Source organism: Paenibacillus stellifer (assembly GCF_000758685.1).
GTDB lineage: Bacteria > Bacillota > Bacilli > Paenibacillales > Paenibacillaceae > Paenibacillus_AQ > Paenibacillus_AQ stellifer.
Genome location: NZ_CP009286.1, coordinates 434,749 through 664,940, shown reverse-complemented (window position 1 = coordinate 664,940; position 230,192 = coordinate 434,749). Strand labels below are relative to the sequence as shown.

217 protein-coding genes, 1 tRNA gene, 4 pseudogenes and 6 riboswitches (2 of these 228 only partly in view) are annotated in these 230,192 nt (G+C 55.7%); of the genes and pseudogenes, 80 read left to right on the top strand and 142 right to left on the bottom strand.

What is annotated here, in order from left to right:
- Window positions 1-814 carry the 3' portion of an alpha/beta hydrolase family protein gene (locus PSTEL_RS03205; protein ID WP_038693451.1) on the top strand. 11 nt of this gene lie to the left of the window's left edge, so 814 of the gene's 825 nt are visible here — the last part of the coding sequence; its start codon lies beyond the left edge, outside the window; the stop codon is at window positions 812-814.
- Between the two features lie 212 nt (window positions 815-1,026).
- Here PSTEL_RS03205 and nadE read toward each other — a convergent pair whose 3' ends face one another.
- From nadE to PSTEL_RS03190, 3 genes are all read right to left on the bottom strand, one after another.
- Window positions 1,027-1,836 (bottom strand): NAD(+) synthase, encoded by an 810-nt coding sequence (gene nadE, locus PSTEL_RS03200; RefSeq protein WP_038693449.1) that lies wholly within the window; start codon window positions 1,834-1,836, stop codon window positions 1,027-1,029.
- 104 nt (window positions 1,837-1,940) lie between these two features.
- Window positions 1,941-2,375, bottom strand: coding sequence for a BrxA/BrxB family bacilliredoxin (locus PSTEL_RS03195; protein ID WP_038693448.1), 435 nt, complete (start codon window positions 2,373-2,375; stop codon window positions 1,941-1,943).
- Between the two features lie 131 nt (window positions 2,376-2,506).
- A complete protein-coding gene (locus PSTEL_RS03190) occupies window positions 2,507-4,042 on the bottom strand; it encodes a two-component system sensor histidine kinase NtrB (RefSeq protein WP_169744527.1) in 1,536 nt (511 codons plus the stop codon).
- Between the two features lie 353 nt (window positions 4,043-4,395).
- Here PSTEL_RS03190 and PSTEL_RS03185 point away from each other — a divergent pair, with 353 nt between their 5' ends.
- On the top strand, window positions 4,396-5,655 hold the full coding sequence (locus PSTEL_RS03185) for a BaiN/RdsA family NAD(P)/FAD-dependent oxidoreductase (RefSeq protein ID WP_038693446.1): 1,260 nt from the start codon (window positions 4,396-4,398) through the stop codon (window positions 5,653-5,655).
- Window positions 5,656-5,978: 323 nt separating this feature from the next.
- Here the strand turns inward: PSTEL_RS03185 and PSTEL_RS03180 are convergent, their stop codons facing one another.
- The 3 genes from PSTEL_RS03180 to PSTEL_RS03170 all read right to left on the bottom strand — a co-directional run bounded on the left by PSTEL_RS03180 (window position 5,979) and on the right by PSTEL_RS03170 (window position 9,408).
- A complete protein-coding gene (locus tag PSTEL_RS03180; protein WP_038693444.1) occupies window positions 5,979-7,235 on the bottom strand; it encodes an ABC transporter permease in 1,257 nt (418 codons plus the stop codon).
- A 17-nt stretch (window positions 7,236-7,252) separates the two neighbouring features.
- Window positions 7,253-7,966 carry an ABC transporter ATP-binding protein gene (locus PSTEL_RS03175; protein ID WP_038693442.1) on the bottom strand — a complete coding sequence of 238 codons (714 nt, stop codon included), beginning with the start codon at window positions 7,964-7,966 and terminating at the stop codon, window positions 7,253-7,255.
- Window positions 7,967-8,088: 122 nt separating this feature from the next.
- Complete coding sequence (locus PSTEL_RS03170; protein WP_052098162.1) at window positions 8,089-9,408, bottom strand: MFS transporter; 1,320 nt, start codon at window positions 9,406-9,408, stop codon at window positions 8,089-8,091.
- Window positions 9,409-9,722: 314 nt separating this feature from the next.
- On the opposite strand from PSTEL_RS03170, the gene PSTEL_RS03165 reads away from it, so the two are divergent.
- A complete protein-coding gene (locus PSTEL_RS03165) occupies window positions 9,723-10,190 on the top strand; it encodes a MarR family winged helix-turn-helix transcriptional regulator (protein WP_038693441.1) in 468 nt (155 codons plus the stop codon).
- Between the two features lie 349 nt (window positions 10,191-10,539).
- Here PSTEL_RS03165 and PSTEL_RS03160 read toward each other — a convergent pair whose 3' ends face one another.
- A complete protein-coding gene (locus PSTEL_RS03160) occupies window positions 10,540-11,784 on the bottom strand; it encodes an IS110 family RNA-guided transposase (RefSeq protein WP_038693440.1) in 1,245 nt (414 codons plus the stop codon).
- Window positions 11,785-12,193: 409 nt separating this feature from the next.
- Here PSTEL_RS03160 and PSTEL_RS03155 point away from each other — a divergent pair, with 409 nt between their 5' ends.
- A complete protein-coding gene (locus PSTEL_RS03155) occupies window positions 12,194-12,496 on the top strand; it encodes a putative quinol monooxygenase (protein ID WP_038693438.1) in 303 nt (100 codons plus the stop codon).
- A gap of 311 nt (window positions 12,497-12,807) precedes the next feature.
- Here PSTEL_RS03155 and PSTEL_RS03150 read toward each other — a convergent pair whose 3' ends face one another.
- From PSTEL_RS03150 to PSTEL_RS03140, 3 genes are all read right to left on the bottom strand, one after another.
- Window positions 12,808-14,334, bottom strand: a complete 1,527-nt coding sequence (locus tag PSTEL_RS03150) for an MDR family MFS transporter (protein WP_038693437.1) — start codon at window positions 14,332-14,334, stop codon at window positions 12,808-12,810.
- Between the two features lie 69 nt (window positions 14,335-14,403).
- The gene (locus tag PSTEL_RS03145) at window positions 14,404-14,970 is read right to left on the bottom strand and encodes a GNAT family N-acetyltransferase (RefSeq protein WP_038693436.1); all 567 of its coding nucleotides are present in this window, start codon (window positions 14,968-14,970) and stop codon (window positions 14,404-14,406) included.
- 154 nt (window positions 14,971-15,124) lie between these two features.
- The gene (locus PSTEL_RS03140) at window positions 15,125-15,424 is read right to left on the bottom strand and encodes a hypothetical protein (protein WP_038693435.1); all 300 of its coding nucleotides are present in this window, start codon (window positions 15,422-15,424) and stop codon (window positions 15,125-15,127) included.
- A gap of 233 nt (window positions 15,425-15,657) precedes the next feature.
- Here PSTEL_RS03140 and PSTEL_RS03135 point away from each other — a divergent pair, with 233 nt between their 5' ends.
- Window positions 15,658-16,137: a GAF domain-containing protein gene (locus tag PSTEL_RS03135; RefSeq protein ID WP_038693433.1), complete on the top strand. Its 480-nt coding sequence runs from the start codon at window positions 15,658-15,660 to the stop codon at window positions 16,135-16,137.
- A 109-nt stretch (window positions 16,138-16,246) separates the two neighbouring features.
- On the opposite strand, the gene PSTEL_RS03130 is transcribed toward PSTEL_RS03135, so the two are convergent.
- From PSTEL_RS03130 to PSTEL_RS27350, 4 genes are all read right to left on the bottom strand, one after another.
- Window positions 16,247-18,682, bottom strand: coding sequence for a glycogen/starch/alpha-glucan phosphorylase (locus tag PSTEL_RS03130; protein ID WP_038693431.1), 2,436 nt, complete (start codon window positions 18,680-18,682; stop codon window positions 16,247-16,249).
- A 69-nt stretch (window positions 18,683-18,751) separates the two neighbouring features.
- Window positions 18,752-19,855 (bottom strand): glucose-1-phosphate adenylyltransferase subunit GlgD, encoded by a 1,104-nt coding sequence (gene glgD, locus PSTEL_RS03125; RefSeq protein ID WP_038693429.1) that lies wholly within the window; start codon window positions 19,853-19,855, stop codon window positions 18,752-18,754.
- 26 nt (window positions 19,856-19,881) lie between these two features.
- The gene (locus tag PSTEL_RS03120; protein WP_038693427.1) at window positions 19,882-21,045 is read right to left on the bottom strand and encodes a glucose-1-phosphate adenylyltransferase; all 1,164 of its coding nucleotides are present in this window, start codon (window positions 21,043-21,045) and stop codon (window positions 19,882-19,884) included.
- A gap of 245 nt (window positions 21,046-21,290) precedes the next feature.
- On the bottom strand, window positions 21,291-21,443 hold the full coding sequence (locus PSTEL_RS27350) for a hypothetical protein (RefSeq protein WP_156995758.1): 153 nt from the start codon (window positions 21,441-21,443) through the stop codon (window positions 21,291-21,293).
- Window positions 21,444-21,611: 168 nt separating this feature from the next.
- Here PSTEL_RS27350 and PSTEL_RS03115 point away from each other — a divergent pair, with 168 nt between their 5' ends.
- From PSTEL_RS03115 to PSTEL_RS03105, 3 genes are read left to right on the top strand one after another with little or no spacing between them, the layout of a single operon-like run.
- The gene (locus PSTEL_RS03115; RefSeq protein ID WP_038700046.1) at window positions 21,612-22,298 is read left to right on the top strand and encodes a response regulator transcription factor; all 687 of its coding nucleotides are present in this window, start codon (window positions 21,612-21,614) and stop codon (window positions 22,296-22,298) included.
- Window positions 22,295-23,974 (top strand): sensor histidine kinase, encoded by a 1,680-nt coding sequence (locus PSTEL_RS03110; RefSeq protein ID WP_038693425.1) that lies wholly within the window; start codon window positions 22,295-22,297, stop codon window positions 23,972-23,974. The genes PSTEL_RS03115 and PSTEL_RS03110 overlap by 4 nt, the downstream gene beginning before the upstream one ends.
- 49 nt (window positions 23,975-24,023) lie before the next feature.
- The gene (locus tag PSTEL_RS03105; RefSeq protein ID WP_038693423.1) at window positions 24,024-24,590 is read left to right on the top strand and encodes an FAD-dependent oxidoreductase; all 567 of its coding nucleotides are present in this window, start codon (window positions 24,024-24,026) and stop codon (window positions 24,588-24,590) included.
- Window positions 24,591-24,824: 234 nt separating this feature from the next.
- Here PSTEL_RS03105 and PSTEL_RS03100 read toward each other — a convergent pair whose 3' ends face one another.
- The 16 genes from PSTEL_RS03100 to PSTEL_RS03020 form a co-directional block, all read right to left on the bottom strand.
- Window positions 24,825-26,888 (bottom strand): beta-galactosidase, encoded by a 2,064-nt coding sequence (locus PSTEL_RS03100; protein ID WP_038693421.1) that lies wholly within the window; start codon window positions 26,886-26,888, stop codon window positions 24,825-24,827.
- Window positions 26,889-27,088: 200 nt separating this feature from the next.
- Entirely contained in the window at window positions 27,089-28,666 is a 1,578-nt protein-coding gene (locus PSTEL_RS03095) for a DUF3502 domain-containing protein (RefSeq protein WP_038693419.1), read from the bottom strand.
- A 75-nt stretch (window positions 28,667-28,741) separates the two neighbouring features.
- Window positions 28,742-29,677, bottom strand: coding sequence for a carbohydrate ABC transporter permease (locus PSTEL_RS03090; RefSeq protein WP_084064637.1), 936 nt, complete (start codon window positions 29,675-29,677; stop codon window positions 28,742-28,744).
- 17 nt (window positions 29,678-29,694) lie between these two features.
- Entirely contained in the window at window positions 29,695-30,612 is a 918-nt protein-coding gene (locus PSTEL_RS03085; RefSeq protein ID WP_038693417.1) for an ABC transporter permease, read from the bottom strand.
- 218 nt (window positions 30,613-30,830) lie between these two features.
- Window positions 30,831-32,402, bottom strand: a complete 1,572-nt coding sequence (locus PSTEL_RS03080; protein ID WP_038693415.1) for a response regulator — start codon at window positions 32,400-32,402, stop codon at window positions 30,831-30,833.
- A 128-nt stretch (window positions 32,403-32,530) separates the two neighbouring features.
- A complete protein-coding gene (locus PSTEL_RS03075; RefSeq protein WP_038693414.1) occupies window positions 32,531-34,264 on the bottom strand; it encodes a sensor histidine kinase in 1,734 nt (577 codons plus the stop codon).
- 344 nt (window positions 34,265-34,608) lie between these two features.
- Entirely contained in the window at window positions 34,609-35,520 is a 912-nt protein-coding gene (gene galU / locus PSTEL_RS03070; protein ID WP_038693413.1) for a UTP--glucose-1-phosphate uridylyltransferase GalU, read from the bottom strand.
- Between the two features lie 21 nt (window positions 35,521-35,541).
- Window positions 35,542-36,567 (bottom strand): glycosyltransferase family 2 protein, encoded by a 1,026-nt coding sequence (locus tag PSTEL_RS03065; RefSeq protein WP_084064634.1) that lies wholly within the window; start codon window positions 36,565-36,567, stop codon window positions 35,542-35,544.
- 88 nt (window positions 36,568-36,655) lie between these two features.
- A complete protein-coding gene (locus PSTEL_RS03060; RefSeq protein ID WP_052098161.1) occupies window positions 36,656-38,998 on the bottom strand; it encodes an ArnT family glycosyltransferase in 2,343 nt (780 codons plus the stop codon).
- Window positions 38,999-39,238: 240 nt separating this feature from the next.
- Window positions 39,239-39,505 (bottom strand): SunI/YnzG family protein, encoded by a 267-nt coding sequence (locus tag PSTEL_RS03055; protein WP_038693412.1) that lies wholly within the window; start codon window positions 39,503-39,505, stop codon window positions 39,239-39,241.
- An 18-nt stretch (window positions 39,506-39,523) separates the two neighbouring features.
- Window positions 39,524-39,727, bottom strand: coding sequence for a DUF1697 domain-containing protein (locus PSTEL_RS03050; protein WP_038693410.1), 204 nt, complete (start codon window positions 39,725-39,727; stop codon window positions 39,524-39,526).
- A gap of 2 nt (window positions 39,728-39,729) precedes the next feature.
- Complete coding sequence (locus PSTEL_RS03045) at window positions 39,730-40,041, bottom strand: antibiotic biosynthesis monooxygenase family protein (RefSeq protein WP_038693408.1); 312 nt, start codon at window positions 40,039-40,041, stop codon at window positions 39,730-39,732.
- A 28-nt stretch (window positions 40,042-40,069) separates the two neighbouring features.
- A complete protein-coding gene (locus PSTEL_RS03040) occupies window positions 40,070-40,714 on the bottom strand; it encodes an alpha/beta hydrolase (RefSeq protein ID WP_038693406.1) in 645 nt (214 codons plus the stop codon).
- A 104-nt stretch (window positions 40,715-40,818) separates the two neighbouring features.
- Window positions 40,819-41,850 carry a GerAB/ArcD/ProY family transporter gene (locus tag PSTEL_RS03035; protein WP_281176777.1) on the bottom strand — a complete coding sequence of 344 codons (1,032 nt, stop codon included), beginning with the start codon at window positions 41,848-41,850 and terminating at the stop codon, window positions 40,819-40,821.
- A gap of 304 nt (window positions 41,851-42,154) precedes the next feature.
- Window positions 42,155-43,312 carry a Ger(x)C family spore germination protein gene (locus PSTEL_RS03025; protein ID WP_038693404.1) on the bottom strand — a complete coding sequence of 386 codons (1,158 nt, stop codon included), beginning with the start codon at window positions 43,310-43,312 and terminating at the stop codon, window positions 42,155-42,157.
- Window positions 43,309-44,994 (bottom strand): spore germination protein, encoded by a 1,686-nt coding sequence (locus PSTEL_RS03020; protein ID WP_084064628.1) that lies wholly within the window; start codon window positions 44,992-44,994, stop codon window positions 43,309-43,311. The genes PSTEL_RS03025 and PSTEL_RS03020 overlap by 4 nt, the downstream gene beginning before the upstream one ends.
- A 205-nt stretch (window positions 44,995-45,199) precedes the next feature.
- Here PSTEL_RS03020 and PSTEL_RS03015 point away from each other — a divergent pair, with 205 nt between their 5' ends.
- On the top strand, window positions 45,200-45,517 hold the full coding sequence (locus PSTEL_RS03015; RefSeq protein ID WP_038693402.1) for an MGMT family protein: 318 nt from the start codon (window positions 45,200-45,202) through the stop codon (window positions 45,515-45,517).
- On the opposite strand, the gene PSTEL_RS03010 is transcribed toward PSTEL_RS03015, so the two are convergent.
- The 8 genes from PSTEL_RS03010 to PSTEL_RS02975 form a co-directional block, all read right to left on the bottom strand.
- Window positions 45,514-46,200, bottom strand: coding sequence for a DUF1361 domain-containing protein (locus tag PSTEL_RS03010; RefSeq protein ID WP_052098158.1), 687 nt, complete (start codon window positions 46,198-46,200; stop codon window positions 45,514-45,516). The genes PSTEL_RS03015 and PSTEL_RS03010 overlap by 4 nt on opposite strands.
- A gap of 493 nt (window positions 46,201-46,693) precedes the next feature.
- Complete coding sequence (locus tag PSTEL_RS03005) at window positions 46,694-48,460, bottom strand: SulP family inorganic anion transporter (RefSeq protein WP_038693400.1); 1,767 nt, start codon at window positions 48,458-48,460, stop codon at window positions 46,694-46,696.
- Between the two features lie 117 nt (window positions 48,461-48,577).
- Complete coding sequence (locus PSTEL_RS03000) at window positions 48,578-48,904, bottom strand: ArsR/SmtB family transcription factor (RefSeq protein ID WP_038693399.1); 327 nt, start codon at window positions 48,902-48,904, stop codon at window positions 48,578-48,580.
- Window positions 48,905-49,151: 247 nt separating this feature from the next.
- On the bottom strand, window positions 49,152-49,568 hold the full coding sequence (locus tag PSTEL_RS02995) for a hypothetical protein (RefSeq protein ID WP_038693397.1): 417 nt from the start codon (window positions 49,566-49,568) through the stop codon (window positions 49,152-49,154).
- A gap of 152 nt (window positions 49,569-49,720) precedes the next feature.
- The gene (locus PSTEL_RS02990) at window positions 49,721-50,017 is read right to left on the bottom strand and encodes a putative quinol monooxygenase (RefSeq protein ID WP_038693395.1); all 297 of its coding nucleotides are present in this window, start codon (window positions 50,015-50,017) and stop codon (window positions 49,721-49,723) included.
- A 54-nt stretch (window positions 50,018-50,071) separates the two neighbouring features.
- The gene (locus tag PSTEL_RS02985) at window positions 50,072-50,707 is read right to left on the bottom strand and encodes a nitroreductase family protein (RefSeq protein WP_038693393.1); all 636 of its coding nucleotides are present in this window, start codon (window positions 50,705-50,707) and stop codon (window positions 50,072-50,074) included.
- A 31-nt stretch (window positions 50,708-50,738) separates the two neighbouring features.
- A complete protein-coding gene (locus PSTEL_RS02980; RefSeq protein ID WP_052098156.1) occupies window positions 50,739-51,167 on the bottom strand; it encodes a MarR family winged helix-turn-helix transcriptional regulator in 429 nt (142 codons plus the stop codon).
- A 370-nt stretch (window positions 51,168-51,537) separates the two neighbouring features.
- Window positions 51,538-52,431: a lipoate--protein ligase family protein gene (locus tag PSTEL_RS02975; protein ID WP_052098155.1), complete on the bottom strand. Its 894-nt coding sequence runs from the start codon at window positions 52,429-52,431 to the stop codon at window positions 51,538-51,540.
- Between the two features lie 322 nt (window positions 52,432-52,753).
- On the opposite strand from PSTEL_RS02975, the gene PSTEL_RS02970 reads away from it, so the two are divergent.
- Entirely contained in the window at window positions 52,754-53,677 is a 924-nt protein-coding gene (locus PSTEL_RS02970) for a CHAD domain-containing protein (protein ID WP_052098154.1), read from the top strand.
- A gap of 282 nt (window positions 53,678-53,959) precedes the next feature.
- On the opposite strand, the gene PSTEL_RS02965 is transcribed toward PSTEL_RS02970, so the two are convergent.
- From PSTEL_RS02965 to PSTEL_RS02955, 3 genes are all read right to left on the bottom strand, one after another.
- Window positions 53,960-54,283, bottom strand: coding sequence for a thioredoxin family protein (locus PSTEL_RS02965; protein WP_038693391.1), 324 nt, complete (start codon window positions 54,281-54,283; stop codon window positions 53,960-53,962).
- 7 nt (window positions 54,284-54,290) lie between these two features.
- Window positions 54,291-54,659, bottom strand: coding sequence for a MerR family transcriptional regulator (locus PSTEL_RS02960; protein WP_038693389.1), 369 nt, complete (start codon window positions 54,657-54,659; stop codon window positions 54,291-54,293).
- A 193-nt stretch (window positions 54,660-54,852) separates the two neighbouring features.
- The gene (locus PSTEL_RS02955; RefSeq protein WP_052098152.1) at window positions 54,853-55,905 is read right to left on the bottom strand and encodes an LCP family protein; all 1,053 of its coding nucleotides are present in this window, start codon (window positions 55,903-55,905) and stop codon (window positions 54,853-54,855) included.
- 294 nt (window positions 55,906-56,199) lie between these two features.
- Between PSTEL_RS02955 and PSTEL_RS02950 the strand changes: the two genes are divergently transcribed.
- Window positions 56,200-57,393 (top strand): MFS transporter, encoded by a 1,194-nt coding sequence (locus tag PSTEL_RS02950; protein WP_038693387.1) that lies wholly within the window; start codon window positions 56,200-56,202, stop codon window positions 57,391-57,393.
- A gap of 240 nt (window positions 57,394-57,633) precedes the next feature.
- Here the strand turns inward: PSTEL_RS02950 and PSTEL_RS02945 are convergent, their stop codons facing one another.
- On the bottom strand, window positions 57,634-57,813 hold the full coding sequence (locus PSTEL_RS02945; protein WP_038693385.1) for a hypothetical protein: 180 nt from the start codon (window positions 57,811-57,813) through the stop codon (window positions 57,634-57,636).
- 122 nt (window positions 57,814-57,935) lie between these two features.
- On the opposite strand from PSTEL_RS02945, the gene PSTEL_RS27845 reads away from it, so the two are divergent.
- Window positions 57,936-58,142, top strand: a complete 207-nt coding sequence (locus tag PSTEL_RS27845) for a hypothetical protein (RefSeq protein WP_169744526.1) — start codon at window positions 57,936-57,938, stop codon at window positions 58,140-58,142.
- Between the two features lie 98 nt (window positions 58,143-58,240).
- Here the strand turns inward: PSTEL_RS27845 and PSTEL_RS02940 are convergent, their stop codons facing one another.
- The 9 genes from PSTEL_RS02940 to PSTEL_RS02900 all read right to left on the bottom strand — a co-directional run bounded on the left by PSTEL_RS02940 (window position 58,241) and on the right by PSTEL_RS02900 (window position 69,048).
- Entirely contained in the window at window positions 58,241-58,606 is a 366-nt protein-coding gene (locus tag PSTEL_RS02940; RefSeq protein ID WP_038693383.1) for a YidH family protein, read from the bottom strand.
- Between the two features lie 96 nt (window positions 58,607-58,702).
- A complete protein-coding gene (locus tag PSTEL_RS02935; protein ID WP_052098151.1) occupies window positions 58,703-59,149 on the bottom strand; it encodes a MarR family winged helix-turn-helix transcriptional regulator in 447 nt (148 codons plus the stop codon).
- 336 nt (window positions 59,150-59,485) lie between these two features.
- Window positions 59,486-60,808 (bottom strand): voltage-gated chloride channel family protein, encoded by a 1,323-nt coding sequence (locus PSTEL_RS02930; protein WP_038700026.1) that lies wholly within the window; start codon window positions 60,806-60,808, stop codon window positions 59,486-59,488.
- Window positions 60,809-60,875: 67 nt separating this feature from the next.
- A riboswitch (Fluoride riboswitch) is annotated at window positions 60,876-60,935 on the bottom strand.
- Between the two features lie 170 nt (window positions 60,936-61,105).
- Window positions 61,106-61,789 carry a hypothetical protein gene (locus PSTEL_RS02925; RefSeq protein ID WP_038693381.1) on the bottom strand — a complete coding sequence of 228 codons (684 nt, stop codon included), beginning with the start codon at window positions 61,787-61,789 and terminating at the stop codon, window positions 61,106-61,108.
- On the bottom strand, window positions 61,786-63,222 hold the full coding sequence (locus tag PSTEL_RS02920; RefSeq protein ID WP_038693379.1) for an ABC transporter permease: 1,437 nt from the start codon (window positions 63,220-63,222) through the stop codon (window positions 61,786-61,788). Before PSTEL_RS02920 ends, PSTEL_RS02925 begins: the two co-directional genes overlap by 4 nt.
- Window positions 63,219-64,097, bottom strand: a complete 879-nt coding sequence (locus tag PSTEL_RS02915; RefSeq protein ID WP_038693378.1) for an ABC transporter ATP-binding protein — start codon at window positions 64,095-64,097, stop codon at window positions 63,219-63,221. Before PSTEL_RS02915 ends, PSTEL_RS02920 begins: the two co-directional genes overlap by 4 nt.
- A 37-nt stretch (window positions 64,098-64,134) precedes the next feature.
- Window positions 64,135-64,485: a hypothetical protein gene (locus PSTEL_RS02910; RefSeq protein WP_038693376.1), complete on the bottom strand. Its 351-nt coding sequence runs from the start codon at window positions 64,483-64,485 to the stop codon at window positions 64,135-64,137.
- On the bottom strand, window positions 64,427-65,044 hold the full coding sequence (locus PSTEL_RS02905; RefSeq protein WP_038693374.1) for an RNA polymerase sigma factor: 618 nt from the start codon (window positions 65,042-65,044) through the stop codon (window positions 64,427-64,429). Before PSTEL_RS02905 ends, PSTEL_RS02910 begins: the two co-directional genes overlap by 59 nt.
- Window positions 65,045-65,463: 419 nt before the next feature.
- A complete protein-coding gene (locus PSTEL_RS02900; protein ID WP_038693372.1) occupies window positions 65,464-69,048 on the bottom strand; it encodes an alpha-amylase family glycosyl hydrolase in 3,585 nt (1,194 codons plus the stop codon).
- A 367-nt stretch (window positions 69,049-69,415) separates the two neighbouring features.
- Here PSTEL_RS02900 and PSTEL_RS02895 point away from each other — a divergent pair, with 367 nt between their 5' ends.
- The 12 genes and pseudogenes from PSTEL_RS02895 to PSTEL_RS26665 all read left to right on the top strand — a co-directional run.
- Window positions 69,416-70,453, top strand: a complete 1,038-nt coding sequence (locus PSTEL_RS02895; protein WP_038693371.1) for a phosphodiester glycosidase family protein — start codon at window positions 69,416-69,418, stop codon at window positions 70,451-70,453.
- A 32-nt stretch (window positions 70,454-70,485) separates the two neighbouring features.
- The gene (locus PSTEL_RS02890; protein WP_038693369.1) at window positions 70,486-71,499 is read left to right on the top strand and encodes a bifunctional glycosyltransferase family 2/GtrA family protein; all 1,014 of its coding nucleotides are present in this window, start codon (window positions 70,486-70,488) and stop codon (window positions 71,497-71,499) included.
- Window positions 71,500-71,683: 184 nt separating this feature from the next.
- Window positions 71,684-72,031, top strand: coding sequence for a hypothetical protein (locus PSTEL_RS02885; protein ID WP_038693368.1), 348 nt, complete (start codon window positions 71,684-71,686; stop codon window positions 72,029-72,031).
- Entirely contained in the window at window positions 72,018-72,503 is a 486-nt protein-coding gene (locus tag PSTEL_RS02880; RefSeq protein ID WP_038693366.1) for a nitroreductase family protein, read from the top strand. Before PSTEL_RS02885 ends, PSTEL_RS02880 begins: the two co-directional genes overlap by 14 nt.
- A 260-nt stretch (window positions 72,504-72,763) precedes the next feature.
- Window positions 72,764-73,501, top strand: a complete 738-nt coding sequence (locus tag PSTEL_RS02875; RefSeq protein WP_038693364.1) for a glycosyltransferase family 2 protein — start codon at window positions 72,764-72,766, stop codon at window positions 73,499-73,501.
- Window positions 73,501-74,220, top strand: coding sequence for a glycosyltransferase family 2 protein (locus PSTEL_RS02870; RefSeq protein WP_038693362.1), 720 nt, complete (start codon window positions 73,501-73,503; stop codon window positions 74,218-74,220). The genes PSTEL_RS02875 and PSTEL_RS02870 overlap by 1 nt, the downstream gene beginning before the upstream one ends.
- Window positions 74,221-74,384: 164 nt before the next feature.
- On the top strand, window positions 74,385-76,043 hold the full coding sequence (locus PSTEL_RS02865; protein WP_038693360.1) for a histidine kinase N-terminal 7TM domain-containing diguanylate cyclase: 1,659 nt from the start codon (window positions 74,385-74,387) through the stop codon (window positions 76,041-76,043).
- Window positions 76,044-76,107: 64 nt separating this feature from the next.
- On the top strand, window positions 76,108-76,377 hold the full coding sequence (locus tag PSTEL_RS28820) for a hypothetical protein (RefSeq protein WP_342666553.1): 270 nt from the start codon (window positions 76,108-76,110) through the stop codon (window positions 76,375-76,377).
- Between the two features lie 116 nt (window positions 76,378-76,493).
- Complete coding sequence (locus PSTEL_RS28815) at window positions 76,494-76,877, top strand: hypothetical protein (RefSeq protein WP_342666552.1); 384 nt, start codon at window positions 76,494-76,496, stop codon at window positions 76,875-76,877.
- A complete protein-coding gene (locus tag PSTEL_RS28810; protein ID WP_342666551.1) occupies window positions 76,867-77,823 on the top strand; it encodes a sensor histidine kinase in 957 nt (318 codons plus the stop codon). The genes PSTEL_RS28815 and PSTEL_RS28810 overlap by 11 nt, the downstream gene beginning before the upstream one ends.
- Entirely contained in the window at window positions 77,789-79,075 is a 1,287-nt protein-coding gene (locus PSTEL_RS28805) for a response regulator (RefSeq protein WP_342666550.1), read from the top strand. Before PSTEL_RS28810 ends, PSTEL_RS28805 begins: the two co-directional genes overlap by 35 nt.
- A 164-nt stretch (window positions 79,076-79,239) precedes the next feature.
- Window positions 79,240-79,419, top strand: a pseudogene (locus PSTEL_RS26665) (glycine--tRNA ligase); the annotation flags it as partial.
- A gap of 186 nt (window positions 79,420-79,605) precedes the next feature.
- Here the strand turns inward: PSTEL_RS26665 and PSTEL_RS02850 are convergent.
- From PSTEL_RS02850 to PSTEL_RS28800, 4 genes are all read right to left on the bottom strand, one after another.
- A complete protein-coding gene (locus tag PSTEL_RS02850; RefSeq protein WP_038693356.1) occupies window positions 79,606-80,064 on the bottom strand; it encodes a nuclear transport factor 2 family protein in 459 nt (152 codons plus the stop codon).
- Between the two features lie 78 nt (window positions 80,065-80,142).
- The gene (locus PSTEL_RS02845; RefSeq protein WP_038693355.1) at window positions 80,143-81,570 is read right to left on the bottom strand and encodes an MFS transporter; all 1,428 of its coding nucleotides are present in this window, start codon (window positions 81,568-81,570) and stop codon (window positions 80,143-80,145) included.
- 174 nt (window positions 81,571-81,744) lie between these two features.
- A complete protein-coding gene (locus tag PSTEL_RS02840; protein ID WP_038693353.1) occupies window positions 81,745-82,332 on the bottom strand; it encodes a TetR/AcrR family transcriptional regulator in 588 nt (195 codons plus the stop codon).
- Window positions 82,333-82,427: 95 nt separating this feature from the next.
- The gene (locus PSTEL_RS28800; protein ID WP_342666575.1) at window positions 82,428-83,318 is read right to left on the bottom strand and encodes a metal-dependent hydrolase; all 891 of its coding nucleotides are present in this window, start codon (window positions 83,316-83,318) and stop codon (window positions 82,428-82,430) included.
- 521 nt (window positions 83,319-83,839) lie between these two features.
- Here PSTEL_RS28800 and PSTEL_RS02830 point away from each other — a divergent pair.
- Window positions 83,840-85,021, top strand: coding sequence for an MFS transporter (locus PSTEL_RS02830; RefSeq protein ID WP_425415272.1), 1,182 nt, complete (start codon window positions 83,840-83,842; stop codon window positions 85,019-85,021).
- Between the two features lie 91 nt (window positions 85,022-85,112).
- Here the strand turns inward: PSTEL_RS02830 and PSTEL_RS02825 are convergent, their stop codons facing one another.
- From PSTEL_RS02825 to PSTEL_RS02800, 6 genes are read right to left on the bottom strand one after another with little or no spacing between them, the layout of a single operon-like run.
- Window positions 85,113-85,307, bottom strand: a complete 195-nt coding sequence (locus PSTEL_RS02825) for a hypothetical protein (RefSeq protein ID WP_038693348.1) — start codon at window positions 85,305-85,307, stop codon at window positions 85,113-85,115.
- Window positions 85,308-85,319: 12 nt separating this feature from the next.
- Complete coding sequence (locus PSTEL_RS02820) at window positions 85,320-86,588, bottom strand: ABC transporter permease (RefSeq protein WP_038693346.1); 1,269 nt, start codon at window positions 86,586-86,588, stop codon at window positions 85,320-85,322.
- A complete protein-coding gene (locus tag PSTEL_RS02815) occupies window positions 86,581-87,483 on the bottom strand; it encodes an ABC transporter ATP-binding protein (protein ID WP_038693344.1) in 903 nt (300 codons plus the stop codon). The genes PSTEL_RS02820 and PSTEL_RS02815 overlap by 8 nt, the downstream gene beginning before the upstream one ends.
- Window positions 87,484-87,501: 18 nt before the next feature.
- Window positions 87,502-88,419, bottom strand: a complete 918-nt coding sequence (locus PSTEL_RS02810) for an ABC transporter ATP-binding protein (RefSeq protein ID WP_038693342.1) — start codon at window positions 88,417-88,419, stop codon at window positions 87,502-87,504.
- Window positions 88,419-88,829, bottom strand: coding sequence for a GntR family transcriptional regulator (locus PSTEL_RS02805; RefSeq protein ID WP_038700024.1), 411 nt, complete (start codon window positions 88,827-88,829; stop codon window positions 88,419-88,421). Before PSTEL_RS02805 ends, PSTEL_RS02810 begins: the two co-directional genes overlap by 1 nt.
- 35 nt (window positions 88,830-88,864) lie before the next feature.
- Window positions 88,865-89,593 carry a hypothetical protein gene (locus PSTEL_RS02800; RefSeq protein WP_038693340.1) on the bottom strand — a complete coding sequence of 243 codons (729 nt, stop codon included), beginning with the start codon at window positions 89,591-89,593 and terminating at the stop codon, window positions 88,865-88,867.
- Window positions 89,594-89,797: 204 nt separating this feature from the next.
- On the opposite strand from PSTEL_RS02800, the gene PSTEL_RS02795 reads away from it, so the two are divergent.
- Window positions 89,798-91,054, top strand: coding sequence for a S41 family peptidase (locus tag PSTEL_RS02795; RefSeq protein ID WP_038693338.1), 1,257 nt, complete (start codon window positions 89,798-89,800; stop codon window positions 91,052-91,054).
- Between the two features lie 35 nt (window positions 91,055-91,089).
- Here the strand turns inward: PSTEL_RS02795 and PSTEL_RS02790 are convergent, their stop codons facing one another.
- Window positions 91,090-91,554: a DUF420 domain-containing protein gene (locus tag PSTEL_RS02790; RefSeq protein WP_038693336.1), complete on the bottom strand. Its 465-nt coding sequence runs from the start codon at window positions 91,552-91,554 to the stop codon at window positions 91,090-91,092.
- Between the two features lie 612 nt (window positions 91,555-92,166).
- Complete coding sequence (locus PSTEL_RS02785; RefSeq protein ID WP_038693335.1) at window positions 92,167-92,355, bottom strand: hypothetical protein; 189 nt, start codon at window positions 92,353-92,355, stop codon at window positions 92,167-92,169.
- An 852-nt stretch (window positions 92,356-93,207) separates the two neighbouring features.
- Between PSTEL_RS02785 and PSTEL_RS02780 the strand changes: the two genes are divergently transcribed.
- Together PSTEL_RS02780 and PSTEL_RS02775 are read left to right on the top strand one after the other, a co-directional pair.
- On the top strand, window positions 93,208-93,546 hold the full coding sequence (locus PSTEL_RS02780; RefSeq protein WP_038693332.1) for a DUF4870 domain-containing protein: 339 nt from the start codon (window positions 93,208-93,210) through the stop codon (window positions 93,544-93,546).
- A gap of 134 nt (window positions 93,547-93,680) precedes the next feature.
- Window positions 93,681-94,607, top strand: coding sequence for a diacylglycerol/lipid kinase family protein (locus PSTEL_RS02775; RefSeq protein WP_038693331.1), 927 nt, complete (start codon window positions 93,681-93,683; stop codon window positions 94,605-94,607).
- 144 nt (window positions 94,608-94,751) lie between these two features.
- Here the strand turns inward: PSTEL_RS02775 and PSTEL_RS02770 are convergent, their stop codons facing one another.
- The 5 genes from PSTEL_RS02770 to PSTEL_RS02750 form a co-directional block, all read right to left on the bottom strand.
- A complete protein-coding gene (locus tag PSTEL_RS02770; RefSeq protein ID WP_038693329.1) occupies window positions 94,752-95,210 on the bottom strand; it encodes a GNAT family N-acetyltransferase in 459 nt (152 codons plus the stop codon).
- On the bottom strand, window positions 95,207-95,788 hold the full coding sequence (locus tag PSTEL_RS02765; RefSeq protein WP_038693328.1) for a xanthine phosphoribosyltransferase: 582 nt from the start codon (window positions 95,786-95,788) through the stop codon (window positions 95,207-95,209). Before PSTEL_RS02765 ends, PSTEL_RS02770 begins: the two co-directional genes overlap by 4 nt.
- A gap of 101 nt (window positions 95,789-95,889) precedes the next feature.
- Entirely contained in the window at window positions 95,890-96,195 is a 306-nt protein-coding gene (locus tag PSTEL_RS02760; RefSeq protein ID WP_038693326.1) for a hypothetical protein, read from the bottom strand.
- Window positions 96,196-96,237: 42 nt separating this feature from the next.
- Window positions 96,238-97,080 carry a TrmB family transcriptional regulator gene (locus PSTEL_RS02755; RefSeq protein WP_052098150.1) on the bottom strand — a complete coding sequence of 281 codons (843 nt, stop codon included), beginning with the start codon at window positions 97,078-97,080 and terminating at the stop codon, window positions 96,238-96,240.
- 39 nt (window positions 97,081-97,119) lie between these two features.
- Entirely contained in the window at window positions 97,120-97,887 is a 768-nt protein-coding gene (locus PSTEL_RS02750) for a zinc ribbon domain-containing protein (RefSeq protein WP_038693324.1), read from the bottom strand.
- Between the two features lie 127 nt (window positions 97,888-98,014).
- Between PSTEL_RS02750 and PSTEL_RS02745 the strand changes: the two genes are divergently transcribed.
- On the top strand, window positions 98,015-98,308 hold the full coding sequence (locus PSTEL_RS02745) for a hypothetical protein (protein ID WP_038693322.1): 294 nt from the start codon (window positions 98,015-98,017) through the stop codon (window positions 98,306-98,308).
- A 259-nt stretch (window positions 98,309-98,567) separates the two neighbouring features.
- A complete protein-coding gene (locus tag PSTEL_RS02740; RefSeq protein ID WP_084065360.1) occupies window positions 98,568-99,179 on the top strand; it encodes a GTP pyrophosphokinase in 612 nt (203 codons plus the stop codon).
- Between the two features lie 205 nt (window positions 99,180-99,384).
- Here the strand turns inward: PSTEL_RS02740 and PSTEL_RS02735 are convergent, their stop codons facing one another.
- From PSTEL_RS02735 to PSTEL_RS02705, 7 genes are all read right to left on the bottom strand, one after another.
- Entirely contained in the window at window positions 99,385-100,140 is a 756-nt protein-coding gene (locus PSTEL_RS02735) for a hypothetical protein (protein WP_052098148.1), read from the bottom strand.
- Window positions 100,141-100,190: 50 nt separating this feature from the next.
- On the bottom strand, window positions 100,191-103,280 hold the full coding sequence (locus PSTEL_RS02730; RefSeq protein WP_038693320.1) for a DEAD/DEAH box helicase: 3,090 nt from the start codon (window positions 103,278-103,280) through the stop codon (window positions 100,191-100,193).
- Window positions 103,281-103,730: 450 nt separating this feature from the next.
- Window positions 103,731-104,111: a RidA family protein gene (locus PSTEL_RS02725; protein ID WP_038693318.1), complete on the bottom strand. Its 381-nt coding sequence runs from the start codon at window positions 104,109-104,111 to the stop codon at window positions 103,731-103,733.
- 60 nt (window positions 104,112-104,171) lie between these two features.
- Entirely contained in the window at window positions 104,172-104,834 is a 663-nt protein-coding gene (locus PSTEL_RS02720; RefSeq protein WP_038693317.1) for an oxidoreductase, read from the bottom strand.
- A 44-nt stretch (window positions 104,835-104,878) separates the two neighbouring features.
- On the bottom strand, window positions 104,879-106,144 hold the full coding sequence (locus PSTEL_RS02715) for an MFS transporter (protein WP_038700016.1): 1,266 nt from the start codon (window positions 106,142-106,144) through the stop codon (window positions 104,879-104,881).
- Window positions 106,145-106,265: 121 nt separating this feature from the next.
- Window positions 106,266-107,672, bottom strand: a complete 1,407-nt coding sequence (locus PSTEL_RS02710; protein ID WP_038693316.1) for a sensor histidine kinase — start codon at window positions 107,670-107,672, stop codon at window positions 106,266-106,268.
- Between the two features lie 132 nt (window positions 107,673-107,804).
- Window positions 107,805-108,083 (bottom strand): hypothetical protein, encoded by a 279-nt coding sequence (locus PSTEL_RS02705; RefSeq protein ID WP_038693314.1) that lies wholly within the window; start codon window positions 108,081-108,083, stop codon window positions 107,805-107,807.
- Window positions 108,084-108,766: 683 nt separating this feature from the next.
- On the opposite strand from PSTEL_RS02705, the gene PSTEL_RS02700 reads away from it, so the two are divergent.
- The 4 genes and pseudogenes from PSTEL_RS02700 to PSTEL_RS02685 all read left to right on the top strand — a co-directional run bounded on the left by PSTEL_RS02700 (window position 108,767) and on the right by PSTEL_RS02685 (window position 112,877).
- Window positions 108,767-109,303 (top strand): hypothetical protein, encoded by a 537-nt coding sequence (locus PSTEL_RS02700; RefSeq protein ID WP_038693313.1) that lies wholly within the window; start codon window positions 108,767-108,769, stop codon window positions 109,301-109,303.
- Window positions 109,304-109,351: 48 nt separating this feature from the next.
- Window positions 109,352-111,234 (top strand): annotated as a pseudogene (locus PSTEL_RS02695) (FAD-dependent oxidoreductase).
- A gap of 190 nt (window positions 111,235-111,424) precedes the next feature.
- Entirely contained in the window at window positions 111,425-111,886 is a 462-nt protein-coding gene (locus tag PSTEL_RS02690) for a hypothetical protein (protein ID WP_052098147.1), read from the top strand.
- A 7-nt stretch (window positions 111,887-111,893) separates the two neighbouring features.
- Window positions 111,894-112,877 (top strand): polyprenyl synthetase family protein, encoded by a 984-nt coding sequence (locus PSTEL_RS02685; protein WP_038693312.1) that lies wholly within the window; start codon window positions 111,894-111,896, stop codon window positions 112,875-112,877.
- Window positions 112,878-113,429: 552 nt separating this feature from the next.
- Here PSTEL_RS02685 and PSTEL_RS02680 read toward each other — a convergent pair.
- From PSTEL_RS02680 to PSTEL_RS28280, 10 genes are all read right to left on the bottom strand, one after another.
- On the bottom strand, window positions 113,430-114,317 hold the full coding sequence (locus PSTEL_RS02680) for a UbiA-like polyprenyltransferase (RefSeq protein WP_038693310.1): 888 nt from the start codon (window positions 114,315-114,317) through the stop codon (window positions 113,430-113,432).
- Between the two features lie 163 nt (window positions 114,318-114,480).
- A complete protein-coding gene (locus tag PSTEL_RS02675; protein ID WP_038693309.1) occupies window positions 114,481-115,770 on the bottom strand; it encodes an aspartate aminotransferase family protein in 1,290 nt (429 codons plus the stop codon).
- A 179-nt stretch (window positions 115,771-115,949) separates the two neighbouring features.
- A complete protein-coding gene (locus PSTEL_RS02670; protein WP_038693308.1) occupies window positions 115,950-117,899 on the bottom strand; it encodes a peptidase U32 family protein in 1,950 nt (649 codons plus the stop codon).
- 45 nt (window positions 117,900-117,944) lie between these two features.
- Window positions 117,945-118,736 carry an energy-coupling factor transporter transmembrane component T family protein gene (locus tag PSTEL_RS02665; protein WP_038693307.1) on the bottom strand — a complete coding sequence of 264 codons (792 nt, stop codon included), beginning with the start codon at window positions 118,734-118,736 and terminating at the stop codon, window positions 117,945-117,947.
- Window positions 118,733-119,620, bottom strand: a complete 888-nt coding sequence (locus tag PSTEL_RS02660) for an ATP-binding cassette domain-containing protein (protein WP_038693305.1) — start codon at window positions 119,618-119,620, stop codon at window positions 118,733-118,735. The genes PSTEL_RS02665 and PSTEL_RS02660 overlap by 4 nt, the downstream gene beginning before the upstream one ends.
- The gene (locus PSTEL_RS02655) at window positions 119,596-120,465 is read right to left on the bottom strand and encodes an ATP-binding cassette domain-containing protein (RefSeq protein WP_038693304.1); all 870 of its coding nucleotides are present in this window, start codon (window positions 120,463-120,465) and stop codon (window positions 119,596-119,598) included. Before PSTEL_RS02655 ends, PSTEL_RS02660 begins: the two co-directional genes overlap by 25 nt.
- A gap of 34 nt (window positions 120,466-120,499) precedes the next feature.
- Window positions 120,500-121,051 (bottom strand): Gx transporter family protein, encoded by a 552-nt coding sequence (locus PSTEL_RS02650; protein ID WP_038693302.1) that lies wholly within the window; start codon window positions 121,049-121,051, stop codon window positions 120,500-120,502.
- Window positions 121,035-121,421, bottom strand: a complete 387-nt coding sequence (locus tag PSTEL_RS02645) for a NusG domain II-containing protein (protein WP_038693300.1) — start codon at window positions 121,419-121,421, stop codon at window positions 121,035-121,037. Before PSTEL_RS02645 ends, PSTEL_RS02650 begins: the two co-directional genes overlap by 17 nt.
- A gap of 768 nt (window positions 121,422-122,189) precedes the next feature.
- Window positions 122,190-123,146, bottom strand: a complete 957-nt coding sequence (locus PSTEL_RS02640; protein WP_038700013.1) for an alpha/beta hydrolase — start codon at window positions 123,144-123,146, stop codon at window positions 122,190-122,192.
- A gap of 185 nt (window positions 123,147-123,331) precedes the next feature.
- Window positions 123,332-123,589, bottom strand: coding sequence for an LPXTG cell wall anchor domain-containing protein (locus PSTEL_RS28280; RefSeq protein WP_245625059.1), 258 nt, complete (start codon window positions 123,587-123,589; stop codon window positions 123,332-123,334).
- Window positions 123,590-123,614: 25 nt separating this feature from the next.
- On the opposite strand from PSTEL_RS28280, the gene PSTEL_RS28275 reads away from it, so the two are divergent.
- A complete protein-coding gene (locus PSTEL_RS28275) occupies window positions 123,615-124,427 on the top strand; it encodes a hypothetical protein (protein WP_052098146.1) in 813 nt (270 codons plus the stop codon).
- A gap of 44 nt (window positions 124,428-124,471) precedes the next feature.
- Here the strand turns inward: PSTEL_RS28275 and PSTEL_RS28880 are convergent.
- Window positions 124,472-125,209 (bottom strand): annotated as a pseudogene (locus tag PSTEL_RS28880) (choice-of-anchor A family protein); the annotation flags it as partial.
- A 139-nt stretch (window positions 125,210-125,348) separates the two neighbouring features.
- Window positions 125,349-125,439: riboswitch (cyclic di-GMP riboswitch) on the bottom strand.
- Between the two features lie 505 nt (window positions 125,440-125,944).
- Between PSTEL_RS28880 and PSTEL_RS02625 the strand changes: the two are divergent.
- Both PSTEL_RS02625 and PSTEL_RS25965 read left to right on the top strand, forming a co-directional pair.
- Window positions 125,945-126,352: a YhjD family protein gene (locus PSTEL_RS02625; protein ID WP_052098145.1), complete on the top strand. Its 408-nt coding sequence runs from the start codon at window positions 125,945-125,947 to the stop codon at window positions 126,350-126,352.
- Between the two features lie 666 nt (window positions 126,353-127,018).
- Window positions 127,019-128,251 carry an alpha/beta hydrolase gene (locus tag PSTEL_RS25965; protein ID WP_052098144.1) on the top strand — a complete coding sequence of 411 codons (1,233 nt, stop codon included), beginning with the start codon at window positions 127,019-127,021 and terminating at the stop codon, window positions 128,249-128,251.
- Between the two features lie 11 nt (window positions 128,252-128,262).
- On the opposite strand, the gene PSTEL_RS02615 is transcribed toward PSTEL_RS25965, so the two are convergent.
- The 4 genes from PSTEL_RS02615 to PSTEL_RS02605 form a co-directional block, all read right to left on the bottom strand.
- Window positions 128,263-129,888, bottom strand: a complete 1,626-nt coding sequence (locus PSTEL_RS02615) for an alkaline phosphatase family protein (protein ID WP_245625057.1) — start codon at window positions 129,886-129,888, stop codon at window positions 128,263-128,265.
- Between the two features lie 48 nt (window positions 129,889-129,936).
- On the bottom strand, window positions 129,937-130,077 hold the full coding sequence (locus PSTEL_RS27345; RefSeq protein WP_156995756.1) for a hypothetical protein: 141 nt from the start codon (window positions 130,075-130,077) through the stop codon (window positions 129,937-129,939).
- A gap of 31 nt (window positions 130,078-130,108) precedes the next feature.
- Window positions 130,109-130,378 carry a nucleotidyl cyclase domain-containing protein gene (locus tag PSTEL_RS02610; protein WP_038693295.1) on the bottom strand — a complete coding sequence of 90 codons (270 nt, stop codon included), beginning with the start codon at window positions 130,376-130,378 and terminating at the stop codon, window positions 130,109-130,111.
- A 137-nt stretch (window positions 130,379-130,515) separates the two neighbouring features.
- Entirely contained in the window at window positions 130,516-130,878 is a 363-nt protein-coding gene (locus PSTEL_RS02605; protein WP_038693293.1) for a winged helix-turn-helix transcriptional regulator, read from the bottom strand.
- 127 nt (window positions 130,879-131,005) lie between these two features.
- Here PSTEL_RS02605 and PSTEL_RS02600 point away from each other — a divergent pair, with 127 nt between their 5' ends.
- The gene (locus tag PSTEL_RS02600) at window positions 131,006-131,896 is read left to right on the top strand and encodes an alpha/beta fold hydrolase (protein ID WP_038693291.1); all 891 of its coding nucleotides are present in this window, start codon (window positions 131,006-131,008) and stop codon (window positions 131,894-131,896) included.
- Window positions 131,893-132,411: a dihydrofolate reductase family protein gene (locus PSTEL_RS02595; RefSeq protein ID WP_038693289.1), complete on the top strand. Its 519-nt coding sequence runs from the start codon at window positions 131,893-131,895 to the stop codon at window positions 132,409-132,411. The genes PSTEL_RS02600 and PSTEL_RS02595 overlap by 4 nt, the downstream gene beginning before the upstream one ends.
- A 477-nt stretch (window positions 132,412-132,888) precedes the next feature.
- Here PSTEL_RS02595 and PSTEL_RS02590 read toward each other — a convergent pair whose 3' ends face one another.
- From PSTEL_RS02590 to PSTEL_RS02585, 3 genes and pseudogenes are all read right to left on the bottom strand, one after another.
- Window positions 132,889-133,107 carry a YolD-like family protein gene (locus tag PSTEL_RS02590; protein WP_052098143.1) on the bottom strand — a complete coding sequence of 73 codons (219 nt, stop codon included), beginning with the start codon at window positions 133,105-133,107 and terminating at the stop codon, window positions 132,889-132,891.
- A gap of 31 nt (window positions 133,108-133,138) precedes the next feature.
- Window positions 133,139-133,446: pseudogene (locus tag PSTEL_RS28875) on the bottom strand (DDE-type integrase/transposase/recombinase); the annotation flags it as partial.
- 21 nt (window positions 133,447-133,467) lie between these two features.
- Window positions 133,468-134,352 (bottom strand): TetR/AcrR family transcriptional regulator, encoded by an 885-nt coding sequence (locus PSTEL_RS02585; protein WP_038693288.1) that lies wholly within the window; start codon window positions 134,350-134,352, stop codon window positions 133,468-133,470.
- Window positions 134,353-134,491: 139 nt separating this feature from the next.
- Between PSTEL_RS02585 and PSTEL_RS02580 the strand changes: the two genes are divergently transcribed.
- Together PSTEL_RS02580 and PSTEL_RS02575 are read left to right on the top strand one after the other, a co-directional pair.
- Window positions 134,492-135,085 (top strand): hydrolase, encoded by a 594-nt coding sequence (locus PSTEL_RS02580; RefSeq protein WP_038693286.1) that lies wholly within the window; start codon window positions 134,492-134,494, stop codon window positions 135,083-135,085.
- 937 nt (window positions 135,086-136,022) lie between these two features.
- Window positions 136,023-136,400, top strand: a complete 378-nt coding sequence (locus PSTEL_RS02575; protein WP_084064613.1) for an integrase core domain-containing protein — start codon at window positions 136,023-136,025, stop codon at window positions 136,398-136,400.
- Window positions 136,401-136,602: 202 nt separating this feature from the next.
- Here the strand turns inward: PSTEL_RS02575 and bcbE are convergent, their stop codons facing one another.
- Window positions 136,603-137,829, bottom strand: coding sequence for a bacillibactin exporter BcbE (gene bcbE, locus PSTEL_RS02570; protein WP_084064610.1), 1,227 nt, complete (start codon window positions 137,827-137,829; stop codon window positions 136,603-136,605).
- 497 nt (window positions 137,830-138,326) lie between these two features.
- Here bcbE and PSTEL_RS02560 point away from each other — a divergent pair, with 497 nt between their 5' ends.
- Complete coding sequence (locus PSTEL_RS02560; RefSeq protein ID WP_038693284.1) at window positions 138,327-138,848, top strand: DUF3231 family protein; 522 nt, start codon at window positions 138,327-138,329, stop codon at window positions 138,846-138,848.
- A 121-nt stretch (window positions 138,849-138,969) separates the two neighbouring features.
- Entirely contained in the window at window positions 138,970-139,602 is a 633-nt protein-coding gene (locus PSTEL_RS02555; protein ID WP_038693283.1) for a LysE family transporter, read from the top strand.
- Here the strand turns inward: PSTEL_RS02555 and PSTEL_RS02550 are convergent.
- Window positions 139,599-140,405 (bottom strand): hypothetical protein, encoded by an 807-nt coding sequence (locus PSTEL_RS02550; protein WP_425415252.1) that lies wholly within the window; start codon window positions 140,403-140,405, stop codon window positions 139,599-139,601. The genes PSTEL_RS02555 and PSTEL_RS02550 overlap by 4 nt on opposite strands.
- 315 nt (window positions 140,406-140,720) lie before the next feature.
- On the opposite strand from PSTEL_RS02550, the gene PSTEL_RS02545 reads away from it, so the two are divergent.
- The 8 genes from PSTEL_RS02545 (at window position 140,721) to PSTEL_RS02510 (ending at window position 147,219) form a co-directional block, all read left to right on the top strand.
- Window positions 140,721-142,361, top strand: coding sequence for a spore germination protein (locus PSTEL_RS02545; protein ID WP_052098141.1), 1,641 nt, complete (start codon window positions 140,721-140,723; stop codon window positions 142,359-142,361).
- A 3-nt stretch (window positions 142,362-142,364) separates the two neighbouring features.
- Window positions 142,365-143,597 (top strand): Ger(x)C family spore germination protein, encoded by a 1,233-nt coding sequence (locus tag PSTEL_RS02540; protein WP_038693282.1) that lies wholly within the window; start codon window positions 142,365-142,367, stop codon window positions 143,595-143,597.
- Between the two features lie 32 nt (window positions 143,598-143,629).
- Window positions 143,630-144,724 carry a GerAB/ArcD/ProY family transporter gene (locus PSTEL_RS02535; RefSeq protein ID WP_038693280.1) on the top strand — a complete coding sequence of 365 codons (1,095 nt, stop codon included), beginning with the start codon at window positions 143,630-143,632 and terminating at the stop codon, window positions 144,722-144,724.
- Window positions 144,725-144,918: 194 nt separating this feature from the next.
- Window positions 144,919-145,164 carry a hypothetical protein gene (locus PSTEL_RS02530; RefSeq protein WP_038693278.1) on the top strand — a complete coding sequence of 82 codons (246 nt, stop codon included), beginning with the start codon at window positions 144,919-144,921 and terminating at the stop codon, window positions 145,162-145,164.
- A 10-nt stretch (window positions 145,165-145,174) separates the two neighbouring features.
- A complete protein-coding gene (locus tag PSTEL_RS02525; RefSeq protein ID WP_052098139.1) occupies window positions 145,175-145,591 on the top strand; it encodes a spore coat protein in 417 nt (138 codons plus the stop codon).
- Window positions 145,563-146,699, top strand: coding sequence for a zinc-dependent alcohol dehydrogenase (locus PSTEL_RS02520; protein WP_038693276.1), 1,137 nt, complete (start codon window positions 145,563-145,565; stop codon window positions 146,697-146,699). The genes PSTEL_RS02525 and PSTEL_RS02520 overlap by 29 nt, the downstream gene beginning before the upstream one ends.
- Window positions 146,700-146,720: 21 nt before the next feature.
- Window positions 146,721-146,942 (top strand): hypothetical protein, encoded by a 222-nt coding sequence (locus tag PSTEL_RS02515; RefSeq protein WP_038693274.1) that lies wholly within the window; start codon window positions 146,721-146,723, stop codon window positions 146,940-146,942.
- Window positions 146,926-147,219: a spore coat protein gene (locus PSTEL_RS02510; RefSeq protein ID WP_038693272.1), complete on the top strand. Its 294-nt coding sequence runs from the start codon at window positions 146,926-146,928 to the stop codon at window positions 147,217-147,219. The genes PSTEL_RS02515 and PSTEL_RS02510 overlap by 17 nt, the downstream gene beginning before the upstream one ends.
- A 99-nt stretch (window positions 147,220-147,318) precedes the next feature.
- Here the strand turns inward: PSTEL_RS02510 and PSTEL_RS02505 are convergent, their stop codons facing one another.
- The 3 genes from PSTEL_RS02505 to PSTEL_RS02495 all read right to left on the bottom strand — a co-directional run bounded on the left by PSTEL_RS02505 (window position 147,319) and on the right by PSTEL_RS02495 (window position 148,775).
- On the bottom strand, window positions 147,319-147,771 hold the full coding sequence (locus PSTEL_RS02505; protein ID WP_038693270.1) for a DUF262 domain-containing protein: 453 nt from the start codon (window positions 147,769-147,771) through the stop codon (window positions 147,319-147,321).
- A 447-nt stretch (window positions 147,772-148,218) separates the two neighbouring features.
- Window positions 148,219-148,290: transfer RNA gene (locus PSTEL_RS02500), tRNA-Thr, on the bottom strand.
- A gap of 176 nt (window positions 148,291-148,466) precedes the next feature.
- A complete protein-coding gene (locus PSTEL_RS02495; RefSeq protein WP_038693268.1) occupies window positions 148,467-148,775 on the bottom strand; it encodes an MTH1187 family thiamine-binding protein in 309 nt (102 codons plus the stop codon).
- A gap of 369 nt (window positions 148,776-149,144) precedes the next feature.
- Window positions 149,145-149,384, top strand: a riboswitch (cobalamin riboswitch).
- A 183-nt stretch (window positions 149,385-149,567) separates the two neighbouring features.
- Here PSTEL_RS02495 and PSTEL_RS02485 point away from each other — a divergent pair.
- The 4 genes from PSTEL_RS02485 to PSTEL_RS02470 all read left to right on the top strand — a co-directional run bounded on the left by PSTEL_RS02485 (window position 149,568) and on the right by PSTEL_RS02470 (window position 155,821).
- Entirely contained in the window at window positions 149,568-151,553 is a 1,986-nt protein-coding gene (locus PSTEL_RS02485; RefSeq protein ID WP_038693264.1) for an anaerobic ribonucleoside triphosphate reductase, read from the top strand.
- Window positions 151,550-152,068, top strand: a complete 519-nt coding sequence (nrdG, locus tag PSTEL_RS02480; RefSeq protein ID WP_038693263.1) for an anaerobic ribonucleoside-triphosphate reductase activating protein — start codon at window positions 151,550-151,552, stop codon at window positions 152,066-152,068. Before PSTEL_RS02485 ends, nrdG begins: the two co-directional genes overlap by 4 nt.
- 230 nt (window positions 152,069-152,298) lie before the next feature.
- Complete coding sequence (locus PSTEL_RS02475) at window positions 152,299-154,632, top strand: ribonucleoside-diphosphate reductase subunit alpha (protein WP_038693261.1); 2,334 nt, start codon at window positions 152,299-152,301, stop codon at window positions 154,630-154,632.
- Between the two features lie 157 nt (window positions 154,633-154,789).
- On the top strand, window positions 154,790-155,821 hold the full coding sequence (locus PSTEL_RS02470; RefSeq protein ID WP_038693260.1) for a ribonucleotide-diphosphate reductase subunit beta: 1,032 nt from the start codon (window positions 154,790-154,792) through the stop codon (window positions 155,819-155,821).
- Between the two features lie 150 nt (window positions 155,822-155,971).
- Here PSTEL_RS02470 and ssuE read toward each other — a convergent pair whose 3' ends face one another.
- A complete protein-coding gene (gene ssuE / locus PSTEL_RS02465) occupies window positions 155,972-156,520 on the bottom strand; it encodes an NADPH-dependent FMN reductase (RefSeq protein ID WP_038693258.1) in 549 nt (182 codons plus the stop codon).
- A gap of 381 nt (window positions 156,521-156,901) precedes the next feature.
- Here ssuE and serS point away from each other — a divergent pair, with 381 nt between their 5' ends.
- Window positions 156,902-158,200 carry a serine--tRNA ligase gene (gene serS / locus PSTEL_RS02460; protein WP_038693256.1) on the top strand — a complete coding sequence of 433 codons (1,299 nt, stop codon included), beginning with the start codon at window positions 156,902-156,904 and terminating at the stop codon, window positions 158,198-158,200.
- A gap of 224 nt (window positions 158,201-158,424) precedes the next feature.
- Here the strand turns inward: serS and PSTEL_RS02455 are convergent, their stop codons facing one another.
- Both PSTEL_RS02455 and PSTEL_RS02450 read right to left on the bottom strand, forming a co-directional pair.
- The gene (locus PSTEL_RS02455; RefSeq protein WP_038693254.1) at window positions 158,425-159,228 is read right to left on the bottom strand and encodes an AAC(3) family N-acetyltransferase; all 804 of its coding nucleotides are present in this window, start codon (window positions 159,226-159,228) and stop codon (window positions 158,425-158,427) included.
- A 159-nt stretch (window positions 159,229-159,387) separates the two neighbouring features.
- Window positions 159,388-159,957, bottom strand: coding sequence for a hypothetical protein (locus tag PSTEL_RS02450; RefSeq protein ID WP_218917571.1), 570 nt, complete (start codon window positions 159,955-159,957; stop codon window positions 159,388-159,390).
- A gap of 242 nt (window positions 159,958-160,199) precedes the next feature.
- On the opposite strand from PSTEL_RS02450, the gene PSTEL_RS28265 reads away from it, so the two are divergent.
- The gene (locus PSTEL_RS28265; protein WP_245625056.1) at window positions 160,200-161,243 is read left to right on the top strand and encodes an HNH endonuclease signature motif containing protein; all 1,044 of its coding nucleotides are present in this window, start codon (window positions 160,200-160,202) and stop codon (window positions 161,241-161,243) included.
- Between the two features lie 98 nt (window positions 161,244-161,341).
- Here PSTEL_RS28265 and PSTEL_RS02440 read toward each other — a convergent pair whose 3' ends face one another.
- A complete protein-coding gene (locus tag PSTEL_RS02440) occupies window positions 161,342-161,542 on the bottom strand; it encodes a YwbE family protein (protein WP_038693253.1) in 201 nt (66 codons plus the stop codon).
- 53 nt (window positions 161,543-161,595) lie between these two features.
- Between PSTEL_RS02440 and PSTEL_RS02435 the strand changes: the two genes are divergently transcribed.
- Window positions 161,596-161,898 (top strand): hypothetical protein, encoded by a 303-nt coding sequence (locus tag PSTEL_RS02435; RefSeq protein WP_038693252.1) that lies wholly within the window; start codon window positions 161,596-161,598, stop codon window positions 161,896-161,898.
- A gap of 223 nt (window positions 161,899-162,121) precedes the next feature.
- On the opposite strand, the gene sdaAA is transcribed toward PSTEL_RS02435, so the two are convergent.
- The 5 genes from sdaAA to PSTEL_RS02415 all read right to left on the bottom strand — a co-directional run bounded on the left by sdaAA (window position 162,122) and on the right by PSTEL_RS02415 (window position 165,328).
- On the bottom strand, window positions 162,122-163,021 hold the full coding sequence (sdaAA, locus tag PSTEL_RS02430) for an L-serine ammonia-lyase, iron-sulfur-dependent, subunit alpha (protein WP_038693251.1): 900 nt from the start codon (window positions 163,019-163,021) through the stop codon (window positions 162,122-162,124).
- A gap of 5 nt (window positions 163,022-163,026) precedes the next feature.
- On the bottom strand, window positions 163,027-163,758 hold the full coding sequence (sdaAB, locus tag PSTEL_RS02425; protein ID WP_052098138.1) for an L-serine ammonia-lyase, iron-sulfur-dependent subunit beta: 732 nt from the start codon (window positions 163,756-163,758) through the stop codon (window positions 163,027-163,029).
- A 313-nt stretch (window positions 163,759-164,071) separates the two neighbouring features.
- Window positions 164,072-164,242, bottom strand: a complete 171-nt coding sequence (locus PSTEL_RS27330) for a hypothetical protein (protein ID WP_156995754.1) — start codon at window positions 164,240-164,242, stop codon at window positions 164,072-164,074.
- 59 nt (window positions 164,243-164,301) lie between these two features.
- On the bottom strand, window positions 164,302-164,724 hold the full coding sequence (locus tag PSTEL_RS02420) for a GNAT family N-acetyltransferase (RefSeq protein WP_038693250.1): 423 nt from the start codon (window positions 164,722-164,724) through the stop codon (window positions 164,302-164,304).
- An 88-nt stretch (window positions 164,725-164,812) separates the two neighbouring features.
- A complete protein-coding gene (locus PSTEL_RS02415; protein WP_038699987.1) occupies window positions 164,813-165,328 on the bottom strand; it encodes a GNAT family N-acetyltransferase in 516 nt (171 codons plus the stop codon).
- Window positions 165,329-165,857: 529 nt separating this feature from the next.
- Between PSTEL_RS02415 and PSTEL_RS02410 the strand changes: the two genes are divergently transcribed.
- Window positions 165,858-166,322 (top strand): hypothetical protein, encoded by a 465-nt coding sequence (locus tag PSTEL_RS02410; protein WP_038693248.1) that lies wholly within the window; start codon window positions 165,858-165,860, stop codon window positions 166,320-166,322.
- A 31-nt stretch (window positions 166,323-166,353) separates the two neighbouring features.
- Here the strand turns inward: PSTEL_RS02410 and PSTEL_RS02405 are convergent, their stop codons facing one another.
- From PSTEL_RS02405 to PSTEL_RS02395, 3 genes are all read right to left on the bottom strand, one after another.
- Window positions 166,354-168,162: a bifunctional ADP-dependent NAD(P)H-hydrate dehydratase/NAD(P)H-hydrate epimerase gene (locus tag PSTEL_RS02405; RefSeq protein ID WP_038693247.1), complete on the bottom strand. Its 1,809-nt coding sequence runs from the start codon at window positions 168,160-168,162 to the stop codon at window positions 166,354-166,356.
- Window positions 168,163-168,292: 130 nt separating this feature from the next.
- Complete coding sequence (locus PSTEL_RS02400; RefSeq protein WP_038693245.1) at window positions 168,293-168,925, bottom strand: NAD(P)-dependent oxidoreductase; 633 nt, start codon at window positions 168,923-168,925, stop codon at window positions 168,293-168,295.
- A 179-nt stretch (window positions 168,926-169,104) separates the two neighbouring features.
- Window positions 169,105-169,827, bottom strand: coding sequence for a DUF421 domain-containing protein (locus PSTEL_RS02395; RefSeq protein WP_038693244.1), 723 nt, complete (start codon window positions 169,825-169,827; stop codon window positions 169,105-169,107).
- Between the two features lie 178 nt (window positions 169,828-170,005).
- Between PSTEL_RS02395 and PSTEL_RS02390 the strand changes: the two genes are divergently transcribed.
- Window positions 170,006-170,314 (top strand): hypothetical protein, encoded by a 309-nt coding sequence (locus PSTEL_RS02390; RefSeq protein ID WP_038693242.1) that lies wholly within the window; start codon window positions 170,006-170,008, stop codon window positions 170,312-170,314.
- Between the two features lie 178 nt (window positions 170,315-170,492).
- Here PSTEL_RS02390 and PSTEL_RS02385 read toward each other — a convergent pair whose 3' ends face one another.
- The 5 genes from PSTEL_RS02385 to PSTEL_RS02365 all read right to left on the bottom strand — a co-directional run bounded on the left by PSTEL_RS02385 (window position 170,493) and on the right by PSTEL_RS02365 (window position 175,032).
- Entirely contained in the window at window positions 170,493-170,708 is a 216-nt protein-coding gene (locus PSTEL_RS02385) for a YezD family protein (RefSeq protein ID WP_038693240.1), read from the bottom strand.
- Window positions 170,709-170,968: 260 nt separating this feature from the next.
- Complete coding sequence (gene cysW, locus PSTEL_RS02380; RefSeq protein ID WP_038693238.1) at window positions 170,969-171,829, bottom strand: sulfate ABC transporter permease subunit CysW; 861 nt, start codon at window positions 171,827-171,829, stop codon at window positions 170,969-170,971.
- 19 nt (window positions 171,830-171,848) lie between these two features.
- Window positions 171,849-172,685, bottom strand: coding sequence for a sulfate ABC transporter permease subunit CysT (cysT, locus tag PSTEL_RS02375; RefSeq protein WP_038693236.1), 837 nt, complete (start codon window positions 172,683-172,685; stop codon window positions 171,849-171,851).
- 98 nt (window positions 172,686-172,783) lie between these two features.
- Window positions 172,784-173,905 carry a sulfate ABC transporter substrate-binding protein gene (locus PSTEL_RS02370; protein WP_038693235.1) on the bottom strand — a complete coding sequence of 374 codons (1,122 nt, stop codon included), beginning with the start codon at window positions 173,903-173,905 and terminating at the stop codon, window positions 172,784-172,786.
- 269 nt (window positions 173,906-174,174) lie between these two features.
- Complete coding sequence (locus PSTEL_RS02365) at window positions 174,175-175,032, bottom strand: patatin-like phospholipase family protein (protein ID WP_038693233.1); 858 nt, start codon at window positions 175,030-175,032, stop codon at window positions 174,175-174,177.
- Between the two features lie 428 nt (window positions 175,033-175,460).
- Between PSTEL_RS02365 and PSTEL_RS02360 the strand changes: the two genes are divergently transcribed.
- Both PSTEL_RS02360 and PSTEL_RS02355 read left to right on the top strand, forming a co-directional pair.
- Window positions 175,461-175,862, top strand: coding sequence for a MerR family transcriptional regulator (locus tag PSTEL_RS02360; protein ID WP_052098136.1), 402 nt, complete (start codon window positions 175,461-175,463; stop codon window positions 175,860-175,862).
- 131 nt (window positions 175,863-175,993) lie between these two features.
- Window positions 175,994-178,297: an alpha/beta hydrolase gene (locus PSTEL_RS02355; protein ID WP_052098135.1), complete on the top strand. Its 2,304-nt coding sequence runs from the start codon at window positions 175,994-175,996 to the stop codon at window positions 178,295-178,297.
- A gap of 70 nt (window positions 178,298-178,367) precedes the next feature.
- Here PSTEL_RS02355 and comX read toward each other — a convergent pair whose 3' ends face one another.
- The 3 genes from comX to PSTEL_RS02340 all read right to left on the bottom strand — a co-directional run bounded on the left by comX (window position 178,368) and on the right by PSTEL_RS02340 (window position 180,712).
- Window positions 178,368-178,574, bottom strand: a complete 207-nt coding sequence (comX, locus tag PSTEL_RS02350) for a competence pheromone ComX (protein ID WP_038693232.1) — start codon at window positions 178,572-178,574, stop codon at window positions 178,368-178,370.
- Between the two features lie 34 nt (window positions 178,575-178,608).
- On the bottom strand, window positions 178,609-179,568 hold the full coding sequence (locus PSTEL_RS02345; RefSeq protein WP_038693230.1) for a polyprenyl synthetase family protein: 960 nt from the start codon (window positions 179,566-179,568) through the stop codon (window positions 178,609-178,611).
- 91 nt (window positions 179,569-179,659) lie between these two features.
- Entirely contained in the window at window positions 179,660-180,712 is a 1,053-nt protein-coding gene (locus PSTEL_RS02340) for a lactonase family protein (protein ID WP_038693229.1), read from the bottom strand.
- Window positions 180,713-180,972: 260 nt separating this feature from the next.
- Here PSTEL_RS02340 and PSTEL_RS02335 point away from each other — a divergent pair, with 260 nt between their 5' ends.
- The 3 genes from PSTEL_RS02335 (at window position 180,973) to PSTEL_RS02325 (ending at window position 183,614) form a co-directional block, all read left to right on the top strand.
- The gene (locus tag PSTEL_RS02335) at window positions 180,973-181,230 is read left to right on the top strand and encodes a GlsB/YeaQ/YmgE family stress response membrane protein (RefSeq protein WP_038693228.1); all 258 of its coding nucleotides are present in this window, start codon (window positions 180,973-180,975) and stop codon (window positions 181,228-181,230) included.
- 198 nt (window positions 181,231-181,428) lie between these two features.
- Window positions 181,429-181,935 carry a CcdC family protein gene (locus tag PSTEL_RS02330; protein ID WP_038693225.1) on the top strand — a complete coding sequence of 169 codons (507 nt, stop codon included), beginning with the start codon at window positions 181,429-181,431 and terminating at the stop codon, window positions 181,933-181,935.
- A gap of 719 nt (window positions 181,936-182,654) precedes the next feature.
- On the top strand, window positions 182,655-183,614 hold the full coding sequence (locus tag PSTEL_RS02325) for an L-lactate dehydrogenase (protein ID WP_038693223.1): 960 nt from the start codon (window positions 182,655-182,657) through the stop codon (window positions 183,612-183,614).
- Between the two features lie 272 nt (window positions 183,615-183,886).
- On the opposite strand, the gene PSTEL_RS02320 is transcribed toward PSTEL_RS02325, so the two are convergent.
- Window positions 183,887-185,884 (bottom strand): methyl-accepting chemotaxis protein, encoded by a 1,998-nt coding sequence (locus PSTEL_RS02320; RefSeq protein ID WP_038693221.1) that lies wholly within the window; start codon window positions 185,882-185,884, stop codon window positions 183,887-183,889.
- A 95-nt stretch (window positions 185,885-185,979) separates the two neighbouring features.
- Entirely contained in the window at window positions 185,980-188,334 is a 2,355-nt protein-coding gene (locus tag PSTEL_RS02315) for a heavy metal translocating P-type ATPase (RefSeq protein ID WP_038693219.1), read from the bottom strand.
- A 185-nt stretch (window positions 188,335-188,519) separates the two neighbouring features.
- On the opposite strand from PSTEL_RS02315, the gene PSTEL_RS02310 reads away from it, so the two are divergent.
- Both PSTEL_RS02310 and PSTEL_RS02305 read left to right on the top strand, forming a co-directional pair.
- Window positions 188,520-189,068: a PadR family transcriptional regulator gene (locus PSTEL_RS02310; protein WP_084065357.1), complete on the top strand. Its 549-nt coding sequence runs from the start codon at window positions 188,520-188,522 to the stop codon at window positions 189,066-189,068.
- A complete protein-coding gene (locus PSTEL_RS02305; RefSeq protein ID WP_038693215.1) occupies window positions 189,049-189,834 on the top strand; it encodes a CPBP family intramembrane glutamic endopeptidase in 786 nt (261 codons plus the stop codon). The genes PSTEL_RS02310 and PSTEL_RS02305 overlap by 20 nt, the downstream gene beginning before the upstream one ends.
- 120 nt (window positions 189,835-189,954) lie before the next feature.
- On the opposite strand, the gene PSTEL_RS02300 is transcribed toward PSTEL_RS02305, so the two are convergent.
- From PSTEL_RS02300 to PSTEL_RS02260, 8 genes are all read right to left on the bottom strand, one after another.
- Window positions 189,955-190,320, bottom strand: a complete 366-nt coding sequence (locus tag PSTEL_RS02300) for an ArsR/SmtB family transcription factor (RefSeq protein ID WP_038693213.1) — start codon at window positions 190,318-190,320, stop codon at window positions 189,955-189,957.
- 97 nt (window positions 190,321-190,417) lie between these two features.
- The gene (locus PSTEL_RS02295) at window positions 190,418-191,158 is read right to left on the bottom strand and encodes an ABC transporter permease (RefSeq protein ID WP_038693211.1); all 741 of its coding nucleotides are present in this window, start codon (window positions 191,156-191,158) and stop codon (window positions 190,418-190,420) included.
- A 1-nt stretch (window position 191,159) separates the two neighbouring features.
- The gene (locus tag PSTEL_RS02290) at window positions 191,160-191,873 is read right to left on the bottom strand and encodes an ABC transporter permease (RefSeq protein WP_038693209.1); all 714 of its coding nucleotides are present in this window, start codon (window positions 191,871-191,873) and stop codon (window positions 191,160-191,162) included.
- The gene (locus PSTEL_RS02285; protein WP_038693207.1) at window positions 191,870-192,781 is read right to left on the bottom strand and encodes an ABC transporter ATP-binding protein; all 912 of its coding nucleotides are present in this window, start codon (window positions 192,779-192,781) and stop codon (window positions 191,870-191,872) included. Before PSTEL_RS02285 ends, PSTEL_RS02290 begins: the two co-directional genes overlap by 4 nt.
- 60 nt (window positions 192,782-192,841) lie before the next feature.
- Window positions 192,842-194,308 carry a HAMP domain-containing sensor histidine kinase gene (locus PSTEL_RS02280; protein WP_156995753.1) on the bottom strand — a complete coding sequence of 489 codons (1,467 nt, stop codon included), beginning with the start codon at window positions 194,306-194,308 and terminating at the stop codon, window positions 192,842-192,844.
- Complete coding sequence (locus PSTEL_RS02275; protein WP_038693206.1) at window positions 194,305-194,976, bottom strand: response regulator transcription factor; 672 nt, start codon at window positions 194,974-194,976, stop codon at window positions 194,305-194,307. The genes PSTEL_RS02280 and PSTEL_RS02275 overlap by 4 nt, the downstream gene beginning before the upstream one ends.
- Before the next feature lie 24 nt (window positions 194,977-195,000).
- A complete protein-coding gene (locus PSTEL_RS02270) occupies window positions 195,001-195,981 on the bottom strand; it encodes an EAL domain-containing protein (RefSeq protein WP_245625055.1) in 981 nt (326 codons plus the stop codon).
- 311 nt (window positions 195,982-196,292) lie between these two features.
- On the bottom strand, window positions 196,293-196,733 hold the full coding sequence (locus PSTEL_RS02260; RefSeq protein ID WP_038693200.1) for a pyridoxamine 5'-phosphate oxidase family protein: 441 nt from the start codon (window positions 196,731-196,733) through the stop codon (window positions 196,293-196,295).
- Window positions 196,734-196,923: 190 nt separating this feature from the next.
- Between PSTEL_RS02260 and PSTEL_RS02255 the strand changes: the two genes are divergently transcribed.
- Complete coding sequence (locus tag PSTEL_RS02255) at window positions 196,924-198,363, top strand: hypothetical protein (RefSeq protein WP_156995752.1); 1,440 nt, start codon at window positions 196,924-196,926, stop codon at window positions 198,361-198,363.
- 4 nt (window positions 198,364-198,367) lie between these two features.
- On the opposite strand, the gene PSTEL_RS02250 is transcribed toward PSTEL_RS02255, so the two are convergent.
- On the bottom strand, window positions 198,368-198,562 hold the full coding sequence (locus tag PSTEL_RS02250) for a hypothetical protein (RefSeq protein WP_038693198.1): 195 nt from the start codon (window positions 198,560-198,562) through the stop codon (window positions 198,368-198,370).
- Window positions 198,563-198,691: 129 nt separating this feature from the next.
- Window positions 198,692-198,805: riboswitch (TPP riboswitch) on the top strand.
- A gap of 158 nt (window positions 198,806-198,963) precedes the next feature.
- Here PSTEL_RS02250 and PSTEL_RS02245 point away from each other — a divergent pair.
- The 4 genes from PSTEL_RS02245 to PSTEL_RS02230 are packed head-to-tail and all read left to right on the top strand — an operon-like array spanning window position 198,964 to window position 202,003.
- Complete coding sequence (locus tag PSTEL_RS02245) at window positions 198,964-200,031, top strand: ABC transporter substrate-binding protein (RefSeq protein WP_038699978.1); 1,068 nt, start codon at window positions 198,964-198,966, stop codon at window positions 200,029-200,031.
- A 47-nt stretch (window positions 200,032-200,078) separates the two neighbouring features.
- Window positions 200,079-200,372 (top strand): thiamine-binding protein, encoded by a 294-nt coding sequence (locus tag PSTEL_RS02240; protein WP_038693196.1) that lies wholly within the window; start codon window positions 200,079-200,081, stop codon window positions 200,370-200,372.
- Window positions 200,369-201,130, top strand: a complete 762-nt coding sequence (locus tag PSTEL_RS02235; protein WP_038693194.1) for an ABC transporter permease — start codon at window positions 200,369-200,371, stop codon at window positions 201,128-201,130. Before PSTEL_RS02240 ends, PSTEL_RS02235 begins: the two co-directional genes overlap by 4 nt.
- A gap of 36 nt (window positions 201,131-201,166) precedes the next feature.
- On the top strand, window positions 201,167-202,003 hold the full coding sequence (locus tag PSTEL_RS02230; protein WP_052098133.1) for an ABC transporter ATP-binding protein: 837 nt from the start codon (window positions 201,167-201,169) through the stop codon (window positions 202,001-202,003).
- A gap of 237 nt (window positions 202,004-202,240) precedes the next feature.
- On the opposite strand, the gene nfsA is transcribed toward PSTEL_RS02230, so the two are convergent.
- The 4 genes from nfsA to PSTEL_RS02210 form a co-directional block, all read right to left on the bottom strand.
- Window positions 202,241-202,993, bottom strand: coding sequence for an oxygen-insensitive NADPH nitroreductase (nfsA, locus tag PSTEL_RS02225; RefSeq protein WP_038693192.1), 753 nt, complete (start codon window positions 202,991-202,993; stop codon window positions 202,241-202,243).
- Between the two features lie 276 nt (window positions 202,994-203,269).
- Window positions 203,270-205,723: a heavy metal translocating P-type ATPase gene (locus tag PSTEL_RS02220; RefSeq protein WP_038693190.1), complete on the bottom strand. Its 2,454-nt coding sequence runs from the start codon at window positions 205,721-205,723 to the stop codon at window positions 203,270-203,272.
- A 112-nt stretch (window positions 205,724-205,835) separates the two neighbouring features.
- Complete coding sequence (locus PSTEL_RS02215; protein WP_038693188.1) at window positions 205,836-206,039, bottom strand: copper ion binding protein; 204 nt, start codon at window positions 206,037-206,039, stop codon at window positions 205,836-205,838.
- 14 nt (window positions 206,040-206,053) lie between these two features.
- Entirely contained in the window at window positions 206,054-206,407 is a 354-nt protein-coding gene (locus tag PSTEL_RS02210; RefSeq protein ID WP_038693187.1) for a metal-sensitive transcriptional regulator, read from the bottom strand.
- A gap of 191 nt (window positions 206,408-206,598) precedes the next feature.
- On the opposite strand from PSTEL_RS02210, the gene PSTEL_RS02205 reads away from it, so the two are divergent.
- The 5 genes from PSTEL_RS02205 (at window position 206,599) to PSTEL_RS02185 (ending at window position 212,557) form a co-directional block, all read left to right on the top strand.
- A complete protein-coding gene (locus PSTEL_RS02205; protein WP_038693185.1) occupies window positions 206,599-208,437 on the top strand; it encodes an HD-GYP domain-containing protein in 1,839 nt (612 codons plus the stop codon).
- A gap of 217 nt (window positions 208,438-208,654) precedes the next feature.
- On the top strand, window positions 208,655-210,190 hold the full coding sequence (locus tag PSTEL_RS02200; RefSeq protein WP_038693182.1) for an MDR family MFS transporter: 1,536 nt from the start codon (window positions 208,655-208,657) through the stop codon (window positions 210,188-210,190).
- A gap of 5 nt (window positions 210,191-210,195) precedes the next feature.
- Entirely contained in the window at window positions 210,196-210,765 is a 570-nt protein-coding gene (locus PSTEL_RS02195; RefSeq protein ID WP_038693180.1) for a PadR family transcriptional regulator, read from the top strand.
- 263 nt (window positions 210,766-211,028) lie between these two features.
- On the top strand, window positions 211,029-212,003 hold the full coding sequence (locus PSTEL_RS02190; RefSeq protein ID WP_038693178.1) for an aldo/keto reductase: 975 nt from the start codon (window positions 211,029-211,031) through the stop codon (window positions 212,001-212,003).
- Between the two features lie 215 nt (window positions 212,004-212,218).
- Entirely contained in the window at window positions 212,219-212,557 is a 339-nt protein-coding gene (locus PSTEL_RS02185; RefSeq protein ID WP_038693177.1) for a helix-turn-helix domain-containing protein, read from the top strand.
- Between the two features lie 99 nt (window positions 212,558-212,656).
- Here PSTEL_RS02185 and PSTEL_RS26645 read toward each other — a convergent pair whose 3' ends face one another.
- Window positions 212,657-212,809, bottom strand: a complete 153-nt coding sequence (locus tag PSTEL_RS26645; protein ID WP_084064597.1) for an anti-repressor SinI family protein — start codon at window positions 212,807-212,809, stop codon at window positions 212,657-212,659.
- Between the two features lie 25 nt (window positions 212,810-212,834).
- A riboswitch (cyclic di-GMP riboswitch) is annotated at window positions 212,835-212,965 on the bottom strand.
- Window positions 212,966-213,495: 530 nt separating this feature from the next.
- Between PSTEL_RS26645 and PSTEL_RS02180 the strand changes: the two genes are divergently transcribed.
- Together PSTEL_RS02180 and odhB are read left to right on the top strand one after the other, a co-directional pair.
- A complete protein-coding gene (locus PSTEL_RS02180; protein WP_038693175.1) occupies window positions 213,496-216,384 on the top strand; it encodes a 2-oxoglutarate dehydrogenase E1 component in 2,889 nt (962 codons plus the stop codon).
- Between the two features lie 186 nt (window positions 216,385-216,570).
- Window positions 216,571-217,884, top strand: coding sequence for a 2-oxoglutarate dehydrogenase complex dihydrolipoyllysine-residue succinyltransferase (gene odhB / locus PSTEL_RS02175; RefSeq protein ID WP_038693174.1), 1,314 nt, complete (start codon window positions 216,571-216,573; stop codon window positions 217,882-217,884).
- A 138-nt stretch (window positions 217,885-218,022) separates the two neighbouring features.
- On the opposite strand, the gene PSTEL_RS02170 is transcribed toward odhB, so the two are convergent.
- From PSTEL_RS02170 to PSTEL_RS02140, 7 genes are all read right to left on the bottom strand, one after another.
- Window positions 218,023-218,832, bottom strand: coding sequence for an alpha/beta fold hydrolase (locus PSTEL_RS02170; RefSeq protein WP_038693171.1), 810 nt, complete (start codon window positions 218,830-218,832; stop codon window positions 218,023-218,025).
- Window positions 218,833-219,233: 401 nt separating this feature from the next.
- A complete protein-coding gene (locus tag PSTEL_RS02165) occupies window positions 219,234-220,472 on the bottom strand; it encodes an L-lactate MFS transporter (RefSeq protein ID WP_038693170.1) in 1,239 nt (412 codons plus the stop codon).
- Window positions 220,473-220,598: 126 nt separating this feature from the next.
- Window positions 220,599-221,327 carry a LytR/AlgR family response regulator transcription factor gene (locus tag PSTEL_RS02160; RefSeq protein ID WP_038693168.1) on the bottom strand — a complete coding sequence of 243 codons (729 nt, stop codon included), beginning with the start codon at window positions 221,325-221,327 and terminating at the stop codon, window positions 220,599-220,601.
- 1 nt (window position 221,328) lies between these two features.
- Complete coding sequence (locus tag PSTEL_RS02155; RefSeq protein ID WP_038699974.1) at window positions 221,329-222,993, bottom strand: sensor histidine kinase; 1,665 nt, start codon at window positions 222,991-222,993, stop codon at window positions 221,329-221,331.
- Window positions 222,994-223,195: 202 nt separating this feature from the next.
- Window positions 223,196-224,722, bottom strand: a complete 1,527-nt coding sequence (locus PSTEL_RS02150; RefSeq protein ID WP_038693167.1) for a methyl-accepting chemotaxis protein — start codon at window positions 224,720-224,722, stop codon at window positions 223,196-223,198.
- A 158-nt stretch (window positions 224,723-224,880) separates the two neighbouring features.
- Window positions 224,881-226,362, bottom strand: coding sequence for a M14 family metallopeptidase (locus PSTEL_RS02145; RefSeq protein ID WP_245625054.1), 1,482 nt, complete (start codon window positions 226,360-226,362; stop codon window positions 224,881-224,883).
- A 482-nt stretch (window positions 226,363-226,844) separates the two neighbouring features.
- Window positions 226,845-228,275 (bottom strand): NAD(P)/FAD-dependent oxidoreductase, encoded by a 1,431-nt coding sequence (locus PSTEL_RS02140; RefSeq protein WP_038693165.1) that lies wholly within the window; start codon window positions 228,273-228,275, stop codon window positions 226,845-226,847.
- Window positions 228,276-228,345: 70 nt separating this feature from the next.
- A riboswitch (purine riboswitch) is annotated at window positions 228,346-228,445 on the bottom strand.
- Window positions 228,446-228,654: 209 nt separating this feature from the next.
- Between PSTEL_RS02140 and PSTEL_RS02135 the strand changes: the two genes are divergently transcribed.
- Window positions 228,655-229,692: a GGDEF domain-containing protein gene (locus PSTEL_RS02135; RefSeq protein WP_038693164.1), complete on the top strand. Its 1,038-nt coding sequence runs from the start codon at window positions 228,655-228,657 to the stop codon at window positions 229,690-229,692.
- Window positions 229,693-229,772: 80 nt separating this feature from the next.
- On the opposite strand, the gene PSTEL_RS25960 is transcribed toward PSTEL_RS02135, so the two are convergent.
- Window positions 229,773-230,192, bottom strand: the end of a protein-coding gene (locus PSTEL_RS25960; RefSeq protein WP_052098131.1) for an EAL domain-containing protein. It continues 2,706 nt past the right edge of the window; the window shows 420 of its 3,126 coding nt (coding positions 2,707-3,126); its start codon lies off the right edge, out of view — the gene reads right to left on this strand; its stop codon occupies window positions 229,773-229,775.

The window sequence follows — 230,192 nt, the reverse complement described above, 5'->3', positions numbered from 1 at the left end:
CATTCAATTTGAACTGCCGGCAGGGGATGACGCCGTACTGAGATGTACCCGCTTTCCTTCACAGGGTGAAGCGAAGGCGCTGATCGTCATTGCCCACGGCTACAAAGGCTTCAAGGATTGGGGAATGTTCCCCTATGCCGCCGAACGCCTGAGTCTGAATCATGAAGTCGTAACCTTCAATTTCTCCCATGGAGGAATTGGGGACGATCTCCAAACCTTCACCGAGCTCGAGAAGTTCGCCCGCAATACATATGACCGCGAGCTTCAGGATTTGGACGTTCTGCTCTCCTATTTAAGCCAGCATCCCAAGCTGGGCGCTCTTCCGCTCTTTCTCCTCGGCCACAGCCGCGGCGCCGGAGACTGCCTCGTCTATGCGCTGGACCACCCCGGAGAAATTGCGGGCGTCATTTCCTGGAACGGCGTAACCGACCTTGATCTGTTCACGGATCAGCAGAAACAGGATATGCGCGAGAAAGGAAGGGCCTTTGTCCTGAACGGCCGGACCGGCCAGCAAATGCCACTGGATGCCGTGATCCTGGAGGACCTGGAGCTGCAGAAGGAGCGTTACCGGATTGTAGAGCGCATGCAGCAGGCCGGCTTCCCGGTCATCCTGATTCAGGGAAGCGAGGACGGCGCCCGGCTGCGCCTGGGCTCGGAGCAGCTGACAGCTGTCCGCCCGGACATCGAATGGGTTCAGATTCCGGGAGGCGATCATACCTTCAGAACGGTTCACCCTTTCGCAGGCGCCACCCCACAGCTGGAACAGGCTATCGAAGCCACCCGGGCTTTTATCGGCCGCGTGCTGAAGGCGTGACCTTCACCGGAAATAACGCTTGTCAGCTTCCTTATGGCCCCGCGCCATTGCAGGGAAATCGCATGACATGAATGCGCAGGCGTATTTCTACGGTGATCCTGATTGGTCCGCCCCCGCAGCATTTGGTCCTTCTTCCTGCTCTCATCCCCGGTAAGTCATGATCCTGCGCCGCCGCAGATCGCTGCGGCGGCGCAGGAGACGGCCTCTCAGGCTCATATCCCGGGGATGGCGCTGCGCTTGTGGACCGTTCTCCGGTAGTGATTCTCAAGCCGCTGACTGATCTCGGGCTTCACAGCCCGCCCCTCCAGATAATCGCTGTTATCCTCATAGCTTACGCCCAGCTCCATTTCGTCCTCCTGTCCCGGCCACAGCCCGGCGGTTGGCACCTTGCCGATAATACTAGCCGGAACGCCCAGATAATCGGCCAGCTGCCGTACCTGGCGCTTGGTCAAGGTGCGCAGCGGCGCGATATCCACAGCTCCGTCTCCCCATTTGGTATAGAAGCCCGCAATTGCCTCGGAAGCATGATCCGTGCCCACGACAAGCAGATGGTTCTCAAAGGCGAGCGCATACTGAACCGTCATTCGCATTCTGGCCTTGACGTTTCCCTTGCCCTGATGGCTCAAATGGCGGTGCTGCCCCAGCGCCTTCAACGCGTATTCCGTCTCCAGGGCAATCTCGTCGACCGCATCCCCGATATTCGTCTCCACGGTATGCTCCAGGCCAAGCGCCTTCGCCACAGTGTAGCTGTCCTCAATATCCTCCTGCTCCGCATAGGGCTGAAATACGCCGAGCGTCATATAGCCCCGTCCTTCCTGTACAGCCAGCTCATCCGTCGCCTTCTTGCACAGGGCTGCCGCCACGGCGCTGTCCACACCGCCGCTGATGCCGATGAGCAGCCCCCGGGCGTTCGATTCCAGCAGATAGGCTTTCAGGAAATCCACCCGTTTCCGAACCTCACTCGCGGCGTCGATCTCCGGCCTTACTCCAAGGACTTCGATAATCTCGCGCTGCATGCTCAAGGACATTCACTTCCTCTCATCTTAAGTTCAAATCCGGAAATAAAGAATCCCGCGGCACCGAACTGACGGTGCCGCGGGAGCTTGAGAATCTATAGCTTCGCTGTTTATTGGCAATATTGCTCAAAAATATCCTTCAGCTCAGCGGCGATTTCAACGGCCGAACGATTCTCGACTCCGTGGCGCTCGATGAAGTGCACGAGTTCTCCGTCCTTCATCAAAGCGATCGAAGGAGAGGACGGCGGATATGGAGCGAAATATTCGCGGGCTTTGGCCGTTGCTTCCTTATCCTGTCCGGCAAACACCGTGAACAGGTGGTCAGGGAGAACGTCGTTCTGCAGTGCCTGGGCCACGCCAGGACGGCATTGACCGGCTGCACAGCCGCACACGGAGTTGACGACGACAAGCGCCGTACCCTTGGCTCCCGGGAGCGCAGCTTCCACTTCTTCCGGCGTTGTAAGCTCGGTGAACCCGATGTTGGTCAGATCGTCTCGCATCGGCTGAATGGTATCTCTCATATATTGGTCAAAAGACATGGACATGGTTGGCACTCTCCTTTGCTATATTACTAACTTTATTATACAGTCCTACCCTCTGAAAGCAAGCTGCCTGTACAAAGTCAAGCGAATACGTCACAGCCCAAACAGCTCTTTACCGATCTAGAATGTTCCTTTCACTCGCTCTCACATGGCAGGGAGACCGTGAACACAGTGCCCGCTCCGTGAATGGAATTCACGGTAATCGTTCCGCCATGACGTTCAATAATGCTGAGGCATAGCGGAAGTCCGAGTCCCGTCCCTTGTTCCTTGGTTGTAAAAAAGGGCGTGAACAGCTTGGCAAGCTCTGTCTCCGTCATCCCGCTGCCCGTATCCTTGACCAGAAGCTCCGCTCTGCCAAGGACTTGCCGGGTCTCCAGTGTCAGAACGCCCTTGGGCTGCATCGCTTCCATCGCATTGCGTCCCAGATTCAGGATGACCTGCTTGATTTCCTTGCTGTTCACTCGTAAAGCCGGCAGCGATTCACACAGATTCAGCTCTACGCTCTGGCCGCGCAGGTTGGCGTCCGCCCAGAGCAGCGGAGCTAGCTCTTCAAGCAGCACATGCAGATTGACATCCTCTTTGGTCGACATTCCGCTGCGCGCAAGCGACAGAAAATCATTAATAATGCCGTTCGCCCTGTCCAGCTCCTCCATTACAATCTGAAAATAAGATTCCAAGCCGGGCGGACACTTCTCATTCATGAGCTGCAGAAAGCCCCGCACTACAGCCATCGGATTCCGGATTTCATGGGTAATTCCGGCCGCCATTTGTCCGACGAGCGAAAGACGCTCAACATGGCTCAGTTCGCTGCGGATTTTCTCCTCCTCCGTCATATCCTGCATGACGATCACCATGACGCCGGGCTTATTCTTATCTTTGGATGCAAGCGGAGTGGCCATGAAATGAATCACGCGCCCGTAGCAGAGGATCGTTTCGGCGGCTCTTTGTTTGCGTTGTATGATACTCAGCATCTGATCGATTTCCGGCGTCATCGTGAGTTTTAGCATATGTATGAGATCAAAGGCCGTCCGGTTGACAATATCCCCTTTGGATACTCCGGGAGAGCGGGTCAGTATTTTATCCATCAGCGTCTCGTTCAGGCGTATGATTCTAAGGTTATCATCGAGGGCGATGATGCTCAGCGGTACCATGTCGGTGATCTGCCGGAGATTATCGGTCTCCTGCCTGAATTTCTCGGACAGGCTCGCAATCCGCCCATCTACCTCAAGCTTGTCCCAAGCCGTCTCAAGCAAATAAATATAGAGCGCGCCGACGGTCAAATACACAACCATAGTTATGCTGATCAGCAGCATGTGCCGCATATCGGTGTCACGGTAATTCCAGCCTGATTCCGCCGAGGTGTACGCCATCAGAACAAGACTTGGCACCAGAGCCGCCCATAGAACCAAAATTTTCTCCGTTATCGTACCCAGCCGGAATTTGCCCGACATCCCGAACAGCAGCGGGCATAGCAGCAGACCGGAGTTGAGCAGAATATGGCCGGGAACATCCCTCAGGGACGAGAGGTACATACTGCCCAGCATCAGTGCGGCCAGTCCCGTCCGGGTGCGGGAGCTGCCGTACAGAATACCGATATAAGCGGGCAAAAGTCCCCAATTGATATAGAGCACGCCGAACATCTTGCCCGACAGCAGTGTGCACAGCAGCAAACTGAAGCCGCAGGAGATCAGGAGAAGGACGGGTTGGTTCGGAAAGTTCGGATTTCTGGGCTTGATGGGGCCGCGGATCATTTTCCACTGGACGAGGAGCACAAAAGAGGCAGAAGCGGAAAGTTGCAGGAGGATATTTTTGATCTCGCTTATAAGAATGAGGATCACCGCCCGGACTGCATATTTAGAGAATGCTAGTCTAGATTAAGCCATAATGGGGCTTTTTGACAATTACACAATCCGACATTGCCGACGTTTTATGAATAGAGCGGTCTTGACTGGCTCCCTGCGGGGCAATAATGGTATGATGGCCGTGATCAAAATTCAAGCTTTATTTGCAAAAGGAGTCTTTCATGAGTGCTTATGATGTCATCGTCATTGGCGGCGGTCCTTCCGGCCTGATGGCCAGCGTGGCAGCGGCGGAGCGCGGTGCGTCCGTCCTGCTGATCGACAAGGGTGCGAAGCTCGGCCGGAAGCTCGGCATCTCCGGAGGAGGCCGCTGCAATGTTACCAATATGAAGGAAAGAGACGAGCTGATCGCCCATATTCCGGGCAACGGCCGGTTCCTGTACAGCGCGCTGGATCATTTTGATAACCGTTCGATCGCAGCTTTCTTCGAGGAACTGGGAATCCGTCTCAAGGAAGAAGATAACGGCAGGATGTTCCCCGTCTCAGACAAGGCATCGAGCGTCGTCTCCGCCCTGATCGGCAAAATCAAGGCGCTCGGCGTCTCCATACTGAAGGACAGTCCAGTCACCGAAGTTCTGTATGGCGAAGACCGCGTTCAGGGCGTCCGGCTGGCCTCCGGCAAGGATTTGAGGGCAAGGTCGGTCATAATTGCAACGGGCGGCAAATCTGTCCCGCAGACAGGAAGCACAGGCGATGGATACCGCTGGGCGGAGGCTGCCGGCCACACCATTACGGAGCTCTACCCGACGGAAGTGCCGATCGTCTCGCGGGAGGACTGGATCAAGTCCGGCGAGCTTCAGGGCTTATCGCTGCGCGATGTCATACTTACGGTCTGGAACGAAAAAGGCAAGAAGCTCATTGCCCACCGGGGCGATATGATCTTCACCCATTTCGGTCTCTCGGGACCGATCGCCCTGCGCTGCAGCCAGTTTTTGCGGCAGGTGCAGCGCAAGGCCGGCAGACCCGAGGTGGACATGTCCATCGACCTGTTCCCCGATCTGCGGCCGGATGAAGCTGAGCGCCTTATTCGGGAGAAGCTCGAAGCCGATCCGAAGAAGACCGTACGCAACATTCTCAAGGGAATGCTGCCGGACCGGCTCGTTCCGCTGGCTTTGGCCAAGTCCGGCATCGACGGCGATGTGATGGGCAGTCAGTTCTCCAAGACCGGCCAGTCCGCCCTTGCAGGCTTCCTGAAGCGCATGCCGGTAACCGTCCACGGAACCCGCTCTCTGGAAGAAGCGTTCGTGACCGGCGGCGGCGTTCATCTGAAGGAAATCCAGCCCGGCACGATGGAATCGAAGCTGATGCCCGGCCTGTATTTTTGCGGTGAAATTCTCGATATCCACGGGTATACGGGGGGCTATAACATCACCGCAGCGTTCTCCACGGGATACACGGCGGGCATGCACGCGGCTGAATCGTAGAACGGAATGGAGACGGGTCTCCCGCTTGTGGCGGAAGATAGGCCGGGAACCGAACGGCAACCGGGGGCGCAATCCGGGACACGGTCCGGAATACCATTAGGTAGCGACATCCGGGTTACAGTCCGGGACTCAGTCCGGAATAACATTAGGGAGCACCTTCCAGTTACAGTCCGGGACTCAGTCCGGAATAACATTAGGGAGCACCATCCGGTTACATCCGGGCAACATCAAAAGCGCGGCCAGAGAACTCCCTCGGCCGCGCTTTTCGTCTAGTATCCGATTGTGTCTCTTGCAGCGGCGACTGTCCTTCCGCCTCTGCCGCCTTACCGGGGCAGGCGGATCGCCGCGAACATCCGGGAAGCGATGAGGCCGAGCACGATGCCTGCCGGAATGAAGCTGATTAGCCCCCACCAGCCGTAGAGCGGTAAGCAGACGCACGCCGCCGACAGGATAGAGAAAGGTGAAATCAGTAAGGGCACCGCCAAAGTTCCCGCGTCTGCCTTCTGCTCTTTATCGAGCGGCAGCATGGCGATAAAATCATCCGCAGCGAACAGCTTCCAGAAAGACAGCAGCCAATACGCCATCAGAACGGTCAGCACAATGCAGATGATCCATTTCAGGAAGCTGGGCACCATCAGAATCGCGATAATGCTGACCCCGGTGAACTGCAAATACAGCTTGAGGTGCCCGGGATTGCGGACAAAAGCCTTGATGGACGCATCCGCCAGCCGGCTTTCTGGCGAATAGGTGCGCAGCAGCGGGCGCGACCGCCGGAATATCCATGGCTTGTGGCGGGTTGGCCTTGGCTTGTCGATAACGCCCCGCAGTAGAAGCCCCGCAATCTTCATCCGCTGCTTGAAATCCTCCCGCACATCCCCGAGGAAGGTCCCGGATAGCGACATCCGCGAACGGTAAGCCAACACGGCACCGGCGGCATAGACGGCAGCGGCGAGCAGCAGCAGTCCGGTCGACGCGCTGAAAAGCCAGGCGAGGCGAATAAACAGGACGCTTGGCAGAGCGGCAGCCGTCAGCCACAGCCATCTGCGCCAGCCCGTCTTCCGCACCCGCGCATGATGCCTGAGCAGCTTGACGCAGGCGCCGCAGCACAAACTGAGCACGAGCAGAGCTAATGCCTGCGGGCCGCTGATGCCGTACCCGCGAACCATAAAGGGCAGCAGCACGAGAAAGCCCGCCGCAAGCATCAGACTTGTCACCGTCAGGCTGTACAGGATGCCTCCCCGCATGACCGTACGCAGCCATTTCGGATGCTGGCGCAGGAACAGCAGATCCCCCTCATGAAGCAGCAGCACGATGCCGCCCTGCATCAGCAGGGCGAGGATGGCCGGGAACATAGCGTAGGGCATGACCCCCACCCAAGCCGGCAGCGGATCATGCCAGAAGCCGTAGTAATAGCGGCCGCCGAGCAGCGCTCCAGGAATCAGGATATAGAGCAGCACCGTCCAGTCCGCAGCCGTGCGGATGATGGCCAGCTGCTCCTTCCAGTGATGGGTCAGCCGCAGCCGGAGCAGGCTTGCCGGTGACGGCATGCGGTAGCCATCCGATTTGTATTGTTGATTCATCTTCGCGCTCCTCCCGTCTAGGCCAGCGCGTCGAAGCAGTCGAACAGCGACGCCGCGGGCATCCCGGATGCGGCGCGGATATCGCCGAGCGTGCCGGAGGCGGCGACCCGGCCCGCCGATACCAGCACGAACGAGTCGCAGATCTTCTCGGCCGTATCCAGCACATGCGTCGACATCAGAACGCCTGCACCCCGGCGGCGCTCCGCATCCAGGAGACGCAGGAAGTCCTTTGTCGCCCGGGGATCGAGGCCGATGAACGGCTCGTCCACGATGTAGACGTCGGGCTTCGCCAGGAAGCCGAGCAGCAGCATCATTTTCTGCTTCATGCCTTTGGAGAAGCCAGCCGGCAGATCGTCGCGCACATGCTCCATGCCGAAGAGATGCAGCAGCCGCTCTGCTTGCTCTTTAAAAGCTCCGTATTCCAGCCCGTGGGCAGCGGCGGACAGATCCAGATGCTCCCACAGCGTCAGATCCTCATAGAAAATCGGCTGCTCGGGCACATAGGCATAGGTTCCGCCCTCTCCCCCGATGGACACCGATGCCTTGGCGTATTTCAGCAGACCGAGCAGCGTCTTGATCGTTGTGCTCTTGCCCGCTCCGTTCGGGCCGATCAGGCCCAGCAGCTGGCCGCGCCGTACGGTGAACGAGATACCCGAGATCCGCACGTCGCCCTCTTCATACCCGGCTTCCTGAATGGCTACGTCCAGCACGATATCTTCCATATCTCTCATCCTGTCTCCATCTCCCGAAATCGCACAGAAGCGGGGTCCCTCGTACAGGCTCCCCGCTGCTTCGCGCGATTCATGCTTTTTCTTGCATTTTCCACCCTATCTTATCATGCGCCCGGAAGTTTTTACAGCAGGGAATGAGCGGCGGAAGAGCTATCCTGTGCTGCTGCCGCTACGGCGCTGTCACGGCGCTCGATATACCCGCGCAGCCCTAGAACGAGCAGCCCGAGCAGTATCGCGGACAGGCCGGATACGATGAACGCAACCACTGGACCGGATGCCGTAACCAGCGCGCCGCCGGCGACCGGCCCCAGAATGACCGCCGCGCTGGTCAGGCTGTTCGCGGTGCCGAAGACGCGGCCGGTATACGCCTCGGGCGTCCGTTTTTGCAGCATCGCTGAGAAAGGAACGAAGACGAAGCCAGCTCCGGCGCCGGCCAGGAGAAAGGCCGAGAACAGGGTGATATAGATCAGCGTGCCGGGCGTGCCGTAAGCCGTGGCAACCGCTGCGACAGCAAATACGAGGCCCATCAGCGCAGCACCGCCGCCCATAAACACCAGCGGACGGCGCGAGGCGCCAAGTTTGCCCGCTGCAAGCGCCGCGATCAGTGTGCCAAGACCGCTCGCTCCCACGCACCAGCCGAGCAGATCTCCGCTGATACCGGGGATAATTCTGAACAGCGTCACAACCTGGGAGTCGGCGATGTTGAGAACGAACAGAGCACTGACAAGCATGATCACGCCGCTCAGTACAATGGGCATGCTGGCGATCAGGCGGAGGCCCGCGGACAGCTCGCTGCGGAAGGAGGCGGCACTCTTACGATCTGCGTGCTCTCCGGCAGCAGCCCGCTCTCTCTGCTCACGCGGCAGAAAAGCCAGTATCGCGGCCGAGACGAGGAATGTTCCGGCATCGATCAGATAGCAGGCGGATACACCAAATGCCGCCACCAGGAGTCCGCCAGCTGCCGGACCGATAATCTTGGTGATCTGTTCGATCGCAGAGCTGATGCTAACCGCACTGTCCATCTGCGAGGACGAGACGAGCTCCTTCAGCTTGCCGCTTTTGGCCGGAGAGAAGACGACATCCATAGCTCCCTTCATCAGCAGAAGCAGATAGACCTGAAACAGTGAATTCGCAAAAATCAGTGCACCCACAATGACCACACGGATGAGGTCGGAGCCGATCATCAGCGCCTTGCGGTTCATCCGGTCGGCAGCCAGCCCGGCAAGCGGGCCGCCGAGCAGCATGGGAATAGCCATGCAGAGGGAGACGGCGGCGATTTCCCAAGGGGTAGCATTCCATTTCAGTCCCACCATAGTCAGCAGGGCCAGCACATACAGCCAATCTCCGATGTTGGATACAAGCTGCGCGGCCAGAAGCCGCATCAGAGGCCCGTTAGCCGTCAGCTTGGGATCAGCGCTCTTCATTGTGTTTACAGTAAACATTCACGTTCACTCCATTCTTCCGTTTGGTTTTCGTATCTTTATCTTAAGACGGAAGAGTGAATGAACCATCGGCCCCCGGAATGGAAGCTCGCGTTCCCCGGGTCTGATTTCCGCCTCGGTCCGGGGACGTAAAGCATTTTGATTTTTAATAATTAAAAGTTGCTCATTGTGACAAATCACATGTTTTTCGGAAGTTTTTTAACGTATTGTATAAATACATACAGGTACTGTAAAGGTGACCGTGCTCTCAGGTTGAAGTGTTGTTAACCCTGCGGGCGGCCCGCGTTAGAATAAATTAAAAGGGTGAGAGATGCATGATACAATCCTATGAACGCGATACTCAGCTGACGCTGCATTTGTATCGGGTGTTCGCCAAATCTTTCAAGAGCATCAATGAACATGCCGTCATTGGAAGCAAGATTGAGGGGTTCAATCCTACGGCCTTTGCTGTAATGGAAGTGCTCTATTATAAAGGGCCGCAGCCGATTCAGCAGATCGGCGCCAAGCTGCTGCTCCAGAGCGGCAACGTGACGTACGTGATCGACAAGCTGGAGGAGCGCGGCTACCTGCAGCGCAAGCCCTGCGCCAGCGACCGCCGCGTGATCTTTGCGGAGCTTACGGCGGAAGGCGAACAGCTGATGAACGATATGTATCCGAAGTATTCGGAGCGCATTCATCTTGCTTTCAGCGGCTTGAATGACGAGGAGAAGGAGCAGATGATCACGCTGCTGAAGAAGATGGGCCTTCAGGCCGAGAAGCTGTCCCCGCTTCCCCGGAAATAAGCTTATGCTTGGCGAACGTCTTCTCGCCCTTCTTTGCCCATACAACCACAAACGCACGGTTATCCCTCCAAGGATCGCCGTGCGTTTCTTTTTGCTATCCAGCCATTCGTTGAATCTGAGCTTTCGTTCTATAATGGTCATCAAGATCAAGTTCCCGATCAGAGATCGTCGAATGTGGGTAAGTCCAGCGGTATGATGTCAAGTCCCTGAGTTGTGCGAATTGGAAATTTCCCAGGCTCATCAAGGAAGAAGTCACGAAAAAAGGCGCATCGAAACAAACCCAGCCGAAAATTCAATCATATACCAGAATTTTACTGGGAATTTGGTGAAGGACTTGGCAAAGAAGGCGTTAATTCTTCGCGCTATTCACCTTCCTTCGAGGCGTATAGAGTTGGCCGTTGCGTAGCAGCACATCGACCAGACGCACGAGTTTTCTTGCCGTTAAGACGAGGGCGCGTTTGTGTTGATTTCTGGGCACTTCGTTATATTTCTTCCGGTAGTACTCACCGAATTCCTCATCGCGCAATCGAACGGAGTTGGCAGCTTCAACCAGGTAGTAGCGCAGGAATCGATTGCCGGATTTGATGCGCGCGGTGTGTTCGGCTTCGAAGGCGCCGGACTGATGCTTTCGCCATGTAAGGCCGGCATACTTGGCCACGGCGGCCTGATCCTTGAACCGTTCGATGTCGCCGAGTTCACCGAGCAGGCCGGCGGCGTAGACCTTGCCGATGCCGGGCACCGACAGGAGGCACTGCGCGCCCGGGATGCCGTCCAGAATGCGTTCAATGGCCTTGTCCAGATCCTTGAGTTGCTTCTGGATGCTGCGGATGGACTCGATGGACGTGCCGAGCACAAGGTCAATGGAATCTTCCACGACCTTCGACAACCGGTAGGAGGCGCGGGCGGCTTGCTGGATGCAGCGAGCCACACGTTCAGGGTCGGGGAAGCGATTCCGCCCCTTGTCCCGCAGATAGTCAGCCAGGTCGGTAACATTCATCTCGGCAATGTCATCGAGGCTGAACTTCTCCGAGAGCATTTCCATGAGGGCGTGGCCGAATACTGAACTGTCCACTTCGGTGGTGAAGGCATTGCACTTGTAGAACAGGTTCTGCAAGAAGTATTGCTTCTCCCGGGCGAGGTTGTGCACCAAGTGGAAACGCATGCGCGTAAGGCGCTGGAGCGCGATATACTGCTCCTGCATGACGAGGGTGGTCGTCAGGCGGCCGAAGCGAAGGCGATCCGCAATGACCCAGGCATCCAGACGGTCGGTCTTGTCCATGTCGGCGTAAGCTTCGCGGAACTTGCAGATGAGCTTGGGGTTCAGCGTAAACACCTTGGTCTTGCGCTCACGAAGTGCCGGGTCCTGGTGGAAATACATGGCCGGGTGCCAGCTGTAGACGGAAGTGGCCTCAAGGCCGATGTGAATCTCAGATACGGCAAGCTTGTCCGCTGCGACCACGATACGATCGCGAAGGTGAGAAGCGCCGTGAAGGTTATTCGGGACGGTGAACGATTCGAAGTTGTCGCCGTCCGCGTTCATGAAACACGCTTCGAGCTCTTGGGAGCTCACGTCAATTCCGACAAAAAGCTTCAAGGGGAATTCCTCCTTTCATTTAGGGATTCAGGGAATGGACGCTCCGGGATGCCTCCGGCGCACGCGCCCAACCTCACCCTCGCGTATGAGAACACGCTTCGGTCCATGAGCTGCCCTGGGTCTGCTAAAGCCAGGCATGGGCTGCCGAAGGGAACAGCCAGCGGGTAAGAAGTTCGGACGCGTACCGGAGAAACAGACTTAGGGAGTAGATGAGACTACGGGAGGCGTAAGAATATCCCCGAATGAACCCTAAGATTCATTGTCCAGAAGCACGCCGGAAAGTCCAGTCCCTGTTCGATGTTCAAGGAGCAAGTGACTGGTAAATCTTCGAGTGGCCGCTAGTCCCCTCTGGGACTGGAAACTAGCTTATATAAGGCTTTTGAAAATACTATACGAGGAGGTATTAGATATGGACAAATTAGGCTTGTATACTAAATTCACCGCATATGAGGGGAGCCGCGACAGGCTGGCTGAGCTGCTGCTGGAAGCCGCAGGCGGCATGGAGGCAGTTCAAGGCTGTGATTTGTATGTGGTGAACCTTCAAGACAACGACGCGAGCAGCGTGTGGGTGACCGAAATATGGAGTGACCCTTCGGCTCATCAAGCCTCATTGTCACTGGAAGAGTCGAAGAGACTCATCCAGGAGGCAAGGCCCCTCATTGCAGGCATCGAACAAATCAAACTCCTTCCGCTGGGCGGAAAAGGCATGTAACTCTATTAACAGTAAATGAGCTTGATATTCAACAAAGAGTTTGCCCCATAGCAGACTTTTCCTCGAAGTGTGACAGCCCGCTCAAATAAGATTGCATAAAAAAACCAGAGCAGCGAATCTCCGATTATTGGAGGATCGCTGCTCTGCGTTTTGTGTCTACATGATTGAACAACGGTCCCGTCCGTGGAGTGCCCATCTATGCGACTACGTTACATTGTTCTAGTATAAGAACGAAGCTGTCCCACGCAGCCTTGTACTACTCAGCTTGACCATGACCGGGAGGTGAACTTGGCGTGTCAGTCACTCCAGCCCTAGGCTTCATGTACAGACAGCTTGTCTCCCTCCTGGCCTTGCTCCAGCTCCTGCGACGGGATGCCGGTGTGCAGCCCCCAGGCAATGAGCAGCGACAGCGCGGCGATCACCGCCATCATCAGGAACAGCGAATGCAGGCCGCCCTCGAGCGCCGTCCGCAGAATGCCGTTCGTGCTGCCCGCAGGAGAAGCTCCCTCTCCGCCGTTCAGCAGCCTGTTGACGTCCTCGGCGCTCACGCCCGCCGAGGCGGAATTCTCCAGCAGAGTGGCGATCCGCAGGTTCAGCCATGAGCCGAATACGGCGACGCCGACCGTCTGACCGAGCGACCGGGTGAAGGTGTTCAGCGCCGTGGACGCCCCTCTCATCTCGCGGCCAACCGAGGATTGGGCGATGATGGTGAAGACCGTCGAGCAGTAGCCAAAGCCGACACCGCACAGCAGCGTCAGCAGGAGCAGCCAGAACTCCGGCGTTCCCTGACTCAGCAGGGCCAGTCCGGCGGCGCCTGCCACAATCAGCGCAAGCCCCAGCATCGCCGTCCGGCGTGAGCCCGCTCGCAGAATCATGCGTCCGCCCGCCACGGAGCCGAACATCCAGCCGACCGACATCGGCGCCAGCAGCAGACCGGACATCGCTGCGCTTCCCCCATCAACGCCCTGCACCCACAGCGGCACGTAGGTGGACAACCCGATAATCAGCGTGCTGACGAGCAGATTAGCTCCTGTCGAGTACGCGATATTGCGCACCCGGAACAGGTTCAGGGGCAGCATCGGCTCCGGAACGCGCCGTTCCACCGCCAGGAACAAGGCGAGCAGCACCACGGCTCCTGCAAGCGCTGTGATGATGAGCGGCGAACTCCAGGGATAGGTCTGGCCTCCCGTGGAGAGAGCGAACAGCAGTGCGCTCATGCCTACCGCGAACAGCAGAACGCCCCAGCCGTCGATCTGCGTCTTGCGGCGTACATTCTTCTCCTTCAGGAAGCGGGCGATGAAGAGCATCGCCAGCAGGCCGAACGGCAGATTGAAGACGAATACCCATCGCCAGCTCAAGTATTCGACCACATAGCCGCCGAGCAGCGGCCCGACCAGCGAGGAGATGCCCCAGACGGAGCTCAGCAGGCCCTGCGTCTTGGCCCGCTCTTCAATACTGTATGTATCGCCGATGATGGTGAACGTCATGGGAATGAGTGCGCCCGCCCCGATTCCCTGGAGTGCGCGGAACGCAACCAGCTGCTCCATGCTGCCGGACATGCCGCACAGCAGCGATCCCGCCAGGAAGACGGCCGTCCCTCCGAGAAATACGGGCTTACGGCCGAACAGATCGCTAACCTTGCCGAAGATCGGCGTCGTTACCGCCATGGCAAGCAGATAGGCCGTAAAAATCCAGCTAAGCCACTGCATGCCTTCGAAGTCTCCGACGATCGCGGGTCCCGCCGGACCCGTAACCGTTCCTTCAATCGCGGCCAGAAAGGTAGCGAGCAGCACACCGGTCAAGATGAGGCCGCGTTCCGTTATTCTAGGTAATTTCATGAAATCGTAATCCTTCTCTCTCTATCAGTATCATAAGTGCATGTATGCCTTCAGAAGCGGTCTCTCCGTTCAGGCCATCGTCCCCCGCCATTCCCGCTGCAGAAGCGCATACATATCCACGTCGGCATATCCTTTGGCGGTATGCCGGTATTCGCGCAGCGTGCCCTCGCGCCGGAAACCGAGCGACGACATCAGCCGGCCGGCCCGGACATTGCCCGGCTGACACAGCGCCTCGATCCGGTTCAGTCCCATCTCGCGGAAGCCGTATGGCACAATCAGCGCGAGGGCCTCGCGCATATAGCCCATGCCCTGGTACGAGGAAGCAAGCTCGCAGCCGATCTCGCCGCGGTAGGCTCCCGCCAGCTGCCACTGATTATAGCCGCAGCTGCCGATGACCTCCCCTTCGTGCAGCGTAATGCTCCACCGCAGACTCTCCTGCACGGCCTCCATCTCCAGAAGGACGCTGATCAGCGCTTCCGCCTCCCGCACCGACCCGGGAGGTACAATTCCGAGCCAACGCGCGGTTTCCGGATCACTCCAGCAGCGGAGAAGCGAACCGGCGTCCTCGCGCCGCAGAGCGCGCAGCACAACCCGGCGTCCCGTCAGTATCGGCGCCATCCCGCCGGTCATCTCCATGAGCTGCCCCTCCTTTTTTCCAACTTATCCATTATACTGCACCTTGGCTGACAAAAATAGCGTCCGAAAAGGCCGGCAGCCGCCGGGTCCCTTCAGACGCCATCGTTATCCTTCGTATGCATACGTACCGTAATCAGGCAATCCTCGCCCCGTGTTACTCCGCCTTGACCGCAGCTTTGGCCGGTTTAAGAACCTCGCTGCACAGCAGCTCAAGCTTGGCCCGAATCTCCTTGAACTCCTCGATTCCCGTACCCGTAATGCTGTACTCCTCGCCATGGGCGGTCAGAAAGTTGTCCTGCGTCAGCCGTTCCAGTTCCTGTTTGACTTCCCGCTCGCCAATACGATACCCGAAATTCTCAAGCTCATTCTGCATATCCGTCACCGTCAGGTTCCGTGCGCGGGCGTTATAGAGCATGTGAATTCCAATAAACATGTTCTGAACATCAGCTCGCATATAATAACTCCTTCCGGCCATTTAAGCCTCTCATTCGTAAGGGATATTCATGAAGTAATTACCCTTTGACCGGGCTAGGGAAACACAAGGCCCACACCGAAACAGAACACATTAAAGCTATTATTTGACAAAACAATCCGGGGGCTTGACGGCTGCTCAAAAGCTGTACTATGTTGATTATTACAACCACTTTACGAAAGAGACAGACTTTCCCCACAGAAAGGTGATGCTCCATGTTTCAGGCCATGCCCTATGACGGAACGCGCAGCGAACGGTTCGCCTCCGTTCTCTCCCAGCTGGAAGCGTTAATCAAAGATGAACCGAACTCAATCGCTAACCTGGCGAATGCTTCGGCGCTGCTTAAATTCTCTATGGCAGATACGAATTGGGCGGGCTTCTACCTCTTCGACGGCACCGAGCTTGTCCTGGGTCCGTTTCAAGGTCTGCCTGCGTGTATCCGCATCCCGCTCGGGCGCGGCGTCTGCGGCACAGCCGCGCAGGAACGCCGGACGCTTGTCGTGGATGATGTGCATGCCTTCCCGGGACATATCGCCTGCGACGCCGCATCCAACAGTGAAATCGTCGTGCCTCTGATCAAAGAAGGACGGCTGATTGGCGTCATGGACATCGACAGTCCGCTGAAGCACCGCTTTGACGACGAAGAACGGCGTTTCCTGGAACGCTTCGCTTCCATAGTGGTCGACGTGCTGTAGTCCGTCCTTTATCCCTTATATTCATATTTCCCAAGCAAACGCCAAACGGCTGTGCTCCATTCGGAGTACAGCCGTTTGATGTGTAACGGGCTTATGAAAGCTGCCCAGATTAAACCAGCGGAATCGGCCGAATGTTCCAGATTTCGGACGCATAGCGGCTGATCGTGTTGTCGCTGGAGAACTTGCCGGAATGGGCGATGTTGATAATCGACTTCTTCAGCCATTCGCTGCGGTTGCGGTAGGCCCGGTCAATCTCGACATGCGTCTCGACATAGCCCGGGAAGTCCTTCAGCACGAAGAACTCGTCGTTGTTGTCGAGCAGCGAGCGGTAAATATTCTCGAAATCCTGATGATAGCAGCAGATCGGCCCCGGTGTAATCAATTGCTCCAATACCTCTTTGATCCGGCTGTCACTATTGTACATGTCGCGGGCGTAATAGCCGCCGTACTGGTAGTAATCCATAACCTGCTGGGCGCTCAGCCCGAACAGGAACATGTTGCCGTCTCCGACCATTTCATGCATTTCGACATTCGCTCCATCGAGCGTACCGACCGTCAGCGCTCCATTCATCATGAATTTCATGTTTCCGGTTCCGGAGGCTTCCTTACTCGCGGTCGAGATCTGTTCGCTAATATCCGCCGCCGGGATAATCTTCTCGGCCAGCGAGACGGAGTAGTTCTCCAGGAAGAATATCCGGATCTTGCCGTTCACGTCCTTGTCCTTCTGCACGATGTCGGCCACGGTGTTGATCAGCTTGATGATCCGCTTCGCCAGATGGTAGCTCGGGGCAGCCTTGGCCCCAAAGATAAAGGTACGCGGCACCATGTCGAGCCCCGGGCTGGCCTTGATCTGGTTGTAGAGATGGATGATATGCAGGATATTGAGCAGCTGACGCTTGTAGGCGTGCAGGCGCTTGACCTGAACATCGAAGATGGAGTCCGGATCGACGTCGGTATGATGCTTGTTCTTGATGTACTCCGCCAGCCGCAGCTTGTTGCTCCGCTTGATCTCCCCGATCTTCTGCTGGAAGGAAGCATCCTCGCAGAGCTTGATCAGGCCGATCATTTCCTGCGGATGACGGATCCAGCGCGGCCCGATCGCTTCGGTGATGAGCGATGCCAGCTCGGGATTGGCGTGCATCAGCCACCTCCGGTGGGTAATGCCGTTGGTCTTGTTGTTGAAGCGGTGCGGATAAAATTCATCGAACAGCTTCATTTCCCGTTTCCGTAAAATATCGGTGTGAAGCGCCGCCACACCATTGACGCTATGGCTCGCCACAATGGCCAGATGCGCCATCCGGACCTGGTCGCCGTAAATAATCGCCATCTGTGAAATCCGGTTCTGATCCCCCGGATACCGGTCCAGAAGCTGGGCGCAGAATCTTGCGTTAATCTCTTCAATGATCATATGAACACGAGGCAGAAGCTCCCGTACCATATTCACCGGCCATTTCTCCAGCGCCTCGCTGAGAATGGTATGGTTCGTATAGGAGACCATGCGCGTTGTCATGCTCCAGGCTTCATCCCATTCCAGGCCTTTATCGTCCATCAGAATCCGCATCAGCTCCGGAATGACCAGGGTCGGATGCGTATCGTTGATATGCAGAGCCACCTTGTCCGGCAGCGCGGACAGAGGGAGGTTCAGCTTCGAGAAGGTACGCAGTATGCTCTGCAGACCCGCGCTGCAGAGGAAATACTGCTGCTTCAGGCGAAGCAGCTTGCCTTCGTACTGGGAGTCGTCCGGATAGAGGAATTCCGAAATGGATTCCACGGAGCGCTTGTATTCCAGGAATTTATGATAATCAGTCCCTGCTTCAAGCCCTCTCGTCCGATCCGGCTGAAGGATGGATTCCGCGCTCCAGTTGCGGAGAGTGTTCACATGCCGCCGGTCCGCGCCGATAATCGGAATGTCATAAGCCACGGCGCGGACAGTCTCGTAGTCCTTGTGTTCAAAGGTAAGGCGGTCTCCGGTTTTACCGGTTTCGATCCGTCCCCAGAACCGGACATCGACGCTCTTGTCTTCCCGGCGAACCTCCCACACATTATCCTTCTGGAGCCATGTATCAGGAAGCTCGACCTGATACCCGTCCACAATTTTCTGCTCGAACAAGCCGTATTTGTACCGGATGCCGCAGCCATGTCCCGCATACTGCAGCGAAGCAAGTGAATCCAGGAAGCAGGCCGCCAGCCGGCCGAGCCCGCCGTTGCCGAGACCCGCATCCGCCTCCTGCTCCTCGATATCCTGAAGACGGAAGCCGAGATCGGCGAGTCCGTCCCGAACCATCTCCAGCACGCCCATGTTCAGCAGATTGTTGCCGAGCAGGCGGCCAATCAGGAACTCCATCGAGAAGTAATAGACCTGCTTCTCCTGGCCGTTCTTGTATTTCTGGTTCGTATCGGCCCAGTTCCGCCCGATCTGGGCGCGGACCAGACTGCCAAGCACCTGATAAACGTCGGCATCCGAGGCTTCTTCCAGCGGCTTGCCCAAGCTTGAGACCAAACGATCGACAAACGCTTCTTTGAATGCTTCTTTATTGGTAAACAACTGGCAGTTTCCTCCTGATCTCCATATTCGGGATAACGGCTGCGCCGGAATTCCTTGCACTATTGTTCCTTACATCTTGCTGCTCTTGGCAATGACGAACGGGCGCTTGCTGTCGCCGACCAGAATCCGGTCCCGGCTCAACTGGACATCCTTGTCGAGAATCACATTCTCGATCACAGCATCCTCCTCGATCACGCACTTCTGCATGACGACGGAGTTGACGACCCTCGCTCCCTTATGAATCTGAACGCCGCGGAAGATGACGCTGTTCTCCACGGTTCCGGCAATCACGCAGCCATTCGCCACAAGCGAGTTGCTGACGTTCGCGCTCTCCAGATAACGGGTCGGCGCCTCGTACTTGATTTTGGTCTGGATCGGATTGTCCCGGAACAGGCTCAGGTACTCCTCACGCTTCAGCAGCTCCAGACTGTTCTTGTAATAGCTGGCCACCGAATTGATGACGGCGTGATAGCCGGTATACTCATAAGCCGCGATCTTGAAATTGCCGCGTCTCTTCTGGATGGCATCCCGGAAGAAGTAGCTTTCACCGTGGGCGATGCAGTATTCCACCTGCTGCAGAAAGAGCTCCTTCTCCATAATGAACAAATCCAGATAGACATTGGGATGGGTCTTCTCCTGGTGGATGTTCGTCACGAAGCCGTCTTCACCGACCTCAAGCCGCAGGCAGGGATCATGCTCGGGCTGAAGCTGGTCGATCTTCTTGTAGACGAGCGTGACGTCAGCGCCTTTTTGAATATGATAATCAAACACTTTCTGGAAGTCGGCCGTATTGATATGCTGGCTTCCGGAATGCACGATATATTTGGCGGATGCCCGTTTGAAGAAGTCCAGGTTGTTATGATAATGCTGAAGATCCCCAAGCGACGTATCGGTCGGATCGTTCCAGTCCGGAGGCAGAATGAACAGCCCGCCATGCTTGCGGTTCATATCCCAGGACTTCCCGTCTCCCAGATGGTCCATCAGCGAGCGGTATTTGCGGCGAACGAATACGCCAACGCTTTCAAGCTCGGCGTGCATCATATTGGACAGAACGAAATCGATCAGACGGTAACGGCTTGCAAAAGGCACAGCCGCCCCGCACCGGAAATAGGTCAATTCGTTCAAATGGTCCAATTCATGATCCAGATTGATTACTCCCATGAGCTGTTTCATAGAAATCCGTCCCCTTCTACTATGATTTATACGGTCTTGACCGGGATGGAGCGGCGTTTCTTGTTCCGGTTGTCGATCAGCAGAATTTCGTCCTCGTTCTCCCGCTCGGTTCCGATCTCCATGCCGTCCTCGATTACCGTGTTCTCGCTGATAATGGCTTTATGGATGCGGACATTCTGGCCGATCTTGACCTTCGGCATGATCACGGAATCCGTAATAACGCTGCCTTCTCCTACCTCAACGCCATAGAAGAGAACGGAATGCCGCACATGTCCGCAGACGATGCAGCCCTCGTTGATGATGGAGCCGGAGACGGATGCGCCCGGTGCGACATACTGGGCCGGCTGGTTCGGATTGCGTGTATAAATTCTCCAGGCAGGATCGTTCAGATTAAGAGGCGGATTGTCGCTCAAGAGGTCCATATTGGCTTCCCACAGGCTGTTGACCGTGCCGACGTCTCTCCAGTATCCCTTGAACGGATAGGCGTACATGGATCTGCCCTTGGAGAGCAGCGAAGGCAGAATATCCTTGCCGAAATCGTGGGAGGACGCCGGATTCTCGCCATCCTCCAGCAGGGCGCGGCGCAGAACATCCCATTTGAAAATGTAGACGCCCATGGAAGCCAGCGTGCTCTTCGGCTGGGCAGGCTTCTCTTCGAATTCGTAAATCTTCAGATCTTCTTCCGTATTCAAAATGCCGAACCGGCTCGCCTCCTCCATGGGGACGTCGATGACGGAGATTGTGCAGTCGGCGTTTCTTTCCTTATGGTATTCCAGCATGGCGTTGTAATTCATCTTGTATATATGATCGCCTGAAAGGATGAGTACATGCTCGGGATCGAACTGGTCGACGAATTTCAGATTGCGGTAAATGGCATCAGCGGTTCCCCGGTACCAGCTGCTGCCGTCTTCCTTCTCATGAGGAGGCAGGACGTAAACGCCCCCGTTCTTGCGGTTCAAATCCCAATCGCTGCCGATGCCGATATAGGAACTCAGTACGAGAGGTTCATATTGAGTCAAAACACCTACAGTGTCGATTCCCGAATTGGTGCAGTTGCTTAGCGGGAAATCGATAATGCGGTAGGTGCCTCCAAAATAAACAGCCGGTTTTGCAATCGATTTGGTCAAGCTCTTCAGTCTTTTCCCTTGACCTCCAGCCAAAAGCATGGCCACCATTTCCTTTTTCTTCATTAGGAAGAGCCTCCTTAACGTGGGGTAGTAAAGCTTCTTCAATGGATGAGATAAAATGAGTGGTTCGATGAACGGCAGATAAAGAGTTCACAATGCATGATATGGCGTGACAAAATGGAATAAACCGGTTGTTTCGAAATCGTACAGAATTGATTGGAAGTGCTGGAAAAATATTGATAACGGGGAATGATTTGAAAGGAACGAAAGCTGTTCCGGACCTACTTTAGGGGAGATTGGTCCGAAGGTTATATCCTTATTGTAAAGTGTTCGATATCCGCCGTCAAAACCCTTTCCCGCTTTTTTTGTTCGTTCAACCGCCGATCCATCATGCCAATTTTTGCAACCTGCTGCCCTATGTTATAATCGCTTCCAAAACCTCCGTGATGTGTGTTGTCCATCAAGAATTCGGAAGATCGCCATTTTCTCCATATATTTAGGATTAACCATTTTGTTAGCGTATGATTGAACCAAGTTCTTCATGATACAGGTATTTTTCAGCAAACATTTATGTTGTTATGCCATAATGGAGAAGCAATCGTTTGAACTTTCAGCATGGAGGAATCGACATGAAAGCTCACCAAGGCATCCGTCTTCTACTGGTGGACGATGAGCCTCATATTCTCCAGTTCCTGGAACTGGGGCTGATAAATGAAGGATTTGATGTAAGGACGGCGCAGGACGGCCTTTCCGCACTCTCGATCGCCGCCGATTTCAAGCCGCATGTGGCGATATTGGACATCATGATGCCCGGAATGGACGGCTTCGAGGTGTGCCGGTATCTTCGGAACGAGGAGGCCGAGCTCGCCGTCATCATGCTGACGGCCAAGGACGAGGTCGATGACCGCGTCAAGGGGCTGTCCATCGGCGCCGACGATTATATGGTCAAGCCGTTCAGCTTCGAGGAGCTGCTGGCCCGCATTCAGGCGCGGCTGCGCAACCAGTTCCCCGGCCTGCTCGGCGAGGTGCGCTGCGGTCCCTTCCGGATTGACAGCCGGCGCAAGGAGATCCGCTTCAAGGACGAAGTGCTGGAGCTATCGCCGACGGAGTACGAGCTGCTGCAGTATATGGTCATCAATCACGGACTTGTACTGAGCAAGCCGATGATTCTAGACAAGGTGTGGGGCTATGACTTTGGAGGAGAGGAGAATATCGTGGAGGTGTATATCCGCTCCCTTCGCGAGAAGCTCGGAGACAAGGAGCACCGGATTATCCGCACGCTGCGCGGCGCGGGCTACCGGGTGGACCTTGTATGAAGAACCTGTTCTCGGCTGTCCGCAGCCGGATTCATCCTCCCCGCTCCCTCAGCAAGCAGCTGCTCGCCATCTCCCTGCTGATCCTGTCTGCTCTGCTGTTGCTGATCGGCATTTTCCAGTACGCCATTATGCGGAACTTCCTGTATTCAAACCGGGCGGAAGCCATGCAGTCCCAAATCCGCTCCGTTCCCCGATTCTTTGAATCGCCATTCTTCTTTCAGGAGAACGGTGCTCTGTCTTCTCCGGAATCGGAGAGCGGCCCGGCAGGCGGCGGTGAAGGCGGCGGCGGAGCCCCGGAAGACGGCGCAGCCTCGGACGGGACGGCTGCCTCGGCATCTCCCGCTCCCGACGCCATAGCGGGGCAGAGCCCGGATTCGGGCCAGGAAGGCGGATTCCCCGGAGGGTCATCAGGCCGCCGTCCCATTCTGCTCGACGCCGACATGACGATCGCCATATACACGGCGGACGGCACCTTCACCGATCTGCAGCCGGAGTCGCTGGCGGCCTATCCAGCTCCACGGATGAGCGACGCGGAATATGAGCAGCTGCTGAATAAGCACAAGCCCAGCAACCGCATGTCCGACGACTACAAGCTGCTGAAGGCGAGCGACGGCAGCGAGCAGCTCGCCGTGTTCATGACCTTCGGGCGCCCGGAGAATCCCACGGGCATCCTGCAGATGACCACGGCAACGGCTTCGCTGCGCAGCGTCATCATGCGTCAGCTGCTGACGTTCGTCGGCTTGTCCGCGGCCGCACTGGCTGGCGGGCTGCTGATCTACCTGCCCTCCATCAGGCGGGCGCTCTCCCCCTTGTCCAACATGGGCAGAACCGCCCAGGTCATCGACGCGGGCAATCTGGATGTCCGGTTCCCTGTCTCCCAAGGACAGACCGAGATCGACCAGCTGTCCCATTCGTTTAACGCGATGCTGGAGCGGCTGGAGTCCTCCTTCCGGAACGAGCGGGAAGCCAAGGAACAGATGCGCCGCTTCGCTGCCGACGCCTCGCATGAACTGCGGACTCCGCTGACCTCGATCCACGGGTTTCTGGAGGTGCTGCTCCGGGGAGCGGCCGAGAACAAGGATCAGCTATACAATGCGCTGAACAGCATGCACGGCGAATCGAGGCGCATCAACAAGCTGGTGGAGGATCTCCTCCTCCTCGCCCGGATGGACGGCGCCCCCCAGCTTCACGCCCGGGAGCTGGAGCTCGACCAGGTCATCGAGCAGATGCGCCCCCAACTGGAGATGCTGGCCGGAGAGCGCACTGTCGAATTCGACCTCTCCATCGGCATCAGAGGCGTCTATGACCCGGACAAAATCAAGCAGGTCGTGCTCAATCTGTTCCAGAACGCGGTTCAGCATACCGATCCGCAGAGCGGCAGGATCACCCTCTCTATGCACGGGGTAGGCGCAAAGGCCGAACTGACCGTGAAGGACAACGGGAACGGCATCCCCGCCGAGCATCTTCCGCATGTCTTCGACCGGTTCTACCGCAGCGATCCTTCCCGGGCCCGCCGGTACGGCGGCTCCGGACTGGGCCTGTCGATCTCGAAGTCGATCGTCGAAGCGCATGGCGGCGAGATTTCCGTTACAAGCACACCGGGGCGGGGCTCGGCATTCAGCATCACGCTGCCCTGCCTCCAGGCATTGGCAATGAAGTCCCGGAACGAGCTATAATTAAATATTGAAGCAGGGTTTCATACCTAAACGTTCAGGAGGGATTCACATGTACGAAATCGCTGTAATCGGAGCCGGTCCGGCCGGCGCAAGCGCCGCTCTCTTCGCCGCCAAGGCGGGCAAGGCGACGCTGCTGATCGACAATGACAAGGGAATGACCCGCAGAGGCTGGTACGAGAACTATTACGGGATTTCCGAAATCGGCGGACCTGAGCTTGTAGAGACCGGCCATAAGCAGGCGGTCAAATTCGGAGCGAAGCTGGTAGCAGACCAGGCGACTTCCATCTCGAAGAACGGCGAGGGCTTCACGATCCAGACGGAAAGCGGCGGAACCTATGAAGCCAAGCATGTGATTCTGGCAACCGGTGCGCTTACCGATCTGGCGGCTCAGTCGGGTGTTACGACCAAGGACGGCACGGAACCGAGAATCAAGACGGTCGTCGCGGTGGACGCTGCCGGGAAGACGAATATCGAGGGCATTTGGGCAGCGGGAACGGTTGCCGGCGTAAGCGTCCATGCGATCATTACAGCGGGCGACGGCGCCAAGGTCGCGGTTAACGTCATCAGCGAGCTGAACGGTGCCCGCTATGTCGATCACGATGTGCTGAAGGCATAGTCAGCAAGCGGACTGGCCCTTAGTCTCCGAAGGGACAGGCACCCACAGTTCCACAATCGCACAATTGAAAGCAGGCCCCTTCCGGTTCGGGAAGGGGCCTGCTTGTGTAGTTGGCCGACAACCGGGCTGCGCCTTGGGCGCAAAACCCGGTTGTACGTATGATTCGATTATGCGTATGATTCGATTATGCGTGCGATGCGGTAACGTCCTGCGCCCTCTACTTGCGGGCCGGGCCTACTTGCGCGCCGGACGCTTCAGGATGCGCACGCCGTACAGCGGCAGTTCCAGGCTGCCGGATACGGCCTCGCCGCTCTCGGCATCGGTGAAGGCTCCGCCGTCCAGCTCCACCTTCCCTGTGCGGCCCGAGAAATTGAGCAGGAACACGTATTCATGCTCCCCGTCAGTCCGAAGCTGGGCCGTTACTCCCTTCGGCAGCTCCGCATCCAGCGAGCGGAGGACGCCGGCTTCCTTCACGAGTCCGCCGTAGAAGGAATCATAGAAGGCCGGATCGCTGACCCGGGCAGCGAGGTAGTACGCCTTGCCGTCTCCTCTATGATTCACGGTAAGCGCCGGACGTCCGGCGTAGAAGTCGTCGCCGTATACCGCAAGCGTCTCCGCGCCTTCGGTGTGAATCAGCTCGCACAGCTCGCGGATTTCGAATTCGCCGCGAATAGCTGCGCCTTCGCCCATAACGAGCCGGTTGGACTGTTCATCATGCAGCCCGTCGATCTCTTCGGCCCAGATGCCAACCGTCTGCCGGAGCGGTCCCGGGAAGCCGCCGAGGTTCGTCAGATCGTTCTCGTCCACGATGCCGGACCAGTACGTCACAACAAGCGTTCCGCCATTCTGCACGAACTTGTCGATCGCTTCGCCCGTGCTCTCCCGCAGCAGATAAGCCATCGGCAGAATGAGCAGCTTGTAAGCCGAGAAATCGTCGTTCGAGCCGACGATGTCGGTTGGCACGCCCATTTCCCACAGTGCGCGGTAATGCTGCAGGACGGTCTGCTCATAGTGCAGTCCGCCGTTGCGCGGTCCCTGGGCATCGTTCACGGCCCAGCGGTTGTCCCAGTCGGCCAGAATGGCGGCCTCGGCCGGAACGGTTGTGCCGACAACCTCAGTCAGCCCGGCCAGTGTCTGCCCCAGCTCCGCAACGTCCCGGAAGACGCGCGTATGCTCATGCCCGGCGTGGTCGATTACCGCGCCGTGGAACTTCTCGCTCGCGCCCCGGCTCTTGCGCCATTGGAAATACTGGACCGTATCCGAGCCGTGAGCGACTGCCTGCAGCGAAGACAGCTTGTGCATCCCCGGCTTCTTCAGCTTGCTGACCGGTTGCCAGTTCGTGAGGCTCGGCGTGCTCTCCATCAGCATGAACGGCTTATGTTTCAGCGTCCGGAACATGTCATGGTTAAAGGCGAACCAGGAGGCGATATTGCCTTCCGAATCCGCTTCATGCCAGGTCGGATAAGCGTCCCAGGAGATGACGTCCACTTCCTTCGCGAACTCGCGGTAGTCCAATCCGTAGAACCAGTCCATAAAATTGGTCGTGCAGGGCAGGTCCGCATTCGCGGCCTTAAGCGGTACGATCTCATGCTTATAGAAATCAATGGTCTGGTCGGACACGAAGCGCCGCCAGTCCAGGTTTTGTCCGTGCACCATGCTCTCGCCGTGCGGAGACGGAGACTCGACCTGGGACCATGAGGTGTACGTATGGCTCCAGAACTTCGTCCACCAGGCCATGTTCAGGGCATCCAGGTTGCCGTATTTCTTCTTCAACCAGCCACGGAACGCCTCCTGGCAGTAATCGCAGTGGCATTCTCCGCCGTATTCGTTGGAGATATGCCAGCCGATGACAGCCGGATGATCCGAATATCGCTCGGCCAGTCTGCTGTTGATGATCGTCGTCTTCTCGCGGTAGACCGGGGAGGTCATGCAGTGGTTATGGCGCATGCCGTGCAGGTTGCGGACACGGTTCTTCTCCACGCGCAGCACTTCCGGGTACTTCTCCGACATCCAGGCCGGACGGGCACCTGTCGGAGTGGCCAGCCAGGCATAAATTCCATTAGCGGCGAACCGGTCCAGCACCTGATCCAGCCAGCCGAATTCGAATACGCCTTCCTCCGGCTCAAGCATTGACCAGGAGAAAATGCCGACAGCCATCACATTGCAGCCGGCCAGCTTCATCATCCGGATATCTTCCTCCAGCACCTGCGGATCATGCAGCCACTGGTCGGGATTATAATCGGCTCCATGCATCAAGACGGGCAGCTTCGGGCTGATGGGCGGGAATTTAACAGTCATGGGTTTCTCTCCTTTGTGTGGGTTGTTAAAATTCAAGAACGGCCGAAGCCCATAAAGGCAAAGGGGAGACCATGGTCTCCCCCGTTTCCTAAGGCTTCCTTGTTCCGCTTCGCCTTGCGGCTTGCCGGACGGCCTTGTCTAATGAATACCTTACGGGCCTTGCCTGCCTGTATTCTCTTGGGTCTGCCTTCGCTTACTTCTTACTTGGACTGGTTAGCCAGGAAAGTGTCGATTTGCTTCTGCAGCTCGATCTGGATCTTGTCGATGCCGGCCGATTTCAACTGGCTGACCAGATCCTTCTGGCCTTTATCCAGATCGTCGATCAGACCGTATTCCAGCGGAATCGCATATCGGAGCATGACGTTGCCTACATTGGCGACTTCGGTCTTCACGTTGGCATCGTCAAAGACGAATGTTTCCAGCGGGAAGTGGTACACGCTCTTCATCCAGGTATCCAGCATATCGTTGGCTTCCTGCGGGTAAGTCGAGCTCTGGCGGTTCAGCGGCGAGTTCCAGCCCCAGTTCGAGAAGCCTGTGTAGTTGGCGGCACTCGGACCCGGGTTGTACTTGTCATCGCCTACCGCTTCATAGTGCTTGCCAGAGATGCCGTACATCGTCAAGTCGTGGATCTCCTTGTCGTTCTGCAGCAGGTCGATCAGCATCAGCGCGCGCTCCGGATTCTTGGAGGTTGCATGGATGGCCATACCGTTCTGTGTGGAGATGGCGGCAAGCTTCTTCTTGGCCGGCGTCAGATCGGCAATCGCATATTGAACATCCGGCGTGTCGCGCTTCGCTTCTTCAATGTTCGCGGCAAGCGTACCGAGGTTCTGCGCATAGGAGGCAATCTTGCCTGCTTTCATATCCTGCCATACATCATTCTTGTTGCTGACAATGTTCTTCGACCATGCCTTGCTGTCGGCGAGGTCTTTGTAGTATTTCAGCAGCTGCGTAAACTCGGGAGTATCGTATACATTGAATACTTTGCCTGTCGCATCGTCCAGCTTGTAAGCCAACGGAGTGTTGTAGTCAACCAGATTCCATTCGTTATTCTGTTCAAGCATGATCTGATCCAGCTCATGCCACTTCCAGCCGTCAGCCGGCTTGGCGCCAAAAGCGTTGATGCCTTTTTCACTAGCTGCAATCGCTTTCAGGTAAGCAGCATACGTTTCCGGACTGTTAACCGGCTGCAAATTGTACTTCTTGACGAGGTCTTCACGGATCAGCACCGCTTTGTCCGTTACTTCCGCATTATTGTTAGGAACCATGAACAGCTTGCCGTTCACCTTGGCCTGATCCCAAGCGACTTTATCCAGGGCGGCATACGTTTGCGGCGCGTATTTCTGCAGCATGTCGTCGGTCAGCTCCAGGAAGCCTCCTTTCAGCGCCTGGTCGTTATAGTAAGCCCAGTTCGCCGTATATACCAGATCGAAATCTTCATTGGCCGCGAATTTCAGCGGGTATTTCTGGTTCCAGTCCGCCCAGTCCAGGAACTCGACGTCCACGGTAGCGTTGATTTTCTGCTTCAGCAGCGTATTCAATTTATCGAATACTTCGTTGTAATCCGCCGGCTGGCCGCCGACCAGAATCATTTTCAGCTTAACCTCTTTGGATGTATCCGCAGCCCCGTTGCTTGCCGACGCAGAAGCAGCCGGTGCGGTTCCCGCCGCGTCTGTAGCAGCCGCGCCACTGTTCGAATTTCCTCCGCCGCAGGCGGAGAGGGCCGCTGCCATCGCCATGGTCATGGACAACAGCAGCAAGGATGTCTTCTTTTTACGCATCGCTAAAATCCCCCTTAAAGATTTCATTCGTATAAATCAGGACTACTCTATATTGATAACCAGGTTGCCCTGTGGTCATCCTTTGACTGCGCCGATGGTGAGACCTTGTACGAAGAAGCGCTGGATGAATGGATACGCCAGAAGGATCGGGCCTGTCGCCACAACGGTCATCGCCATCTTGAGGCTCTCCGTAGGCAGGCTGCCGGTAACTACCGCCCCGGACTGCATCATCGCTTTCCGCATGCCGTCCATATTGCCAAGCATCTTGTACAGGTAGTACTGCAGCGGCATCAATTCCGATTTGGAGACGAACAGCAGCGCGTTGTACCAGTCATTCCAGTAAGCAAGAGCGATGAACAATCCAATTGTAGCCAGAGCAGGCTTGGACAGCGGCAGGATCAGCGAGTAGTAGATCCGGAAATCGCCGGCGCCGTCGATTTTGGCCGATTCGGTAATGGCATCCGGTATGCTGCCCATGAACGATTTCATGACGATGATGTAGAAGACGTTCAGCAGCATCGGCAGGATCAGCACAACCAGCGTATCTTTCAGATGCAGATAGTTGACGATCATCAGATACCAGGGGACAAGTCCCCCGTTGAACAGCGTCGTGAAGAAGAAGAAGAACGAGAATTTGTTCCGCCATCTGAAATCGCGCCGGGTCAGCACATAAGCCGTCATGGACGTCAGGAACAGTCCTATCAGCGTACCGATCGCCGTTACCGCAATGGTCACTCCATACGCTTTCAGCATATCCTTCGGGAATTCGAAGAGAATGCGGTAAGCTTCAAGCGAGAAAGTGGACGGAATCAGCGAATAGCCGTTCAATGTGATGGCGGTCTCTTCTGTCAGCGAAGACGAAACGACCAGCCAGAATGGAAGCAGACAGAGCAGCGCAAGCAGCGTCAGCGAGACATAACCGATTACGGACAACAGGATTCGGTCGTTGTGGCGGATCTTTTTGCCCGCAGGCTGCGATCCGGCTCTGCTATCTGAGACAACAGTACTCATCTTAAGTTCCCCCCTTATTAGAACAGTGCGCGATCTTTATCGTATTTGCGTACCGCGAAGTTGGCCAGCATGATCGTGACGAAGCCGAGAACCGACTGGAAGAAACCGGCGGCTGCCGACATCCCGATATCATTGGACGTGATCAGTGAGCGGAATACATAAGTGTCGATAACGTCGGTAGAGGAGAACAGCAGACCGTTGTTGCCCACCATGTTGTAGAACATCCCGAAGTCGCCTCTGAAAATATTGCCGATCGCCAGCAGCACCAGGATGATGACCGTAGGCATCAGATTCGGGATCGTAATGCGGAAGATACGCTGGAAGATGTTCGCGCCGTCGATCTGGGCGGCCTCGTACATTTCCGTATCAATGCTCGTAATGGCGGCCAGGTACATGACCGAACCGTAGCCAAGCGTCTTCCAGGCGGTGACAATAACCAGGATGAACGGCCAATAGGACGGCGTGTTGTAAATGTCGATCTTGTCAAAGCCCAATGCAGTGAGCAGCGTATTCACAGTGCCTACGTCAAAGTTGAACAGGTTGTATGCGATAGCGCCAACCACAACCCAGGAGATGAAGTACGGCAGGAACATCAGCGTCTGGGTGATTTTGCGGAACCATTTGCCCGCCACTTCGAACAACAGAATGCCGGCGAAGATCTGCAGCAGGTTGTTCACAATGATGAATGCAATATTATAAAGAGCTGTATTGCGCGTCACCCTCCAGGCGTCCCCCGATTCAAAGAAGAACCGGAAGTTGTCCAGCCCGTTCCAGGGGCTTCCAAAGACTCCCCCGCTGTAGTCGTATTTCTTGAAGGCCAACACAATCCCCGCCATGGGGATGTATGCCAACAGGATGAAGAACAGAACGGCCGGAGTCAGCATCAGGAGCAGCGTCCGGTATTTTTTCAATTCGCCCCAAAAGCCTTGTCTCATCTTTTTCACTCCTCTTTCCCTTTCCTCGGTAACAACTCAAGTATACCCGGGCTAACCCTCGGGACGGGATTCAGCGGAGCAACTAAAAGTAATACTTTTTCCACGATCGGGATAACGCTTTCTTTATGGCCGGGTTCTGGAAAAAAGAAGAAAGGACGGGCTGTCGCCCGTCCCTTGCGATTACCTCCGCGTCTTTCCAAGACTTTGCGCAGCGGGTGCTAGATTTTATGCTTCTTGCGGTATTCGCCGGGTGTCATATTCATCGCCTGCTTGAACTGCCGGTTGAAATAGATGATATTCTTGTAGCCCATCCGTTCCGCGACTTCATAAATTTTGAGCCCGGGATCGGCCAGCAGCTGGCATACCCGCGCCAGCCGACGCTCGTTCAGGAAATCGCTGAAATGCGTCCCCGTCTCTTCCTTGAAGAGATAGCCCAGATAATTCGGTGTAAAATCAAAATGCGCCGCCACTTCCTTCAGCGTCAGCTTCTGCTCCAGGTTCTCTTCCACGTAGGAAATGATGCTGTCGATCAGCTTCCGCTTCTGCCGCTGGCGTTTGACGTAGAGCAGCTCGGACAGCTCGAAGAAGCGCCGGCGCAGCCAGGACAGAATGTCATGGACGGTCTCGAACTGGAACAGGAGATCCGGCTGGTGGGTATCCCATTTCAGCAGCTCGTACAGATTCTCGTTCATCGTCAGAAGCTCGGCATGGAGCCTCGACGTAATGCGTATGATCAGCTCGTACGCCTCATTGCGGCTGGACAGCGGCGCGTCGCCGCCGAAGAGCCGGAGCAGGCAGTCATCGATGGCGACCAGATCGTATTCCTTGATCGCGACGATCATCTCATCCAGCCGCTCGTCGAAGCGGTCGCTCGTCTCCCCGGCCGGCGCTGCCGGTGCAGCCTCCCGGAGAAGGCGGTTCTTGCCAAGCAGCCATTTGGCGCTGAGCGCGGCCTGCGCTTTCTGGTAAGAGTCCCAGAGCCCCGCTTCGTCATCCGCAAAAGGGCCAACGGAAGCGGTCACGGTGAAGGATGTCTTCCGCTGAACATGGACGACCAGCTCCTGCAGTCCGGCAAGAAAATCATCCTCTTGCACCGAAGCCAGCAGCAGACAGCGCTCATGCGGAATGGCAATGCAGGTTCCAAGCTGATGCTCGGCGGCGAAAGACCGGATACAGGAAATGACCTCGCCCGTCTGGGCTCTCCTTGCCCGCTCGGAGCTGTCTCTCGTCTTCCATTCCACATCGTCAATCTCGATCAGCGCAGCGGCCGTTCCGCCTTCCAGAATCGGGGTCAGAAGACGCCGGACCCGCTCCACTTCCCTGTGCGCGGAATCGCCGTTCAGCCAGCGGAGAAGCAGCTCCTCGTTCACGAGCGACAAGGCTTCGGAGAACGTCCGGTCCTCTTCCCGTTCCTTCTCCACCTTCTTGCAGAGATCCGCCAGCGTCTCGTACAGCTCCGCGTCTTCTACGGGCTTAAGCAGATAGGCGGAGGCATTAAGCTCAATCGCCTGCTTGGCGTAATGGAAATCCTCATGCCCGCTAATAAATACGATTTTCACTTCGGGGTTGATTGCTTTCGCCTTGCGCGCAAAATCGGTGCCCGACATGATCGGCATGCGGATGTCCGAGAGAATCAGATCGATCCGCTCGCTCTCCATCACTTTGAGCGCATTGAAGCCATTGTTGGCCGCTCCGGCCACTTCGATATCAAGACCACTGTTCAGCACGCGGCGGCGCATCCATTCCAGATCAACCGCCTCGTCGTCCACAAGCAGCAAACTGACGCTCATCGTTATTCCCTCCTTGCCTGCCATCCGCGCAGAGCGGGTCCGGGCAGGGCAGAATATCCCCTTTCCCCCATCTTAGACCCGGTTCATCACTTGCGGTATTGGGGGATTCAATTAAAACCAATACTTTCTCAAAGATATGCAGTCTCGTCATCACGCCGGGCCGCATCCTCCGCGCTTTCATAGGGAAGCCGGATGCGGACGGTGGTCCCGGCTCCATAAATACTGGCGATGGTCACGCCATAGCCTTGTCCGTATTTCAATTTGATGCGTTCATCCACGTTCTTCACTCCGTAGCCGCCGGTCTCGCTCTTGCCCGCAAGAATCCGTTCGACCGTATCCTCCCGCATGCCGATTCCGTTGTCGATCACCTTCAGCTCGATTTCGTCGCCGACTCGTCTTCCGGATATCCGGATCGCGATGGATTCGTCAAACCAGGCGTGCTTGAACACATTTTCCACGAACGGCTGCAAAATAACCTTGATGACGACAGCCTTCATAATCTCCGGCTCGACATCGACGTAGACCGCAAAGGCATCGGCGTACTTCACCTTCTGGATCTCCAGATAAGTCTCCACCTGCAGAAGCTCCTGCTCCATCTCGATCTCGACATGCCCCTGATTCAGAGTCAGGCGATAGAAGCGGGACAGTCCCTGCACCATCTCCGTTACCTTCCGCGTCTCCCCCAAATTGGCCAGGCTGCTGATCGTGGACAGCGTATTATACAGAAAATGCGGGTTGATCTGCGACTGGAGCGCCTCCAGCTCCGCCTGCTTGCGTTTGATGTCCTGGACATACACACTGCTGATCAAATCCTGAATGTTCTTCGCCATGATATTAAAAGCGTCGGCAATCTGCCGAAATTCGTCATTCCCCGAGAAGCGGATGCGCTTCTGGAAGTTGCCTTCCTGGAAGGAGCGGACCAGCGTAACGATTCGCGACATTTTGCGTCCGGACAGGCGGGCGACCAGCAGGCCGATGCAGGCCATGACAAGAAAGCTGATAGCGCACACGGCGAAGATGATCCGCTGCATTGTGCCCGCGTCCTTGTGCAGGTAGGAAGGCGGAACGACGGCCTCGATGTAGAAGCCGCTGTCTTGAATCGTCTCCTGCAGGGTCAGAAACCGGTCGTTCACCTGTTTGTCGTCGCCATCCCCTCTCTGAAAAATAATCTCGTTCGTATCCGACTTCCGCAGCCGCACCGTAACGCCCTGATCGACCGGGAATGTAGCGAAGTTGCCGAACAGATCGCTCAGAGATGCCGTAATCCGCACATAGCCAATGACCGTCTTGTAATCGCTGTACGAGACGAGCCTGCGGATATGCGAAATATTTCCAAGCTTGCGGTCCGTGTCAATCTGCATCCAGATGTTGTCAAGCTCCGAATCCTTGTTATTCTTGTACCAGGTGGTGTTCTCGATATCGTGATAAGACAGAATATAATAATCGCTTCGCTTGATCTGCTCATCCAGATTGTCGCCGGACACGATGTTAAGATCCTCGTTGAAGGTGTACAGCATGAGCCGGATGTGGTTGCCGAACAGCTTCAGCGGCGAGGTGATCTGCGGCACGATTTCGTCAAGCATGACGAGATAAATATCGTAAGGCGTCCCCTTCTTCTGCAGCGCCCGTTGAAAGGACAGGCTGCCGAACAGCGTATCCGACATCCGCTGGATTTCATCCATCTGGTAGCGGATATTGCTGCTGGCCTGCTTCATTCCTGTCCGGATATTCGTCTCGGCCATATCGGTCCGCGTTCCGACCAGCATGGCATAGGAAATATAGCCGATTACGGCGTCGGTGAACAGCACCAGCAGCAGATATGGAATCATCATCTTGTAGGTAAAAGGCATGTATCTCTTCATGGCAATAGCATCCCCCCGGGGACAGAGTCGTATGTCCTATAATAACGCTATCACATGTAGAGAAGGAAGAGAAAAATTCAGCAGCCGGAACACGGTATCAGACAAGGAATGGCAAGGAACGGCAAGAATAAACACCTGACGGCGTCCTTTAGCCGCTGAGCGTTTATCGGGGAATGGAAGACTAATGATCAATGAGCAGCATATAAACTCTAATATTTCAAAATAACCCCATAAAATGAGGCCTCGAAAATTTAAAGATTCTATACATGCAAAAAAAGCACCGGATCAAGGTCTATGCCCTGTTCCGGCGCCTTTAATGGAACTTCCGTTCCGGCGTCCTGTTGTTATCCATACAGCTTCCTTCCCGCAAGCTCTTCCCGGCCCCCGTCGATCTGCTCCATGAGTCCCCGCAGATAAGGCAGCAGCTGCGGACGCAGCTCCTCGCGCTGAAGTCCGATCTCCAGAGTAGCCTGAATATAGCCGAATTTATCGCCGATATCGTACCGTCTGCCCTGAAGATCAAGCGCCAGCAGCCCTTCCTTGCGGCAAATCTCATGCAGCGCGTCGGTCAGCTGATACTCGCCGCCCGCCCCCCGCGTCAATCCCGCCAGCACGGAGAAGATGGAAGGCTCCAGAATATAGCGGCCCATAACCGCGTAAGACGATGGAGCCAGAGACGGGTCCGGCTTCTCGACAAGCCCCTTGACCTGGTGCACACCGGCGCGTCCGCCATCCGAGTCGATAATGCCGTATTTGCCCGTCTCCTGCTTCGGCACCTGCTGCACACCGACGATCGTCATAGGCCGCCGTTCGTAGAGCTGCATCATCTGCTGCAGGGCCGGCGTCTCCGATACCATAATGTCATCGCCCAGCAGCACGGCGAACGGTTCGTCGCCAATGAACTGCTCGGCGCACAGAATGGCATGGCCCAGTCCCAGCGGTTCCTTTTGCCGGATATAATGAATGCTCGCCAACTCGCTGATCGCCCGGACTTCGCGCAGCAGATCCTCCTTGCCCTTCTCCTCAAGCGTCTGCTCCAGCTCTACTGACTTATCGAAATGATCCTCAATCGACTTCTTGTTGCGCCCCGTCACGATAATAATGCTCTCGATGCCCGACCGGACGGCTTCCTCTACGATATACTGGATCGCCGGCTTGTCAACGATCGGCAGCATCTCCTTCGGCTGGGCCTTCGTCGCCGGCAGAAACCGGGTGCCGAGCCCCGCTGCGGGGATAACGGCTTTCTTGATTTTCATATTCGCTCGCTCCTTCCCGGATCACGATGGTTGCTTGGACTCGTAGCTCTGGGGCTCGTAGTTCTTGGACTCGTAGCTCTGGGGCTGCACGCGGACGGGCTGCTGCTGCTTTCTCCCTTGGCACACCTCATTGACGATATAGAGCGGACGGCCCTTCGATTCGTCATAGATGCGGCCGACATATTCGCCGAGAATGCCCAGCATCAGCAGAACGAAGCCATTGAAGGTCAGCGTAATGCCGATCATCGACGCCCAGCCCTTGACTGCCGAATCGGTGAAAATGGCCAGATACAGCACGTAGAGCAAATAGATGAACCCTGCCGCCGACAGCAGTGCGCCGATATAACCCGCCAGCTTCAGCGGTTTGTACGAGAATGAAGTGATGCCGTCCAGCGAGAGCTTGATCATCCGCTTCAGCGGATACTTCGTCTCCCCTGCCAGGCGTTCGTCCCGCTCGTATTCGATAGCCTTCTGGCGGAAGCCCACCCAGCTGACAAGTCCGCGGACGAACCGGTTCTTCTCCGGCAGACGCTTGAGCTGGTCGCATACCTTCCGGTCAATCAGGCGGAAGTCTCCGGTATCTACCGGAATGTTAATATCGGTGGAATAAGCGAGCACGCGGTAGAACATGCTTGCCGTCCATTTTTTGAAGAAGGTCTCGCCCTTGCGCTTGACGCGTTTCGCATAGACGACCTCATATCCGTTCTTCCATTCGTCGATCATCTGCAGAATCAGCTCCGGCGGGTCCTGCAGGTCGGCGTCGATAATGATCACCGCATCGCCCTGGGCATAATCCATGCCCGCCGTAATCGCAACCTGGTGGCCGAAGTTCCGGGAGAAATCGATGAGCTTCACGCTCTCGTCCCAGTAGCTGTACTCCTCGATCATCTGCGCGCAGCTGTCCACGCTGCCGTCGTTGACGAAGATCAGCTCATACGGCTCGCCCGCTGTGCCCATGACCTTCTTGATCCGGCGATAGGTCTCCTGAATGACCGCTTCCTCATTGTACATCGGGATAATGACGGAATAGCGCACACTTGAACCCATGTTAGCTCCTCCTTTATTAATGGGATGGCAGGCGCGGGATATGGAGTCCCGCGCCGCCGTCAATGCTTTGTGACATGAATGCCTTCGCCTAGTCCAGCGTTACTTCATAGAGCGTACCGCTTGCGGTTCCGCTGGTTCCCTGCCATTCCGAGGACGGAATTTCCTTGCCGTGCTCGGTGATCCAGGTCGTCAGCTCTGAATTGCCGCCCATACCGCCGCCCATGCCGCCGCTTGTGATGTAGAAGTACTTGACCTTGCCGCTCTTAACGAACGCCTGCAGTGTATCCGTCGTGTAGACGACGTCGGAACCGGAGAAGCCGTTAAGAATGACAACCTTGTTGCCCTCGACAATGTACGGGCCGCCTGTACTGTAGTTGGTGGTGGCGAACAGATATTCCTCGCCGGTGTTATGCTCTTTCAGATAAGCAACCAGCGATTCGTTGACGTTCTCGCCGCCGTTCATACCGCCGCCGAAGTTTCTGGAGCGGCTGTCGTCGCGGCTGCTTGTTCCGTTCTGCGCCTCTGTGTTATTCTGTCCGGCATTTCCGGTGCCGTTCTGACTGTTCTGACTATTCTGGCCGTTATCACCGGCCGAGCCGGCTCCGTTCTGTCCGTCATCGCCCGGCTGTCCGGCTTGGGCGCCGTTCTGCGCACCGCCTGGATTGAAGCCGCCCGGAATCTCCATACCGGCAGGAGGCGTCATTCCGCCGCCGCCAAAGCCGCTGCTGTCCGGACCGGCCGCAGGCGTCATGCTGTTCGAGCCGTAGACGATCGGAGTCAGCGACCAGTAGAACGGGCCGACCAGCAGAACGAACAGCCCTGCGATGGAGACGAACCGGATGAAAGGCTTCCCGCTTCCCTTCAGCATGATCAGAATCGCTGCGACTACAATGCCTGCGATCAGGATGCCGTAGGACCAGCCGGCGCCGATCGTCGCTTTATACGGATGCAGAATGTACCACTGGAAGCCCGCTGTTGCGAGAACGGCTGCCGGCAGCAGCCAGGACAGCCAGTTCGTGCCCTCCCGGTACAGATTCCACAGCTTGATGAAGCTGGCGCCAGCCAGCGCCGCGATCGGAGGCGCCATCATGATGAGATAATACTGATGGAAGAAGCCCGCGATGCTGAAGAACCCTGCAACCGGAACAAGCCAGGCCAGCCAGAAGAGCGCCTCTTTATGCTTCTGGGTAAAATGGGTTCTGCGCACACTGGAGAACAAGCCGACGCAGCCCAGGATAATGAATGGAAGCAGCCAGCTGGCCTGGCCGGACAGCTCCTGCTGGAACAGCCGCAGCGGACCGGCCGTTCCGGTGTTGAACATGCCGCCACCGCCCATTCCGCCCTGGCCGCGGCTTCCTCCCATCCGTCCGCCGTCATCCCCGCCGCCGGGGAATTGCCCAGTGCCGCCGCCGTTCTGCCAATTGCCGTTCGCGCCGCCCTCTGCGGATGCAGCGCTCACCGCATCTGCGGAGCCAGAGTTGCCTCCGGGTTGCGTTTGTCCGCCTGCTCCATTCTGCATACCCGGCGCTCCACCGCCTTGACCATTCATACCCGGCATCTCGCCCATCATGCCCTGCGCGAAGCCTGCCGGCATTTCACCGCCCTGCATCCGCTGGAAGTTGCCTCCTCCCCCGGTATTGCGATCCCCCGTCAGACGGGACACGCCGTTATAGCCGAAGGCCAGGTTCATAACCGAGTTGTTGCCGCTGCTTCCAATATAAGGGCGTTTGCTGGCCGGGATCGAATCCACAATCATCGCCCACGATACGGAGATAACCAGCATAACGGCTGTACATGCCGCCAGGATACCGGTCTTCTTCTTCCAGTTCATCTTCACGGCCAGCCAATAAAAGAGCATGAAGGCGGGAACCACCATATAGGCCTGAAGCATCTTCTCGTTGAACGCTACGCCGATCAGCGCGAACGCGGCGATCAGGCTGCCGATCCTGGTATATCTCGCTCCCCGGAATAGGAACCATGTCGCCAGCAGCAGGGTGAACACCAGCATGGAGTCGATATTGTTCGTCCGGCTGACGGCCGCCGCTACCGGCGTAAGAGCCATTGCCAACGCTCCGATGCGGGCTGCTCCCTTGCCGAAGGACGGCTTCACGAGCAAGTAGACCAGCAGAACCGATCCTACCCCTGCCAGCGCCTGCGGCAGAATAACAACCCAGCCTTTCAGGCCGAATACCCACGCGAACAGCGTCTGTATCCAGAACACCACCGGCGGCTTATCCACCGTTACCGACCCCGCCGAATCCAGCGAAGCATAGAAGAAGTTATGCCAGCTCTGCAGCATGCTGCCTACCGCGCTGGTGTAGAATAAATTCGCATACTTGTCGTTCCAGATCCCGTACCCGTACAGAAATGCCGCCAGCAGCATAATGGCGATCAGAATCGGGTCCGAAGCAAGCTTACGGATCGATTTCATTGACATCACTCTCCATCCACACAATGTTTCTTCGGGGGCTCGCGCCTTGAAGACCGTGCCGCCCGTCCTCTTCTGTTTTGTATTATCACACCCCTACCTTAACTCCCCCTGAAACCAAGCTGAATGTTTACTGAACGCTCATATTCCAATTAACCCTGATTTTGTAAAACAAAGGTCCGGGCACAACAAAAACGGCCCCGGACCGATCGGGTCCGAAGCCGTCTTGCTATGTCTGATGCTCTAAGCTCGCTGAAGGTACGATTGAATGCGTTCCAGCAGGGAATCTCCGCTGGAAGTGAAGAGCAGATAGGTTTTGGACGCCGTCTTCAGCACCACCCGGTCCGCTGTCCCGTAAGGAGTGCCAATCCTTACCGCATCGGCAGGCTCTCCGCCGTAAGTATCGTCCTCATAGACCTCTGTGATATCCTTTAGCGGAATCTCCACCTTGGCCAGCTTCCATTTGACAATAAGGGAACTCTCCGTCCTGCTCACCTGTATACCAAGCATGCCGATCTCACCTTTCCCTCAATCTCCTCCGTCCTCGATCGTTTGGCGGATCGATTCTCCGCTGCCTTCCTCCCCGGCTTCAAATACGACATTGCCGCTCTGAATATAGGTTCTCGCGTTCCGGAACCCCAAGTCCTCAAACAGCGCCTTCAGTTCCTGCATCTTGACGATGTTGTTCCCGCCGACATTGATTCCCCGGATCAGACTGATGTACACAGCCATCGCTATGCCCCGCCTCCTTCGTTCCGGAAGACAGAATCGAAATGCTCCACAACCGGGAACGGGTTATAATAATGATGAAGCAGCGCCTTCCAGCGTTCATACTGCGGCGAACCCCGAAAGCCCTCCTTATGATCCTCCAGGCTCCGCCATCTGACGAGCAGAAGATACTTATGATCATCCTCCAGGCATTTTTGCAGCTCATGGCCCAAATAGCCGTCAATGGAAGCGATGAGAGGCGACGCCTCCCTGAAGCTCTCCTCGAAATCCGCCGTCATCCCCGTCTTGATATGCAGCATCGCCGCTTCAAGAATCATGCATCTCTCCGCCCTTCCGGTATCATCACTATTCCGGAATTCTCGCTTTCCGGATGAATTCATGAACTAAATTATTCACAACAATAAGTACCGCCAGCGACTCGTTGACCGTCCCGACCTCCAGGGAATGGTTCGCCTCGTCGATCTTGCAGACCGACACACCGCGAACCCCGTTCAATTCTTCCGCATTCTGGCTGCCGAACAGCGGGTCCGCCCCGCCGTAAATAACCGACCCTCCGGTCTTCAGAATATGCGGAATCGTCTGCGGCAGCGGCGTCAGGTACAGACACTTCACCCTGCCTGAGAATTCCGGGCTTGAGGCAATTGCGCCCGCGATGACCGTGCCGATGCTTTTGCCGATGAACAGCAGCCGCTCGTACGCCGGAAGCGACGCCAGCGCCTGCCGGCATTCTTCCTCCAGAATGCCCATCTCCTCGCGCTTCAGCTCGGTCCTGGCGCTCTGATAGCCGTATTCCAGCAGCAGCAGGTCGCAGCCGTATTCAAGGGCCACCTTGCCCGAATAATGAAGCAGCGGCAGTTCGGCCGGATAGTTTTTGCCCGGGAACACGATGGCGAGCGTCTTGGAACCCTGGCAGTAGTATTTGTGACGGGTCTCCCGTCCCCAATGCGAGGGGATCGATAGATATGTAATGACTTTCTCCTTGTCCGCCATGCTTCTTGCGCCTCCCGACAATGCTCTCGCCGCGGCTCGCCGCCTGCGGCTGTCCTCCCATTATACCCGGATACGGAAGCGATGGAAATCCGGAAGGCTGACCGCTATTTCTCTGCCGTCTCCTTCTCCAGCCTGCCTCTCCGTGAGGCAATTTCCGCTCCCGCCAGCAGCGCAACCGGCAAAATAACCTGGAACGGGAGGGCATATACTTTATAGATGTGAAAGGAAAAATACACCATCTCCATGATGTTCTTATAGACGAAGTCCGCAAAATAAATCATAATCAGACCGACCTGCAGCACAATGGCGCGGTAGCTCTTCAGATTGAGGAGATGTGCAATGCCCCGGGAGGCCACGTAGATGCATACACTGACCTTGACTAACAAGGCCGTCACAAAAATAAAGGCCGATGAGCCCTCAATCCGCTCCAGGAAATCTCCGATATCAATCCGGCTTACCGCCACATAGGAAGGAAAATACAGGCTTGAAATGACGTCCGGCCCGAGAACAAGCAGATTGCGGAGAGAGACGGCCAGCACCAGCAAGCCAGCAATCGCGAAGCCGCCCAGCAGCACCTTGTAAGCCGGTGTTTTGGCGGGGAGACAGTCGAAAATTCCAAGGAACAGTACGATTTCTCCGAAAGGGAAAGCGAAGGTCGTGCCCGCATCTATAAACACGCCTCTCCATCCCTTGTCCAGCAGCGGCTTGAGATAATGGGGATTGATATTGGGAATGGACAGCAGCATTACGATCACAAGGCTCGTGACCCCGACGATAAACAGAAACTTGGAGCTTCTCCCCATCACCTCGATGCCCGAGCGCACCGCCCAAACGCCCAGCAGCCCGACTCCCATCATCGGAACGAGCATCGGGGTTGCGGTAAGGGCAATCGTCTTGCTAAATTCTCCGAAGTCGCGCAGCGCTATAGCACCCAAGTACAGGGCGTATCCAATATACAGGCAGGACAAGACCCCGCCAATGAATCTGCCGAACACCGACTCAAGCATCCCATACAAATTTTTTCCGGGGAGAAGAGTCTGCAGCCGGGCATAGAGCAGCATTAGCGGACAAGCCAGAGCAATGGCGATGAGAACTGCGATCCAGGAGGCATTTCCCGAAGCTCCGGAGTTGCCGATGAACAGGGACCCCCCCCATTAAAAAAAGCACAATGATCGCGATCGATTGTCCGCTAGGTATAATCTCTTTATTCATGCTGTTGCCTCCCGCATCACCGATTAGTATAGCCGCTTGACTAGATTTATGATCAAAGGAGACGGGCTCGGAAGGTCCCATCCCATCGCCAGCGCGAAAGCGATCAGAAAGGATATTCCCCAGAGGACCGAGCAGACATAGCCCTCCCGCTTCAATCCCTGTGTAAAGAGCCCGTATGGATCAATGAAGAATAAAGCGGCATACGCCATAACGACAAGTATCCACATCTCAGTGCCTAATCCGGATCGTACGGCTTGTCTTCGCGCTGCTGTCAATGATGATTTTGCTCTGAACCGCCACTTCCAAATTCGTGAATTCTTCCCCCCAGGAATCCTGGATCCTGCTCCAGGTGTTCTTCATGTTCTCATGCACGACCTCGCCGTATCCGAAAAAATCCGCATGAAAGGTATGCTGGGCTTTATGAATGACCTGCTCAATGCCCGTTTTTAGCTGCTCTTCGGCCAGATTTTCGATTTCCTTGATATTCCTCACATTCTGCAGGTCCTCATTTAACATCACTTCGCCAAGACTCACGTGGGTCACCGTGGACACCTCCATCCGCAGCCTTCCGTTTCGGAGAACAGGATGCATCTTGGTCCGGTTCGACAGGATCTCGAGCGAAAATTCCGGCTTGCCTGCTTTTCCCTTGACCGGAAGAATTCCGCCTTTCACGTTATTGCTCGCGAACATCATATACCTGCTCTCCTCCCCGTTCAGCTTGCCGATCATGCGGTCTCTCGCAAAAACAGCTGTTCCGTCTACGCGCTCAGTCTTCCTTCCTCCCGGCGGCGTCTCGATCCTGATAAGCGGGGCAATGGCATATTTCCCCTTGGACTCAATTCTGCCTATAAAATCCCAAATCTCAACGACCGGGGCTGTGCCTGCATTATGCTCATCCCTCATCAACTGCTCCAGATTGAACGACACGATTGCCTGCATCGGACTGTTCAGCTCCAGAATTTCGCGGGCGGTCTTCTCCGCAGAGACAAAAATATAGATATCCGACCTTGTCTCGTTGTCGCGGTTGTACCAGTCCATTACCTTGAGCAGTCCCTCTCTGGCAATGTCCTCACTGAAAATGATCGCTTTGGAGTGGGACCAGAACAACCTTTTTCCGGTAACCGAGATCATATTCCTGACAACTTCAAACATCGTATCCCCCGTCAGCGAGGCGATCTTAAAGCCGAAATTGGTGCTCTTGGGCTCGCCGGACGTATCAACCAGCTCTGCGGACAGCCTCAGATCTCCCGCTTGTTCCCCCTTGTCCACGGCGACTCCGGCGACGATGGACATATCCTCCACCTCCTTGTAGTTCCAGCAGCCGGCGGTCAGCGCCATCGTCAGGATCAAAAGCATTTTCACCCCCAGCTTCACTCCGTGCTTCATGACTTCGGCCTCCCCGCCCGCTTTCTCCGCATATTCCGAAGTCCTGTCATGGCAGGGCGGACCCGCATATCCCACCAGGGCGCCCGGACCGCCGTATCCTTGATATCTTCGGGGGTAATCGAGCTCGTGCCTAGCATATAAGGGGTGCCGAAAGAGCGAAGGCTCATCAAATGAATGAGCAGACCGAGCATGCCAAGAAAGAAGCCGTATAATCCGAGAAAAAAGGTACAAAAGAGCAGCAGGAACCTGACGACGAGCAGCGGTCCGGTCAGCCTGGGATTAAGCAGAGTAGTGATGCCCGTTACTCCGACGACGATCACCATCGGGGCGCTGACGATCCGGGCATCGACGGCGGCCTGACCCAGCACGAGCGCGCCCACGATGCTGACGGCCTGACCGATGGAGGTTGGAATGCGAGCGCCTGCCTCCCGCAAAATCTCAAATGTGAGAATCATCAGCACCGCCTCCACGATCGTGGGGAAGGGGACGGCCATCCTTGAGGCGGCGATGCTGAGCAGCAGCTTCGTGGGCACCATTTCCTGCGCATAGGTCACCCATGCCAAATATATGGCCGGGATGCTGATGGACAAAAGACCGCCGCCCAGCCTCAGCAGCCGGTTAAAGGAAGCAAAATAATAGTTGATGTAATAGTCTTCGCTGGCCTGGAAATTCTCGATGAACAGAAAAGGCAGAGTCAGCGCGAATGGGGTTCCCTCGATCAGCACGCCGACCCTTCCCTCCATCAGCTTGCCTACCAGTGTATCCGGCCGCTCCGTGCTGCCGATGGTATCAAAGGGAGAATACGGCTCATCCCGAATTAGTTCCGCGAGATAGCCGGTGTCAAGAATATGGTCGATATCGAGCTCGTTCAGCCGTTGTTGCAGCTCTTTCAGGATGGCTGGAGGAGCAAGACTCTCCAGGTAGCAGATGCAGAGCGGCGTGCGGCTCCGCCGTCCGACCTCCATAAATAGAAATTTCAAGTCCGGCTCCTGCACCCGCCGGCGGATCATCGACAGATTCACGGACAAGGTCTCGGTGAACCCCTCGCGAGAACCGCGAATCGTCTTCTCCGTCATCGAATCCGAGATTGCACGCGATTCCCATCCTTGCGTTCCGATGATCAGCGCTCCTGCATGACCGTCGATGAACAGAAGCGAATGCCCGCTCACTGCGGCAGAGATCGCCTCGCTCATATCCGCAGTTGCCCTGACTTCGGCCGCGCTGATGATCCGGCTTCTGACTTCTTCAAGCAACACAGACGGCGCCATCTCTCGTCCCTCCGGAAGCGAATAATTGATAATCGGCTTAATGACGCCCTCCTGCAGGATCAGGCGGTCAATCATTCCGTCGATATAGAGGAGACCGCACCGAAACCCGCCGCCGGGGTTCTCGATAACCCGGATGCGAATCGTCCCGTCATTTCCGAAGACCTTGCGGAACCGGGCAAGTGTCTCGTCCAAAGAGTCGCTGAGGGCAAGTGCAGGGTTCTCCCCGGCGGCCTGCGAGGTCTCGCTATGTCCGTATGGAACGAACTGTCCGTCCTGCCGACTCTGCCCATTCCGGCTATCCAGTCCGGCTTGTCCGCTTTCCTTCGTCTGTCCGTTCGTCCCCGCTGGCCCTTCCGTTCCGTTATATCCGCCAGACCCGTTCAGTCCACCTTGTCCGTTCCCGCTCTCCGGCATGGCAGTCACCTCCTTTTTTGCTTAATTATCCCCCGTTATCCGGCTTGTATGCGCGCCCTGTCCTATGCCCCAGCCTGCCGCAACAAGAAACGGCATCCGCAAACATGCGGATGCCGTGAGCCGCTGCGCGCCCGTTTAAGAGCTGCGCAGCTTCATATAATGCTATAATGTCGGAAGAGAATTGACGAAAGGGGCTGGATCAATCATGCAGCCGTTCACAGAGAAGGCGATCTCCGTTATACAGTCCATTCCCGAAGGAAAGGTAATGACATACGGAGGCGTGGCCGCAGCTGCGGGCAGCCCGCGCGGGGCAAGGCAGATCGTACGGATTCTGCACAGCATGAGCCGCAGCCACGGTCTGCCCTGGCACCGGGTTGTTAATGCGCAGGGCCGAATCTCGCTTGTGGAAGGCGAAGGAGGCGAGATTCAGCGCCTGTATCTTCTGGGCGAGGGCGTCCGGTTCGACGGAAACGGCGCGATCGACCTGAAGACCTTCGGCTATGAGCCGGAGCATTCCGCTTAGAGCCGAAGGGACTTCTCCCTGCTGTCCCGTGTGTTCAGCAGCGTGTACAGCGTTGCGTAGATGACAAGCAGCACAATGGCGATAAAGAAGCTGAAGAAGACAGACTGGCGGTTGATGCTGTCGAGCATCAGCTCATATAGCCGGTGCCTGTCGGTCAGCACCTCCCAGCTGTTGAGCCGGTATACCCTGCCGAGCAGCACACCATAGCCGCCGAGAGCGCAGGCAACCAGTACGAATACCCAGGACAGCGCCATGCCGCTTTTGCGCCAGATGACGGTCTGGAATTGATAGAGCGAGAAGAATCCGGTCAGCCAGGCGCTCCAGGTGAACAGCAGCAGCATGGTCAGGTCGTACCAGAACCGGCTTTGGACGGCGCCGTCCACGATATATAGGGCGCTGCGATTGGTCAGATGCAGCAGGTCGGTCATGATGTAGGGTGCATTGGGGAAGAACACCAACCAGGCTGCGCCCAGCGGAAGCAGAAGCAGGCTGCGCGGATGGTGCTTGTAGAGGACATGGGCGGCCAGTGAGAACAGAAATGGCACCCAGGCCAGAAACAGATTCCAGATCAGAAATTTGTAAAAATTGTCGGTCCGCTCGGAGACGACTCCGTACACGGCCAGCGTAGCCGCCGTCAGACCGGCCAGCAGCAGAAATACCTTGCGATAATTAAGCTCCTTCACCTCTGTGATCTACTCCTTTATACGCGGGTGATTTTCGGATATAGAACCTATTGTAGCGAGAAGCGGCATCGAAAGTCCAGTTTGGAACCAGCCTGCCGGGGACGGATGGCGGATCAATGCTGAGAAATGGCGGCGTGAGACCCGCCGCCGCTTAGCCGCAGTCCTGCCCTCCGGGCTCCGTGCGGCACGGCGCCCGTTCCAGGCTGGACATGCCGGCATGCCTGGCGCAGAAAGCCTGTTCCGGATCATCGGAACAGGCTTTCTGCGGCTTCGCGCCCGGATATGATGGCGGCGCGAACAATATGGCGCGCCGGGTGCGGCGCGCTGGTTGCGATGCGCTGGCTGCGATGCGCTGATTACGATGCGGCGCATTGGCTGCAATGCGGGAGCGTCACTGGCTGCAATGCGGAGGCGTCACTGGATGCAATGCGGGGGCGTCACTGGCTGCGACACGGTGCAGGCTCGGCCGGGCAACGGCGAACGCACCGCAGGATTAGCGGACGGCGCCCGCTCCGGCCCGGGCCTTGAAGACCGCCGCCGCAGGCTGCGGAATCGCCTTCCCTGCCGACAGGGCGGTGCATTCCCGGAAGGCGGCATGGCGGCAGCCGGCGCAGCGTTCCTTCGGAATGGCGCGAAGCGCCTCGTCGATCGCGTCGCCGGTATGCTCATAGAAGCGGGACGAGCCGATCGCATCGTACAGCCCCGTTCTGCGAAGCAGCTCCAGCGGCTGCTGCTGAATGCCGGAGACCAGCAGCCGGCCTCCCGATGCTTCCAAATCCGCGACCAGCTTCGCCAGGTTCCCCTCGCCCGTCGTATCCAGGAAGGGCACCCGGCTCATCCGCAGCACGACAACGCCCGGCGGCTCCGGCCCAAGCCCGGGCATCGTCCGCTCGAACCGGTAGGCCGCACCGAAGAACAGCGGTCCTTCCACCGTGTAAATGCCGATCTGCGGGCAGTCATGGTCCTCGGAGACCATATGCGGCCCGACCTTCACCGATTCCGGATCGGGCAGCACCTTGGAGACCAGATGAGCCTCGCCCATCCGCTTCACGAACAGCACGACGGCCAGCCCGAGGCCGACCTCTACCGCAGTCGTCAGATCGGCGAACACCGTGAGCAGAAAGGTGACGGCCAGAATCAGCGAGTCGCCCGTTCTCAGCTTGAGAAGCCGCAGGAAAGAGCGGCGCTCGCTCATGTTCCAGGCGACGACCATCAGAATCGGCGCCATGGCCGATAGCGGAATGTTCGATGCCCAGGGCGCGAACAGCAGCAGAATCAGGAGGACGGCGGCGCCGTGAATGACGCCCGACAGCGGGGAGACCGCTCCGCTGCGGATGTTCGTGGCCGTCCGGGCGATGGCGCCCGTCGCCGGTATGCCGCCGAACAGCGGGGCGGCGACATTCGCGATGCCCTGGCCGATCAGCTCGCGGTTGCTGTCATGCCGGCTGCCGGTCATGCCGTCGGCCACAACGGCCGACAGCAGGGATTCGATCGCCCCCAGCATGGCGATGAGAAGCGCTGGCCGCAGCAGCAAGTGAATCCGGTCCCAGCTCAGGACCGGAACATGAAAGCTCGGCAGCGTGTTCGGGATTGCGCCATAGGTCGAGCCGATGGTCGCCAGCTTGCCGCTGAAGAACAGCGCGGCGACGATGCTCGCCGCGATCAGGCCGATCAGCGAGGCCGGGACCTTGGGGGCGTAGCGCGCCCCCAGCAGCACGACGGCGAGGCATATTGCCGCCGTGGCGATGCTGTACGGATTCGCCGTATGAAGATGAACGCCGATCTCGCGCATATTCGCCACGAAGCTCTCATGCCGGACGATTCCCTTCAGACCGAGGAAGCTGGCGATCTGTCCGGTGAAGATCGTAACGGCGATGCCGGCCGTGAAGCCGATCGTGACGGGCTTCGGAATGAACTGGATCAGCACCCCAAGCCTGAAGAGACCCATCAGAATCAGCAGAACGCCGGCCATCATGCCGGCGATCAGCAAATTCTCGTATCCGTATTCCGCTGCGATCGCGAACAGAATCGGAATGAACGCCCCCGTTGGCCCTCCAATCTGAAACCTGGAACCGCCGAACAGCGAAATCAGAACACCCGCGACAATCGTCGTATAAATGCCGTATTCGGGCTTGACCCCCGAAGCGATGGCAAACGCCATGCCAAGCGGAATGGCGATCACCCCAACAATCGTTCCGGCAACAAGATCCTTGCGGAGCGTGCTCCATGTGCAGTCTGAATACCGTCCCCACCGTGCCATTATCCAAAACCTTCTTTTCTCTGAATATTTGATTATTTGAATATATTGGTCACGATACTCCTGTCACGTCCCCTTGTCAATCCAAAATCCTTCCCCAAAACGCAGGAAACCGCAGCGTTATTCGCTGCGGATTTCTTCGAGCAGGGAAATGGCATTCACCAGGTGGTTGTCAAAAATGCGCTTGGCCACTGCCAGCAGATCCTTAATCAGAGGATCGCGGAGAGAGTAGATGACCGAAGTCCCCTCCTTCACGCTGTTGACGACGTTCTTGGCCCGCAGGACGGCAAGCTGCTGGGATACCGCCGATCCCTCCGATCCCAGAATCGCCTGCATCTCGTTGACAGTCTTCTCGCCCTCGCTGAGCAGTTCCAGAATGCGGATGCGCATCGGATGCGCCAGCGCCTTGAAGAATTCGCTCTTGAATTGCTGAATATCATTGTTCATATCGCTAGGCTCCTTACAGCTCTCTTCACTCTTCGATCAAGCGTTCCGGTACACGTTCAGACCCGGAAGTACGGGCTACGGTATTCAGGATTCAACCCTGCCGGACTAACACCCCTCCTGTACTCCACAGAATTAAGCGTCGCATACGCACTTGTTCTTATAAGCATACCCGTGAAATTCCGGACGCACAAGACCGGATGCCAGTCCTTCCCTCGCGCTTATCCCCTTAATCCGGGACAAAAAGCAGCTACAGCGGATTGTGGAAGGCGGGATACAGGCACAGAGCGTCAGTCCGGATTTCCACTGTCCCCCCAACCGCCATTGGCTCCCCAATGCACTCGAACGAAACTTCCGAATCGCCGATCGTCAAATAGGCCGTTCCGTCCTCTTCAATGTCCTCAAGCGTCCCTCTCAGCACCGTCAGGCCTTCTTCCAGAGCAATGACCGGCCCCTCTCCGGGCGCGGGAACGACGTCGACCCAGCGGATCAGCAGCCCGTCAAGCTCAACCTCCGCGTCCAGCTCTTCGCCGGGAGCCGGAAGCGGCCCCAGCCACCGGCCTTTGCCTTCTCCGTAAGGCGAGCGGAAATGAATCTCGAGAGGGCGATGCGGATCGCGTATGGAGGCGGACAGCACAGCCCGAGCAGATATAATCGTAATTCTCATAACCGGCTTCTCCTTTCCGTCATATCTTCTTTTTGTACTTCCAGCACCCGGCTTTGTCAATATCAAAAACAGGCCAGCCGGACATCGGCTGACCTGTTCATACAAAAGCCCCTCAGCCGCGCATAGCAGCCGAAGGGCCTATTGCTTGTTCGTTATTTGCCTACCGGCTCGGCGCCGTATACCTTAACGTCCAGCGGGGCCGACAGGAATTCGCCCGCCTTGCCCGCAAAAGCCTGGAAATGGCTGCTTGCGTTATGCGCTTCAACGGCTGCGGAATCGCGCCAGGTTTCCACCATGATGAATGAATTGGAGACTCCCGCATTCTCGTACAGCTCGTAGGACAGGTTGCCTTCCTCCGCATGTGTAGCGGCAAGCAGATTTTGGGCTTCAGCCAGAAAAGCCTCTCTCTTCGCCGGATCGACCTGCATCAGTGCATGAATAATAATCATTGGATTATCTCTCCTCCTGATTGGGCTGGTAATGGGTTGCCGTAAGGAACGGAATTATTTCCACTCCGCTACCCGGTCAACGGGCAGACGGACCGAAGCATAGCCTTCATCGGCAGCTTTGCCGACAGAGAGAAGCATGACCGGCACGTAGCGGTCTTTGTCCAGATCGAACGCTTCGGCAATTTGATCGCGCTCAAAGCCGCCGATCGGGTTCGTGTCATAGCCGTGAGCGCGAGCGACCAGCATAAGCTGCATCGATACCAGGCCGCCGTCGATCAGAACCGTCTCCCGTGTTACTTCAGGCGGCAGGACGGAGAAATATTTGGAGAAGGAAGCCAGCTGTTTCTCCTTGACTTCAAGCGGCATCAGGCCGCGTTCGACAGCCGCACCATAAATTTCTTCGGCGTAATCGAAGTTGTTCATGTCGCCGAAAATGGCGATAACCGCCGCCGAAGTCTCGACCTGTGTCTGGTTAAAACGGGCCAGAGGAGCGAGCTTGGCTTTGCCTTCAGGGCTTTCAATAACAAGGAACCGCCAAGGCTGCATGTTGACGGAGGACGGAGCCAGCGTTGATTCCTCCAGAATCTGCGTCATTTCTTCCTTGCTGATTTTGACGGATGGATCGTATTTGCGGATCGAACGGCGTCCAGCGACAACTTGCGTGAAATCGTTGTTAATCGGTGTTTTCATCAGTACAGCTCTCCTATCCAATGGATTTTATTTATAAAGCTTTCATATTGTGCAGCAGACGGGTCAGCATAGCCTCCGCCGCCCTCTTGTCGTCCTCGGGAAATCCCACCAGCAGCGAATTCATGAAGCGTTCCCTCTCCCCGCGATAGTGTCCGATCGTGGCGCGGCCGTGGTCGCTTAGCGAGACAAGCGTCGCCCGGCTGTCATCCGGATGGGTTCTCCGGACAATCATGCCTTTCTCCTCCAGTCCGCGAAGATGGCGGGTAACCGCCGCGGGATCGATTCCGATCTTGCGCTGGAGAACATTCTGGCTGACGCCATCCACACGGTACAGCTCGTCCAGCAGACGCAGACGGGTGGGACTGATGCCCGCGCATTGCTCGAATTTCGGTGCCAGCGCCTTGTTAAGGTCTTGAAGCAGTTCAAAGATGCGGCGATCCGCCAGCTCGTAATCGGTCAAAGCGTACCTCCTCCCAAGAAAGGTTGTGCACAATCAATCTAGGCATACTCATCATACACGCGAATAATTGACCCGTCAACTATAAATTCGAACAGGGTTTCTTAATGTGATGCAGAACAGCAATGCTCCGATTTGATCCGGTCGAGTCACTAGTGTAACCGCTGCGGAAACCGAATATTCACCAGCGGGATTCGCCGTTAACAATTAACCCTGTTATTCATTGCGCGGTATCGCGGGAATGATAGCCGGGCGTGGGTTCGCGATTCGATTCGCTTCCTCTTCCTGACGAGACGGCTCCCGAGACCCGGTAAGCCTTTTTTCTACGCGGCTCCCCGCTCCGCACCGGCGAAGCGGCGATGCGGAGCGCCGGCTAGCCGGCGTACCGCTTGCGCAGCATATCCGCTGCCTCCAGCACCCGGCTGTCGCCGTAGCCGAGTCTGTAGCCGGACGCCTCCGCAAGTCCGGCTTCCGCCAGCAGGCGCGTGCCCCGCGCCTCCACCGCCGCCCGGACGCTGCGCGCGAATACGGCGGCCGAGTCCGGGCCGCCCAGCTCGCCGAGTCCGGCGATCGTACCTGGGCGCACGCGGGGATAATCCAGCTCCGCGTGCCCGCAGGCCGCTTCTTCATAGAAGCGGCGCACGATCTCGCCGCGCTCCGAACCGGAGCCGGCAACCACAACAAAGGCGTGGACGAAATAGGCATGGCTCTGCCGCCGCTGCGCGATGCCGCAGAACTTCCGTCCGCCGATGGAGAGATCGTATTCGCCGGGACAATAGGACCCGGCGATCTCTCCGGCCATGACCTGCGGTGCGGCGGCCGGATGGGAGAGCCCTGTGGCTTCGGCAATGAGCGAAGCCAGCAGCCGAAAATCGCGGTGGAAGTCCAGCGTCCCCCGGCTCTTCGGGAGGATCAGCGAGACGTTGACTACCCCGCTGTCCAGGGGCACGGCGGCCCCTCCCGAGTGCCGGACCGCCGCGCGCAGACCCGCCGCCTCAAGGCTTCTCATCGCAGCTTCCGCGCACGGAAGGCGGCTGTCCCGGAGGCCCAGCGCCACGCCGCCTGTATGGCTCCATATGTGCAGCGAGGGCGGCACGAGCCCTGCCCCGACATCCCGGCACAGCGTCTCCTCATAAGCGAAAGGAAGCAGCATATCCCCACCCTGCATATGTTCAAATAACGCCATCTCGGCAGGAAGCTCTCCGCCTGCCTCCCGCTCTCTTCCGGCCCATTCCAGGGCCGGTGTAAATCCGCTGTTTCGTTCCATTTATCCGCGGACCGCCTCCGGGCAGCCCTCCGCCCGCCTTCCTGTCAAAGTTGATCGCCGGTCCCTTTTCCGTTAGGGAAGCGGACAGCAAATCTTCTTCGTAATCGTATTCAACCGCCCGGGCAACCGGGTAAAATTAGAGTAACAGGCCATAATCCTACTGCACCAATGGTCACATTGTAGCGGATTTGCAGCCCCGCCGCAAAACATTAGTGACCGCCCATACAGTCAAGGGAGGCCCCAGAAAATCGCCGCCCCGGGATATACCGGGGAAGAATCATGGTGTGCCCCTCTGGGCGGCATCCATTTAGGAGTGATAACGATGACAACCGGCATAACCGTCCAGAGTTCGCGGGCCAAAGGAGCGGAGCACTGGGAGCAGGCCTTGGCGGAGCTGTGCGCCGAATTTCTCCAATACGGCCGTCAGGCGCTGGAGGACTACGACAAGGAGGCCGTCCATCAGGCGCGCGTGAGCAGCCGGAAGCTGCTCACGCTCCTCTCATTTCTCGATCCCGAGGATGAAGCCGGGCTTCGCGGGGACTTCAAACGCGCGCAGAAAACGCTCGGGAAGGTCAGGGACGCCGATGTGCAGATCCAGGCCCTCCGCGTGCGCCGCAAGACCGCCAAGCAGAACGGCGAACGCAAAACCGCCAAGGTGCTGAAGGCGGTTCTCCGCAGCCAGAAAGCCGGGCGCAAGTCTATGCGGCGCAAGCTGTCCAGGAAGCTGCCTCCCCTGCTTGGAGCCGGGCTGGACGGCAGATGGAATGCCTTCGTGAAGGAGCAGCTGCCCTCTCTGCTGCAGAATAAGGACATCAACATTTCGCTGCGCGAGCTGGAGGTTGCTTTCGAGCAGCAGAAGAAGCGCTGCCGGGAGCTTTTTAAAGGAGACTGGGCGTCTTCCGGAGAAGCGATGGACGAGCTTCACCGGCTGCGCATTATCGCCAAACGTATCCGCTATACGGCCGGCTCGGCGTCCTTTGCGCTGGACCGGAAATTTTACGCTTCCGAAGAAATCTATAAGGAGATTCAATCCAAGCTCGGGGAAATCACCGACAAGAACGTGATGCTGAAGACGATGGGCAAGCTGGAACCAGATGAGCTGGAGGTCTCGCCCAAAGCCTGGGACAAGTTCCTGCATTCGCTCCGCAATGAGCTTGAAGATGCGCTTCGGAACAATACGATCATTCCCTTCTCGCCATCTTCGGACAGCGGACTAGCTCAGGCTCCGACGCAGCCGGAGAGCTGAAGGGGGGAGGAGCATCCATCCGTACGCGCATTCCCGCACATAGAGCGGCATATCGTTGGCAGACGGCTTGAGGCTGGCGCCACTATCCGGGGCGGACAAAACAAGGCGAAGGAACGCTGCTAAACGCTCCTCCGCCTTATTATTTATGACCGGGCTCTCCGCACCTGGCCCTGCGGGCCTCAGTCCTGATCGCTCCAGCCTTGCATGTATTTGTCCTGTGCCCCTTTGGTTTCATGAGACCTGGCTTGGTACGCCTCGGTCCCTTACGGCCCATCTTGCCAGTTAGTTCAAATAACGGCTTATCACGCCGGTATAGACAGGCTTAGGGCTTAGACCGACGAGCTTCTCTACGGGCTGCCCGCCTTTGTAGACGACGACGGTCGGCATGCCCATGACGCCCGCTTCCGCCGCAAGCTCGGGCAGCTCGTCGCAGTCCACCTTCACGATCGATACCGCACCGTCGTATTCCCGGGACAGATCCTCCAGAATCGGCGTCAGATTCCGGCAGGGCGCGCACCATTCCGCGCCATAATCGACAAGAACGAGACCGCCGCTTTTTACTTTTTCCCGCAGCCCTTCGGCACTTTCCGCATGTTGAATTGCCATTTGTCCATCATCCTTCCCTTGATTCCTCCTGCTCCTTCCGGATGGAGGCTATTCGCTCTTCCAGATTGTGCTTGATTTGCGTCAACTGATGCAGCTGGCGCTCAATATCGGCAAGCTTCGATTCATATAGGGGCATCACTTCCGTGCAGAACGCCTCCTTATTCTTCAGAACGCAGTTCAGAAACCCTGCGATTTCCTCCGTTGACAATCCCAGATTCAGGTACAGCTTGATTGTCTCCACCGTCTCCACGGCAAGCGGCGAATACTCCCGGTAACCGTTGGCCTGACGGACCGGGACAAGCAGACCTTGCAGTTCATAGTATCTCAGCGACCGGACGCTGACGCCGGTCTTTTGCGCGAGCTCGCTTATTTTCATAACAGTTCTCTCCGGATTCAATGAGAATGTTGGGATGCGGATGCCATTTTCATGCTCAGCCTGCGCCAAACAGACGGCATCTTGCGAACGATTCCTGAGCAATGCGGTAAGCCATCGATCAGGATAGGGTTATTATAAACCCTGACACTGGTGTCAGGGTCAACCTCTTTTTTCGAGACGAGGAGGTTATTATTCAATTGCTAAATGTCGTGACCAAATCCGCACCTGTCGCTTCGGGATCAAGCCATTGCTCAATAACATCATGCGTATGTTTTACATCGTCCTCATCCAGAATGTAGTACCATTGATCTGTGTTCCTGCCTTCCCCTTGCAGCATATGACTTGTAATTGCAGGCGAACTCCCTTCAAGTATTGCCTGTTGGGCAAGAGCCAGAACAAACTCCGGCTGCATGTTGGTTTTGAAATTTTCTCCGGCCATTTCGATGATTTTGGGGATATTGGCTAAATTGTTGAGTTTTCTCATCCGCTCAAGCATTGCCTTGAGAAAAATCCTTTGCCGCTCCGTTCGATTAAAATCCGAGTCCTCGCGGTATCTGACATACATTAACGCTTCTTTTCCGGAATAGATCGGTTTATTGGGTTCAACCCTGAGCTTCTCATGCAGCGGGTTTTTATTCTCAAGAAGCTTGGTTACCGGAAGCTCTACTCCTCCAACGGCATCCACAACTTCCACAAGCCCATTGAAATTAATAGTCGCATAGTAATTAACGGGCTCATTCAACAAATTTTCAACGGTATCCACAGCCATTTGCGGGCCTCCATACGAATGTGCGGCATTGATCTTCGTATTTTTTCGCGCGCCCTTAATCTTCTCTGCCCCTATAATTTCTGTGTATGAATCACGCGGAATCGAGATGAACAGAGCTTTATTGTCTTTGGGACGAATAACGGTATAGATAATAGAATCAGAGAGCCCGTTTTCATTCTTCCGCTGATCGGTCCCGAGCAGTAACAGAGAGAAAGGCGACTGGTTCTCTACTTTTTGTTGGCCGTCTTCCTTGAGCGGAACATAGGAGTGTTTTAATGTTTTTTCGACAGATGGGGCAAGAATCATATTAAAGCCCAGCACCATTAATTCTTTTCTGAACAAAAAGGATAACAAACCCAAGACTAGGACCAGACCAAGTATAAAGGACCACCGATTCGTTCTTTTTTTATGCTTTCTTCTTGTCTTCTTCCTGCCTGTTCTGCTTAATGACGACTTTCCTTCATTGCTATTTTTCATTTTGAGGGGATACCTTTCTGATGGAATAATTTCATATATTTTAAAAAGATTGCAACAGCCTTCTTCTCCATTTTACAAATAAATCCTTTATTCCACAATATTCTGGTCGTCTGCGAAGGGAATTAGCAGCTGGATAGGCTGATCATTGACTGTCTGTATTCGGCTGGACTCTATCATTTATGCCTTATTCCTACGAATCCTGGAGGCTTGTTTATGGAAAATGTCAATTTGACAAGATCGGTATTTCTGATATGCTTGTCATAACAACTATTTATAGAGAAAGAAGAGAGACATTTGGAGAAAGAGCGTTTGTGGAACCGTCATTTTCTGTCGATATGCTTCAGCAGTTTTTTTATTTTTACCACCTTCTACATTCTTGTCGTGACGCTGCCTTCCTTCGTGCTGGGAGAGCTTAAGGGGAGCGGGCAAAATATCGGGCTTGTGACGACCGTATTCGTCATCGCCGCCGTCATCGTCCGTCCGCTTACAGGGCGCTGGCTGGACGAAATAAGCCGAAAGGGGATTATCGCGGGTTCGCTGCTGCTGTTCGCGGTCTGCTCCGTGCTGTACCTGCTGGTGCACAGCTACGGGATGCTGCTCGCGCTGCGCTTCGTTCATGGCATCTCCTTCGGCATCGCCGCCACCGCTACCTCGGCCGTCGTGCTCGACCTCATTCCGGAGAAGCGCAAGGGAGAAGGGATCGGCTACTTCACGCTGTTCATGAGCCTGGCGATGGTTATCGGCCCTTATATCGGCCTGACGATTACCGAATACCTGAGCTACCGGGTCCTGTTCGCTGCGATCAGCGTCTTCGCCGTGCTTGCCGGAGTCTTCGGCCTGCTCGCTCAAATTCCTCCCCGCGTATCCCGGCCGGACACGCTAGGCAGCTGGAATATCCGGCGGTACTTCGAATTTAAAGCTATTCCGGTGTCGCTGTCGGGCTTCGTGCTGGCCTTCGCCTACGGCTCCATGTCGACGTTTATTTCCGTCTATGCCAAATCGATAGGGCTGGGGAATGTCGCCAGCTATTTCTTCATCGTGTTCGCGGCGCTGGTGCTGATCTCCCGTCCCTTCACCGGGCGTCTGTATGACCGGAGAGGCGCGCATATTCTCGTGTATCCCGGCATCTTGCTGTTCATGATCGGCATGATCTGGCTGAGCCGGGTTACGACGGCCCCCGCTTTTCTGGCAACCGCCGGTCTGGTCGGCCTCGGGTACGGCGCCATTCTGCCGAGCTTCCAGACGCTGGCCATCCAGTCCGCTCCGATGCACCGGCGCGCGCTGGCAACCAGCACCTATTTCGTACTGTTCGATCTCGGCTTCGGCCTCGGCTCCTACCTGCTCGGCATCATCGCCGCGCGGACCGATTACCGGAAGATGTATCTGTGCGCGGGCCTCATCACCTCGCTGGCGCTGATCTTCTATTACTTCCTGCATCACCGCCTGCAGAAGCCGGTTAAGGAATCCGCACTGGAGAGCTTGTCTTAAAAAAAGCCGCGCCTGCCGCCTGTCCCTCGGTAAGCAGTCCGTGCAGAATACATCATTATCCATGCCAATGTCATCCAACTCAGTTGTTATATGAACTTAAGGTGTGCGATACGTTCATATCTCAAGCTCAACATCCATTTCAAGCCTTATTAGCGAGAAACCAAAAATGGTGTCCTCCGCCATCACTGATGACGGCAGGACACCATTTTCTTGTTCAGGCCATGGCCATAGCCATAGCCTTCAGCTCTTCTTCCCGCCTTTGATGAATCTCCACATCGCCAGCAGGCAGCCGATCAGGCCGACGCCCAGCAGAAGCTGCTGAACGACGCCGAGCATGGCGGATTTCTCCGACGGAATCTGGCTGCTGATGACAATCAGCAGGATCGAGACGGCGACGGCAAGCACATTTTTACCCTTCATAATTCTCTCCTTTGGGCGGTCCGGAAGCCCCTCCGCTTGATGTTCCCATTATAAAGGATTTCAGGAACAGAACAAGAAAGTCTTCTCATGGCAACCGCTGTTCCCAGGGAAATCCGCCCTTAGTGAATCAAGCCGTCCAGTCACTCGCCCCGGTAATAGGCGTTGAGCGCAGAGTAAATCCGGCGGTAGCGTTCGTAGAGCCCGTTGTACGCCTCATGCCTGGACGCGGACGGCTGCAGGGTCCGATCACCCTCTGCCAGCTTCTTGGCCGCTTCCTTCAGCGATCTGAAGCATCCGGCTCCCGCGCCAGCAAGCGCAGTATCCGGTGACCAAGAAAAGCATTTCCGCCGCCAATGGAAAAACGGCCCCTCCCTTCAGGGAGAGACCGTTTCCTCACTGCATTCCTGCTGTCATATTAGAGAAATAGCTACGCAACCAGCATCAAGATGACGAGCACAATCAGCAGCATCTCGATCACGCTGAGACTGATGAACAGCACACGAATCAACAAGGAGGCGGACACAAACTGTCCTTTGTTGATCCCCTCTCTTTTGCGCAAATAATCTATGGTCGCTCCCGCCACCACTCCGCCGCCAAGAAGCACCGACAGAATGCCGGCAACCGCAGCCGTGATATGGCCGACTCCGCTGTACCGGCTTTCGCGGAACACAAGCCCCGCCGCCAGAAACCCAAGACCCACCAAAGCAATCGCCGTCCGTATCCAGGCCAGGTAAGTCCGCTCGTTCGCCAGATGCTGCTGGATGTACGCCGATTCATTCTCCCGATCTTTCATTCCGTTAACCTCCTGAAATGTTAAAACCCTTAACCCATCAGCACATTGATGGATCAAGGGCTTAGCTACCGCGCCGCAGATTCCCGTGCCTTCAGGTCAAGTGCCGGCATCGGCGTTCTTGGCATTCAGCAGCGCACGCAGCGTCTGCTCAAGCTCCCGGACAGGCAGCGATTCCAGCAGCACGGACTGGAACGTTCCGTACGCCCGGTCCACCTTCTCCTGTCCCAGCGGCGTCAGCGAGGTGTAGACACTCCGGCGGTCCGCCTCGCAAATATGCCTCTGGAGCGCGCCGCAGCCTTTGGCTTCAAACCGGCTGACCAGCCGGGACATCGCGCTCTGGCTGAGGCCCACCATAGACTCCAGCTGCTGCAGACGCAACTTTTTGCCCGGGGCTTCCGATAAGAACAGCAGCATATAAAATTCCTTCAGGGACATCTTATGCTTCTCCTGCAGCGCCTGCTCCAGCTTGCCTGCCGTGTTCGCCTGCATATGCGTCAGAGCCAGCCAGCCGGTCACAAGACCGCCGTATTCTGCCATATCCATAGTGTAAGTTCCCTTTCGTCTATCTTGAAAATAACTGCGCCCTCTGAAACGGGCCTGGTTATGAAAGCCTTCAATCGGGCAAGCCGCCCTCGGGGCCATCCCGGCCTTTCATCATCGATGGCGCCGCGTGGCGCGGCCTGATGCCCAGGGTTGCTTTTATTATATCATTCGTTCCTTTTTTGCACACCGCCCGGACTTCACCTGCAAGCCTGAATGCTTGTTGGCAGTCTGGATTCTTCACTTGTTGGCAGTCCGGGGGCTTGTCAGCAGTTGGATGCTTCGCTTGTTGGCAGTCCGGGGCTTGACGGCAGTCTGGACGCTTGCGGGCAGCTTATTCTATTTCTGCCTGTTTTTCTTTATAAGATCCCTGACCGTGCCCAATGTCGCGCCCCCGGGAATGCGGAGGATGGCGCTTTTGGACGTTCCAATCTGCTGCGAGGTGTAAATGCCGGTATGCCCCGAGAACAGATAGCTGATCAGGCAGGCGATGAACATATAGATCGCGGCTTCCGAGCCGAACAGCTCAATGCCCATCAGGAAGCAGGCGATCGGCGTATTGGCCGCCCCGCAGAATACGGCGATGAAGCCGAGTCCTGCGAGAAACGGCGCGTACAGATGCAGGAAGCCGGACAGCGCGTTGCCGAGCGTAGCTCCGATCGCGAACAGCGGCGTCACCTCGCCGCCTTGAAAGCCCGCCCCGAGCGTCAATGAAGTAAACACCAGCTTGCCCAAAAAGGCAAACGGCGTAACCAGCTCCGTGAAAGACTGCTGGATCAGCGGAATGCCAAGCCCCAGATAATCCCGGGTTCCGACGATGTACACAAGCGCAATCACCACAAGTCCGCCGACCGCGCTCTTGAGCATGGGGTTCTTGAACAGCTTCGTATACCAACGCTTAAGCGCATGGGTCAATTCGCTGAACAGCGTGCTGGCCAGCCCGAACAGAACCGAAGCGATCACAACCTTGAAGACGACCACTGCCGTCAGAGCAGGAACTGTACCGATATGGTAGTGAATATGGGAGACGCCCCAGAACTCGGTCGTTACGAGATTGCCGATAAAGCTGGCGACGAAGGCAGGAATCAGCGCCTCATGCGAGATCAGCCCGATTGCCAGCACTTCCAGCCCGAACACCGTGCCCGCAAGAGGCGTTCCGAAGATGGAGCCGAAGCCGCCGCTGATGCCGCAGATCAGCAAAATCCGGCGGTCGGCCGGGCTGACGCGCAGCGCTCTGCCGAACCATTCAGCGAGACTGCCGCCCATCTGTACCGCCGTCCCTTCACGGCCGGCCGACCCGCCGAAGAGATGGGTTACCAGCGTGCCGAACAGTACGAGCGGAGCCATTCGCAGCGGGATCGTCTCGTTTCCGTTGTTGATCTGCTCCAGAATCAGATTATTGCCCTTGCCGCTGCTGCCGCCGAATTTCATATAGAGATAACTGACCAGCACGCCGCCCAGCGGCAGCAGGAACAGCAGCCAGGGATGGTCCAGACGGACACCCGTCACATAATCCAGACTCTCCAGAAAGAACGCCGAGGCGGTCCCGGCCAGAATGCCCACTCCCCCGCCCAGCAGCGTCCATTTGACCAGCGTGCCAAGCAGCGCCGCGTACACCCATTTCCCGGCCAAAGCCTCCCATTTCTCTCTCCACATCTTCATCCTCTGTACGTCCTTTCTTCCGCAGGCTGCCCCCATAACAAAACAGACTCCTACCAGGGAATGAAATCCACTGGTAGGAGTCATCAGCCTTGCGGCGGTTATGGCGAACTCCATCGCCGTTCATCAGCCCGGTCTTTTGCGTCAGACCGATTTTATAGCATTTCGGCGGCGGCGTCAATAAAACGGCGCACAGATGCACAGGCGCATTTTGGACGCACAGTAGGCGAAATCAGCGATGTGACCATATTATGGAACATGGCAAGACACTTCACAGACCAACCAGACCAACTCACCTATTCAGCGATAGTCTTCCGTTCCCAGACTCCTTGGAAGGAGCCAGGCGGTGACGGCGGCGCAGCACAGGGCCAGACCGAGCAGCCACAGCTTGTCGTCATTCCATGCGCCCTTCTGTATGCTGAAGAGATAAAAGGGCCCGGTGTACTTGCCTTTCGACATCCAGTCGATCAGATACCAGGCGAAGGCCGCGATAAATCCGCCTGCAAGATGGCGGAAGAGTACGGCGAGCAGCAGGCCGAAGGAACCTAGAGCGACGGTGGTAATCCATACCCCGGCGGCAAGCGGCAGAGCAAAGTCGGCTCCCATAAACCGCAGCAGCTCGAAAAAGACGGCAAGCAGCAGCCCGGCATAGCCGGCGGTCAGCAGCCAGCGCAGCAGGAATGTAACGGCGTGGGACCGCCGTTTGGCGAGCAGCGTCTCGCCAATCCCGCCTGCGTCGAGCATGGCGAGCGGGGGCAGAAGAAGCAGGCCGGTAAGGCTGGCGTAGCGTTCTCCGTACAGGCCCGCTTCGCCCGGCCCCATGAAGGCGGCATTCGAGACTGCCGCCATCACGGCGAGCATGAGCAGCGCGGCAAGCCAATTGTAAGAAGCAAGCAGACGGAGATTGCGCAGCGCGAGCGGAACAAGGAGCGCACCGCCCCCGGTTCGCCGCCCGGGAAGCCGGGTGATGTCCGGCCCGCTCATCGGCTTCCCTCCATGGCGGCTGCCGCGCTTCTTCCTATACGCCTGCGGCTGCGGCCCGAGGCGCGCCCGCTGCTTCGGCGCCGCTCCCAGAGGAAGGATGCCGCTGCGGCCATCGCCAGCGCCAGGACGCTAATGATCATCCGGTTCGCCACAATCTCTCCGGCATAATGCCGGTAAGCCTCACTCTGGGCGGCCGTATTGAAGCGGATGAGCAGCTTATAGGCACGGTAGTCCCCCATCAGGGGTAAGGCCGACACTACAAACCAGGCGAACTGCAGCGGGACGGCCGCAATGCCGCTGCCGAACACGGTGTAGACCAGCATGCCGAACGCAGTGGTCGCCCAGATTGTCGGCAGCAGCCAGCCCGCGCCGTAGGCCAGAAAGACGGGAAGCGCTTCGCCAAAAGCCGATGCGCCGTCCAGCGCTGTCGCGGTCTGCCACGCCGCGAAGACAGAGAGCAGCATATAGATGAGCGAGACCATGACGGCATAGGCCAGAAAGCGCGCCCCAACATAAGTGAAGGCCCTGATCCGGCGGCTGGCAATCAATTCATGCATCCGGCTTGAACGGTCGCGGCTCAAGGCGAAGGCCGCAAGGAAGACCGGGAAGACTCCAGCGGTCAAGCCTACATAATCGCAGAAGAGCCTCGCCATGCCGGGGTAGACCTGACCTTCGGCAAGGCGGCTGCTATATTCAGCCTCCTGGACCTGGTAGTGCTCCATCGCCTGTTCATAGGTGTCAATGTTTTCTATGAAGGTGGCGCCGTCCCGCATATATTCGGTCCAGCCTCCGAGCTTCTTGTCGAGATCGGCAGCGATCGCCTTCACCTTCTCTGCTGTATACGCCTCAGGATGCGACTTCACCTGTTCCAGCTCATCAATCGTACTGCGCATACTCGCCTTGTCATGATCCGACAGCTTCGATTGGTGGGCGAACATCCCGAATACGATTCGCTGGTTCATCCAGCCGTTCCGCAAATCCTGCTGCAAGTACTGGATGTAGCGCTCGGCGATTTTGCCGGGGTCTGTTATTTCCATCCAGCCATAGACAGGCATAGGCGGCGGGGCTTCCATATCGGCTGGGGGCGCCTCCCCGTCCGCCGGGGACTGGGCCTCTTCCCCGGCACTCGCCGCTGCGGCCTCTGCATCTTCGCCCGCTCCTGCGCTTGAAGATCCAAGCTTTGTCGCCGCCTCTGCCGATCCGGCCTTCGCTGCCGCATCCGCCTGTCCGGCCTGCTCTGCTGCCGGCGCGGGGACAGCGGAGGTCTGTTCCGCCTGCTTCTTAGGCGGGACAGGCGCCCGGCCCTCGCCCCAGCTCTCCGAGGTGGCGTAGTTGGTCCAATAGAAGAGCATCACCACAGCGATCAGCATATAGAAGACCAGATTCCGGCTCAACATGCGCATTTCCTTGAAGACAAGCGCCGGAAAGCTCATAGCGCAGCGCCCCCTCCCTTGCCGACGAGGCACAGATAGCCGTCTTCCATAGTCGGCTCGGATGCTACAGCGTCCGGGAACGGCCGCTCCTCCGCCAGCAGGCGGACCTGCATGGAAGAACCCGCCGCGACAGCCGACACGACCTTATAGCGGCTGCCCGCCGCCGCCCATTCCTTCTTGTCCATCTCCGCCTGCCATACCCGGCCCCTTGCCCGTTCCGCCAGGTCCTGGGTATTGCCCTGAAAAGGTACGCTACCGCCCTTCAATACCGTGACCTCCCGGCAGGATGACTCCACGTCTTCCACCACATGCGTAGACAGGAGGACGACCCGCCCTTCCGCGAATCGCGCCAGCAGCTGGCGGAACCGGATGCGTTCCTCCGGGTCCAGCCCTGCGGTCGGCTCATCGACGATGAGCAGCTTCGGCTCGTGAATCATCGCCTGGGCAATCCCGAGCCGCCGCTTCATCCCCCCCGACAGCGCTCTGACCTTCGCCTTGCGGTGGGCGGTCAAGTTGACCTCCTCCAGCAGCGCATCGATCCGCCGCTTGCGTTCCGCCGCTCCCTTCACGCCGGATAGCAGCGCGAGATAGTCCATGGCCTCCGCGACTCTCATCCCGGGGTAGAACGAGAACTCCTGAGGCAAATAACCGACGAGTTCGCGGATACGCCCTTTGTCCGCAAGCGGAACGCCGTCGATCTCAGCGCTTCCGGACGTAGGGGCAAGCAGGGTGGCAAGCAGACGCATCAGCGTCGTTTTTCCCGCGCCGTTCGGACCGAGCAGACCCTGTATACCCTCTTCCCAGGTCAGCGTCACTTCCTCCAGTGCCTGTTTGCCACCGTAACGTTTGCTCAACTGCTTCAATTTCACTTCCATCACGCACTCTCCTTCCCTCACTCCAAGGGCTTGCCATTCATTCACGAATTCCAATCTGCTCCACCGCCGCTCCCAGCCCGATCAGGATAACGGACAATGTGAAGACCGATCCCGGATCGAAAGCGTAATGCCGCAGCACAAAGTAACCCGCAGCCAGACTCGCCGCAGCCAGGGCGATTTGAATGCAATTCCGCCGCCACAGCCTGCGCTGGTTCAGACGTACCCGCTCTGCCTCTAGACGGTCATATTCCATGATCGACGCTTTGACATAGATGCCGCGGAGGAAGCTCTCCTGATCTTCACTCATCCCCGCATTAATGGAATACGGATCACCGGTTAACGGATTCTTTCCCTCCGCTCTTCCATTGTGCGAATGTTCGCCTGCCATACGGATCGTCCTCCTCCTTCTCCATGAATTCTTTCAACTGCCTTCGCGCCCGATGCAGCGTAACCCGAAATCCCGCTGAGGACTTGCCCTGCACCGCTGCCGCCTCCCGGGGAGTCAAGCCTTCCACATCCACAAGATAAACCGCCGTCCGGTAATCGTCCTTAAGTCCGTCCAGGCGTCTCTCCCATTCACTCCAGCCCTCGCCAGCGAGAAAGCGTTGTTCGGGTTCTTCCGCCGGATCGCTCCGTTCGCGGATGAGCACATCTTCCGCCGGCCCGCCGCACTCTTTCCTCCGTCCTTTCTTCCGCAGGTAATCCAGGCATTTATGACGGACCAGCGTGAAGAGATACGTCTTGAAGGAACTGCGAAAGTCATATTTGCCCGGATAGACGTACAGGTAAGCAAAGCAGTCCTGAACGAGGTCCTCCGAAATGTGATAATCATGTACGTATTGGCGGGCGAAGCCCACAGCAGGCTGCCGGTAACGGATAACGAGCGCTTCAAAGGCGGCCCGGCTTCCCGCAGCAAACTGCTTGATCTGTTCTTGTTCCGGGTCCATGTCCGAGCCTTTCGCCCTCCCTTCCTTCCGGGTTGTCCTCTCTTATTCGCCGCAGCCGTGCAAATCGTTACACTATAACCGAAGTCCAACATAATAGCCCAACATAGCACGACCCTAATAACCCAACCATACCCCAGACATAGCTGGAAAAACAGCGATAACTAACTCCCCTCAAGGATAACCGCCTGACGGCGTCCTTAGACGCCATGCGTTTGCCGAGAAATAGGAGACTGTGATAAGCGCGCAGCTTATACTTTCTTATATTTATGAAAATAGGCCAGCCAAAAGTTTCTGGCTGACCCCTAATATGAAAAGACCCCACCGTAGTTCACCTCATTAAAGAGTAAGGCGAAGGTACGGCGGGATCTTTCATTTTTTTAGAATCCTATCCTATTCACTTAACTCATAGGCTGCTGCCCTTATTTCAGATACGTTCCCGTCACGCCGATTCCGCCGCTGCCGTTCAGGACGTAGACCCGGGCGTTGCCCTTGCCCGAGCAGTTCAGCGTGATCGTGCCATTCGTCACGGTCTTGCGGTCGCCGGTCACTGCATCCACATAGGTTCCGTTCGGAATGCCCGTGAAGGTGGCGTCGCCCGAGATCGTAACGAGGGCGAAGCTGTCAATGCCCTTGGCGGTATCGGTATATCTGCGTTTGAAAGCCAGATTGCCCGATACATTTTCCGTGGAGTATTGGCCTTTCTGCAGGGCGGGAACCGCTCTGCGGATCAGGTTCAACTGCCGGATATGCTGTGCCAGCGGATAGTTGAGCGATTCTGCGACCGTGCCGGTTGCATTCGTGTATTTGCCGTAATCCTGTACCGTTACACTGCCCTCGATGTGATCCCCGAAGTAAGCGCGGCCGGTTGTGCTGAGCGGCGCGTTCGGACCCGGGTCGATGACCTTGCCCTTCTGGAATTCAATTTCGGACCCGTAGAAAATGGCCGGAATGCCCCGGAAGGTGAACATCAGGTCGAGATTCTCGGCCCAGGTGTCCTGCGTGCCCGCGAAACGCTGGTTCTCGGGAGCCCCGTCCGGCGCGTAATCATGCGAGTCGACGTATGTGACGTTCCAGGTGGCGTCGTTATAATACTGGTCGCCGTATCTCATGCTGAACGCTTCCTGCGCGCTCTTGAACGCCCAGTGCATCGGGAAGTCGATGACATCGAGGCCCGAACGCATCGAATAGTCTGGTGCATGATACGTATTGCCGTTCAGGAATGCATTGTTCGAGGTCGGCTGATTGGCCGTAGTCGAATTGTCCGCCCAGTTCTGTTCAACCGACAGCTTGTTGGACTCGTAGTCATTTTTGCCGTCGCCCGGATAGGCCTTCGATTCCTTCCAGGTATAGAACGGCGTGGAGATGGCCGGAATGCCGCTGTTCCACACGTCTCTGTAGCGGGTTGCCACTTCGCCGAAAATGTAGAAGTCCGAGCCGCCTCTCGTCTTCCAGGCCGGAATGAAGTATTTGTTGAAAATATACCGGCTCACATGCTTCATGGTATCGACCCGGAAGGCGTCGACGCCCATGTCGATGTACTGGTTGTACGTATCGATCAAATATTGATCAACCACTGGATTCTCGGTGTTCAGGTCCACGCAGTCGCCCGCGATCTGGCCGGTCTGCACCGTGTACGATTCCCAGGAGAGGCTCTTCTCGGTGTGGTAAATGTTATTGTTGGTGGCCGCGTCTTTCATCAGCGCGATCCGGGCCTGATACTGCTGGTCGGGCGTCATCGTATCATAGTTCGCCGGCAGTTTATCCGTAATTTTGAGCATGTTGTTAACGGTGTCCGGCTTGGTCGGATCTTTTTTGAACAGCGGATACAGATTCTCTTCCCCGAAGTTGCCCGTATGGTTGACGACGATATCCTGAATGATCTTGAGACCCTTGGCGTGCGCCGCATTGATGAGGTCCTGATAGGAAGCCCCGGCCGATTCGTACCTTGGGTCCACCTTGGCAAAATTGATCGCATGATAGCCGTGATAATCATATCCGCTGGCGTTCTCTACAACCGGAGTAATCCAGATCGCGCTGAAGCCGAGCGCCTTGATATAATCGAGCTTCTCGATCAGCCCCTTGAAGTCGCCTCTCCAGGCCGGATCGGAATCCGGATTCCCAGCCTTGGCGTCATCCCAGGCATGCACGTTATTGCTCGGATCTCCATCGTAGAAGCGGGAGGTGATGACGAAGTAAATCGTGTCTTCGCGGAAATCACCCGTATTCCCGACGTTATAGAAGAAGCTCTGCGTCGTCTGATTGCCGGCCCCGTCCACCACAAGGAACTTGAGGGTCGTCGTTTTGGTGACGAGGATGGATGGTCCGGTCAGACCGGCCAAGGCATTGCCCGAAGTATAGACCTTGGAGCTGGTGGTCGGCTCCGTGCCGTTATCCGTATAGTAAGCTGTCGTTGTGGCCGCCTTGTTGTCCTTTAGGTTAAAAGAGACGCTGACCGACGAATCCGATTGGCTGACCGGCAGGTTCGCGGTAATGGTCGGCGCCGTCAGATCGGCGTTCAAGTCAATCACATAAGCGAAGGACGAGACGCTTCCCGCCTGCCCGGCCGAGTTCACGCCAAAGGCTTTGATCGTCACGGAAGAGGACACCTGAATCGGTCCCGTATACAGAGTCGATGACGTTGTCGGCTCAGACCCGTTGGTCGTATAGTAGATGCTATCGCCCGTATTGGTGCTGGTCAGCGTCACCGTCTGGGCGGAATCATAGGTCTTAGGCGTCGGCGAGACGGAGATGACCGGGATCTTCGGCGTTTCCGGGTTGGCGTTATACCAGACATTGTCCGTATAGTACCAGCCTTCTGATACGCTGCGGGACAGATCGGCGGTCTGCTTGCCGCTGCCGTCATTGAAGATCAGGCTGGAGCCTGTCGCACCCGTAATCGTATAGCTGTACCAGCTGTTGCCGTCCGAATTCATGAGGATTCCCGGCCAGGCTCCGCTTGTTGGCACGGTTGAAGGGCTCAGGTTCCAGTAGTGAATCCGGACGGATGAGCCCCAGGATGCAGGCTTCTTGAAATGGACCGTCAGCCCCGTAGCAGTTGCGGTTGGCGTGGCCGTAGCTGTCGCTGTTGCCGTAGCCGTTGGTGTGGCTGTCGCGGTTGCGGTTGCCGTAGCTGTGGCGGTAGCGGTTGCTGTTGCGGTAGCAGTTGGTGTGGCTGTTGCCGTGGCCGTAGCGGTAGCGGTCGATGTAGCCGTTGGTGTTGCCGTTGGAGTAGCTGTTGGTGTTGCTGTAGGCGAGGCCGAAGCGCTTGGAGACGGCGAGACGCCCTCAGTGACGGTAATGTAATCGAGATTGACGCTGCCGGTGTCGGTTGAATCGTATTTATACGCAACCGTATTGGCGCCCGACACAAGAGTAAGCGCTTCCGTCTGAGTGCTCCAGGTGTTCCAATCGGCGAGGCTCGCCAGAGTGGTCTGCTTGGCTTTTACTCCATTGACATAGATCGACAGCGTCTTCGCGCTTCCGGAAGCGTTGGCATACCTTAAAGCTGCGTTATATGTGCCGTCTGCGGTGGCCTGAACGGTGAAAGTCGTGGCTGCGCCGGACACAGTGTATCCATCAACGAAGCCGGTCCCCGTATAGCCGGTGTGATCGGTATTGACTTTGGCGCCGCCTGACAGCGATGCGCTCTCGGCCTCGTACTTGCCGGCTGTGGGGACAATGACCGTCCAGTTCTTCCCGCCATTGTTATCCCAGCTGTCGCTAGGGGCTGTAATGTGATAGCAGTAGGTTAGAGAGGCGCCTTCCGGGACATTGATCTTGGCTGTAAAAGTGGTGCCGCTCTTCGTCATCGCCGTATCGTTGACGGTCGACCAGCTATTCGCAGTCCAGTGCAGCGTTACGGCCGTTGCCGTCGTGTTGGTATACGAAACGGTATAATCGGTGTTGCTGGCCGAGGCTCCGCCGGATAAGCCGAATAACAACCCGAAGAAGAGCGCAAATGCAAGCAGAACAGAAATTAAAGACCTTGATTTTTGTCTTGCCAAGCTTACTACCTCCCACATTTTAAAATTAGATGAACAACTCCCAGTGTCTGCGCAAACGTTTGCAAAATTAAGCGAAAAGCTGGATTACCCCACAACCTCCTCTCTTAGCTTGATAAAAAAGACCATTGTATGCGTTTGCAGAAAATGAACTTCCATTTCGCTGATCGTTGTCAAAAGCTGGGCACCCAATGGTGATTTCATTAATGAGTATATTCGCCCACCTTTTCCCAGTCAATCCTACTTTCGTGTGAAATTTGAAAACGCTTGCGCTTAAAGGGGAATTCTAAGCTGATTTTCATTTAAGACTCATTTAAGTAAACGGGCCTATTGTGGGGATATCGAATCGAATTGGCAAGGAGTGACCCTGATGAGCAAGAAGAGAAAATCACCGAAAAAACTGATTATTGTCCTTTCCCTCTCCCTTACCGCGATCGGCGCCACCGTATACGGACTGGCGGACCGTTACTTAATCGAGCATGTGGAGGCTGTCGTCGCAGCGCCTACCGTTGCTTCCGAAACTGCGGCCGTAAGCACCGCCGATTCCGCATCGGCTTCTGCCGGCACAACAACCGCCGCCAGCACTGGCTCAACCGCGGGCTCGGATTCCGGGACCGGTTCGGCATCATCAATCGGCAGCGCGGCAGACAGCGCCTCATCCGATGATTGGAACTACAACAGCGATGATGTCGATATCGCCGTCAAGAAGGTGGAGACCGGCAGCGGGTCGGACAAGATCACGTACTATGTCGCAGACGTCCAGCTCAAGAGCTCGGCCAATCTCCTGACCGCCTTTGCGGATAACGCCTTTGGCCGCAACATTATCGAGAACACTTCAGAGATCGCTTCTTCTAACAATGCGATTCTCGCCATTAACGGCGACTATTACGGCTTCCGCAACGATGGCGTCGTCATCCGCAACGGCACACTGTACCGCAATGAACCCGCGCGCGAAGGGCTTGCCCTGTTCAGCGACGGCACGATGGATTCGTACAACGAGGAGGAGACTTCCGCAGAGGAACTGCTGGCAGAAGGCGTTACGAACACCTTCTCGTTCGGTCCGGTTCTCGTGAATGACGGTGTGGCCGTCACCGATTTCGAGAATGTCAGCATCGACACGAACTTCGGCAACCGCTCGATCGACAGCGCCAACCCGCGTACCGGCATCGGCATCATCTCCCCGAACCATTATGTGTTCGTCGTCGTCGACGGCCGGCAGGAAGGCTACAGCAGAGGCATGACCCTGAACGAATTCGCGCAGCTGTTCAAGGACCTGGGCGCCACCGAAGCATACAATCTCGACGGCGGCGGATCATCCACCATGTATTTTAACGGCAAAGTCGTCAACAGCCCAGGCAGCAAGGGGCAGGAGCGCGGCGTGAGCGACATTATTTTTATCGCCGAATAACCGGCAATGAAGAAGTATGAAGGAGGCAGACTATGACAACCGTATTGATTCCCGCATATGAGCCCGACCGCAGACTGTTGCCCTTAATCCATCATTTGAAGGCGGCAGGCATCTTCCGAATCGTCATTGTCGATGACGGCAGCGGCGAGGCGTACCGCGATATTTTCAAATCTGCCCGCGAAGCCGGCTGCACCGTGCTGGCCCATGATACCAATCTCGGCAAAGGCCGGGCGTTGAAGACAGGCTTTCGCTTCCTGATCGATACCGGTGAGGCCGGGAGCATCGTCTGTGCCGACAGCGACGGACAGCATCTGCCGGACGACATTAAGAAGATCGCGGATGCGGTGGAAGGCCGCCGGAACGAGATCGTGCTCGGAAGCCGGCATTTTACCGGCCAAGTTCCGCTAAGAAGCCGCTTTGGCAACAGCGCCACCCGCATGGTATATGCGCTGAGCACCGGTCAACGGATTCAGGATACCCAGACCGGCCTTCGCGGCTTCCCGGCGGAGATGCTGGAATGGCTGTGCCGGATTCCGGGCGAGCGCTTTGAATATGAAATGAACATGCTGCTCAGAGCAAAAGGAGACGGTTACCGGCTCCATGAGATTCCGATCGATACCGTATACCTGGAGAACAACAAATCGTCGCACTTCCGCCCGATTGCCGATTCTGTCAAGGTGTACGGTCCAATTCTGAAGTTCTGCTCATCTTCGGTGCTGTCAGCCGTTCTCGATATCGTCATGCTTCTGCTGCTTCAGAGCATGACCGGCCATCTGCTCTTCTCGGTCATCGGCGCCCGGCTGTGCAGCTCGGTCTTCAATTACCTGTTGAACCGCCGGTACGTATTCAGCAGCAAGCCGAAGTCGGCATTCATCTCCTCGGCGCCGAAATATTTTGCGCTGGTTGTGCTGATTCTGCTGCTTAACTACGGCCTGCTGGATGTGTTGAGCGTAAGCCTGGGCTTCCCGCTGCTCATCGCCAAACTGCTGACGGAAGGCTTCCTGTTCGCGTTCAGTTACTGGTCGCAGCGCAAGTTTGTATTCTGATCCGCAGTTAACCGGCCGCAAGCATCCGTAAGCCGGCGCCGTACTTTCGGGTACGCGCCGGCTTTATACTTGCCCTGGCTGATGGCACATAAGTAAATCTTGACAATCCGCAAAATCGAGTATACATTTGTATACATTCAATCATCCCGTATACGAATGTATACATTTCAAGGAGGAGATTGCAATGCGTGAAGGCAGACACGGACATGAGGGATTTGACGGTCCCAGGGGGCATTACGGAAAACGGGGCTGTGAGCATGATGAGAAGCACAAGCAGCGCTTCCAGAGCGCCCAGACCTTTCGGCGCGGCCGTGCGGTCGCTTTTCTGGAGAGACTTGATCTGAAGCGCTCCACCCTAGTGCAGCAGCTTGATCAGCCGGAATATGAGTCCATCAAGCAAGTCATCAGCGGTGAACTGAAAGCCGTCGATTCAATAATTCAAGAGTTTATCCATGCATTCGAACTGCGGGAAACCCCCGCTGGCAGCGATAAGACACCCGAAGAGAAGGATACGAATCATGAGCGTAACTGACACTATCAAGACCCGCAGAAATATCAAGGCGTTCAAGCCCGATCCGATCAGCGAGAGTGAGCTCGCTTCCTGGCTGGAAGCTGCAAGCTACGCGCCGAATCACCGCATGAACGAACCTTGGGAGCTCCTGCTGGTCGGAGCAGACACCCGGGCCGCACTGAAGCACAAGACCGACTTCGGCCAGGCGCCTGTCGTGCTTGCGGTGCTGTCCAAACCCGCGCCGACGCCGTTCGAGCGCGACGAGAATGTGATGGCCGCCTCCTGCTTTGCACAGAATTTCCTGCTGGCCGCCCATGAAGCCGGTGCAGGCACTTTCTGGTCTTCGCTCGGCGCGCTGCCCCATAATCGCGAAATTCTGGGCGTGCCCGAGGGCTATGATGTCATTGGCGTCTTCGGCGTCGGTTATCCTGCGGAAGTGCCAGAGGTCAAGCCGCGGACCCCGATTTCCGCCAAGCTCACCCGCCTGCCCTAAACCCGCCCCATTCAAGATACCGGAGTACGGAACAAACCATCAGACCGGCTCCGGTTATCTATTCATTCTGCCTCTCGGCCAATGAATCTTTCTCAGCCAGTGCGAGATTCCAGAAAGAAATTCTAGACATGCATTTGGCCTGAAATCCCTTTGGATGTGCGCATTCTCCATTTTGCGGATATGCCGTTACCCTTGCTTGAGGTCCACATATTTTGTAGAGATAGATGTGAGAGACACTCAGAGATAAAGGGAGCGATGTCATGGCAGCCGGCTCAAGAAACTCGGTTCATAAGCAGGGAGTTTCCATTATAACCTGTACCAATCGCCACAGCTGTTTGAGAAACCTGTTCGATAATTACAGCAGACAATCCCATCCCACCAAAGAACTCATCATTGTCGTCAACAGCGACAAGATCCCTCTTGAACCCTATCAAAAAATGGCCAAGAAGCTGCGCAGCGTGCGCGTCTTCCGCGTTCCGGAGCGCATATCTCTCGGTGCCTGCTTGAACTACGCCGTGGGGAAAACGAAATACAGCTATATTGCCAAATTCGACGACGACGATTATTACGCTCCCTATTACTTGACAGACAGCCTGCTGTCCTTTCGCAGAACGAAGGCCGATGTTATTGGAAAGCGGGCTCATTATATGTATCTGCAAGGGTCCAAAACGCTGATTCTCCGGTTTCCGCATGATGAGAACAAGCGGGCATCCCGGCTTCCAGGCGCTACTCTTGTCATGAAGCGCAGTGTGTTAAACCGGGTGCGTTTTCCGGACAGAAGCGTCGGCGAGGATGATCTTTTTTGCCTCAGAAGCAAGAAAAAGGGGTTCAAAGTCTACTCGGCGGGCAGACATAACTTTGCGGCTATACGCCGGAAGAATTCTTCCAAGCACACCTGGGTCATCAGCGATAAAGAACTGATCGCCCACCACAGAACGATCCCGAACGTGAGAAATTACAAGACATTTGTCCAAAGAAAACCAAAGGGCGTTCATTAATGACGGCCCCCGATATTTCCCATACTCCGCATGGGGTATCCATCATTACATGCACTAAGCGCCGTCATTGCATGGACGCCCTGTTCCATAATTACAGCAGGCAGACTTTCAGCAATAAAGAGCTTATCGTCATCCTGAATCATAACGGCCTGAAGGCGGAGGAGTATATCCAAGCCGCGAAGCGGTACCGGAACGTAATCGTCTACCGCCTGCCCGGTCATGTATCGCTTGGATACTGCCTGAATTATGGAGTTGAGCGTTCCCGTTACAGCCTGATCGCCAAATTTGACGATGACGACTATTATGCGCCGGGCTATTTAACGGATAGTGTGCGGGTCATGAAGAGGACAGACGCCGATATTGTAGGAAAACGGGCTCACTATATGCATCTGAACGGCAGCAAGCAACTTCTCCTGCGTTACGGCAACAAGGCCAACCGATATGTTTCCCTCGTCCAGGGAGCGACTCTGCTCGTGAAGCGGCATGTCTTCCGCAAGGTCCGTTTCCACAATCTGAACCGGGGAGAATGCGTGAAGTTTTGTTCGGGCTGCCTGTCCAAAGGCTATAAGATTTATTCGGGCAGCCCCTCGCATTTTCTTGCGATTCGAAGAAGGAACTCCATGGGCCATACCTGGATCGTAAGCGACAAGAATCTGATGACAAGGAACGCCAAGGTGCTTAAGGTGAAAGATGCACGGCGATTTGTGGGACGGGGTTGACCCGTCCCTGCTTCGGCCGCTATCATGCCTCCGCTTTATGAATTCCAATGATATCCTTCAAAAATATTGTTTTCTTGTCATGCCAATTATATAGTAGAAAGAAGATGCACGACCTTAGACCCACGAAGATTCGATGAATACAATTAACAAGAAGGTGTACAATATTGGGTTTACAGGCATGGATTGATCTACTGCTGTTCTTTATTTTGTTCGCCCTGTTTATATATATTTTCGTCACCGTTACCATCACTAAGCTGCACAAGGTTTATTTGACCTTCCACTTCGCCATGATGATATGGCCGTACAGTCAGTTCGTCATCAAGACGATCGACAACCCCGGCTATCAATTATTATATGTGAAGCTTGCATTTGTGGATTCGGCGGTGATTACGGCAGGATGGCTGTACTTCACAATTCTTATTACCGGCCAAATCCAGTTTCTGCGGAGAAAAATATGGGCGTGGCTGCTCCTTCCCACACTCGTCGCCCTGTTGGGTATCCTCGTGAATCCACACGGCTTATTTGTTCTCCCTGTGAACGGCGGGTATGTCGAGAGAATCTATGGACCTATCTTCTGGTTCTATATTTGCATCCTGGTATTGTATCCGATCGCTTCGCTCTATATGATATATTTGGCTCTGGCATCGGGTCGTACGCCCCGCAAAAAACAACAGATCATGCTTATGCTTAAAGGGCTGGTGGCTGTAACCGCTCTCCTTCTGCTCGATATCTTTCTGAATGTTGTGCTATCCGACTATTTGCCCGTCATCCCGGGAATGACTTCTCTTGGCATTTTAATATCGGCAATCTTCTTTGTCATTTCCATTAATCGGGATAAAGTGCTTGATATCGTGACCATCGCCCATCAAGATATAATAGATACGATGGCCTATGGGATTCTGGTGCTGGATGACAATGAGTGCGTAGTTGAAATCAATCAATCGCTGCGCCCTTACTTGAACCTGCATATCGGGGACCGTTTCAACATAGCGGCCCTCTTCCCCCAAGGAGCGCTCAGCCCCAACGACTTCCTGCATACCTACCGGGAGCATCCGCTGAAGGACTGCGAAATCGAAGTCTATTACCCGAAGTACCGGAGGTATCTTCATGTCCATGCCGCGGCCATCATGGTCGGCGGCACCATGATAGGGCGGATCATTACTTTCCAGGATATCTCCGAGATGCGCCGTCTTCTTGATGAGACCAGCCATCAGAACATCGTCCTGCAGGAACGCAACGAATCGTTGATCGAGGTGCAGAAGGAGCTGTATCAGACTAACCGGAAGCTGAAAAAGATCGCGATCACCGACAGCTTGACAGGCTGTTACAACCGCCACTATTTGACGCAAAAGCTGGAGGACGAGCTGATGAAGCCCAGCATCTTTCAGCGGCCGTTTGCCATCATTCTGCTCGATATCGACTATTTTAAATCGGTTAACGATAATTACGGCCATTTGGCCGGGGATGAGGTGATCTGCCATACGGTGGAAGTCATTAAGGGGACTCTGCGCGAGGCGGATGTTCTGGCGCGTTATGGCGGGGAAGAATTTATCATCTATTTGCCTGACACAGACGAATCCCTGGCACAGCTTCTGGCGGAAGAAATCAAGGCTAATGTGGAATCGAATGCGGTGATCATCGAGCATGTCGTTCATCCTATATCTGTTACGATCAGCATGGGGCTGTTAACCATCCAGAATTATCCGGAGGAGCTCCACCAGGACCCCAAAACCCTATTAAATGAATTGTTTAAAGCCGTAGACAAGGCGCTGTACCAGGCCAAGCATGAAGGACGCAACCGGATTGTCAGCCTGGTTCAATAGAACCGTTCCACCCGAGATTGAAAGGAAGAGACTGATTCATGTCACAATGCCAGGTATGATGCGAGTGATTAACAAAACCGCCATCAAGTATATTTCCGTCATCGTCTTGTTTGTCGGCCTTCTCATTGGCCTGCGCTGGACGTGGTCCGAGCTTTTTCCGGTATCAAAACAGCCGCTGGCTGTTAATGGTGTACTTGACCTGCGCGGCCGGGATTTGGAGAAGTCCCCCTCATTCTCTCTGGATGGCGAATGGCAGTTCTATCCGGAAAGCCTCGTGTCCCGTCAGGATCTGCGTAAGGCTGATCATACAGCCCGATATGTACAGGTCGAATAAGCACGGCCAACTTCGGAACAGTCGCGGAGAGTGCCGATGCATACAACCCCAGGAATATCTCCTATTCCCCGTCCTACACATCGGAAGGCGCGACAGAGATTGATTTGCTCATCCAGGTGGCCAATTATGATGATCCATATAACGGCGGTATCCTGAGTTCCATCCGCTTCGGCTCCCAGGCGGAGATTGACTATGCGCGTTGGTATTCGATCGGATTCCAAATGGTAGCGTTTATCATTTTGCTGCTTCACTCCGTGTATGCCAGTATCTTCTACCTGTTCAACCCGAAGGAACGGGCTTTGTTCTATTTCGGCCTGCTGACGCTAACGGTTGGAGTCGCAATTGTATCCGGTCATGATAACCTGCTCATGCTATGGTCTTCTGGTTATCCGAAAATTCTCAGCGGCTCCTCCGAAGAACCGGGTGCTGCGCGTATTCATAGCCGCACTTCTGTGCTACTCGGGGTTTCTGCTGGCCTCACCGGCTTCAATGGTCTATGAAAGCGTCCATCTGGGGATCTATTACTTTTTCTATTTCTTTTCATTTGCCTGGTTTCTTCTTGTGGCGGGGATGATGATCTTCCGGGAGCGCACCGACAAGGACGCCGTCTTCCTGCTGCTGTCTTCCGCAAGCATCATTTCCAGCGTTTTCTGGGGCATATGGAATTCTCATTGGGCGGTTACTCCCGTCTACTATCCAATCGATATCATTTCGGCCATTATCGGATTTTCGGCATACTGGTTTAAGAAATACTTCCACAAATCCCAAGAGAACACTCAGCTGAATGAGCAGTTGAAAGAAGCGGACAGGCTGAAGGACCAATTTCTCGCCAACACATCGCATGAGCTGAGAACACCCCTGCACGGAATTATGAATATTGCCCAGACCGTTGCAACCAAGGAACAAGACAGGCTGAGCGAAGGCAGCCTTAATGATATGAATCTGCTGATCACGATAAGCAGGCGCATGTCCTATCTGCTGAGCGATCTTCTGGATGCCGCGCGACTTAAAGAGCATCGCATTATCCTGCAGCAGGATTCCCTCCGGATTCAAGCGATCATTCCCGGCGTAATCGGCATGCTTCAATTTATGACCCAGGGCAGACCGATCCGGCTTATTCAGAGTGTACCGGAGATGATGCCGCCGGTCATGGCCGACGAGAAGAGAATCGTGCAAGTGCTGTACAACTTACTGCATAATGCCCTCAAATACACGGAGGAAGGGACCGTCTCGATCTCCGCCGAAGTGCGTAACGGCCAGGCGGTTATTGAGGTTGCCGACACCGGGGTCGGCATGAATGAAGAAACACAGGCAAGGGTGTTTCAGCCTTATGAGCAAGGAGATTACAGGAGAAGCGATGGAAGAGGCATCGGGCTAGGTTTAAGTATATGCCGGCAGCTGGTGGAGCTGCATGGCGGTCAGCTTACCGTATCGCTCCGAGCCTGACAAGGGCTCCGTCTTCAGCTTCACTTTGCCGCTCGCAGAACCGTCGGTCTCCTCACAAACGAATCCGGCACTTCCGCTTCACCGGGAAGCGAAAGAGCTGTCACCCGGACCGGTTGTTCCGGACACGGCGGCAAGCGAGCTCGCCGCTGCTGCTCACATCCCGCCGCTATTGAACGGCAGTCATATCCAGATTCTCGCGGTGGATGATGATCCCGTCAACCTGAATGTGCTCACCGGCATTCTCTCGACGGAGCCTTACCAGATCACAACCGTAAGCTCAGCCCAGGAAGTGCTGAGCCTGCTCGGCACCCGGCAGTGGGATCTGCTGATCGCGGATGTCATGATGCCTCATATGTCCGGCTATGAGCTAACGCAGAAAGTGCGTGAGCAGTTCTCCCTGTCCGAGCTTCCGGTGCTGCTGCTGACTGCGCGCAGCCAGCCTGCGGACATCTACACCGGGTTCATGTCGGGAGCCAACGATTATGTGACCAAACCTGTAGATGCGATGGAACTGAGATACCGGATCGGGGCTTTGATCACCTTGAAACAATCCATAAATGAACGCCTGCGCATTGAAGCCGCTTATCTGCAGGCGCAAATTCATCCTCATTTTCTGTTCAACACGCTTAATTCCATTATGGCTTTAAGCGATATCGACACGGAGAAGATGCGTATGCTGGGCGACGCCTTCGCCTCCTTTCTGCGGATCAGCTTTAACTTTCTCAATACCGAGGAACGGGTCAAACTTTCCCATGAGCTGGAGCTGGTCGAAGCCTATTTGTATATTGAGAAGGAACGATTCGGGGACAGGCTAACTATCCAATGGGAAGTCGAACCCGGCATCGGGCTGCTCCTTCCGCCGCTTTCCATCCAGCCGCTTGTCGAGAATGCCGTCAAGCACGGTATTCTCAGCAAGACTAAAGGCGGTACGGTTCATATCCGGATTGCCCGCCATGACGGCTTCACGCTTGTTGAAGTCATCGATAACGGCAAGGGGATGGAACCGGAGCAGATTGCCAGGCTGCTTAACCCGACTCTGAAGGGAACGAGCGGAATCGGACTATCCAATACCAACCGGCGATTGAAGCAGTTATACGGTCAAGGACTGTCTATTCACAGCAAGCCCAATGAAGGCACCACTTGTATCCTTTGTCATTCCGGACAAGATGCCTTCGAGAGTCAAATAAAGTGTGCCGGATGGCAGCGATCCGGTCAGCCGGCAGCCAAATTCATTTCTCCAGAGGCACCTTAATCAAATGAAGGCCCGGGCATGTCAGCACTAGGGTGGAACCGCGGGTGCAATGAGCTCTCGTCCCTGGGCATCGAAGACGATGCCTTAGTGACGGGGGCTTTTTTCGTTATTTATGGGCATTCGCAGCAAACCATTGAACGAAGGAGCGATTAACGATGAGCAGTATCGCAGCAATGGAACAAATCGTTGCGCTGGCCAAGTATCGCGGTTTTATTTTCCCGGGATCCGATATTTACAGCGGTCTGGCGAACACATGGGACTACGGCCCGCTTGGCGTGGAGTTGAAGAACAACATCAAGCGTGCCCGGTGGAAGAAATTCATTCAGGAATCCCCCTATAACGTAACCCGGTGCCGCCTAACAAATTGTACTTCATCACATGTCACTCCTTTTCTATACTCGCCTTGCTTGTGCAAAAAAAGAATAAGACCTAGAGTGAACTCTAGGTCAAGCGGTTTATCCGTGCTGCAATCTTTGGATCATGGGAGCCGGGTCAATGCTATCATTGGCGGGCAATACCCGGCTTCCTGATTAGTTCTCCGAGAACCGGACCGCATCATTCATGCTGCCGACGGATTCAATCGCAACGAGCGGATTCCAGAAATCGCGATACCGTGCGATAAGGCCGTCCTTCGTCTGAACAACGCTGATATAGGTCTGATTGTATGGGTTGCCTGTCTCCTGGTGCTTCCCGAACGATTTGAACTCTGCAATCACAAGCTCCGGATCGGCTGTCAGGTGAAATTCAAGGTCAGTGAACTGCACTTCAAAATGCTTCGGAAAATTCTGCATGTAGTCAAAAAGCTCCGCTTTCCCTTCCTTCAATTCCGGAAACCCCGCAGGGCCGTATGGAAACTCAAGCACTCCGTCCTCCTGCCACAAATTCACCCACGCCTCAATATCTCCGCCCGACAAATATTTCAGATGATTCTTGAATGCTTCCTGTGCTCTTGTGCGGATTTCGTCTTGCGTTAACAGTTGGTTTGTCATGATATTTTCCTCCAGTCGATTTGTCAAATTATATATTAGATCGTTCGATCCAATATTCTCAAAAAATAAGGCACTTTCTCAATGCGATGTCGGTAACTGCGTATTGACCTCCGTCGTCTTCTTCTGTCTCAGCGTCGAGAGGGCAACGAGAATAGCCAAGATTGTAACGCTGGCTGCGATCAGGAATGCCGTGTGAATGGCTTGATTCAGGTCAGCGGCCGCCATCGATTCCAGCGTCGTACTCGATCCCAGGCTGGCTGATATGATGGCCATGATGACAGCAAGGCCGACTGCGCCGCCGATTTGTTGGCCGGTCGAAATCATTGCAGAGGCTACGCCTTGCTCCTTCGGATCGATTCCCGTGCTGCCTGCAATGAACATGGTCGTGAACACAAGCGCCTGGCCAATGCCGATGATCACGGTTCCGGGAATAATCCCCCATGCACTGCCCGATTCGGACAGCCTGCTAAGGAGCAAGAACCCGATGCCCCCAAGCCCCATACCGATAGCGAGCGTTCCGGCCACCCCTGCGGTGGACAGCATTTTGTTGATGAGTTTTGCTCCCAGGAATGCGCTGATCGTCAGCGGCAAGGAGCTTACTCCGGACAGGATCGCCGAATAGTGCAGAACCCCTTGTGTGTACAAGGTCAAGAAGTAGTAGAGCGTGCCGAATGAAGCCGAGAACAGTGTCGCCATCAAGGCGGCCCCGGTCAAATTGCGGTTGCGGAACAATCTGAATGGGATTAACGGCGCCTTCGTGCGGCTCTCGATGACCACGAACAGAAGAAGCAGAACGGCTCCGATGAGTCCGAACGGAAGCGTCCCCGCACTGCCCCAGCCTTCTACCGGAGACTGGATCAAGTAATAGACGATAAGAACCATGCCCGCCGTTACCGACATCGCGCCTGCCGCGTCAAAATGCCTTTTCCCGGATTCAGTCTTGCTCTCTATGAAGACGATTGGCGCAAGAATAATCGCGATGATCGTAATCGGCACATTGACGAAAAATGTGGATTCCCATCCGACATAACTGGTTAGCATTCCGCCAAGCAGCAAGCCAAGCGACAAGCCGACGCCGCCCATAGCGGCCCAGATGCCCATTGCCCGGTTGCGCTCGGCACCTTCATCGAAGTTCGACATAATCAGCGACAACGTTGCCGGCGACAGCAGCGCTCCTCCGAGGCCTTGAAGCCCTCTTGCTATGATCAACATCATTTGCGAGGTTGCCAGACCGCCGAGCAATGAACCCGATCCGAAGAGGGCCATTGCGACGATGAACATTTTCCGTCTGCCCAGCAAATCGGACAATCGTCCTCCAATCAGCAGAAATCCCCCGAAGACGAGCGAGTACGCGCTGACGACCCACTGCAGATTGTTGGCGGAGAATCCCAATGCGTCTCCCAATGAAGGCAAGGCTACAAAAATGATCGTGTAATCAAGCGCCAATATTAACTGGGATACGGCAAGAAGCATCAAAGCGAGGCCTTTATGCCGGTTTGTATTCATGATTTCATCTCCTTTTCATTTTGGACTAAATAGTCTGTTTTGATTAAAAAAATAATGATTTAACGATCCTGCCCATTCAGTCACATGTTATGCTCGCTTGAGCATCCTTTCATGATATCCGATTCAGGCCAAACCAGACCGAACGATCTGATATTGACAAAAAATCAGACTGTTTTAACAGCGATTGAGCGTAGAGAGCACAACAGCTGAGATATCTTCCAGAACCTGAGGATCGTTAAATAGCTTCGCCGCTTGGGTCAATCCGTATCTCGCATGATATAAATATCGCGCAAGAGCATGCAAGTCCTGATTTGGACCCAGCTCTCCCCGGGCCTGCCCCCGAACCAATGCGTCATAGAAGGCTTGTTCCAACAGCTGCCGATCTTTTTCAAACAGCGCTGCGATTTCAGGATCATGAGGCACTTGATCGATGGCGCTATGCAAGATCAGGCATTCCTTCCGCTGTTCTTCATCCTGCAGCACCGACACAATGGTCTGAAAAATGTCGGCGACCGCCGTTTTGACAGAATCCGCAGAAGCCAGATAGGCAGCGGCCGCTGAAGATTTCCCTTCAACATACTGCTTCACGGCCTTGATGAACAGATCTCTCTTCGTCCCGTACGTATCATACAGACTCTGGCGGGCAATCCCCAGTCCGTCGAGCAAATTCTGGAGGGACGTGCCTTCATAACCATAGTAGCCGAAGACTTCCATTGCCTTATGCAGCACTTCGGTGGTATCGAATTCTTTGCTTCTTGCCATTTCATACCCTCCTTTCTGTCCCTCATACTACACTTTTTAGATCATACAGTCAAGAATGAGGGTTTTGATCTGAAATAAGGCTTACTTTATTTTCTTCACTTAACCTGCTCTTCCCACTGATTCTTTCTAACCTCTTTATACACATATATTTTATTGTTAGCTTGTCCTTTTACAAATGAATGCCCATCTTCAGTCCATTCTTCCAGAACGAATAGAGAGAACAAATTTGCATTAACCGTGGGTACTTCTATCCCGTCTATGAATTGTATTTCTCGTCCAGTTGGAAAAAAAGTATGCCATTCTGTTGTGCCCAACTTTTCCCCCAAGATGCCGGCATACCCGCCTCTCAGATGGTGAGAGCTGATTATTTTGAATCGATATTCTAGCCAATCCCTTGAAAAAAAGGAGTACTCATAATGTGTATTGGGCTCTACAATGATGTGGGATTTTTCTGACACGGGATACTGCGCCTCTACTTTATGATATATGATCTCCATTGCTGTTATTCGGAACGATAAATAGAGAATCACCCATAAGATAGCTATAAACACTGGCAACCTGGGCTTAAGCTTCTTGCATAAACCCACTGTTACTCCAATTAATAATGGAACCCAGATTATCGGGTCTCCCAAAGTTATTGCGCCCATGCGTAAAGAAACATGATCAAATGGATACAGTAAGGGAATTTCATGTCCCAAATAATCTAAGAATAAATGCCCTATCAACACAGCTAAAATACAAGTTCCCCAAACCCGCTTGAAACTCACCGTTTTATATATACGCTTGGCTATGAAAGCAACTCCTAAAGCTAAAAAGGGCGGTACAAAAATAGAATGGGACCACGGATTAGTCGCTCGTCCACCGAAAAGGTCTGGCAATATACCACAAAGAGCACCGAAACTCAATGTTGTAACAATGTCTTTCCAGGTTTGTCTTGGGAGACAACACCACATAATAGACGCCCCAAATATCACATGTGAAAACATATGAAAAAACAAGTACATATTAGCATTCATATTTGTTATTCCTTTCTGAGAAGGTCATGAAATGATCGAGTTGCTATGGTAACGAACTCTATGCCGATCTGTGCATCTTATGATAGACAGACCCTTGAGAAGGCTGTATTCTGAGGGCTCTCCCTTTCTATTTTCTTCCTTTACGCCTATATCTGGATGTACTTCCTCGCACACTGCAGGGGAAAATCAACCAAAGTGCTACACATCGCGGCCATATAACAGCAGCCTACTTGTTGTTTCTGCAGCGGATACTTGCAAAAAGCAGCAGATGATCCCGCCTTAGGCTGGAAGGGGCTGTCTTGCGATCTTCAGGCGGTAACCAGCCCCGGAGATCGCTATTCCTTTATTCGGGAGTCTTATGTTAAACAAATCGCGAAGCAAATCCTTATTTCGTTTCCTAGGTGAAAGAAGGTTAATCGGTGCCAAATTCAAGTACGTCTTCACCCCTGCAGCCTGAGACGGATGAGCAGGCGGTTCCAGCGCATACGCTTCTGGAATTGCCCCTCTCCTATATCCGGTTTCTGATGGGGATGTTCATTTCCAGATTGGGGGATTCCCTGTTTTCTTTCGCCATTCCCTGGATCTCCTACAAATTAACCCAATCCAGTATCGTGATGGGGTCCATGTATGCGGTGAGCGTTCTGCCGATCGTCTTGTTCGGGCCGGTTGTGGGCAGTATGGTCGACCGATGGGAACGAAAAAAGCTGATGATCATTACCGATAGCTCCAGAGCGCTGCTCGTCGGGCTGATCCCCCTGCTGCACTTTGGTGGAGTTCTGCAGTTGTGGCATCTTTACGCGATTTCCTTCGTGCTCACCATACTTTCACTGATGTTCGACGTTTCCATCGTTGCCATTATCCCTTCGCTGGCACCCAAACAATTGACGCGGGCTAACGCCTCCTACCAGTTGAGCAATCAAATCGCGGAGCTGGCGGGACCGCTGCTTGCCGGCGTGATTATCGTAGCCGTCGGGGGATTCAACACGCTGTGGATCGATGCTGTATCATTCGCGGGAACACTCGTCGTTCTGATGCTTATGCCAAGCTTTAGCAAGCCCAAGCCGATGGCCAGTCTGCCGCAGATTTTCAAAGACATCGGGGAAGGCTTCAAATGGCTCATCCATTCCAAAATTAATCTCTCCTTCTCCTTCCAGGCGATGATTGGTAACTTCGGCTACAGCGCGGCTTTCGGCGTGTTGATGTTCTACCTGCTGAACACTCTCCATCTGAATACCCAGCAGAGCAGCATTAACTATACCCTGCTTGGATTTGGAGGCATCATCGGAAGCATTCTGGCCGTTCCGCTGGAGAGTCGGTTCCGCAGGGGCACATTGATCCCAGTGCTGCTGGGAATCGGAACGGTCGGTTTCCTTTTTGCTTCGGTCAGTCATTTCTGGCTTGCTCCCGGGATCGCATTTTTCGCGGTCACGGTCTGCAACGTTGCCTGGAATACGATTGTCACCTCCGTACGCCAAGAGACCATTCCATCCGATATGATCGGACGGGTGCTTGGCTTCTCCAGAATGCTGACCCGTTTGGCCATGCCCTTGGGAGCGATGTCCGGAGCCGCCCTGTCGGAATGGACCGATCCGCGAGCGGTATTCGCTGTAGCAGCAGGTGCCAAAATCCTGGAGGTAGTCATCGCACTGATCACGCCGATCCGAAAGCTTTGAGCATGTAACGGTGCATCAAAAAGGCTCACCCGTTTCAACCACGGATGAGCCTGTCAATCAACTATATTAAGCTCTGCAGCAGAACCCTGCCTTAATGGCTGCGCTTATAATATCTACCGAAAGTTACGATTGTCATCACCATTCCGCCTATGCCTACACCGGCTAGAATTCCTTGCGTGAAATCCAGCAGAGTACTTCCATTAGCAGGAAAATAGCGGCTCACTGTGAGCAAGGAAAAAGAGGCTAAGAACAGCATGCCTACATTGTGTTGCTGTTTTTTATCCATTATTCCCACTCCTTAAATTTTGTAAGCCTTCATTGCCTTGCGCAGCTCCTTGATGCTCGGGCGCTTGCCGTACATAAGGACGCCGGTGCGGTAGATCTTGGCGGCAAGCCAGCCCATTCCGAAGCAGGTGACCAGCAGAATCAGCAGCGACAAGGCGATTTCCCAGAAGGCGACGTCGCCGACGCCGATGCGCAGCAGCATGCTGAGCGGAGAAGTGAACGGCACATAGCTTGCAACTTTGACGAGCATCGTGTTAGGGGCCGAAATACTGAACAGCGGCACGTAGAAGTTCACGAAGCCGAGCATCATGATCGGCATGACCGCCTGGCCAAGATCCTCGGTGCGGCTCACGATGGAGCCAACGGCGGCATACATCAGCGCGTACAGGAAGTAGCCGAGAATATAAAGGATCAGACCGTAGACGAGCAGGCTGACGCTGAGCTGGCCGAGGTCGAGATTGAAATCCTTCAGCACGTCCGCGTTATGAGGCAGCAGCAGGTTGGCGGCAACAGCTGCCGCGATGATCACGATCTGTATGAGGCCAACCAGGAAAATGCCGATCACCTTGCCGAACATTTGTGCCAGCGGCGCAGCGCTAGTAATCAGAATTTCCATGATGCGGGAGCTCTTCTCCGAAGTGACTTCCGCCGAGATCATATTGCCAGTCATCATGATCGACATGAAGAAGAGAATCAGCAGGCAGTAGACAAGCACATAGTTGATGATCGGGTGCGACTCATCGGCCGCTTCCCCTCCGTCGGCATTAATCTTCTCCATGCCAAGGCTGATCGGAGCGTTCATCGCGGCGATCTGCTCCGCCGTCAGCTTGTCTCCGGCGATAAGCTGCGCGTTGATCTGCTGGAGAGCGGTCTGCAGGAAGCTCTGCGCCTTGGAGCCGCTGCCCGAGGAATGGTAGACGGCCGACGAGAGTCCGGCTCCCCCCTGCTCCGTGAAGGTCAGGTAGCCGTCCGTCTGTCCGTCCTGCATCGCCTTCTTCAGACCGGCATCGTCAGCACTTGGATACACCGTGATCTTCGCGCCCGTATCCGACTGCTGGGCATAATTCTGAAGCAGCTCAGTGGCACGGCTTCCGCTCTCCGCCACGACGCCGATGGACAAGCCCGAGCTGTTCGCATCGTCGCCTTGAAACGCTTTGATCAGATAAGGGATATTCATCCCGATGCTTAGCAAAATGACCAGAATCAGCGTTGTTATCAGAAAAGATTTCGTTCTAACCTTATTCTTGAACGTGAACCCGATAATCGTCCCCATTTTATTCATGAGATTCACCCACCGCCTTGATAAAGATTTGGTTAAGCGTCGGCTCCTTGATTTCGAAATGCTCGATCTCGCCCTGCTCCAGCGCCTTCCGCAACACAAGCTGTGCAGCCGTGACATCGGCGATCCGCACCGTGTATCCGCTCTCCTTCCGCTCCACGGCGGTTACGCCGGGGATGCCGCCGAGGCCGTCCACTTCTCCCGAAGTCCTCAGGAATACTTCTTCCCTCGGATAGCCCTTCTTAATTTCGCGGATATCGCCCTGCACGACCGTGTTCGACCGGTCCAGAATGGTGATATGCCGGCACAGCTCCTCCACATGCTCCATCCGGTGGGTGGAGAACAGAATGCTCGTTCCCTGATCACGCAGCTCTTTGACCGTATCCTTGAGCAGTTCGACATTGACGGGATCAAGACCACTGAAGGCCTCGTCCAGAATCAGAATCTGCGGCTTATGAACCACGGCGGCGATGAAGCCCATTTTCTGCTGATTGCCCTTGGACAGCTCCTCGATCTTCTTGTTGTAGTACTCGGGTACTTCAAAACGGTCCAGCCAGTAGCGCAGGCTTTGGTCCGCTTCGGCCGCGGACATGCCGCGCAGACGAGCCAGATAGACGATCTGTTCGCTGACCTTCACCTTCGGGTACAGCCCTCTCTCCTCGGGCAGATAGCCCATAATCGACTGAAGCTCGCTGCTGAACGGCTTGTCGTTATACCGGATCGAGCCGCCGTCGGGATAAATCAAGCCAAGTACCATCCGCATTGTCGTCGTCTTGCCCGCGCCGTTGGCTCCGAGCAGTCCGTAAATCTCACCCTGCTCCACGCCAAGGCTGATTCCGTTCACCGCCGTTTTGTCGCCGTACTGCTTCACAACACCTTCCAGTTTCAATGCTTCCATCGTCCTTGTCTCCTCTCCTTACGCATCCATGTCCTTCGGGGTGTATCCCTTGATCCAAAGCTCCAAGCTTTCTTCCAAATCCAGGCTGCGGCTTCTGAATACCTTTACGTTCAAATCCGTCAGGCGTTTCTCCAAATCCGGAAGCCGGGAGGTCAGTAGAGAAGCGGTTCCCGGAGCTCCCATGACTGGCCGGAAGGCATCCGGCAGCTCAGCGGCGATTCCCTGGAGCTCCTCCTCGTCATGGGCGGAGATCCAGACCTCGGTCCACGCCCCCAGGAGAGCGTCCTTCTCCATAATCCCGAGCAGCCTGCCCTGATGCAGCAGGGCGATATAATCGGCCAGCCGCCGCACCTCCTCCACAATATGGGTGGAGATCAGAATCGCGGCCTGCCTTTCGTCCATGTAGCTCTGCAGAATCTCGATCATCGCTTTCCAGGCGAAGGGATCGAGGCCGGAGGAGGGCTCGTCGAGCAGCAGCAGCTTCGGGCCTGCGGCAAGGGCGGCGGCGATTTCGAACTTGCGGCGCTCACCCTTGGACATCTTCCCAAGCTTCTGTCCTCTCGGCACCTCGAAGGTATTCATCAGCTTCTCGAAGTAGTCCTGGTCCCACTGCGGATACCATCGGCTCCGGAACCAGGCGGCTTCTTCCGGCCCCCAGTAGTCCTCCTGCCGGATCGGATGCTCCGCCACATAGGCGATGCTCTGCCGGACCGGCAGCGGCAGCTCGCCTTCGAAGCTCTGGCCGAACCAGCGGATCTCGCCTTCGTCCGGATGCGTCAGCTTCAACAGCATCTGCAGAAGCGTGCTTTTGCCGGAGCCGTTCTGTCCCACCAGCGCGGTAATATAGCCCTCCTGCACCTCCAGATGAAGCGGGCCTACCGTCTTGGTTCGCCGCTTCTTGGTTACGTTCCTTAGCTCCGCCGCCATCTGCGCCATCAGCTCTCACCCTCCGCTTTCCGTCCTCCGTATTTGCGCTTCACAATATCCCGAAAGAGCGCGACCAGCTCGGCCTCATCGTACTGCACCGACCATCCGGTCTCCGCCGCCGCTTCCAGCGCTTTCTGTACCGTCTCCAGCTTGAATCCCTCCCTTGCCCCGTCTCCGACATGGGAGACGAACGTTCCGGTGCCTTGCCGGGTCCGAAGCAGCCCCTCGTTCTCCAGATCCTGATAGACCCGGCGAACTGTAATGACGCTGCACTTCAGATCCCCCGCGAACTCCCGGATGGACGGAAGCAGCGTACCCTCCGCGATGTTCCCGCTGATGATGAGGGACCTCAGCTGCGTCTCAATCTGGTGATACAGCGGCTCCGCGCTGCTCTCATCGATCTGAACCGGTATTCGCATTTTTCCGTTCACCGCCTTCCCTATATCCGCGGAAATCATACGAGGTCTCGGCTCTTGAGCCGGTAGACCGTCAGCCTGGAGAACAGCCACAGGGAGAGGCCTCCGCCGAGCAGAGCGCCCCACATCAGAGGTGACAGGAAGCCATGCGATTTTGCATTCGATACCGTGTACAGCAGCAGGTTGCCCCCGGCCAGACGGATCAACAGCGCGACACCGAGCGCCGCCACCATCATCAGCAGCACGAGCCAGAAATAGGCCTTGCCGCTGACGGTATATTCGAAGTAAATGTAGAGTCCGGTCAGTACGATTCCGTACCCTGTCCAGGTAAGGGCGAAGACGAGATACGAAGGAAGGGATAGCGCCTCGCGCAGGTGAACACCGACACCGTACAAAATACCGAAGAACAGCAGACCGTTGAAGAAGAAAGTAAGCAGCGCCTGCAGCCTTCTTTTGCAGAGAATCACGCGGACCGGGATCGGCAGGCTAGTCAGGTAGGCCAACAGCTTCGTATACGAATTCGTGCTCCAATACTTCATCGTATTGCGGCAGTAGGTGAACCCGATAGCCGGCGTCAGTGCGAGCAGCAGATAATCGGTAATCACCATCCGTTCGCCCGCCTTGAGGGAGTCATTGATGGTCATTGCGGCGAACGCTCCGAGATATCCCATGAAGATAATGGAGAAGAGCAGCTGGAACAGGAGCATCATTTTATTGCCTCTGTAATCTCCCCGCAGTATAAACCAGGAGTCTTTCAACGTCTGCATTGGCGATCCATCCTTTGGCACAGATTCGAAATCCGAATGTGCTGTGCTTACTGTTTATATTTATATACACAGTGTATAGAGCTGCCTCCCTATTGTCAATCCCTTCCTTGGAAAAAAATTTAATTTTCCCCACTTGCCCTCAGGAATGGTCCGCCTGCATAATAAACAAAGTGAAATCCAATATCTGTAAAGGGGAATAGATTCATGTTCAATCGCTATCCTCATTTCCTTCTCTGCGCGGTGCTTCTGCTTGTCCTACTGCCGCTTCTCGCCTCCTGTTCCAGTGAAACGGGACCAAAGCTCGATTGGAGGTCCGATCTGGAGCTTGTCCGGCGGGAGTTCCCGGAGAAGGAAATTACGCTGAAGCAAAATCCCCGGCTGGCTGAAGATTTCAGGGAGCGGATTACGGCGATCATCGACAAGCTTCCCAAGTACCGGAGCGACGATGAGGTGAAGCTGGAACTGTCGGGAGCGCTGGCTTCATTGGGACAGGTTCATACCTTTCTCGCTTTTACTCGGGAGCCGCTTCTTCCGTTCAATTTATACATCCAGGAGGGTAAAGTGTATGTGTTAGGCACCGTGGCAGGGTACCGGGATACTCTGTACAGCGAATTAACCGCCATTGAAGGGGTTCCGGTGGCGCGAATTCTGGAGAAGCTGAAGAAGGATATTTCGCGGGATAACGAGGTTGGTTTTTTGGATGGAGCTCCTATGTATCTCCGTTTGCCTTCTGTGCTTAAGGGACTTCGCATTATAGAGGACACTGAGAAAGTGGAGCTGACCTTCAAGAAAGAGGATGGGCAGACGATTGCGGTTAAGGCTGAAACGATGACCGATGCCAACCTGTTAAAGCCCGAATTTGCAGAATACATGCCCGCGCAGCAGTTCATGCAGAATTTCAGGCAGAGCGATTCCAACTATCAGTACGAATATATAGCCTCGGCAAAAGCAATGTACATCGCCTACAATTCCTGCGAGCAGGACAAGAACCTCTCCATGCTTCAGTTCACTGGAGAAATGCTACAAACGGCCCGGCAGCAGCCGGTGGACCGGCTGATTATCGACTTGAGAAATAATTCCGGCGGGGATACCGCCGTCTTTCTGCCGCTGCTGGAGGGCTTGGCCCAAAATCCGGAGCTGGTCCGCCATATGCTTGTGCTGACCAGCCGGGATACAGCATCATCGGCAATGTTCGCCGCTATTACGCTGCGCACGGAGTTCCATGCCAAACTGGTCGGCGAACCGACCAACGGGGACCCGAACAAGCCGGGAAACATCCTTCCGCTGAAGCTTCCGGCGTCCGGATTGACGGCTTACTACTGCACAACCGAGTATCATAATCCGTTGTATTTGGGACAGGATGCAGTCCCTCCCGACCTCCCCGTGCCCACCACCATCGAAGATTTTAGAGCAGGCGTCGATCCCGTCATGCAGGCAGCGCTGGATTATAAATTCCAATAAGGAGCTATACCTTCTACAATAAAAAAAGGGCGCTCTTAAGCGCCCAAAATGACTTCCCACACCGGCTTGGTGTGGCCGCCCGGATACATCAGATACAGCAGTATATATACCGCGGTGCCCGTTATGGCGGTGATGAACCAGATGACCGAAGTCACCCGCCCCCATTTGCGATGCTTGGCGTACTTGGCCTTGAAGCCCAGCGTCAGCGTCGTGATGCCGAATACGGCAGCCACCGTTGCGAGAACGATGTGAAAGATCAGAAACACATGGTACAAGGTCGACAAGTCGTCTGGCCCTCCCCAGGAGGTGTTCCCTACAAAGACGGTTCTTGATGCGTACACGAGAAAAAACAGCACAGCAAATATCGCGGCGGCGATCATCGCCTTCTTGTGCGCTTTGCGCTTGCCCAGAATGATCAGTCTCCAGCCGATGGCCACCATCACAGCGCTGATGACGATAAATCCAGTACTGATCGTCGGAAATACGGTGAAAATATCCATGTTCGTCCTCCTAAAGTCACCGGCAGTTGCACAAGTCGGCAGCGCGTTTTTGCACCGGAATGCTCTCCGGAGATGTTCCGCGGCAACTTGCCCGTACTCTTTTTTATACCAGTGATGAAAGACAGAAGCAAGCGCGCAGGCCAAAATCCGCCCCTGAATGAACTTCACCGACCACGATTCCACCCATCCGCCTCATCCCGGAGCGAACCCCAGCGAAGAAGATCTGTCCTCCGAAAAAAGCTCTCTGCCTCTGCAATGCCGCCTTTCTGCTCCCGCACCGGAAGAACCGGACGAGCTACAGCGTTATGCAATATTTTGAATACAGTCGCTGCTTTACCTGTCGGAATCACGGTGATCTATGCTGTCTTCATGCTGCAGCCTGGAGGCTCTAATTAAGCTAAAGTCTTGATAATTCAGCAATTGCAATCGATTACAGAAAGCGGTATCATATATAAGTAAACTGTGAAGCGTTCTCAATTATGGGATTCCATTCTTCATTTATCGACATTTATATGGATTGGATTACAAAAAAACCGTTCTTTGCGGCGTTCGCAAATCACGGTTTATAATATGTTCATATCATTTGCGATTCATTTGCGAAAGCCGGGTTGGCTAGGACACGGATGAGTTCATCCGGACCAGTTCGTGCTCGACGACCATGGTAAGCTCTTCCTCATATCCTCCCGTTATCCGGTACTTGCGCACATACTCTCTGACAAATTTCTTGGGATCCTTGGGCTGGAAAATACGTGTCATTTCCCGCAGACTTTCCTTGACTTCATTGTGACCTTTACTTGCCATGATCAGTTCCCTCCCAAAACATTGAAAATGAATGCTCCGTTGTAGAGAATGCATGATGAAAAGTCTGATGTTACTTCGAAATGCAGGACGGTAAGTCCCGGAGAGTATGTCCCGGAAGACCTGCATATTCTCCTCCTGAGGCCTGTAACCGGACTACACGGCCGGATCAGTCGACTCCGAAGTCGGTGAAGAAGGTTCGTCTCGATTTGGGCTGAGAGCTTCGGGCAGTAAAAACCGCCTTGACACTGTAATTACCCGAAAAGCCAAGTAGCTGAATCACTCCTTTGGGGCTTTATCGTTTTATTGTATCATATTCCAGCCCAACTGCCACCTTTCCTGCTAAATGCCCGGATGGATTTTTTTTATAATCACAACAACCGAACATATGTTTCATTATAGCATGAATGGAGAAGCATTCACGCTTTTTTTGTGAGGATTTTGGTAAAATCCAGGTTAATCTATTGAAATATCTCTCTACAGGAACAAAAAGGGGTAGAGTTAGATAATTAACACCATCGAGAACGCCTTAAGTTCCAGTCAATGCACAGCGCTTCGCTCCGTAGCGGCTCGATGTCCATAGCGAAGGGCTCGGTGATTAGGCAGACTCAGCTATTGCCCCGAGTCCATCGGCTGGAGGGAGCCGTCATCACAGCCGGGCCGGGAACCGGACAGCCCGCTGGAAGCACCTCCGCCGGCTGACGGAGCAGTTATCATCCCAGTCCTATCGTAATGCCGAAGAGGCGAAGGTCCGCTCATACTTTGTCCTGCAGGCTCATATGGTTATAGAGAGCAGCAGCGGATCGCCGCCGGGCGATCCGCTGCTTGTGTTACCGAGACAGGAGAGTGAAGCTGATGTCCCCTTTCCGTTCTTCCGTCGGCCTCCCGGATTATATCGCCGCCGCGCTGTGCTACCTCTTCCCATTTGCAGGCGGAATCATCTTCCTTGCGCTGGAGAAGCGCAGCCGGTTCGTACTGTTCCATTCCCTCCAGTCTCTGCTCGCTTACGGCGCGCTCATGGTCGGCCACGTACTGGCCGGACTGCTGCCGTTCATCGGAGCTCTTGTAGCAACTCTCTGCTTCCTGCTCGGCTTCGCGGTATGGCTGGTCATGACCTACCACGCGCTGCAGGGTCACTGGCAGAAGCTGCCGTGGGCCGGAGATATCGCCGAGCGCCAGCTGCGGCGGCTCTAGCATCCTAAGGATTATATCGGACCAAGGTTCCAGGGGAAACATGGAAATAGAAAAGAATTCCCCTATTCCGGATCCGTCTTCGGTACAATGGTACAAGAATGGCATCTGAAGATTATGGACCTGGGGGAACGTGCATGTATTTGTTCGTCATCAATCCCCGCTCCGGCGGGGGAATGGGGGAGCGCGCCTGGCGGCGCGCCGAAGAATGTCTTAAGGAACGGCAAGTGGAATATGAGGCTCTCCGTACGGGAAGCTCCGAAGGAGCCGGGCGGGAAGTGGAGCGGGCGCTGAGCCGCCGGGAGAGCTGGACTGCCTGCGTCGTCGTCGGCGGCGACGGCACGATTCACAGCGTCCTGCCGACGCTGAGGTCCCGGGGCGTGCCGCTCGGCATCATTCCGGCCGGCTCCGGCAATGACACGGCGCGCGGCTTCGGCGTGCCGAAACAGACCGAAGCCGCCCTGGATATCATCCTGGGCGGCTCGAAGACCGGCGCCGATCTGCTGGTCGGCGCCGGCCCTGAAGAGAGCGAGGCCGCGACGCTGACCTCGGTCGCCTGCGGCTTCGATGCCCAGGTGGCGGTCAACGTCAACGCCGGCTGGTACAAGCCTCTCTGCAACGCCCTGCATGCCGGGCGGCTAGCCTATCTTATCGGCATCCTGCACACCCTGATGACGTACAAGCCGGGGCGCGCGGTCATCGTCTGCGACGGGAAGAAGCACGCCTTCGAGAACGTCTGGCTGGCCTCGGTCTGCAATCTGCCGAGCTATGGAGGCGGATTGCTGATCGCGCCGCAGGCCAAGCCGGAGGACGGCCTGCTCGATGTCTGCGTCGTCCACGGCTGCAGCCGCCTTCAGGTGCTGCGGCTGTTCCCGACGCTCTTGAAGGGCAGCCATGTATCGCTGCCCTTTGTTACGATGCTGCGGGGCAGACGCGCAGCCGTCTCCTTCGATGAGAGCCGGCCGGCCATCGCCGACGGCGAAGATCTCGGCGGCGCATCGCCCGACGTCAGATGCGAGCCCGGAGCGCTGACCGTGCTGACGCCGCGCCCTGGAGGAGATTAACCTCCAGGGTGTGGCGCCAGCTTCTAGCCTTTTGCTTCTAGCCTTTTGCTTCTAGCCTTTTGCTTCTAGCCTTTGCTTCCAGCCTCCAGCCTCCAGCTTTCACCTTCAAGCAGCCTGCAGGAACCGGACAAGCACAAGCCTCCTTCAGACTTCAGGCGGCCGCGACATGAACACATCCACAGCGTCCTCGCTGTAGGCCCGGAAGCCGAAGCGCTCATACAGCCGCCGTGCCGGGCTCCCCTGCAGAACATTAAGCCGGACCACGGCATCTTTGGCCTCATCCTTCTCCAGCACGGCCCCGAGGACCCGGCTGCCAATCCCCCGGTTCTGATACGCGGGAGCGATGTAGAAATGCTCCAACAGCTGGCCCCCGGCTTCTGCCCGAAGCGCGATGCAGCCGATGAGGGCGGAGCCTGGCCCCGTGATAATCCATGTACACCGGGGCTCAAAAGCACGCCGGAACCGCTCGCGGACTCTCTCCTCGTCGAATCTGCCTAACCGGGTCAGATCGTCCCTCAGGACCTCTGCCCGAAGGTCAGCCAGCCTCTCCCGGTCTTCAGAACGCGCAGGCTGCAGCGTGAACTCTGTGGCCTGCTCCCTCACGGCGTCTCTTCGACGAACGCAACCTGCCCGTCATCCAGTGAAGCGATGCGCACCAGCGACTCCAGCCGGTAACCGGCTTCCAGCAGCAGCCCCCGGCCAGGCTGGAATGATTTTTCAATGACGATTCCGATTCCCGCCACCGAAGCGCCGGCCTGCTCCACAATACGTGCCAGCCCGAAGGCGGCCTCCCCGTTGGCCAGAAAATCGTCGATGATCAGCACCCGCTCGCCGGGAGCGATGAATTTTTTGGATACGGTGATTTCATTGGTTTCTCTTTTGGTGAACGAATAGACCTTTTCCACGAAGATGTCTTCGGTCAGGGTCAGCGATTTCTGCTTGCGGGCGAAGATCAGCGGAACCTCCAGCTCAAGCGCCGTCATGATCCCGGGAGCAATGCCGGATGATTCGATCGTCAGCACCTTGGTGATCCGTTCGTCCGCGAACCGGCTCTTGAATTCCCTTCCGATTTCACGCATAAGGAACGGGTCCATCTGATGGTTCAGGAAAGAATCCACCTTAAGAACGCCCTTGGCGAGCACCAGTCCTTCGCTCTTCACCTTATCCTTCAACAATTTCATAGCCGTTTCTCCCTCTCCCTGTATAGATATGCGGCTTGCAGCAAAGGCCCACTCTCCCTCAAATGTCTCTGAGCGGAGAACGGGCCTTTCAAGAGCCGGCGCTAAAGCCCGGTAGTCTTTCGCGGCAGCAGATTGCCGACGATGGACTTCAGGTCATGATCCTCCCCGGATTTTCCGCTGCCGTCATCATACCCGGTAATCCGGATCTCGGAGAAGGCGCTCGCCGGATTGACCGGCTTGAAGATCAGCTTCTCGCGGTCGTCCAGCCTGACATCAAAACCCATATCCTTGAACATGCCGATCAGTTGGCTCTCATCCGGAACCGCACCATCGTCAATGAACAGCAGCCCCCGCAGCGATTTCGGCCCGTCGGGATGCACAACCTCAAAATGAACGATGCACTCCACCCCTTGCTTCACCTCCCTCGCTTGGTTATACGGATCTGATGATTAGGCTTGCTCTCTTCCGGCTACCTCTTCGGCCGGCATATCCTCCTCCGCCGTGGACTTCTCTCCGTCCCCGCCGATATATCTTCGGTAAATATCCCCGTAGCGGTGCCCATAGCGGCGTTCCAGTTCCGGCCCCATGTCCTGCTCCAGTTCGAACAGCACCATCTCCTGGGTAAAATGCGCCAGCAGCAGCTCCACCAGCACCCGGTGCTCGGTTACGACAGCCTGGGCTCCGTCCTCTCCCCGCATGCCGAGCATGCACCATCTGCGGTCGATGACGAAGGAGAATTTTCTTCCTTCGGATTCGGCGCTTCCGGCGAGCGGCTGCCAGGGGAGATAGGGACTTGCGGCATTCCCTCCGTCAAAAGCCCAGAGCAGTCTCACACCTCTCCGCTCAGCCTGCTCAAGCTCGCTGCGCAGCAGCGACGCTTCTTCCCGCCATACGTCGACGACGATCTCATGCTCGGCAGCGTTAAGCTGGCGGATCAGGGCGTCCATTACGTTCCGCTCACCTTCCACATTGTAGAAGGTGGCGCTGACCGAGCCGCCCCGCGGCATTTCCTTCTCCACGTAAGTCAGCGACGCTTCGACCCGGCCGGAGATCATCTTCGCCAGCTCTTCCGGCGCCAGTACGCTGTATCTGGCCGGTTCGCCGTCGCCGCAGCGGACGTATCCCTGCTGGGTCAAACGCTGAAGCGCGGCATAGACGTTGGAGCGGGAAACGCCGAGACGTTTGGCCACCTCGTAACCGGACGATTGCCCGATGCTCGCCAGCTCCACCATGATTTTGGACTCCATTTCCGTAAAGCCCAGACTGCGAAGATGTACCAGAAGCTGTTCCATTTGCATCGTCCCTCCCAAAGTCATGCTGCCTTGCCGGTATTAAATTTGCTCCGATCCGCAGCGTGGACACCACATGGAGCCCTTCGGCAGATCCGCGCGGCAGATCTGGCATTTCACCATTTCGCGCGTTCCTTCCGTTTCTCCATGCTCATGCCCGCCCCGGGCCTGCCAGTCCCGGATGCGCCGGTCCAGCTCCAGCTGCCTTTCCCGTTCTCGCTCCAGTTCGTCGGCCATCCGCCGGTCGAGCTCCCCGGGCTCTTCCCCGCCTTCGTAATCGTCAAGCGGCGGCGGAAGATGCTCATCCTCGTCATCTGCTGCCTGTATGTAGCTGTACGGCTCGCGGGCCCCTGATTCGTAGTCCTCCTCCGCTTCCGGTTCCTCATACTGCACCGGGCGCTCACTCTGAGGCGCGGGCTTCGGCTTCTCCTGATAGACAGCCGGCACCGCGCCGCCTAACTGTTCCAGCTTGCGGCCGCAGTTGGGACAGAAATTCGCGCCCAATGCGACAACCGCGCCGCATTTGCAGAGCTTCTCGTTCTTGAGCTCGGCGATTCTGGCCCGCAGCTCGTCAATTTTATCCTGAAGTCGAAGACAAGCGCGGGAATGCTCGGTCATCATTCCTTCGGCCAGCGACAAATCCCTGGAACGATACCCTTCGTAGAAGAGTCTGCCCATCTTCGTAAATTCAATTTCCATATCATGTTCAATGTCGGAAATTTGGCTGTTCAGCTTCCCGATTTCCACGGAGTTCTGCGCCTTCTCGCTTACCCGGTTGGCTCCGTCTTTAATTCGCTGCAGCAAATTCATCGATAGTTCCTCCTTCTCATGGATGAGCCATGATCCTGCGCCAAGTACGCGTTCGAATATGCCTCTATCATACCAAATACGGGGCCGAGATTCATTACCTGTCGCATTGTGCATATCATGACGGATAATGAAGCGGTGTAGAGCGATTTCGCATTACGCATCCATCAAGCTCAATCTGGTGCGGAATACGCCGGATTATCGGCCGGAAGGGCTTGAGGTTAAATTTGACGAGGCGGGACCGATGAAACTCCTCCAGGGACAGGCTCCGGGAGCCGGAGAGCGGAGGCAAGCACTTTTTTACTACGGACGACGTTCGTTCTGTCATCAATCGAGCGGCCACGATGACGGCATCGGTAATCTGGACAGCAAGGACTCCGGGGCTGTATCGCCGCTCCGCATTCCAGGGAACATGGAACGTTAAATCACCGGTGGCATAAAGGCGCTCGAGAAGCCAGGGCAGTCAGGCCAGTGCGGCAAAGGCTGCTGGACGCTTTTTTTGCTCACGGTCTCCCTTTCGGTTAAAATGGAGGTGGTTCCAAATTCGTACAACCGGGAGAGAGTCCGTGAAAGAACAAGATAACCAATTGATTACGCTGGAGCAGCTGCAGGTGCGCGTTCAGGATTTGGGCTTGGACAAACTGAGCGGGGACGTAACCAGACAACTGGAGGAGTTCAAGAAGATGCCCGCCTTGTACCGGCTGGCCCTGAATGAGCTGGAGAACAAGATCGAAACGCTCAAGACCGAATGGAAGATGCGCAACGGGTACAGCCCGATCGAACATATCAAGTGCCGGATCAAAGAGCCGGCAAGCATACTGGAGAAAATCAAGCGCAAGGGACATGAGTTCAGCTACGAGAACATGGAGAATTACATCCATGACATCGCCGGCATGCGGATCGTCTGCGCCTTCGTCAAGGATATTTACCAGCTCGCCGACCATTTTGCCGGGAGAGAGGATATCCGGGTGATTGAAGTCAAGGACTACATTGCCCATCCGAAGCCGAATGGCTACCAGAGCCTGCATCTGATCGTGGCGGTGCCGCTCATCCTGCTCGAAGGCACACGCTGGGTGAAGGCCGAGATTCAACTGCGTACGCTGGCCATGGACTTCTGGGCGAGCATGGAGCATATTCTCTATTACAAGTACGACAGCCAGCTGCCTCCCCATGTCGCCGATGAACTGAAGAGCGCAGCCCGCGCAGCCGACGAACTCGATCAAAAAATGCTGCGCCTGCGCAAGGAAATCCTGGAGCTGACGGCATCCGAAGTGGATCTGCCGGTCGAACCGTAATAAGCATCGTAGAGCGGTCAAGCAGCATGCGCAAGAGACCCCAAACCTAGAACAACCCCTCGCTTCCCGTTTCGGGAGCCGAGGGGTTGTTGCGTCAGATGGGGCTTCGCGCTCTACAAGATGGGCTTCTCGCTTTACAGCCTGGTCCAGCTCTTGCCGCCGTCTGAGGTGGTTACGGCCAGGCCCCGATTTCATGAAAATCCTGTTACTTCGTCAACTCCCCGGCGCGCTTGGCCGCCTCTTCCGCCGCGCGCCGGCGGATCAGCGCCAGCCCTTCCGCCGCACCCGGGACGCCCGGCAGCAGCGCAGCCCAGGTCTCTTCGCCGTCTTCCTGCGGAATATCCGGCGAGCCCGGCACCTTCCGGTCCCTGACCTCCATAAACGAAGGCCCCGGCTGATGAAGAGAGCCCTCAGCCGCCGCCTCGGCCAGCCACTCGCCGGCCGATACCGCCGCGCCCTTCTTCTCCAGCTTCGCCAGCTCGGCGGCAAGCTGTCCGGTCTCGGCTACGCCGCCCGGTTCCCGGAAGCGCTCCTGCTCCGCCCAGAGCGCGAAGACCGCGCCCGTCAGCTCCTCCTTCGGGAGCCCGCGGAGCGCGAGGGCGGTCAGCGGCTCCTGCTCCAGCCGCGCCCTCAGCCTGGACATGGACTCCGCATCCCCGGCGCCCTCCTGGCCGGCCAGCTCCGCAACGTCCGGCCACAGCCCGAATGCCGCCAGCCAGTCCGGCAGCCGGCCTCTCAAGAGACCGTACAGCTCCATCGGGCTGTCCGCCAGACGCTCCACAGCCTCCCGGCGCTTGGCTGCCGGCCACAGGTCCAGCTTCAGTACCTGTCTGGACCGGGAAGTTCGGGAGGCCTCAGCAGAGCGCCCTGTCTCCCCGGCTTCCGCTCCCGCACCGGGCGTCCATAACGCGGTCAGTCTCCCCGGCGCGGCTTCCAGCTGCATGTTCATCGTCTCGGTCATAGCTCTCTCCGCCTCCGCCGTTTATTTCTTCGTTACTAGTCTTTCCCCAACTATTCCATCCAGTCCTGATTCTGCAGGACGATGAGTTCTTGGAGCTCCTGGTCGGACATTTCCGTGAGCCAGTTCTCGCCCGACCCCACGACCTGCTCGGAGAGGCTCTTCTTCCGCTCGATCAGCTCGTCGATTCTCTCTTCCAGCGTTCCCTGACAGATCAGCTTGTGCACCTGCACATTCTTGTGCTGGCCGATGCGGAACGCACGGTCGGTCGCCTGATTCTCCACCGCCGGATTCCACCAGCGGTCATAGTGCACGACATGGTTGGCCCGGGTCAGGTTCAGGCCGACGCCTCCCGCCTTGAGCGACAGCACGAAGAACGCCGAACCCTCGCCTTCCTGGAACGACCGCACCATGTCGTCGCGATTGCGTTTGGACACGCCCCCGTGCAGGAACAGCGGGGTACGGCCGTATCTTTTGGCCAGCCGGTTCACCAGCAGTTCGCCCATCGCCACATATTGCGTAAAGATCAGCGCCGATTCGCCAAGCTCCGCAATGCTGTCGAGCACTTCGTACATCGTCTCCAGCTTCCCTGACGTCTCGCTGCGCCCTTGCCGCCCCTCGTCTCTGCGGTGCAGCTGGGGGTGATCGCATATCTGCTTCAGCTTCGTCAACGAAGACAGCACCAGTCCCCGCCGGGCCATCCCCGTGCTGCCGCCGATCGTGCCCAGCATCTCGTTCACGACGCTCTGGTACAGCACCGCCTGTGCTTCCGTCAGCGGACAGTAGGATTTGATCTCCAGCTTCTCCGGAAGATCCTTCGAGATGTCGGGGTCGCTCTTCAGCCTGCGCAGCAGAAAGGGCGATACAAGCCGGTGCAGCTCTCTCAGCCGCTCCGCACCCTCCCCGGACCCATAACGCTCGCGAAAGGAATGGAACGTCCCCAGATATCCGGGATTGAGAAAATGAAAGATCGACCACAGCTCGCCGAGCCGGTTCTCCACCGGCGTTCCGGTCATCGCGATCCGGTGAGGGCTGGACAGCCGCATGACGCTCTGCGCCTGCTTCGTCCGGTAATTCTTAATGTATTGGGCTTCGTCCAGAACAACCGTCGACCATGAGACGGAGGCGAGATCCTCGCTGTCCCTGCCGGCCAGATGGTACGTGGTCAGCACGATATCATGCCCGGCAGCCTGTCTGCGGAAGTCCTCTCCCCGGAGCCTCCGGATGCCGTGATGAATATAGACGCTGAGTGTCGGAGCGAACCGCTGCAGCTCCCGCTGCCAGTTGCCGAGCAGCGAGGTCGGACACAGAATCAGCACCGGCTCCTTAACGGCGGATTGGTCCCGGCTCTTCTCCCTGAGCAGCAGGCAGGCGATTACCTGAATCGTCTTCCCGAGACCCATGTCATCGGCGAGGCAGACGCCGAAGCCAAGCTCGCCCATGGCGCTTAGCCATTGGTAACCCCGTTCCTGGTAAGGCCGAAGCGTTCCCTGAAGCTCTGTCGGCACGGACTGCTGGGGCAGGTGCCGGACGGCATCTCCCCGGATCAGCGAGGCCAGAAGACCGACGGTCTCCATCCCTGTAACCGGCATTCCTTTCCACAGCCGGTCCTCTTCCAGCTCGGCTTCAAGGCGCATCCATTCCGAGGCGGACATCTCGCCGCTCTCATGGCGCTTCATATAGCGCAGCACCTGGCGAATCTCCTTCGGATCGACCTCGATCCATTCTCCGCGGAACTGGACATATGGCACTCCGGCCGCCAGCAGGGCGTTCAGTTCCTCAACGCTGACCTCGCTGCTGCCCAGCGAGGCTTCGATCTTGAACGATACGAGGGCCTCCATGCCGAGCGCCAGCGGCTGCGCCTTGTCCGGCGTATCCGGCAGGCGCATCTTCAGCCGCATCCCGATCTTCCTGCGCCCCTCCCGGCTCCAGCGGGAGGGCAGCTGCACGGTGATGCCACGGGTGGTCAACCGCTGCACCGTCTCTTTCAGGAACCGGTACAGCTGCTCCGGCTCCAGATCCACTCCCGAAGGAGCCGGCTCTGCAAGGACACGCGCGATATCCTCGGACTGCTCCGCAGCGCGTCCCAGCGCCGTCAGCAGCTGCTCCTGGATTCGCATGTAGCGCTTGCCCCACAGAGTGAACTCCCGTTCCGGGCTGCTCCATACGGCAGAGGCCGGAAGCCAGAATCCGCTCTCTTCCCTTCCTTCCGCCCAGAAGGACAGGCGCCACACTTCGCCTTCCTCCTTGGGCGGCTCCAGCCGCAGTCCAAGCCCGAGCTGACCGCTCTGTTCCTCTTCTCCGGCACAGGGAATACCCGAATCCGCTGCTCCTCCTACCGCCGCAAGCAGCTCCGCCACCTCTGCGGGTGTCCCCTGCACGGGAATGTCCCGGGTTCCGGTAAGCAGGCTGTTCCACCATAGCTCGGTCAGCGGAGAGCGGCCTCTGCGGTAGTTGGATTTATAGGACGCCAGCTGCGGCTCCATCCCTGCTACAACCCGCTTCACCTCGGCGCTAATCATGGCCTGAAGGAATGAGTGCAGCACAATCGCGCCCGCCTCCTCCCGGGAAGAAGCTTCCACGCCCTGCAGATGCAGATGGGAGGAGCCCAGCGCGAGCACCGGCATGGATGCGGCGAAATGCTGGAAGGCTTCCTGCTGCTCCGGCGTCCCCAGAACCGGCATCCACCGGGTTTCGGCGGCCTGCTCGCCGCCCCGCCGGCGCGAGCCGACGGTCTTCGGCGAAGCCGCTCCCGGTGTGATGCCTCCGGTCACGATCAACTCCAGCGCAAAGCGCGCGGCCGCAGCCCAGTAGCTCATTTCGCCTCCAGGCTCGATCCCCTGCTGCCGGCACAGCTCCTCGTCCCATCCCAGGAGCAGCTCGAACGCATCCCTCGGCGCGAGGGCAAGCCCTTCGAGCATCCGCCCGGCAAGCGGCCGGCGCCCGGTCTTGCCTTCGGTCCTGGCCGCAGGATACTTCACCTCCGCCAAACGGAGGGCAGCACCCGCGAATGGCCTCCGGCCTCCCTGAATCTCAAGGCGTCTGAGCACGCCGGTCCAGGCATCCACTTTGGGTTCTGAAGTCTCTCCGGAGAAGCAGAACAGCACATCCCCCAGCCACATTGCATACAGATGCTTAGTCATCGTGATCTCCTGTCGTATCCCCGAAATCCGCAGCCGCTAAAGGCCGCAGAGCTTCAGGCTAGCTTGTGCGCAAAAAAAGGTTTTATCTTCATCTTAAACGAAACGCTTCGGATTTAAAAACATTTCTGAACATTTTCCATAGAACAGGAGGAGAAGCGTTGAGTGCCGGTACCGGCCTTCGGGATGACGGAACCTCACGCTGGATTCCGGAGCAGCCGCCGCCAGCATTTTCCCGCCACAGTGCGCTGCCAGATATACCCTTGTTTATGCTGCCGAATCCCTTTCTAGCGGATGTTTTCTTGCAATATCAGGGAGTCGAACCTTTGAAGTTTATGCTTTCTGCTATTAAAAAATCCTTTCCCTTCAACCGCCAGAAGGCGGCTGACTCGGGAAAGGATTATGAGGTGCAGGTCGCTATGTACTACATTGCTATGTACACCCTGCCGGCCGTTATTTGCGGCGTGCTACAACTTCGATCTCGACCAATCCGTCCTTGGGCAGACGGGCAACCTCAACCGCGCTCCGTGCCGGGTAAGGCTCTTTGAAGAACGTGCTGTACACCTCGTTCACTGCCGCGAAATCATTCATGTCCTTCAGAAATACAGTCGTCTTCACAACCTGATCGAGGGAAACGCCCGCTTCCTCCAGAATGGCCTGCACATTGGTCAGCGACTGGCGCGCCTGTGCCTGGACATCTTCCGCCAGCTCGCCTGTTGAAGGATCCAATCCCAGCTGCCCGGAGGTGTACACCCAGTTGCCGGCGATAATTGCCTGGCTGTAAGGACCAATTGCGCCCGGCGCTTTGTCCGTGGATACCTGCTTCTTGCTCATGATTACAATCTCCTCTCAACCGATATCATTTCTGCTCCCATTGTACGCCGCGCCCTTCGGTTATTGCAAACCAAGAGCCTGGATAACGTCATTGGGATATACATGTATGCCCGGAGGAGAAGCTTCCGCGATGTGGACCATCGCCCGGGCAACCGTACTTCCTTTCACCGCCCGGTATTTGGCTGCTCTTCCGACCATCAGGAATTCCAGCCGGGTCATCAGAAAGGCGGCTGCCCTTTCGCCGCGCCTGAACTCGTCCCGCTCGCCCAGCAGCAGCGACGGCCGGAACAGATGGACACCGGAGATGCCTGATTGGCTTACTCCCTCCTCCATCCTTCCTTTTGTCCGGGAATAGAACTGACGGGAACGCGAATTCGCGCCCATCGCTGAAACCACCAGCATCTGCTTCACCCCGGCCCTGTGCGCAAGCTCCGCCGCTTTCAGGGGATATTCCAGATCGACCCGCTCGAAGTTCGCCTGCGATCCCGCCGTCTTGATCGTCGTTCCCAGACAGCAGAACAGGGCGTCGACACCGTGAAACAGCTCACCGTATTCGTCCAAATGCTCCCAGTCAACAAGGTGCTGGATCAGCCTCCCGTTCTCGATGTCCAGCAGCCTTCGCGTCAGCAGCCGCACTTCCTTCCAGCCGCTGCGCAGCAGCTCATTCGTCACCTCTCTGCCGACCAGCCCGGTTGCGCCAATTACCATTGCCGTTCCGCACATCGATTTTCCCCCCTTTCGATCTCTGAGATATGTTTAGTCATTCTTCAATAATCACGCAGGACGCGGCGGCCGATCAAGACGATCAGCACCAGCATCAGCCCGCCGACGACCAGCTGCAGTCCGTACACTTGAATCGAATGAGGCCAGCCGGCAATCCATTCGTAGATTTTGCCGCCGAGAAGAGGTCCGAAGAATGCTGCCACTCCGGTAAGCGCGGCGTAAGTCGCCATGTACATCGGCCGTTCTTTTTTGGGCGTGTCGCCGATAATGAAATTGAACGCCAGCTGGTTGAAACCGCCTACACCTACTCCGAAGACGACATGTGCCGTCAGCAGAACCGCAAGCGTCGGCAGAACCGACAGCAGCCCCCAGATCAGCGAGGATACGGCGATAATGGGAAGCGTCCAGAACAGAAGCCGTTTGTTGCTGTACCGGGCGTTCAAATTGCCCCAGAAATAGAAGCTCGCCATCATGAAGACGGTCTGCGTTACATTCAGCAGCGAGAGCGTCCGGTAATTGATATCCATCAGCTGAAGCATGACGTAGGAATAGAGTGGGACAGTCACATTTTGCAGCAGCAGCCACAGCGACAGAAACAGCGTTGATTTGATGAACAAGCTGTCCTGAAGCGGCTTTTTCAGCATAGGCAGAAACTTGCTCTCGTCGGACTTCTCGAAATGCACATCCGGATAGAATAAGAATACGGCAATGTTAAGCGCTGCAAAAATCCAGACCACAATGTATATGATAAGGAAGCCCTTGCCTCCCGGATACATGTCGAGCACAATGCCCCCGGCGTATACGACAATACTGCCCAGCGCGTTCAGCATCGTATTCCGGATTCCGAAATATCTTCCCCGCACCCGGGGCGGCACCAGATCGCTGATCACCGAGCTCCACAGCATACCACCGGCGGTATTGACGATGAATGCAAGGGCGTAGAGCCCAATGAAAGCGGTAACCCAATAGGGTTTGGGAAAAAGAAACGGGACCAGTCCCGTCGAGACCCATAAAACCCGCTGCAGGCCGATAAACAGAACGAGCGCCCATTTGCGGCTCTCCAGCTTTTGTATGAAGAAGGCGACGGCTATCTGTCCGATGTTCACCAGAGTCGTCAGCGCCAGCACGAGACCGATCTCACCCGAAGTCGCACCGAGATAGAGGAGGAACCCGGTCAGGAATTGCCCCTGGAGCAGCACCTGGAAGATCGTTGATGGTACGCCTTCCCAGGTGGCGATGTGCAGGTTTTTGCGCTGTGTGGTCCATTTGCGTTTTCGTCTTGGACGCCGGCCTTCCGTGCGGTTATTCATGACGATGCCCATTGTAATGTATACACTCCCTCGACGCGGCTTTTGCTTCATTCTACACGCCATTAACCATGCGTCAATAAGGGATAGTTACAAATAATATTGGAGGTTCGCAGACCGCGCTCTACTGGGCTTCTGCCGGAAGATGCAACGAGAAGATGCTGCCCTTGCCCTCCTGGCTCTCCAGCGAAATAAAGCCTCCTAGCAGCCGGGCCAAATTCATGCTGATCGACAAGCCGAGTCCGGTGCCTCCGTATTGTCTGCTGATCGTGCCGTCCGCCTGCTGAAAGGCCTCAAAGATGCTCGTATGCTTGTCCTTGGGAATGCCGATTCCGCTGTCCTGCACCTCAAAGACCATCCACAAAGCCTCACGCGATCCCTGCAGCCGCTTCTCCCCCCGGATAATGAGAGACACGCCTCCCTGATGGGTGAATTTAAAGGCGTTGGAGAGCAGATTCCGCAAAATTTGCTGGATACGCTGGGAGTCGGAATAGATCGTCTCGGGAAGTCCCTCCTCCAGATTCACCTGAAAATCAAGGCCCTTCTGCCGGGCGACCAGCTCGAACTGGCCGGACAGCTGCACCGGAATCTCGGTGATGTTCACCGCTTCATGCAGCACCTCGAGCTTCCCTGCCTCCACTTTGGACAAATCCAGAATATCGCTTATCAGCATCAGCAGCTCTCCGCCGGAACGGCGGATCATGCTCCCGTATGTACGCAGATCCTCCGGATCGGAGGAGGAATCGCTCTCGGCGATCAGCTCGGACAGATTGATGATGCCGTTCAATGGCGTCCGCAGTTCATGCGACATGTTGGCGAGAAACTCCGACTTGTACTGGGAAGCCAGCATGAGCTGCTTCGCCCGTTCCTCCAGCACGATTTTGTTCTTATGAAGCTCTTCCGTCTGCTTCGACAGCAGCTCGTTGGCTTGCTCGATCTGCTTCATGCGCCGGTGCTCCAGATGGAAATCACGGGCAATCAGGCAGAACAGAATGCTGAGGATCGTCCCTGCCGGCAGGGTATACGGCACAATCTCGGTCATGTACTTATAAGCGGGGATAACGCCGAATATGCTAATGTTGATTGCATTCAGAACATTGACACCCAGAATAACGACCAAGCCCTTTATCGTCAGGGGAGCAGAAGAACGGCGGAACCACGGGGAAGCAGCGGCGCAGACAAACCCAATAATGGATAGATTGATGACGCCGGCCGCTGCAGCCGGGGATACTCCGAACGTCAGCCGCATTAGGCCGATGCCTACACCAACTATAATCAGAATCATTGGCTGCGGAAAAGCGAGGGTAGTGATAATCAAAGGGACAATGCGCAGATCGAAAATGACGTGATCACTCAGGCGATAGCCGAAAAAGGAGCTCAGCCATCCGGCAAAAATCGCTACAACTACCCAAATCCAGCGATTGGCTCTCGGCGGGATTAGGAAAGCGATATGCTTATATACGAAATTGGCCAAATAGGCCAGTGTTATGAGCAGTGCCGTGTTGACGAAGAAAATCTTTATGTATTCCATGAATTCACTCCTGCTCGAGACAGATCGTATTTCTCACTATTATCCTATCATATTAACCAGCAAAAATTAACTCTATTGGCTGTCATAGCCTGAGCACAAGCGGTGCGTCCGCGTGTAGGAAAAGAGCGCAAATCAGATTCGATTTGCGCTCTTCTTCATCGGGAACAGCCGAAGTCTTCCCAGATTCCACTTGCTCCGTCCTTCCGGTAAACGGTGTACAGTGCCCGGCAGCTTCTCCTGAGTTATGGCCGGAGATCCGGCCTCAAAACTTGGTTCCTCTGTCCATGCCTCTTCATCCGGCAGCATGTAATACCTGGAGTGATAGCTCGAAATGATGTCGCCCTGCTCTGCCAGCACATGGTCATTGCGGATCTCGATAATTCTCCCGGTAATTACATAGGAATTGTACATAGACATCGCCTTCCTTATTAATAATAAAGAACCGGTTGCCTTCGTTACGCTGCCTTTATCCGCTGGAGGAACGCCTTAGGCTGAGATGATCACAGGCTCCCCTGCTTCCTAGGAATGGTCGCACGCTCCTGAAGCCTGTCCGCCGTTATCCTTGCTTGCCGCTAATTTCATCCGAATACCGCCGGTTAGTCCAAAACGATGCTTCCCGGCTTTCCTTTAGTGGCATTCTGCACCCTCATGGCAGATGGTTATCGTTAATATTCACTGTAAATTACCCTTCACCAGCAGCTGTGAATCGCCCCCCCTTACATGGTGTTCATTGGAGCCTTCATCGAACCGCGTCGGATTTTGTCACATAATAATCCAAAAATATAACTATTATTTACTACCCATTCATAGAAAAAATCGATATACTATAAATAAGTAATGAACATAAAAGTGATTTTTTTCACTAAATTATTCGGTATTGTGTGTCCAAATCTTACATGAATTAAATTTTAAATATTCAATTCTCACGATTCACTTCTTCCCGCCCTCTGCCGATAGTAAATGAGAGGGTATTTAGAACTAGATGACTGTGAGTTCCTTCACAATAAAAGTGATATTTGTCACATCACAGGGCTATTAAAATGTTTTACATTTTAATATATAGATTTTTAAATTTTCTTCGGAGGTCATTATTCATGAAAAAGGCAACAGCAATCGCATCCAGCGCTATTCTTCTCGGCCTGCTCGCCGCAGGCTGCGGCAATAACAACAACGCCGACGCTCCAGCAGCATCCGCATCCGTATCTGCCGCTCCTTCCGCTGCGGCATCCGCAGCTCCTGCTTCCGCAGCACCGGCTGCTGAAGCCCAGTACAAAGACGGCACATATACCGCTGAAGGCGAAATGGACGCCGAAACTGGCTGGAAACCTAAAGCTGAAGTAACTGTAACTAACGGCGTCGTATCCGCTGTGAAGTTCACTGGAGTTGACAAAGACGGCAATGACAAGCAGGAATACTCCAAAGCCGGCAAATATGGCATGAAAGAGAAGAACCCTAAGGCTCAGGGCGAATGGCATGAGGAAATCGCCAAAGCCGAGGAATTCTACATGGCTAACCAAAGCGCCGCTCCGGCCTTTGACGCGGAAGGCAAGACCGATGCCATCTCCGGCGTATCGATCAGCGTCGGCGAATACTGGACTTTGGTACAAAAAGCGCTTGAGGGAGCAAAATAAAATATAGCAGTTCCCTGTAGTTAATCAGACGAATGAGGTGAATAACTCTTGAAGAGAATCGTTGTTCTCGGCGGAGGTTACGGTGGCGTACTTACCGCCAAGAAGCTCGCCAAGAAACTGAAAAACAACAAGGATGTCGAAATCAAGCTGATCGACCGGAATCCTTACCACACGCTCCTGACCGAGCTGCATGAGGTTTCCGCCAGCCGCGCACCGGAAGACTCGATCAAGATCGATCTCAAGAAGATCTTTGCGGGGCTGAAGGTAGACGTGGTGCTTGACGAAATCAGTAATATTGATTTCAAAGGCAAGAAACTGTCATCCGAAAAGGCCGTATATGAATATGATTACCTTGTAATCGGCACAGGCAGCAAGCCGACCTTCTTCGGCATCCCGGGAGCCGAGGAGAATACGTTCTCCTTCTGGTCCTACGACGACGCGGTGGCGCTGAAACGCCAAATCCGCGACATGTTCACGCAGGGCGCCAAGGAGAAGAACCCGGCTGTTCGCCGTTCCATGCTGACCTTCGTCATTGTCGGCGCAGGCTTCACAGGCGTCGAGCTGGTGGGCGAATTGGCCGAGTACCGCGACGAGCTGTGCAAGGAATTCTATATCGATCCGGAAGAAGTCCGGCTGATCGTCGCCGATATGGCGCCGAAGATTCTTCCTATCCTGCCGGATAAGCTGATCCGCAAAGCCGAAGCCCATCTTCGCAAGCTGAACGTGGAAATCGTGACCAGCGCCAAGATTACCGAAGTTGGCAAAGGCAGCGTCGCTCTCGGCGAGAAGAACGTTGTGGAAGCCCAGACCATCGTCTGGACAGCCGGCGTCGAAGGCTCCGAACTTGTAGGCACTATGGATGTCCAGCAGCAGGGCCGCAAGCGGATCGTGACCAACGGACATCTGGAAAGCGTCGACCACAAGAATGTCTATGTTGTCGGCGACAACATTTTCTATATCGCGGAAGGCGAAGAGCGTCCTGTTCCCCAGATGGTAGAGAACGCCGAGTTGGCCGCTCCATTGATCGCGGGCAACATCGTAGCCGATATCAACGGTACCGCGAAGAAAACTTACAAACCGGCATTCCACGGAACGATGGTCTCGATCGGCAGCCGCTATGGCGTAGCCAACGTGGGTCTTCCGAACAAAATGTTCATGCTCACCGGCTTCATGGCAATGTTCGCCAAGCATATGATCAACATTTACTACCTGCCGGCGTTGTCGGCTTCAACAAAGTATGGACCTACATGATGCACGAGTTCTTCCATGTGGAGAACCGCAGAAGCTTCGTCGGCGGCTACTTCTCCAAGCGTTCGCCCAACTTCTGGCTCGTTCCGCTTCGCATCCTTCTCGGCGGCATGTGGCTGTATGAAGGTATAGACAAGCTGAACAAGATAATTGATCAGGGCTGGACGAAGATCTTCCTGATTCCGGCGGCTCCTTATCTTCAGGATGCCACTTCGGCAGCCAGTGAAGCGGTAAGCAACGTCAAGGATACGGTTGACGCCCAATCGGCGGCTTCGGCAGTTGAATCGGCTTCGGAAGCCGTCTCCGCGCTTCCTGTTCCGAAATTTATCTACAACATCACCAATTGGTTCATGGACCTGCTGTTCTATCAACCGGACGGCCACTTCACGTTCCTGGCCAAATGGTTCCAGCTTGGCATGGTATGCGCCGAAATCATCTTTGGCGTCATGCTGATCGTCGGCCTGTTCACCGCTATCGCCTCTTTGGGAACGATCGCGATGGCCGTCATGATCTGGACGACCAAGATGGCATCCACGGAAATGCTGTGGTATGTAGGTGCGGCAATCGCATGCGTCGGCGGAGCCGGCAGCGTGTTCAGCCTTGACTACTATGTCCTGCCTTGGCTCAAGAAGCAGTGGAAGAAAATTCCGCTCGTAAGGCGCTGGTATCTGTTCACCGACTGATCCGCTCCTTATAATAAGCAAGCTTATATTAGAAATATGTAGTTTTGATGTGGTTGGCAAGCTTAATAGCCGTTCTCTTGGAGTAATGTGTCTCTTAGGCACATTACTCTCCTTATTTAAAGGGTTTTGTAGGGATGACCCATTTCCACCGAGCAGCCCCCGGCAAAACCGACAAGAAGGAGTGAATCTCATGAACAGACATCTCACTCAAGATGCTCTGCTGCTGCTCCAGGCCGAATTGTCGCCTATTGCCGGAATACAGCTTTCTTTCGAAGCGGAAGAAGGCGACAGGCTGCTCGCCGTTCTGGACGGCTTCGAAATGGATGCCCGGCGCCGCGTCTGTCTTGCCGGTCTCTATATTATTTTGACCGAGGCTGCCCGAAGCCATATGAAATGCAACCACGATGATCAGGATCTGGTCCGGCATGTACTGGACGGCGATTATCTGTACAGCTTCTATCTCCAGTTCGCCATTCAGCACCGGGAGCTTGATCTTGTCGCGTTCCTGGCTCCATATGTCAAACGCCAACAGATTGCCCGCTCTTGCGGACAGGATGGGGAGACAGACTACGCCGGATTAATCGGGCAGCATCTGGTGAAGGAATTCAAAAAAAGCGGCCGTCCGGCCAAAGCGATAGAACAGGTGGGATAGGCCCGACATGAAACTGCACGAAGCCTTGCATATCGAGATTAGTGAAGTCAACCGCGAAATCGAGCGGCTGGTAACGAGCGACCGGGATGTGCCGGCCGATTCGCCGCTGCGTTCCGGAATTATGGAGCTTATCGGCTCGGGCGGCAAGCGCCTTCGGCCGCTTATGGTTATCGTGGGCGGCCGGTTTGGCAAGAAGAAGCCCGGACGGCGCACCTTCCAGCTTGCGGCTGCGGCGGAATTCATTCATGCCGCCTCGCTCATTCACGACGATATTATCGACGGGGCCGAGCTGCGGCGGGGTCAGCCCGCCCTGCATACCCGGACGGGCGTTCTTCCCGCCGTGCATATCGGCAACTATATGTCGGCCCGGGTCATCGAACTGCTGAGCCAGCATGCTGGAGACAAGAACCGTTATGTGCATGATCTCTCAGCTGTCGCCACCGCCCAGCTGTGCATCGGCGAGTATCAGCAGATGGAGCATGCCTATGATTACGGACTTACTCTGGAGCAATACGTGGAGAAATCCCTGAACAAGACGGCGATGCTGATGGCAACCTGCCTGCGGATTGGCGCGCTGTCTACGGAAGGCGCGCAGGAGACAGCCGACGCTCTGTATGTCTTCGGCGAAGCGCTCGGCATCGCCTTTCAGATTCAGGACGACCTGCTGGACTTCACCCAGTCGTCAGAGGCGCTGGGCAAGCCGGCAGGAAGCGATCTCCGGAATGGACAGGTTACGCTGCCGGTTATGTACGCGCTGCAGAATCCGGAGCTCGCGCCTGTCATCCGGCGCGTCGGCCCCCATTCCTCCGAGGAAGAGATTGAGGAGGCGCTCGCTGCCATTGCCGGCAGCGGCGCACTGGAGCGCACGGAGGAGACCTGCCGGCGCTATCTGGAGCAGGCGGCCGACATCGCGCAGCTGCGGCTCCGGAACTTCCCGGCCTATGCCGACCTGGAGACGCTGCTCCGCTATTTCTCGGGCAGAGACAACTGACCGCCTCCTGCGCTCCAGCTTCTGTCCTCATCTCTCATGCCGTCACCCATCGGCAATAATTTGCTCCGCTCTATTGGCCTTATTAAGCATTTAACAGCCGCCTTCTCAGGGAAAGCGGCTGTTCTTTTTACTCTGATACAGCCTGCCTCACATCTCGTTTCCAAACCCTTTTATATTCCCCGCCGATGTACATCAATAACGGAAGATAGTTGAGTTTACTCCCCCCATTACCAGAGCATATGGCAACGAAAATTCAATCTTAATTTTTTTAGCTATAGAAAGGTTAACTTGATTTATTTCTAATAAAATGCAATTATACAAATAAATTGGAATATCATGGAGGTTGGGGTGAACTCAGAATGGGAAGAAAAAGTCTATTAATTGCATTAGGGGCTGCTATCCTTGCTAGCATTGGCATTTACTCAAGTGTTTCAAAAGGTATTAATTTACCAATATTGTCTTCATTAGTAATTATATATACCGCGTCCATATTTCAACTAAAAAAAAGATAAACTACAGAATTGCTGTGTAGTTTATCTGATCGTTTAATCACTAATTGGTGATGTAGAAATAATCCGTCAGCGTACAGGCCAGAATGACCATGCTGATCACCTGGTTCAGATTGTAGGAGGCGATCTTCATCAGTTGCCGGTTGGATGGCTTGATGATTTGATGCTCCGTCATGAGCAGCACGGTCGCGATACCGATTCCGACGAGATATATCCAGCCCAGCCCGCGCCATACGTACAGGAACAGCAGAAGCAGAATCATAATGAAGTGCAGTGCCTTGGCAATGCGCAGCGCGTTCTCCAGCCCGAAATAGCTGGGAATCGACCACAGCCCGGCGCGGCGGTCAAAGTCGATATCCTGTGTGCCGTATATAATATCGAACCCGGCGATCCACAGCATGACGACCGTACCGATCACGAAGGGAGTGAAGGCAATATTCCCGGTTACCGCGAACCAGGCGCCGATCGGTGCGGACGCGATAACGAAGCCCAGATACAGATGGCTGAGATAGGTGAAGCGCTTCGTGTAGGAGTAGGTGGAGATCAGAAAGATGGCCACCGGCGACAGAACGAGACAGAGCAGGTTCAGCATGCCGGATGCTAATATAAAGATCAAATAGTTCACGACAACGAAGATCGCGACTTCCTTCTCGGCGAGCAGACGCTGCGGCAGATGCCGATGCGCCGTCCGAGGATTCTGGCCGTCGAAGACACGGTCGGCCAGCCGGTTGAAGGCGTTGGCGCCGTTGCGCGCCCCGATAAGGGCAATCAGCCCCCACAGCATAATCCGCCCCGAGGGCCAGCCCCCCGCCGCCCATACCATTGAAATAACGGCAAAGGGCAGCGAGAACAGCGTATGCGAGAACATAACGAGCTCGCTGAACATTTTTAGCTTGTGCCCCGCAATTTTAAAGGCATTCAGAATAACCATAGCAATTCTCCAATCCGTTCATGCTGACCATGTCTACATGCAGGACATTCTCCGCTGGTCCGCCGGAACCGGGATGCCCATCTCGTATTCCCTTTCGGAAAAGGACGGAGTGCGCGTCCAGTCCAGTCCAGTCCAGGGCCAGGCTCAGAGGTCAGGGGATTGATCACACCTGCGCCCCAAGCCGCGCCAACGTGCTGTCCAATGCTGCAAGGAGACCGTCGATATCTTCTTCCATAATAACAAGAGGCGGCTGGAAGGCCAACACATTTCGGCCCACGCCGTTCTTCCCGACCAAGTAGGCCTGGTTCTTCAGATCTTCAAGCACATCGTCCGTCAGCGCCGCGCTCTCTGCGGAACCTGCCCCGCGAAGCTCCATGCCCAGCATCAGTCCCGTTCCTCTCACATCGGCGACAAGCGCCGGGTAACGGTCCTGCAGCTCCCGGAGCCCTGCCTTCAGCCGGGCTCCCAGCAAGGCGGCGCGCTCAGGCAGCCGCTCGGCTTCGATATAATCGAGCACGGCGAGCGCCGTCGCCGCGGAGACCGGATTGCCGCCGAACGTGGAGGCGGACGGCGTATTCAGCGAGGCGGCGATCTCGTCGCCCGCCGCGAAGGCGGCAACCGGCACGCCGTTGCCGAGCGCTTTGGCCATGGTGACGATATCCGGCACGACGCCGAAATGCTCCATGGCGAACATGGCTCCCGTCCGTCCGAAGCCGGTCTGGATCTCGTCGGCGATCAGCAGGATTCCATGCAGCTCCAGCAACTCCTTCACGGCGCGGAAATAGCCGGGTTCCGGCATGATCATGCCGCCGTTGCCCTGGATCGGCTCCGCGATCAGGGCGGCGATAGTATCGCCTTTGGCCGCGAGAACCGCCTTCAGGTCGGCAAGCGAAATCTCCGACGCTTCCGCCAAAGTCAGCTCCGGATCGAACGGACGCCGGATGAACGCAACATCCTCGTCCAGATACTTGTCGGTCCGCCACATGGACAATCCGGTTACGCTCATCGTCAGATTCGTCCGGCCGTGCAGCCCGCTCTCCAGCGCGATGAAGCCCTTGCGGCCGGTATGCAGCCGGGCTAGCAACAGCGCCCCTTCATTCGCTTCCGAGCCGCTGTTCACGAAGAACGTGCGTCTCAGGTTCCCCGGCAGCACAGACTCCAGCCGCTCCGCCAGCAGCACGCTCGGCTCCGTCAAATATACCGTCGTCGTATGCTGCAGCCGGCGCAGCTGCTCGATCGTCCGCTCCGTAATGGCCGGGTTGCAGTGGCCGCAGGCCACCACCGATACCCCTGCGAAGAAATCGGTGTACTTCTTCCCGTTCTCATCATACACATGCTGCATACTGCCGCGGACCAATTGCGGCGCATCCCGGTAAAAATGCTGTGTACAAGGGTAGAAATACTGTTTGCGCTTGGCCGCAACCGCCTCTCTGCCAATAAACTGGCCGTCCATCCGGTTTCCCCCTTTTCTTGTGAAAAAAGTAACTTCCGATCGTCCAAACGATCCTGTTTTTTCGACTATATCAATTATTCAAGGATAAACACCTGACGGCGTCCTTAGACGCCATGCTTTACCGAGAAATAGAAGACCTGTTGTAAGCAACAACTTATAAAGTCTTATATTTTAAAACATTAATTAAATTGCAGCGAGCCCAGTGTATACCCCGCATAAACCGGCGTCAGGCTGTTCACAAGCTCTTGCTCCGATGTTTCACCAGCCGCCCCGTTGCCGCTCAGCGCGTCCCGGTAAGCCCTGATAACCTCGCGAAGCCGCTCCGGCGTATAGGTCTGGCCTTCAATCCGGAAGCTCGAAATCCCTGCCAGGGCCAACTCCCGCACCATCGGCAGGTAACACAGCTCCTTGGCGAACAGCAGATGGCTCCGCCCGTGCTGGTCGCGGTATACCGGATTCTCGCCCTTGTCGGTCATCAGCACCAGCACCTCATTGCTCACATACCGGTTGTCTTCCTCGCCGACAGGCTCCATCACTTCGGTGTTCTCGAACAGGTCATGCTCCATATACATCAGCGCCGGTGTTCCGTGGACCACCATTTCCACCGGAAGATCACTTTTGGAAGCGAAGCCGGCAAAATGGTCCAGCGTCATCTCGGACGATACCGTCAACCGCTTCAGGCCCATCCGCGCGTAAGTCTTGGCGGCCAGTGTGTTGTAGATGTTGAGGCTCGTATCGCCAATCAGCTCATAACCGGTGCCGCTGTATCGCCGTACAGCTCCCAGATTCGTGACAAGCAGACCGTCGATCGGCAGTCGTTCGCCGTGAATCAGCAGCTGGTCGTACTGGTCGAAATGCAGCTCCGTCATCATGCGCGGCAGCGCCAGGATCAGCTTCGTCTCTCCCTTGATCCGGGCCAGTTCCAGGATATCGCGCTTCGTGAACGGACGGTCGGGCTCGTAGACGTCGCCGGACAAATACAGATGCTCCACCCGCTCCTCAAGCGCGGCTCTGGCCTGAGCCATGTTATTGACGCGAACCGCAATCCCTGCGGCATCAGGCGTGCGTTCCGGCCGAAGCTCCGCCGCCAGCCGTTCCTTCAGCTTAAGGACACGGTCCTCCGAGAGCTCCCGCTCCGCCGTCGGTGTGCTGAACACCTTGCCCGTGCTGTAGAATTTGCCGGTGCCTTCATAGCGCCGGTTGATGTTGCGCAGCCCCGGCTTGCCGAACGCATAAGCGGTGGAGAAATCGCGCTTGCGGTTCTTATACAGCAGCTTGGCGTCCACTTCCCGCTCAAAGCCGACCGGATCGTCGATATACCGGTCCAATGCGTCGCCGTAGCTGTTCACGATCATCGTGATGAAGTCCTTGTCGCGCATCCGTCCCTCGATTTTGAATGAGGTAATGCCCGATTCGATCAATTCCGGCAGATGCTCATACATGTACATGTCCTTGACCGCCAGCGGATATTCTGCCGGATAAATGTAACCGTCCTTTTTGATCCGGTAATCCCAGCGGCAGGGCTTCATGCATTTACCCCGGTTGCTGCTCATGCCGAACACCTGTGAGCTGAAGTAGCAGTTCGCCCCGTGAACGGAGCACATATCGCCGTGAACGAAATATTCCAGCTCCATTCCGCTCTCCCGCCCCAGATGCTTCGCGGTCTGCAGATCCATCTCGCGTGACGTGACGACTCGGCTTACGCCGAGATCCCGGAGCGCGTGAACCATTTCGAGATTATGCGTGTTCATCATAACCGATGCATGCAGCTGCAGGCCGAGACCCATTTCCCGGACCAGAGCAGGGACCGCCATATCCTGCACAATCAGCGCATCCGGGCGGATCTCATCCAGGAAGCCGAGGTAGTCACGCGCCTCCTCCAGTTCCTGCTCGCTGAGAAGATTGTTGACGGTCACATACAGCTTCTTGTCCAGCGACCGGGCGATCTGGATCGCCTCCGCCAGCTCCTCGCGCGACAGATTATAGCCCTTGCGCATCATTCTCATATTCAGCACAGGCCCGCCCAAATACACCGCATCGCAGCCGGAGCGCACCACTTCCTGAAAAATCTCGAACGTGCCGGCCGGAGCCAGCAGTTCAACTTCCTTACCGTTAAAATATCGCGTCATTCTTGCTTCCCCCTAAGTGTAACTCTTCTCCCGGTCCCGCTTATGCTACAGAACAGCCGAAGCCGCAGCCAGCAGAACGAACAGAGCGATAAAACAAGTATCAGCCGCCCCCCACCTCAAGCGGTGATACCGGGTACGCGGGGCCTCCATGCGGAAGCCGCGGGCTTCCATGGAATAGACCAGATCCTGCGCCCGCCGGAACGCCCCTACGATAACGGGAACGAGCAGGGTTACGAGCATGCGGCCTTTCTCCTTCAGCGGCAGCTCGCTGATATCGGCTCCCCGTGAAGCCTGGGCTTTCAGCACAATCTGGGCCTCATCCAGTATCGTCGGAATAAAGCGAAGCGCCAGACTGATCATCAGCGTAAAACGTCCCGGCGACAGCCCGGCCCGCTTCAGCGGCGACAGAATGCCCTCCAGCCCCTGATTCAGCCTCGCGGGAGTCGTTGTGAACGTGAGCATAGCGGTAAAGGAGACGAGCAGGAACGTGCGGATCACCGCGAACGCCCCGAGCCGGAAGCCGTCCTCATAGAGCTGGAAGGAGCCCAGGCTCAGCCAGACTCGCCCTCCCTTAACCGACAGCAGCTGCACGATAAAAATAAACAGCATCAAATACCTCAGCGACTTGGCCGCTCTGAGGTAATATTTCAGCGGAATCCGGGTGGACACCGCGATCATCAGCGACATGATCGCCAGCACGGCCATCGCTGCCCACGACCTCGCGAGCAGGATGGCGGCTGCATAGAGCAGCATCCCGATCAGCTTCGACCTCGGGTCCAGGCGATGCACCCAGGAGCCGGTCTCGATCGTTCTTCCCAGCAGCAGGCGTTCATTCATGGCCGGCCTCCTTCCCGCCGGCCTTCGAGGCCGCCGCGTTCCTGGATGAAGTCCGCCAATTCGCCAGCCGACAGTCTCGGCTCTTCATCGTCCTTAAGGCCGAGCCGGTCGGCCACCGCCCGCCAATACCGCAGAGAGTCCGGCACGGCCAAGCCGCAGTCCGCCAGGAGGCCGGGATTCCGCGCCAGCTCCCGGACGCCGCCCTGAAACACCGCGCGGCCCTGATTCAGCACGAGCCAGCGGTCCGCATATGGCAGAAGCTCGTCCATCCGGTGCGTGACGACGAGGACAGTCCGGCCGCGTTCCCGGCACAGCCGGTTCAGGAGGCCGATCAGCTCCCGGCGGCTGACCGGATCAAGCGACGCCGTCGGCTCGTCCAGAACGAGAATCTCCGGGTCCGCCGCCAGCACCGAAGCGATGGCCGCCTTGCGCATCTGCCCGCCGCTTAACCGGAACGGGTTGCGCGTGAGCAGCTCCAGATCGAGCCCCATATCCTCCATCGCCTTGCAGGCCCGCTCCCGCGCCTCCTCCGGACTCATGCCGAAGTTAAGCGGCCCGAACATCAAATCCTTCTCCAGCGTCTCGGCGAACATCTGCTGCTCCGGGAACTGGAAGACTAGCCCGACTCTCCGCCTGAGCGGAAGCAGCCGGGGAGGCTTCTCGCCGGGGCGAAAAGTGACGTCCAGAACGGACACCGTCCCCTGCGTGGGCCGGAGCAGACCGTTGAATAATTGCAGCAGGGTCGACTTGCCGGAGCCCGTCGCCCCGGCGATTCCCACCACCTGGCCCGCCGGAGCATCAAAGTCGATCTCGCGCAGCACCGTTTGCCTCCACAGGCTGCGCTCCGAGTAGGTATAGCTTACTTGCCGAAGTTCAATGGCCATAACGTGTTCACAAGCTCCTTTTCGCTGGAGGGAGTGCCGACCGGAAGCCCCCTGGCCGCAAGCTCGCGGCCGAGCTCCCAGGCATAGGGAGCATGCAGCCGGCACTTCTCCAGCAGCGCCTCGTTCCGGAACAGCTCGTCCGGTGTCATATCCAGGGCCAGCTTTCCATTGCTGAGGGCCAGCACCCGCTCCGATGACAGTATTTCGTCGGCGTCATGCGTAATCATCAAGATCGTATAGGAGCCCTCTGCATGCATGTCCCGCAGAATGTCCAACAATCCATTCCGGCTCTCCTCGTCCAACATGGAAGAGGCCTCGTCAAAGATGACGACGCCGGGCTCCATAGCCAGAATGGATGTGATGGCGACCCGCTGCTTCTGCCCGCCGGACAACTCTCCGGGATGCTTCCGCAGGAGGCCGGTGACACCGAGCTTATCGGCATACAGATGAAGCCTGCGCTCCATCTCCTCGCGCGGCAGGCAGAGTCCCTCCAGGCCGAACAGAATGTCGTCCTCCACCGTCTCTCCGACGAACTGATTGTCGGGGTTCTGGAAGACCATGCCGATATTCCGGCGGATCTCCGTGACGTTCTCATCATTCAGCGTCATGCCGCAGACCGTGATTTCTCCTGCGCTTTTGAGAATCAGCGCATTCAGAAGCTTCACCAATGTCGACTTGCCCGAACCGCTGGGACCGACAAGGCTGACCCACTGTCCCTGAGGGATGCCGAGCGTAATGCTCTGCAATATGGGATGCTCCGGCTCGTAGCCGAAGGATACTTCCTCCATCGTCACGGCATCCGTGCCCCGGTCCGCCGCACGCCGCTGTTCGTCTTTCCCGTTCATGCTGTCTCACCTCCTGCGGCCATTTGCCTTCCGCTTATCGTAAAAAGTCCTCAAAGATCGATATTTTTGTCAGCGCGTTTACCAAATACCGCACCGAGTAGCCGACGGCAATACCGGTCACAATGCCTGTCACCAGAAGGATCGGCAAATAATACATAATGCTGGTCGTTCCCATGACGATGGAAGCCGCGACCAGTTGTCCGAAGTTATGGGCGATGCTGCCTGCGATACTGACCCCGATCAGACTCAGGCGGTTCTTTCCGCCCTTCATTAGAAGGAACATGACCGCGAAGCTGAACAATGAGCCGAACAGGCTGAACAGCAGGCTGGAGAACGTACCGAGGATGAACGCCGTCAGTATGGTCTTCAGGATGACCAGCACGAAGGCATCGCGTCCCCTGAGAAAATAAATGCATGTCAAAATCATGATATTGGCGAACCCGAGCTTGGCCCCGGGCATAAGTCCCATCGCCGACAAGGGAAGCTGGGCTTCCAAAATCCCGAGCACTACCGCCACCGCCGAAAAAATCGCGACGATTACCGTTCGCTTCAGCGCCCGGGACGACTCGCTACTGGACAACCCCATCGATCTCATCCTCCCCTGTCGAACTTGCAATCTCTACCAGAACCCGATGCGGCAGGCAGACGATGGTCTGCTTGGGCCGGGTAATGAAGCCGAAGCCCAGGCAGACCTGATCGGGACAGTCCGCTTCATACATTTCGATGCCGTAATCGTGAACCTTCAATATGTTATATCCCTTCTCGGTCCGGATATCGATGGTCTGCTCTTCTTTCGTCAGCTTGACCGTACGGTAGTGCTTGCCGTCAACTGTGATATTGGCCACCAGATTCTTTCCCGCTTCTTCCCCGGCATCCTTACCGAAATAACGCGGAGCCAGAAAAGCGAGCGCGGCGATCAGCACCACGGCAATCAGCAGCATATCTGCGCGTTTCATAAAATTCTCCCTTATTTTTTAAATTAAATGATGACCAGACTTAATAATTATACTGGTCCGTTTCTGATCCTTCAATGAATGCATAGGCATTATAGCCGATTTCACGCTACTTTCACAAAATGTATTTATGATTAGAAAAAAAAGGATTACCCGGTTTGATCGGGATAACCCTTGGAGGCGTATTCATCGCGCGGGGCAAAAGAGGATAAGAAAAGCACCACGAACTCGGATGTGAACAGACTGTCCAGCAATATTGCATTTGTAAATCCTGTCTGTTTGTGCTATAGTATAATAATATTTGATTTTTCCATGCAAAAGGGATTATTCGTTAAAGGATAACCCAGGACTGTTGTACTAAGTATATCGGCGTTCTTTTTAGAATTGATTACATGTACTTATAGACCTTTATATACCTTAAAATTTTCAAAGAACTTGGCGCTCGGGGCTTCACCGGCCCTTTCACCGTAGCACCGCAGGTTCTTCTGGTAAGATGATATTGAAGCTGTAGATTTTCCGATTCACACTGGAGCGGTCATTGGAGCCGCAAGGATAGAAGAGAGGCAGGGCTTTTATCGTTTTGGATGCAGAACTGTTATCGCCATACGGCTGCTGGAAATGAAAGAGGAGTATAGAGACCGCCATTTCAGGCAGGCGGTAGGGAAAGATTAAATATACGCGGAAGCTGTTCTCAGTTGCATAAGAACGGAGATTTCCGCCACATATAAGCGCCCGGCATTCGCATAAGCGAAAGCCGGGCGCTGTCCATTTTTACGGAGAATTCTTCGTGTACCGGGCGACAAACTCCCCTACCTGGCTAATATATCCCGCCTTGTCCGTATCATAAGCCAGACCATGCCCGGCCCCGGGCACAACCATCCGTTCCTTGGGTCCGCCGCATGCTTCATACAGCTGGTCCAGCATGAAGTAAGGGACGAACGTATCCGCATCTCCATGAATGAACAGGATCGGCACTCCGGACCGGCGAACCTGCCTCAGTGCAGAGGCCTCCCGGAAGGAATAGCCGGCCTTGATGGCCGAGACCAGACTTGCGGCCTGAAGGAACGGAAAGGACGGCAACCGGTACATTCGCTTCAACTGATAGGATAACTCGGCGGCGACGGAAGTATAAGCGCAGTCGGAGACAATCGCCTTAACCTGCGGGGGCAGCTCTTCGCCTGAAGTCATCAGTACAGTCGCTCCGCCCATCGATACGCCGTGCAGCACGATCTGCGCATCACCCCCCGTCTCCTCAATGACGCGGCGGATCCATTTGACATAATCCAGACGCTCATGCCAGCCGAACCCGATGTAGCTCCCTTCCGATTGACCATGCCCCCGTGCGTCGGGCAACAGCACGTTGAAGCCAAGCCTGTCATGATAGAGCTTCGCATACGCCCCCATGTCCTTGGCTTTGCCCGAATAGCCATGTGCGATAATCGCGGTCCGTCCTCCGGCCCGTTCCGAAGGAATCCAGTAGCCGTGCAGCTTCAGGCCGTCATCCGAGGTCAGTTCCAGCTCCCGAATCTGCTGGGCGGCGATCCACTGCTGTCCTTCTCCCCAGGATGCACCCGCCGTAGGCGGTTCTTCCTTCATTTTCACCTTGGCCTTCGGCGTGCTTGCAATGAACATTTTGGGAGTCCTGAATATAGCGACTTTGTAAAAATAGAGACCGGCATACGTAACGCCGCCTGCGCAAACCGCAACGGCCAGCACCGCAATGATCATCCACAACAAATCCGCCACCTCGCCTTCTCCTGCAAATACGACAACAGATAACACCCAGTATATCAGATCGGAAGGTACGGACAAAAACAACACCCCTTGGAATGTCACCGGAAACCCAGGGGGTTCCAATGTCTCTTCCAAGGGGTGCATCTCAAATGAATGAATGCCCTTATAGGTACTGCAGATTATTCGAATTTGCGTCTTCCCTTTAATCTCAACAGCAAGCCAATCGCCAAGATTGCAGCGCCGCCTGCGTAGTAAGGCATGTGGCTCTCTTCCCCGGTCTTAGGCAGCTTGCCGACAGGCGCAGGAACTCCTTGAGGCACAGGGTCATCGCCGAGTTCCAGCTCTTCAGGCTTCGGCGTTACCAATGGGGCGGGAGACGCGGAAGGCGTCGCCGTTGGTGTCGCTATTGGTGTTGCAGTTGGTGTTGCCGAAGGCACGCCTAACGGAAGAGGATTATCATCAATGGTAACCTCATCACCCGAAGGTGTGGCAGAAGGCGACGGCGTCGGTGATAGCGTCGGTGACGGAGCCGCCGATGCTTCAGGCGAATTTACCGGTCCAATAGGAACGGGTTCATCGTTGATGACGGTTGTCGATTCGGAAGTCGGCGTTGGCGTCGGGCTCTCGATCGGCGTTACCTCTGGCGTCGGACTTGCGGTTTCGATCGGCGTATCCGGTGTCGGCGTTGGCGCCTCGCTTGGCGTCACTGGCGTCGGTGTTGGCGGCTCGCTCGGCGTCACTGGTGTCGGTGTTGGCGGCTCGCTTGGCGTCACTGGTGTCGGCGTTGGCGGCTCGCTTGGCGTCACTGGTGTCGGCGTTGGCGGCTCGCTCGGCGTCACTGGCGTCGGTGTTGCCGTCTCGCTCGGCGTCACTGGCGTCGGTGTTGGCGGCTCGCTCGGCGTCACTGGCGTCGGCGTTGCCGTCTCGCTCGGAGTCTCCGGTGTCGGCGTTGCCGTCTCACTCGGAGTCTCCGGCGTTGGCGTTGCCGTCTCGCTCGGCGTTACCTCTGGCGTCGGACTTGCGGTTTCGATCGGCGTATCCGGTGTCGGCGTTGGCGCCTCGCTTGGCGTCACTGGTGTTGGAGTTGCCGTCTCGCTCGGTATCTCCGGCGTCGGCGTTGCCGTCTCGCTCGGAGTCTCCGACGGTGTTGGCGTCGGGCTCGCTGTCTCCGACGGTGTTGGCGTCGGACTCGGGCTTGGACTTACGCTTGGGCTTGGGCTCGGGCTTGGGCTTGGGCTCGGCTCAGGCGTCTCATCACTTCCCGTGAACGGATGATGATTGAACTGCCCGCCCCCTACAACCGAAGCCGCGATGAGCGTGCCGTTGAATTGGCCATTGTCGAAATTGACGGCCGCTCCCGGGGCCAGTACACTGCCTTCCACTGCGATCCCTCTAATGACAAGCTCGGAAGCCTGGCTGTAATTGAGCAGAACATGCTCGCGTGAAATACCCTGCAACGAGAAACCAAAATACTGAAGCTGATTCGAGGCGCCGTCAACATTAACGATTACTGTCGATTCGGCTGGAGCATCGATCACCAGCGTATTGGCCTGGGACAGATCGCTGCCTGAGACGGAGAAGATGTTCATCCGCTTATCTTTTCCTGTGAGTGTCAACCGTCCCCACTGGTACTCGGTCACTCCATTTGCTTCCAACGCCGCCAATCGCTGCGATGTCTCTGTCAAATAACGAAATTCCGACGGGAAGTCGATAGGCGTGCCCTGGCTCTTCGTTCCGGTGACATTCACTTCCGCCCCGATTTGGCCCGTTCCTCCATATACCACGTTTCCAAGAATCTCGCCGCCATTGAACGTCAAGTTTCCGCCAGCCACAAGAACGGCGGGCTTTTCGCGCTCGCTGCTGCTAAGCTTAAACCCGACAGAATAACCGTTTAGCGTAACATTTCCTCCGGCAGCTAATCTTCCTTCCGTATCCGTGAAAGACTGCGTAAAATTGCCTAGTATGAAAGCATTATAATATCCCGCTGTCCCTAAGAACCCGGCCGCTGCTCCGTCAGCCTTGCCAGCAACCCCAATAGTGCACCATACCAAGATCATCCCGGTCAGCATCAAGGATACCCATGATTTCAAATTCTTCATCAATTGCCCTCACCTCTAAAATTGTCGATTAAGGTCAATGGCTGCAGCGGCTTATAATAACAGCAAAAAGGCCGCCTTGATAGCCTTGACTGGCTTTCATGGCGGCCGGACGATCATGGCGTTGTGTACACGCGGTAGACTCCTGGGCTTTGCGTCGCAGCCTTTCGACTGTTTTGCGTTTATACATGAACAAATGAAATTATCTATGACTTTTGTCTCTCATATTATGGAATTCTAGCACCCTATATATGATTCGTCAATCCTATTTCTTGGTACTAATCCGGTCCTTTTACTCATACATATAAGATGTGAATAGGTAGTTTTTGCGCATATTAAAGGGACCGCCTTCAGAAAGACGGTCCCTTCTCTCTATAAATCGATCTATATACCCATTAAACAAGAACGGTCACAGCACGCGCAGCCAGCCAATCAGAGACATCCACAGCGGAACACTGAACACAACGCCAAACATCAAGCCGCGGAGGAAACTGCTTTCCATTCTCATGATAATTCCTCTTTCCTTAACTAATATTTTTAATTTTAATTACCTGAATTTAATATAGCTCATGTGCGATTATAAGGTTGTGAATTATATCACAATTCGCAGACATGTTTAGAAATTCCATTGATTATTTTTGTGAGTTGGAGGTAAAATACGAATATATGTTCCCATTATTCCGAGGTGATGTCCGCATGTACAGATCTCAGCGCGAAGACCATATGCTCGTCAAGTCCTGCGTGATGCTGCCGCTGATTCTGTCGGCCTTCGAAAGGGATGCCCAACTGATCGCAACCCACCTCCGGACGCCCGCTCCCTATCTGGACATGCTGCAGGCCGCCGCCCGCCTCGCAACCTGCGATCTGCGGGATGTACGGAGCGAAATGAGACGGCGCGGGGTCAAAATCTACGAGCAGCGGCGGAGACCGGACGGCATTGAAGCCAAATATGTCTGCCACGGCTTTCATGAAACCATGCTGCTGCTTAACGACATCATTGCTGCGCAGGCCGCCATACATATGCGCAAATATCTGGGCCTCGACATCTCGGCCTACCAGAGCTATGAAGATCAGTATCAGCTTGGCGTTCGGCATTCCCATTAAAAAAAGCGGCTCTGCCGTGGGAGTCGGCAGAGCCTTGAACTATATATACACAAAACACTGGGGGGTGTTTGGTATCTCTAATATACCCCCCGAACCTGAAAAAAACCTGATCGCAACCTGAAAAAATCATTAAATTTTAGCCGGAAGCTTCTGTTTCTTGAATAATGGCCGCTCAAATCTAAAGAAATAACGAAAGTTATTCCGAGGGACCGGACTTTCCCTCAAAAAAAGTGCCCCGCCGTTATCCGGCAGGGCCAATATATATGTCGTAAGGGGGTATGTCCTTACTATAAGGGGTCAAGCTTAAATTTGCATGAAGAGCAGATAAAAGATTGATGAAATCCCTCTGCCCGTGGACGGGCAGACCTGGAGGGAAACTGATGTCTTTACATTGTTTCCCTTACCAGCACAGCACATCCATGTATCAATATTTTGTCCGTTAGAGGAATTCAGGATGGGAAGGCGAACTCTACGGAGAGCGGCATTTTCAGGATTACAGCACAAATTTTGAATTTCTTTGTATTCACTTACACTGAATTGCAATCGTTTGCACTCAATGTCTGGCGGATCATGTTCCCTGAGCCTGTGCCTTCCAGCCTCCGGTTAGCGGGACAGTACGCTAGCGGAGATGCAAGAATATCACGTAAGAATGAAGGAGAAGTGACTATGCCAACCCAAAAGGCGATCATCAAGTTCGGTTTGATTCTGGCCTGTCTGCTAATACTGATGCCTGGCTGCAGCCTCCGTCCGAATGCCAACAAGGAGCAGGAGCCGCAGGCAAGCTCGCAGGCGCAAGCCGATTTGGACCCAAACCGCTATTTGTATCCCGCATTTACACAGGTGGAAAAGCATGAAAATATCGTATACGCGAATAAACCTAATGCGAAAGGAAGCATGGAAAAGCTCCTGCTGGATCTATATGAACCTGCCCAGGATTCATTGAAAGCCAGACCGGTGCTGCTTATGGCGCATGGGGGCAGCTTCAGCTACGGCAGCAAGAGCGATATGGCCAAGTTCGCCGATGTGTTCGCCAAGATGGGCTACGTGGTGATTTCTGCCGATTACCGGCTGCGCGACAATGCCAACGAGGATTGGACCGGAGCGGTCAACGATGCCATTGACGATATGGGCAGTCTCTATGATTGGATTGAACAGAATGGCGCGGAATACGGCATAGACCCGGGGAAAATCGCGGTCAGCGGCGAGTCAGCCGGTGGGGAACTGACGCTGACTTTCATGAACGCGGGGGACCGGATTTGGAAGAGTCGTGACAAGAGCCATATTTTCGCTGTAATAAATCTGTATGGCCCCATGTCCTCTCCCCATGAAATTGATCCGCAAGACCCGCCTGTTCTGTTCATCCATGGAACCGAGGATCGGACCGCCGACTATGGAGAGACTCTGAAGATGGTCAAACAGCATCAGGCAAAGGGTGTATACACGGAGCTGTACACGATGGAAGGCGAGGGCCACGGAACGGACAAATACTGGACCGACGTTCTGTTTGAGATGACGCAATTTTTACATAAAACGCTGCTGAAGCACTGGAGCCCCGACCTCACGATCAAAGAAGGTCCGGTATTAGTCAGCTCCCGGGGCGACCGCTTCCGCATCACGCTGGAACAGAAGGCGGAGAAGTCCGGGGAAATCCGGGTCAAGGCGCCCGATTCCTGGGAGGTGCAGGAGAAGGATGATAAGGATGGGGCCGTGCAATATGAAATATCCGTACCGTCAGAGACATCCCGGGATTATTATCCCGTCAGCTTCCAGCTATCCGATAAGAAGGGGAAAGTGGCCGCCGACACCAGTCTCTATGTGAATCTGAAGAATCCGCTGGAGCTGACCTTAAAGCCGGGAATTTCAACTGACGGGCAGAACAAGCTGGTCAACATTCTATAGCGCCCGGTTGTTTATTGTGTTAATAGCTTCAGCAAGTATGATTTCAAATCGACCATTCGCAAATATTCGGGTTTGCGATTGGTTCCAGTGATAATCAAGGGAACAAGCGATTCAGTTTGCCGAATGGACCCATGCCCCCCACCGCCCTTGTGCGTCGGCGAGCTACTGTCCGCCAATTCGTAGCCCGGTTTAGCTGTAACGACCATGAAATCCCCTTGATGCGAGTGGAGAGCGCTTGCCAGCCTCTGCAATGCATCTGGATATGCGCCATACTCCAAACGTCCGTCGTCAGCATTGACTTTAAGATCGAGGACCCCGGAATCCTGCTCGATAGTCCACGACTGTTTGTAGCAGTCAATCATATTTCCTTTTTCTTTATATTTAAACCGCTTGGCGGTTCCACCCTGAATGACATGGATCCAATTTTTTTCTTGCCATGCGATAAAATCGATTCGCTCATCCCTGCTCAACGTATCGGCTAGATTTTGTAGCGAACGATTTGGTTTTAGCTTGTACACATAACCCATCGTTTCGTTAACAGCCAGAACGATTTCTGTCTGATCTGTCGCAGTTTCACCAGGACGTAAAATGTTGACCCCTTCAAACATGACGGGCAAATCGATCACTGGATTTTGATCGGCGGGCAGCAGCTGTGTCATACCACTGTCTCCCAAAATTACGAATATGACCTCTTTTAGAGCTTGTTCAGGGGAACCGAAGGATTGCAGTAGATTATTAACTTGCCCGTCCAATTTTTTGACTCCGTCCAGATTCGAGGGACCCTTTTGATGAAGCTTACGATCCAGATCCGGCAAATAAACAAACAAAAAATCAGGCAATTTGTTAGCTTGAATCAAATACTTAGCCGATTTGACAGAGAAATCGTTGTTCATCCCCATCCGATTCGTTAATCCTTGAGCCAAATTCACTTTCCCGTCAAGAGGGTTGGATAATGCGCCAAAAGCCAAGAAATCCGGACCTTTCACCTGAATATCCCGTTTCAAAGTGGTAGGAACTTGTATCCATTCTGGAATCGACAGTACATGGTCGTTCTTTCCTCGATAAACCAATCCGTTAATCGAACCTGATTTCAGGCCAATGTGAGCCAAATCTTCATAAATCGTTGGAATCTTTCGATTTAGATGGCTTCCGTTCAGGTTTATTAATGCGTCGGTCAATACGGTATCGACGTCCTGCCTGAACACCTCCATCGGTCCAGTTCCGTAATTGATAATCCTCTTTTTGTCGGAAGAATACCAGATAAGCCCCGGAACACCATGTACATCAGCATATTTTCCAGTCAGAAGCGAACTGTCGACCGTAACTGACATTGTAGGAAAAGAACTAACGACATCCTTATAATACTGTCCGTGTTCAATCAGAAATTGAAAAGTAGGAAGCTGCTTCTGCCGGATTCCTTCGTCAATGGCACTGGCCATCAAGGAGTCCGCCATTAGAAGGATCACTTTTGGGGAATTGTCGTCCTGTATTGATTTTACGTGCCGCAGATCCTGTTCTTCCGAATTAGGTTTTTGGCAGCCGGAAACCACGGTCATGATCTGAAAGACCAGCATAATGACTGCAGTTTTTCTCATATTTGTCCACTCGCTTTCATGAAAAATCCCCTTCAAATCCATGAATGGGGATAATTGTTGGCGTTTTATTTTGCCCTTTACCCTTTAGGTTTAACCATGAGCGCTGTCAAAAACGAGAAAATAATGACCGCCGAAGCTGAAGAACAGGAAAGTGCCGAAGAAAGCGGACAATCCCACGCTTACCGGAATCATCGCCTGCGTAGGAGTGTTGTCCCCCAAGTACGGCGCCATGTTCGCCGCGAAGTCGAGCATGAGCATCTCACTAAGACTTGAAATAATCCAGATCGATGTACAGCACACTGAATTGCTCCAGCTGAATGTAATTGGGATAACCCTCATCGATGATCCGATTGCCCGGGAGACTTGTCAGCGGATTCATAAAAATCCCCATCTCCGCGCGAACGTCAGCAACAGTCAGCAGCAGGCGCCGGATACTTACAGCTCCAAACAAGCTGCATTCCAGGGTGATCAGAACCAGGAGCTCGAACACGAAGACACGGTCGGTGTGCCCGATAAAATCATAAAATGACATTCAGAATCGGCTGAAAATAAGTCGTTAACAGATGCTGCCGCATAATCCTTTGCAGTTCAGAGAATCCGCGCTGTCTATAACAGCAAGTTTTAGGGCCATCCTTTGCGGGATGGCCCTTTCATTTTTAAAACACAGGTTCACATTACCCTCTCATCTTCTTGATCCCCCTCGATCGTCTTGTTCCGTAGACATGCGCCATGCTCCTGAGTCCACGTCCACATCGCTTCAAAAATCGGTTGCAGCGCCTTCCCGCTCTCGGTAAGGTCATATTCGACATGCAGCGGCACGCCCGGGTAAAGTGTACGCGTGACGATTCTTTTTTCCTCTAACAGTCTCAATCGGTCGGTCAACGTTTTCGGACTAATCGGTTGCAGTTTACGACGCAACTCGCCAAAACGTCGATTTCCGTTGAACAGTTCAAATAGGAGAAGAAGCATCCATTTGCTATCCAAGATTTCCAGAATAGGTTCAACAGTGCCCGGGCAGGATTGATCCATCATTTTGACCACTCCATAGTTCATTTTTTGAAACTATTGCACTTTAATGTAACTACTTTTCAAATGTACCACAGATCATTTAAGATTTGAAGCAAGGAAAGGAATCCTTGGTTAGAAAGGAGGGGTCCTCTTGAATAGACCGTTTGAATTGGACGCTGTGGAGTTCCCGTTCACCGATCGCTGGCTGCCATACCGCGACGGTTGTATCCACTACGTCGATGAAGGGCAAGGGCCAGCGGTTCTTCTCCTGCACGGAAACCCTACTTGGTCTTATCTTTATCGAAACGTAATTAAGGAGCTTCGTGCGGAGTTCCGCCTTATCGCTCCAGACTACCCCGGATTCGGGATGTCGAAGGCGCCTGACGGCTACCGGTTTACACCACAAGAGCATTCGAAAGCCGTTCATGACCTGATTCAACATTTGAATCTAAAGGAATTGATTCTAGTCGTTCAAGATTGGGGAGGTCCCATCGGCCTCAACTACGCGGTACGGCATCGAGATAACTTGCGCGGCATCGTCGTGATGAATACTTGGGCATGGCCCGCGAAAATATTGCCGATGAAACTGTTCTCGCTCGCCATGGGTGGCTGGCCTATCGGGTACTGGCTTCAGACACAGCGTAATTTTTTCGCCAAAGTCATTGTCCCTCATGGTATATATCATGCGGAGAAAGTCACGAATCGTTTGCGCAAAGCTTATACAGATCCGTTCCCGACTCCGGAGTCCAGGATACCGACATGGGTTTTTCCAAGGTATATCCGTAAAGCGCGAAAGTGGCTCGCCGACATTGAATCAAAACTGTCTAATTTGTCCGATTTGCCCGCATACATTTTGTGGGGGACGAAAGATAGCGCCGGCTTCCCGCTCGAACAGATGGCCAAATGGAAAAAATATTTGCCGATGAACGAAACCGAGATTCTGGAAGATGCTTCACACTACGTTCAAGAAGATCGTCCGGAACGGGTGGCGGCAGCTATCCGAACACTATCGAAACGAATAGAAGGAGGAGTAAGACTATGAAATCCGTTATATGGGCAACCTTAACCGCCAACGGCAATTATGCACAATCCGGCCCCCAAAATCCGCCAAAAAAAGAAGCGTTGGACGACTTCTTTACTCACGCCAAATCAGCAGGAAACTTCATTGTCGGGCGTCGGACCTTCGAAGGAATGCGCGGCAGCGGTGGACCAGGGCCCTTTGCCGATATTGATATCGTTGTAGTTTCTAAAAGCGCCACGGCAATTCCGGGAGTAAAGGTTGTAAGATCGCCAAAGGAAGCCTTGGATTATCTGGAAGAGAAAGGGCATCGGTCCGCTCTTATTAGCGGTGGTACGGAAATCCACAATTCATTCCTGGGGCAAGGACTTGTAGACGAAGTGATTTTCAATGTGGCACCTGTATTGGAAGGTAGAGGATTGAATCTCTTAATCGACAAAGATAACTATTGTTTTAAGCATGTGCAGCTGTTGGACTGCAAACCTCTCGGCAGTGGCGTCGTTCAACTGCGCTATGCGATTGATCGAACGGTTTCCTAGAAGTTTATGCCGAATTATCTTCAGCCAGCGCCATGGCTCCTTTCGAGGGGTCATTATTATGTTCAGAAACATGCAATAGATTAACTCATCCGAAAACCGTATCCAGATTTTAAAGGCAACACTTATTCGTATACTTCTTAAATGTGCTTGATAAACTTGGCCTACTTATAACTTTCTAAGCGCAAACACATTAGTCGATTACAGGGTAGACGAATGGTAGACAAAGAGCTATTTACAACAAAACGGCGCGGTTCCCGAAACCTCGGAAACCGCGCCGTTATTGACATTCTCAGGATGCTGGTGAAGGGAATTGAACCCCCGGCCTACGCATTACGAGTGCGACCCAGCAGGGTTCTACTAGGTATAATTAGGTCTCACAAGTAATTAAAATAAGAGTTCATTTGCCCCTAAGTATGCTTAAGGTTCTATTGATATTCATTAGCCGTTAGAAGTTTTGTTAGAAGAAAAAGGACAGCCCTATGCGACCCGATCAGCAAACGGGTCCCACAGCCGTAAGGTGACAGGCACGCCTTCATTCAGGCTGTAAATAAGCGCCCGGTCGATCTCTTCCAGTTGCTGCTGATCAAAAACCGGCTTCTCCCGACGCCGACCTTCATGCTTCTCTTGCTCCATACGCGCACGATGCTCTGGCAAAATGAATTTGCTCTTCCACAGTCCGCCTTCAAGTTTTTTCATGTTGCTCTTCTCTTATCTTTTTCGCTTAAAATCACACAGCATCTCGGTACATACGTTCGTATTCATTGGATGTAAAATACCCAATCGCTGAATGGATTCGTTTTCCATTGTAGAAGCAGGTAATGTATTCAAAAATGCGTTTCTTGGCTTGCTCGCGTGTTGTGGATTTTTCCAAGTACACGAGTTCTTTCTTCAGCACAACCCAATGATTTTACGGCTGTACAAATCCATTATACTTGCCAGATAGAGCCAGCCTTCATTCGTTGGAACATACGTAATGTCAGCCACCCAGGCCTCGTTTGGAGCGGACGGCCTAAATTGACGATTTAACACGTTCTCATGATGTAATATAAGGCTTCCTCACTCTTCCAGGACAATTTGCTTTAACTGAATGACTGGACTTCTCAGTTCCTGTTCTTGTTCCAAGTAGGCGCAAAGCGCCTGAATGAGCGATCTCCTGGGCTGAGTCTGAAAGATCTCCGTCCCCAGCAATTGAACAATCTCCTGCAGCTCCCTCCGCCGGGCAAGCCCGCCGGGCCAAGCCTCAAGCAGCGCGGTCACTCTGCCGAACAATTCTTCGATAATTCTTTCTTTCTCGTTATTCCAATCCTTTGAATCTGAATGAATAAATTTTGTGAAGGCGCTTTGTTCAAGTAGCCCCTTCGAACCTGACCTAGACATATGTTCGACTAGCGCATCCATTTTATCGACGATGAACCATGCTGTATCCTCTATCGACAGCTGCTTCATTTCGAAGATGATGCGCTGCAGATAGTCCTTCAGGATCGCACGGTAAATAAAAACTAGATCCCAGAGAAACGATTCGATTCTCTCACCATAAACTTCAAGCAGCCAAGATCTATGCCACTCCATCATACGGGCGCGGACATGATTCCTTAGTGAACGAAAAGTTGCGTACTGCGTAATAGGAAGATCTACGAAGTCAACCATAATGTGACTGTATTCAATAAAATACTGAAAGCGAAATACGATTTGATTGACGAGCCGCTCCTTGGGAGTACCCGTCTCGGTTTGTTTCAGGTGCTCAGCCCGATCAAAATAAATCGTCTGGCACTCGTCGAAAACCGCGCACAATAAGTCCTCTTTGGACGGAAAATATTTGTACACTGAACCCTTTGCAATGGAACAGTCCTGAGCAATTTCCTGAATCGAGGTCGCCAGAAACCCTTTTTCTTTAAACATCTTAGAAGCCGAACGAATGATATCCTGTTTGGTTACACTCATCTTACGTATCCTCCACTTGACAATTTAAAACTCATAGTACAAAATTATGAACATATAGTCAATTGACCCATAATTCAAAATAGCGAACTGTAGGTCAAACCGAAGCAAACTCAATTTTTTAGTTGGAGTGTGATTGATCTTGGAAGAACTTTTGTTTCAATTTTCTAAGACGGCATTAATCGTAATCGACTTGCAAAAGTGGCTTGGAACCCAGTATGCCCCCCACTCGGCAGAGAAAGTCGTCACCCGCGCCGCCACTATGGTTCAAGCATTCCGTGAGGCAGGCGCATTCGTTGGGCTTGTTCGCGTATCCACGAAAGACTTCAAAGACATGCCTCGTCCGTTGCTGGATCAGGCCCCCCCAACCTTCAATCTGGTGCCTGGATGGGATGAAATTGTGCCCGAGATCGGAGTCACTGACACCGATCATTTAATTACCAAGCGCCAATGGGGAGCATTTTACGGAACGGACTTGGATCTGCAGCTGCGCCGGCGGGGCATCACGACGATCGTGCTTTGCGGCATTGCTTCTGGTATCGGCGTAGATACCACTGCGCGTGAAGCTTTCGCCCATGGGTATCAGGTAGTTTTTGCGACAGATGCCATGACCGGATTCAGCGAGGAGGAACATGAACACGTAATTAAGGCCATCTTCCCGCGTATTGGCAGAATCCGCTCGACCGAGGACATTCTTGCTTGCGCTGCGCTTCAATCTTATCCGGCATCTATATAATGGGAGCGATAAAAATCCATTAAGAAAGGCTGTGACAGGCAACTTGCTCCTAACCTGTCACAGCCCTCTCTCCTTTCTACTCTTTATCACCTATTACCAAAAAAACTCGCGTCAATTTTGATACGGCATAGAGCGAAATCATGAAGATTGCCAAAAACCTGCTACGGGGTGTTGTATCTCGGTCGCGCCTATTATAGTGAAGATATAGAGTGATCCAAAAACAAAAACATAATTGTAATCGTGTTGAACCAACGTTTTGGGGTAACCATCTTCATCTACTTGCAATAAAAAGGAAAATGACTCCTCCCTCAGCTTCGTAAAATGTCTGTCCCCCTGTAATGCCGATATTCGATTTTGTACCCGTTTTCCGTCTCCTCCTGGCTCACTTGCGGAAAGTCTGCGGAAATGTGACGGTCTTTGATACCACAGACTATAAGCTTGCCGGAACCGATGAGAGATTCAGAGGATTGTTCTCTGCGCTTGTGACAAGCGCGGTGTATGAACGAATTGCGGCCCATTTCGAAGACCAGCTTAAGCATCCCCTTGAAATCAGAAGATATTATCGGAGATTTGAATATTAATTTTCGTATTGAGTAGGAGGGGGCCCCCGGAACTGACCCAATAACGTGAGACAAATCAAAGCACCTTCAAGAGAATGAAACCATGTCGTAAGATATGGAGATAACCTTGGAGGTGTTTTTGCGTTGGCAACACGAGTTAGCTATCCAGTAGAAATTAAGATGAAAGCCATTGAAATGAGATTAGCTGGAGTTCCGGTGCGGGAGATCATGGAGCAGTTAGGCATCCGAAATGTGACTCAACTAAAGGTATGGATGACGTGGTATCGAAAAGTGGAAATTCACCGTCTGCAGCAGCCTACGCCCCGAAATTGGATTGAGTCTAGTCCACTTAACAGTGTAAGCTAGATGCAGAGCTTATGGAGGGGATTTTTATGCAACAAAGAAGGTTTATGATCGGATTCAAACAGCAGGTTATGAGACCGGTTATTCGAACGGATAATGGTCCGCAGTTTATTAGCCATTTCTTCGAACAGGCCTGTCTAACACACGAAACGGTTCATGAACGTATTCTGCCCAAGACGCCGAACAAGAATGCGCACATCGAGTCGTTTCACAGCTTGCTGAAGACTGAGTGTCTGAGACGAAATGAGTTCTCAAGTTACCAAGAAGCGTGCAGCACGGTTACGTCTTATATTTCATTCTACAATGAGCGTCGGATGCACGGCAGCCTTTATGATCTTGCTCCTGAGCATTTTCGTAAAGCTGTTGCTGCACGGCAAGGCATTAAGGAATAAAGTTTGAGCAATTCAGAGTAATTCTAAGCCCGCCGTACGTTAAGTGAGCATGACTCAATAATTCGGGTGTTTAACCGTTTTTATCGTCCAGAACCTTTCCAAAAGTATCATTTAATTGGAGTGTTTCGACCTACACGGATCATACCTCTCAAATTATAGAATTAGCGCACACGCCGGCGGATTAAACTTTCTTTTTTCACTCTTAGGTTACTTTTCTTCTGATTGTCTTCCCCTTGCTGGGAGTTACCGCGAATAAGGACAGCAGTACACCGATTACACCTACCCCTGCCATTGTGCCGAATAAAACCCAATGTCCACGGTTCATCAGGAGCGAAACGATCGCCGGCCCCAATGCAACTCCAATAAACCTCATACTGCTAAATAGGGAAGTGATTGTTCCCCGATTGTCTTTTTCAAGCCCCTCCGTGATTAACGCATCCATACAAGGCAATGCCGCTCCAATACCAATGCCGCTTAAGGATAAGAATCCTACTATAAAATAAATATTGTTACTAAAACCAGTAATGAGCATCGCTGCCGTAAGAACAGCAATTCCACCGAACCCCAGCCATTTCATTAGTGGCTTGTTTTTGCCAATAATTTTTCCGCTCCCGTAAGAAGCCAGACACAAGAGCGCAAGCGGGATTGCCAACACAAAACCCTTTGTGGCTCCATGGAGGTTATACTTCGCTTCAAGTATCTCGGATAAATAGAACAACACTCCGAAAGTTGCAAACATACATATTCCGCCAATCGTAAATATCGCATACAGCCAGTGGCCCTTCTCGTGCAAGATTTCTTTTATTTCGGTTAAAAATTGCCCAATGCTCTTTTTTTCCGACTGTTCCCCTGTTTTTGGTTTTTTAACGAAGAACATAACTAGCATAAAGGAAATTAAGCAAAGGACTGGAATCGCAATAAAGGGAGCATACCACAACAATGTACCCAGATATGCTCCCAGGATGGGACTTAACACTTTACCAAAGGTATTGGCGGTCTCAATGATTCCCAATCCTTTGCTAACCTGTTTCTCATCCTTAAACAAATCTCCAACGAAAGGAAGTACGATCGGGAATGCGCCTGCGGCTCCAATCCCCTGAAGAAAACGTCCCCCTAGTATGACCCAATATGCATTTTCTCCGGTTAAAAACCAGGCTGCTGCAACACAAACTGCTCCGCCCAAGGCAGCAAGAATAAGACTGGGTAAAATAACAATTTTTCGTCCAAAGCGGTCGGATAAATATCCGGCAATTGGAATCATTAAGATGGCTATAAGACCATAAACCGTGATTATCATACTGACTTGAAAAGCATTGATGCCAAGTTCTTTAGAGATCTGCGGCAGAACAGGCAACAGCATGGAATTTCCAAGTGTCATGATTAGTGGGATGGAAGCAAGAGCAATTAAAGCGCCCTTTGTACCTTTCATGGAAGAACCACCTTTTTTATATTCACATTCGCTTATTGTTGGTTAATAAGGTTGGATTTATGCACCATGACTCCATCAATGTTTTTATGATGCTAAATATAAAGATAAGAAACATCGGATTTAATGAAACTTTCTTTCGTACGTAAATCAACAAACAACTAATAACCGGAAATATCCCCAGATTATATGGAATAAATGAAATTATTCCTGCTTCAGTAGGAGTTACACTCCACCATTTCATATGGTACCCAATTTCATTGAATGCGAAAGCAATCATCCAAGGAAATAACCATCCCATTATGATATTGATGAACATTTGATTCCTCCAATACTCTTAACAACATTCATTTATCATAAGAAAATCCGTCACCTTTTATCCCTAAGTGTAACCATGCCAAAAATTGATTTCATAATGATGTAAAACCAATGCAATATCCGCCTTCTTAATGGACATGCTAATTCTTGTTCAAAATTAACTTTAAAGGAGGGCTTATTTAATGACAGGGATTTTAGGTGGCAATCCCAAAGAAGAACCGATGCATTATGGAGAAATCTTTAGTGTCTGGGAAGCATCGATGATAGCCAAGGGAGCCCTATCGTGTTACCGCGCTTATTTGAATCATGCCGGCGACACTGATCTCAAAAAAGTATTAGGAACTATGATTGATCAAGCGGAGCTCGAAATCAGTGAGTGTGACGCACTGCTGGGAGAACAAGGTATTGCATCTGCACCGGTATTGCCGAATCGCCCCGAGGCGAAGCTTGAGGATATTCCTGTAGGGGCACGCTTCACAGATCAAGAAATAGCTGCCAAACTTGCTGCTGATAATGCTGTGGGTCTGGTTGCATGCAGCCAGGCTATGGGACAATCGATTAGGGAAGATGTCGGGGCCTTATTTGCCAAGTATCACCTTACCAGAGCAGCCATTGGTCTTAAAATTCTGCATTTAAACAAGAAAAAGGGCTGGTTAATTCCCCCGCCGCTTCTGGATAAAAGACCTGAGCCCATTAATGCGTAAATCGTTCTTATCTCTTAAGAAGAAGACCCGCAATCATTATTCTCGGGTCTTCTTCTTTTTGGTTGTCCTACAAATCCCTTTATCAGAATAAGCTAATTTACATAAAGGGGGGGGGGACATCATTAATATATTGATAGGTTATATTGTTCTGGGGTTATCCCTTTCAGCACCAATTGGCCCCATTAATGCAGCACAACTGGACAAGGGGCTCCGTGAAGGGTTCCTGCATGCCTGGACTGTTGGTTTGGGGGCAGTATGCGCGGATATTATTTATATGCTCCTTGTCTATTTTGGCCTTATTTATCTTCTGGAACCCCCGTTTGTTAAAGCCTTTCTTTGGCTATTCGGTTTCTTCGTTCTGGTCTATTCAGGTGTGGAAAGCATTAAAAATGCAGGAGATATTTCAGTAACTGAGCTTAGGGGAAACGATACCTCTCTGTCCAAGTCTTATCTGTCAGGATTTCTAATGTCATTGTTTAATCCCCTCTCCATCCTGTTTTGGCTGGGTATTTACGGGTCTGTATTAGCCAAGGCAGCTAGTGAATATCCGATGCAGCAGTTACTTATCTACAGTGGTGCAATAATATTCGGAATTCTGCTCTGGGATGTATCTATGGCTGCCACCTCCAGCCTTTTCCGTAAATTGTTGACCGTGAAAGTATTAATGACGATTTCCATTCTGTCAGGGCTGTCGCTTATCGGCTTTGGTTTATATTTTGGCGTACAGGCTGCACGACTGCTCTTCCTCCATTAAACTTTGTTCTTCCTCATCCTGATGCCTTTGATCCGAAACTCTGCGCTGCCTTGTGGGGTAGGGTATTCCTGATCGTTAGTGTTCTTCTTTTTACGAACCCGCTCTATGATCCAGTCACTAAGTGCGATGACGAAGACAATAAGCAGACTGATGAAGAATCCTGGACGGCTGAGCGGATGAAACAGTGTACCAGCCACAGCAGCAGCAACTAGCACCAGGCCAGTCCAGCGCTTCACTCGACCTAGTAAACTAGGCTGAAACAGCCTGCCGGATGAGAGCAATATAAAAGACCAGTTATAGAGGATCATCAATCCGGCAGCCGTGGTAATATATTCATACACCTTTTCCGGCAGCAATAAAGACATCGTAATGGTTCCCGCTAACCCGCAAGCTATCAAACATAGTGCATAGAATGGATATTTGTTCTTCCACTTCTTTGAAAATGCCTTGGGTGCATCACCTTCCTGAGCAAGAGTGATCATCATCGAAGTAATGGCATATAGGGACGCTGTCATGGTAGAGAAACCGGCAATAATCAGTACCCCGTTAAACAAATGCGGCACAAAAGTCAGATACTTGCTGGAGAGTGCGAGAACAAAAGGGCTTTCCTTCGAATTAAAAGCATTGAACGGCACCATGATGACCGCTAGTCCGATGGACAGGACATACACCGCTGCCAGTCCCAGCAGCATTACCCTCCCCGCTTTTGGAGCTTCCTCAGGTTTCCGTAGTCTGTAAGACATAATCCCCAGAACCTCAATGCCGCCGTAGGCATAAAAAGCAAAAATCAATGCATTCCACAATCCGATGCCTCCTGACGGCAGCAGCGCCCTATAGCCAAGCGGAACCTGCGGTGTGAACTTACTGCCCCTGCTATTCCTAATAAGCTTAGTTACCACCATTTCAGTTTTTTATCTTTTTCATTTTTGCTGGTCGTTGGCTTCATGAATTCTGTCCTCGTCCCGGTTGGAGTTTGAGATCTCTCAGATTCTAGAGTCCCCCTCGCAGGAATACGTTATTTATGAAAATTTTCACAATTAATTTTGATTTAGGAAAAATACATAACTTTTATCGTAAACGCAAAAATTACTGGATATTCGAGGAAAGAGGTGCGGACTTTGTTCTTTGCATGGTTACAACAAGTATTCAAGCCTGCACGAAATACCCAGAATAATGAGACCGTGAAGAGTCGTAAGGAACCGTCCAATAAAAATCAATTGGAGTCGGTAGGCGTACCATTGTCTACCTCGCTGGATGGTAAAATCTTGACCTTGAAGTCAGCGTTTGGGACAAGCCCGGATTTTGTGCTCAACGAATTAAAGGGTAATAACGGGCAAGCTCTGCCGACCGCCATCTGCTATATCGAGGGCTTAACTGATAGTACTCTGCTCCCAGGACTTATGGACGCTATAATAACGGTCCTGAGCGCCAATGTTAACATTGCTGCTTCCGACTTAAGGTCGAAAATTCCAATGGGCAACGTCCAGTTGCTGTATACGGAAGAGGCTGCATTCCGGACTATTCTTGCCGGAGGTGCGCTAATCTTATTGAAAGACGATAATTGTATTCTTGGTGTCGCCATTTCCGGCGGGGTTCGCCGCTCGGTGGAAGAACCGACTTCCCAAACCGTCGTTCGCGGGCCAAAAGAAGGCTTCACCGAAGAAATCTCCACCAACCTTGCCCTCCTCAGGCACAAGCTGCGGACACCTGCCCTCAAGTTTGAGCAGCATATTATCGGAACGTATACACAGACCCGAGTAGTCGTCGCTTATCTGGACGGCATTGTAAGACCCGAGGTTGTTTACGAAGTCAATGCTCGCCTGAAGGCGATCGATACGGACAGCATTCTCGAAAGTGGATATATCGAAGAAATGATCCAGGACGCCGCGCTTACGCCTTTCCCGACTATGTTGAACACAGAACGCCCCGATACGGTAGCCGGGAACCTGCTGGAAGGCATGGTCTGCATATTGGTTGACGGAACTCCGTTTGTGCTGATCGCCCCGGTAACCTTCTTCAACTTTTTTCAGTCTAGCGAAGACTACTATCAGCGTTATGACATATCGACATTTCTGCGCATTATACGACTCATGTCTTTTTTCGCTGCGCTGCTGCTTCCCTCGCTGTATATTGCCGTCACAACCTTTCAGCAGGAAATGATCCCTACCACGCTTCTGATTACCTTAGCAGGACAGCGGGAAGGAGCCCCTCTCCCGGCTTTGTATGAAGCTTTGGCGATGGAACTGATTTTTGAAGTCATTCGCGAGGCGGGCGTCCGAATGCCGCGGGTCATCGGACCCGCCATTTCGATTGTCGGCGCCCTGGTTTTGGGGCAAGCTGCCGTGCAGGCCGGCTTGGTATCGGGAGCGATGGTAATTGTCGTATCCTTCACAGCTATCGCCAACTTTGTCATTCCGTCGATAAATATGGCTTCAGCCGTCCGGCTCATCCGTTTCGCCCTGATGGTCCTTGCCGGCACGTTCGGGCTGTTCGGCATTCTGGCGGGCCTCATTTCATTGCTCTCCCATCTCGTTTCACTGCGATCGTACGGCATCAATTATTTGATGCCGTACGCTCCCTACTTCAAATCCAATATGAAAGACCTGCTTCTTCGGGTGCCCTGGTGGGCAATGAAGACCAGACCGAATCGGAAATCGGGATCTAACAAATACAGACAGGCACCCAATCAATACCCTACAAGCTCCGATGAAACCGTTGTGTCGCCTTTCGAACAAAAACAGCAGGATAGGGAGCAGTAGACCATGAAGAGGAACCTCAGACGCATCATCATTGTTATCGTAGTGCTGCTGGCAACAACCGGATGCGGCAGGGCAACCGAATTGAATGAGTTGAGCATCGCCACAGGTACGGGGATTGATGGAAAGAAAGGAGATTATTCGGTCACTTATCAGGTTAGTGTAGCGTCAACCAGTTCATCCGCGTCCGGGGGCGGATCAGTGGGAGCATCCTCCCAAGCAGGGGTCCGTGTCTTCTCATCAAGGGGTAAAACTGTCCAGGAGGCAATCTCTATGAGTGCTGTGGAGGAACCCCGAAAGATATATTTCGCCCATAACAATATATTAATTATAAGCAAAGAAACCGCAGAGGATGGCATCACCCCTCTCCTTGACTCGTATTTCCGCAACCCGAACTCCCGGGAGACGGTACATGTATTGGCGTCCCAGGGCCAAGCTCGAGATATCCTGACAAAGAATATTCCTCCTGAGAAGTTGCCTGGACGAGCCATTTCAGAAGTTGTTGAGAAGGAGAAGTTTCTTGTGTCTTTCTACCCGGCGACCACTGTATTCGAACTTGCTCTGGGAATAACCTCGGAATCCCGAACAGGCGTCATCCCTGAAATTAGCGTTTCCGGAGAGGACCCTAAAGAGCTGGAATCCTCGGAGGTTATGTCGAAGACTGCACAGAGTGCCAAGCTGAGACTGACAGGACTGGTGATCTTTAAAGGAGATCGCAGTGTCGGGAAAATGAATTTAGAGGAAAGTTTGGGGATGTCTTGGCTGACCAATCGCGTAAAAGGCACGACCCTCTCTTTTCCAGATCCCGATTCTCTCGGTGAAGAGAACCAGTCGGCGGTAAGAATCTGTAACGCCAAAGTTAAAGTCACCCCCGTTAAAGGCCTGCTACATTATACCATAAAGGTAAAAGCCGAGGTCAGCGGAGAGCTTATCGAAACCACCTCCGAGGAGGATCTGACCGATACGTCTGGCATTGATAAACTCAAACAGCAAATTGAACAAGTGATTTTAAGGCAGATGGAGATGGCTTGGGCATCCGCCAAAGCGATGAAAGTCGATATTCTGGGAATTGGCAACAAGATTCATGTGCGTAACCCAAAGGAGTGGCACAAACTCAAACCGAATTGGGATGAGGAACTGGCTCGGATGGACATGAAAGCGGATGTCAAAGTCAAGGTCGTTAGGACCCGGCTGTTCCTTAACTCGTTCAGGCAAATGATGAATAAGACCTTGGAATAGTCGCAATTACCAAGCTGAGAGGAGCGAGTGGTGTGTCAAACAAATCCCATGCTCGTGTTTCCGAATTGGCAATCGCACTCGCATTATTCGAAGTGGGAAGTACAAGCTTATTCCTGATTGGTGGAGAAGCGAAGCAGGATGCATGGTTGGCTATGCTGATCGGGGCCTTAGCCGGTTTTCTTCTGCTGTTAATGCATTTGGCCATACACCGGATAGACCCTGGATTGGATTTGTTTCAGTTATACCGCCACTATATTGGAAAATATATAGGAAACTTAATTAATCTAACCTTTGTCGGCTACTTTGCACTTGAAGCATCGAGGAACCTGCGGGATATAGGGGAAGTGACGATAACAATACTGCTGCCGGGCACTCCGCTGTGGTCAGTGATGTTGATTGTTATTCTGGTTGTTAGCAACTCAGTTCGGTACGGAACAGAAGTACTTTTCCTGATTTGCCTTGTATTACTCCCTTTTGTAGCAGTAGGGTACACTATTATCGTGATCATGGTTATGCTAACAGGCCTAGTTCACTTCCCTCTTATGTTGCCTGTGCTTGAGTATGGATGGAGGCCGGTCATAAAGTCGGCGATACCCGATATTCTCTCTTTTCCCTTTGGACAAGTGGTTGTGTTTCTGGTGTTCTACCCGTTAACAGCTGCTAGACCACGAATGATACCTAAAGTCATAAAAGCATACTGTGCGAGCTCAATATTTATAGTTATTATAAATCAGATCAACATTTTGGTACTTGGACCTGTTTTGGCGACGAACAGCGCTCTCCCTCTGCTTCAAATCGTCCAGTTGATTAAGCTGACAAACGTATTTGAGCGAATTGATCCAATATTTACATTGTTGATGTTCTTAAGCCTGGGAACCAAGCTAGCCATTTTCTCTAACGGGGCAGTAGTCGGAACTACAAGAATAACGGGAATCAGCCATAAAAAGGCTACTGTTCTAGTCGGAGGTGTCATATACTCTCTCGCATTTCTCTTTCCCACTTATACAGAATTTATTAAGGTAGGCAGAGAAATTGCGGTCAAGTACTGGTGGCCATTGTTCCAAATCGGACTACCTGCCCTACTTCTGATAGTAATGCATATACGTAGAAGAAAAAGGCATACCTAAACTCTCAATTATTTCGTTAACAGTTAACATTACCGACCATTTTCTATAAATCGGGCATCAGCTCGGTTAAAGAGTATTATTTAAGCCACTCGACGTGTATCGTAGAGCTCTTTTTCTCCCGTGTTAAACATAAAGCGACAAATTCAGGGCATTATAGAGAAAATTCAGAAATACATCAACGGAGGGACATGTATTTGGATAAGAAATTATTGGCCGCACACGAGTCGCTAGAGATTCATGAACTGCTCAACTTCAAAACGCTCTGTCTCGCCAAATCCAAGTTAATACAAGGACTTGTATTTGATCAAGACTTGCGGGCACTTATGGAGAAAGATGTACAGCAATGCATTGAAGGGATTTCCGATTTACAGGCGGTCTACGCGCAAGCCCCATTCCGAAAAGAAGTACCGGAAAACCGTCCAACCCCCATCCTAAACTAAGGAGACGACGATGAATCACGATCATTTGGACCCGATAAATGCGCTTTATATGCCTGAAATGGCTGATGCCACTTTTGCAACTGACTTCCTGTCCCGTGCGAAGCAGGGCGTGCGCAATATTGCGTTTGCTCTAACCGAGACAGCATCACCCGAAGTTCGTGAACTGCTAAAAAAAATGCTGACCCAAGCGATTGCCCTCCACCAGGAAATTACGGCACTGATGATCGAAAAAAAGTGGTTCCATCCTTATGAACTCGGTGAACAGTACAAATTAGACCAACTTTCAGCAAACAATATAACCCTTATTGGAAAAATGAAACTTTTCCCGGCCGATACTTCAAGAAAAGGAATGTTTGATCAAGCGCCAGATGAATCTTCGAAAGCGAGTGAACTCGAACATGAAAGCCGTAACATACCAAGGCGTTAAAAACATCGCTGTCAAGGACGTCCCCTACCCCAGAATCGAGAAGCCTGACGATATGATCGTGAAGCTGACCAGCACCGCCATTTGCGGCTCCGATCTGCATCTGATTCATGGAATGATTCCCAATCTGCACGAGAATGATGTTATCGGGCACGAGCCAATGGGCATTGTGGAGGAAGTTGGCCCAGGCGTCACCAAGTTAAAAAAAGGCGATCGTGTCATCATTCCATTCACCATTGCCTGCGGAGAATGCTTTTACTGCCGACATCAGTTGGAAAGCCAGTGTGATCATTCCAATGACAATGGCGAAATGGGCGGGTATTTCGGCTATTCTGGAAATACCGGCGGCTATCCTGGCGGACAGGCTGAATATTTACGGGTACCTTTTGCAAATTTCACTCATTTCAAAGTTCCAGAAAGCTGTGAAGTTGCCGAAGAAAAACTTATTCTTATCGCCGATGTAATGACGACTGCGTTCTGGAGCGTTGATAACGCTGGAGTTAAGAACGGCGATACGGTTATTGTTCTAGGATGCGGCCCAGTTGGGTTGCTTGCACAAAAATTTTGCTGGTTGAAGGGCGCCAAGCGGGTTATTGCGGTCGATTACGTCGACTACCGTTTGCAGCATGCCAAAAGAACTAATCACGTCGAGGTTGTGAATGTTGGACAGGAATCCAATGTTGGCGGGTTTTTAAATGAAATGACTCAAGGCGGAGCAGATGTTGTCATAGATTGCGTTGGGATGGACGGCAAGATGAGCGACCTCGAGTTTCTCACGAGTGGCATGAGGTTACAAGGAGGAGCGCTAGGCGCAGTTATCCTTGCATCGCAGTCCGTTCGCAAAGGGGGTACTATCCAGCTAACAGGCGTTTATGGCGGCAGGTACAATGGGTTTCCACTAGGTGATATTATGCAGCGCAACATTAACATCCGTTCCGGACAAGCTCCGGTTATTCATTATATGCCCTACATGTACGAGTTGGTATCTAGCGGGAAAGTTGATCCAGGGGATATTGTTACGCATGTATTGCCACTAAGCGAAGCCAAGCATGGATATCAAGTATTTGACACGAAAACGGAGAACTGCATTAAAGTTATTTTGAAACCCTAAAGAACTGGAGGAATTGGATTAATGAGTTACGCATTCCATGAGGTGTTGGATGTTCATGAGATCACAGCATTCAAAACCATCTGCCTAACCAAAGCCAAAACAATGCAAATGCTTGTGTCAGATCCCCAGTTAAAGTCGTTGATGCAATTGGATGCAGAAATATCTGCCAGCCAATTGCAAGAGTTAGGCAGTATTATAAAAAAAGCCAAGGAGCAGGAATTCACTTATGAACCCTATCATTGAATATTTAACCGGGCTAAATACGTTAACCGATCAAGTCATTGCATCCGATTTACTCTTGTCCGCAAAGAATGGTGTACGCAGCTATGCAATTGCCATTACAGAAGCGATCACTCCGGAGATCAGAAGAACACTCGAACAGCAATTGGAGCAAAATATCGATCTGTATGAGCGAATCTCAACTTATCTGATAGAATGTAAATGGTACCAGCCTTGGCTTGTTAAGGATCAGCTTCAGATGGATTTAAATAATATTGAAACTGCCCTCAAATTACCATGAGGGCAGTTTCAATATTGTTAATACTACTGCTTTTTGTATTGCGTTTGTTAAGCCCAAAGATCATATTGAATTCTAACAAAAGGTTCAGAAAATCACACTTTAATCAGTCGATGCGAGCGGCACGGATTGGTTCACCTGGTAAAACAGTTCTTCGACTTGTTCAAACGTGCAATCCCGGAATTCAGTGACGGTGAAGTTATAAGTCAGGAACTCGAACTGTGTGTTACAGAATAACCCCGAGCATTTCCTGCCAGCCAGTTTCTTACAATTGAAATCTGCCGTACCGCTACTGAGCTTGTAAAGACCATCCTGAAAGAGAAACGTAGATTCCCAGCGCTGCCGGCCATCAATGACCCAAACGTTATCATCTCCATTGTCCCATACCAAAATGTTCGGAATGTACCAATCCTGAATCATGGATTCGACCAGAAAGGAACGCCGATCATTTTTCCATACGGAGTTGCGATGAAATGGAAGATCAAACCGATTCCGCTCCCGCATGTTCAAAAGGCTTTTTGTTGTCCGTTGGATACTTGCTCTTTTCATTTTCATTAGAGTTTCCTCCCCGAATATAAAAACAAACCGGAGGCTGATACCCCGGTTTGTTCACTCGCAATTCACACTATGTTTCTGCCTTATACTCTCCGTTCTACTTCCACTACATTGCTACAATCCCGTTTTGATGACTTAGCTCAACAGATGAGAGAAAGATATCCCCTCTATTCCGCTTTCTGGTTTTTTTGATTAGCTCTCAGAAAAGAACCGACCCAAGCTAGTAATGCCGCCAAGATTGGAATATGGTCTGGTGAAAATCGAGTTGTGCCAAATAACGTATTAAGCGCTTCTGAAATCATGTTTCCGAACATCCATTTAATTATTATCCCTCCAAAATAGCCCAAAGAAATATTAATGATTGGCCTAAGAAGTCGGGAGATTTACAACAAAACGGCGCGGTTTCCGAAATCTCGGAAACCCGCGCCGTTATTGACTTTCTTGGGATGCTGGTGAAGGGAATTGAACCCCCGGCCTACGCATTACGAGTGCGTTGCTCTACCCCTGAGCTACACCAGCATAACATTTAATTTGCGTCACAACAGAAACTATTATACCGCTTCTGACGAGAAAAGCAACTGTTTTTTATAGCAACTGTTCTGCTCAACCGAGTCCGCCGCTCCCCTGCCCTACACCTGATGGCTGTGCAGGGAAACGGCGGCCCCATCTAAGTCAGCGGACATAGCCCGCCGCCTCTACTCGCCCTGCAGCTTCCGTTCCACGGACTCCAGCTTCTGCCGGCTGCTGCCCGCCTTGTCGCGGCGGTCGTCGATCTTGAGCGACGTGGACACGCGCTGCGCTCCGCCGTTAAACGGCGACTCATGCAGCACCTCCACCGCTGCGAAGATGCGGGAAATCGGGCCCTCGATAATCGTGCCCATTGAAGTCAGCTCATAGGTGATACCCTCCACGCTCTCCAGCGCGCGCTGCATGTCGGCGACATAGCTGCTGAGGCTCGTGCTGCCCGTTCCGATCGGAATGACGGTAATTTCAGCGATTGCCATCGATATACCTCCTTTATTTCCCCTGCCGGGATTTGACGCGAATATCCGCTTCTCGCGGCTCTTCTTCCATTGTAGCAATTGAACGCAAGAGCCACAAATCCGCAAGCTCCAGAGGCCTATTTTTCTCTCCCAAAAATCTGCATTTTGTATCCCGGTCTACGCTAGATTGTGCCAAAATCAATAGGCGAAACGGCCACTGCATTCCCGGAGTTTTCCCCATATCTACCCAATCTGGGGATAAATCTGTGGATGGTTTGTGGACGAGATGTGGATTTCCCAAGGTCTGTTGTGGATGATGCTGTGGATATTAAGTTCACAAAAAATATGTTTACAGATACAATATATTGGGTTATTTTTAATAAGCAACAACAAAATATAGTAGATTCGGGTGTCCGAGCTCCAAAATGGAAGCCCGGGCTTAAAAGGGAAAGCGGTGCGAAACCGCTGCGGTCCCGCCACTGTAACCGGATGTCCGTCCTCTTCAAACGCGCTAGAGAACGAAGACGGCATCTTCCGGCACATGCCACTGAAAGCCGCCATTCGGGCCTTTGGGAAGGCGCCGGAAGATGGAACGGAAGCCAGGAGACCTGCCTGCATCTAGTGACGCCAATTGAAGTCCTGCGAGGAACAGGAGAGGTGTCCGCTATGCGCCTTCTTGAGGGTGCGCCCTGCCTTGGGCGGTCCAATCGACATAGTGGCATTTTCTGCGGTTTCCTGCGCGGAGAATGCCTTTTATATTTTTACATACTCAAGGATAGAATCGCTGGACATTATGGAGAGGAGAGCTGCATCATGACGCTGCTGGAGAAATGGCAGACTGACGGGCAAAGCGTGAACGAAGAGCTTTTGGAGGAAGTTATCGGACTGGGGCGCGATATCATCGACAGCCGGGATATGGACCTGCTGCGGGAGAATGCCAACCTGAACGGAGAAAGCTTCTCCGGCAAAATGAGCAAATTCGGCAGCGAGTACTCGAAATGGTACGCCCGCAGCTTCACGATGCCCCCTCATCTCGTCAAAGCGATCAAGGAAAATGTCGTGTACGTCCATGATCTGGATCAATACGTCATCGGCACGACCAACTGCATTTTCATCCCGTTCGACAAGCTGCTGCGCGAAGGCTTCAATACGGGCAACGGCAGTGTCCGCCCGCCGAATTCCATCATGACGGCGATGGCGCTGACGGCGATTATTTTTCAATCCCAACAGAACGCGCAGTACGGCGGGGTGTCGGGAAGCAAGCTCGACCATGATCTCGCACCTTATGTCGCCAAGTCCTTCGCCAAGCTGTTCCGCAAGGGGCTGAACTATTTTGAAGAAGCGGCAGATAGTGCAGAGCTCGGTGAAATCACCATGAGCCGGACCGACCTTCAGGAACGCTATCCGAAAGTCTACCGCTTCGCCATGAAAGAGACGCAGGCCGAGACGCTGCAGGCTGCCGAGAGCCTCATACATAATCTCAATACGATGTCCTCCCGGGCAGGCGGCCAGATTCCGTTCACGAGCATCAACTACGGCACCTGCACGACGCCGGAAGGACAGCTGGTAATCGATTCCCTGCTGACGGCAACGATGAACGGGCTCGGCAGCGGCGAGACGCCGGTGTTCCCGATCCAGATTTTTAAATGTAAAAAAGGCGTCAACCAGCAGCCCGGCGATCCGAACTACGAGCTGTTCCTGAAAGCTGCGGAATGCTCGGCCCGGCGGCTGTATCCGAACTTCGCGAACCTGGATGCTCCGCTGAATCTCATGTATTACGATCCGGCAGACCCGGATACCGAATTTGCCACGATGGGCTGCCGCACCCGGGTGCTCGGCGACCGCTTCGGGCGCAACCGCTGCTCCGGCAAAGGCAATCTGTCCTTCAACACGCTGAATCTGGTGCGGCTCGGCATCCGTCACGGCATCGCGACGGGCCGCCGGCTTGCGGCGGACGAGCAGGGCTTCTACACCGATCTCGATCATTATATGGAAATCGCGCTGGAGGGCCTGCTTCACCGGTTCCACATTCAAGTCAAGCAGAAGGCGAAGGCCTCGGACTTCATGATGCGCGAAGGCGTGTGGGAAGGCGGCGAGCATCTGGCGCCGGACGATTCCGTCGGCGATCTGCTGAAACATGGCAGCCTGTCCATCGGCTTCATCGGCCTCGCGGAGTGCATGAAGGCCATGTACGGCAGACATCATGCCGAAGATGCCGACGTATATGCCAAGGGATTTGAAATCATCCGGCATATGCGCGAGTTCTGCGACCGCAAGAGTGAAGAGCTGGACCTCAACATCACCCTGTTCGCCACCCCGGCGGAGGGGCTGTCCGGCAAGTTCACCAAGATCGACCGCCGTGAGCACGGCGCGATCGCGGGCGTAACGGACCGCGAGTACTACACGAACTCGTTCCATGTACCGGTCTACTACCAGACGGGAGCGGCGAACAAGATCAAGCTGGAGGCGGCATTCCATGATCTTTGCAACGCCGGTGCCATCTCCTATGTAGAGCTGGACGGGAACGCGCGAAGCAATCCGGCGGCTTTTGTCAAAATCATCCGCTACGCGCTGGATCAGGACATCAGCTATTTCAGCATCAACCATCCCGTAGACCGCTGCTCGGGCTGCGGCTACGAGGGCGTGATCGGCACGAACTGCCCTTCCTGCGGAGCGCATGAGGAAGAAGTGCATATGCGCCGCCTCCGCCGCGTGACGGGCTACCTCACCGGCGATTACCAGACCCGATTCAACGCGGCCAAGCAGGCCGAGGTCCGGGACCGGGTGAAGCATCTGTGAATCTATGCGGCTACTACCCGGAATCAATCAATGAAGGCGACGGCATCCGGGCCGTTCTCTTCATCAGCGGCTGCCGCCACCGCTGCCCCGGCTGCTTCAATCCCGAAACGTGGAACTTCACGTACGGCGAGCCTTTTACCAGGGAGCGGCAGGCGGAGATCATCACGGAGATCGCCGCAAATCCGCTGCTCGACGGGCTGACGCTGGCGGGCGGAGATCCCTTTTTCTCAGCTGCCGAAGTGTCTGATTTCATCCGCGAGCTGCGCGCCGTTCTGCCGGATTACCCGGTGTGGATCTACACCGGCTACACTTACGAAGAGCTGACGGCATCGCCCGGCTCGCCGGAGTTCGAACTGCTGTCGCTCTGCCAGGTCGTGATCGACGGGCGGTTCGTCGAAGCCCTCAAGGACACCACGCTCCGCTATAGAGGAAGCTCGAACCAGCGGATTATCGACGTGCAGGCCAGTCTCGGAAAGGCGGAGCCCGTACTGTGGGCGCCCGCCGTATGGAAATAGCATGAAATAGCTCATGAAACCCTGCCGGACTCTATCCGGTTATGGAGCGCCCTCCGCGCTCCATACAAGCTGATATGCTGAGCTTAAGAACTTGAGAACTTAACAAACTTGCCGATATGAAAGCAGCCGGGCAACCGGCCTTTCCGGAGGCACAGAACCATGTTCTCAAGTTCTTTTCAGACCCGATACCTTAATTTTTGATATTGAAAACTTGAAAGGAAGCGATCGATATGCCTCAACTCGTAGTGAAACCCGACAACCGTCAGCTTGCTTTTGATGAAATGCGTCTGTCCGTATACGCCGACCGGATTTTGAAAGACCTGGAGGGTCTGAATAAGGACACGCTGCTGCGCGGCGTGAACGCCAAGCTCCGCCGCGACGAAGTCAGCGGTGAGGAAATCAGCAGTGCATTCACGATGAGCGCGCTAGAGCTGGTCTCGAAGGAAGAGCCGAACTGGAAGTTCGCCGCCGCCCGCTCCCTGCTGACCTCCCTGTACAAAAAAGCCGCGGTGAACCGCCGCTACAAGGCTTACCCGGATGAGCCCTACGGCGCACTGTATCCGCTGATCGAGGCTCTCGTCTCCAAAGGCGTGTACCGCGAGGAACTGCTGACCGCCTATACCAAGGAGCAGATCGACGAGCTGGCATCCTGCATCGATCCTTCCCGTGATCTGCTGTTCGACTATATCGGCCTTCTTACTCTCTCCGACCGCTACCTGGCCCGCGACTTCGAAGGGCGCGTCATGGAACTGCCGCAGGAGCGCTATATGGTCATCGCCATGTACCTCATGCATCAGGAACCGGCCGAGAAGCGGCTGGAGCTCGCGAAGGAAGCCTACTGGGCGATGAGCAACATTTATATGACTGCCGCCACTCCGACCATGTCCAACGCGGGCAAAAAGGTCGCCGGCCAGCTCTCCAGCTGCTTCATCGACACGGTTGACGACTCCCTGGAAGGCATCTTCGATTCCAATACTGATGTGGCCCGTCTCAGCAAAATGGGCGGCGGCATCGGTGTCTACCTCGGCAAGGTGCGGGCACGCGGCTCGGATATCCGCGGCCACAAGAACACCAGCTCCGGCGTCATCCCCTGGATTCGCCAGCTGAACAATACCGCCGTCAGCGTCGACCAGCTCGGCACCCGCAAAGGCGCGATTGCCGTATACCTGGACGTCTTCCATAAAGATATTCTCGCCTTCCTTGACCTCAAGCTGAACAATGGCGACGAGCGCATGCGCGCCCATGACGTCTTCCACGGCGTCTGCCTGCCCGACCTGTTCATGGAAGCTGTCGAGGCGCGCAGTCAATGGAACCTGTTCTGCCCGCATGAAGTCAAGAAGGTCATGGGCTGGAAGGACGAGAACGGCCGCGCGCTCGGTCTGGAGGATTTCTATGACGAAGAGTTCGGAAACGGAGCTTTCCGCGAGAAGTACGCCGAGGCCTCCGCTCATCCGGAGCTGTCCCGCATTACCGTTCCGGCTATCGATATTATGAAACGGATCATGAAATCGCAGCTGGAGACGGGAACGCCGTACATGTTCTACCGCGACACGGTGAACCGGTCGAACCCGAACCGCCACAAGGGCATGGTCTTCTCCTCCAACCTGTGCACGGAAATTATGCAGAACCAGTCCGCTACCGTGGTGGAGCAGGAAGAACTCGTAACCAAGGACGGCCAGACCCGGATCGTCATCTCCAAAATCCCGGGCGACTTCGTCGTCTGCAACCTGAACTCGATCCATCTTGCCCGCGCGGTTCCGGCCGGTGTGCTGGAACGCCTCATTCCGATTCAGGTGCGCATGCTGGACAATGTGATCGACATCAACAATATCGAAGTGCTGCAGGCGCAGTACACGAACAGCCAGTACCGTGCCGTAGGCCTCGGCACCTTCGGCCTGCATCATCTGCTGGCGCTTGAAGGCATCCGCTGGGAGTCCGAAGAGGCCGTGGAATACAATGATCATCTCTATGAGAAGATCAACTACCTGCTCGTTCGCTCCAGCATGGAGCTGGCCCGCGAGAAAGGCCGTTATCCGAAGTTCGCCGGCTCCGACTGGGAGACAGGCGCCTACTTCGACCATCGCGGCTATACGAGCGGCGAGCGCGAGGGCAAATACGTCACGACTGCACAGTGGCGCGAGCTGAAGGAAGAAGTTGCGCGTGACGGCGTCCGCAACGCCTGGATGTTCGCGATTGCGCCGAACGGCTCAACATCGATTATTGCCGGCTCGACAGCCAGCATCGACCCGCTGTACGATCTGCTTTCCTACGAGGAGAAGACGACCTACAAAATCGCGAACCCGGCCCCGGACCTGTCCGAGAAGACGATCTGGTACTACAAGACGGCGTTCCTGATCGACCAGAACTGGTCCATACGCATGGCTTCGGCCCGCCAGCGCCATGTCGACCAGGGACAGAGCTTCAACCTGTACGTGCGACCGGACATCAAGGCGACCGACTTCCTGGACCTGCACCTGAACGCCTGGAAGGGCGGCCTGAAATCGACCTATTACGTGCGCAGCCGCGCGCTTACCATTGAAGAGTGCGAATCCTGCGCGAGCTGAGTTGCTTCTATGAAGCTGAATGTTGAAACAAGCGTGCGGCTCCAGGGAATGCTTGAGCTTCCCCTCCGCGCCTGGGTTTCAACTCTGAAATCTGACGGAGCAACATCTCGCTCCGCAGAAAGTTGGATAAGAAGAAATAACCAAGGAGTGAACCATCATGCAGCTGCAAAAAATATTCAACACCGAAGCGCCCAACCAATCGACCCGCATCATCGAAGGCGAATGCTCCGGCATCCTGAACTGGAACGACATCCGGATGCCGCATATGTATAAACTCTACAAAGTACTGCTCCTGAACCACTGGATCGCGGACGAAATCCCGATGTCCAAGGATGCCCAGCAGTTCCCGCTGCTGGAGGCCGAGGAACAGCGCGTGTTCAAGATCAACATCTCCCTGCTCGCCGTGCTGGATTCCATGCAGACCATGTTCGTGGGTGATGTGAAGCGGTATTTTACCGACTCCTCGCTGGAAGCCATCTCCGCGATCATCGGGCAGCAGGAGGTCGTGCACAACCAGTCCTACTCCTACGTCCTCTCCTCCATCGTGTCCGAACAGGAGCAGAAGGAAATCTTCGAATACTGGAAGCATGATCCGGTTCTGCTGGAGCGCAACCAGTTTATTTCGGAGATTTACCAGGAGTTCCGCGACAATCCGTCGCGGCAGAGCTTTTTCCAGGCGCTGGTGGCTGACCTGATTCTGGAAGGGATTTTCTTCTACAGCACGTTCGCCTTCTTCTACAACCTGGCCCGCGACCAGAAGATGATGGCGACCAGCCAGATGATCTCTTACATCCAGCGCGACGAGAACCAGCACTGCTATTTCTTCGCCGAAGTGTTCAAGCAGCTGCTCAAGGACTTCCCGGAGCTCGATACGAAAGAGAACATGGACTATGTGTACCAGACGATTGACCGCGCGGTAGAGCTTGAGACGAACTGGGCCTATTATACGCTGGAAAACGTGCGCGGCATCGATCTCGGCGAGCTTTCCGACTACATCAAATTCATCGCCAACAAGCGCCTGACCCTGATGGGGCTCGACAAGGCGTACCAGGGTGTGGACGTCAACTGCATGCCGTGGATCAAGCCATTTTCCGACGAGGCGCTGAACGCGACGAAGACCGACTTCTTCGAGGCCAAATCCCGCAATTACGGCAAGGTTGGCGACGACAACGGCTTTGACGATCTGTAAGACGAGATAAGATAAGACAAACCGTAATACCCGTAATATTCGAAAAAAACAAAACGGATGCGCCCTTTTGCAGGGAGTGCATCCGTTTTTGTGATAGCCTGCGGTTCATTGCTTATCACCAGTTGCAGGTTCAATGCTTATCACGCATGCTCACTTCTTCCGCGCCGCCTTAAGCTCGGTCTCCTCTGCAAATTCGCTGAGCGCATTATCCAGACGCAGCTTCAGTTCCTCCGCGATTTCGACCGTCCCCTGGTCGGTCCGCACCACCTGCGAATCGACGGCGTACACGCCGCCGAGAATATGGCGGGCGCCCAGCACGGACAGTACCGGCTTCAGCGCATAATCGATCGTGAGCAGATGCGCAAGGCTGCCGCCCATGAAGAGGGGGAGCACGATTTTGCCGGCAAGCCCTTTCTGGGGAATCAGGTCGAGGAACGTCTTCAGCACCCCGGTATAGGAGGCTTTGTAGACAGGGCTGACCACGATCAGCGCATCCGCTTCGGCCACGAGGCCGTTCGCCTTCACAATAGACTCGCTTTCGAACTTCGTATGAATCAGATCCTCCGGCGGAAGCTCCGCCACGTTGATGACGTCGACTTCAAAACCTTTGCCGGCAAGCGCGTTCTTCGCGTATTCGATCACCGCATTGATCCGCGACACGAGGGACGGGGTTCCGTTAATAAGCACAACCTTGGGCATGTTCCCACCTCTTCTTCTCTGACATCCATTTCTTTCAAATCAAATTTTAAATAAATCCTAACAAAGGCTTTCTTCCCTGTCAACGAAGACCCCTTGCCTTGCCGCCCTCTTCGCGTTATACTAAACGGCAACATCACATCCCGATTAGGCCCATGACCGGCATCCAACCGCGAGGCGTTCTCGACCAGGGCGGCAGTTGATCCGCTCTCTAAGTTAACCGGGTTTCGCCCGTTACCGCGAAGACCAAAGAGGATCGAAACGGCGCTTGCAAGTTAAGAAGCGGATGATTCGGTCAACCTGGGTGGCACCGCGAGCTGAAGCTCCTCGTCCCATGGATGAGGGCGTTTTTTGCATTTTTTTAACAAAAAGGAGCGAGCGGTTATGCTGGACATGGGGTTTATCCGGAACAATCAGGAATTGGTAAGAGTGACAGCGGAGCGGAAAAGAGTGGATTTCCCCCTGGAGGAACTGCTGGAGAAAGATGATAAACGCCGGCGGCTGCTCCGTGAGACGGAGGATCTTAGAGCGCAGCGCAATGCGCTGACCCGGGAAGTGGAATCGCAGTTGCGGCACGGGAACCGGGCGGAGGCTGAGGAGTTCAAAGCGCAGGTGCGGGCCATTGGCGGCAGACTGGCGGAGACAGAGACGGGGTTGGCGGAAGCCGAGTCGCGGGTAAAAGAACTGCTGCTGCTGGCGCCGAACCCCGTATCGGCGGATACGCCCATCGGAGCAAGCGACAAGGACAATATGGAGCTGCGCCGGTGCGGGGAGCCGACGGTGTTTGATTTTGCGGTCCGGGATCATGTGGAGCTTGGGGAACTGCACGGCATGATCGACATTCCCCGGGGCGTCAAAGCAGGCGGCGCCCGCAGCTACACGCTGAAGGGAGACGGGCTGTACCTCCACCTCGCCGTTCAGCGGCTGGCGATTGATGTGCTGACGGAGCGGGGCTTCACGGTCATGGACGTTCCGTCGATCGTGCGGCCGGAGACGCTGGAGCGGACCGGCTTCTTCCCCGGCGGCATGGATCAGACGTATGAGCTGGCCGGGGAGAACCGCTGGCTGGCGGGCACCTCGGAGGTGCCGCTCGTCTCGCTGTACAGCGATGAGGTGATCGACGTGACCGAGCCGGTGCGGCTCGGGGGACTGTCGGTCTGCTTCCGGCGCGAGGTCGGCTCGGCCGGACGGGATGTGCGCGGACTATACCGCGTCCATCAGTTCTCGAAGATCGAGCAGGTCGTGCTCTGCGAGGGCGACCCGCAAGTGTCGGAGGCGATGCTTCAGGAGATTCTGGGCAATGCCGAGCATATTCTGCAGCTGCTGGAGCTTCCCTACCGGGTCGTGGCGGTCTGCACCGGCGATATGTCGCTGAAGACGCACAAGCAGTACGACATCGAGACCTGGATGCCGGGAAGAGGCGCGTACGGCGAGACGCATTCGGCGTCGAACCTGCTGGATTTCCAGGCGCGGCGCTCGAACATCCGCTACCAGGGACCGGACGGCAAGCTGCGCTACTGCCATACGCTCAATAACACGGCGGCCGCGACGCCGCGCCTCCTGATCCCGCTGCTGGAGAACCATCAGCGGGAGGACGGCTCGATCTACATTCCGCAGGCGCTGCGGAAATACCTGGACGGCCGTGAGCTTCTTTCGGCTCCGGCTCCGGCTGCGGAGGCGTGATGGCTGTGAAGCATTCGGCTTAAGCTTGAAAGCCCGTATCTCGGCATTTCATGAGATACGGGCTTTCTTTATTTGAGTATGCGCGATTTGAATATGCGCAGCCAGCGGGGGAGTCTGCCTTTTCACGGTGAATTGGAACTAGTACCTCGGCTCATTTAAATCGCAGGTTCAACGATCACGATTGACGCAGCTGCCGGGCTCGCCCTTTCTAAATCATTAAATCGCTAGCTCCGATATCGTTCCATCCAGCGGACAGCATAGTCCACGATTCCCCGTTGGGACATCAGCCGGGCGGGCGCCGCGGCGACGCTGCCGTGCTTCACCCCACCGGTCTCGCGCTCATAGTCCTCGCCGATCCCGGGAAAGTCGTCCGAATTCCACTCCAGATCCGGGAAGAGCGCCCAGCGGCGGATTCCGTCTTCGGAGACCGGCGCGCCGGCTGTTATTTCTCTCCGGCCGGAATAAGCAGCGCGATGCTCGGACAGATGCATGGAGGTGTTATTGCCGTGGCCAACGCCGAGCAGCAGCACCATAGCATCCAGCTCGTACAGTCGTCCGAGCGGCGAATGCTCGCCCAGGCCGTAAGCCAGCTCATGGCCGGCGGTAACCGCCTCGGCATACTTGCCCCGAGCCGCGAAGGAATACAGCGGATGGGCGCTGCGCTTCACGCCTGACTGCTTGCGGAAGCACTCCGGGATGACGCCCATCGCGCGGGGCATCGTCAAATCCGGATCATAAGGCGGCATTTCCGCCCGGATCGTCTCCCACCACGCTTCCGGAACGGGCGGGTTGCTCCAGCCTGACGGATCGGTGAGGTCGGTTGAATGCGTAGGCATAACCAGCGTTCCCTCTTCCCCCAGCGCCTCCTCCAGGGCCAGGATGACAGCGGTGGGACCGCCCGCCACCCATTCTCCAAGCGATTTAAAAGATGAATGCAGCAGCACCGTCATTCCCTCCCGAACGCCGAGCGTGCGGAAATCCTCCGCCAAAGTCGATACGGTAATCAAGGTTCCCGAGATTTCGTTCATGGTTCACACTCCAATCGATGTATAAGATCCCGGTTGCCCTCTCAGCTAACTTTTCAATCAATCTATCTGTCAATCGGCATAAGCCGCAGACCGACCGGGCGGTCCTTTAGACTGATTCCAGGACTCCGGCTCTGCCGGACAACGGCTTCAGTAATGCGCCTATCTGGAGGCCGAGCGCGGCCCTGTTATCCCGCCAGCCGAATCCGAGATATCGACATCCGGCGGCACCCGGAAGTACCGCTGACACGACGGAAGAAGCGCGGCGATCTGAATCAGCAGACCGATCGTCATATACAGGACATGGATCACCGCCACGGCGTCCATAATATACGTCTCCACCATAATCCAGATAATCTGTCCGAAGCCGACATACAAGGCCAGCGTCCAGGTGGCATGCAGCTCTTTGAAAGGATTAATTGCATCCGCCCAAGACCACTGAGGTCTGCGGACAAGCCCGTACACCACCAGAAGCGGCAGCAGACCGAATACAACGAGCAGCAGAATGCCGGGGATCAGAAAGTCGTCAAAGGGTGACCGCTTCAGCATCTCATCCACCGGCATGCCCAGCTGTCCCCCGGACGGGTCAGTAATGAGCCCCACCCCTCCGGCTATGGCCCCTACTCCCAGAAATACAAGCAGCACATACAAAAACGTCACAGCCTTCGGTCTTTTTCCGCTTGTGCGGAAAGAGTTGGCCCTGTCTCCGCCTGCCCTTGCCTTCTCGTTCATTTGATCGTATCCTCGCTTTCGCTCTTGAAATGGGCGCCCCTATGCGAGCGGTCATCGGTTCTGCTTCCATTATACCGGACTCCGGCCCGTTCCTCAGAGACCTTGATTACATTTCGAAAAGTAAAGGCAAATCGGTGTGATTATCCGCACTTTGCGTTATACTGGATGAAGCTGGATTTCATTTTACGAAAAAAACGAGGTGACCGGGCGCGGCCAAGCCGCCGCTCTGAACGATGCCTATAATGTCCATAGATCAATCCGCAACGAAACGATGCGCCTACTGCCTTCAGGACAAACCGCTCTCGGAGTTCCGCAAAAGAACCGGCCGGCGTTCCAAAGGCGACTCCCGCCGCGGCGCTTGCCGGGAATGCCGGAAGCACCGCGAAGCCGGGACGCCTGACAAGAGCGTCCCGGCAGCGGCAGCGCAGCTGTCCCAGGCTGCGCCGGTCCCCAAGCCGGCGGCAGCCCGCCGGCAGAAGGCGCTCGCCGCGAAGCCCGGCGAGGCCATGCTGTCTGCGCCCGGGACTCCGGCGCAGGAACCAGGAGTCGCCGTGCCGGGCGGCTCCCCGGAGCGGGAGCCCGCATCGCCCGGGCTCCCGGCGGAAGCGGGCGGGGGCGGCGCTCCCCGCCGCAAGCGGAGACGCGGCCCGCGGAAACGGGCTGCGGCCGCGTCCGAGGGCGTGCCCGGCAGCGGCGCGGCTCCTTCGGCGCCCGAGCTGGAGAGCGCTGGCCCGCCGGACTCCGCCCAGCCGCAGGCTCCAGCCGCGCCGGTCCGGCGGAAACGCAGACGTTCCCGCCGGAAGGCAGCCGCCGAGCGGAAGCTGCATGCTTCCGCAGCCGAGGCCGCGCCGAAGACGCTGCCGAAGACGGAGCCGGCTCAGCCGCTTCAGCGCCCGCGCGGCCCGAAGCCTGCGCAAGACGACGTCTCGGCGCTCATGCCCTCGAAGCAGGGCATGATTCTGATGCGCGGCCACAGCGACAAGGGGCGGCGATGGCACCAGGAGATTGACCTGGAGCTTGCCGTTACGCTCGTCCGCGAGCAGGCCGCCATCGTCGTCGGCCGGCGGACGATCCGCCGGCTGTACAGCAACAAGGACTTCCGCAAGTTTATCCTGACACGGGACCGGTATACGTGCCACTTCTGCAGACAGTACGGCGATACAATCGACCATCTGCTGCCCCGGGCCAAAGGCGGCCATACAACACCGCTGAACTGCGTATGCGCCTGCAACCTGTGCAATCAGGCCAAAGCCGACCAGCTGGTCGATGAATTTATGGGAAAATAGCGGCAGCCCAAACACCCCATCCATTAAGCCGCGTTCCGCGAAAGGGGCAGGGCTTATGAATGGGGCGCTGCCGCATATGGCGGGTAGCTGCCCTTGGATCAGGACGAGCTTATAATATGCTTGACCCGGCCAACCTGACCGCTCGTCAGCCTCACTTTAATCCCATGGGGATGACGGGGCGAGTTCGTCAAAATATCCTTGACCGTGCCCCGGGTCAGCTTGCCGGTAGGCTGGTCCTGCTTCAGCACGATGTCCACTTCAAGGCCGGGACGAATGTCCGCCCGGTTCTGTCCGTTCATGAATTCCCCTCCTTCCCGGATGTACATCTTAGCGAATAAAGGATGAGAAGGCCATGGCTTTTGGTGTAAAAAAAGAAGAACTGAACCGCTGGAAACAAGCGGTCCTAAGCGGGGAAATCGCCTTTCTGACCCATTACTGGCTGGACCCGCGATTCCCCGGAATTACAACAGTGACCAAAGTCGGCTGCAGCGACCTGGAGCGCCTCGCAGCCTGGTGCAGAGACAACGGATTGCCTCCCCGCTATATCCACAACCGCTCGCCCTTTCCGCATTTCGATCTGATCGGCGAGAAGCAGCCGGAGATTCTGAAGCGCGAGGGGCAGTGGGAGCAGCTCCGCCGATTCAAGCTGCTGTAAAGGCTATTAATGTTATTGCATCAATGAAGGCTGTGAACGCGTTAATGGCTTTCCGCCGTTAGCCTGGAGCCTAGTTACAGCGGGATTGTCTGGGCCTGGCCGCACTCCCGCTAATCCGCTCTCTTCCACAGCAGAGATCGAGTTCGCTAAGCTTAAGCATCTAAGCATCTGTCTGTGAATCAGGGCTCCAGCCGGGACGCTGAGCACCCGTTATCCGTTCCGCTCAGGACTCCAGCTTCTCTTCGCGGCGGCTTCCCCGCAAATCCTCCATAATCTTGCGTCCTGTCGGTGTCTGGGCAAGTCCGCCGCCGGCGGTCTCGCGGTGCTTCTCGGGCATCGAAGAACCGACCTCCAGCATGACCTTGATCACCTCGTCGGACGGAATGACGCTGCGCACGCCGGCCAGTGCCATGTCCGCGGCCGCCAGCGCCGTCACGGCCCCGAAGCCGTTCCGGACGATGCAGGGAATTTCAACTAGTCCGCCAACAGGATCGCAGATGAGTCCGAGCGTATTCTTCAGCGCCAGTCCCACCGCATGCACAGCCTGGGCGGGAGTACCGCCGCGCAGCTCGGTCAGCGCTCCGGCCGCCATCCCGATCGCCGAGCCGACCTCAGCCTGGCAGCCCCCCTCCGCTCCTGAGACAAAGGAGTTGTTGGCGATGACATAACCGATGGCTCCGGCCGCGAACAGGCCGTAAGTCATCTTGTCATCGTCCCAGCCGAACCGCTCCTGGCAGCTCAAGAATACGCCGGGAATAATGCCGCATGAGCCGGCCGTCGGCGTGGCGATAATGCGTCCCATCGAAGCGTTGACCTCGGAGACCGCCAGCGCGTAGGCCATCGCCTGGCCGGATGGACCGCCGAGGCAGGATTCGCCCGAGGCATTGTAGGCGCCCACACGCTGGGCGTCCAGCCCGGTCAGCCCGCTGCGCGAGGTCGTGTTCTCCGTCATGCCGCGCTGCACGGCTTCCTTCATGACGCCGTAATATTCCTTCATTTTGGCGAATTCGGCGTCTGCGGGACGTCCCGATTCCGCACTCTGCTCTTCCAGCATCAGTGCCCCGATTTCTGTATTCCGCTCTGCCGCCAGCGCCGCAAGCTGGCTTAACGTATGAAAATTCATGACTGTTATTCCTTCCCTTTCTCTTCCTTCATGCCTTCAACTCCCGCCGATTCCGCAGGCTTCTTCTCTCCCTCTTCCAGATGGATCAGCTTGACCGATTGGACCGCAGGCAGCGCCATCAGCTCGGCTGCCAGCTCCGGCGCCAGCCGCTCATCCAACTCCAGCACGGTCAGAGCCGCGCCGCTGCGGTTCTTGCGGTCCAGCGACATATGCCCGATATTGACCCGGCCCCTGCGCATCGTGTCGGTCACGCCCGCCAGTACGCCCAAATAATCCATGTGATGAATAAGGACGGTGGGATACATGCCCGACAGCTTGACGCTGAAGCCGTCGATTTCAACGATCTCAATATTTCCCCCGCCGATGGAGATTCCGGTAAGCGACAGTCCGCCGCTCTCCCCGGCCAGCTCCAGCCGCACCGTATTGGGATGGGGGAACAAGCCCGCCCCCTGCCGGAACGACAAATCCATCCCGGCCGCTTCCGCCAGTTCAATGGAATCAGGCAGGCGCAGATCGTCCGTCGCGAAATCCAGCAGCCCGCCCGCGATCGCACGGTCCGTGCCGTGGCCCTGATAAGTAGCCGCGAACGATCCGTAGAAGATGACTTCCGCCTTCTGCGGCATCTCTCCGAGAAGCTGACGCGCCGCCCGCCCGATCCGGGCCGCTCCCGCCGTATGGGAGCTGGAGGGTCCTACCATCGCCGGCCCGATAATGGAGAATACATCTTTAAACCGCATTATTGTTAAGCCCCGCTTTCTGTTAAGGCGCCCCGGGCCTCAGCACCGGAATGCAGCCGCTGACTGCCGCCGGCAATAGGAAGCTGCGCTTCCCGTAGGGCGGCTCTTTCATTATACTCCCGCACAGGCCCATGCGTGAAATTTGTCGAATCAGATTGTGATGGAGTGCCAGCCACAGCTTATCTCACTCCAGCAGTTCTCACTCTAGCTGTCCTCATTTCAGCCGTTCTCACTCCAACTGTCCACACTCCAGCCGTTCTACTCTATCTGACCTCACAGCTGCTCCATTCACGTATAATCCCCAATTACGCGGCTACTCTTCCGCCCAAGCGTACAGCATTAGAGTTAGAGCAGCCCCAGCCGCAGCCCGCACTGCCGGGCCGCATGAGTTCAGCCGCTCCGTTCCCCATCCGCCATCCAGGTTGCGACCCAGGCACAGATCGCCATCGGCCATCCAGGTTGCGACCCAGGCACAGATCGCCATCCGCCATCCAGGTTGCCACCAAGGCCCATCCGCCCCCTTTTCCAGCGTGAAAGCCTTGCTTATACCGTGCTGCTTGAGTACAGCACCAGTCCGTTCCGGAGCTCCCAGCCCGCAAATTCCCAGAAACGCCTGCCTACGGCGTTGTCCTCAATGACGATAATATGGCATTTGGCGATTCCCGCCGCCTGGAGACCTTGCAGACAGCGCGTCACCATGCCTTTTCCGATGCCTTTCCCCCGGTATTTCCCGTTTACCGCCACATGGTACAGGAATCCTCTGCGTCCGTCATGCCCGCACAGCGCCGTACCGGCAAGCTCTCCCTCTTCCGTTACGCAGATCTGGCTTAAACCCGGGTTGCGGTCCAGAAACCGTAAAATTTCATCGCGCGAGTCCGCCTTGCTGAGTCCCATTCCTTCGGTGCCCGCCCACAGACCGTAAGCCGCTTCGTAATCGTCCCCTGTCATCTCTCTGTAAAACATCATTTCTCCTCCATTTATGCGGCGCACAGTCACAATCATCCGCTTCTTAGTTATTCCGTATGAGTTCGATATCTGGAAGTACCGTGTTCCTTTATTTCGCTGTCCCCCGTTTGACGAAACGGTATCCGGTGATTTCATATCCCATTTCACGGTAAAAACGGTGCGCTTCCTCTCTGGAGGTTCCGCTGACGAGCCAGGTGCCGATGCAGCCCCGCTCCTCCGCCATGCGCTCCGCAAATTCCATCAGCTTCCGGCCTACGCCCTGCCTCCGGTAAGCCTGGTTCGTCACCAGCATTGAGACTTCACCGTATCGCGTCAGGTCTTCGATGTTCTCACGCAGCCGAAATCCCATGCAGCCGAGCAGCAGCGGCCCTTTCGTGTCATCGGGGGTGTCGGTATTGTCTCCGGTCCCTGAAGACTCCGCTTCCCTAATTTCCGGCTTTTGCGCCTTCTCGCATACGAACAGCTCCTCGATCGGGCTCATCTCGATAAAATCGAGACGAAGCTCCACATCGCGCACCGTCGGCTGCCTGCCGTTCAGCTGACCGATCAGCTCCGCTATCGCCGCCGCGTCGCTCTGCAGCGCCCTGCGTATCACCATGTCCATCATTCGTCCCCCCCCCACATTTTCCAAGTCCAATCACCCCTTACCGGGCGAATGCATAGTCATATAGCATCCAACTCCCCCTTACAGGAGGATTGCCCATGAATCCCGCCTAACCCGTATTGCCCAGGATAATCGCCTGGCGGCGTCTTGCAGACGACGAGGGTTTGCCGGGAAGTATATAAGGCCAATTTAAAGCGCCAAGCTCATAAACCCTTATTTTTTGATCAAAAAAAGGTGTGCCATCAGCAGTCTGTCACATTTTCTCCGGGGCAGCAGGACCGCCAGCCCGTTCCCGAACCGCTGATGACCTTTACCAGTGCGCGAATACCTAAGGGTTTAGGGACAGCGGCAAGCTGATAAGCAAGGCAGCGCTGGCCACCGGCGAATGACAGCGGTAACGGACAGGGGGCCAAGCCCTGTGAACCGGAGGATGCTTGCCTCTATCCCGCATGCCAGGATCCCAGCTATGTCACGGGCGCCCGCATCCATGTCAACGGAGGAGTAATAGTATCAATTAAGGGGTGTTCCCATGAAATCCATCACGAACGACAATGTTCCATCCGTCCGCCTGAAGGCGGGCATGTACGCTCTGACCAAGCTGGCCGCTTCCGGCCTCGTCTTCACAGTGCTGGCCCTGCTCAGCCTGGCTGCCGCACGTCCCGTCACTGGCTGGCTTGCCACGCCGGCCTATAATGTATACGCCTACGCGCTTACCGTCTCCCTGCTGGCGGACGGGATGCTGCGGCTGCTGGACGCCCTGCGGCAGTCCCAAGCGCAGCCCGCCGGCGCGGTTGCGGCGGTCTACGCGATCGCCGGATTCGCTGCGGGACTCTGGCTCGCCCATGATCAGGGAAGAGGCTGGGTAGCCGCAGCCCTGTTCGGAATTGGCGTGCTGCTGCTGTTCCGCGCGGCCCAGCTCGCCGGAGAACGAATCCCCGGCCTGCTGCCCGTGTTCGCCCTGTTCGTTCCGCTGTTGGTCCTGCTTCTGTTCTAGAACGCAGCCTGAAATTCCTGCCTCCGCCCGCTCAAAGGGCTTCGACAATGTCGGTGGCCGTGACAGCCGATGGATCGCCGCGCATTAGCGCCGCCCGTTCGCCCGCCCGGCCATGCAGATAGACACCGAAGGCCGCAGCCTGAAGGCCGCTCAGCCCCTGGGCGAGCAGACCGGCGATGATGCCGGTCAGGCCGTCGCCCGCGCCGCCGGTGGCCATCCCGGGGTGACCGGTCGTATTGATAAAGATTCGCCCTTCCGGACCGGCGATGACGGTGTGCGCTCCCTTCAGCACCAATGTAACGCCATGCTCCCGGGCGTACGCACGCGCAAGGCCGATCCGGTCCCGCTGGACCTCGGCGTTCTTCATTCCCGCCAGCCGGGCCATCTCGCCGGGATGGGGAGTCAGAATAACAGGAGCCGGACGCTTCTTCCAGCTGCCGTATGGACACTCCGACAAAATATTGAGACCATCGGCGTCCACCACCAGCGGACAATCCGTCTCCTCCCAAATTCTCTTAAGCCATTCCTTGTCTCCTTCAAAACGGCCGATGCCGGGACCGACAGCCAGCACGTCGCGCTTCGCCGCGAGCCGGACCACTTCTCCGGCCGATGCGGCATTCCAGGTGCCGTCCGCCTCTCCCCCGGCGTCAGCCAGCATCAGCTCGGGCGCGGCGCCGACGAGAAGCGGCAGCAGCCGGCCCGGCGCCGCCCAGGTCGTCAGCCCGCAGCCCGCCCGAAGGGTCGCCCGGGCCGATATCAGACCGGCTCCGCTCATGGGCAGGCTTCCGGCGGCGACCAGCACATGGCCGTAGGTTCCCTTATGCCCGTCCGGCTCCCGGCGGCGGCTCACGTCGACGCCCAGCTCGCCTTCCAGCACGGAAGGCGAGAGCCAGAAGGCGGAGAGCCCCTCCCCGCGTGCCAGCATGGCGGGTATGCCGATCGAGCGGACGATGATTTCACCCGCCGCTCCGGCTCCCGGATACTGAAGCAGCCCCTGCTTCAGAAAGGCCAGACAGACGGTGAGCGCCGCCCGGATGCAGGGATCATGCGTCTCTCCCGTGTCGGCGTTCAGCCCGCTCGGGATATCCGCGGAGACGATCGACAGGCCGCTGTCATTGGCGGCCGAGATCAGCTCCGCGTAGGCTCCGCGCGGCGCACCCGCGGAGCCCGTGCCGAGCAGCGCGTCCACGATGCCGGTGTACCCGGCCATGCCGGACAAGCCGTCGCCGTACACGGCGGCGGGCAGTCCCATGGCCGCAGCGGCGTCGCGCTGCAGGGCGGCCTCGCCGGTCAGCGACTCCGGCGGGACCGCGTACAGCAGCGAGACGGCGATGCCCGCCTCGCTGAGATACCGGGCGGCGACCAGTCCGTCGCCGCCGTTGTTGCCCTTGCCGACGAGCACGAGCCAGCGCTCGCCTCCGGCATGCTCCAGCGTCAGCGCGGCATCCCCGCTGATGGATAGCTGCGGCGGGAATCCACCGGCTCCTGCCGCCCATCCATCACAGGCTCCGCTCCAGCGTGCGCTCCCCGGTCGTTCTCCCGAACCGGAAATCGCTGCTCCTCCGGCGGGCCATACGCCTGTCCGTCCGTATCCGTGAACGTCAGCCTGACCGGTTCCCGCCGCCGGGAACGCAGCTCCCGGTTCATTCCCGGTCATTCCGCCGCTCTGGACGGCGCGCATCCCCCCGGACAAGCCGCCCCGCCGCCTGCGGCACAGCCCGATGACTTCCTCCGCGATTGCGCGTCCGGCGTTCTCCATCAGAGCGACCGCCGGGATGCCCAGCCGCTCGATCGTGATGCGGTCCAGACGCCGCATCTCCTCCGCTGTTACCACATGCATGACCTTGTCCCTTCCTCTCGCCTGTTCTTGACCATCTGCAGAATCTTCTGCTGCCGGCCCGGTTAACGTTGATAATAGTTGACTCCCTGAAAGGTTCAGCCCATTAACGGTATCCCGAAGCCGGTGCGAATCAATAACCCACCGTGAAGCGGGCCCCGATAAAGTTGCCCTCCTCCACCTCGTCGATAATGGCCGCCGCATAGTCCTCCGTGCTGATTTCGCTTCGGCCGTTCTCATCTACGACAAGCCGGTCAAGGCCGATGCGGAATTGTCCCGTCCGCCGCCCCGGCGAGATAAACGCCGCCGGACTGGCATACGTATACTCCAGTCCCGACTTGGCGTAAATCTCGTAGGCGTCGGCATGAGCCGCGGCCAGAGGACGGATTTCCTCCGGGAAATCCTCCGCATCCATCAGCCGCTCGCCGTCGTCGTTCTTCAGGCTGCCCGCTCCTCCGACTACGATGAGCCTGGAGACTCCGGCTTTCTTCAGCCCCTCCGTCAGCGAGCGGGCAACCTCCAGCAGCTCCCCTTCCGCTCCGAACGCCGGACCATAGGCGCTGATCGCCGCCTCATGTCCGGACGCAGCCGAGGCTACTTCCTCAGGTCTCAGCAGATCGGCTGGCAGCGTCAATAGACCGTTATGCTGAACGTCCAGCGATTCGGGGCGGCGGACCGCCGCCGTAACTTCATGCTTCCGCTTCAGTGCTTCCGCCAGAATGGCGCGGCCGATAGTGCCGGATGCGCCGAACAGTACGATTTTCATATGAGAATCCCCGCTTTCTATCGATTTCGATATCTCGCTGAGCCGGGTAACCCCAGCTCTATTATCCTAATTTATCCAGTTAATGATTTATCCAGTCCATGATCTATCTAATACATGACTTATCGAATACATGGCGGCATGGCGGACAGAACCGCAAGGTTCCTGCATAATCACCAGTCTTAATCGCCCGTCGCGTCGCTTCCCAACTTCTGCCGCCCCCCGCTCTCCCAGCTTTCGAGCACAAAGAAGCCGTCCTTCCTGCTCCACTCCACATAATTCAGCGCCTTCACGTCGCGGTAGCCTCCATCCCGCAGGCCGCTTTCGAGCCAGACCCGGTCCCTGCCGATCTTCCGGAGGTTGTCCTCCAGAATATCGCCTTCTTCCACAAGCGAATAGACGAAGCCTGCCTCTTCCCGCTCCATGCCGAGCTCTCCCTTGGCGGGAACCTCAAATTCCGGCTTCTTCAGCACGCTGAGCGATCCGTTCTTTTCAAATATAGCATAAGCGACTTCTTCCACTGCGAAAATATCCTTCTGCCGCAGCATCATCCGAAGCTGGCCGAAGTCGATCCGGTTGCGTTTCATCTCCTTCATATCAATTTTGCCGTCACAGATCAGAATCGAGCTGGCGCCTTCAAGAGGAGAGCGGAACCGTTTGGCATGCTGGGTGATTTTTTCAAATAAATAGGACAAAAAGCCCCAGAGCAGCAGCCCGTAGAGCAGATGAAGATATTTCACATCCTTCTGGTACACGGTATTGCCCACAATCTCGCTCAGCATCAGGGATGATACGAAGTCAAAAGGCGTCAGCTGGGATATTTCCTTCTTACCGAGCAGCCGCGTCAAGATCCACAGTCCGATGAAACCGGTCGCCAGTTTAAGCGTAATTAAACCATAGTCCATAGTGCGCCCCCTCAAGACCGAAGTAGTATTCACACGAAAATATTACCCATTTCGCCAAACGGATGAATAAGGGGACGCTGCGGTGCGAACCCGCCAATGCCCTTGTTCCACGGCGGTTTCTATGGAATAGTATACAACAGTGCCCTGCAGGCACCAGAAAAAGGAAGGTTGTGAAACGATGTCATCACTGGGGAAATTGTTTAAATGGGGGACTTTTGCTTACGAGGCCTTTTTGGCTCTCCCGATCATCGGCGGCGCCTTTGTGGTCGCCAATGCCTGGATTCCGCTCGGAGTCGCCTTTCTGCTGCATGCCGTTGCCATCGCCGTTCTGTACAATGAGCGCGGTCGGGTTGCCGGCAACGTCCTCGGCGTCATCACCTCGATTATCGCTTTCATTCCGATTGTCGGCTGGATCATGCACGGAATCACCGCGCTCGTCCTGCTTATCGAAGGTTTGTCCGGGTCGCGCCGGACGCCCCGTTATTAAACGGCCGGATTCCGGCTGCAACGAAAAAAGCGGCCCTTCCGAAAGTTTCGGAATGGGCCGCTTCTTTCGAGACGGCATGCATGACGGTCTTCTGCGTCCGGTATATAAATACCATAGATAGGATTACGAGCAGGTTATGAGTAAGGGTATGATTGCAGAAATGAATCCGTTACGCTAGCTATCCTCTTCCAGCGGCGCGAGCGTCTTGACGCCGTCCTCCGGCATCCCCGCTGTGCCTAGCAGGGGTATTCTCGAACCGCTTACGCTCCGTACGTTCCATCTGCACAATCTGACCCTCATGGACTACGATGTGCAGAGAACCGAATTCCATGTCGTCCAACAGCCCCGCAATTCTCTCGAGCCAAATCCCGTCTACCTTCAGCGGTTTAGCCATGCTTTAAGCCTCCCTCTTTCTTAACACAGCGGATATGATTTCCGTCACCGTAAAACCTTGATTTCCAAGTTGTATACTATGATTTAAGTTAGCACGATGCCTTTTTTCTGTCAATATCAAAGTATACTTGCTCACCAGCATTTTGCATGATTCGAAAAATAAAGATTCCATGGTGCAATATAGAGACAGATACAGCCATTCTAATCTCTATATTGCCATTGACGGTTTGAAACCGCTCCATGGAATTATGCAGTAGGCTCTTACTTGAGATTTTTCCGCTCCAGCCAGCTTTTGATCAGCATCGTCACCAGCGCCAGCAACAGCAGCAGAGAAGCGACGGCAAAAGAGGCCGAGAACTGGTACTCGTTGTACAGAATTTCAACATGCAGCGGCAGCGTGTTCGTCTCTCCCCGGATATGGCCCGAGACGACCGAAACGGCGCCGAATTCGCCCATGGCCCGGGCGTTGCACAGAATAATGCCGTACAGGAGGCCCCATTTGATATTCGGCAGCGTTACGCGGAAGAATATTTGCCAGCCTCTGGCTCCCAGCGTCAGCGCCGCTTCCTCCTCCTGCGTTCCCTGGTCCTCCATCAGAGGAATCAATTCCCGGGCTACGAATGGAAACGTCACAAACAGCGTGGCCAGCACAATGCCCGGCAGTGCGAATACGATCTTAATGTCATGAGCGGCAAGCCATGGACCGAACCAGCCGTGGGCGCCGAAGACGAGAACAAAGATCAGGCCGCCGATGACCGGCGATACGGCAAAGGGAAGGTCGATCAGCGTGATAAGCAGTCCCTTGCCGCGAAATTTGAATTTGGTGACCGCCCAGGCCGCCACCACGCCGAATACCGTGTTCAGCGGCACCGTAATGCCGGCGACTAGCAGCGTCATCTTCAAGGCGGAGGCTGCGTCCGGATCTTTCAGAGCGGCCCAGTATACGTCCCAGCCCTGCTTCAGCGCTTCGGTGAGCACCAGAATGAGCGGCAGCACGATCAGCCAGATCAGCACCAGTCCCGCCGCCCCGATCAGCAGCCATTTCACCGCCGACGATTCGCTTGCAGCGGAAGAGACGCGGGCTTCGCCCCGCGAAGCGCGAAGCGGTACAGTTCCTGCCATGATTATTCCTCCTCCCCTGTCATCTTGAACGGTTATGCGCCCAGCGCTGCAGCAGATTAATGACCAGAATCATCAAGAAGGAAATCAGCAGCAGAAGCATCGCTACCGCCGTCGCTCCGGCGTAATCGTACTGCTCCAGCTTCGACATAATGAGCAGCGGCGCAATTTCCGTGCGCATCGGCATATTTCCCGAGATGAACACGACGGAGCCGTATTCGCCGATTCCTCTGGCGAAGGCCAGCGCGAATCCGGTGAGCAGCGGCGGAATCAGCTCCGGCAGGATCACCTTGCGGAAGATCCGCCAGCGTCCCGCACCGAGCGTGGCCGCTGCCTCCTCCGTGTCTCTCTCCATGTCCTCCAGCACGGGCTGAACGGTGCGCACGACGAACGGAATGCCGATGAACATCAATGCCAGTGTAATGCCAAGCGGCGTATAAGCAATCTTGAGGCCTAGCGGCTCAAGCCTCGAGCCGATCCAGCCGTTGGCGGAATAGAGCGCCGTCAGCGACACGCCCGCGACCGCCGTCGGCAGCGCGAACGGCAGGTCGATCAGGGCGTCGAAGATCCGCTTGCCCGGGAAGCGGTAGCGCGCCAGCACCCAGGCCAGGAGCAGGCCCAGCACTCCGTCGGCCAGGGCCGCGGCGGCAGCCGTCGATAGGCTGACCCGGTAAGAGGCCAGCACCCGGGGGTCTGTCGCCACGTCCCATAGCTTCGACAGCGTCAGTCCCGTGGAATTGAACAGCAGCGCCGCCAGTGGGATCAGTACAACGAGACTCAAATACAGAACCGTATAGCCCATCGTGAGTCCGAATCCCGGCAGCGTGCCGCGCCGGACCGTTTTGGCAGTGACATTCATGGCATTCGTTCATCCTTTCCTTGCGCCTTCGGCAACCGTCGGCCGATCAGCTTCCCATACCGCCCGCGATCTTGTCCTCAACCAATTGTCCCTGCGTCTTACTTGCCGGGAACGTAGATCTTGTCGAAGACACCGCCGTCGTTAAAGAACTTCTCCTGCGTTTCCTTCCAGGTTCCGAATTTGTCAGCCAGCGTGAACAGCTTGATTTCCGGGAACTTGGATTTGTATTCTTCCTTTACGCTGTCCAGCGTCGGACGGTAGTAGTTCTCGGCCGCGATTTTCTGGCCTTCTTCGCTGTACAGGTATTTCAGATAAGCTTCCGCGACCTCGCGTGTGCCCTTCTTGTCGACCACCTTATCGACGACGGCTACCGGCGGCTCCGCCAAAATGCTCTCCGACGGATAGACGATATCAAACTTATCCTTGCCAAGCTCGTTCACCGAGAGATAAGCTTCGTTCTCCCAGGCGATCAGCACGTCTCCAAGCCCCCGTTCCACGAAGGTTGTAGTCGATCCGCGAGCTCCGCTGTCCAGCACAGGCACATGCGTATACAGGTTCTTGACGAATTCCTGGGCTTTAGCTTCGTCATTGTTGTTATGATCCAGCGCGTAGCCCCATGCCGCCAGGAAGTTCCAGCGGGCTCCGCCCGAGGTCTTCGGATTCGGCGTAATGACCTGCACATCATCCTTCAGCAGATCCGACCAGTCCTTGATGCCTTTCGGATTTCCCTTGCGGACCAGGAACACGATGGTCGAGGTGTAAGGCGAACTGTTGTGATCGTATTTGCTCTGCCAGCCCGAGTTGATCAGTCCGGCCTTCTCCAGGGCGTCGATATCATATCCCAGCGCCAGCGTCACTACGTCGGCTTCCAGTCCGTCCTGAACGGAACGGCTCTGCTTGCCGGAACCGCCATGCGACTGCTTGATCGTTACTTTTTGTCCGTGTTCTTTCTCCCAATAAGCCGAGAAGGCTTTGTTGTAGCTTTCGTACAGTTCGCGCGTTGGGTCATAGGATACGTTCAGCAGCTCTACCGGATCCTTCGAGACCGGAGCTGTCGACGCCGCCGCCGATGCCGCAGGAGCCGCGCTGGCCGCACCCGCGGAAGCCTTGGCCGATGCCGATGCGCCGTTCTCTGAATTGTTTCCGCCGCAAGCCGCAAGCCCCGTCGTAAGCAGCAGCGCGACTCCCGTCAGCAATCCTTTTCTCCATCCTTTTTTCATCTTCAACACTCCCCCATTTTTTAGGTTTTCTTCCCTGACATCCCCGTTTTGGTTGCAAAAAAAGACAGAGGAACCCCGTAGGCGCGCAAGGAGGCTACAAAAGCCGCTGTACGTCCTTAACATGGGTTCCTCCGTCGGTACGGTAAGAACAATATTTATTATTCCTACCCAAATAGTGGGTTATGGACTTATAATACTGTCGCTCCCCCTTGTTGTCAACCTTTTATTTGCAAAAAAATAGGCTTGCGCCAATCGAAGCGGACAGCTTCTTACCACATCCGCCGCACGGCTTCGGCAAGCCCACTGCCCTGCTCTCTCCCGGCAATCGCAGCCGGACCTCTTCGGCTTGGATCGTACGGATTCGGACCGATCGCTTTGGCGCTATTCGCATCCGGAACGATCAGGCTCACCTTCGAAGCCCGCTCCATGGCCGCCGCTTCCTCAGCCGCCCCCGGGATCAAGCCGTATCCGCCGGGCATCGGAGCGAGAATCACGATTCGCTCATATCCTTGCGCCAGGCGCGCATTGGCCGGAGAGACCATGCCTCCGTCAATCCATGCCCTGCCGTCAGCATGCACAATCGGCCATATTCCCGGAACTGCGCCGCTTGCGCTTACCGCATCAATCAGGGACAGGCCCGATTCCTTGCCGAGGACATGAAGCTCTCCGGTATCCGCCTCAATGGCGGTTACCCGGAGCTTCTCCGGCCATTCCTCCGCTTTCAGCCGGGCCTGTACCGCCCTGCGGCGAAGCTCGGGAGGCACTGGAGCAGGGAACCGCTTGGCCAGTTCTCCAAAGGCAAGTCCGACCTTCTCCGGATCGCTTCCTCCCGTGATAAAAGCGTTCCGCCAGCTCTCCCGGACCTTAGCCCCGGCGGATGCCGGAATTTCCGCTTCTGCCGGTTCCGACTGGGCGGCGAACAGCTCCAGCAGATTGCTGCCGGAAGCCAGCGCGGCTCCGGCAAAAGAGCCCGCCGATGTTCCGAATATCGCATCTGCCTTCCCGAGATCAACCTCGGCCTCGGACAGGCCCAGCATCACGCCGATCTCCCAGGCCATTCCCGTCACCCCGCCGCCGCCCAAGACCACTGCACGCGTCCCGGCCTTCGGCTGTATGAAATCACGCATATTTCTTCAGCTCCTTATTATGAATGTGAATGTCAGCCCCGGCTGCCGCTCGGACGGCCGCGCATCGTGGATCGGGCATGGTACATCGAGCATGGTACATCGAGCATGGTACATCGAGCATGGTACATCGAGCATGGTGCATCGCATATTGTACATCGTACATTAAGCGTCGTGCATCGCACATCGTACATTGAGCGTCTTACATCAAGCGTCTTACATCAAGCGTCTTACATCAAGCGTCTTACATCAAGCGTCTTACATCGAGCGTCGTGCGCCGCGTTTATGTTGTCCAAGCGAAATCCTCTGAGCCGGGAAGAGGCAAATGTTAACTGCTCCCCAAGCTCTTGTCACCAGCCTGGGCTGCGGTTAGAGTATAAACTATTAAGTATACTTGAAGGTCAAACCCTTTTCTGTATAAGGAGAATACGGTGAAAATTCAGACATTGGCCCGCATAACCGGTCTCAGCGCGCCGGCCATCCGTTATTACGAGAAGGAAGGACTGCTGGATGAGCGCCATGTCCGGCGGGAAGCGAACAACTACCGCGAATATACGGAAGAAGCCGCAGAGCATCTTCTGACAATCAGGAGAATCCAGTCGGCGGGATTTACGCTGGCGGAACTTAGGGAACTGATCCGGGAGAATGATGCTTACGGGCTGTCTCTGCCTAGGACTATAGATCTCCTGCAGGAGAAGATCTCGGAAATCGGCAGGAAGCAGGCCGAGCTGGAGCAGGTTCAAGGGCTGCTCTCCCGGATGCTCCGGAACAAGCTCGCCCGGCTGGAATCGGGACGCGGAGCGCCGGGAGATGACCTCTTCCAAGGCCGTTAGCCGCGCGAAACACATGCTTGATCCGGGCGCGGGACGTGAATAGAATAATTCGATATTCGAATGATGCAAAATGCTGACACATCTTAGATACGGGGATATTTGTCCTACACCAACCGGGGGAAGAGAGACTCATGAATATAGAACTCAGGCTGCCGCCTTCGCCGCCGAAGAGGCGGCGGCACAGACGCGCAGCACAATGGCTGGCGCACCGGCTCCGGGACACGGCGCACTATGATACGCCCTTATGGCGGGGAGCCCTGCTGGGCCCCTGGCTGATCGGCTTCGCCGCGTTCACCGCCGTTCTCCTCGGCGTGCCGACAGGCTTCGGCAGGCCCTTCGACCTGATGCTCGCGGCTGCGGCGGCCGCGACCCTGCTGGCGGCCGCCGGCTATCCCGCCGCCGCGCTTCTGTCGCTGCTGGGCCTGCGGCTTCCCCGCCTGTTCACCGCCTGCGTGCTGGCCAGCGCCGGCGCCGTTCTCGTTATCCTGCTCAGCTCGGATATCGCGCTCCCCGCCGCCTGCGCAGCCGCAGCCGCCGCAGGGGCTGCAGCCGCAATCGGCGGCTGGGCCTGCGGCCTCATCCGCATAGGACGGCGGCTGCCGGGCCTGGCGCTCCTGGCCGCGCTTGCCGGCGCCCTCCTCCTGATTCCCGGAGGGCCGGCCTTTCAGGCCGGTTTCCCTGCGGAATCCGGCGCGGATGACAGAGACGATGCGGGCGGCATCGCAGCCGCCGGCACCGTGGCCCCGCTGACGGCGCCCAACCCCGGATTGCCCGGAGCGTACGCTTACCGCAGTTTCACCTATGGCAGCGGGTCCGACCGGCACCGGCCCGAATTTGGCGCGCAGGCAGAGCTGATCTCGGAGCCGGCTGACGCCTCTTCCTACACGAGCGGATGGACGCGGCTGCGCACCTGGTTCTGGGGGTTCGGCCCGGATGCGCTGCCGCTGAACGGAAGAGTCTGGATGCCGGAAGGCGAAGGGCCATTTCCTCTTGTGCTCATCGTCCACGGCAATCACAGCATGGAGGATTTCTCCGACACCGGGTACGCCTATCTCGGAGAGCTTCTGGCAAGCCGCGGCTTCATTGCCGTATCGCTGGACGAGAATTTCCTGAATTATTCCGCCTGGTCGGACATTCCGGACAATGACTACAAGCTCCGGGCCTGGATCATCCTGAAGCATCTGGAGCAGCTTGCGGAGTATAGCGATACGCCGGGCAATCCGTTCTTCGGCAAGATTGATTATTCCCGGACCGCTCTGATCGGGCACAGCCGGGGCGGCCAGGCTGCGGCTATGGCAGCCGATGCCGGGCGCTGGTTTAGTGCCGATCCCGTGCTGCTCTCATCGGAGCGTTACCGGATCTCGGCCATAGCCGCTCTGGCCCCGACCGACCAGACGGTGGACGGAGAGAAGGCCGAGCTGCAAGATATCAGCTATTTGACGCTGCAGGGTGCCCATGACGGAGACGTCCATAATTTCGATGGTGACCGGCAATATATCCGGACCTTCTACTTGCAAGGCAGCTCCGCTTTCAAGTCGTCGCTGTATATCGGCGGGGCGAACCACAGCCAGTTCAATACCAGTTGGGGCCTGTATGATCTGTCACCGCCCGCCGGCCTGTTTCTAAACCGGAGCGATATTATGGAAGGCGAAGAGCAGCGGCGGATCGCCAAGGTATATGTCTCCGCCTTCCTGGAGACATCGCTGCACGGCAACCGAGCCTATGCCGGACTATTTCAGGATTACCGCAGCGGACTGGCATGGCTTCCCGCCGGGACGTCCTATTTCAACCGCTACGAGGACGGCACGCTGGCCTTGATTGCCGGCTTTGACGAAGACCGGGATTCCGGTACGGCCAGCCTTGGGGCCTCGGCAGCTTACGCCGGGCTTCGCCTTAGTGAGGAGACCGTCAAGAACCGGGAGGGCGGAAGCAAAGACACCTACGGTGTTCGGCTGGAGGTCACGGACCCGGATTTCAAATCGGAGGGATATTACCGTCTTTCGCTTCAATCGGGGCCTGTTATGGATCAGGTGCTGTCGGGAGCGGAAGGCTTATCCTTCTCCATGTCCAATTTGCAGGGAACGTCTGACTCCGGCGCTCCGGAAATTGATGTTGAGCTTACCGATACCGCCGGCGCCGCCTCCCGGGTGTCACTGTCGTCGGTCATGACGCCGCTGCCTCTCCCCCAAACCCGGTTTACTCGCACCGCATGGCTGGAGAAGCAGGTCGCAGGCGGCAAATTCGCCAACTCCACCGAAGCCGTGTTTCAAACCTACCGGATTCCGGTCGCGCTCTTCCGGCAGAAGAACGCCGCCTTCGACCCGGCACATCTGAAATCCGTCACGTTCTACCTGGGGCAGAAGGGCGATGCCGTTATGCTTGATGATATCGGCTTTTACGGCAGCCAGGGATCAACGCCATTCAGCGTCCTTTAGAAGCATGAACAGCCCTGATCCGGGACATTCCGGGTCAGGGCTGTTCGGCTTCTTTTATATGAAAGATGAATTACAGCGCTTTGATGGCAGACGATTCTGCAACGGAGTTCCAGACTCCCAGTTCTTCAGCCTTCATGACTCCGCGGTCGGCTGCGAGCGCATCGGTCAGCGCTCTCCGTTCGATTTCACTGATTCCGGCAATCTCCAACTGGCCGTTCTTAACACGATGGGCTGCGGCAGAATCCTTCATTAAGCTATGGATCAGTTCTTTTAACATGATAAATTCCCCCAATCGATTAGTTGCGCCCGGTCTATTCGGCCAGAGCGAGAATACGGTTTTTCCAGTAAGCGTCAATGTCCAGCTTGTTAACCAGTTCCACAAAACGGTAGCTCCGGGTTCGGATCATGACCGAGGTATACAGATAAGCCCCTGTCTCCTCCAATACCCGTTCAAACTCATCCATGCGGCCAATCATTTCTTCCGGCTCCAGCATTCCGTCAAAATAGTCTGCGATCCAGCGGCTGTTCTCCGGCAAATACTGCAGCAAGAACAGGGTGGACAGCGTCCGCTTGCGGCTTAACAGGTCGCCTTTTTGCCGGTTCAGCAAATCGTTGGCATCATTCTTGATCTGCTCGGCCATGCCCAGTTCCTCGGCATATTCGGCTACCTCTTCCTTGACCTCTCCCGTTGCCAGCACCGTACCGATCATGCAAGCCGCCACGACAAATCCGGCCGACTTCTCCCGTATCATGGCCAAATAATCCTCTTCGTCCCGGATTTCGTTCAGAAGATCGGTCGTTTGCCCATTCAGGGCCGCCAGGGTTCTTGCGTTCATGAACTGAACGGCCAGGTGGACCCTTTCGAGCGGGAAGCTGCCGGTAAGCAGGAGCTGCTGGGACAGAATCGTCATCCCCACGGCGATATTAAGCGCCACTTCGGGACGGATTCTATTCCAAGCCGAGTCCTGATCGTCCCGATCCTGCAGATCGTCGATAATATCAGCACCGAGAATCATCAGTTCAACCGCCGCCGCCGCCCGGTACACAGCCGGGTCGCTTCCACCGAAAGCATGATAATGCAACACGGTCAGCTTGCCGCAGGGCATCCCTCCTCTCAGTTTCTCTTCCGCACAGGCAAGCGCCGGACCTTGCAAAGACGGCACTTGGAAATAATCCCGTACGGCTTCCCTGATTTCCCTGCCTACGGATTCTGCAAAATGCTCCATTCTGCCCTCGCTTTTGAGCTTCTTCTGTCGTTTCCATCCTGTCATTGCTAGATATTCGATCTTTATTTACCAATTCCTTCAAAACGACAGCGGGCTTGCTCATTTTTTTTATACGTTCTTCAGAGCGTCCCGTTCACTAATTCACCGGAGCGATGCAGACCGGCGAAGAGATGCCGAGTTCATTGCCCGTCGGGATCAGACGCCCGCTCTCGGCATCGATCCGGAAGGAGGTGATGTTGTCACTGCCCTGATTGGCGGCCAGCAGCCAGCCTTGGCAGATCGCGAAGTTGCGCGGCGTCCGTCCGCCGGTGATCTGCCAATCGGCAGCAGTCAGCAGGCCGGTCTCACTGTCGATATGGAACAGCGCGACGCTGTCATACCCGCGGTTTGAAGCATATAGAAAGCGGCCGCAGGGAGAGACATGGATATCAGCCGCCGTATCGTCGCTGCCGGGCACATAATGCTCGGGAAGCGTCGGCACATGCTGCAGAGCTTTCAGAGTACCGGCCACCGCGTCATAAGTGAAGACCGTGACCGTGTTGTTCAGCTCGTTGATGCAATACACCCGCTTTCCGTCCGGATGGAACGCCAGATGCCTCGGTCCCGCTCCTTCCGGCAGAGACACTTCGCGCTGAAGGACAAGCTTCCCGGCTTCCAGCCGGTACAGCATAATCCGGTCCAGCCCAAGATCGCATACCATTATCCACTCGCTGCCCGGTTCCGGGTTAATGGAATGGGGATGCGGTCCCTCCTGACGGTCCGGGCGGACTCCGGCTCCCTGATGTCTGACGTTAGAGGTCATCTCACCAAGCGAACCATCCGGATTGACCGGATACGCGTTGATATTGCCGCCGGAATAATTGGAGACGAGCACATGCTTGCCATCTTGGCTGACCGACACATAGCAGGGATCTGCCCCTTCGGTTGCCCGGCTGCCCAGCGGAGCAAGCTCCATGGTTTCGGCGTCCACCGAAAAAGCCGCGGCTTCACCGCTCCCCTTCTCGCTGACGGCATACAGCACTTGCTGCCGGCTGTCCAGGGTTATGTACGACGGATTCCCGATCCCGGCGGTTCCACCGATTCTTCTCATCTCTCCATCCTTTATGTTCAAGGCGCACAGATGGATGGACGGCTGATCGGCGGGACCGTAGGTTCCGACATAGAACAGAATTTCATCTGGATGCTTCATGACAGAGCTCCTCCTCAGGTTATCTTATGTACGGGCGGGCTTCCGCCCTCTTCTTCTTTATTACCCTTGCAAGTAGGGGGGAAACGCGGCTATACGAGAACTTTGCCCTGCTCCTGCCAAAACCAAAGCATCCTCCATTTTGAGCCTCCGGCATGCATGTACTTCCTCTTTTTTTGGGAAAAATTGGACCTGATTTAAACCTTTTGCTTGAGGTTAATAGTTAGCATCCAAGACAATAAACCAAAAGGAGCTGAAGCAACATGAGTTTCATATGGATGCTGATAGTTGGCGGAATTATTGGTTGGCTGGCTGGTCTCATCATGGGCAGAGATATTCCGGGAGGTATCATCGGCAACATCATCGCCGGTATCCTTGGTTCTTGGCTGGGCGGTTTTCTCGGTGATTGGGGGCCGCGCGTCAGCGACTTCTATGTTCTCCCATCCCTGATCGGCGCGATCGTTCTGATTGCAATCGTCAGCCTTGTGATGCGTTCCATGGGCGGACGAACCCGTTCTTAACCAATGTACCACTTCGATTTTGAAAAATAAAATCATGCCCTCTAAACCGCAGGCAGAAGCCTGCGGTTTTTGCCCTATATCCAAACGCTTCTCCCCCGGACAACCGCACGGGCGGGTATTTGGGCGCTGGAAAGCTTTTCTGATATAATGGAAGCTACGCACACACTTTCACTTCCATATAAGAGAGGACCGTGAGTCATGGGCAGCATCAACCCGTCGTATCTGCATATCGGTTCAACCCTTGGCGCTCTGTTCATGGCGCTGATGGTGATCTTCATCCGATTAAAGGCAAGCGACCGCCCCGTAACTATCCGAAAAATCATTATTCCCCCTCTGGGCATGTCAACCGGGTTCATGATGTTCATCGTCCCCGAGGTCCGGGTTCCCCTTTGGTGGGCATTGATTGCGTTTCTGGCAGGCTGGTTTATCTTCGCATATCCTCTGATCCGAACGACTAGCTTTCATCAGAAAGAAGGGCTCATCTACGCCAAGCGCTCCAAGAGCTTCGCGCTGGTGCTGCTCGGTCTGCTGCTGGTCCGCACCCTTCTGCATGAATTTATCGACCGGTATATCTCGATTCCGCAATCGGGCGGCCTGTTCTTTATTCTGGCGTTCGGAATGATCGTGCATTGGCGGGTGTTCATGTACAGAACCTACCGCACGATGGTCCCGTCAGACACGGCTCTTCCCCGGCAGACTCCATGAGTGCCGCCGGGCCGGAAGGCCTCACCATACAGGCTGCCTTCACTCATGCAGTCGATCTTCGCCAAGGACGGCGGTTCCTCACCTCACGGTCAGGAACTGCCGTCTTTTTTATACTATCGGCCGCTCCCTCCCCGTACTATCGGTTGTTCCTTCCCATTCGACTCGTTAAGATGCCCGTTCCAGCGCTATGATCTGCATGGGGTAAAATGTCTAATTCCATAGGGATAATTGTCAAATTTGGATGGGATTTTTCCTTATTATTTCTGTACCGAGTCCTAATTGTTTAGGTTTTTTTAGCGTGATTTACCGGGTATTGTCAGTTACCTGATTGCCATATAATGTGAACTGTGTCGACGGAAACCGCTTACATAAAAGATGAATGCGCCTGCCTGAGCGCGGACGCCGAAGCCGGAAGGCTGCTGCTCTAAGGTTATGCCTGTCTGCAACTGTAAGCGGATTCCGTGGCCGGTGGGAAACATCATCCAAGTCAAGTAGTCTATAGATCCGCTAATGCGGCAGACCCGGCAGGCATGAACAGCGCCTGCCGGGTCTTTTGGCGCTTATACCCGCCTCTTAACTTTCACGAAACGCGCCGGAGACATGTACCTTTTTTCACCCATGTCAGGTAACTTAACTGCGAATAAGGTAAACTATAAGCACAGACCGGACTTTCGGACCTGAAGAAATGATGCATTCAAGAGAAAAGCGAGGATGGGCTTATGAAAAGCAAATCAAGAAAAGTGGCGATCGTCGGCTCCGGGATGGTCGGCTCCAGCTGCGCCTATTCCATGGTCAATCAATCCATCTGCGATGAAATTATGATGGTCGACCGCACTTACGACCGGGCGATGGCCCAAGCGCTCGATCTGTCGCACTGCGCGGATTTCATGGGAACGCGCACCAAAGTCTACGCCGGAACTGCAAGCGACTGCGGCAGTATGGACATTGTGATTTTGACGGCGGGAGCGAACCCGAAGGCGGGCCAGACCCGGCTTGATGTACTGGATGAAGCGGCGGTCATTACCCGCAGCATTGTTGAACCAATCATGGCAAGCGGCTTCGACGGGATCTTTGTGATTGCTGCGAACCCGGTTGATATTGTAACTTATCTCGTATGGCAAATATCGGGGCTTCCCCGCCACCGGGTAATCGGAACGGGAACCTCAATCGACTCATCACGGCTGAAGACGCTGCTCTCGGAAGTGTTCTCGATCGATCCCCGCAGCGTCAACGGTTATGCTATGGGAGAACACGGCGAATCGCAGTTTGTCGCCTGGTCGCATGTAACCATCGGCGGCAAGCCGATTCTGCATATTCTGGAGCAGCACCGCGAACGCTTCAAGCATCTGGATTTGAACGATATCGCCCGCAAGACGAAGGATGCCGGCTGGGAGATCTTCACCCGCAAGGGCTCTACCCATTTCGGAATCGGCAGCGCGCTTGCCTATATTACCCGTTCCATTCTGAACGACGAGCACAAGATCATCGCGGTCTCCGCCATCCTGGACGGGGAATACGGCCAGAGCGGCATCTGCATCGGCGCGCCCGCCATCATTGCCGGCGAGGGCATCCAGGAGCTGCTTGAACTGAATCTCAACGAAGAGGAGAACGCCAAGTTCCTCTCCTCGTGCAATATAATCCGCGCCGGAATCGATAGCTTGAAGCCTGCCGGGGCTTAAGGGCGATCCGCTGACGGATTCAAGTTCCGGTTCCGCCGCCTGCATCTATCGCAAGCGATTTCCGGGGCAGGCTTCGGCCTCCCGGCATTTACCCGGAGCATCCCGGAACATCCGAGACATACCGGGACATCCGAGAACATACCGGAACATCCGAGAACATCCCGGGACATCAGGAACATCCCGGGACAAAAAATGGGGCGATCCCGCAGGCCATATCATGGCCGGGATCGCCCCTTTATTATCTTTGTTATGCCGCCGGTATAACCGGTCTATTACGCAAAACGCTGGATTTGCTTCTCCAGTTCGCTCATCAAACCGTTCATCTGCTGAACGGAGATCGCCATCTCCGCCATCAGCGCCACCTGTTCCTGCGAGGACTGAACGACCTGCCGGGATTTCTTCATCGACTTGCCGATGGAATTGTACATCTCCGCCATCGATGCGTTGATCTCCTCGGTGCCCGCCGAAATCTGCTCCGTCGTTGCCGATACATCCTGCATCTGAAGCGATACTTCCCGGATGGAGGCCCGGATATGGTCGAACGACTCTCCGGCATCCCGCATTTGGGCGATGCCCGCCTCGATTTCTCCCATATTTCCGGTCATGGAAGCGGCCGCCGTTGCTGTCGTCTCCTGCACCTCGCGTATGAGATCCGAAATACTGGCAACGGATTGGCCGGTCTGCTCAGCCAACTTCTTGACCTCCTCGGCAACTACCCCGAAGCCGCGGCCATGCTCGCCGGCCCGGGCGGCTTCGATGGATGCGTTCAGAGACAGCAGCGATGTCTGGCTGGCAATATCCGAAATCACATGGACGATTTCGCCGATCTCCGACGAATGCCGGGTAAGGCGTTCGATCATATCGGCTGTCTGGCGAGCCGATAAGCCGATAGCATCCATTTGCTTGAGCGCGGAATGAATGACAACATAGCCCTTCTCGACTTCCTCCGCCACTCCGTCGGCACCCTCGGACACCGTGGAAGAAGATTCGGCGATCCGCTGCACGCCCACCGCCATTTCCTCCGTGGCTCTGGCGGACTGCTCGACGCCGACGAACTGGCTCTCCATTCCCGCCGCCGTCTCCTGAATATCCGAAGCTACCTGCCCCAGACTGTCCGAAGAATATTGAACCGCCTCCAGCAGCGTACTGGAAGAGAACGAGACTTCGGATGCCGTGCTCTTGATATTGCCCACGATTTCCGAGAGCGACTGCGCCATGTCGTTGATACCCGCGCACAGACGCCCGATTTCATCCTGGGAAGCTACCTCCACCCGTTCATCCAGATGCCCGTCCGCCAGCCGGGTGACGGAACGCGATACTGCCAGAATCGGCTTCGTTGCAAGCCGGGTAAGGAAGAGCGCGGCAGCTCCAATGATAATAACCGCAACCAGTACGATCAACAGCGTAAGGAGCTGCGCCTTGTTCACGCTGTTGTAGATCTCCGCCTCCGGAACGGTAAGAAGAAGCCGCCAGTCGGTGCCCGGGATCTTCTCAAAGTATGTAATAACCTTCTTTCCGTTCTCACGGTACGTTTCGGAGCCGTTCTCTTTGCCGAGAATATTCTTTACCGCCGCTTTGACATCCGACGATGATGCGAAATCCGCCATCTTCTTGCCGATCCGCTTCTCATCGGGATAAGCGTAATACTGCCCCTCTCCCGAGACGACGGAAGCATAGCCGGACTTCTCCAGCTGAATGCTCTTGCTCATTGCGGTCAGCACTTCCGGCGTCACCGAGAAAGCAATGCCGCCCGCGAACTGCTTGCTGGAATCCGTAAGCGGCACGATGACCGGAATAATATATTTCTTCACCGCGTCCAGATAGGACATTTCATTAACCGCCGGGACCAGCTGCGCTTTCGCCTGGGTAAAATACGCCGATTTGCTCATGTCAGCCGTCAATCCCAGAGCGTTGAGCAGCTGCCCGTCGCGGCCGATAACGCTGTAGCCCTCGGTCTGCTTGTCGCTGTCTTCCAGTGCCTGCAGGACCGGGAATACCGTCTTCGGCTGGCTCAAGTCCAGCTCCTTATGCTTCGCGGCGAGTTCCTGAACCGCCGATGTCTTGGCATCCAGCCATTCCTTGATTCTCATGCTGTTGGATTGCAGAATCTGTCTTGCCTGCTCCTGGTTCTCCTCCCGCGTGACTCCTCCGAAATAGCTGATGAGAAAGATGGTTACTCCCAGCAGGGGCACGATGGCCACCGCAAGCTGGGCCAGGGACCATTTTGCACGAATCGACATCGGCCGGCCCCTGAATGAGATTGATTTCATAGCTTTCCCTCCGAGTATAAATATTTCCAAATACTTATATCGGAAAGATTCGACAATATTATTAGATAAAAGGAAATGATTTCAGGACTTTAGTATCAGACTTCGACACGCCGCAGCGCTCTCATGCTGTTGAGAACGGCGAGTACGGTAACGCCCACATCCGAGAAGACTGCCTCCCACATGGTGGCAATGCCGAAAGCTCCGAGTAGCAGAAACGCTCCCTTGACCCCGAGCGCCAGCACGATATTTTGCCAGACAATGGCTCTTGTCCGCCGCGCGATGCCGATGGCCGTTCCGATCTTGGATGGTTCGTCGGTCATAATTACAATGTCGGCCGCTTCGATAGCCGCATCCGAGCCGAGACCGCCCATCGCGATCCCCACATCTGCCCGGGCCAGCACCGGTGTGTCATTGATGCCGTCGCCGACGAAGGCGATTTTGCCCGTTCCCCGCGTCTCCGCTTCCAGCCGTTCGATTCTCTCTACCTTGTGCTGCGGCAGAAGCTCGGCATGAACCTCGTCGACGCCAAGACGCTTTCCGACTTCCTCCGCGACGGCCGCCGCGTCACCGGTCAGCATGACCGTCTTCGTTATGCCGGCATCACGGAGAGAGGCGATGGCGCGGGCCGCATCATCCTTCACCTCGTCGGCGATCACGATGCTGCCAGCATACCGGCCGTCTTCGGCGAGATGGACGACGGTTCCGGCTGCCTTCGGCTCGCGGAAGGCAATTCCCTCGCGCTTCATAAGCCGCGCGTTCCCCGCCAGCACCGTCCGCCCTTCGATGGCGGCCCGGATGCCGTGGCCCGAAATCTCCTCGTAATCCGTCACGGCGCCTGCCGAAATTTCATCCCCGTAAGCCGCCAGAATCGACTCGGCGATCGGGTGGCCCGAATGGCTCTCGGCATAAGCGGCGAGCCGCAGCAGCTCTTCCTTCTTCGTGCCTTCCGCCGGATTGATTTCCGTTACTTTGAACTGCCCCTTGGTCAGCGTCCCCGTCTTGTCGAACACGACGGTCTTTACATCGTTCAGCGCCTCCAGGTAATTGCTTCCCTTGACCAGAATGCCGCTGCGGGAAGCCGCGCCGATGCCGCCGAAGAAGCCGAGCGGGATGGAGACGACAAGCGCGCAAGGACAAGAGATGACAAGGAAGACCAGCGCCCGGTAAATCCAGTCGGAGAAGGTCGCTCCGCTGATGACGAGCGGCGGCACTACGGCCAGCAGCGCAGCCGCAATGACCACTACCGGGGTGTAAGCACGGGCGAACCGGGTGATGAAGTTCTCGGTCTTGGCTTTGTTGTTCGAAGCATTCTCGACAAGCTCCAGAATTTTGGAGACGGCGGACTGCTCGAATATTTGGGTAACCTCGATGGCGACGACGCCGTTCTTGTTGATGAATCCGCTGAGCACGGCGGTTCCCTTCTCCGCCGAGCGCGGCACCGACTCACCTGTCAGCGCCGAGGTATCCATCATGGCGCTGCCTTCAATTACCGTACCGTCCAGCGGAACCTTCTCGCCGGGCTGCACCACGATAATATCCCCGATCTCCACCTGCTCAGGAGACATGATCTGCGTTCCTCCGTCAGCGAAGCGCACTCTGGCCGTCTCCGGCCGGATATCCATCAGCGCCGTGATGGAGCGCCGGGAACGGTTCACGGCAAGGTCCTGGAACAGCTCGCCGACCTGATAGAACAGCATGACGGCGACACCTTCCGGGTATTGGCCGATTGCGAAGGCGCCCACTGTCGCCAGAGCCATCAGAAAGTTCTCGTCGAACACCTCGCCGCGGAACAAATTCCGGACGGCCTGCCAGACTACGCTGCCTCCGGCCGCGAGATAGGCCAGAAGGAACAGCCCCAGCTCCAGGTAGCCGCCGGAAGGAACCAGATAACCGGCTGCGGCAAGCAGGGCGCCGGCCGCAATTCGCAGCACCGTCTTCCGCGTGCCGCCTTCTCCATGGCTGTGGGCATGTCCCTCTCCCGATGCCGCGCGGGCTTCATTACCATGAGCGTGGGCCTCCCCGTGCTCATGCGAATGCCCATGTGAATGCTCATGACCATGCGAATGCGGTTGCCCTTGCTCATGAGCATGGCTGTGAGCCGGAGCATCGGCAGCAGCCGCAGAATCATGGGCATGAACGGGACGGAGAGAACGCAGCTCCGCTCCGTCCGTCCGGACTTTCACATTCCGGGGAGTCCGCACCGCTCCGGACGATCTTTTCTCCAGAACCTTCACATGCGGCTCCAGGGAAACGACCGTCTTCCGCACCTGCTCCTCTCCCGGAAAGCGGCTGTCCGTCTCCACGGTCAATGTCTTCGTTGCGAAATTGACGGAACAGGAGGCGACGCCCTCCATCTTTTTTACCCGATTCTCAATTTTCATCGCGCAGTTCGCGCAGTCCAAACCTTCGAGTATCCATTGCCGTTTCTCTGTCGGCTCTATCGTGCTCAACGCCTCCAGCCCCTTTCGTAAAGCTTACGATTAACATATGAGCAACTGTTCATATGTTCTTACCGACATTATATGCCCCATCCTTTTTCAGTGTCAATCCGTTCCAAAAAAAAGTGTTGACGAAATCTGGAAGCCGGGTATAATTAACGTATCAAATAGATATATCTAAACGATACATTGAGGTGTTGAAATTGCTTGAATTTGTACTGCTCGGCATGCTGATGGAAGGCGAAATGAGCGGCTATGACCTGAAGAAGACGATCGACAGCACCGTGGGCCATTTTTACAATGCAAGCTATGGAAGTCTCTACCCCGCACTGAAGCGGCTGGCGGACAAGGGACATGTGTCGATGAAGGAAACCGCCGACAGCAAGAACCGCAAGCTGTATGCGCTGCTGCCGGAAGGCAGAGAGGCATTTATGCAGTGGCTGGCAGAGCCGCAGAACTCCCGGCGGGAGCTGCTGATCCGGGTATTCTTTTTCGATTATCTGGAGGAGGGGATTCGGATGGAGCATCTTCAGGGATACCGTCATGCCGCCGAACGCGAGGTCCGGGAGCTGGATGCGGTCCGTTCCGTCGTGGAGAGCGAGCTGGCGGGAATCGAACGTCCCGAGGATTATTATTACCGCGTGTCAGTGCTGGATTACGGCCTGATGCATGCGAAGATGCAGCGAGAATGGATTCAAAACATTATGGAGAGGAAGAGTCTAAACCATGTCAACCCAGACAAATAAAAAATCATCCGCTAAATCGTTCACTGAGAAGCGCCCTGTGCTGGCCGTCGTTCTGATCGAAGCGCTGCTGTTCATCGCAGTCTTCATGGCGGGAGCCTACGCGACTATTAAAGAGCTGAGCGTCTCCGCTCCCATCCTGATCTCCTACATCCCGATTGCGGCCGTTCTGGCTATCTACTACACCCTGAAGCGCAAATGGGGCTTCTACGGCTTCCGCTCCCTGTCGTCGATTCCAAAGGGAGACTGGGGCTACTACCTCCCGCTGCTTGCGGTGCTTGTCATTATCGCCCTGAAGGGCTTCCGTCAGATTGAGGCTTCCGAAGTGCTGTTCTACCTCGGCTTCACGCTGCTGGTAGGCTTTGTGGAAGAGAGCATTTACCGCGGCCTCATCGTGAACATTCTCCGCCCCAAGAGCGTCCGTACGGCTGTCATTACCTCTTCCGTGCTCTTCGGTGTTACCCATGTGCTGAGCGTCCTTTCCGGGCAGGATGCCTTCCAGACTGTTCTTCAAATCGTCTATGCCCTGCTCCTCGGAGGCGCGCTGGCGCTGCTCATGATCCGGAACCGCAATATTCTCCCGCTCATTCTTTTTCACTTTCTTCACAACTTCATCCAGTACGTCGGCAACGACAACAGCGACGCCTATCTGGGCATTGACCTGGCAATTCTCGCTCTGCTCGCAGCATACTGCGTCTGGCTGGCGCTCAGCCTGAGAAGAACTCCGCTTCCCGGAGCCGCGGGTCAAGGAATCAACAGCATCCAATAAAGCTCATCTGCAACTTCAGCTCATACATAAAAAAGCTCACTTAAAAAGGCGGGGACCCTCAGGGTCTTCCGCCTTTGATGTATTCGTTATGAATTGCGGCGATGCCGCCGCTGCCCATGCCTATTCATGCCGGATATGCTCAAACGTCTGCAGCACGATCTGCTCGACATGCGCGTCGCTAAGCGAGTAGAATACCGTCTTGCCTTCCTTGCGCCGCTTCACGATCCGCAAATTCCGCAGGTAGCGAAGCTGATGGGACACCGCCGACTGGCCCATATCCAGGATGGCCGACAGGTCGTGCACACATAGCTCCTGGCGGGACAGGGCGTAAATCATCCGAACCCGGGTCGGATCGCCAAGCGCCTTGAACAGCTCTGCCATCTTGTCGGTTGTCGATCTCTCCGGCATTGCCGAACGGATATCATCGAGTAAAATCTCTGAGCCGCTGCAGGTGTTGTCGCATTCCTCAATTGCTGCCGGTTTCATCTGTTTCCCTCCTTAAGGCCCGATTTCTTCCCTGCTGATATTATAAGAAAAAAACAGGGCCGCTGTCCATCGGAGTCGGAGTGCAGATCACGCCGGACTATACCGCCTTACGCCGAAAGAGCAGCAGGCCGGCAGCCAAAAAGAGTACCAGACTGCCCGGCACGACCGCGAGCAGGCTTTGAAGCGGCAGATTGAGCGCCCTGTAAGCCGCTCCCCCATGCGGAAGCATGGCAAGGGCGGGCTGAACCCACGGATAATAGGGCGCATAGGCCGCCGAGCTGACGATCAGAATGCCCGGCAGCGTCAGGCTGACAGTAAGGGCCAGCGGAGCGGCGAAGCTGCTCCAGGCCTGGGAGACAGCGAGCTGCAGCGCGGCTAGCGGCAGACAGGCCAGCCAGCCGGCGGCGGCACTGCCAAGCAGAATGGACCAGGGAATGGGAGCTTCAAGCCCCATTCCCTTGCCTGTCAGAACCTCGGCGGCAGCGAACAGAACCTGGGTAGCCGCAAGCAGCAGGGCGGCCATTGTAAATTTGCCCAGGTACACGGAGGAACGCGGCACCGGAAGGGCCAGCAGTGCCTTCCAGCCGCCGTCCGCATGCTCATGACGGCACAGCACCGCCGCGTACAGACCGGACAGCACCGGAAGGAACAGGAGCGCATGCAGCAGCGACATCGACGACAGAAGCGTGCTCCAATCGGGCTTCCCGCCCTCCGGCGTGGAGGACGTCAGGCCGATGGGCACTGCCACGGCGGGACTCGCCGCCGCAAGCAGCCACAGCCGGGAGCCCGACAGCTTGAGCCGCTCGGCCGACAGCATTCTCAAATAGCTGTTCGACATATCAGCTCACATCCTTCCGGCCGAAATGCACGGCTCCCGGGATCAGCAGAAGCAGGCCAAGCGCGATGCCCGCTCCGGCAAATCCTGGCCTTCCCGGCCCGCTCCAGGCGTAATAGACCCAGTTGGTCGGCACCCATTCCGGGAGCGACGTCAGGAAAGGCGACATAATGGCCGTGATGACGCCGACCGATACGGCAAGCGACTGGTTCCGCGAAACCAGAGAGAGCCACAGCTGCAGTGCCGTGAAAGGCAGGGCGGCCGCGAAGGAAGGAAATCCGGTCCGCAGCAGATCGATAACCGGAAGCTCCACAGCCGGAAACCCGAGGAGAAGTCCGAGCGCCGCCAGAAAGACGGGAAGCAGCAGGCAGGATACCGACAGCAGCAGCAGAGCCAGCAGCAGCTTGGAGACGAATACCGAGATGCGGGATACCGGCAGCGCAAGCAGCTGCTTCCATGCGCCGGTCTGATGCTCAATCCCCGCGATCAGCGAGCAGATCAGCGTGCTTCCCAGAAGCAGCGTCATCGGCACGAACTGCATGGTCTGTTCCAGCAGTCCTTCCCACAGATGTCCGGCATAAATGGACTTCATATAATCAAGCCGGAGGCCGAAGTTCAGCGCCTGGATAGCCATAACCCCTAGTGGACCGAGCAGCGCAAGGAGCCAGACGCCCCTTCCCCTGATCTTCAGCCAGTCGGAGGCGATCACCCGCATCATCGTGTTCCCTTCCCTTCGGTAATCTGAAGGAAGAAATCCTCCAAGGAGCGGCGCCATTCCTCCACCCTGTATACAGCATGTCCCCGCTCTACTAGCGCCTTGACCAACAGGGCCACTTTCCCGTCATCCAGTTCCGCGAGACGCAGCTCGCTGTCGCTGCGCGTACCGGTCCAGCCGCGGCGCAGCGCTTCCTCCAGTGCCTCCTCCGGCTCCGATACGCGAAGCCGGATTTCACCGGCGGAGCGCTTGCGAAGCCCCTCGATCGTGTCCTGGCAAATCATACTGCCCTGAGAGATAATCCCGACCGTTCCGGCCATCTGTTCGATTTCGCTCAGCAGATGGCTTGACACCAGCACAGTCATGCCGTAGCGCTGGGGCAGCGACTGGATCAGGCTTCGTATCTCCTGAATGCCGGACGGGTCAAGCCCGTTCGTCGGCTCGTCCAGAATGAGCAGTTCGGGATCGTTCAGCAGCGCGGAAGCGATCCCGAGCCGCTGCTTCATGCCAAGCGAGAAGCCTTTGACCGGCCGGTTCTCCTCGCCCTTCAGGGAGACGATATCCAGCACCTCCGCGATCCGCCGCTTCGGCGTCCCGAGAATGCGGCGGATCGCCTCCAGATTTTGCTCCGCCGTCAAATGGCCGTAGTAGGAAGGCGACTCGACCAGCGAGCCCACCCTCCGCAGAATGTCCAGCCGCTCTTTCCGCAAATCCCGGCCGAAGATCTCAATATGTCCCTCCGTCGGTGCAATCAGCCCGAGCAGCATCCGGATCGTCGTTGTCTTCCCCGCCCCGTTCGGGCCGAGAAACCCATAGATTTCTCCCTTTCCGATGCTCAAATTCAAATGGTCGACGGCGAGCCTGCCGCGGTATGCCTTCACCAGCTCAGTCGTTTGTATAATGGTTTCCATTGCCGTTTCACCTCGGATCAAGCGTACCTCTCCGAGGTTAAATGAGCGGCGGTTCGAAGTTTAAATTTCGTTTAAATCCCGGGGAGAAGGCATCGGCAAAATATAGACGGCCGTCCCTGCGGGACCGGTCTCCGTCTCCCGGACAAGCCCCATTCCGGACAAAAGCATATCGACGATAGCGAGGCCGATGCCGGCCCCGCCGGCCGGTGAATACTCTCCAAGTCCGGGGCCCCGGTCGCGGATCACAATAGCCCGGACACCGCCGCGCTCTTCCGCGAAGATTCCGACATAGCTCCCTGTTCCGGCATGCCGCATAATGTTCTGATAGAGATTATCCAGCACCCGCCGGAACCAGGATTCGTCGATTCTCCAGATCAGCGGCCCTCCTTCAAGCCGTATCTCGGCCTCCATCCCTTCCCGGGTCCATACCGGATACCAGGATGCCGCGCTTTCGCGCAGCAGACGCAGCACATCCTTATCCGAGAGCGCCAGCTTGATCCGGCCGCTCGCCAGCAGATTGTACTCCAGCAAATTGTCGATGAGTCCGCTTAAGTCAGCGATCCGGCGGTCCATCAAATCGATGGATTGTCTGCCCTGCAGAGTCAGCGTCTCCTTGCCTACCTCGAACAGATGGCTTCGGATGACGGTAAGCGGCGTCCGCAGATCGTGGGACAACCCGGCGATCAGCCGCTTGCGGAGCTCCTCCTCCTCCTTTTCCCGGGCCTGGCTGATTTGCAGCTCCTTCACCATGGCATTAAAGGCATCTTCAAGCAGCCCGATTTCATCCGGCTTGTCCACAGGGACAACCGCCGGCAAGCCGCCGCCCTCCACGGTCATCGCCGTCTGCAGCCGGAGCAGACGTCTGCGGATGCGGGCAAAGAACAGCCACGAGACTAAGGCGAAGACAATAAACAGCAGCGCCAGCACCACAACATACCGGGTGTTGGAAGGGGGATTGGTATTTTTCCGGAGAACCTCCAGCGGCACGGCCATGACCATAAAGCCCTCACCCCGGGCTTCGTCATCTCCGATGAAGGCGACGATCGTCAGCGGATCACGGCTTACGCTCCGTTTCATGAAGGCAATCGCCGAGGCCGCATCCCAGGAATCAGGAATCTGGTAAGCTCCGCTATCGCCGTCCCCGCTCCCGGCAAGCCGCTTCTCCGGCTGAAGCGAGAGCCGGGTAACTCCAGCTCCGTCTGCCCAGAACAGAAAGGCATACGGATACAGCCCGCCGAGCTGCCTCAGACGGGCGGTGATCAGATCCGAAGACTTGTCGGCAAGCTCCCGGGCTTCGGTATGCCACATCTTCTCCAGCTTCGCCGTCCCGGCATATACCTCAAGCTCCCCGGAGGTCTCTTCTGCCAGACGCCTTTCCTCCAAAATGTCGGACAGGGAATAAGTGGCCACGACAAGCCCGAACACGACAGGAAGGAACAGAACAGCGGCCGCTACGATCAGCATGTACTTCGACAGCAGCGAGCGCCGGAAGGCCGGCAGCCCTCTGCCGTTCCGAGCCCTCTTCATGGCTTGATCCTGTATCCGATGCCGCGGATCGTCTCGATAATTTCCGGCGCCGCCGGGTCTCGCTCCAGCTTCTCGCGCAAATACCGGATATGGACCATCAGCGTCTTGTCGCCTTCCAGATAAGGCTCGTTCCATACCGCTTCGTAGATCTGTTCCTTGGTCAGAATCTGGCCCAAATGGCGGAGCAAATAAAAAAAGATGTGGAACTGCTTGCCGGTAAGCGGAATCTCCTCTCCGCTGTCCGTATGTACAACCCGGTTCTCGTCCTCATAGACGGTAAGATGCTTCAGCACCAGTGGAGCTGAGGCCGTCTGTCCCGACCGTCTCAGCAGCACCCCGATTCGGGCCGCCAATTCATCCGGATGGAAGGGCTTGGTCAAATAATCATCCGCAAACTCCAGACCCTGAAGCTTGTCGTCAATCGAGGTTCTCGCCGACAGCATCAGGACCGGCATGCCGGGATAGGCTTTTTTCAGGCGCTGCCCGACTGTAAATCCGTCCAGCCCCGGAAGCATAACGTCCAATACAGCCAATTGGCAGCCCTCCGCTTCGGAAGCGGCATTCTCGCCGCTTCGCAGCCAGCGGACCGTATAGCCGCGTTCCTCCAGATCGCGGCAGACAGGGCCGGCAATCTGCCAATCATCCTCCACGTACAGCAATATGGCCATAACATAACTCCCCTTATCAACAGACTAGATCGCCATAAACCGCGGCGGAGGCTCCGGCATCGGACGGCCGAAGAAATAGCCCTGCGCCAGCCCGATGCCAAGGCCCCGGCAGAATTCGAATTCCTCGCGCCGCTCGATACCTTCCGCCAGCACCTGGCCGCCGAAGCGTAAGGACTTCTCCACGATCTCGCGGATCGACTCCTGCTTGCTGCGTTCCTTGTCGCATAGACTGATTAAATCGCGGTCAATTTTGACGTAATCCGGGCGCAGCCGCTCCATCACCTCCAGGGTGGCGAAGCCGGAACCGACGTCGTCAAGAGCCACATGAACGCCATGCTGCCGGTACTCCGAGAAGATTGCGCTCAGATGCCCGATGTCGCGGATCATCTCCGTCTCGACGACTTCGAATACGAAGTCCTCCGGCCGCAGGCCGCTGCGCTGAATCGCATCGAACGAATGGGCAAGACAGTATTTGGGATTATTAATGGTTGATGGCAGAAAATTGATAAACCTCTTCATCCCGTCCGGAAGTATCCGGCTGGATTCGATGGCGGACACAAGCGCCGCCCGGTCCAGAACGGAATGATAGCCGCTCCCTCTCGCCACTTCAAACAGCGTGTGAGGCTGGAAGCAGGGGCCGCCCGGAATGGGACGAAGCAGAAATTCGAACCCGACGATATGCTCGGCTGAATTCACGATCGGCTGCATATAGCTGCAGAACTCCTTGTTGATGATAACATTGATCAGGGCATGGTTGACGATGCGAACCCGCAGCTGGGAAAGAGATACCCATCGTTCCGCCGGTTCATGCCGGTGCTTCCCTTTCAGACATACCGTGATAGACTCCGCGTTCTCCCTTTCCTCCAGCAGATCGACGATGGACAGAATTTGGTCGCGGGACCGGTACGGGATTACATACTCGCTGCCGTTCATGATGTCGCAATGAAATCCGGCACCCTGCATGGCGTTCTCAAGGCAGGGCATAACCGGCCTGACTTTCATCATTCCCTCATCCTCCATCGGGGTGGCGGGATAACAGTCGCTGCAATGCATAGGTGTCCTCCTTGGGAACTGTATAATACCGATAATGCCGTTATTATACCAGCTTTTCCCCGGGGAATCAGGAAACGTATGGAAAAACAACCCTGCCAACCGGGACTTGAGCCGCTGCCTGCCGCAGCTAGTCCAGGTCTTTTGCGAAAGACTCCGGATAACAAAAAAGTACATGCAAAAACAGGCCAACCAGAAGTTTCTGGCTGACCTGATCTAACGAAGCGCTCCTTGGCTGCCGCTCCTCCTGTATATAGGCTCCGAGTTTATTTGATAGCTGAAGCCGTCTCCTTCTCCCATACCTCATGCTGGGCGTTCTTGCCGGTATACTCGATCCGTGTCGGAGCAAGCTCCAGGATCACATAATCAGGATCATCCGGTCCGCTGAACCAGCGCTCCAGATCCTTGCTCCACACCTTGCCGCGAAGCGATTCGTCCTTGGTGACGGAAGCCCGGGCCTCAATCCCGACAACGTCCTTCGTGCCTCCGGCTTCAAAGCCGAGCAGCAGGTAGACATTCGGATTATTCTGAAGCTCTTCCACCTTATGCGTCTTGCGGTCGGTCGCCAGCATAATCTTCAGGCCGTCATGAAAAATAGCCATATAACGCACCTTCGGCTTGTTGCCGGCTTCAATCGTAGCAAAGGAACCAAACTTATTGTCATCAAGCGCCTGCATAATGTGCTGCTCCAGCTCTTTCTTATCCATCTTGTGTCCCGTCTCCTTTCTGTGCCAAACCCATCGCTTATAGGCGAGGACTTCCGATACTTGTTAATGTACCCGCTCGGGGAAGAATGAATCCGGGGAGAGAGCTATTCCCGTTTTTTTGCAGCTCCTGAAAGGGTAAGGTACACTTAGGAGATTCAGAATGATTAACGTTGTAGCCGGGAGGAATGTTATGAACCAGCAGAGTGGCGAACCCATCTTGCATACTGCGCTATTGCAGTTTATTTTCCCTTTCTCGATCACTAAGGGACTGGGGCCGAGGCTTGCGGAAAGATTGGGCCGGGACGGCTTCACCCCCTTTTTCCTGGATCGCAAAGAACTGCAGCATGAATATTACGGGGACGGCTACTGCGTATCGCATGAGCACATGGAGCGTTCTTACATGCCGTTTGCCGCACATGTACTGTTTCCGAGAAAAGGACAGGACCATGACACCTTTCGCCGCTTTTCCCGGGTGAATGGGCTTGAATGCACGATGGATCTGACCCAGTGCTGCATCCCCTTTCAGGTGCTGTCGACCGATGTGTTCATCTGCCCGTTTCAGCTTGGTTTTGTCACGGTGCGCACCCGAATTGAGGGAGACCGGATTCCTCTTAAACATGTCCTTGAATTCGCCGATCGTTTCCGTTCCCTGGAAAATGTGACGGAAGCAGACGCCGCCTGCCGCATCGTCTGCGAAGACAAGTCATTCGAACAGATGGAGGATTTCGTGTTCCGGAATTTGGTGAAGGGGCTTGAGGATTTTCTTGACCAGTCCGATCTGGACGGCGCTTACTTCGAGACGCTGCCATTCTTCGTGGATGAGCGGATGATGGTGCAGGCTTTCTATGGATTGGAAGAAGGTGCGGAGATTGATCCGCAGACCTGTTACCGGGCTTCGCAGCTGGACGGCATGACGCAGGACGGCAGCCCGTATACAAGCGCGAGCAGCGCAGAATATATCGAGGATTACTGCCGGGACCACCGCTACAGCCGCTGGGGGCCGGACACCTACTATATGACGAACGAGCAGACCTTCTGCTGTCTCAGCCGGTCCGGTCCCGAAATCTCTCTCAAGCTGGCGAACCAGATGTACGGGGAATATTATTACGGTCTGCTGCTCAGCCTTTTTCATAAAATCGTTCTGCTCAAGCTGGCCAATGTCCATTCGAGGCTGCGCATCGAGCGCGACAATGAAGAAATTCAGGATCTCATCTATTACATTAACAAGTTCTCGGCCAAGTTCTATTTCATGGAGCTTATTTCACAGACACAGGGGCGCGAAATCTTCTACCAGCTTCGAAAAGTATACGGCAACGACGAGCTGTTCGAGGAAGTGAAGCAGACGCTGGCGGACCTGTTTCAGTATCAGGAGAAGTTTCAGGCCAAGCGCCGGGACAATCTGCTCATGATTCTGACCGTCTTCACGGTCGTCAGCGGCATATACGGCATGAACCAGGTCATCGACGACCTGAAGGGCAGCATCGACTGGAGCAAAATGAGCGGCTACTCTCCCTTCGAGTATCTGGCGCTGTTCCTGACCTTCAGCGGCATCACGGTCAGCGCCATCCTGACGATCCGCGAGCTCTGGGGCAGCATCAGATCCCGTCTGCGCCGCAGAAAGTTCGAGTAGCGGGCTAGAGCAGGGAGATCGGGGTTTCGCCAGCTGTCCAAGAACCGCCGCAGAAATCATCCCGGGCGAAAGCGGAGCGGACGGAGACGCCGCCAGATTTCGCCTGACGCCGTTCCTTATGGCCCGCGTCGCGGTTGGACCGCCCAATTCCAGTGCCGGGCAGAAAGCGCAGGCAGCAGGCGGGAGGCCGCCGGGACATGCAGAACAACAGCCTGTTTCCGGAAAATTCCGCCCGTTATAAGGCCTTGACCGGGTCCCCGCCCACTGGACAATTCCCGAGTCCTGTGTCTATAATACCCGTAAGCAGCAGAAGAAATGCCCGGAACTTCATATGAACCAGGGGTGCTGGAATAACGGCCGGCTGAGAGTGTATCCCGCAAAGATACTGACCCTTATACCTGATCTGGATAATGCCAGCGTAGGAATGACATCGCCGTGCAGCCCGCCTTGCCAAGGCAGCCGCACCTCATGCGCTCAGCCGCGTCCCGCCGTATCCAGGGACGCTTTTTTGTCGTTTCGGGGGGGAGAACCGTCTGCTTGAAAGCTTTCGGGACCGCGATTAACGGTCCCAAGACAGATATAAAGGAGAGAAGCACTGTGATGGGGATCAACAAATGGTTAAGACCGGCTCTGGCCGGCCTGCTCGTACTTGCCGTATCGGGCTGCGGAGCAGGGAATAACGCAGGAGGCACTGACAAAGCCGGAGAAGGTCAGACCTCGCCTTCTGCCAGTTCCGCAGCATCGGCGGCCGCTTCGCCAGCCGTAAGCGCCAAGGTGAAGGTCGCGCTCGACTGGACGCCGAATACGAATCATACCGGACTGTACGTGGCCAAGGAGCTCGGATATTACCAGGAGGAAGGCCTGGATGTCGAGATCGTACAGCCGGGCGAGGCCGGTTCGGACACGATGGTCGCATCCGGAGAAGCCGCCTTCGGCGTCGGCGCCCAGGACAGCCTGACGCTGGCCCGCATTCAAGGCGTGCCGCTCGTCTCCATCGCCGCCATCATCCAGCATAATACCTCCGGCTTCGCGGCTCCCAAGGACCGGAACATCAAGTCGCCCAAGGACTTCGAGGGCAAAACCTACGGCGGCTGGGGCTCGCCGGTAGAAGAAGCCGCGATGAAGGCCATCATGGACCCCGAAGGCGGAGACGTGAAGAAGGTCAAGCAGGTTACGATCGGGGAAGCCGATTATTTCACGGCCGTCAAACGCGACATTGACTTCGCCTGGATTTTCTACGGATGGACAGGCATTCAGGCCGAGCTCCGGAACGAGCCGCTCGATATGCTGTACCTGAAAGACTATGCGCCGCAGCTCGATTACTATACGCCGGTGCTGACGACCAGCGAGAAGGAAATCGCCGATCACCCCGAAGTGGTGAAGGCTTTCCTGAAAGCGACGTCGAAGGGCTATCAGTACGCGATCGACCATCCGAAGGAAGCCGCGGACATCCTGATCAAGGCGGTGCCGGATCTGGATGCCGATCTCGTGCAGGCGAGCCAGAAATGGCTCAGTCCGAAATACAAGGACGACGCTTCCCGCTGGGGCGAGCAGAAGGCCGAGGTATGGAAGAATTACGCGGACTGGATGTACGGGCTGAAGCTGCTCGATCAGCCGCTTGAATCTTCCAAGGCGTTCACGAACGATTTTTTGCCGGACGGACAGTAAGACCGCCCTTTGCTTAGATTCCATACAACCGAAAGGAAGAGATAATTATGGCAAGCACACTGCTGAGCATTCAGGTCATTCCGAAGACGCCGGGAGGCGAAGATTCGATCCCCTATGTGGACACAGCGATTGAGGTCATTCAGCGCTCCGGCGTGAAGCATCAGGTGAACGCGCTGGAGACGACAATGGAAGGCGAGCTGCCGGAACTGCTGGAGATCGTGAAGGAGATGCAGGAAGCACTGATTGAAGCCGGCTGCCCGAGCGTCATCTCCCAAATCAAAATCGCCCATTATCCGGGCGGAATCAGCATGGACGGACTGACGGAGAAATATCGTCCGTGAATTCCCTTTGGAATAAAATCTGGCCGCCGCTGCTGACGGTCATTCTGTTCCTCGCACTGTGGCAGCTGTCGGTCTCCTGGTTTCATATTGAAAAATGGGTCCTGCCCGCCCCCTCCGATCTCTGGAAAGAGGCGTCGGCAGGCTCCGCTTCGCTCAGGGGCCATATGCTGGCGACGCTGCGGCTGACTCTCATCGGCTTCCCGATCGGCGTGCTGACCGGTATCCTTGCTGCCATGATACTCTATCTGCTGCCCGGTCTGTCGCGGGCGTTCTACCCGCTGCTCATTCTGAGCCAGAATGTGCCCATCGTCGCGCTCGGTCCGCTGCTCGTCATCTGGTTCGGCTTCGGTCTGCTGCCGAAGGTGATTCTTATCACGCTGGTCTGCTTCTTTCCCGTCGCCGTTGCCGGCCTGGGCGGACTGGCCCAGACCGACCGGGTCATGCTGAACTACATGAAGATGGCCGGCGCCTCGCGGTGGCAAATATTCACCAAGCTCGAGCTGCCGCACTCGCTGCCCTCGCTATTCTCGGGCATCAAAATTTCCGCAGCCTATGCCGTGACCGGCGCGGTCGTCGCCGAGCTGGTCGGCTCCGGCGAAGGACTGGGCTATTACATGCAGTTGCAGAAAGCGGCCTACCGCACGGACCGCATGTTTCTCGCCATTATTCTGATTGTTCTGCTCAGTCTTCTGCTGTTCGCCGCCGTCGCCTTGCTGGAGAAGTGGCTGATCCGCTGGAAGCCCCGCAAGCATGAATAGACGTCAGATCCTGGGAGCCTTGAAAGGAGCGGCCTTATGAAGCCTATGAATATACCCGGCTCCGGCGTCCCTGAGCCGGCCTCTCAATCGCCCGCTCTGAACGTATCCGGCGTCTCCAAATCGTTCCGCCAGAAAGGACAGAGCCTACAGGTCCTGGACAACGTCTCCCTGACCGTCAGCCGCCAGGAGTTCGTGTCGATCGTCGGGCCTTCCGGCTGTGGCAAAAGCACGCTGCTCCAGATTATCGGAGGATTGATCCGGCCGGATTCCGGCTCAATCTCGATGAGCGGCAAGCCCGTCACTGGCGAGAGAGGCGGCATCAGCTATATGCCGCAGCAGCCGGCGCTGCTGCCGTGGCGCAGCGTCGAGGACAACGTCATTCTCGCCCGCGAGCTGAAAGGCGCGGCGAGAGGCGCAGCCCGCGAGGAAGCGCGGCGCTGGCTCGCGAAGGCGGGTCTCGGCGGATTCGAAACCGCGTATCCGCACACGCTGTCGGGCGGCATGCAGCAGCGCGCCGCCTTTCTCCGCGCGCTGCTGGCGCCCCAGGAGCTTATGCTCCTGGATGAGCCGTTCAGCGCGCTCGACGCCCTGACCCGCAGCGACATGCAGCGGTGGCTGCTGGAGCTGTGGGAGGAGAACCGCCGCTCCGTGCTGTTCATCACGCACAGCATCGAGGAGGCGCTGCTGCTCTCCAGCCGGATCTATGTCTTCTCCGGCAGGCCGGGCACGATCCTGCATACGGTCGAGGTGCCCTTCCCCCGGCCGCGCCGCGACGAGATAACGGAGCATCCCGAATTCCTGCGGCTGAAGCGCCAGATGTCGGAATGGATGCGCGAGGAGCAGGCGAAGTCAGCGGCGGCAGCTCGCCGGTGAGCCGAGGACTGTCTGCGACCGTCAGGCCTGGGAATTGAATTACTGCCGATGTAAGAGCTATTCCGCATCAACGCAAGCAATAGGCCGGACATCATGGCGATGTCCGGCCTTTTTACTGTTGACAGATATGACATGTTGAGCAGATTGAGCGTGTCTGTCCCTGGAACAACTGGCCGCCCGGGCGCTATCCGGGCGGCCGGCGCGCCTGCGCCCTCTCCACCGGGAAACCCGTTCCGTTTATCGGCGGAGGAAGCCTTTGCTTCGCAGGAAGTCGCCCAGATCCAACCGGTTAGGCTCGGCAATCCACTTGGCCATGATGGCCGACCATGGCGTTTCGTTCGCCCCTCCGGTCCGTTTGCTCAGATAATCCGACATAATCCGGTCGTATTCGTCAACTTGACGGACCGTCTCTTCTGCGTCATACCGGTTGCGGTGCAGCACAGCCTGCTGCGGCAGGCGCGGACGGATGCCCGGCGACTGGTCGGGATAGCCGAGGCACATGCCGAACAGCGGATAGACCAGCTCCGGCAGGCCAAGCCGCTCGGCGACAGCGGCGATTTGATTGCGAAGGCCGCCGATGTAGACGATGCCAAGCCCCAGCGATTCGGCAGCCACGGCAGCGTTCTGGGCAGCCAGTGCCGCATCGATGGTGCCTATGATGAAATTCTCCGTTGAGCCCTCATACGTCACCGCGCTGTTCAGGTGCGGACGGGCCACCTCCCGCAGCCGGTACAGATCGGCGCACCAGACCAGGAAGACGGGGCATTCGGCCACATACGCCTGATTGCCCGCCAGAGCCGCAAGCTCGGACTTCAGCGCCGCGTCGGTGACCGCGATCACGCTGTATGCTTGCACATTACTGGACGTCGAGGCCATCTGCGCCGCCCCGATAATGGCGGTAAGCTGATCTTCGCTGACCGGATCTTCGCGGAACTTGCGGATGGAGCTGTGATTTCGCATCAGCTCGAGCGTTTCATTGGATATACTCATCGTCTTCTTCATCTCCTATTCATCTTCGCCCGCCCGAATTGGGGAGGACCTGTCTTTCTAGTACCTCTTTTCTAGTACCTCTTTCTAGTATAAGTATTAACACCATTTGAGTCCTTTTGCCAACTTGGGCCGTTGAGAGGCTGGACAATGAAGGATGAGCGCAAGCCAGCGGCCTGGTATAAGACAGCTATCGTCTTCCCTCCTTGGGTTCCAGCCATGATAAAAAGACAGCAAACCGCCCGCCTCCATCTCTATTGGAAGCGGGCGGCATGCCCGTTACAGCTTGACCCGCTGCAGCCGCAGCGCGTTCAGCACGACCGAAACCGAGCTGAACGCCATCGCTGCACCAGCCAGCCAGGGTGCCAGAAAGCCAAGAGCGGCCACCGGAATGCCGATCGTATTATAGCCCAGCGCCCAGAACAGATTTTGCTTGATATTGCCCATGGTTCGCCGACTCATTTCGATGGCGTCCGCGATCGCCTTCAGATCGCCGCGCATCAGGGTAATGTCCGCGGCCTCCATCGCCACGTCCGTTCCCGTGCCGACAGCCATCCCGATATCGGCGGTAGCCAGCGCCGGGGCATCATTGATTCCGTCGCCGACCATCGCGACTTTGCGGCCTCCCTCCTGCAGCTTGCGGACCGCCTCCGCCTTGCCTTCAGGCAGCACTTCGGCCATGACCCGGTCGATGCCGGCTTCCGCCGCAATCGCCCGGGCCGTACGCTCGTTGTCGCCGGTAATCATGACGACATCGATGTTCATCCGCCGCAGCGCGGCGACCGCCTCCCGCGAGGTCGGCTTGATCGTGTCGGCAACGGCGACGATGCCTTGAACCTTGCCGTCCACTGCCACCAGCATAGCGGTCTTGCCCTCCTGCTCCAGACGCTGCATCTCACCCTGCCATGCGGCAGTCTCCGCGCCGCTCTCTTCCATCAGCCGGCGCGTGCCGACAGAGATGTCTCTGCCCTGCACGGCAGCCTTGATGCCGCGGCCCGGAATATTGACGAAGTCTGCCGCTTCGGCAAGGATCAATCCCTTCTCCGCCGCGCCTGCGGCCACCGCTTCGGCCAGCGGATGCTCCGACAGCTTCTCGGCAGAGGCTGCCAGCGACAGCAGGCCATCCTCCGCAGACAGGGCTTCAGGACCTTTAAAGTCCGGAGACACGAGCACATCCGTCAGCACCGGCTTGCCGGCGGTCACGGTGCCCGTCTTGTCCAGAACGACGAGCTCGATGCCCTGCGCAGCTTCCAGATGCTCGCCTCCCTTGAACAGAATGCCCAGCTCGGCAGCGCGGCCGGAGCCGGCCATGATGGAGGTCGGCGTAGCAAGCCCCAGTGCGCAAGGGCAGGCGATGACAAGCACGGCGATCGCTTTCTCCAGCGCTTCCGCGAACTGCCCCGGCGCCCCCCAGAGGTACCAGACGATAAAGGTCAGCGCCGCAATTCCGACGACAATCGGAACGAAAATGCCCGAAATGACGTCCGCCACCCGCTGGATCGGCGCCTTGGAGCCCTGGGCTTCCTCAACCACGCGAATAATCTGGGCAAGGGCGGTGTCTCTGCCTACCTTGCGGGCTTCGATCTTCAGTGCGCCGTTCTTGTTGACGGTCGCTCCGATAACGGTGTCCCCGGGACCCTTGTCTACCGGGATGCTCTCGCCCGTGAGCATCGACTCATCGACGGACGATATCCCTTCTACAACCTGGCCGTCCACCGGAATTTTTGTGCCGGGCTTGACGAGCACGATATCTCCGATGACGACATTTTCAACCGGAATGCTAATTTCAGCACCATCCCGGATGACGACCGCGCTCTTGGCCTGCAGCCCCATCAGGCTGCGGATCGCATCGGAGGAGCGGCCCTTCGCCAAGGCCTCGAACCATTTGCCGACCAGAATGAGCGTTATGAGGATCGCTCCCGTCTCATAATACATCTCCACCGCATGATTCATTCCACTCATGCTTAAGGAGTCCAGCGTCAAATACAGGCTGTAGAAATAAGCGGCCGATGTCCCCAGCGCCACCAGCACATCCATATTCGCACTGCCGTTGCGGAGCGCTTTATAAGCACCCACGTAGAACTGCCAGCCGATGATGAACTGGACAGGCGTGGACAGTGCCAGTTGGAACCACGGATTCATAAACAGCTCCGGCACGGGAATCCAGGAGGTGAAGGAGAAGTGGCCGACCATCGCCCACAGCAGCGGCAAAGACAGCACCGCAGACACGATCCACTTATTCCGTTTGCGCCGGATTTCCTCGCCCTTGCGGCCGGATGTCTCCTCGCTGTCCTTCTTAAGCGAAGCCTTGTAGCCGATCGAGTCGACCTTGGCGATGATGTCCTGGGGCGTCACCATACTTGGGGTATATTCCACATGCGCCGTCTCCAGCGCCAGATTTACATTCACTTCGGCAATCCCGGGCATACGGCCGAGCACCTTCTCGATCCGGGCCGAACAGGCGGCACAGGTCATGCCGGAAATATCGAAATTGGCGGTCTCCTTGACCGTATCGTAGCCGAGCGACCGGATCTTCTCCTCAAGCTTCGGCACATCGACAACGCTGGGGTCAAAGCCAACCGCTGCCTGCTCCAGCGCGAGGTTCACATTGGCCCGCGATACCCCCTCCATTCGGGACAACCCTTTCTCAATGCGCGCCGCGCACGCAGAACAGGTCATGCCGGTAATCTGCAGGGTAGCCTGCTCTTCGGGCGCCGCCACTGCTTTTTCCATGTGAATCACTCTCTTTCATGTACCCCCTAGGGGTATGCTGACTTTAAAAAGAGAAGGCCCGCAGCGTCACTTGCTTCCCGCTCCAAGGCCCCTCATGCGAAAATCCCGAAAATTACTGTACGACGTCGTAGCCCTGGTCTTCGATCGCATCCTTGATTGCCGATACGCTGAGCTTGGATTCATCAAAATCCACTGCCACCGTCTTGGCCGCCAGATCGACCTTGGCCGAAGCGCCCAGATTTCCGACTGCTTTCTCCACTGCGCTTACACAATGTCCGCAGGACATTCCTTCTACATTCAACACAACATTCGTCATTCTGATCCTCTCCTTTATGATTTCATTAATCTGCCGACGGTAATCAGCAGTTCGTCAATAACCTCATGTTCTCCGGCTTCGATTCGTTCTACGATGCAGCTCTTCATATGACCTTCAAGCAGCAGCTTGCCAACGCTTCCGAGCGCGGACTGCACCGCCGCCAGCTGGGTAAGGACATCGTCGCAGTACGTGTCGCGTTCGATCATGCCTTTGATGCCGCGGATCTGGCCTTCGATGCGGTTGAGCCGGGCAGTAAGCCCGCTCTTGAATTCCGGCGCGTGATGACTCTTGCGTTCGCCGGAAGGATGGCAGTCGCCTGCACAGACTGACGTCTCCGAATCGTCTTCGCGCTTATGATGTGTCGCCATGATTCAGCCTCCTTGACTCCAATATAGCATACCCCCATGGGGTATGTAAATGCTGAATGGCAAAATAAAAAACAAAGTCCGTCCAAAGGGTCTTTGGGCTCTCATTTGTGCGGTTGACTCTATGAAAATAATCCCAAATCCCTTAAAATAAATGAACACTTAGTATGAGTCCGCAGGGAGGAGAGACGTTCATGGATAAAGGACAAGCACCCGTCTCCAAATTGAATTTGAGCTATCTGTACAGGCTGCTGCTGTGCATAACGGGTGTGTCCCTTTTTGCCGTGTACAATCAGGGCGTGTTCGTGGCTTACAGCTTCCCGGCCTGGATATGGGCGCTTGCCCTGTCAGGCGCAGCCGTATCCCTGATTGTGTTCACCTTCCAGCTTCCCCCGCAGGGAAACGGCTTATCCCTGGACTCCTCCGTGTATCTCGCCTGCCTGTTCGTATTCGGGGCCTCCTTCAGCCTCACCGTCCTGCTGATTTCTGCAATCGCCATCTTCTTCATCGATCGGGGATTGGCGTGGTGGAGACATGTGAACAATTTCGCGGTCTATTCGATTATGATCACTTCCGCCGCCTATATTTACAGAGCGCTGGGGGGCGAACAGGGACCGCTGTTGGAGGGCCACCTGCCCGCCTATGCCGCAGCCATGGCGATGTATTTTGCGCTGAACACACTGTTGATTGCTTTCTATTATTATTTGACCTTTAACGAGAATCTGTACGACACGCTGAAAGGCATGCTGAAGGACACGGTTCTCGCCTATCTCTGTACGCTGGTGCTTGCGCTGGTGCTGACCATCCTGCTGTACCACAATCAATTATTCGGCCTCGGCCTTTTCCTCTGCATCAGCATTATGATGTCCTATTCGTTCAAGCGGATGTTCGCGATGTACCGGGATATCGAAGAGCGGGCGAACCGTGATCCGCGCACCGGACTATTCAATCACAGCTATTTCGAGCTGGCCCTTGAAGAGGAGATCCGTAAAGCCTGCAACTCCGGCGCTTCCCTCTCGCTCGCCATGATCGACATCGACGATTTCAAGAAATACAACGATCATTTCGGCCATTTAAAAGGCGACGGCCTGATCGTGTTCCTGGCGGATCTCCTGACCCGGGAATGCGGCGGTGAAGATATGCTCGTCTCCCGGTACGGCGGGGAGGAATTCACGCTGCTGATGCCCGGACTCGATACGGCGGAGGCCTACAGCTTCCTCGAACGTCTGCGCAGGACGCTCAATAATTCTCCCTTTGAAGGAGCCGAGATTTTTCCGCAAGGCTGTCTCTCCTTCTCAGCAGGCATTGCGGGCTTCCGCCTTGACATCCACGATAAATCGCAGCTGGTGGAGGAGGCCGACCAGGCTCTCTACTATGCCAAGAAGCAGGGCAAGAACATGGTCCATATTTACGGCCGCCAGTCGACGCTTGAGCGGGAAATCGACTTCAGCCAGGATGTCCGGGACATCGAGCAGCAGCTGCGCCTGTTCATGTACAAGGATCTGGAGACGTTCAAGCATTCCAAACGGGTATTCCGCTATGCAATGGACATGAGCGAGCTGCTGGAGCTGGATAATTCCACGAAACGCCAATTCACGCTTGGCGCGCTGATCCACGATATCGGCAAGCTGGAAATCCCTTGGGGCATTCTGAACAAGAAGGAGAAGCTGTCCGCCGAGGAATGGGAAATGGTCAAATGGCATGTTACCTGGGGCAAGGAAATGGCCTCGACCAACGTTAAATATAAAGAACTGGCGCCCTACATCGAGCTTCATCACGAAAGATATGACGGCAAGGGCTATCCGCACGGCTTCAAGGGCGAGCAGATTCCAAGATTGTGCCGGATGCTGACGGTCATCGATTCCTTCGACGCCATGACGACCGAGCGGCCCTACCAGCCGACCAAATCTGTGGAGGAAGCGATCGTGGAGCTGCGGGCCTGTGCGGGAACGCAGTTCGATCCGGAGCTTACCGAGCTCTTTATCCGCTATATCGAGAGCCGGCAGCTCCGTCTCGCGGAGGCCGCCATTTAGCCAAGCCATCTTAGCACACCGCATTCCGGTTCCAGCACATCCCTCTTTAGCGTTTCATCTATCTGCGGCTTTCATAGCCCCGCCGGGTTCGGCGGGTTTTTTGGTGTGTACACATATGCTCTTACTATGAAAAATTTCATGAAAAAGAGGTTGCTTCCCTATTCAAATTTGAATATAATTAGGTTCACAATTCACCAAAAAAAGGAGTTTACCAAACATGCATTCGAAGGAAAGCAACATGAAGCTCGTCGTGGTCGGCCTGCTTCTCGGGATTCTGATGTCCGCGATGGACAACACAATCGTCGCCGCTGCAATGGGTACGATTGTCGCCGACCTCGGAGGTCTGGACAAAATCGTCTGGGTCACCTCCGCCTACATGGTTATGGTCATGGCGGGCACGCCGATTTTCGGCAAGCTCTCGGATATGTACGGCCGCAAGCGCTTCTTCATGCTGGGACTGGTGCTGTTCCTGATCGGCTCGGCCCTGTGCGGAACCGCAGGCAGCATTACACAGCTCAGCATTTACCGCGCCATTCAAGGGGTCGGCGGCGGCGCGCTGATGCCGATCTCGTTCACTATTATCTTTGACATTTTCCCGCCGGAGAAACGCGGCAAGATGACCGGCTTGTTCGGCGCGGTCTTCGGCATTTCGAGCGTGCTCGGTCCGCTGCTCGGCGCCTATATCACCGATTATATCGGCTGGCAGTGGGTGTTCTACATTAATCTGCCGCTTGGCGTCATCTCCTTCATCCTGATCGCCATGTCGTATAAAGAGTCTGTCATTCATTCCAAGCAGCGCATCGACTGGGGCGGCGCCTTCACGCTGGTGGGCTCGATCGTCTGCCTCATGTTCGGCCTGGAGCTCGGCGGCCAGACAATCGGCGGCAAGCTGTATGCCTGGAATTCTCCTGAAATTCTCGGCCTGTTCGCAGGCTTCGCCGTTCTGCTGATCGCCTTCCTGCTGATCGAGCGCCGCGCAGCGGAGCCGGTAATCACCTTCTCCATGTTCAAGAACCGGCTGTTCGCGACAAGCGCTCTGGCCGCATTCTTCTACGGCTCGGCCTTTATCGTGGCGACCGTGTATTTGCCGATCTTCGTGCAGGGCGTGTTCGGGGGCTCCGCAACGAATTCGGGCCTTATCCTGATGCCGATGATGATCGGCTCCGTGGTGGGCGCCCAGCTCGGCGGCCAGCTTACGTCGCGCACTAGCTTCCGCAACATCATGCTGTTGTCGGCCGTCTTCTTCGTGGCGGGCGTTGCCATGCTGACCACGCTAACGCCGGATACGGCGCGGCTGCTGGTCAACGTCTTCATGGCCGTCACCGGATTTGGCGTCGGCTTCTCATTCTCTGTCCTGAATATGTCCTCCGTGCATCATTTCGACATGCGCCAGCGCGGCTCCGCGACCTCGACCAGCACCTTCCTGCGTTCGCTCGGCATGACGCTCGGCATCACCATCTTCGGCATCATTCAGCGCAATTTATTCTCGAACTCGCTGTCTGATGCATTCGGGGGAAGCGCCCAAGCGGCTTCCTTCGGCGACTCGCGCTCCGCGCTGACACCGGAAGCCCGGGCGAAGATTCCGGCTCCGGTGCTGGAGAAAATATCGGCCGCGCTCTCGTCTTCCATCGCCCATACCTTTATGTGGGCGCTCGCCCCTGCGGTGCTGGCGCTGGTGACGGTAGTTCTGATGCCTAAAGACCGCCTTCTCGTCCACCGTGGAGCTGCCCGCCCGGCACCCGGCAGAGAATAGACGCCATGTCGATCAAGCTGGCGATTCTCGGTCTGCTGCTGGAGCGGGACATGCATCCTTACGAGATGATGGTTGTCCTGAAGGACCGGTCCATCAACAAGATTGCGAAGCTGCAGATGGGCTCCCTCTACTATGCCGTTGACCAGTTGTCCAAGAACGGACAGATCGAGCAGGTGGAGGTTATCCAGAGCCGCGACCGGCCTGAGAAGACGATATACCGGATTACCGAATCCGGGCGAGCGCTGTTTGAGCAGCTGCTGCTTCAGCAGTTCCGCAAGAACGACGCGGTCTACCACCCGATGTATATCGCGCTTGCCTTCTCCAGACATGCTGATCCGGACAAAATTGCGAAGCTGCTGGAGGAGCGCATCCGGGAGGCCGAGCATGAAGTCAATCTGGCCTATCAGGTCTATGAAGAGCATATCGGGATCGTCTCCCGGGCTGTTCTGCACTTGATGTATGGACGTTATGAACACACCCTGACGGAGCTGAAATGGCTCAAACGGCTCTATGCCGATGCGCTGGACCACAAGCTTGGCGTCCAGGGCGGTCCGCTTGATAGGGAAGAGGAATGAAGCGCTGAACGAATGCTGATAACCAGCAAGTCCTGTGTAACCACAGGCCGGATCTCGTTTATCCACAAGCCGAATGCGTTTATTAAGGGACGAGTCCCTTGATCATGCGCATTCGGCTTTTTTTTCGCTATGGAAGGAACATCGAGAAAGTTCGAAAGAAGGCTTCAGTCACCGTTCATCGGGTGCCGGAAATAACATACCTGGTTCTGATGCGGTACAATGGCTGTAGCAGTAAGATGAGATTCGATGAAGGAGGGAATGGATTGAAAACGTTACCACTTAATGTCCGCGGCATTCCCGCTGGGCGTATCGTTCAGGGCTGCATGGGACTTGGCGGAGGCTGGGACCGGGAGCCGGTCACGGCGGAGCAAATCCGGGAAGGGCATATGGCCGTCGAAGCCGCGCTCTCCATCGGCATCAACATGTTTGACCTGGCGGACATTTACACGCGGGGAAAGGCCGAGCTTGTCTTCGGAACCGTGCTGAAGGAGCGCCCGGAGCTGCGCGATAAGCTGATTATCCAGTCCAAATGCGGCATTAAGCTGCAAGAGCCGGGAGAGAGCTCCAACACATTCGATCTTTCCCGTGAGCATATCCTGAGCAGCGTCGACGGCATTCTGTCCCGGCTGGGCACCCCGTATCTCGACATTCTGCTGCTGCACCGCCCCGATCCGTTTATGGACCCCGAGGAGGTTGGAGAAGCGCTGCGGCTGCTCAAGGAGTCCGGCAAGGTCCGGCACTTCGGGGTATCCAATATGAGCGGATCGCAGATCCGGCTGCTTCAGGCTTACTCCGATGAGCCCCTGATTATCAATCAGCTCGAAATGAATCTGGAGAAGACGTTCTGGCTCGATTCCATGGTCAGCGTGAACCGTCCGGCCTGGAGAGAGCATGGCATGCCGGACGGAACGATCGAGCACTGCCGTCTGGAGAAGATCCAGCTTCAGGCCTGGGGGCCGCTCGCCCAGGGCAAATACACCGGCCGTCCGCTTGACGGACAACCCGAGCATGTGATCCGCACTGCCGCCATGGTTCGCTCGCTGGCGGAAGATAAAGGAACGACACCCGAAGCGGTCGTGCTCGCCTGGCTGATGTCGCATCCGGCCGCGATCCAGCCGGTTATCGGCACGGTGAACCCGCAGCGGATTAAAGCCTGCGAAGGAGCGGACAAGCTGGAGCTGACGCGCAAGGAATGGTACGACCTGTATATCAGCGCAAGAGGCACCCGCCTGCCGTAACAAGCTGGGTTACTCGCCCGTTCCGGCGCCTTGGGTCCGATTCCGGCAGCCGCGCCGGAGGGCTACTCCGGCGATATGATTATTTTCAGAGCCGCAGCCTGGCTGCCGTTAAATAAACTTCCCTGTTAAGCTCATAAATGGTAAAAGCTAGTTTTCCTTTTGGGCGGACCTTTGCTATACTTATACCAAAAAACAAGGAGGGAGCATTATTTACCGTGCCGGACAATATTGGACAGCACATTCAACAGCTTCGCCAGGAGAAGGGATTATCTTTATCCGAGCTTGCCGGCAGGGCGGATGTGGCTAAATCATACTTAAGCAATGTCGAACGCAATATTCAATCCAACCCCTCCATCCAGTTCATCGAGAAAATTGCAGAGGCTCTGGATGTCTCCGTCCACATTCTTCTGTACGGAGAGCTCGCCGAGGAAGAACCGCTCGACTCCGACTGGTTCAAGCTGGTTCAGGAAGCTATGGCTTCAGGGGTCAGCAAGAGGGAGTTCAAGGAATTTCTGGATTACCAGAAATGGCGGATTGAACAGAAGAACCAGTGACCGGGATCCGAAATATTGCGTATTTACATAGAGAGGACATGACGCCGCGCCGTCATGTCCTCTTTCGTTATCCTTTAGAAACACTCATTCTTATTTGGTTCACATGGCTTTGAGTGTCTTGTCGCCCAAGAACCGCCGGATCTCATCCGCGTGAATCCCCTGCTTCTTGGCGGCGAGCATCAGCTGCACCCATTCCATATCCAAAGCGACCGTCTGCAGTTCTCCGTTATTCCCCTGGTTGGACTTGTTCAAAAAATCTCCTCCTAAGATTTTGTCCCCAGGCAGTCCAGCCGTCATAGTTACGAGGATAACACGCACGGAAGCTTCTTCCCCCCGTCTGTTTCCCTTAATAACCTTAGACCCGAGACTTTGTGCCCCTGCTTTTCAACAGGTTTACCTTTTGCTGGATCCTTGCATTCAAGGATCTTATGATGTTGTGTTAAGCGATAAGCTTGCAAAGATATTATACAAGATGTTCGCCTAAAAGTGTGTCAAAAAAATGACAATACATTCAATGCGCGGCTGAAACCTAAAATTGAGTGCCTGCAACGGCGACTGGCAGTGAACTAAATTCCAATATTTATGTAAAACCCTCTAGTCGTTAGGAACTATAAACTACTAATACCCACATCTTCGTCCCACTAATCAAATTCTAGTGGATTACTGGAAGGATTTATATAGGTTTATGGTCCCGACCGCCGATTGCGCGTCTCCCCCGATCCTTTGGGCCGCCGAAATGAAGCCTGCGCAATGATGCCTTTTTTCGAACGGATTGGACGAAAGGTTGAATTGATTACCCTGACCTAAAGTTGCACAATAGAATGTGGCAATACGTTTAAAATCGTGTAACTATACTATAGAATGTAAACGTAATCATTGCAGCTCCGGTTACGCCCGCTGGGGCACTGCCTGGAGTTTATCCGTTAGGAGGATGTCTCATGTCAGCCAAAGAGTCCTACAATGAATCTGTTTGGAGCAAGTATTGCGGCCCCAACCTAGGCTACATCCAGGAAAAATACGAACAGTTCAGCGAAGACCCTTCCTCCGTGGAGGCCCACTACCGGGAGCTTTTTACGATATACGGCCCCCCTCCGCTGACAACCGAAGAAGCCCCCGCCCCGGCCCCCGTTCTCTCCGGCGATGCCGATTGGCTCCGCAAGGCGGTCCGCGCTTCCAAGCTGATCGCCAATATCCGCATCTTTGGCCACTTGGCCGCCGATATAGATCCGCTGGAGAAGAGCGGGGATTCCATGGCAAAATGGCTCGATCCCGAGACATACGGGCTGACGCAAGCTGATCTGCTCGCCCTGCCGGCCTCCCTGATCTGGGAGAACGCGCCAACCGGGGTGCAGACCGGCTGGGATGCCTATCACCGGATGCGCCAGGCCTATACAAGAACGATTGCCTATGAATTCGGACATGTCCACGACGAGCAGGAGCTCCGCTGGCTGAACAGCCAGGCCGAATCCTCCAGTTCGCCGGCTCCGCTGACCGATCCGGAGCGGAAGGCGCTGCTGAAACGCCTGATCGAAGTGGAGCATTTCGAAACCTTCCTCCATAAAACCTTCGTCGGCCAGAAACGCTTCAGCCTCGAAGGCAATGACATTCTGGTTCCGATGCTGGATGAAATCGTCCGGGCAGCCGCGCATGACGGTGCGGAGAATATTTTGATGGGCATGGCCCACCGGGGACGCCTCAACGTGCTTGCCCATATTTTGGGCAAACCTTACGATATTATTTTCTCGGAGTTCCACCACTCTCCGAACAAGGAGCTCTTCCCTTCCGAGGGCTCGATGGGCATCAATTACGGCTGGACCGGCGATGTGAAATATCATCTTGGAGCCGACCACGCCTTCCATGAAGGCGAGACCGTACGCACCCGGCTGACGCTGGCCAACAACCCGAGCCATCTGGAGTTCGTCAATCCGGTCGTCGAAGGCTTCGCCCGGGCTGCGCAGGAAGATCGCAGCGGCACGGGGCTGCCGGTTCTGAATACGAACCGCGCACTGGCTGTGCTCATGCACGGCGACGCCGCATTCCCCGGCGAGGGAATCGTCGCCGAGACACTGAACATCAGCAAGCTGAACGGCTACCTGAACGGGGGCACGATCCATATTATCGTGAACAACCGCATCGGGTTCACCACCGAGAGTGAAGACTCCCGCTCCACCCGCTATGCCAGCGATCTGGCCAAAGGCTACGAAATTCCGATCGTGCATGTCAACGCCGACGATTCGGATGCCTGCATCGCCGCTGTCCGGCTGGCCAGCGCCTACCGCAGCCAATTCAAGAAGGATTTCCTGATTGACCTTGTCGGCTACCGCAGACACGGACATAATGAAATGGACGATCCTGAGATGACGCAGCCGCTGAAGTACGCCAAGGTCAAAAATCATCCGACCGTCTCCCGGATCTACGCCGAACGTCTTGAGCAGGAGAAGCTCGTGACGCGCGGGGAAGCGGAAGCCATGGAGGCCGAAGCGGAGAAGGTGCTTCAGCAAGCCTATGAGAAGATGAAAGCAAACAAAGAGAGCGGCGAAGTCAAGAACGCTGTGGCCGTGTCGGCTGACATTCATCCTGCCTCGGCTGCCGTGACTGCCGTTCCGTTGGAACGCCTGCAATTCATCAACCGCAAGCTGCTGGAAGTTCCTGCGGGCTTCAAAGTGTATCCGAAGCTGCAGCGCATTTTGCAGCGGCGCGGGTCACTCCTGAACGACGGGGAGAAGGTGGACTGGGCACTGGCCGAGACGCTCGCCTTCGCAACCATCCTCCAGGACGGAACGCCGATCCGGCTGAGCGGACAGGACGCCCAGCGCGGCACATTCTCCCAGCGCCATCTGGTTCTGCATGACAGCGAGACGGGCAAAGTCTTCGCTCCGCTGCACCAGCTGGAGGACGCCAAGGCCAGCTTCGGCGTCTACAACAGCCCGCTGTCGGAGGCCTCGGTGCTGGGCTACGAATACGGATATAACGTATTCGCTCCCGAGACGTTCGTCATCTGGGAAGCGCAGTACGGCGACTTCGCGAATGCGGCGCAGGTCATCTTCGACCAGTTCATTTCGGCGGGCCGGGCCAAATGGACCCAGCGCAGCAGCCTGACGATTCTGCTGCCCCACGGCTATGAAGGCCAGGGGCCGGAGCACTCCAGCGGCCGCCTGGAGCGTTATCTGCAGCTGTCGGCCGAGGAGAACTGGACTGTCGCGAACCTCACCAGCGCAGCGCAGTATTTCCACCTGCTCCGCCGCCAGGCCGCGCTGTGCGGCCAGCCGGACGCAAGACCGCTCGTCATCATGACGCCGAAGAGCCTGATCCGCAACGCGCGCAGCGCTTCGCCCGGCGCGGAGCTTGCTTCCGGACGCTTCGAAGCGGTGCTTCCGGACCCGCTGCTCGGACAGAAGCCGGGCGGAATCAAGCGGCTCCTGGTCTGCACCGGCAAAGTTGCCATCGATCTGCAGGCCGAGCTTGAAGCCGGCCCGGACAAAGACTGGTCATGGCTGCATATTCTGCGGCTGGAGCAGCTCTACCCGTTCCCGGAACGGGAGCTTGCCGCCTATCTGGATACCTTCGGCTCTCTCGAGGACATCGTCTGGGTGCAGGAAGAGCCGAAGAACATGGGCGCCTGGAGCTACGCGGAGCCCCGGCTGCGGGCTATCGCACCGAAGGGAGTGCCGGTCCGGTACGCCGGCCGGCCGGAGCGCTCCAGCCCTGCCAGCGGATACGCCGACGTCCACAGCTTCGAGCAGCGGAGAATTGTTGGCGAAGCTCTGACCTGGAACCGGAAGAACGAAGAACCGGTCCGCGTCTTTAATACCTCGGCCCGTTCCTGACAGCGGCCGTGGATCGGCGGGCAGCCCGGCCCTTCGCTAGGGACTCCCGCCTGTCACAATGAAGAGATCACTACTTGAATAGCGCCCAGCTTGAACCTTTCTTCCATGTCAAGCCAAAGCGGTTGTGCCGTCCCGTCTAGGGGCGGTGTCCTAGCAGCGCAATAAATTTTGGGGAGGTAGCGGCCTGTGTCTGAAATCAAAGTGCCCGATCTGGGCGAATCGATTACTGAAGGTACGATCTATAAATGGCTGGTCAAGGAAGGAGATTCCGTCGGTCAGGGAGATGTTCTGGCTGAGCTTGAGACGGATAAGGTCAATCTGGAGATCAGCGCCGAAGAGAGCGGCGTGATCGCCCAAATTCTGCGCCAGGCGGGCGAGAACGTCGCCGTCGGCGAAGCCATCGGCATCATCGGCGAAGCCGGAGCCGGAGCCGCCGGACAGGCGGCGGCTGGCGGCCAGAGCGCCGATGCGCCGAAGCTGCCGGAGCCGGCGAAGGCCGCTCCGGCCCCCGAAGCTCCGCCGGCACAGCCTGGCGGAGCGACAGCCGCGGCGGCGGCCCAGGAGGCCCAGGCCGCCGGCGGTTCCGCGTACCTGGCTACGCCGGGTGCGCGCAAGCTCGCGCGCGAGCGAGGCATCGACCTCGGCGAGGTCGGCGCGCGCGATCCCATCGGCCGGATTGGCCGGGCCGATGTGGACACCCACGGCGCGGCCCCGGCCGCCGCGCCGGCACCGGCAACGGCGGCTGCGCAGAGCGCGCCGGCCGTGACGCCCCCGCCCTCCGCGCCGAAGGCGGAGGGCAAGGAAGTCGAGCGCAAGCGCATGTCGCGCCGGCGGCTGACGATCGCGAGCCGCCTGGTCGAAGCGCAGCAGACGGCGGCGATGCTGACCACCTTCAACGAGGTGGACATGACAGCCATTCTCGACATCCGCAAGCGCCGGAAGGATGCCTTCAAGGAGAAGCATGACATCGGCCTCGGCTTCATGTCCTTCTTCACCAAGGCGGTTGTGGGCGCGCTCAAGGCCTACCCGCTGCTGAACGCCGAGATTGACGGCGAGGATCTGCTCATCAAGAAATTTTACGACATCGGCATCGCCGTATCGGCCAAGGAAGGCCTCGTCGTTCCGGTTGTGCGGGACGCCGACCGGCTGAGCTTCCCGGAGATCGAGCGCAGAATCGCCGATCTGGCGTCGAAGGCCCGGGCCAACACGCTCGCGCTGTCCGATCTCCAGGGCGGCACATTCACCATTACCAATGGCGGCGTATTCGGCTCCCTGATGTCGACGCCGATTCTGAACGCGCCGCAAGTCGGCATACTGGGCATGCACAAGATTCAGCTTCGTCCGATCGCGCTCGATGAAGAGACGACAGTCAACCGACCGATGATGTATATCGCCCTCTCCTACGATCACCGGATCGTGGACGGCTCGGAGGCAGTCAGCTTCCTTGTCAAAGTCAAGGAACTGCTGGAAGACCCGGAGGCGCTGCTGCTGGAAGGCTAAGACGGCGACGATACAGGGTCTCCTCCATAAAGAACAAGCGGAACCCCGCCGGCTTGCCGCCAGCGAGGTTCCGCTTGTTTGCGTAGGTTAAATTCGTGTATAAGCAAATAAGAATAAATCCATCGTTTACTGTTCAGCCTATTCCTCCACCCGATCCAGCCATTCCATGATCAAAGCCTCGAACAGCCGGGGCTGCTCGATCTGCAGATTATGTCCGGCACGGTCCAGGACGGCGAAGGTTGTCCGGGGGTACATCTTCAGGATGCTGAAGGCATCCTCGTAGCCGGTAACGGCATCCTGCTTGCCTGCCAGGAGAATTCCCGGCTTGCGGAATTCCTCCCGATCGACCGGGAAGGAAAAGGCGTAGCGGGCTTTAATCTTGGCCAGAAAGGGCTCGTCGGCCAGCAGACAGCCCGGCACAATCTCTTCTTTATACCGGTTCCAGGTATAGGGATCGAGCACGACGCCCATCGAAGCGAAGTCCGCAAGCTCTTCCGGCGTCAGTCTCTCGGCAAGGCCGGCATCCTGCCGAATGATGGTGTGCGGAGGAAGAGTTCGGTCCCGCTTCTCCGGTACGATCATCGGACAGATCAAGGCCATTCCGTCCACCCGTTCCGGTCTCTTCGCGATGATGCCTCTTGCGATATAGCCGCCGTAGGACTCGCCAGCCAGAGCGAAGCTCTCTCCGGGCAGCATGACGTCCAGAAAGTCCAGCACGGCCTCCAGCATCTCATCGGAATTCTGGATGTCCGAGTATCCTCTGCTCTTCCCCATTCCCGGCAGATCCAGATACAACCGTCTCCAGCCGGTCCGTTCCCGGAATACAGGCTCCATGCACCCGCTCATCAGCCTGTGGTCAGGAGTATAACCGTGAATCAGAACGATCGGTTTGCCCTCGCCTTTCTCCTCATAATACAGCTCGGCCTTGCCTGTCCGGCAGTATGGCATCTCTATCTCCTCCTCGGCACTGAATCCCGCTGCCCTTCCCGCGTCGGCGTTGCGGTTAGTCCATCCCGATGGCAGCGGAGGACACTCTCCTTATCTTAGCAGAAAGCCTCTCTACCGTGCAGGTTCGTTCTTGTAAGGCGGATATTTCAATTTACCCTTCATTAGAGTTTAATGAGAGTTCCCGCCCGTACGAATGCCCGAAGCCATGCCTGCCCCAAGTTGTCTCTTCCACGCAAAAAAGCTGCTCTCGTCCCCCAAGGGTCCGATGAGCAACTTTTTTGTTTAGCCGACATATTTGTCTATATCTATTTGGTTTTATCTATGAAGTCAGCTTGCAAAAGGCCGAAGCCTTCAAGCTGAAGCTTCCGTGGATTGGAATGCGCAGGCAAGCTTAGAAGCTGTTATGCGCGGCGCGGCTGGAGCGCCTGTTTGCCTGCTTTGGGCTCCCGGCGGGACGCCGTCGGCGATTTCAGGGTCAGGGCAATCAGACTGGAGAGCAGGCACAGCGCCCCGATGGTAACAAAGGTTGGCTGGAAGCCTCCGAGAAAGGCCGCAACGAACGAGCCGGACAGTGCGCCGATGCCGAAGCCCTGGTAAATGATGCCGTAGTTCTTGTTATGGTTCTTCAGCCCGAAGAAGTCACTGACGATCGCCGGGAAGACGGTAATGTTGCCGCCGAAGCAGAAGGCGATGGCAGCCACACAGGCGAAGAAGAGACCGAAGTTCAGTTCCGCATAGCTGAGAGTCAGCGCTGCAGCCGCCGTTACGGCGAGTGTGCAGCCGACCAGCTTGAGGCGGCTCATCTTATCGGACAGTGCGCCCAGGACCAGGCGTCCGGCCGTATTGAAGATGGCGATCATCGCCACGGCGTTCGCGGCAGTCTGCACGTCAAGTCCGGCAAGCTTCACGCCGATATCCTTCACGATGCCGATCAGATATAGTCCGCTCATGCAGGCGGTGAAGAAGATGACGAACAGCAGATATGCCTGCTTCGTGCGCAGCATTTCGCGGACGGTGTAATCTCTGTTCTCCGTCGGTTGCTGCACGGTGGCGCTCTTCTCTACCGGAGACACGGCGGCTTCCCGGATCAGCAACGAACCGACTATAACCATGGCCATCACGATCAGTCCCCAGTAGAGGAAGGCGGCGGATACGCCCACCGAGCTGATCAAGCTGCCGTTAATATATTTGAAGACCAGGCTTCCCGTTCCGTAAGCGCCGACCGAAACGCCCGAGATGAGGCCTTTGCGGCGCGGGAACCATTTGATCAGGTTGGACAAGGAGGTAATATAAGCTGTACCGTCGGCATACCCGACAATGAGGCCTGCGAGCAGGTAGAACATCGGAAGCGAGCTCGCCTGGGAGCTCAGCATCAGGCCAAGACCGAGCACGATGCCCGCTGCCGCAGTAAGCTTGCGGATGCCGATGCGATCCTGCAGCCGGCCGGCGAACAGTGTCGCAAAAGCCAGCGCGAAACTGGTAATGGAGAACGTAATCGAGACGGAGCTCAGCTGCCATCCGAATTTCGTAACAAGAGGCTGGTTGAACAGGCTCCAGGTATAAATCGTGCCAAGACCCATCTGCGTCAGTATGGTTCCGAGTACAATAAGAAAGCGATTGCTTTTTTGATCTGCCGACATGGCCGGTCCCTTCTTTCGCTATCATTTCATATCATGAGCGCTCTATTGCTTCTTTATTGTAGATCAGCGGCGGAATGAACGGCTCAAATACGGAATGAAATGACGAAAAGACGGAATGAAGTGCCTCTACAGCCTCATGAGCTGCCTGAATTCCTTCACCTTGCTGCGGCTTACCGGCACTTCAAAGTCCAGATCGCGCAGCCGAAGCAGGTACGTATTGTTGAACCACGGGATAATCTCCTTGATCTTCGAGAGGTTCACGATGAAGGAGCGATGGCAGCGGAAGAAGCGGTCCTGCGGCAGTCTGCCGTGAAACTCGCTGATGCTGACGCCCATCGAATATTCGTGGCTGCGCGTGAACACGCTGGTCGTCTTCTCCTGCGCCGAGGCGTAATAGATGTCATCGGCGTCGACGACGATGATCTTCTCATTTTCCCACAGATTGACCTTGTTGCTGACCGGGCTTCGCCCTTCCTTCGCTCCCGCATGCCGGGCCGAGGCCGCCGTCTCCAGCTTCGCCAGCATTCCCTTGATCCGCGTCTCATTGTACGGCTTCAGGATGTAATCAAACGCCTCGATTTCGAACGCTTCGGCGGCATGCTCCTTGTATGCGGTGATGAATACAATATAGGGTTTCACCGTGAACTTGCTAATATTCTGGGCCAGCAGCACGCCGTCCACCGACGGGATATTAATATCGAGAAACAGCACATCTACTTCATTGGCCTGCACATATTTCAGCGCATCCAGCCCATCCTCGAACTCGGCAACGATCTCGATCCCGCTGTTCGCCCGGATCAGATAGGCCAGCTCCTGTCTTGCCAGTTCTTCGTCTTCGACAATGATGGCTCTCATGTCATCGATGCTCCTTTTTCACCGTAAAGGTAATGATAGTACCCTTCTCCGCTCTCGTGATGCGCAGTCCCTCGCCATAGATCAGCTTCACCCGCTGGTGCACGTTGAACAGGCCGATCTTATTCTCCGGCATATCGCCGGTATATACCTTCTGAATGGTCTCTTCGCTGATGCCGACACCGGTGTCGGCTATGCCGATCTCCACGCTCTCCCCCCGGTCCTTGACGGAAATTGTGACTGTACCCGCTCCCCGCTCTTTAAGAATCCCGTGCACGATCGCGTTCTCGACCAGCGGCTGGATAATCAGGCTCGGAATCCGGACATCCGCTTCGTCGTCAATGTCGTATATAACGTTGAGGCGTTTGCCGAAGCGCGCCTTTTCAATCTCGACATAATAGCGGACCTGCTGAAGCTCCTTGCGGATATCAATGAAGTCGTCCGTCAGCTCCAGGTTGTAGCGCATATAGCCCGACAGGTTCACAATCAGTTCCCTTGCCTTGTCCGGGTCGATCCGGATCGAGGAGGCGATCGCATTCAGGGCGTTGAACAGAAAATGCGGATTGATCCGCGTCTGCAGCGCCTTCAGCTCCGCCTTGTTCGCCATCTCCTTGATATCCTCCACCCGCGAAACCTCCATCAGCGTGGAAATAATCTGCGAGAGGCCGATGGCCATTGCCTGCAGGGAATAAGTGATTTTGTGGGCTTTGGTGTAATAAATTTTGAGCGCGCCGGTAACCTCGCCCTTCTCCTTCAGCGGAATGATGATAAGAGAACGGATATGCTGATGATTGTAATCCGTGTCATTGTTGCGGATCGTGATTTCCCCGCTTGACAGCGTCTGTTTCGTCTCGTCACTGATAATCTCGTTCTTCTCCGTATAATATTCCTCCCCGACGCCGACATAAGCGCGAATCCATCTCGTATCGGTGATTGCAACCGCATCGGCTCCGATATCCTCCTTGATGATTGTGCAGATCCGGCGCAGGGACTCGGGATTGATGCTGCGAAAATAAGGGAGGGTCTTGTTGGCGATATCCAGCGCGAGCTTGGACTGCCGGGCAGCAATCCGTTCCTTCTCGCCTTCAACGCTCTGCACGAGCATGACGATCAGTCCGACGCTGACCTGGCTGACGATCATCGGAAAAGCGATCTTGGAGACAATATCGATTCCCAGCGACATCGGATGCGCCATTGCGATAATCAGCAGCATCGTGAGCGCCTCGCAGCCCATCCCGGCCAGAATACCCACCTTCCAGCGGCGCCCGGCCGGAACCCGGCGGTGAATGATCCCCGAGACAATCCCCGCAGTAACGCTCGTAATGAGACAGGGAACCGAGGTTACACCGCCGATATCGATCAGGAACCGGTGAACGCCGGAGATCAGCCCGGTGATCATGCCTACCCACGGGCCGAACAAAATGCCCCCGGCCATGATCGCCACAATGCGGACATTCACCAGCGAGCCATCCACCTTGATCCCGCTGTACGTGCTGAAGATCGCGAACAGGCTGAAGATGACAGTGCCGATGAACAGCTCGGGCGGCGCGTAGGCCCCCTTCTGAAAAATCTCCTTGAACCTCGGAATCCGGGTCAGCACGAACAGGGTCATCAGGAGCAGCGCCGCCCGTTCGAGCAGCTGCAGCAGGATCGTAATTGCGTAAGACATCGTAACAAGCCCCCATATCCATAGATATCGGTCATTATAGGCCTCGCCCCCCTGTTTGTCCAACTATCGTCCGCCGCCTCCTCCATGAAAAAACGCCCCGGCCGGTTATGGCCAGGGCGTCTGACTACAGATGCAGATTAAAGGTGCGATTCGAGAGCGATGCCTTGTAGTAGTAGGCCAGTGAGCCGGGTGCCGGTATGTCTCACACCGCAAGATCGACGCCGACAACGCCGACCTTGTTCCCGCTTCCGTCGGTAATCGACCGCGAGAGCGTAATGCAGGGGCGCTTCGTAATGGCCGAGATGTAAGGCTCAGATACATAATCCCCCTCGTTCATCGCTCCGATCCACCAATCCCGCTGCTTCGCATTAAGCAGCCCCGCTTCCGGCTGCGAGAAGATGAATGTGCCGTCCGTCCGGTTGGACCAGATCGCCTGTACGTCTTCCGATTCTTTCAGGCAGCCGGCCAGCACCTTCTTGTGCGTGTCCATATCGGGAACGCTAAGCTCCTCTCTGGCCGCCAGGCGCAGCAGCAGCTTCTTCGCATACTCCAGCTTCTCCGAGTAACGGCTGTCCTGAATCTCGTGGCTGCCGGCGATTTCCGCGACGGACTCGCGCAGCGCCTGCGACTCGGCAAGCATCTGGGCGCTGACGCCGTTCAGCTCGCCGATCTGGCTCCGCTGCCGGTCCACCTGCTCCAGCGTTACATCGACGCTGGCAATCGTCTCGTTGAGCAGGCCGACCGCCACGGTCAGCTCCTCCAGCCCCCCGGCGATGAGCTCGCTCTGGCGGACGGTCGCCTTCACGGTCTCCCCGACCGCTTCATCCACGACCCGAACCGTTCCCGACATCTCGGCGAGCCGCACCTTAACGGAGGCTACCTCGCTTACTCCACGATCGACAGAAACGCGTTCCCGCTCCACCGACTCCAGTACCTGCCGCACGCCCTGATTGATATCGACCAGCAGTGCAGAGGAACGGTCCACCGACGAGCGGCTCTGCTCCGCAAGCTTGCTGATGCGGCCGGCGACGACCGCGAAGCCTCGTCCCTGCTCGCCCGCGCGCGCCGCTTCGATGGATGCGTTAAGCGCCAGCAGCGACGTTTCTTCCACAACGCCGACGATCACTTCATTAATGCTCTCGACAGTCGCGATATGCTTGCTGAGCGCAGTGAACTTCTCGAACATATCGCCGCTCTGCTCTTTAAGCTCTTTCATGACCTCATCCGTATTCTTCAGGGAGTCGACCATTTCGGCAACCTCCCGGCTGGCCGCCTGCATGCTCCGGCCCAGCTTGTCGGTAAGCTGCTGAATGCTCTCTGCGGCCCCGGCGACCCCGTTCATTGTGGAGGAGGCTTCCTCCATATTGGCTTTGGCCTCATAGCTACGGCTCTTAAGGGCCACTTCCAGCTCATGCGATAGATCGGCTGTCCGCTGGAGCTCCTCGGTATGCCGGCTGATCTCCGCCAGCGCGCCGTGCATCCGGTCGGAGGTCACCAGCATTTCGCTGCCGAGCGTCCGCACCTGATCTTCCGCCTGGACCAGGACCGAGTCCAGCCGGCCACGGGATCGGTACACGGCGTATGAAAGAAGCATCGATGACAAGAAGATCAGCACCAGTACCAGCTTGTGTACCCAGAACATTTTGATGAACAACAGTACGTACAGTACAGCAAGCAGCAAAAAGACGGCATTCCAGGCGAAAACGAGACGCTTGTGTTGCAAGAGCATTTCGACCCACTTCCTTCATGTTATGTATCATGACATTATAGCAGGTAAAATTCGCCATGGATATGCATTCCTCAGCAATAATCCGCCCTTTTCGCCCAAATTCCGCACATTTTTCGGAGAGTTAACAAACAAAAGGCTTTATCAAATCATCGTTTCATTTATAGCTCCAGCTGGACCCAGCCCGTCTGTTGATTCGGCAATTGGACTTCCACCCAGTTCTTCCACTGCCGAATAGCTGTGACATCTTGCGGCACTTCGCTGATTTCCAGAATCACCTTGCCGTCCGGTTCATCGTACAGCGACACAGGCTGCGACAAGGTCAGGTTTTGATTCATGGGCGTCAGCTCTCTGAACGATAGATTCGTCAAATTAACCCATTTCGTCCCCGTCTGCACTTCGACCAGATACCAGGATTTCCAGCGCTTAATCGCATGCACTTCCTGCGGAGGAAGCAGCGTCTCAGAGGTTTGATCGAGCGGTGAAGCATAGAGCGAAACTTTGTCTTGCAGATCCAGATACACATCAACCGTCTCCGGCGTTCCGATTTGCGGATGTGCTTCATAAATCCATTTTGGTCCCGCGTAAGTCTGAATCAAGAACCAATTTCCTGACCGGCGTATGGACTGTAACGTCTGCGGCGAGATCTGGATGGATGCCTGGGAAAGGAAGTTGTTTTGACTATAAGCCCTCTTGGTTTCCGTTATGTTGAACGAGGCGGCATAGTCCTGGACCACCCTGTTATTTTTATTTTTCTGATACCACAGCTTATATCCTTCATCCGCGAGCCACAGGCCAATCGTCTTGTTCTTCCTCCATTCTGAAGAAAAAGCGGAGATCGGCAGATTGGTTTCTCCCGTCTTCGTGCCCAGCTCCGGTGTGAAGGCAGGCCGGCCGTACGTTTGAATGAACCAATCCGTATATCCGCCGCCCGAAGGATTGGACGAAGGAGCCACGAGAGAATATCCCGTTTTGGAGGAAAAAGTGCGGGCCAACCGTTGATCGCGTGACAGATTGGCTTTCTGGGTATGAAAATTCCAATACAAAATGCTGCCTGCGGTATGGTAGGACACCGCGATTTCAGGGTCGATCCGTTTCGTAAACGCAACCAGAGCTTTCGTCTCTTCGGCCTGTTCGGGAGCCGTCCCTTTATAATTCATAAAGTTCGGATATGAGACTGCTTTTTGAATATGCGCCCAATCCGCATCATATTGGCGATTCAGGTCGACACCTTTCGCATTCGCTTTCCAGCGGTCAAAGTTGGCGCTGCCGCCGTTCATCTGGATAAGCCTTGTCCGCACCGATTGCGGGAAAGCGGAAGCTCCGAACTGCTGCAGGGTCACACCGTCAGGATTGACCATAGGAACAAACCAAATGGTCGTCTCATTCAGGCTCTGCCTGGCTGAATATTTCCCGATTTGCCCGTCGCTGATATAGGCCTGGGCATATTGCTCCAGCATGTACAGATTCAAGGTTGTCGTCAGCCATTCCCGGGCATGATGGGAACCGTTAATAAAAATCGTCGCCTCTCCATTTCCGAGCGCAACCGCCCAAATGTCGCGGCCGAAAGCGGTCTTGCCAATGCTCTCATAGCGGATCAGATTGGGATAAGCGGCGGCCAGAGCCTGTATATCTTTCGTCATTTGGGCATAGGTATAGACCTGTTTGGGGTTGACGATCGATGTTGAAGCGGCACTAACCAGGGATGGCATAATGGCAGCAAACCCTAGAAGGAAAGAAAGGAAAATGACAGGAATACGCAGTCGTCGTGAAAACAAAAACAAATCACCTCATTAATGCATTTTTTCTTATTAAAAATAAAAATCTGGTCGATGCAGCCCGTGTATGTATCAATGATCTCAAGTGAGACACATGGCAACCTCCCCCTCCCCTGGATGATTTTCGGTTAGCCATTTGAACACTTCTACAGGCAGGACTAAAGTCCCTTCTTGGACCGCGGAAATTGTTGAAATTTACGAACCTGACATGCTTGCGAGGACTCAGTTGAGAAAAAAAGCCGGCAGCTCATCCTGGATGATGAACTGCCGGCCCATATACTGAATTCTTGGCACTAAGAGAAGATGCTTCTGTGGGACAAACTCTTGGGTTCGGGATCGGGCCGCTCTTACGCGCGGTCCAGCATGCCCCGCGCAATCCATATGCCTGCCGCGCCCGCCTGAGCGAGTCCCCGTGTTATTCCCGCGCCGTCTCCGCCGCAGAAGAGCCCGGCAATCTCCGTCTCGAAGGTCATCTTCAGCTTCGGACGGGCGGAGTAGAACTTCGCTTCCACCCCGTAGAACAGCGTATGCTCCGAGGCGATGCCGGGGGTGACCTTCTCCAGCGCCTCGACCATTTCGATCAGGCTCTTCATCGTGTTATACGGCAGAACCAGACCGAGATCGCCGGGAACCGCCTCTTTCAGCGTAGGCTCGACGAAGCCTTCCGCGATTCTGGTAGCGGTCGAGCGCCGGCCCCGCAGAATATCGCCGTATTTCTGCACGATGACCCCGCCGTTTGAAAGATCATTCGCCCGTTTGCAAATTTCGCGCGCGTATTCGTTAGGCTTGTCGAATGGTTCAGTGAATTTGTGGGAGACCAGCAGCGCAAAGTTGGTGTTGGCAGAACCAAGCGCCGGATCGTTATAGGAGTGGCCGTTCGCCGCCATTACGCCGCTGTGATTCTCGACCACCACATGGCCCGACGGGTTGCTGCAGAAGGTGCGGACCCGGGTGCCCACCGACGTATTGAAAATGAATTTGCCTTCATAGAGATGCTCGTTGATCTCCTGCATGACAACATCCGAGGTCTCAACGCGGACACCGACATCCACCTGGTTGTTGTACATCTTCAGGCGGCGGCTCTTGAAGACCTCGGTCAGCCAGGCTGAGCCGTCCCGTCCCGGGGCAATCATCACCAGTCCGGCCTCGTAGGTTTCGCCATTCTTCAGCGTGACGCCGGTTACCCGGTGTCCCCCATCCTCCTTGACCGTTACGATATCCTGGACCTCGGTCCGGAACTGCATGTCAATTCTCGTCTGCAGGTATTCGTAAATGGATTTCAGAATCTCGAGATTCTGCTCCGTTCCCAAGTGGCGCACCTGGGCGCGCAGCAGCTTCAGCCCCGCCGCGTAGCCGCGCTGCTCGATGCGGCGGATCGGCTCGGTCGTCGGGTCGGTAATCACATCCGTCGCCCCATGCTCCAGATTGATATCGTCAACGTAGCGGATCAGTTCCGTAACCTTCGACGGCGGCAAATAATCCGTCATCCAGCCGCCGAACTCGGTCGTAATATTGAATTTGCCGTCGCTGTATGCACCGGCTCCGCCAAAGCCGGCGGTAATGGAGCAGGCTGGAAGACAGCCTGCGAACTCCTTGCGTCCGGATGCCGGAGGGCAGAATTGAATCTTCTCCTCCAGAATCGGACATCTGCGTTTGTATATGTCATGTCCTTTGTCGATCAGCAGCACTTTCCAGTGAGGGGCCTTCCGCGTCAGCTCATAGCATGCAAATATCCCGGCAGGACCGGCACCTACGACAATCACATCATATTTACTCATCTGTTCCTCCAGCAATCAATGGATTTGGGAAGCAAGGCACGGCAAAAATCCCGTCCAGGACCTGGGCACGCCAAAGAGGGCGCCCATCCGTAGCCGGGAATTTACGGTTCCCTGTAGAGACCCTCAAACCGTATTTCTGAGGATATACGAACAGCAAGATTTTTTAAGCCATTAGCAGTTTACCTGAATACTGACGAATATGTCAATGAAAAAACTCGATATTATACGTATTTCAACGAAAAACACAAACTTTCTTCTTGATAATCCAAGTGAATTTGATCAAAAACCGAACATTATGAACTTCCCTCGACATGGAAGGAAAATTAGGGATTCCTGTCGAATATATTCGGTTATTGCCACTGGAAATGAGGAAACTTCGATGCCCAACCCTTTGCAACCTCCTCGCCAATTCAATTGGAACCGTGCGCTGCTGAATGCCTTCTGGATTGTGCTGCTTATTCATACATCAAGTCAACTGTTAAACAGCCGCCTCATTCTGCCTGATTTGATTATTGTGGGTATCATTGTTCTGCTTGAAAGCATCTGCAAATGGAAGCCCGATGCAAGCGAAGTTTCCATCACGGTTGGAAGCTATGTTATATCCGTTCTGATCGTCGCGTTTCTGGCTCCGGATGTTCGTGTATGGCCGCTGATTATGGCTCTCCCGCTGCTGGTATCCATGATCTACATGAGAACCTCCTACCTGTTCGCTTCTGCCGCGGGGGCGCTCCTGTTTCTGGCGATACTTGGAGAAGTTCAAGGCTTGAACGCCTCCCAGCTGCCAGACACGTTGCTGATCGGCATGATGTTCGCCGCTCTTGCCCTGACCGGGCTTGGCGTCATCCGGCGCGGCAACGACCTGATCCGTTCCCTTGCGAATTCCGAGAAAACCGAGCAGGATCTGCGGATTCAGAACATCATCATGGACCGCCTGTCCAAAATCGACCCGCTGACCGACTTATACAACCATAAGACTTTCCATGAATACTTGGGCTGGCTGATCGATCACCAGCAATCCAATCCTTTTCCCATGCAGCTGGCGATTCTCGATATCGATAACTTCAAGAAAGTGAACGACACCTACGGCCACTGGGTCGGCGACATCGCGCTGAAGCAGGTTGCGTCCGAGGTGCTCTTCCATATTGGAACCGACGATTTTGCCGCCCGATACGGCGGAGAGGAATTCGCCATCATTCTGACCGCCAAGACGCTAGAGGAAGCGCGGGACATTATGGAACGGATAAGGACCGGCGTCGCCGGCCACCATATTTCCGAGATGGAAGGAAAGTCGGTGACGGTGAGCATCGGCATGCATGATTTTCAGGGCGCGGATTCGAAGAGCTATGTCTTTCAAAAAGCTGACGATGCCCTGTACGAAGCGAAGAAGACGGGGAAGAACCGGATTATCGTGCTTTAGAACACAAACAAGGGATGCACCTTTCGGCCTTGCGGCCGATCGGGCATCCCTTATTTGTGTCGGTGAATGAACAGCTTAAGTTACATCCAACCGCCGCCCTGCTGCCGGATGAATGCCTCCGTATGCTGCCGGGACAGCGGGCGGCTGATCAGATAGCCCTGCACCATATCGCATCCTGAACCCTTCAGGAAGGCAAGCTGCTCCTTGTCCTCTACGCCTTCCGCCACGACCTCAAGCCCGATTTCATGGCCCAGCGACACCATCGTCCGGATGAATGACTGGCTGAAGGGGTCGCCCGGAAGGGGGTCGATGAAGGTCTTGTCCATTTTCAGCGTGGAGATCGGAAGCTGCTGCAGGTAGCTAAGCGAGGAATAGCCTGTGCCGAAATCGTCCAGCGCAATGCGGATGCCCCTTGAGCGCAGCTCGTTGAGCTTGGCGATCGTCCGCTCATACGATTCGATAAAGACCGACTCCGTGATCTCAAGCTCCAGGCATTCCGG

Coding starts and splice junctions, on each gene's coding strand:
- PSTEL_RS02735 (WP_052098148.1), bottom strand. CDS start 100,140: ATGACCGAGACGATGAACATGCAGCTGGAAGCCGCGCCGGGGAGACTG.
- PSTEL_RS02645 (WP_038693300.1), bottom strand. CDS start 121,421: ATGAAACGCGCAGATATGCTGCTGATTGCCGTGGTGCTGATCGCCGCG.
- glgD (WP_038693429.1), bottom strand. CDS start 19,855: ATGAAACAGCTCATGGGAGTAATCAATCTGGATCATGAATTGGACCAT.
- PSTEL_RS03150 (WP_038693437.1), bottom strand. CDS start 14,334: ATGAAATTACCTAGAATAACGGAACGCGGCCTCATCTTGACCGGTGTG.
- PSTEL_RS28275 (WP_052098146.1), top strand. CDS start 123,615: ATGGTAACCTCATCACCCGAAGGTGTGGCAGAAGGCGACGGCGTCGGT.
- PSTEL_RS02180 (WP_038693175.1), top strand. CDS start 213,496: ATGTCAGCCAAAGAGTCCTACAATGAATCTGTTTGGAGCAAGTATTGC.
- PSTEL_RS02405 (WP_038693247.1), bottom strand. CDS start 168,162: ATGCATGTGGTAACAGCGGAGGAGATGCGGCGTCTGGACCGCATCACG.
- PSTEL_RS02240 (WP_038693196.1), top strand. CDS start 200,079: ATGGCAAGCACACTGCTGAGCATTCAGGTCATTCCGAAGACGCCGGGA.
- PSTEL_RS02800 (WP_038693340.1), bottom strand. CDS start 89,593: ATGCAGACGTTGAAAGACTCCTGGTTTATACTGCGGGGAGATTACAGA.
- PSTEL_RS02640 (WP_038700013.1), bottom strand. CDS start 123,146: ATGATCATTGCGGTGCTGGCCGTTGCGGTTTGCGCAGGCGGCGTTACG.
- PSTEL_RS02505 (WP_038693270.1), bottom strand. CDS start 147,771: ATGAAAATGAAAAGAGCAAGTATCCAACGGACAACAAAAAGCCTTTTG.
- PSTEL_RS02730 (WP_038693320.1), bottom strand. CDS start 103,280: ATGACTAAGCATCTGTATGCAATGTGGCTGGGGGATGTGCTGTTCTGC.
- PSTEL_RS02330 (WP_038693225.1), top strand. CDS start 181,429: ATGGGCAGCATCAACCCGTCGTATCTGCATATCGGTTCAACCCTTGGC.
- PSTEL_RS02610 (WP_038693295.1), bottom strand. CDS start 130,378: ATGTCATTTTATGATTTTATCGGGCACACCGACCGTGTCTTCGTGTTC.
- cysW (WP_038693238.1), bottom strand. CDS start 171,829: ATGGCAGGAACTGTACCGCTTCGCGCTTCGCGGGGCGAAGCCCGCGTC.
- PSTEL_RS02850 (WP_038693356.1), bottom strand. CDS start 80,064: ATGACAAACCAACTGTTAACGCAAGACGAAATCCGCACAAGAGCACAG.
- PSTEL_RS02690 (WP_052098147.1), top strand. CDS start 111,425: ATGAACAGACATCTCACTCAAGATGCTCTGCTGCTGCTCCAGGCCGAA.
- PSTEL_RS02485 (WP_038693264.1), top strand. CDS start 149,568: ATGACGCTGCTGGAGAAATGGCAGACTGACGGGCAAAGCGTGAACGAA.
- PSTEL_RS03155 (WP_038693438.1), top strand. CDS start 12,194: ATGGACAAATTAGGCTTGTATACTAAATTCACCGCATATGAGGGGAGC.
- PSTEL_RS02590 (WP_052098143.1), bottom strand. CDS start 133,107: ATGAAAAAACTTGAAGGCGGACTGTGGAAGAGCAAATTCATTTTGCCA.
- PSTEL_RS03025 (WP_038693404.1), bottom strand. CDS start 43,312: ATGAAGCACGGAGTGAAGCTGGGGGTGAAAATGCTTTTGATCCTGACG.
- PSTEL_RS02930 (WP_038700026.1), bottom strand. CDS start 60,808: ATGAAGATGTGGAGAGAGAAATGGGAGGCTTTGGCCGGGAAATGGGTG.
- PSTEL_RS02200 (WP_038693182.1), top strand. CDS start 208,655: ATGCATTCGAAGGAAAGCAACATGAAGCTCGTCGTGGTCGGCCTGCTT.
- PSTEL_RS02625 (WP_052098145.1), top strand. CDS start 125,945: ATGTACAGATCTCAGCGCGAAGACCATATGCTCGTCAAGTCCTGCGTG.
- cysT (WP_038693236.1), bottom strand. CDS start 172,685: ATGAATGTCACTGCCAAAACGGTCCGGCGCGGCACGCTGCCGGGATTC.
- PSTEL_RS03195 (WP_038693448.1), bottom strand. CDS start 2,375: ATGTCCATGTCTTTTGACCAATATATGAGAGATACCATTCAGCCGATG.
- PSTEL_RS03050 (WP_038693410.1), bottom strand. CDS start 39,727: ATGGCTGTGTACATCAGTCTGATCCGGGGAATCAATGTCGGCGGGAAC.
- PSTEL_RS03115 (WP_038700046.1), top strand. CDS start 21,612: ATGAAAGCTCACCAAGGCATCCGTCTTCTACTGGTGGACGATGAGCCT.
- PSTEL_RS02870 (WP_038693362.1), top strand. CDS start 73,501: ATGACGGCCCCCGATATTTCCCATACTCCGCATGGGGTATCCATCATT.
- PSTEL_RS02985 (WP_038693393.1), bottom strand. CDS start 50,707: ATGAAAACACCGATTAACAACGATTTCACGCAAGTTGTCGCTGGACGC.
- PSTEL_RS02420 (WP_038693250.1), bottom strand. CDS start 164,724: ATGATGTTTTACAGAGAGATGACAGGGGACGATTACGAAGCGGCTTAC.
- PSTEL_RS02940 (WP_038693383.1), bottom strand. CDS start 58,606: ATGAAAGATCGGGAGAATGAATCGGCGTACATCCAGCAGCATCTGGCG.
- PSTEL_RS02345 (WP_038693230.1), bottom strand. CDS start 179,568: ATGACAGGATGGAAACGACAGAAGAAGCTCAAAAGCGAGGGCAGAATG.
- PSTEL_RS02475 (WP_038693261.1), top strand. CDS start 152,299: ATGCCTCAACTCGTAGTGAAACCCGACAACCGTCAGCTTGCTTTTGAT.
- PSTEL_RS02765 (WP_038693328.1), bottom strand. CDS start 95,788: ATGAAATTGTTGAAGGATAAGGTGAAGAGCGAAGGACTGGTGCTCGCC.
- PSTEL_RS02340 (WP_038693229.1), bottom strand. CDS start 180,712: ATGAAGCATCCAGATGAAATTCTGTTCTATGTCGGAACCTACGGTCCC.
- PSTEL_RS02970 (WP_052098154.1), top strand. CDS start 52,754: ATGACAACCGGCATAACCGTCCAGAGTTCGCGGGCCAAAGGAGCGGAG.
- PSTEL_RS02775 (WP_038693331.1), top strand. CDS start 93,681: ATGTATTTGTTCGTCATCAATCCCCGCTCCGGCGGGGGAATGGGGGAG.
- PSTEL_RS02845 (WP_038693355.1), bottom strand. CDS start 81,570: ATGAATACAAACCGGCATAAAGGCCTCGCTTTGATGCTTCTTGCCGTA.
- PSTEL_RS02920 (WP_038693379.1), bottom strand. CDS start 63,222: ATGAGCTTTCCGGCGCTTGTCTTCAAGGAAATGCGCATGTTGAGCCGG.
- PSTEL_RS03040 (WP_038693406.1), bottom strand. CDS start 40,714: ATGGCGGACAAGGAGAAAGTCATTACATATCTATCGATCCCCTCGCAT.
- PSTEL_RS02810 (WP_038693342.1), bottom strand. CDS start 88,419: ATGGCGCAGATGGCGGCGGAGCTAAGGAACGTAACCAAGAAGCGGCGA.
- PSTEL_RS03170 (WP_052098162.1), bottom strand. CDS start 9,408: ATGTTTACTGTAAACACAATGAAGAGCGCTGATCCCAAGCTGACGGCT.
- PSTEL_RS27330 (WP_156995754.1), bottom strand. CDS start 164,242: ATGGCGATCTGTGCCTGGGTCGCAACCTGGATGGCCGATGGCGATCTG.
- PSTEL_RS02615 (WP_245625057.1), bottom strand. CDS start 129,888: ATGGATTTGAAGGGGATTTTTCATGAAAGCGAGTGGACAAATATGAGA.
- PSTEL_RS03020 (WP_084064628.1), bottom strand. CDS start 44,994: ATGCCGGAGAGCGGGAACGGACAAGGTGGACTGAACGGGTCTGGCGGA.
- PSTEL_RS03060 (WP_052098161.1), bottom strand. CDS start 38,998: ATGAAATCGATCCGTAAGCTTGCTTCGGACCCGATTCTGATCGCCATT.
- PSTEL_RS03085 (WP_038693417.1), bottom strand. CDS start 30,612: ATGAGACAAGGCTTTTGGGGCGAATTGAAAAAATACCGGACGCTGCTC.
- PSTEL_RS02780 (WP_038693332.1), top strand. CDS start 93,208: ATGTCCCCTTTCCGTTCTTCCGTCGGCCTCCCGGATTATATCGCCGCC.
- PSTEL_RS03140 (WP_038693435.1), bottom strand. CDS start 15,424: ATGCGAGCTGATGTTCAGAACATGTTTATTGGAATTCACATGCTCTAT.
- PSTEL_RS02650 (WP_038693302.1), bottom strand. CDS start 121,051: ATGGGGTTGTCCAGTAGCGAGTCGTCCCGGGCGCTGAAGCGAACGGTA.
- PSTEL_RS02510 (WP_038693272.1), top strand. CDS start 146,926: ATGAACCCTATCATTGAATATTTAACCGGGCTAAATACGTTAACCGAT.
- PSTEL_RS02255 (WP_156995752.1), top strand. CDS start 196,924: ATGAACCAGCAGAGTGGCGAACCCATCTTGCATACTGCGCTATTGCAG.
- PSTEL_RS02875 (WP_038693364.1), top strand. CDS start 72,764: ATGGCAGCCGGCTCAAGAAACTCGGTTCATAAGCAGGGAGTTTCCATT.
- PSTEL_RS03135 (WP_038693433.1), top strand. CDS start 15,658: ATGTTTCAGGCCATGCCCTATGACGGAACGCGCAGCGAACGGTTCGCC.
- PSTEL_RS02440 (WP_038693253.1), bottom strand. CDS start 161,542: ATGAACGGACAGAACCGGGCGGACATTCGTCCCGGCCTTGAAGTGGAC.
- PSTEL_RS02150 (WP_038693167.1), bottom strand. CDS start 224,722: ATGCTCTTGCAACACAAGCGTCTCGTTTTCGCCTGGAATGCCGTCTTT.
- PSTEL_RS02270 (WP_245625055.1), bottom strand. CDS start 195,981: ATGATGAAAGTCAGGCCGGTTATGCCCTGCCTTGAGAACGCCATGCAG.
- PSTEL_RS02895 (WP_038693371.1), top strand. CDS start 69,416: ATGAGCAAGAAGAGAAAATCACCGAAAAAACTGATTATTGTCCTTTCC.
- PSTEL_RS02305 (WP_038693215.1), top strand. CDS start 189,049: ATGTCAACCCAGACAAATAAAAAATCATCCGCTAAATCGTTCACTGAG.
- PSTEL_RS02705 (WP_038693314.1), bottom strand. CDS start 108,083: ATGTACAATTCCTATGTAATTACCGGGAGAATTATCGAGATCCGCAAT.
- PSTEL_RS02140 (WP_038693165.1), bottom strand. CDS start 228,275: ATGAGTAAATATGATGTGATTGTCGTAGGTGCCGGTCCTGCCGGGATA.
- PSTEL_RS02685 (WP_038693312.1), top strand. CDS start 111,894: ATGAAACTGCACGAAGCCTTGCATATCGAGATTAGTGAAGTCAACCGC.
- PSTEL_RS02975 (WP_052098155.1), bottom strand. CDS start 52,431: ATGGAACGAAACAGCGGATTTACACCGGCCCTGGAATGGGCCGGAAGA.
- sdaAA (WP_038693251.1), bottom strand. CDS start 163,021: ATGAATTTTCATACGTTAAGCCAGCTTGCGGCGCTGGCGGCAGAGCGG.
- PSTEL_RS02205 (WP_038693185.1), top strand. CDS start 206,599: ATGGATAAAGGACAAGCACCCGTCTCCAAATTGAATTTGAGCTATCTG.
- PSTEL_RS27350 (WP_156995758.1), bottom strand. CDS start 21,443: ATGGACAACACACATCACGGAGGTTTTGGAAGCGATTATAACATAGGG.
- PSTEL_RS02815 (WP_038693344.1), bottom strand. CDS start 87,483: ATGGAAGCATTGAAACTGGAAGGTGTTGTGAAGCAGTACGGCGACAAA.
- nfsA (WP_038693192.1), bottom strand. CDS start 202,993: ATGAGTATATCCAATGAAACGCTCGAGCTGATGCGAAATCACAGCTCC.
- PSTEL_RS02390 (WP_038693242.1), top strand. CDS start 170,006: ATGTCATCACTGGGGAAATTGTTTAAATGGGGGACTTTTGCTTACGAG.
- PSTEL_RS02905 (WP_038693374.1), bottom strand. CDS start 65,044: ATGGACCCGGAACAAGAACAGATCAAGCAGTTTGCTGCGGGAAGCCGG.
- PSTEL_RS02395 (WP_038693244.1), bottom strand. CDS start 169,827: ATGGACTATGGTTTAATTACGCTTAAACTGGCGACCGGTTTCATCGGA.
- PSTEL_RS02285 (WP_038693207.1), bottom strand. CDS start 192,781: ATGGAAACCATTATACAAACGACTGAGCTGGTGAAGGCATACCGCGGC.
- PSTEL_RS02605 (WP_038693293.1), bottom strand. CDS start 130,878: ATGATGGATCAATCCTGCCCGGGCACTGTTGAACCTATTCTGGAAATC.
- PSTEL_RS02955 (WP_052098152.1), bottom strand. CDS start 55,905: ATGAAAAATAGCAATGAAGGAAAGTCGTCATTAAGCAGAACAGGCAGG.
- PSTEL_RS02370 (WP_038693235.1), bottom strand. CDS start 173,905: ATGAAAAAAGGATGGAGAAAAGGATTGCTGACGGGAGTCGCGCTGCTG.
- PSTEL_RS02925 (WP_038693381.1), bottom strand. CDS start 61,789: ATGAGCGGGCCGGACATCACCCGGCTTCCCGGGCGGCGAACCGGGGGC.
- PSTEL_RS03180 (WP_038693444.1), bottom strand. CDS start 7,235: ATGAATCAACAATACAAATCGGATGGCTACCGCATGCCGTCACCGGCA.
- PSTEL_RS03000 (WP_038693399.1), bottom strand. CDS start 48,904: ATGAACAATGATATTCAGCAATTCAAGAGCGAATTCTTCAAGGCGCTG.
- PSTEL_RS02790 (WP_038693336.1), bottom strand. CDS start 91,554: ATGGATATTTTCACCGTATTTCCGACGATCAGTACTGGATTTATCGTC.
- PSTEL_RS02665 (WP_038693307.1), bottom strand. CDS start 118,736: ATGAATGAACGCCTGCTGCTGGGAAGAACGATCGAGACCGGCTCCTGG.
- PSTEL_RS28810 (WP_342666551.1), top strand. CDS start 76,867: ATGGTCTATGAAAGCGTCCATCTGGGGATCTATTACTTTTTCTATTTC.
- PSTEL_RS02965 (WP_038693391.1), bottom strand. CDS start 54,283: ATGGCAATTCAACATGCGGAAAGTGCCGAAGGGCTGCGGGAAAAAGTA.
- PSTEL_RS02325 (WP_038693223.1), top strand. CDS start 182,655: ATGAAAAGCAAATCAAGAAAAGTGGCGATCGTCGGCTCCGGGATGGTC.
- PSTEL_RS02910 (WP_038693376.1), bottom strand. CDS start 64,485: ATGGCAGGCGAACATTCGCACAATGGAAGAGCGGAGGGAAAGAATCCG.
- PSTEL_RS03005 (WP_038693400.1), bottom strand. CDS start 48,460: ATGGCACGGTGGGGACGGTATTCAGACTGCACATGGAGCACGCTCCGC.
- PSTEL_RS02725 (WP_038693318.1), bottom strand. CDS start 104,111: ATGAGCAAGAAGCAGGTATCCACGGACAAAGCGCCGGGCGCAATTGGT.
- PSTEL_RS03145 (WP_038693436.1), bottom strand. CDS start 14,970: ATGGAGATGACCGGCGGGATGGCGCCGATACTGACGGGACGCCGGGTT.
- PSTEL_RS02435 (WP_038693252.1), top strand. CDS start 161,596: ATGGCTTTTGGTGTAAAAAAAGAAGAACTGAACCGCTGGAAACAAGCG.
- PSTEL_RS02245 (WP_038699978.1), top strand. CDS start 198,964: ATGGGGATCAACAAATGGTTAAGACCGGCTCTGGCCGGCCTGCTCGTA.
- PSTEL_RS02670 (WP_038693308.1), bottom strand. CDS start 117,899: ATGACGCGATATTTTAACGGTAAGGAAGTTGAACTGCTGGCTCCGGCC.
- PSTEL_RS02195 (WP_038693180.1), top strand. CDS start 210,196: ATGTCGATCAAGCTGGCGATTCTCGGTCTGCTGCTGGAGCGGGACATG.
- PSTEL_RS02400 (WP_038693245.1), bottom strand. CDS start 168,925: ATGAAAATCGTACTGTTCGGCGCATCCGGCACTATCGGCCGCGCCATT.
- PSTEL_RS02710 (WP_038693316.1), bottom strand. CDS start 107,672: ATGGAATACATAAAGATTTTCTTCGTCAACACGGCACTGCTCATAACA.
- PSTEL_RS02890 (WP_038693369.1), top strand. CDS start 70,486: ATGACAACCGTATTGATTCCCGCATATGAGCCCGACCGCAGACTGTTG.
- PSTEL_RS02210 (WP_038693187.1), bottom strand. CDS start 206,407: ATGGCGACACATCATAAGCGCGAAGACGATTCGGAGACGTCAGTCTGT.
- PSTEL_RS28265 (WP_245625056.1), top strand. CDS start 160,200: ATGTCCATAGATCAATCCGCAACGAAACGATGCGCCTACTGCCTTCAG.
- PSTEL_RS03105 (WP_038693423.1), top strand. CDS start 24,024: ATGTACGAAATCGCTGTAATCGGAGCCGGTCCGGCCGGCGCAAGCGCC.
- PSTEL_RS02740 (WP_084065360.1), top strand. CDS start 98,568: ATGCCCGCCTTGTACCGGCTGGCCCTGAATGAGCTGGAGAACAAGATC.
- PSTEL_RS03045 (WP_038693408.1), bottom strand. CDS start 40,041: ATGATTCTTGAAGCGGCGATGCTGCATATCAAGACGGGGATGACGGCG.
- PSTEL_RS02320 (WP_038693221.1), bottom strand. CDS start 185,884: ATGAAATCAATCTCATTCAGGGGCCGGCCGATGTCGATTCGTGCAAAA.
- galU (WP_038693413.1), bottom strand. CDS start 35,520: ATGAAAATCAAGAAAGCCGTTATCCCCGCAGCGGGGCTCGGCACCCGG.
- PSTEL_RS02520 (WP_038693276.1), top strand. CDS start 145,563: ATGAAAGCCGTAACATACCAAGGCGTTAAAAACATCGCTGTCAAGGAC.
- PSTEL_RS03165 (WP_038693441.1), top strand. CDS start 9,723: ATGATACAATCCTATGAACGCGATACTCAGCTGACGCTGCATTTGTAT.
- PSTEL_RS02935 (WP_052098151.1), bottom strand. CDS start 59,149: ATGGATATGGCAGAATACGGCGGTCTTGTGACCGGCTGGCTGGCTCTG.
- PSTEL_RS02805 (WP_038700024.1), bottom strand. CDS start 88,829: ATGCGAATACCGGTTCAGATCGATGAGAGCAGCGCGGAGCCGCTGTAT.
- PSTEL_RS02540 (WP_038693282.1), top strand. CDS start 142,365: ATGAAGAGGAACCTCAGACGCATCATCATTGTTATCGTAGTGCTGCTG.
- PSTEL_RS02260 (WP_038693200.1), bottom strand. CDS start 196,733: ATGGATAAGAAAGAGCTGGAGCAGCACATTATGCAGGCGCTTGATGAC.
- PSTEL_RS02450 (WP_218917571.1), bottom strand. CDS start 159,957: ATGAACGAGAAGGCAAGGGCAGGCGGAGACAGGGCCAACTCTTTCCGC.
- PSTEL_RS02335 (WP_038693228.1), top strand. CDS start 180,973: ATGAGTTTCATATGGATGCTGATAGTTGGCGGAATTATTGGTTGGCTG.
- PSTEL_RS28800 (WP_342666575.1), bottom strand. CDS start 83,318: ATGTTTTCACATGTGATATTTGGGGCGTCTATTATGTGGTGTTGTCTC.
- PSTEL_RS02585 (WP_038693288.1), bottom strand. CDS start 134,352: ATGAGTGTAACCAAACAGGATATCATTCGTTCGGCTTCTAAGATGTTT.
- PSTEL_RS02170 (WP_038693171.1), bottom strand. CDS start 218,832: ATGCCATACTGCCGGACAGGCAAGGCCGAGCTGTATTATGAGGAGAAA.
- PSTEL_RS02680 (WP_038693310.1), bottom strand. CDS start 114,317: ATGGTTATTCTGAATGCCTTTAAAATTGCGGGGCACAAGCTAAAAATG.
- PSTEL_RS02575 (WP_084064613.1), top strand. CDS start 136,023: ATGGAGGGGATTTTTATGCAACAAAGAAGGTTTATGATCGGATTCAAA.
- PSTEL_RS28805 (WP_342666550.1), top strand. CDS start 77,789: ATGGCGGTCAGCTTACCGTATCGCTCCGAGCCTGACAAGGGCTCCGTC.
- PSTEL_RS02250 (WP_038693198.1), bottom strand. CDS start 198,562: ATGTCCCGGCGGCCTCCCGCCTGCTGCCTGCGCTTTCTGCCCGGCACT.
- PSTEL_RS02655 (WP_038693304.1), bottom strand. CDS start 120,465: ATGAACGGGAAAGACGAACAGCGGCGTGCGGCGGACCGGGGCACGGAT.
- PSTEL_RS02145 (WP_245625054.1), bottom strand. CDS start 226,362: ATGACGAAAGATATACAGGCTCTGGCCGCCGCTTATCCCAATCTGATC.
- PSTEL_RS02825 (WP_038693348.1), bottom strand. CDS start 85,307: ATGGATAAAAAACAGCAACACAATGTAGGCATGCTGTTCTTAGCCTCT.
- PSTEL_RS02455 (WP_038693254.1), bottom strand. CDS start 159,228: ATGAACGAAATCTCGGGAACCTTGATTACCGTATCGACTTTGGCGGAG.
- PSTEL_RS02355 (WP_052098135.1), top strand. CDS start 175,994: ATGAATATAGAACTCAGGCTGCCGCCTTCGCCGCCGAAGAGGCGGCGG.
- PSTEL_RS02745 (WP_038693322.1), top strand. CDS start 98,015: ATGAAGCGGTGTAGAGCGATTTCGCATTACGCATCCATCAAGCTCAAT.
- PSTEL_RS27345 (WP_156995756.1), bottom strand. CDS start 130,077: ATGGCGCCGTACTTGGGGGACAACACTCCTACGCAGGCGATGATTCCG.
- PSTEL_RS25965 (WP_052098144.1), top strand. CDS start 127,019: ATGCCAACCCAAAAGGCGATCATCAAGTTCGGTTTGATTCTGGCCTGT.
- PSTEL_RS02820 (WP_038693346.1), bottom strand. CDS start 86,588: ATGAATAAAATGGGGACGATTATCGGGTTCACGTTCAAGAATAAGGTT.
- PSTEL_RS02675 (WP_038693309.1), bottom strand. CDS start 115,770: ATGGACGGCCAGTTTATTGGCAGAGAGGCGGTTGCGGCCAAGCGCAAA.
- PSTEL_RS02410 (WP_038693248.1), top strand. CDS start 165,858: ATGAAATCCATCACGAACGACAATGTTCCATCCGTCCGCCTGAAGGCG.
- PSTEL_RS02220 (WP_038693190.1), bottom strand. CDS start 205,723: ATGGAAAAAGCAGTGGCGGCGCCCGAAGAGCAGGCTACCCTGCAGATT.
- PSTEL_RS02720 (WP_038693317.1), bottom strand. CDS start 104,834: ATGTGCGGAACGGCAATGGTAATTGGCGCAACCGGGCTGGTCGGCAGA.
- PSTEL_RS02155 (WP_038699974.1), bottom strand. CDS start 222,993: ATGTCTTACGCAATTACGATCCTGCTGCAGCTGCTCGAACGGGCGGCG.
- PSTEL_RS03055 (WP_038693412.1), bottom strand. CDS start 39,505: ATGCTTGGTATACAGGTGAGCAGGACGGAGAGTTCCCTTATTGTCAAA.
- PSTEL_RS02160 (WP_038693168.1), bottom strand. CDS start 221,327: ATGAGAGCCATCATTGTCGAAGACGAAGAACTGGCAAGACAGGAGCTG.
- PSTEL_RS02995 (WP_038693397.1), bottom strand. CDS start 49,568: ATGAGAATTACGATTATATCTGCTCGGGCTGTGCTGTCCGCCTCCATA.
- bcbE (WP_084064610.1), bottom strand. CDS start 137,829: ATGAAAGGTACAAAGGGCGCTTTAATTGCTCTTGCTTCCATCCCACTA.
- PSTEL_RS03100 (WP_038693421.1), bottom strand. CDS start 26,888: ATGACTGTTAAATTCCCGCCCATCAGCCCGAAGCTGCCCGTCTTGATG.
- PSTEL_RS03090 (WP_084064637.1), bottom strand. CDS start 29,677: ATGAGTACTGTTGTCTCAGATAGCAGAGCCGGATCGCAGCCTGCGGGC.
- PSTEL_RS03175 (WP_038693442.1), bottom strand. CDS start 7,966: ATGAGAGATATGGAAGATATCGTGCTGGACGTAGCCATTCAGGAAGCC.
- PSTEL_RS02300 (WP_038693213.1), bottom strand. CDS start 190,320: ATGAAACCGGCAGCAATTGAGGAATGCGACAACACCTGCAGCGGCTCA.
- PSTEL_RS02960 (WP_038693389.1), bottom strand. CDS start 54,659: ATGAAAATAAGCGAGCTCGCGCAAAAGACCGGCGTCAGCGTCCGGTCG.
- PSTEL_RS02495 (WP_038693268.1), bottom strand. CDS start 148,775: ATGGCAATCGCTGAAATTACCGTCATTCCGATCGGAACGGGCAGCACG.
- PSTEL_RS02660 (WP_038693305.1), bottom strand. CDS start 119,620: ATGGCCATTGAACTTCGGCAAGTAAGCTATACCTACTCGGAGCGCAGC.
- PSTEL_RS02885 (WP_038693368.1), top strand. CDS start 71,684: ATGCGTGAAGGCAGACACGGACATGAGGGATTTGACGGTCCCAGGGGG.
- PSTEL_RS02365 (WP_038693233.1), bottom strand. CDS start 175,032: ATGCGTGATTTCATACAGCCGAAGGCCGGGACGCGTGCAGTGGTCTTG.
- PSTEL_RS02715 (WP_038700016.1), bottom strand. CDS start 106,144: ATGAATAACCGCACGGAAGGCCGGCGTCCAAGACGAAAACGCAAATGG.
- PSTEL_RS02755 (WP_052098150.1), bottom strand. CDS start 97,080: ATGGAACAGCTTCTGGTACATCTTCGCAGTCTGGGCTTTACGGAAATG.
- PSTEL_RS02525 (WP_052098139.1), top strand. CDS start 145,175: ATGAATCACGATCATTTGGACCCGATAAATGCGCTTTATATGCCTGAA.
- PSTEL_RS02560 (WP_038693284.1), top strand. CDS start 138,327: ATGACAGGGATTTTAGGTGGCAATCCCAAAGAAGAACCGATGCATTAT.
- PSTEL_RS02915 (WP_038693378.1), bottom strand. CDS start 64,097: ATGGAAGTGAAATTGAAGCAGTTGAGCAAACGTTACGGTGGCAAACAG.
- PSTEL_RS03015 (WP_038693402.1), top strand. CDS start 45,200: ATGCAGCCGTTCACAGAGAAGGCGATCTCCGTTATACAGTCCATTCCC.
- PSTEL_RS02280 (WP_156995753.1), bottom strand. CDS start 194,308: ATGAAGAGGGCTCGGAACGGCAGAGGGCTGCCGGCCTTCCGGCGCTCG.
- comX (WP_038693232.1), bottom strand. CDS start 178,574: ATGTTAAAAGAACTGATCCATAGCTTAATGAAGGATTCTGCCGCAGCC.
- PSTEL_RS02840 (WP_038693353.1), bottom strand. CDS start 82,332: ATGGCAAGAAGCAAAGAATTCGATACCACCGAAGTGCTGCATAAGGCA.
- PSTEL_RS02515 (WP_038693274.1), top strand. CDS start 146,721: ATGAGTTACGCATTCCATGAGGTGTTGGATGTTCATGAGATCACAGCA.
- PSTEL_RS02750 (WP_038693324.1), bottom strand. CDS start 97,887: ATGAATTTGCTGCAGCGAATTAAAGACGGAGCCAACCGGGTAAGCGAG.
- PSTEL_RS02700 (WP_038693313.1), top strand. CDS start 108,767: ATGAAAAAGGCAACAGCAATCGCATCCAGCGCTATTCTTCTCGGCCTG.
- PSTEL_RS02785 (WP_038693335.1), bottom strand. CDS start 92,355: ATGGCAAGTAAAGGTCACAATGAAGTCAAGGAAAGTCTGCGGGAAATG.
- PSTEL_RS02385 (WP_038693240.1), bottom strand. CDS start 170,708: ATGGCTAAACCGCTGAAGGTAGACGGGATTTGGCTCGAGAGAATTGCG.
- PSTEL_RS02470 (WP_038693260.1), top strand. CDS start 154,790: ATGCAGCTGCAAAAAATATTCAACACCGAAGCGCCCAACCAATCGACC.
- PSTEL_RS03120 (WP_038693427.1), bottom strand. CDS start 21,045: ATGAAGAAAAAGGAAATGGTGGCCATGCTTTTGGCTGGAGGTCAAGGG.
- PSTEL_RS03185 (WP_038693446.1), top strand. CDS start 4,396: ATGAGTGCTTATGATGTCATCGTCATTGGCGGCGGTCCTTCCGGCCTG.
- PSTEL_RS02945 (WP_038693385.1), bottom strand. CDS start 57,813: ATGAAGGGTAAAAATGTGCTTGCCGTCGCCGTCTCGATCCTGCTGATT.
- PSTEL_RS02295 (WP_038693211.1), bottom strand. CDS start 191,158: ATGTCGAACAGCTATTTGAGAATGCTGTCGGCCGAGCGGCTCAAGCTG.
- serS (WP_038693256.1), top strand. CDS start 156,902: ATGCTGGACATGGGGTTTATCCGGAACAATCAGGAATTGGTAAGAGTG.
- PSTEL_RS02135 (WP_038693164.1), top strand. CDS start 228,655: ATGCCCAACCCTTTGCAACCTCCTCGCCAATTCAATTGGAACCGTGCG.
- PSTEL_RS02230 (WP_052098133.1), top strand. CDS start 201,167: ATGAAGCCTATGAATATACCCGGCTCCGGCGTCCCTGAGCCGGCCTCT.
- PSTEL_RS02275 (WP_038693206.1), bottom strand. CDS start 194,976: ATGGCCATATTGCTGTACGTGGAGGATGATTGGCAGATTGCCGGCCCT.
- PSTEL_RS03095 (WP_038693419.1), bottom strand. CDS start 28,666: ATGCGTAAAAAGAAGACATCCTTGCTGCTGTTGTCCATGACCATGGCG.
- PSTEL_RS03110 (WP_038693425.1), top strand. CDS start 22,295: ATGAAGAACCTGTTCTCGGCTGTCCGCAGCCGGATTCATCCTCCCCGC.
- ssuE (WP_038693258.1), bottom strand. CDS start 156,520: ATGCCCAAGGTTGTGCTTATTAACGGAACCCCGTCCCTCGTGTCGCGG.
- PSTEL_RS02795 (WP_038693338.1), top strand. CDS start 89,798: ATGTTCAATCGCTATCCTCATTTCCTTCTCTGCGCGGTGCTTCTGCTT.
- PSTEL_RS03080 (WP_038693415.1), bottom strand. CDS start 32,402: ATGAGCGTCAGTTTGCTGCTTGTGGACGACGAGGCGGTTGATCTGGAA.
- PSTEL_RS02595 (WP_038693289.1), top strand. CDS start 131,893: ATGAAATCCGTTATATGGGCAACCTTAACCGCCAACGGCAATTATGCA.
- PSTEL_RS02290 (WP_038693209.1), bottom strand. CDS start 191,873: ATGATGCGGGTGATCGCCTCCGACTGGCTGAAGATCAGGGGAAGGGGC.
- sdaAB (WP_052098138.1), bottom strand. CDS start 163,758: ATGCGGTTTAAAGATGTATTCTCCATTATCGGGCCGGCGATGGTAGGA.
- PSTEL_RS02880 (WP_038693366.1), top strand. CDS start 72,018: ATGAGCGTAACTGACACTATCAAGACCCGCAGAAATATCAAGGCGTTC.
- PSTEL_RS02165 (WP_038693170.1), bottom strand. CDS start 220,472: ATGTCGGCAGATCAAAAAAGCAATCGCTTTCTTATTGTACTCGGAACC.
- PSTEL_RS02990 (WP_038693395.1), bottom strand. CDS start 50,017: ATGATTATTATTCATGCACTGATGCAGGTCGATCCGGCGAAGAGAGAG.
- PSTEL_RS02215 (WP_038693188.1), bottom strand. CDS start 206,039: ATGACGAATGTTGTGTTGAATGTAGAAGGAATGTCCTGCGGACATTGT.
- PSTEL_RS03075 (WP_038693414.1), bottom strand. CDS start 34,264: ATGAAGAGATACATGCCTTTTACCTACAAGATGATGATTCCATATCTG.
- PSTEL_RS02415 (WP_038699987.1), bottom strand. CDS start 165,328: ATGGACATGGTGATACGCAGGGCGCTGCAGAGCGACGCGGCGGCGATA.
- PSTEL_RS03065 (WP_084064634.1), bottom strand. CDS start 36,567: ATGGGTTCAAGTGTGCGCTATTCCGTCATTATCCCGATGTACAATGAG.